The organism is Enterobacter sp. HK-058-C-ECC, assembly GCF_047531125.1.
Lineage (GTDB): Bacteria > Pseudomonadota > Gammaproteobacteria > Enterobacterales > Enterobacteriaceae > Enterobacter > Enterobacter quasiroggenkampii.
The window spans coordinates 56,798-287,483 of record NZ_JBLKCH010000006.1; the positions used below are offsets into that span (position 1 = coordinate 56,798).

At 56.2% G+C, this 230,686-nt stretch carries 207 protein-coding genes, 3 tRNA genes, 1 pseudogene, 1 riboswitch and 1 other annotated feature (1 of these 213 only partly in view); of the genes and pseudogenes, 105 read left to right on the forward strand and 106 right to left on the reverse strand.

Going from position 1 to position 230,686, the window contains the following annotated elements:
* Positions 1 to 290 precede the first annotated feature (290 nt).
* Entirely contained in the window at positions 291 to 1,649 is a 1,359-nt protein-coding gene (locus tag ACMWJS_RS13400) for an esterase-like activity of phytase family protein (RefSeq protein WP_414747188.1), read from the forward strand.
* A gap of 68 nt (positions 1,650 to 1,717) precedes the next feature.
* On the opposite strand, the gene yjiA is transcribed toward ACMWJS_RS13400, so the two are convergent.
* The 14 genes from yjiA to hpaG form a co-directional block, all read right to left on the reverse strand.
* A complete protein-coding gene (gene yjiA, locus ACMWJS_RS13405; RefSeq protein WP_063622614.1) occupies positions 1,718 to 2,671 on the reverse strand; it encodes a GTPase in 954 nt (317 codons plus the stop codon).
* A 10-nt stretch (positions 2,672 to 2,681) separates the two neighbouring features.
* A complete protein-coding gene (locus ACMWJS_RS13410) occupies positions 2,682 to 2,885 on the reverse strand; it encodes a YbdD/YjiX family protein (protein ID WP_003856610.1) in 204 nt (67 codons plus the stop codon).
* A gap of 96 nt (positions 2,886 to 2,981) precedes the next feature.
* A complete protein-coding gene (locus tag ACMWJS_RS13415) occupies positions 2,982 to 5,135 on the reverse strand; it encodes a carbon starvation CstA family protein (RefSeq protein WP_024908297.1) in 2,154 nt (717 codons plus the stop codon).
* A gap of 191 nt (positions 5,136 to 5,326) precedes the next feature.
* Complete coding sequence (locus tag ACMWJS_RS13420) at positions 5,327 to 6,244, reverse strand: helix-turn-helix transcriptional regulator (protein ID WP_334755742.1); 918 nt, start codon at positions 6,242 to 6,244, stop codon at positions 5,327 to 5,329.
* Between the two features lie 177 nt (positions 6,245 to 6,421).
* Positions 6,422 to 6,931: a 4-hydroxyphenylacetate 3-monooxygenase reductase subunit gene (locus tag ACMWJS_RS13425; protein WP_048028630.1), complete on the reverse strand. Its 510-nt coding sequence runs from the start codon at positions 6,929 to 6,931 to the stop codon at positions 6,422 to 6,424.
* Positions 6,932 to 6,948: 17 nt separating this feature from the next.
* Complete coding sequence (gene hpaB / locus ACMWJS_RS13430; protein WP_414747189.1) at positions 6,949 to 8,511, reverse strand: 4-hydroxyphenylacetate 3-monooxygenase, oxygenase component; 1,563 nt, start codon at positions 8,509 to 8,511, stop codon at positions 6,949 to 6,951.
* Between the two features lie 196 nt (positions 8,512 to 8,707).
* Positions 8,708 to 9,598: a 4-hydroxyphenylacetate catabolism regulatory protein HpaA gene (gene hpaA, locus ACMWJS_RS13435; protein WP_048028628.1), complete on the reverse strand. Its 891-nt coding sequence runs from the start codon at positions 9,596 to 9,598 to the stop codon at positions 8,708 to 8,710.
* Positions 9,570 to 10,922, reverse strand: coding sequence for a 4-hydroxyphenylacetate permease (gene hpaX / locus ACMWJS_RS13440; protein WP_063622611.1), 1,353 nt, complete (start codon positions 10,920 to 10,922; stop codon positions 9,570 to 9,572). The genes hpaA and hpaX overlap by 29 nt, the downstream gene beginning before the upstream one ends.
* Before the next feature lie 21 nt (positions 10,923 to 10,943).
* Positions 10,944 to 11,741, reverse strand: coding sequence for a 4-hydroxy-2-oxoheptanedioate aldolase (gene hpaI / locus ACMWJS_RS13445; RefSeq protein WP_045907712.1), 798 nt, complete (start codon positions 11,739 to 11,741; stop codon positions 10,944 to 10,946).
* A gap of 9 nt (positions 11,742 to 11,750) precedes the next feature.
* Positions 11,751 to 12,554, reverse strand: a complete 804-nt coding sequence (hpaH, locus tag ACMWJS_RS13450) for a 2-oxo-hept-4-ene-1,7-dioate hydratase (RefSeq protein WP_024908290.1) — start codon at positions 12,552 to 12,554, stop codon at positions 11,751 to 11,753.
* A 105-nt stretch (positions 12,555 to 12,659) separates the two neighbouring features.
* Entirely contained in the window at positions 12,660 to 13,040 is a 381-nt protein-coding gene (locus tag ACMWJS_RS13455; RefSeq protein ID WP_167214099.1) for a 5-carboxymethyl-2-hydroxymuconate Delta-isomerase, read from the reverse strand.
* 9 nt (positions 13,041 to 13,049) lie between these two features.
* Positions 13,050 to 13,901, reverse strand: a complete 852-nt coding sequence (gene hpaD, locus ACMWJS_RS13460; RefSeq protein ID WP_014830538.1) for a 3,4-dihydroxyphenylacetate 2,3-dioxygenase — start codon at positions 13,899 to 13,901, stop codon at positions 13,050 to 13,052.
* A gap of 2 nt (positions 13,902 to 13,903) precedes the next feature.
* Complete coding sequence (gene hpaE, locus ACMWJS_RS13465) at positions 13,904 to 15,370, reverse strand: 5-carboxymethyl-2-hydroxymuconate semialdehyde dehydrogenase (protein ID WP_048225537.1); 1,467 nt, start codon at positions 15,368 to 15,370, stop codon at positions 13,904 to 13,906.
* Complete coding sequence (gene hpaG / locus ACMWJS_RS13470) at positions 15,367 to 16,644, reverse strand: 4-hydroxyphenylacetate degradation bifunctional isomerase/decarboxylase (RefSeq protein ID WP_262808552.1); 1,278 nt, start codon at positions 16,642 to 16,644, stop codon at positions 15,367 to 15,369. Before hpaG ends, hpaE begins: the two co-directional genes overlap by 4 nt.
* A gap of 270 nt (positions 16,645 to 16,914) precedes the next feature.
* On the opposite strand from hpaG, the gene hpaR reads away from it, so the two are divergent.
* Both hpaR and tsr read left to right on the forward strand, forming a co-directional pair.
* A complete protein-coding gene (gene hpaR / locus ACMWJS_RS13475) occupies positions 16,915 to 17,355 on the forward strand; it encodes a homoprotocatechuate degradation operon regulator HpaR (protein WP_045907716.1) in 441 nt (146 codons plus the stop codon).
* A gap of 83 nt (positions 17,356 to 17,438) precedes the next feature.
* Positions 17,439 to 19,103, forward strand: a complete 1,665-nt coding sequence (tsr, locus tag ACMWJS_RS13480) for a methyl-accepting chemotaxis protein (protein ID WP_069720120.1) — start codon at positions 17,439 to 17,441, stop codon at positions 19,101 to 19,103.
* 227 nt (positions 19,104 to 19,330) lie between these two features.
* Here tsr and ACMWJS_RS13485 read toward each other — a convergent pair whose 3' ends face one another.
* The 17 genes from ACMWJS_RS13485 to ACMWJS_RS13565 all read right to left on the reverse strand — a co-directional run bounded on the left by ACMWJS_RS13485 (position 19,331) and on the right by ACMWJS_RS13565 (position 34,148).
* A complete protein-coding gene (locus ACMWJS_RS13485) occupies positions 19,331 to 19,837 on the reverse strand; it encodes a GNAT family N-acetyltransferase (RefSeq protein ID WP_414747190.1) in 507 nt (168 codons plus the stop codon).
* Between the two features lie 29 nt (positions 19,838 to 19,866).
* Entirely contained in the window at positions 19,867 to 20,340 is a 474-nt protein-coding gene (locus tag ACMWJS_RS13490; protein WP_048028616.1) for a hypothetical protein, read from the reverse strand.
* Position 20,341: 1 nt separating this feature from the next.
* Complete coding sequence (locus tag ACMWJS_RS13495) at positions 20,342 to 21,082, reverse strand: winged helix-turn-helix domain-containing protein (protein WP_048225541.1); 741 nt, start codon at positions 21,080 to 21,082, stop codon at positions 20,342 to 20,344.
* A gap of 126 nt (positions 21,083 to 21,208) precedes the next feature.
* Complete coding sequence (locus ACMWJS_RS13500; RefSeq protein ID WP_414747191.1) at positions 21,209 to 22,165, reverse strand: spore coat U domain-containing protein; 957 nt, start codon at positions 22,163 to 22,165, stop codon at positions 21,209 to 21,211.
* Positions 22,156 to 24,444, reverse strand: coding sequence for a fimbria/pilus outer membrane usher protein (locus ACMWJS_RS13505; protein WP_414747192.1), 2,289 nt, complete (start codon positions 24,442 to 24,444; stop codon positions 22,156 to 22,158). The genes ACMWJS_RS13500 and ACMWJS_RS13505 overlap by 10 nt, the downstream gene beginning before the upstream one ends.
* Positions 24,365 to 25,141 (reverse strand): fimbria/pilus periplasmic chaperone, encoded by a 777-nt coding sequence (locus ACMWJS_RS13510; protein WP_167214083.1) that lies wholly within the window; start codon positions 25,139 to 25,141, stop codon positions 24,365 to 24,367. Before ACMWJS_RS13510 ends, ACMWJS_RS13505 begins: the two co-directional genes overlap by 80 nt.
* 2 nt (positions 25,142 to 25,143) lie before the next feature.
* Complete coding sequence (locus tag ACMWJS_RS13515; RefSeq protein WP_063620692.1) at positions 25,144 to 25,638, reverse strand: spore coat U domain-containing protein; 495 nt, start codon at positions 25,636 to 25,638, stop codon at positions 25,144 to 25,146.
* Between the two features lie 178 nt (positions 25,639 to 25,816).
* Entirely contained in the window at positions 25,817 to 26,455 is a 639-nt protein-coding gene (locus tag ACMWJS_RS13520) for an EAL domain-containing protein (protein ID WP_048028608.1), read from the reverse strand.
* Between the two features lie 180 nt (positions 26,456 to 26,635).
* Positions 26,636 to 28,927: a phosphatidylglycerol--membrane-oligosaccharide glycerophosphotransferase gene (opgB, locus tag ACMWJS_RS13525; RefSeq protein ID WP_223539985.1), complete on the reverse strand. Its 2,292-nt coding sequence runs from the start codon at positions 28,925 to 28,927 to the stop codon at positions 26,636 to 26,638.
* A gap of 270 nt (positions 28,928 to 29,197) precedes the next feature.
* A complete protein-coding gene (locus tag ACMWJS_RS13530; RefSeq protein WP_262808546.1) occupies positions 29,198 to 29,680 on the reverse strand; it encodes a DUF2501 domain-containing protein in 483 nt (160 codons plus the stop codon).
* Positions 29,681 to 29,763: 83 nt separating this feature from the next.
* Positions 29,764 to 30,501 carry a DNA replication protein DnaC gene (gene dnaC / locus ACMWJS_RS13535; RefSeq protein ID WP_008502094.1) on the reverse strand — a complete coding sequence of 246 codons (738 nt, stop codon included), beginning with the start codon at positions 30,499 to 30,501 and terminating at the stop codon, positions 29,764 to 29,766.
* On the reverse strand, positions 30,498 to 31,043 hold the full coding sequence (gene dnaT / locus ACMWJS_RS13540) for a primosomal protein DnaT (RefSeq protein WP_048225551.1): 546 nt from the start codon (positions 31,041 to 31,043) through the stop codon (positions 30,498 to 30,500). Before dnaT ends, dnaC begins: the two co-directional genes overlap by 4 nt.
* Positions 31,044 to 31,191: 148 nt before the next feature.
* On the reverse strand, positions 31,192 to 31,620 hold the full coding sequence (locus ACMWJS_RS13545) for an organic hydroperoxide resistance protein (RefSeq protein ID WP_008502092.1): 429 nt from the start codon (positions 31,618 to 31,620) through the stop codon (positions 31,192 to 31,194).
* An 84-nt stretch (positions 31,621 to 31,704) separates the two neighbouring features.
* On the reverse strand, positions 31,705 to 32,157 hold the full coding sequence (locus tag ACMWJS_RS13550) for a MarR family winged helix-turn-helix transcriptional regulator (RefSeq protein ID WP_414747193.1): 453 nt from the start codon (positions 32,155 to 32,157) through the stop codon (positions 31,705 to 31,707).
* Between the two features lie 41 nt (positions 32,158 to 32,198).
* Positions 32,199 to 32,840 (reverse strand): TetR family transcriptional regulator, encoded by a 642-nt coding sequence (locus ACMWJS_RS13555; RefSeq protein ID WP_008502090.1) that lies wholly within the window; start codon positions 32,838 to 32,840, stop codon positions 32,199 to 32,201.
* A gap of 67 nt (positions 32,841 to 32,907) precedes the next feature.
* Positions 32,908 to 33,381: a threonine/serine exporter gene (locus ACMWJS_RS13560; RefSeq protein ID WP_045907727.1), complete on the reverse strand. Its 474-nt coding sequence runs from the start codon at positions 33,379 to 33,381 to the stop codon at positions 32,908 to 32,910.
* Entirely contained in the window at positions 33,372 to 34,148 is a 777-nt protein-coding gene (locus ACMWJS_RS13565; protein ID WP_048028601.1) for a threonine/serine ThrE exporter family protein, read from the reverse strand. Before ACMWJS_RS13565 ends, ACMWJS_RS13560 begins: the two co-directional genes overlap by 10 nt.
* A gap of 408 nt (positions 34,149 to 34,556) precedes the next feature.
* Between ACMWJS_RS13565 and ACMWJS_RS13570 the strand changes: the two genes are divergently transcribed.
* The gene (locus ACMWJS_RS13570; protein WP_045907729.1) at positions 34,557 to 35,294 is read left to right on the forward strand and encodes a helix-turn-helix transcriptional regulator; all 738 of its coding nucleotides are present in this window, start codon (positions 34,557 to 34,559) and stop codon (positions 35,292 to 35,294) included.
* The gene (gene bglJ / locus ACMWJS_RS13575; RefSeq protein ID WP_414747234.1) at positions 35,291 to 35,926 is read left to right on the forward strand and encodes a DNA-binding transcriptional activator BglJ; all 636 of its coding nucleotides are present in this window, start codon (positions 35,291 to 35,293) and stop codon (positions 35,924 to 35,926) included. The genes ACMWJS_RS13570 and bglJ overlap by 4 nt, the downstream gene beginning before the upstream one ends.
* Positions 35,927 to 35,964: 38 nt before the next feature.
* On the opposite strand, the gene ACMWJS_RS13580 is transcribed toward bglJ, so the two are convergent.
* Entirely contained in the window at positions 35,965 to 36,423 is a 459-nt protein-coding gene (locus ACMWJS_RS13580) for a YbaK/EbsC family protein (protein WP_008502085.1), read from the reverse strand.
* Between the two features lie 328 nt (positions 36,424 to 36,751).
* Between ACMWJS_RS13580 and ACMWJS_RS13585 the strand changes: the two genes are divergently transcribed.
* Positions 36,752 to 38,098 (forward strand): PTS sugar transporter subunit IIC, encoded by a 1,347-nt coding sequence (locus ACMWJS_RS13585; protein ID WP_045907731.1) that lies wholly within the window; start codon positions 36,752 to 36,754, stop codon positions 38,096 to 38,098.
* 83 nt (positions 38,099 to 38,181) lie between these two features.
* Here the strand turns inward: ACMWJS_RS13585 and fhuF are convergent, their stop codons facing one another.
* Positions 38,182 to 38,970 (reverse strand): siderophore-iron reductase FhuF, encoded by a 789-nt coding sequence (gene fhuF / locus ACMWJS_RS13590; protein ID WP_048225555.1) that lies wholly within the window; start codon positions 38,968 to 38,970, stop codon positions 38,182 to 38,184.
* 95 nt (positions 38,971 to 39,065) lie between these two features.
* Positions 39,066 to 40,130 carry a GGDEF domain-containing protein gene (locus ACMWJS_RS13595; protein WP_045907733.1) on the reverse strand — a complete coding sequence of 355 codons (1,065 nt, stop codon included), beginning with the start codon at positions 40,128 to 40,130 and terminating at the stop codon, positions 39,066 to 39,068.
* Positions 40,131 to 40,345: 215 nt separating this feature from the next.
* Between ACMWJS_RS13595 and ACMWJS_RS13600 the strand changes: the two genes are divergently transcribed.
* Positions 40,346 to 40,615 carry a DUF1435 domain-containing protein gene (locus tag ACMWJS_RS13600; protein WP_048028591.1) on the forward strand — a complete coding sequence of 90 codons (270 nt, stop codon included), beginning with the start codon at positions 40,346 to 40,348 and terminating at the stop codon, positions 40,613 to 40,615.
* A 38-nt stretch (positions 40,616 to 40,653) separates the two neighbouring features.
* Here ACMWJS_RS13600 and ACMWJS_RS13605 read toward each other — a convergent pair.
* The 4 genes from ACMWJS_RS13605 to rsmC all read right to left on the reverse strand — a co-directional run bounded on the left by ACMWJS_RS13605 (position 40,654) and on the right by rsmC (position 42,185).
* Positions 40,654 to 40,739 (reverse strand) — tRNA-Leu (locus ACMWJS_RS13605).
* A gap of 42 nt (positions 40,740 to 40,781) precedes the next feature.
* Positions 40,782 to 40,868: transfer RNA gene (locus tag ACMWJS_RS13610), tRNA-Leu, on the reverse strand.
* Positions 40,869 to 40,896: 28 nt separating this feature from the next.
* A tRNA-Leu gene (locus ACMWJS_RS13615) sits at positions 40,897 to 40,983 on the reverse strand.
* A 173-nt stretch (positions 40,984 to 41,156) separates the two neighbouring features.
* On the reverse strand, positions 41,157 to 42,185 hold the full coding sequence (gene rsmC, locus ACMWJS_RS13620) for a 16S rRNA (guanine(1207)-N(2))-methyltransferase RsmC (RefSeq protein WP_262765767.1): 1,029 nt from the start codon (positions 42,183 to 42,185) through the stop codon (positions 41,157 to 41,159).
* A gap of 102 nt (positions 42,186 to 42,287) precedes the next feature.
* Here rsmC and ACMWJS_RS13625 point away from each other — a divergent pair, with 102 nt between their 5' ends.
* The 8 genes from ACMWJS_RS13625 to ACMWJS_RS13660 all read left to right on the forward strand — a co-directional run bounded on the left by ACMWJS_RS13625 (position 42,288) and on the right by ACMWJS_RS13660 (position 48,650).
* Complete coding sequence (locus tag ACMWJS_RS13625; RefSeq protein ID WP_045907736.1) at positions 42,288 to 42,701, forward strand: DNA polymerase III subunit psi; 414 nt, start codon at positions 42,288 to 42,290, stop codon at positions 42,699 to 42,701.
* Entirely contained in the window at positions 42,670 to 43,113 is a 444-nt protein-coding gene (gene rimI / locus ACMWJS_RS13630) for a ribosomal protein S18-alanine N-acetyltransferase (protein WP_008502078.1), read from the forward strand. Before ACMWJS_RS13625 ends, rimI begins: the two co-directional genes overlap by 32 nt.
* A gap of 20 nt (positions 43,114 to 43,133) precedes the next feature.
* Entirely contained in the window at positions 43,134 to 43,811 is a 678-nt protein-coding gene (yjjG, locus tag ACMWJS_RS13635; protein WP_045907737.1) for a pyrimidine 5'-nucleotidase, read from the forward strand.
* Between the two features lie 91 nt (positions 43,812 to 43,902).
* Positions 43,903 to 45,492 (forward strand): peptide chain release factor 3, encoded by a 1,590-nt coding sequence (gene prfC / locus ACMWJS_RS13640; protein ID WP_008502076.1) that lies wholly within the window; start codon positions 43,903 to 43,905, stop codon positions 45,490 to 45,492.
* A gap of 299 nt (positions 45,493 to 45,791) precedes the next feature.
* The gene (osmY, locus tag ACMWJS_RS13645) at positions 45,792 to 46,409 is read left to right on the forward strand and encodes a molecular chaperone OsmY (RefSeq protein ID WP_008502075.1); all 618 of its coding nucleotides are present in this window, start codon (positions 45,792 to 45,794) and stop codon (positions 46,407 to 46,409) included.
* Positions 46,410 to 46,536: 127 nt separating this feature from the next.
* Positions 46,537 to 46,698: a DUF1328 domain-containing protein gene (locus ACMWJS_RS13650; protein ID WP_003856556.1), complete on the forward strand. Its 162-nt coding sequence runs from the start codon at positions 46,537 to 46,539 to the stop codon at positions 46,696 to 46,698.
* A 120-nt stretch (positions 46,699 to 46,818) separates the two neighbouring features.
* A complete protein-coding gene (locus ACMWJS_RS13655; RefSeq protein WP_045406360.1) occupies positions 46,819 to 47,871 on the forward strand; it encodes a patatin family protein in 1,053 nt (350 codons plus the stop codon).
* Complete coding sequence (locus tag ACMWJS_RS13660) at positions 47,868 to 48,650, forward strand: TatD family hydrolase (RefSeq protein ID WP_414747194.1); 783 nt, start codon at positions 47,868 to 47,870, stop codon at positions 48,648 to 48,650. The genes ACMWJS_RS13655 and ACMWJS_RS13660 overlap by 4 nt, the downstream gene beginning before the upstream one ends.
* Here ACMWJS_RS13660 and ACMWJS_RS13665 read toward each other — a convergent pair.
* Positions 48,645 to 49,505 carry a YjjW family glycine radical enzyme activase gene (locus ACMWJS_RS13665; RefSeq protein ID WP_414747195.1) on the reverse strand — a complete coding sequence of 287 codons (861 nt, stop codon included), beginning with the start codon at positions 49,503 to 49,505 and terminating at the stop codon, positions 48,645 to 48,647. The two genes, ACMWJS_RS13660 and ACMWJS_RS13665, sit on opposite strands and share 6 nt — an antisense overlap.
* Positions 49,480 to 51,027 (reverse strand): YjjI family glycine radical enzyme, encoded by a 1,548-nt coding sequence (locus ACMWJS_RS13670; protein WP_414747196.1) that lies wholly within the window; start codon positions 51,025 to 51,027, stop codon positions 49,480 to 49,482. The genes ACMWJS_RS13665 and ACMWJS_RS13670 overlap by 26 nt, the downstream gene beginning before the upstream one ends.
* A gap of 262 nt (positions 51,028 to 51,289) precedes the next feature.
* Here ACMWJS_RS13670 and deoC point away from each other — a divergent pair, with 262 nt between their 5' ends.
* From deoC to deoD, 4 genes are all read left to right on the forward strand, one after another.
* Entirely contained in the window at positions 51,290 to 52,069 is a 780-nt protein-coding gene (deoC, locus tag ACMWJS_RS13675) for a deoxyribose-phosphate aldolase (protein ID WP_003856543.1), read from the forward strand.
* 108 nt (positions 52,070 to 52,177) lie between these two features.
* Entirely contained in the window at positions 52,178 to 53,500 is a 1,323-nt protein-coding gene (gene deoA / locus ACMWJS_RS13680) for a thymidine phosphorylase (protein WP_252077589.1), read from the forward strand.
* A gap of 53 nt (positions 53,501 to 53,553) precedes the next feature.
* A complete protein-coding gene (gene deoB, locus ACMWJS_RS13685; RefSeq protein ID WP_014882457.1) occupies positions 53,554 to 54,777 on the forward strand; it encodes a phosphopentomutase in 1,224 nt (407 codons plus the stop codon).
* Positions 54,778 to 54,880: 103 nt separating this feature from the next.
* A complete protein-coding gene (deoD, locus tag ACMWJS_RS13690; RefSeq protein ID WP_045907741.1) occupies positions 54,881 to 55,603 on the forward strand; it encodes a purine-nucleoside phosphorylase in 723 nt (240 codons plus the stop codon).
* A 43-nt stretch (positions 55,604 to 55,646) separates the two neighbouring features.
* Here deoD and ACMWJS_RS13695 read toward each other — a convergent pair whose 3' ends face one another.
* From ACMWJS_RS13695 to ACMWJS_RS13730, 8 genes are all read right to left on the reverse strand, one after another.
* Positions 55,647 to 56,351, reverse strand: coding sequence for a DUF1120 domain-containing protein (locus tag ACMWJS_RS13695; protein ID WP_045907742.1), 705 nt, complete (start codon positions 56,349 to 56,351; stop codon positions 55,647 to 55,649).
* A 117-nt stretch (positions 56,352 to 56,468) separates the two neighbouring features.
* A complete protein-coding gene (locus tag ACMWJS_RS13700) occupies positions 56,469 to 57,032 on the reverse strand; it encodes a hypothetical protein (protein ID WP_164712094.1) in 564 nt (187 codons plus the stop codon).
* Entirely contained in the window at positions 57,023 to 59,389 is a 2,367-nt protein-coding gene (locus ACMWJS_RS13705; RefSeq protein ID WP_414747197.1) for a fimbrial biogenesis usher protein, read from the reverse strand. The genes ACMWJS_RS13700 and ACMWJS_RS13705 overlap by 10 nt, the downstream gene beginning before the upstream one ends.
* A gap of 63 nt (positions 59,390 to 59,452) precedes the next feature.
* Positions 59,453 to 60,142 (reverse strand): fimbria/pilus chaperone family protein, encoded by a 690-nt coding sequence (locus ACMWJS_RS13710; RefSeq protein ID WP_414747198.1) that lies wholly within the window; start codon positions 60,140 to 60,142, stop codon positions 59,453 to 59,455.
* Positions 60,143 to 60,224: 82 nt separating this feature from the next.
* Positions 60,225 to 60,941: a DUF1120 domain-containing protein gene (locus ACMWJS_RS13715; RefSeq protein WP_045907745.1), complete on the reverse strand. Its 717-nt coding sequence runs from the start codon at positions 60,939 to 60,941 to the stop codon at positions 60,225 to 60,227.
* A 245-nt stretch (positions 60,942 to 61,186) separates the two neighbouring features.
* Positions 61,187 to 61,897 carry a DUF1120 domain-containing protein gene (locus tag ACMWJS_RS13720; RefSeq protein ID WP_414747199.1) on the reverse strand — a complete coding sequence of 237 codons (711 nt, stop codon included), beginning with the start codon at positions 61,895 to 61,897 and terminating at the stop codon, positions 61,187 to 61,189.
* Between the two features lie 234 nt (positions 61,898 to 62,131).
* On the reverse strand, positions 62,132 to 63,148 hold the full coding sequence (gene lplA / locus ACMWJS_RS13725; protein WP_063620719.1) for a lipoate--protein ligase LplA: 1,017 nt from the start codon (positions 63,146 to 63,148) through the stop codon (positions 62,132 to 62,134).
* A 39-nt stretch (positions 63,149 to 63,187) separates the two neighbouring features.
* The gene (locus ACMWJS_RS13730) at positions 63,188 to 63,832 is read right to left on the reverse strand and encodes a YtjB family periplasmic protein (RefSeq protein WP_048225575.1); all 645 of its coding nucleotides are present in this window, start codon (positions 63,830 to 63,832) and stop codon (positions 63,188 to 63,190) included.
* Positions 63,833 to 63,949: 117 nt separating this feature from the next.
* On the opposite strand from ACMWJS_RS13730, the gene serB reads away from it, so the two are divergent.
* The 3 genes from serB (at position 63,950) to nadR (ending at position 67,646) form a co-directional block, all read left to right on the forward strand.
* Positions 63,950 to 64,918 (forward strand): phosphoserine phosphatase, encoded by a 969-nt coding sequence (gene serB, locus ACMWJS_RS13735; protein ID WP_008502066.1) that lies wholly within the window; start codon positions 63,950 to 63,952, stop codon positions 64,916 to 64,918.
* Positions 64,919 to 64,992: 74 nt separating this feature from the next.
* Complete coding sequence (radA, locus tag ACMWJS_RS13740) at positions 64,993 to 66,378, forward strand: DNA repair protein RadA (protein WP_023293325.1); 1,386 nt, start codon at positions 64,993 to 64,995, stop codon at positions 66,376 to 66,378.
* Positions 66,379 to 66,413: 35 nt separating this feature from the next.
* Positions 66,414 to 67,646, forward strand: coding sequence for a multifunctional transcriptional regulator/nicotinamide-nucleotide adenylyltransferase/ribosylnicotinamide kinase NadR (nadR, locus tag ACMWJS_RS13745; protein WP_032643997.1), 1,233 nt, complete (start codon positions 66,414 to 66,416; stop codon positions 67,644 to 67,646).
* A gap of 65 nt (positions 67,647 to 67,711) precedes the next feature.
* On the opposite strand, the gene ACMWJS_RS13750 is transcribed toward nadR, so the two are convergent.
* Entirely contained in the window at positions 67,712 to 68,713 is a 1,002-nt protein-coding gene (locus ACMWJS_RS13750; protein ID WP_414747200.1) for a zinc-binding alcohol dehydrogenase family protein, read from the reverse strand.
* Positions 68,714 to 68,821: 108 nt separating this feature from the next.
* Here ACMWJS_RS13750 and ACMWJS_RS13755 point away from each other — a divergent pair, with 108 nt between their 5' ends.
* Positions 68,822 to 69,721, forward strand: coding sequence for a LysR family transcriptional regulator (locus ACMWJS_RS13755; RefSeq protein WP_111964085.1), 900 nt, complete (start codon positions 68,822 to 68,824; stop codon positions 69,719 to 69,721).
* 128 nt (positions 69,722 to 69,849) lie between these two features.
* Here ACMWJS_RS13755 and ettA read toward each other — a convergent pair whose 3' ends face one another.
* Entirely contained in the window at positions 69,850 to 71,517 is a 1,668-nt protein-coding gene (gene ettA / locus ACMWJS_RS13760) for an energy-dependent translational throttle protein EttA (protein ID WP_003856515.1), read from the reverse strand.
* Positions 71,518 to 71,744: 227 nt separating this feature from the next.
* Between ettA and sltY the strand changes: the two genes are divergently transcribed.
* On the forward strand, positions 71,745 to 73,682 hold the full coding sequence (gene sltY / locus ACMWJS_RS13765) for a murein transglycosylase (RefSeq protein WP_414747201.1): 1,938 nt from the start codon (positions 71,745 to 71,747) through the stop codon (positions 73,680 to 73,682).
* 55 nt (positions 73,683 to 73,737) lie between these two features.
* On the forward strand, positions 73,738 to 74,064 hold the full coding sequence (trpR, locus tag ACMWJS_RS13770; protein WP_047747961.1) for a trp operon repressor: 327 nt from the start codon (positions 73,738 to 73,740) through the stop codon (positions 74,062 to 74,064).
* Here the strand turns inward: trpR and yjjX are convergent.
* Complete coding sequence (gene yjjX, locus ACMWJS_RS13775) at positions 74,061 to 74,576, reverse strand: inosine/xanthosine triphosphatase (RefSeq protein WP_008502058.1); 516 nt, start codon at positions 74,574 to 74,576, stop codon at positions 74,061 to 74,063. The two genes, trpR and yjjX, sit on opposite strands and share 4 nt — an antisense overlap.
* Positions 74,577 to 74,626: 50 nt before the next feature.
* On the opposite strand from yjjX, the gene gpmB reads away from it, so the two are divergent.
* Complete coding sequence (gpmB, locus tag ACMWJS_RS13780) at positions 74,627 to 75,274, forward strand: 2,3-diphosphoglycerate-dependent phosphoglycerate mutase GpmB (protein WP_008502057.1); 648 nt, start codon at positions 74,627 to 74,629, stop codon at positions 75,272 to 75,274.
* Here the strand turns inward: gpmB and robA are convergent.
* Positions 75,271 to 76,140: an MDR efflux pump AcrAB transcriptional activator RobA gene (robA, locus tag ACMWJS_RS13785; RefSeq protein ID WP_045907752.1), complete on the reverse strand. Its 870-nt coding sequence runs from the start codon at positions 76,138 to 76,140 to the stop codon at positions 75,271 to 75,273. The genes gpmB and robA overlap by 4 nt on opposite strands.
* Before the next feature lie 211 nt (positions 76,141 to 76,351).
* On the opposite strand from robA, the gene creA reads away from it, so the two are divergent.
* From creA to creD, 4 genes are read left to right on the forward strand one after another with little or no spacing between them, the layout of a single operon-like run.
* Positions 76,352 to 76,822: a protein CreA gene (creA, locus tag ACMWJS_RS13790; RefSeq protein ID WP_048225583.1), complete on the forward strand. Its 471-nt coding sequence runs from the start codon at positions 76,352 to 76,354 to the stop codon at positions 76,820 to 76,822.
* Between the two features lie 14 nt (positions 76,823 to 76,836).
* Positions 76,837 to 77,526 carry a two-component system response regulator CreB gene (gene creB, locus ACMWJS_RS13795; RefSeq protein WP_196365481.1) on the forward strand — a complete coding sequence of 230 codons (690 nt, stop codon included), beginning with the start codon at positions 76,837 to 76,839 and terminating at the stop codon, positions 77,524 to 77,526.
* Positions 77,526 to 78,950: a two-component system sensor histidine kinase CreC gene (gene creC / locus ACMWJS_RS13800; RefSeq protein ID WP_048225587.1), complete on the forward strand. Its 1,425-nt coding sequence runs from the start codon at positions 77,526 to 77,528 to the stop codon at positions 78,948 to 78,950. Before creB ends, creC begins: the two co-directional genes overlap by 1 nt.
* A gap of 56 nt (positions 78,951 to 79,006) precedes the next feature.
* The gene (creD, locus tag ACMWJS_RS13805; protein ID WP_414747202.1) at positions 79,007 to 80,359 is read left to right on the forward strand and encodes a cell envelope integrity protein CreD; all 1,353 of its coding nucleotides are present in this window, start codon (positions 79,007 to 79,009) and stop codon (positions 80,357 to 80,359) included.
* Positions 80,360 to 80,406: 47 nt separating this feature from the next.
* On the opposite strand, the gene arcA is transcribed toward creD, so the two are convergent.
* The gene (arcA, locus tag ACMWJS_RS13810) at positions 80,407 to 81,123 is read right to left on the reverse strand and encodes a two-component system response regulator ArcA (RefSeq protein ID WP_003856501.1); all 717 of its coding nucleotides are present in this window, start codon (positions 81,121 to 81,123) and stop codon (positions 80,407 to 80,409) included.
* Between the two features lie 95 nt (positions 81,124 to 81,218).
* Here arcA and yjjY point away from each other — a divergent pair, with 95 nt between their 5' ends.
* The 7 genes from yjjY to ACMWJS_RS13845 all read left to right on the forward strand — a co-directional run bounded on the left by yjjY (position 81,219) and on the right by ACMWJS_RS13845 (position 88,102).
* Positions 81,219 to 81,359, forward strand: a complete 141-nt coding sequence (yjjY, locus tag ACMWJS_RS13815) for a protein YjjY (RefSeq protein ID WP_085928893.1) — start codon at positions 81,219 to 81,221, stop codon at positions 81,357 to 81,359.
* Between the two features lie 399 nt (positions 81,360 to 81,758).
* A complete protein-coding gene (locus tag ACMWJS_RS13820) occupies positions 81,759 to 82,445 on the forward strand; it encodes a tRNA/rRNA methyltransferase (protein WP_045907754.1) in 687 nt (228 codons plus the stop codon).
* 211 nt (positions 82,446 to 82,656) lie between these two features.
* Positions 82,657 to 82,725, forward strand: coding sequence for a thr operon leader peptide (thrL, locus tag ACMWJS_RS13825; RefSeq protein ID WP_015572623.1), 69 nt, complete (start codon positions 82,657 to 82,659; stop codon positions 82,723 to 82,725).
* Positions 82,664 to 82,781: a sequence feature (Thr leader region), on the forward strand. Its footprint overlaps the gene before it by 62 nt.
* 24 nt (positions 82,782 to 82,805) lie before the next feature.
* Positions 82,806 to 85,268 (forward strand): bifunctional aspartate kinase/homoserine dehydrogenase I, encoded by a 2,463-nt coding sequence (thrA, locus tag ACMWJS_RS13830; protein ID WP_048028559.1) that lies wholly within the window; start codon positions 82,806 to 82,808, stop codon positions 85,266 to 85,268.
* A gap of 1 nt (position 85,269) precedes the next feature.
* Positions 85,270 to 86,199, forward strand: coding sequence for a homoserine kinase (gene thrB, locus ACMWJS_RS13835; protein ID WP_048225593.1), 930 nt, complete (start codon positions 85,270 to 85,272; stop codon positions 86,197 to 86,199).
* Positions 86,200 to 86,202: 3 nt separating this feature from the next.
* A complete protein-coding gene (thrC, locus tag ACMWJS_RS13840; RefSeq protein ID WP_023326668.1) occupies positions 86,203 to 87,489 on the forward strand; it encodes a threonine synthase in 1,287 nt (428 codons plus the stop codon).
* Positions 87,490 to 87,799: 310 nt separating this feature from the next.
* The gene (locus tag ACMWJS_RS13845; protein WP_063620732.1) at positions 87,800 to 88,102 is read left to right on the forward strand and encodes a DUF2502 domain-containing protein; all 303 of its coding nucleotides are present in this window, start codon (positions 87,800 to 87,802) and stop codon (positions 88,100 to 88,102) included.
* Positions 88,103 to 88,134: 32 nt separating this feature from the next.
* Here the strand turns inward: ACMWJS_RS13845 and yaaA are convergent, their stop codons facing one another.
* Together yaaA and ACMWJS_RS13855 are read right to left on the reverse strand one after the other, a co-directional pair.
* On the reverse strand, positions 88,135 to 88,908 hold the full coding sequence (gene yaaA, locus ACMWJS_RS13850) for a peroxide stress protein YaaA (protein WP_008502047.1): 774 nt from the start codon (positions 88,906 to 88,908) through the stop codon (positions 88,135 to 88,137).
* Positions 88,909 to 88,974: 66 nt separating this feature from the next.
* Complete coding sequence (locus ACMWJS_RS13855) at positions 88,975 to 90,405, reverse strand: alanine/glycine:cation symporter family protein (RefSeq protein ID WP_414747203.1); 1,431 nt, start codon at positions 90,403 to 90,405, stop codon at positions 88,975 to 88,977.
* 262 nt (positions 90,406 to 90,667) lie between these two features.
* On the opposite strand from ACMWJS_RS13855, the gene tal reads away from it, so the two are divergent.
* From tal to ACMWJS_RS13870, 3 genes are all read left to right on the forward strand, one after another.
* Positions 90,668 to 91,621: a transaldolase gene (gene tal / locus ACMWJS_RS13860; protein WP_414747204.1), complete on the forward strand. Its 954-nt coding sequence runs from the start codon at positions 90,668 to 90,670 to the stop codon at positions 91,619 to 91,621.
* A 110-nt stretch (positions 91,622 to 91,731) separates the two neighbouring features.
* Positions 91,732 to 92,319, forward strand: coding sequence for a molybdopterin adenylyltransferase (gene mog / locus ACMWJS_RS13865; protein WP_008502044.1), 588 nt, complete (start codon positions 91,732 to 91,734; stop codon positions 92,317 to 92,319).
* Between the two features lie 122 nt (positions 92,320 to 92,441).
* Positions 92,442 to 93,764, forward strand: a complete 1,323-nt coding sequence (locus tag ACMWJS_RS13870; protein ID WP_414747205.1) for an MFS transporter — start codon at positions 92,442 to 92,444, stop codon at positions 93,762 to 93,764.
* On the opposite strand, the gene satP is transcribed toward ACMWJS_RS13870, so the two are convergent.
* Positions 93,741 to 94,307 carry an acetate uptake transporter gene (gene satP, locus ACMWJS_RS13875; RefSeq protein WP_008502042.1) on the reverse strand — a complete coding sequence of 189 codons (567 nt, stop codon included), beginning with the start codon at positions 94,305 to 94,307 and terminating at the stop codon, positions 93,741 to 93,743. The genes ACMWJS_RS13870 and satP overlap by 24 nt on opposite strands.
* 296 nt (positions 94,308 to 94,603) lie before the next feature.
* Here satP and dnaK point away from each other — a divergent pair, with 296 nt between their 5' ends.
* From dnaK to nhaR, 4 genes are all read left to right on the forward strand, one after another.
* Entirely contained in the window at positions 94,604 to 96,517 is a 1,914-nt protein-coding gene (dnaK, locus tag ACMWJS_RS13880; protein WP_048028553.1) for a molecular chaperone DnaK, read from the forward strand.
* A gap of 87 nt (positions 96,518 to 96,604) precedes the next feature.
* The gene (dnaJ, locus tag ACMWJS_RS13885; protein WP_008502040.1) at positions 96,605 to 97,750 is read left to right on the forward strand and encodes a molecular chaperone DnaJ; all 1,146 of its coding nucleotides are present in this window, start codon (positions 96,605 to 96,607) and stop codon (positions 97,748 to 97,750) included.
* Between the two features lie 172 nt (positions 97,751 to 97,922).
* Positions 97,923 to 99,098, forward strand: a complete 1,176-nt coding sequence (gene nhaA, locus ACMWJS_RS13890) for a Na+/H+ antiporter NhaA (protein ID WP_048028551.1) — start codon at positions 97,923 to 97,925, stop codon at positions 99,096 to 99,098.
* Positions 99,099 to 99,156: 58 nt separating this feature from the next.
* Positions 99,157 to 100,056: a transcriptional activator NhaR gene (nhaR, locus tag ACMWJS_RS13895; RefSeq protein ID WP_032660752.1), complete on the forward strand. Its 900-nt coding sequence runs from the start codon at positions 99,157 to 99,159 to the stop codon at positions 100,054 to 100,056.
* Between the two features lie 59 nt (positions 100,057 to 100,115).
* Here nhaR and rpsT read toward each other — a convergent pair whose 3' ends face one another.
* A complete protein-coding gene (gene rpsT, locus ACMWJS_RS13900) occupies positions 100,116 to 100,379 on the reverse strand; it encodes a 30S ribosomal protein S20 (protein ID WP_003856458.1) in 264 nt (87 codons plus the stop codon).
* A gap of 115 nt (positions 100,380 to 100,494) precedes the next feature.
* On the opposite strand from rpsT, the pseudogene ACMWJS_RS13905 reads away from it, so the two are divergent.
* From ACMWJS_RS13905 to ACMWJS_RS13950, 10 genes and pseudogenes are all read left to right on the forward strand, one after another.
* Positions 100,495 to 100,701 (forward strand): annotated as a pseudogene (locus tag ACMWJS_RS13905) (DUF2575 domain-containing protein); the annotation flags it as partial.
* 7 nt (positions 100,702 to 100,708) lie between these two features.
* Entirely contained in the window at positions 100,709 to 101,635 is a 927-nt protein-coding gene (gene ribF / locus ACMWJS_RS13910) for a bifunctional riboflavin kinase/FAD synthetase (protein ID WP_045907763.1), read from the forward strand.
* A gap of 45 nt (positions 101,636 to 101,680) precedes the next feature.
* Positions 101,681 to 104,497 carry an isoleucine--tRNA ligase gene (ileS, locus tag ACMWJS_RS13915; RefSeq protein WP_047746182.1) on the forward strand — a complete coding sequence of 939 codons (2,817 nt, stop codon included), beginning with the start codon at positions 101,681 to 101,683 and terminating at the stop codon, positions 104,495 to 104,497.
* On the forward strand, positions 104,497 to 104,997 hold the full coding sequence (gene lspA / locus ACMWJS_RS13920; RefSeq protein ID WP_008502034.1) for a signal peptidase II: 501 nt from the start codon (positions 104,497 to 104,499) through the stop codon (positions 104,995 to 104,997). Before ileS ends, lspA begins: the two co-directional genes overlap by 1 nt.
* A 117-nt stretch (positions 104,998 to 105,114) precedes the next feature.
* Positions 105,115 to 105,564 carry an FKBP-type peptidyl-prolyl cis-trans isomerase gene (gene fkpB, locus ACMWJS_RS13925; RefSeq protein ID WP_003856450.1) on the forward strand — a complete coding sequence of 150 codons (450 nt, stop codon included), beginning with the start codon at positions 105,115 to 105,117 and terminating at the stop codon, positions 105,562 to 105,564.
* A gap of 1 nt (position 105,565) precedes the next feature.
* Complete coding sequence (gene ispH / locus ACMWJS_RS13930; protein WP_045907765.1) at positions 105,566 to 106,516, forward strand: 4-hydroxy-3-methylbut-2-enyl diphosphate reductase; 951 nt, start codon at positions 105,566 to 105,568, stop codon at positions 106,514 to 106,516.
* Between the two features lie 205 nt (positions 106,517 to 106,721).
* Entirely contained in the window at positions 106,722 to 107,543 is an 822-nt protein-coding gene (gene dapB / locus ACMWJS_RS13935) for a 4-hydroxy-tetrahydrodipicolinate reductase (RefSeq protein WP_045907766.1), read from the forward strand.
* A 454-nt stretch (positions 107,544 to 107,997) separates the two neighbouring features.
* The gene (gene carA / locus ACMWJS_RS13940; RefSeq protein WP_010427050.1) at positions 107,998 to 109,146 is read left to right on the forward strand and encodes a glutamine-hydrolyzing carbamoyl-phosphate synthase small subunit; all 1,149 of its coding nucleotides are present in this window, start codon (positions 107,998 to 108,000) and stop codon (positions 109,144 to 109,146) included.
* An 18-nt stretch (positions 109,147 to 109,164) separates the two neighbouring features.
* Positions 109,165 to 112,389: a carbamoyl-phosphate synthase large subunit gene (gene carB, locus ACMWJS_RS13945; RefSeq protein WP_047072642.1), complete on the forward strand. Its 3,225-nt coding sequence runs from the start codon at positions 109,165 to 109,167 to the stop codon at positions 112,387 to 112,389.
* A gap of 181 nt (positions 112,390 to 112,570) precedes the next feature.
* A complete protein-coding gene (locus ACMWJS_RS13950) occupies positions 112,571 to 112,804 on the forward strand; it encodes a YgdI/YgdR family lipoprotein (protein WP_045907769.1) in 234 nt (77 codons plus the stop codon).
* A gap of 47 nt (positions 112,805 to 112,851) precedes the next feature.
* On the opposite strand, the gene ACMWJS_RS13955 is transcribed toward ACMWJS_RS13950, so the two are convergent.
* Positions 112,852 to 115,755, reverse strand: a complete 2,904-nt coding sequence (locus ACMWJS_RS13955; RefSeq protein ID WP_414747206.1) for an autotransporter outer membrane beta-barrel domain-containing protein — start codon at positions 115,753 to 115,755, stop codon at positions 112,852 to 112,854.
* A 351-nt stretch (positions 115,756 to 116,106) separates the two neighbouring features.
* On the opposite strand from ACMWJS_RS13955, the gene kefF reads away from it, so the two are divergent.
* From kefF to folA, 3 genes are all read left to right on the forward strand, one after another.
* The gene (gene kefF, locus ACMWJS_RS13960) at positions 116,107 to 116,637 is read left to right on the forward strand and encodes a glutathione-regulated potassium-efflux system oxidoreductase KefF (protein WP_045907770.1); all 531 of its coding nucleotides are present in this window, start codon (positions 116,107 to 116,109) and stop codon (positions 116,635 to 116,637) included.
* Complete coding sequence (gene kefC / locus ACMWJS_RS13965; RefSeq protein ID WP_414747207.1) at positions 116,630 to 118,495, forward strand: glutathione-regulated potassium-efflux system protein KefC; 1,866 nt, start codon at positions 116,630 to 116,632, stop codon at positions 118,493 to 118,495. The genes kefF and kefC overlap by 8 nt, the downstream gene beginning before the upstream one ends.
* A gap of 114 nt (positions 118,496 to 118,609) precedes the next feature.
* Positions 118,610 to 119,089 (forward strand): type 3 dihydrofolate reductase, encoded by a 480-nt coding sequence (gene folA / locus ACMWJS_RS13970; protein ID WP_008502023.1) that lies wholly within the window; start codon positions 118,610 to 118,612, stop codon positions 119,087 to 119,089.
* Between the two features lie 36 nt (positions 119,090 to 119,125).
* Here the strand turns inward: folA and apaH are convergent, their stop codons facing one another.
* Genes apaH through lptD form a run of 6 tightly spaced genes read right to left on the reverse strand, consistent with a single transcriptional unit; the run spans position 119,126 to position 125,879 of the window.
* Entirely contained in the window at positions 119,126 to 119,974 is an 849-nt protein-coding gene (apaH, locus tag ACMWJS_RS13975; RefSeq protein WP_048028538.1) for a bis(5'-nucleosyl)-tetraphosphatase (symmetrical) ApaH, read from the reverse strand.
* 4 nt (positions 119,975 to 119,978) lie between these two features.
* Positions 119,979 to 120,356, reverse strand: coding sequence for a Co2+/Mg2+ efflux protein ApaG (gene apaG, locus ACMWJS_RS13980; RefSeq protein WP_032644031.1), 378 nt, complete (start codon positions 120,354 to 120,356; stop codon positions 119,979 to 119,981).
* 3 nt (positions 120,357 to 120,359) lie between these two features.
* Positions 120,360 to 121,181 (reverse strand): 16S rRNA (adenine(1518)-N(6)/adenine(1519)-N(6))-dimethyltransferase RsmA, encoded by an 822-nt coding sequence (gene rsmA, locus ACMWJS_RS13985; RefSeq protein WP_008502020.1) that lies wholly within the window; start codon positions 121,179 to 121,181, stop codon positions 120,360 to 120,362.
* Positions 121,178 to 122,164, reverse strand: a complete 987-nt coding sequence (gene pdxA / locus ACMWJS_RS13990; RefSeq protein ID WP_045907774.1) for a 4-hydroxythreonine-4-phosphate dehydrogenase PdxA — start codon at positions 122,162 to 122,164, stop codon at positions 121,178 to 121,180. Before pdxA ends, rsmA begins: the two co-directional genes overlap by 4 nt.
* Positions 122,164 to 123,450 (reverse strand): peptidylprolyl isomerase SurA, encoded by a 1,287-nt coding sequence (gene surA / locus ACMWJS_RS13995; protein ID WP_045907775.1) that lies wholly within the window; start codon positions 123,448 to 123,450, stop codon positions 122,164 to 122,166. Before surA ends, pdxA begins: the two co-directional genes overlap by 1 nt.
* Before the next feature lie 53 nt (positions 123,451 to 123,503).
* Positions 123,504 to 125,879 carry an LPS assembly protein LptD gene (gene lptD, locus ACMWJS_RS14000; RefSeq protein WP_045907776.1) on the reverse strand — a complete coding sequence of 792 codons (2,376 nt, stop codon included), beginning with the start codon at positions 125,877 to 125,879 and terminating at the stop codon, positions 123,504 to 123,506.
* A gap of 239 nt (positions 125,880 to 126,118) precedes the next feature.
* Between lptD and djlA the strand changes: the two genes are divergently transcribed.
* Positions 126,119 to 126,934, forward strand: coding sequence for a co-chaperone DjlA (gene djlA, locus ACMWJS_RS14005; protein ID WP_008502016.1), 816 nt, complete (start codon positions 126,119 to 126,121; stop codon positions 126,932 to 126,934).
* A gap of 28 nt (positions 126,935 to 126,962) precedes the next feature.
* Here djlA and rluA read toward each other — a convergent pair whose 3' ends face one another.
* From rluA to araB, 6 genes are all read right to left on the reverse strand, one after another.
* Positions 126,963 to 127,622: a bifunctional tRNA pseudouridine(32) synthase/23S rRNA pseudouridine(746) synthase RluA gene (gene rluA / locus ACMWJS_RS14010; protein ID WP_008502014.1), complete on the reverse strand. Its 660-nt coding sequence runs from the start codon at positions 127,620 to 127,622 to the stop codon at positions 126,963 to 126,965.
* 12 nt (positions 127,623 to 127,634) lie between these two features.
* Complete coding sequence (gene rapA / locus ACMWJS_RS14015) at positions 127,635 to 130,541, reverse strand: RNA polymerase-associated protein RapA (RefSeq protein ID WP_196346976.1); 2,907 nt, start codon at positions 130,539 to 130,541, stop codon at positions 127,635 to 127,637.
* Between the two features lie 128 nt (positions 130,542 to 130,669).
* Positions 130,670 to 133,027: a DNA polymerase II gene (gene polB / locus ACMWJS_RS14020; protein WP_414747208.1), complete on the reverse strand. Its 2,358-nt coding sequence runs from the start codon at positions 133,025 to 133,027 to the stop codon at positions 130,670 to 130,672.
* A 155-nt stretch (positions 133,028 to 133,182) separates the two neighbouring features.
* A complete protein-coding gene (araD, locus tag ACMWJS_RS14025) occupies positions 133,183 to 133,878 on the reverse strand; it encodes an L-ribulose-5-phosphate 4-epimerase (protein WP_008502011.1) in 696 nt (231 codons plus the stop codon).
* An 89-nt stretch (positions 133,879 to 133,967) separates the two neighbouring features.
* Positions 133,968 to 135,470 carry an L-arabinose isomerase gene (araA, locus tag ACMWJS_RS14030; RefSeq protein WP_045907781.1) on the reverse strand — a complete coding sequence of 501 codons (1,503 nt, stop codon included), beginning with the start codon at positions 135,468 to 135,470 and terminating at the stop codon, positions 133,968 to 133,970.
* A 10-nt stretch (positions 135,471 to 135,480) separates the two neighbouring features.
* Positions 135,481 to 137,190, reverse strand: a complete 1,710-nt coding sequence (gene araB / locus ACMWJS_RS14035) for a ribulokinase (RefSeq protein WP_414747209.1) — start codon at positions 137,188 to 137,190, stop codon at positions 135,481 to 135,483.
* Between the two features lie 337 nt (positions 137,191 to 137,527).
* Here araB and araC point away from each other — a divergent pair, with 337 nt between their 5' ends.
* The gene (gene araC / locus ACMWJS_RS14040; protein WP_023293301.1) at positions 137,528 to 138,373 is read left to right on the forward strand and encodes an arabinose operon transcriptional regulator AraC; all 846 of its coding nucleotides are present in this window, start codon (positions 137,528 to 137,530) and stop codon (positions 138,371 to 138,373) included.
* A gap of 128 nt (positions 138,374 to 138,501) precedes the next feature.
* Complete coding sequence (locus ACMWJS_RS14045; protein WP_414747210.1) at positions 138,502 to 139,269, forward strand: DedA family protein; 768 nt, start codon at positions 138,502 to 138,504, stop codon at positions 139,267 to 139,269.
* Between the two features lie 28 nt (positions 139,270 to 139,297).
* On the opposite strand, the gene thiQ is transcribed toward ACMWJS_RS14045, so the two are convergent.
* From thiQ to sgrR, 4 genes are all read right to left on the reverse strand, one after another.
* Entirely contained in the window at positions 139,298 to 139,996 is a 699-nt protein-coding gene (gene thiQ, locus ACMWJS_RS14050; protein WP_262765812.1) for a thiamine ABC transporter ATP-binding protein ThiQ, read from the reverse strand.
* Positions 139,980 to 141,590, reverse strand: coding sequence for a thiamine/thiamine pyrophosphate ABC transporter permease ThiP (gene thiP / locus ACMWJS_RS14055; RefSeq protein WP_414747211.1), 1,611 nt, complete (start codon positions 141,588 to 141,590; stop codon positions 139,980 to 139,982). The genes thiQ and thiP overlap by 17 nt, the downstream gene beginning before the upstream one ends.
* A complete protein-coding gene (thiB, locus tag ACMWJS_RS14060) occupies positions 141,566 to 142,549 on the reverse strand; it encodes a thiamine ABC transporter substrate binding subunit (RefSeq protein ID WP_414747212.1) in 984 nt (327 codons plus the stop codon). The genes thiP and thiB overlap by 25 nt, the downstream gene beginning before the upstream one ends.
* 31 nt (positions 142,550 to 142,580) lie before the next feature.
* A riboswitch (TPP riboswitch) is annotated at positions 142,581 to 142,681 on the reverse strand.
* Between the two features lie 36 nt (positions 142,682 to 142,717).
* Positions 142,718 to 144,373, reverse strand: a complete 1,656-nt coding sequence (sgrR, locus tag ACMWJS_RS14065; protein WP_126534272.1) for an HTH-type transcriptional regulator SgrR — start codon at positions 144,371 to 144,373, stop codon at positions 142,718 to 142,720.
* Between the two features lie 88 nt (positions 144,374 to 144,461).
* Here sgrR and sgrT point away from each other — a divergent pair, with 88 nt between their 5' ends.
* From sgrT to ACMWJS_RS14080, 3 genes are all read left to right on the forward strand, one after another.
* Entirely contained in the window at positions 144,462 to 144,614 is a 153-nt protein-coding gene (gene sgrT, locus ACMWJS_RS14070) for a glucose uptake inhibitor SgrT (RefSeq protein WP_045907787.1), read from the forward strand.
* 121 nt (positions 144,615 to 144,735) lie between these two features.
* Positions 144,736 to 145,914: a sugar efflux transporter gene (locus ACMWJS_RS14075; protein WP_414747213.1), complete on the forward strand. Its 1,179-nt coding sequence runs from the start codon at positions 144,736 to 144,738 to the stop codon at positions 145,912 to 145,914.
* 216 nt (positions 145,915 to 146,130) lie between these two features.
* Positions 146,131 to 146,283, forward strand: coding sequence for a Hok/Gef family protein (locus ACMWJS_RS14080; protein ID WP_414747214.1), 153 nt, complete (start codon positions 146,131 to 146,133; stop codon positions 146,281 to 146,283).
* Between the two features lie 91 nt (positions 146,284 to 146,374).
* Here ACMWJS_RS14080 and leuD read toward each other — a convergent pair whose 3' ends face one another.
* The 5 genes from leuD to leuL all read right to left on the reverse strand — a co-directional run bounded on the left by leuD (position 146,375) and on the right by leuL (position 151,234).
* The gene (gene leuD, locus ACMWJS_RS14085; RefSeq protein ID WP_023616037.1) at positions 146,375 to 146,980 is read right to left on the reverse strand and encodes a 3-isopropylmalate dehydratase small subunit; all 606 of its coding nucleotides are present in this window, start codon (positions 146,978 to 146,980) and stop codon (positions 146,375 to 146,377) included.
* A 10-nt stretch (positions 146,981 to 146,990) separates the two neighbouring features.
* The gene (gene leuC, locus ACMWJS_RS14090) at positions 146,991 to 148,391 is read right to left on the reverse strand and encodes a 3-isopropylmalate dehydratase large subunit (protein ID WP_008501999.1); all 1,401 of its coding nucleotides are present in this window, start codon (positions 148,389 to 148,391) and stop codon (positions 146,991 to 146,993) included.
* 2 nt (positions 148,392 to 148,393) lie between these two features.
* A complete protein-coding gene (gene leuB, locus ACMWJS_RS14095) occupies positions 148,394 to 149,485 on the reverse strand; it encodes a 3-isopropylmalate dehydrogenase (protein WP_414747215.1) in 1,092 nt (363 codons plus the stop codon).
* On the reverse strand, positions 149,485 to 151,056 hold the full coding sequence (leuA, locus tag ACMWJS_RS14100; RefSeq protein WP_008501997.1) for a 2-isopropylmalate synthase: 1,572 nt from the start codon (positions 151,054 to 151,056) through the stop codon (positions 149,485 to 149,487). Before leuA ends, leuB begins: the two co-directional genes overlap by 1 nt.
* 91 nt (positions 151,057 to 151,147) lie before the next feature.
* Positions 151,148 to 151,234 (reverse strand): leu operon leader peptide, encoded by an 87-nt coding sequence (gene leuL / locus ACMWJS_RS14105; RefSeq protein ID WP_071530973.1) that lies wholly within the window; start codon positions 151,232 to 151,234, stop codon positions 151,148 to 151,150.
* Between the two features lie 587 nt (positions 151,235 to 151,821).
* On the opposite strand from leuL, the gene leuO reads away from it, so the two are divergent.
* The 23 genes from leuO to mutT all read left to right on the forward strand — a co-directional run bounded on the left by leuO (position 151,822) and on the right by mutT (position 179,027).
* Entirely contained in the window at positions 151,822 to 152,784 is a 963-nt protein-coding gene (leuO, locus tag ACMWJS_RS14110) for a transcriptional regulator LeuO (RefSeq protein ID WP_275430302.1), read from the forward strand.
* Between the two features lie 380 nt (positions 152,785 to 153,164).
* Positions 153,165 to 154,889, forward strand: coding sequence for an acetolactate synthase 3 large subunit (gene ilvI, locus ACMWJS_RS14115; RefSeq protein WP_045907791.1), 1,725 nt, complete (start codon positions 153,165 to 153,167; stop codon positions 154,887 to 154,889).
* Position 154,890: 1 nt separating this feature from the next.
* Positions 154,891 to 155,382, forward strand: coding sequence for an acetolactate synthase small subunit (gene ilvN / locus ACMWJS_RS14120; protein WP_063620771.1), 492 nt, complete (start codon positions 154,891 to 154,893; stop codon positions 155,380 to 155,382).
* Positions 155,383 to 155,561: 179 nt separating this feature from the next.
* Complete coding sequence (gene cra, locus ACMWJS_RS14125) at positions 155,562 to 156,569, forward strand: catabolite repressor/activator (RefSeq protein ID WP_008501993.1); 1,008 nt, start codon at positions 155,562 to 155,564, stop codon at positions 156,567 to 156,569.
* A 600-nt stretch (positions 156,570 to 157,169) separates the two neighbouring features.
* Positions 157,170 to 157,628, forward strand: a complete 459-nt coding sequence (mraZ, locus tag ACMWJS_RS14130; RefSeq protein WP_021240528.1) for a division/cell wall cluster transcriptional repressor MraZ — start codon at positions 157,170 to 157,172, stop codon at positions 157,626 to 157,628.
* Positions 157,629 to 157,630: 2 nt separating this feature from the next.
* Complete coding sequence (rsmH, locus tag ACMWJS_RS14135) at positions 157,631 to 158,572, forward strand: 16S rRNA (cytosine(1402)-N(4))-methyltransferase RsmH (RefSeq protein WP_021240527.1); 942 nt, start codon at positions 157,631 to 157,633, stop codon at positions 158,570 to 158,572.
* Entirely contained in the window at positions 158,569 to 158,934 is a 366-nt protein-coding gene (ftsL, locus tag ACMWJS_RS14140; protein ID WP_008501989.1) for a cell division protein FtsL, read from the forward strand. The genes rsmH and ftsL overlap by 4 nt, the downstream gene beginning before the upstream one ends.
* Before the next feature lie 15 nt (positions 158,935 to 158,949).
* On the forward strand, positions 158,950 to 160,716 hold the full coding sequence (locus tag ACMWJS_RS14145; protein ID WP_045907793.1) for a peptidoglycan glycosyltransferase FtsI: 1,767 nt from the start codon (positions 158,950 to 158,952) through the stop codon (positions 160,714 to 160,716).
* Entirely contained in the window at positions 160,703 to 162,190 is a 1,488-nt protein-coding gene (gene murE / locus ACMWJS_RS14150) for a UDP-N-acetylmuramoyl-L-alanyl-D-glutamate--2,6-diaminopimelate ligase (RefSeq protein ID WP_045907794.1), read from the forward strand. Before ACMWJS_RS14145 ends, murE begins: the two co-directional genes overlap by 14 nt.
* Entirely contained in the window at positions 162,187 to 163,545 is a 1,359-nt protein-coding gene (murF, locus tag ACMWJS_RS14155; protein WP_414747216.1) for a UDP-N-acetylmuramoyl-tripeptide--D-alanyl-D-alanine ligase, read from the forward strand. The genes murE and murF overlap by 4 nt, the downstream gene beginning before the upstream one ends.
* Positions 163,539 to 164,621, forward strand: a complete 1,083-nt coding sequence (gene mraY / locus ACMWJS_RS14160) for a phospho-N-acetylmuramoyl-pentapeptide-transferase (protein WP_008501985.1) — start codon at positions 163,539 to 163,541, stop codon at positions 164,619 to 164,621. The genes murF and mraY overlap by 7 nt, the downstream gene beginning before the upstream one ends.
* A gap of 2 nt (positions 164,622 to 164,623) precedes the next feature.
* The gene (murD, locus tag ACMWJS_RS14165) at positions 164,624 to 165,940 is read left to right on the forward strand and encodes a UDP-N-acetylmuramoyl-L-alanine--D-glutamate ligase (protein WP_045907796.1); all 1,317 of its coding nucleotides are present in this window, start codon (positions 164,624 to 164,626) and stop codon (positions 165,938 to 165,940) included.
* Positions 165,940 to 167,184: a cell division protein FtsW gene (gene ftsW / locus ACMWJS_RS14170; RefSeq protein WP_008501983.1), complete on the forward strand. Its 1,245-nt coding sequence runs from the start codon at positions 165,940 to 165,942 to the stop codon at positions 167,182 to 167,184. The genes murD and ftsW overlap by 1 nt, the downstream gene beginning before the upstream one ends.
* The gene (gene murG, locus ACMWJS_RS14175; protein WP_111967225.1) at positions 167,181 to 168,245 is read left to right on the forward strand and encodes an undecaprenyldiphospho-muramoylpentapeptide beta-N-acetylglucosaminyltransferase; all 1,065 of its coding nucleotides are present in this window, start codon (positions 167,181 to 167,183) and stop codon (positions 168,243 to 168,245) included. The genes ftsW and murG overlap by 4 nt, the downstream gene beginning before the upstream one ends.
* Positions 168,246 to 168,301: 56 nt before the next feature.
* Positions 168,302 to 169,777 carry a UDP-N-acetylmuramate--L-alanine ligase gene (gene murC, locus ACMWJS_RS14180; protein WP_023293287.1) on the forward strand — a complete coding sequence of 492 codons (1,476 nt, stop codon included), beginning with the start codon at positions 168,302 to 168,304 and terminating at the stop codon, positions 169,775 to 169,777.
* Entirely contained in the window at positions 169,770 to 170,690 is a 921-nt protein-coding gene (locus tag ACMWJS_RS14185; protein WP_325819247.1) for a D-alanine--D-alanine ligase, read from the forward strand. Before murC ends, ACMWJS_RS14185 begins: the two co-directional genes overlap by 8 nt.
* Position 170,691: 1 nt before the next feature.
* Entirely contained in the window at positions 170,692 to 171,534 is an 843-nt protein-coding gene (gene ftsQ / locus ACMWJS_RS14190; RefSeq protein ID WP_023293285.1) for a cell division protein FtsQ, read from the forward strand.
* Positions 171,531 to 172,787, forward strand: coding sequence for a cell division protein FtsA (gene ftsA / locus ACMWJS_RS14195; protein ID WP_006173845.1), 1,257 nt, complete (start codon positions 171,531 to 171,533; stop codon positions 172,785 to 172,787). Before ftsQ ends, ftsA begins: the two co-directional genes overlap by 4 nt.
* 63 nt (positions 172,788 to 172,850) lie before the next feature.
* A complete protein-coding gene (gene ftsZ / locus ACMWJS_RS14200; RefSeq protein ID WP_267215247.1) occupies positions 172,851 to 174,002 on the forward strand; it encodes a cell division protein FtsZ in 1,152 nt (383 codons plus the stop codon).
* A gap of 101 nt (positions 174,003 to 174,103) precedes the next feature.
* The gene (lpxC, locus tag ACMWJS_RS14205) at positions 174,104 to 175,021 is read left to right on the forward strand and encodes a UDP-3-O-acyl-N-acetylglucosamine deacetylase (RefSeq protein WP_010426966.1); all 918 of its coding nucleotides are present in this window, start codon (positions 174,104 to 174,106) and stop codon (positions 175,019 to 175,021) included.
* Positions 175,022 to 175,300: 279 nt separating this feature from the next.
* Complete coding sequence (secM, locus tag ACMWJS_RS14210; protein WP_262821361.1) at positions 175,301 to 175,804, forward strand: secA translation cis-regulator SecM; 504 nt, start codon at positions 175,301 to 175,303, stop codon at positions 175,802 to 175,804.
* Between the two features lie 58 nt (positions 175,805 to 175,862).
* The gene (secA, locus tag ACMWJS_RS14215; RefSeq protein WP_021240521.1) at positions 175,863 to 178,568 is read left to right on the forward strand and encodes a preprotein translocase subunit SecA; all 2,706 of its coding nucleotides are present in this window, start codon (positions 175,863 to 175,865) and stop codon (positions 178,566 to 178,568) included.
* Positions 178,569 to 178,625: 57 nt separating this feature from the next.
* A complete protein-coding gene (gene mutT / locus ACMWJS_RS14220; RefSeq protein ID WP_414747217.1) occupies positions 178,626 to 179,027 on the forward strand; it encodes an 8-oxo-dGTP diphosphatase MutT in 402 nt (133 codons plus the stop codon).
* A gap of 25 nt (positions 179,028 to 179,052) precedes the next feature.
* Here mutT and yacG read toward each other — a convergent pair whose 3' ends face one another.
* From yacG to coaE, 3 genes are read right to left on the reverse strand one after another with little or no spacing between them, the layout of a single operon-like run.
* A complete protein-coding gene (gene yacG / locus ACMWJS_RS14225; protein WP_023615920.1) occupies positions 179,053 to 179,247 on the reverse strand; it encodes a DNA gyrase inhibitor YacG in 195 nt (64 codons plus the stop codon).
* 9 nt (positions 179,248 to 179,256) lie between these two features.
* Complete coding sequence (zapD, locus tag ACMWJS_RS14230; protein ID WP_008501972.1) at positions 179,257 to 180,000, reverse strand: cell division protein ZapD; 744 nt, start codon at positions 179,998 to 180,000, stop codon at positions 179,257 to 179,259.
* Positions 180,000 to 180,620, reverse strand: a complete 621-nt coding sequence (gene coaE / locus ACMWJS_RS14235; protein ID WP_414747218.1) for a dephospho-CoA kinase — start codon at positions 180,618 to 180,620, stop codon at positions 180,000 to 180,002. The genes zapD and coaE overlap by 1 nt, the downstream gene beginning before the upstream one ends.
* Before the next feature lie 228 nt (positions 180,621 to 180,848).
* On the opposite strand from coaE, the gene ACMWJS_RS14240 reads away from it, so the two are divergent.
* The gene (locus ACMWJS_RS14240) at positions 180,849 to 181,892 is read left to right on the forward strand and encodes a GMP reductase (RefSeq protein ID WP_023293282.1); all 1,044 of its coding nucleotides are present in this window, start codon (positions 180,849 to 180,851) and stop codon (positions 181,890 to 181,892) included.
* Positions 181,893 to 181,933: 41 nt separating this feature from the next.
* On the opposite strand, the gene hofC is transcribed toward ACMWJS_RS14240, so the two are convergent.
* The 4 genes from hofC to nadC form a co-directional block, all read right to left on the reverse strand.
* A complete protein-coding gene (hofC, locus tag ACMWJS_RS14245) occupies positions 181,934 to 183,118 on the reverse strand; it encodes a protein transport protein HofC (RefSeq protein ID WP_414747219.1) in 1,185 nt (394 codons plus the stop codon).
* On the reverse strand, positions 183,108 to 184,490 hold the full coding sequence (gspE, locus tag ACMWJS_RS14250) for a type II secretion system protein GspE (protein ID WP_414747220.1): 1,383 nt from the start codon (positions 184,488 to 184,490) through the stop codon (positions 183,108 to 183,110). The genes hofC and gspE overlap by 11 nt, the downstream gene beginning before the upstream one ends.
* Before the next feature lie 10 nt (positions 184,491 to 184,500).
* Positions 184,501 to 184,938, reverse strand: a complete 438-nt coding sequence (ppdD, locus tag ACMWJS_RS14255) for a prepilin peptidase-dependent pilin (protein ID WP_126534281.1) — start codon at positions 184,936 to 184,938, stop codon at positions 184,501 to 184,503.
* A 176-nt stretch (positions 184,939 to 185,114) separates the two neighbouring features.
* Positions 185,115 to 186,008, reverse strand: a complete 894-nt coding sequence (gene nadC, locus ACMWJS_RS14260; RefSeq protein WP_021240514.1) for a carboxylating nicotinate-nucleotide diphosphorylase — start codon at positions 186,006 to 186,008, stop codon at positions 185,115 to 185,117.
* 87 nt (positions 186,009 to 186,095) lie between these two features.
* Between nadC and ampD the strand changes: the two genes are divergently transcribed.
* Together ampD and ampE are read left to right on the forward strand one after the other, a co-directional pair.
* Positions 186,096 to 186,647, forward strand: coding sequence for a 1,6-anhydro-N-acetylmuramyl-L-alanine amidase AmpD (gene ampD / locus ACMWJS_RS14265; RefSeq protein ID WP_414747221.1), 552 nt, complete (start codon positions 186,096 to 186,098; stop codon positions 186,645 to 186,647).
* 9 nt (positions 186,648 to 186,656) lie between these two features.
* Complete coding sequence (gene ampE / locus ACMWJS_RS14270) at positions 186,657 to 187,511, forward strand: beta-lactamase regulator AmpE (protein ID WP_414747222.1); 855 nt, start codon at positions 186,657 to 186,659, stop codon at positions 187,509 to 187,511.
* An 18-nt stretch (positions 187,512 to 187,529) separates the two neighbouring features.
* Here ampE and ACMWJS_RS14275 read toward each other — a convergent pair whose 3' ends face one another.
* The 4 genes from ACMWJS_RS14275 to ACMWJS_RS14290 all read right to left on the reverse strand — a co-directional run bounded on the left by ACMWJS_RS14275 (position 187,530) and on the right by ACMWJS_RS14290 (position 191,697).
* A complete protein-coding gene (locus tag ACMWJS_RS14275) occupies positions 187,530 to 188,480 on the reverse strand; it encodes a family 43 glycosylhydrolase (protein ID WP_414747223.1) in 951 nt (316 codons plus the stop codon).
* Positions 188,481 to 188,490: 10 nt separating this feature from the next.
* Positions 188,491 to 189,888: a glycoside-pentoside-hexuronide (GPH):cation symporter gene (locus ACMWJS_RS14280; RefSeq protein ID WP_045907808.1), complete on the reverse strand. Its 1,398-nt coding sequence runs from the start codon at positions 189,886 to 189,888 to the stop codon at positions 188,491 to 188,493.
* Positions 189,889 to 190,052: 164 nt separating this feature from the next.
* Positions 190,053 to 191,423 (reverse strand): aromatic amino acid transporter AroP, encoded by a 1,371-nt coding sequence (gene aroP, locus ACMWJS_RS14285; RefSeq protein ID WP_024907477.1) that lies wholly within the window; start codon positions 191,421 to 191,423, stop codon positions 190,053 to 190,055.
* 46 nt (positions 191,424 to 191,469) lie between these two features.
* Positions 191,470 to 191,697: a hypothetical protein gene (locus ACMWJS_RS14290; protein ID WP_083261508.1), complete on the reverse strand. Its 228-nt coding sequence runs from the start codon at positions 191,695 to 191,697 to the stop codon at positions 191,470 to 191,472.
* A gap of 263 nt (positions 191,698 to 191,960) precedes the next feature.
* On the opposite strand from ACMWJS_RS14290, the gene pdhR reads away from it, so the two are divergent.
* The 5 genes from pdhR to traT all read left to right on the forward strand — a co-directional run bounded on the left by pdhR (position 191,961) and on the right by traT (position 199,937).
* The gene (gene pdhR / locus ACMWJS_RS14295) at positions 191,961 to 192,725 is read left to right on the forward strand and encodes a pyruvate dehydrogenase complex transcriptional repressor PdhR (protein ID WP_008501960.1); all 765 of its coding nucleotides are present in this window, start codon (positions 191,961 to 191,963) and stop codon (positions 192,723 to 192,725) included.
* A gap of 123 nt (positions 192,726 to 192,848) precedes the next feature.
* Complete coding sequence (gene aceE, locus ACMWJS_RS14300; RefSeq protein WP_028015529.1) at positions 192,849 to 195,512, forward strand: pyruvate dehydrogenase (acetyl-transferring), homodimeric type; 2,664 nt, start codon at positions 192,849 to 192,851, stop codon at positions 195,510 to 195,512.
* Positions 195,513 to 195,526: 14 nt separating this feature from the next.
* A complete protein-coding gene (gene aceF, locus ACMWJS_RS14305) occupies positions 195,527 to 197,410 on the forward strand; it encodes a pyruvate dehydrogenase complex dihydrolipoyllysine-residue acetyltransferase (RefSeq protein ID WP_414747224.1) in 1,884 nt (627 codons plus the stop codon).
* A gap of 175 nt (positions 197,411 to 197,585) precedes the next feature.
* Positions 197,586 to 199,010, forward strand: coding sequence for a dihydrolipoyl dehydrogenase (gene lpdA, locus ACMWJS_RS14310; protein ID WP_003856313.1), 1,425 nt, complete (start codon positions 197,586 to 197,588; stop codon positions 199,008 to 199,010).
* Between the two features lie 195 nt (positions 199,011 to 199,205).
* Positions 199,206 to 199,937, forward strand: coding sequence for a conjugal transfer complement resistance protein TraT (gene traT, locus ACMWJS_RS14315; protein WP_048225655.1), 732 nt, complete (start codon positions 199,206 to 199,208; stop codon positions 199,935 to 199,937).
* 55 nt (positions 199,938 to 199,992) lie between these two features.
* On the opposite strand, the gene ACMWJS_RS14320 is transcribed toward traT, so the two are convergent.
* Positions 199,993 to 200,784 (reverse strand): DUF2950 family protein, encoded by a 792-nt coding sequence (locus ACMWJS_RS14320; protein WP_063620806.1) that lies wholly within the window; start codon positions 200,782 to 200,784, stop codon positions 199,993 to 199,995.
* Positions 200,785 to 200,794: 10 nt separating this feature from the next.
* Positions 200,795 to 202,363 carry a DUF3300 domain-containing protein gene (locus ACMWJS_RS14325; protein WP_414747225.1) on the reverse strand — a complete coding sequence of 523 codons (1,569 nt, stop codon included), beginning with the start codon at positions 202,361 to 202,363 and terminating at the stop codon, positions 200,795 to 200,797.
* A gap of 399 nt (positions 202,364 to 202,762) precedes the next feature.
* On the opposite strand from ACMWJS_RS14325, the gene acnB reads away from it, so the two are divergent.
* Both acnB and yacL read left to right on the forward strand, forming a co-directional pair.
* Positions 202,763 to 205,360 carry a bifunctional aconitate hydratase 2/2-methylisocitrate dehydratase gene (acnB, locus tag ACMWJS_RS14330; RefSeq protein ID WP_414747226.1) on the forward strand — a complete coding sequence of 866 codons (2,598 nt, stop codon included), beginning with the start codon at positions 202,763 to 202,765 and terminating at the stop codon, positions 205,358 to 205,360.
* A 190-nt stretch (positions 205,361 to 205,550) separates the two neighbouring features.
* A complete protein-coding gene (yacL, locus tag ACMWJS_RS14335; RefSeq protein WP_045907811.1) occupies positions 205,551 to 205,913 on the forward strand; it encodes a protein YacL in 363 nt (120 codons plus the stop codon).
* Positions 205,914 to 205,944: 31 nt separating this feature from the next.
* On the opposite strand, the gene speD is transcribed toward yacL, so the two are convergent.
* The 3 genes from speD to ACMWJS_RS14350 form a co-directional block, all read right to left on the reverse strand.
* A complete protein-coding gene (gene speD, locus ACMWJS_RS14340; protein ID WP_414747227.1) occupies positions 205,945 to 206,739 on the reverse strand; it encodes an adenosylmethionine decarboxylase in 795 nt (264 codons plus the stop codon).
* Entirely contained in the window at positions 206,740 to 207,609 is an 870-nt protein-coding gene (gene speE / locus ACMWJS_RS14345; RefSeq protein ID WP_039265690.1) for a polyamine aminopropyltransferase, read from the reverse strand.
* 115 nt (positions 207,610 to 207,724) lie between these two features.
* Positions 207,725 to 208,072, reverse strand: coding sequence for a YacC family pilotin-like protein (locus tag ACMWJS_RS14350; protein WP_414747235.1), 348 nt, complete (start codon positions 208,070 to 208,072; stop codon positions 207,725 to 207,727).
* A gap of 145 nt (positions 208,073 to 208,217) precedes the next feature.
* Between ACMWJS_RS14350 and cueO the strand changes: the two genes are divergently transcribed.
* Complete coding sequence (cueO, locus tag ACMWJS_RS14355) at positions 208,218 to 209,786, forward strand: multicopper oxidase CueO (RefSeq protein WP_414747228.1); 1,569 nt, start codon at positions 208,218 to 208,220, stop codon at positions 209,784 to 209,786.
* 85 nt (positions 209,787 to 209,871) lie between these two features.
* On the opposite strand, the gene ACMWJS_RS14360 is transcribed toward cueO, so the two are convergent.
* Complete coding sequence (locus ACMWJS_RS14360) at positions 209,872 to 212,262, reverse strand: glucose/quinate/shikimate family membrane-bound PQQ-dependent dehydrogenase (protein ID WP_048225662.1); 2,391 nt, start codon at positions 212,260 to 212,262, stop codon at positions 209,872 to 209,874.
* A 208-nt stretch (positions 212,263 to 212,470) separates the two neighbouring features.
* On the opposite strand from ACMWJS_RS14360, the gene hpt reads away from it, so the two are divergent.
* Positions 212,471 to 213,007, forward strand: a complete 537-nt coding sequence (hpt, locus tag ACMWJS_RS14365; protein WP_008501948.1) for a hypoxanthine phosphoribosyltransferase — start codon at positions 212,471 to 212,473, stop codon at positions 213,005 to 213,007.
* Between the two features lie 87 nt (positions 213,008 to 213,094).
* On the opposite strand, the gene can is transcribed toward hpt, so the two are convergent.
* The gene (gene can, locus ACMWJS_RS14370) at positions 213,095 to 213,757 is read right to left on the reverse strand and encodes a carbonate dehydratase (RefSeq protein ID WP_008501947.1); all 663 of its coding nucleotides are present in this window, start codon (positions 213,755 to 213,757) and stop codon (positions 213,095 to 213,097) included.
* A gap of 107 nt (positions 213,758 to 213,864) precedes the next feature.
* Here can and ACMWJS_RS14375 point away from each other — a divergent pair, with 107 nt between their 5' ends.
* From ACMWJS_RS14375 to ACMWJS_RS14390, 4 genes are all read left to right on the forward strand, one after another.
* Positions 213,865 to 214,791, forward strand: coding sequence for an ABC transporter ATP-binding protein (locus ACMWJS_RS14375; RefSeq protein ID WP_008501946.1), 927 nt, complete (start codon positions 213,865 to 213,867; stop codon positions 214,789 to 214,791).
* Positions 214,788 to 215,558, forward strand: a complete 771-nt coding sequence (locus tag ACMWJS_RS14380; protein ID WP_032675960.1) for an ABC transporter permease — start codon at positions 214,788 to 214,790, stop codon at positions 215,556 to 215,558. The genes ACMWJS_RS14375 and ACMWJS_RS14380 overlap by 4 nt, the downstream gene beginning before the upstream one ends.
* A gap of 104 nt (positions 215,559 to 215,662) precedes the next feature.
* Positions 215,663 to 216,103: a PTS sugar transporter subunit IIA gene (locus ACMWJS_RS14385; protein ID WP_045907814.1), complete on the forward strand. Its 441-nt coding sequence runs from the start codon at positions 215,663 to 215,665 to the stop codon at positions 216,101 to 216,103.
* A 64-nt stretch (positions 216,104 to 216,167) separates the two neighbouring features.
* The gene (locus ACMWJS_RS14390) at positions 216,168 to 217,415 is read left to right on the forward strand and encodes a polysaccharide deacetylase family protein (RefSeq protein ID WP_048225666.1); all 1,248 of its coding nucleotides are present in this window, start codon (positions 216,168 to 216,170) and stop codon (positions 217,413 to 217,415) included.
* 3 nt (positions 217,416 to 217,418) lie between these two features.
* Here the strand turns inward: ACMWJS_RS14390 and panD are convergent, their stop codons facing one another.
* The 9 genes from panD to thpR form a co-directional block, all read right to left on the reverse strand.
* A complete protein-coding gene (gene panD / locus ACMWJS_RS14395; protein ID WP_061708033.1) occupies positions 217,419 to 217,799 on the reverse strand; it encodes an aspartate 1-decarboxylase in 381 nt (126 codons plus the stop codon).
* Between the two features lie 34 nt (positions 217,800 to 217,833).
* The gene (panC, locus tag ACMWJS_RS14400; protein WP_008501942.1) at positions 217,834 to 218,685 is read right to left on the reverse strand and encodes a pantoate--beta-alanine ligase; all 852 of its coding nucleotides are present in this window, start codon (positions 218,683 to 218,685) and stop codon (positions 217,834 to 217,836) included.
* An 11-nt stretch (positions 218,686 to 218,696) separates the two neighbouring features.
* Positions 218,697 to 219,488 (reverse strand): 3-methyl-2-oxobutanoate hydroxymethyltransferase, encoded by a 792-nt coding sequence (gene panB / locus ACMWJS_RS14405; protein ID WP_262778504.1) that lies wholly within the window; start codon positions 219,486 to 219,488, stop codon positions 218,697 to 218,699.
* A 123-nt stretch (positions 219,489 to 219,611) separates the two neighbouring features.
* On the reverse strand, positions 219,612 to 220,091 hold the full coding sequence (gene folK / locus ACMWJS_RS14410) for a 2-amino-4-hydroxy-6-hydroxymethyldihydropteridine diphosphokinase (RefSeq protein ID WP_048028475.1): 480 nt from the start codon (positions 220,089 to 220,091) through the stop codon (positions 219,612 to 219,614).
* The gene (gene pcnB, locus ACMWJS_RS14415) at positions 220,088 to 221,485 is read right to left on the reverse strand and encodes a polynucleotide adenylyltransferase PcnB (protein WP_080347332.1); all 1,398 of its coding nucleotides are present in this window, start codon (positions 221,483 to 221,485) and stop codon (positions 220,088 to 220,090) included. The genes folK and pcnB overlap by 4 nt, the downstream gene beginning before the upstream one ends.
* A 42-nt stretch (positions 221,486 to 221,527) precedes the next feature.
* The gene (gene gluQRS, locus ACMWJS_RS14420; protein ID WP_069720178.1) at positions 221,528 to 222,418 is read right to left on the reverse strand and encodes a tRNA glutamyl-Q(34) synthetase GluQRS; all 891 of its coding nucleotides are present in this window, start codon (positions 222,416 to 222,418) and stop codon (positions 221,528 to 221,530) included.
* Positions 222,419 to 222,477: 59 nt separating this feature from the next.
* Positions 222,478 to 222,933, reverse strand: coding sequence for an RNA polymerase-binding protein DksA (dksA, locus tag ACMWJS_RS14425; protein WP_001155232.1), 456 nt, complete (start codon positions 222,931 to 222,933; stop codon positions 222,478 to 222,480).
* A gap of 176 nt (positions 222,934 to 223,109) precedes the next feature.
* Positions 223,110 to 223,814, reverse strand: a complete 705-nt coding sequence (sfsA, locus tag ACMWJS_RS14430; protein WP_039265695.1) for a DNA/RNA nuclease SfsA — start codon at positions 223,812 to 223,814, stop codon at positions 223,110 to 223,112.
* Entirely contained in the window at positions 223,804 to 224,358 is a 555-nt protein-coding gene (thpR, locus tag ACMWJS_RS14435; protein ID WP_414747229.1) for an RNA 2',3'-cyclic phosphodiesterase, read from the reverse strand. The genes sfsA and thpR overlap by 11 nt, the downstream gene beginning before the upstream one ends.
* 73 nt (positions 224,359 to 224,431) lie before the next feature.
* On the opposite strand from thpR, the gene hrpB reads away from it, so the two are divergent.
* From hrpB to fhuA, 3 genes are all read left to right on the forward strand, one after another.
* Complete coding sequence (hrpB, locus tag ACMWJS_RS14440; RefSeq protein WP_414747230.1) at positions 224,432 to 226,861, forward strand: ATP-dependent helicase HrpB; 2,430 nt, start codon at positions 224,432 to 224,434, stop codon at positions 226,859 to 226,861.
* Between the two features lie 142 nt (positions 226,862 to 227,003).
* Complete coding sequence (mrcB, locus tag ACMWJS_RS14445) at positions 227,004 to 229,529, forward strand: bifunctional glycosyl transferase/transpeptidase (RefSeq protein ID WP_045907821.1); 2,526 nt, start codon at positions 227,004 to 227,006, stop codon at positions 229,527 to 229,529.
* A gap of 234 nt (positions 229,530 to 229,763) precedes the next feature.
* Positions 229,764 to 230,686 carry the start of a ferrichrome porin FhuA gene (gene fhuA, locus ACMWJS_RS14450; RefSeq protein WP_063620823.1) on the forward strand. It continues 1,288 nt past the right edge of the window, so the window shows 923 of its 2,211 coding nt (coding positions 1-923); the start codon lies at positions 229,764 to 229,766; its stop codon lies off the right edge, out of view.

The following is a 230,686-nucleotide window of genomic DNA, read 5'->3' on the forward strand; positions in this document are numbered from 1 at the left end:
CATCGATGTTTGATTGTCGAGGTGTCAACGCGTGATGTTCGGACGTTTAGGCACCGTTTAATTTTTTGACTAAACATAAACTGAACGAGGAAGGGATAGTGATTAGAGGCGAATTAATTGAGTTTCTAATAATTTCCAAAAGTATTTCAGATGACACACAATACAACATAACCTTACATTTCCGGGCAATGAATATACGTTCACTCGCCCATGCCGATTGCCTTTCCATGTCATTTTTCTGACACGTTTATTCTTTACGTTGTTGGCTTCACTTACTGGATGCTAACAATATGAAAAGAAAAATTATTCCTGTGCTTATCGGTTGTGCGCTCTCTTTCTCTGGCCTGGCGGCACAGCCTACCGCTGAGCGCTATGTCGTCAGCTTCCCTGAGGACTCCCATGTGAAATACAGCGGCGCGTTTGCCGATGCGTTCCCGAACGGGCTCCCGGTGGGGATTGGCTCTGGCCTGCTGTTTACGGGCAAGCAGGGCGATGCCCTGACGTTTGCGACCGTGACCGATCGCGGTCCCAACGCTGATGCGCCAAAAATGGGTAAAAACGAAGCCAAAATATTTGTCACGCCAGATTTCGCGCCGCTGCTGATGACCATCCGCGTCCAGAACGGCAAAGCGGAGGCGGTTGATGCCCGCCCGCTGCATGACGATAAAGGTGAGATTAACGGTCTGCCGCTGCAAAGCGGCGTGATTGGTTCCACCAATGAAGTGGCGTTCAGCGATACCTTAAAGACGCTCAAGGGTGACAACCGCGGACTGGATACGGAAGGCATCACGCCGGACGGCAAAGGCGGCTACTGGCTGTGCGACGAGTACGGCCCGTTCCTGATTAACGTCGACAGCAAAGGCAAAATCCTTGCGATCCACGGGCCGCAGGCCGCGGAAGGGGAAAAATCCATCGCGGGCGGTCTGCCAAACATCATCAAATGGCGCCAGCCCAACCGGGGCTTTGAAGGCCTGACCCGGATGCCGGACGGACGGATTATCGCCGCGGTGCAGAGCACGCTGGACATCGACGGTAAGAGCAAAAAGCAGGCGCTGTTCACCCGTCTGGTGAGCTTTGATCCGGCGACCGGCAAAACCGCGATGTACGGTTACCCTATCGACAGCGCGGCCTACGACAAAAATAGCGACGCCAAAATCGGCGACATCGTGGCGCTCGATAATCAGCACATCCTGCTGATTGAGCAGGGAAGCGATAAAAACGACGGAATGCGTAACCTGATTTACAAGGTGGATCTCAGCAAGGCGAGCGATCTTTCCGCCTTTGACAAGCCGGGCGAGTACCCGGAGTTTGATGATGAGAAAACCCTGGCGCAGCGCGGCATTACGCTTGCAGCAAAAACGCAGGTGGCCGATCTCCGCGCGCTGGGCTGGCAGCAGGAGAAGGCTGAAGGACTGGCGCTGATTGACAGCAAAACGCTTGCGGTGGCGAACGATAACGATTTTGGCGTGAAGGTCGCGATGCAAAACCCGGTCGAGGGCAAGAAGCTCAAGGATTACCGGGTAAACGCGGAAGGCAAGCTGACGCTGGATGATAAACCGGTGGAAACCACGCTCAGCGTGAAGCCGCTGAAGAAGCCGGAGTCCGACAGCGAGTTATGGATTGTGACGCTGCCGGAGGCGGTGAAATAAGTTTACCGCTCACCCCTCTCCCCACAGGGGAGAGGGAATTGTTCGGAGCGCATAGTTAAGCGGGGAGGCTATTTCTTCAGACCCGCAAACGCCGCCCGAATCTCCTCTTCCGGCAGTTGGATGCCAATAAACACCATCACGCTGTGCGGCGGTTCATCGCCCCACGGTCGGTCCCAGTCGGCGCTGTACAGGCGCTGCACGCCCTGGAACAGCAGGCGGTTGGGCTCGCCGTCAATCCACAGCATCCCCTTGTAGCGCAGCAGCTTGTCGGCAAACGACAGCAGCAGGTTCTCCATTACGCGGGAGACTTCGCTGATATCCACCGGATAATCCAGCTCCACCACAATTGACGCCACGTCGTTTTGCTTGTCTCCCATAAAGTGGAAGCGCGGTTTCGCGGTGACATTCTCCTCCAGCATAAAGCCGTTGGTGTTGAACAGCTGAGACAGGTCGATATCGCCGTGCGTCACCGTGTAAATTGGCGCGCGGGAGTTGATGCGCGTCAGGCGCTCGCGAAGCTTAACGCTTTCGCCCGCCACGTCGGTTTTGGTCAGCAGGATGCGGTCGGCGTAGCCCACCTGAGACTGGGCGATGGTGAACTGGTTCATCTGCTCGTCCGCGTGGACCGCATCGACCAGGGCAATGACGCCGTCCAGCAGGTAGCGTTGGCAAAGGATCTCATGGGAGAAAAAGGTCTGAATAATCGGGCCGGGGTCGGCCATGCCGGTGCACTCGATCACCAGACGGTCAAAGTCGATTTCACCGCGATCGCGGCTGTCGAGCAGGTCCAGCAGGGCGTCTTCCAGCTCGTTAGAGCGGGTGCAGCAGATGCAGCCGTTGGTCAGGGTTTTGATCTGCGTGGCGCGATCGCCAATCAGCTGGTCGTCTACGGAGACTTCGCCAAATTCGTTTTCGATGACGGCGATTTTGAAGCCGTGCTGCTCGTTCAGAATGTGGCGCAGCAGGGTAGTTTTACCGGCGCCGAGGAAACCGGTCAGCAGGGTAACGGCAATCGGGGTCATGGTCTCTCCTTTAGCAGCAGCGGACGCCGCCTTCTCCACTTCCGCCGTAGCGCGCTTCCTGACGCTCGCGGAAGAATTCGGTGTAGGTCATGTATGGCTTATCCGGATGGTTGGTCTTCATATGCTCAACGTAGTTGTCATAGTCCGGAATGCCAATCAGCATTTTCGCCGCCTGACCGAGGTATTTTTTTGCTTCGCCTAAGTTACCAAACATTGAGGGTTCCAGATAGAAGAAGCCCGGTGGCGCGCAGCGATCCGGGCCTACAGTACCATTGTAGGGCGGGTCAGCGCAGCGCCACCCGCCATTGTTTTAGTGGTGTGAAGAGGTCTTCACGCCGCCTTCCGGCACCGGTACGTACGGGGTTTCTTTATCCGTACGGCCTTCAGCGTTACGCACTTTCAACCAGGTTTTGATGCCGTAGAAGATAATGCTGTACACCACCACCAGGAACAGAATGCTCAGACCCGCGTTGGTGTAGTTGTTCACCACGATATGGTTCATGTTGGCAATCTGCTGGGCAGTCAGGTCTGCGCCGCCTGCGGCAATCTTCTCTTTGTACTGGTTAGCCATGAAGAAGAAGCCTTCCAGCTGCGGGTTGGCGCTGAACAGCTTCAGGCCAAGCGCCCAGGTGGTGCAGAGCAGCAGCCACAGCGCAGGCACCACGGTGACCCAGATGTATTTGGTGCGCTTCATCTTCACCAGTACCACGGTGCCGAGCACCAGCGCCACGGCAGCCAGCATCTGGTTAGAGATACCGAACAGCGGCCACAGGCTCTTCACGCCGCCGAGCGGGTCGACAACGCCCTGATACAGCAGGTAGCCCCAGAGGCCGACGCAGCCCGCCGTACCCAGAATGCCCGCCACCAGAGAGTCGGTTTTCTTCAGGAACGGCACGAAGTTACCGAGCAGATCCTGCAGCATGAAGCGGCCCGCACGGGTACCGGCGTCCAGCGCGGTCAGGATGAACAGCGCTTCGAACAGAATACCGAAGTGGTACCAGAAGCCCATGTCCGCCCACGGCAGCACTTTGTGGAACACGTGTGCGATACCGACAGCCAGCGTCGGTGCGCCACCGGCGCGGTTCAGCACGGACGGTTCGCCGATGTCCTTCGCGGTCTGCATGATCTGCTCAGGCGAAATCACAAAGCCCCAGGAGCTGACGGTCGCCGCCGCGTGTGCGCTGGCGTCTTTCAGTTGCGCCATAATCAGCGCCGCGTTGTCGCCGCCCATCTCGTGCAGGTTAGGCATAGTAATGCCAAGACCCGCCGGTGGGGTGTTCATCGCAAAGTACAGACCCGGTTCGATGATGGACGCGGCAACCAGTGCCATGATCGCCACGAAGGACTCCATCAGCATCGCGCCGTAGCCGATCAGACGTGCGTCTTTCTCGTTCGCCAGCAGCTTAGGCGTGGTACCGGAGGAGATCAGGGCGTGGAAGCCGGAGACCGCACCGCAGGCAATGGTGATGAACAGGAACGGGAACAGAGCGCCTTTCCACAGCGGACCGGTACCGTCGATGTACTGCGTTACCGCAGGCATTTTCAGATCCGGGTTGATCAGCAGGATGCCGATCGCCAGACCAACGATAACGCCGATTTTAAGGAAGGTGGCCAGGTAGTCACGCGGGGCCAGAATCAGCCAGACCGGCAGCAGCGCGGAGATAAACGCATAGCCAATCAGCGCGAAGGTGATAGTCGTGTCCTTGAAGGTCAGCGCCGGGCCCCAGTACGGGTCGTGCGCAATCACGCCGCCGAAGTAGATGGAGGCGACCAGCAGCACGATACCAATCACCGACACTTCACCCACGCGTCCCGGACGCAGGAATCGCATGTAGATCCCCATGAACAGCGCAATCGGTACGGTAGAGCAGACGGTGAAGACACCCCACGGGCTTTCGGCCAGCGCTTTCACCACGATCAGGGCCAGCACCGCAAGGATGATGATCATGATCAGGAAGCAACCGAACAGGGCGATAGTTCCCGGCACGCGGCCCATCTCCTCTTTGACCATCTCACCCAGAGAGGCGCCGTTACGGCGAGAAGAGATAAACAGCACCATGAAGTCCTGCACCGCACCCGCCAGCACCACGCCCGCCAGCAGCCAGAGCGTACCCGGCAGGTAGCCCATCTGCGCGGCCAGTACCGGGCCGACCAGCGGGCCCGCACCGGCGATCGCGGCAAAGTGATGACCAAACAGCACGTAGCGGTTGGTTGGCACGTAGTTCAGGCCGTCATTGTTAATGACCGCCGGGGTGGCACGCGTCGGGTCGAGCTTCATGACCTTCTGCGCGATGTATAAGCTGTAGTAGCGATAAGCCACAAGATAGACGGAAACCGACGCGACCACGATCCACAGGGCGCTTACGTGTTCGCCCCGGCGTAATGCGACAACCGCCAGACAAAAAGCGCCGAGGATCCCGAGTAAGGCCCAGGGCACGTGCTTCAGAAGTTTTTTAGTATCCATAGTAAGACCTGGTTTTTTATGTAAAGAAAAAAGGGTCAGGGTTCGTTGTGAGGAGGTATTGATTAATGCTGGAGCGATCGTGCCAGATCAACGCGCGCGTAAAGGACGGTAAATGAATGAGTGGTTGAAAGTGCCGGGTGAGCGGTCAAAGGCGGCGACGAGCGGTTTCGGCTCGCCGCCAGTGGGCGAAATTATGTGATTGAGATCACTTGATTATTCGGGGTACGCTCCACGGCCAGATAGCTTTCCAGCGTCCTGATGAGCTTCTCCTTCAGCCAGCTCGGTTCCAGTATCTGAATATGGGGGAGCCAGTAGAACAGCAGCGGCAGGATCTGGTTCTCGTGGGCCGCCTGGCAGCGCAGCGTGACGCCGCCCTGTTGCTCCTCCACCAACTCCTGTTCCGGCAGAAGATCGCGGCGCAGGAAGTAATGTGAAATATTATCTTTAATGAATATTTTCACTGAGAAAGTATCTTCGGACACCCAGGGATCAAGGCTTTTTTCCAGCAGCTCAAGGACATTTTCTTCGGGAGTGAAGGTCGTTTTCTGAATATCAAACCAGCTAATCTGGCTTAATGAGAAGGATTTCAGCCGGCTATTTTCGGTGGCTTGTAAATACCATATATTTTTTTTGTTAATGAGTTTATAGGGATTAATCAGGCGGGTTTTGCCCTTATAAACGATCTGGCAAACATTATGGTTTTTAATCGATTTCTCGACTTTCGTTAAATGACGGCGAATATCGCGTTCTAACGTGTGTTCCGCTTCATTACCAAGAATAAGAATATGGTTTTCGTCTACGCGCGTCTCAAGCTTTTGCCAGAATTCCGTATTTCTTTCAGGGAAAAAGCTGTCGGCATTCAGAAAGTTAGCCAGAGTGTGGTGCAATCCTTGTCCGCCGGGCGATTGTGCAGAATGAATCAGACGATATAGCCCGTTACCGGTATGTTCAACAATGGGAGAGAGTGCATTTAAATCCCGATAGACGGTGCGCTCGGTAATTTTAAATTTCTCCATTAGCGCACTGCGGTTTACCACACCGTTTAAATGTAGCTCAAGGAGAATATCGACCAGACGTTCAGCCGAGCGGCTCCGCGTCGTTTTAGCCATAAGGTCATCCTGTATATATAGGCATGCGCTGAATGATGCGGGGGCACTGACACAACCTGTCAGTATTCAGGCACAGAAAATTTCTCTTATGGGTATATAACGGCGTGATTTAGCGGAAACCTTAGGAGTTTTTGCAGAAAGCGGCGCTGGGCGGAAAAAAGGCCAGCGCGAGGGAGATCACACGGCGGCTTCCGCCTCCAGCATGACCGGGTGGAAACGTCGCCTGAAGTAGATCAGGCCGTGGCCCGCATCACTCAGGATGATGTTTTTAATTTCAACAAGATAAACCAGATGCGTGCCGATGGTTTGCACCTGGCTTATTTCGCCTTCAAGGCTGGCCAGCGCGCCCTTGAGCACCGGCTGCGCCAGCGGGCCTTTCTGCCAGCAAGAGAGGGCAAAGCGATCCTCCATCGTCATTCCGGTCATCCCGGCGAAATGGCGAGCCATGATCTCCTGTTCGTGGTTCAGCACGTTAACGCACAGCCTGCCGTTGCCCTGGAATACCGGGTTCATGGCGCTGTTGGCGTTGATGCATACCATCACCGACGGCGGGGTGTCCGTGACCGAGCAGACAGCGGTGGCGGTGATGCCGCAGCGTCCGGCCTCACCCTCGGTGGTGACAACATTGACCGCGGCCGACAGGCTGGCCATCGCGTCGCGAAAACGCAGGCGTTGTTCTGATTGCATGAAAACCTCCCGCTGCGCTATTTCAGCAGCTTATCCAGCATGTTGATATCGCTGTTATTGTGCAGGTGCGGCACCGTCCAGCCGTGTTGGTCGTATTCGGACATGCAGCGGTCGACCATCGCCATCATCTTGTCCATGTTGCCGGAGCTCTGCGCCTGGCGCAGACACTGCAGGCGGATCTCATCCTGGCTGCCGGAGTAGTTAATTTCGTACAGCTCGTGACGACCGCCAAACTCGCTGCCGATGGCATCCCACATCAGTTTCAAAATCTTGATGCGTTCGACGTGATCCATGCCGTTGGAGCCGCGCACGTATTTCGCCAGATACTGGTCGATCTGCGGGTTGTTCAGATCCCGGGCGCTGGACGGCAGGTAGATCAGCCCGGAGGTGACGTTACGCTCGATGATGTTCTTGATCTTCGCGTAGGCCATCGGGGCCATCACGCGGTAGGTCTGCAACGCCGCGTGGTCAGGAAGATACGCACCGTTGACCCACGGCGTGGCTTCGGAACACATGGAGTCGCTCAGCGCCCAGAACATGTTGCGCCATGCCACCACTTCGCCGAGATCCGCCTGCACGCCGCGGAACTCCAGGGTGCCGGTACACTCCAGGGATTTCTTCAGCAGGGCGGTGATGAAGTCGAGCTTCACCGCCAGACGCACGCAGGCCTGCAGCGGGTACATTCGCGCAAAGCCGCCTTCCATCGTCCAGCGGCGGCAGCGGTCGAAATCGCGGTAGATCAGCACGTTTTCCCACGGGATAAGCACGTGATCCATCACCAGGATGGCATCGTTCTCGTCAAAGCGGCTGGAGAGCGGATAGTCGTACGGGGATCCGGTTGCGCCTGCCACCATCTCGTAGGAGGCGCGGGAGATCAGCTTCACGCCCTCGGCATCCATCGGCGCGACGAACATCAGCGCGAAGTCCGGGTTTTCGCCCATCACCTGCGCAGATCCAAAGCCGATCATGTTGTAGTGGGTCAGGGCGGAGTTGGTGGCCACCACTTTCGCGCCGCTGACGATAATCCCGGCGTCGGTCTCTTTCTCCAGCTTGATGTAGACGTCTTTTACCTCGTCCGCTGGCTTGTGGCGGTCGATCGGCGGGTTAACGATGGCGTGGTTGAAGTACAGGCCGGTTTCCTGAATGCGGGTGTACCAGTTCCGGGCGTTCTGCTCGAACTGGCCGTAGAAGGTCGGGTTGGCGCCCAGCGCACAACCGAACGCGGCTTTATAGTCCGGCGTGCGGCCCATCCAGCCGTAGCTCAGTCGCGACCACTCGGCGATGGCATCGCGCTGCTGGCGCAGGTCGTCGGCGCTTTTCGCCACGCGGAAGAACTTGTGGGTATAGCCGCCGCTGCCGGTGTCGGTGCCCCAGCACAGCGTGTCCTGCATGTCCGGCTTGTGCAGCGCGTCGTACATCTGCGCGATGGAGGCCGCCGCATTGCGAAATGCCGGATGGGTGGTGACGTCTTTGACGCGCTCGCCGTAGATATAAATCTCACGACCGTCCTGCAGGCTTTTTAAATACTCTTCACCGGTTAACGGACGTTTGGCATCAGCGCGGAACTCTTCAGGCTTCATAGGGGACCTCGTATCGGAATAGGTTTGTTAAATTTATGTTTTGTTTTTGTTGTTTAATTGAAGCCTGAGAGGGACGTAACGTGAAGGGACGTTTGGGACAACGACGGGTACTTTTCGGGTGGGATGTGGTTTTGTGATCTGTGCGGCTTTTCGGCGGGTGGCGCTGCGCTTACCCACCCTACGAACCGTGATGCGTTCAGGAAACCGGTACTTTCTGCGCCCGATACGCGCTGGGCGAGCATCCCACTAAGCGGTTAAAAAAGCGGGCGAAATAGGCCGGATCTTTGAACCCCAGCTGCCAGGCAATCTCGCTGACGGTGCTGTCGGAGAAGAGCAGCAGGCGCCTGGCCTCCCGCAGCTGGCGGTCGAAGATCAGGCGTTTTGGCGGGCGGTTGGCGAAGCGGCGGCAGATATCGGTCAGGCGAGATTCGGTCAGGTGCAGCTCGCTGGCGTATTCCGGCACCGTCCAGTGCTGATGGTAGTGGGTGTCGATCAACTGGGTAAAGCGCTGGAACAGCTTCAGCTCGCCGCGCATGCCGCCTGAGGCGTGGTCGTCGAGCTTCGCGTTGCGCAGCAGCAGGGTAAACACCGCCTGGGCCAGCAGGACCAGAGTATGCTCGCGCCCGGGCAGCTGCTCCGTGGATTCCCGGGCAATCAGCTGCCAGTAGTGCTTCAGCGCCGCCAGCTCGTCCGGCTTGTCGGCAAGCGAGAGGCAGATCCCCGGCAGGCCAAACGCCTCCCGCGTGCCGGGGTAGAGCACCTCCAGCAGCGGCCAGATGAGATCCTCGCGCACCGTCAGCACGTGACCGTCGCTGTCGGATTCGGTGATAAACGCGTGCGGCACCGACGGCGGCGTGAGGACGAACAGCGGCGCCTGCACCGAGTAGCGGTGATCGTCGAGCTGGAGCTCGATTTGCCCGGTATCGAGAAAGTGCATCTGAAAGTACTGGTCGTGACGATGCGCCTGCATGTCGCGGCCAAAAAAGGCCGCCATGCGGGCGAACGACTGGTAGTGCACATCGTCGGTGCCCAGACTTTCGTCGTACTCCTTGCTGATATCAATGTTGGCGATAGGGTTCTGGCACATGATCGTTCCTCTGTTGATCCCGCTGCGTCATCGGAATGCGCGTCAGCACCAGCGCGCCGACCACCAGCAGCCCGGCCACAAACCACAGCCCCGAGCTGAAGCTGCCGGTCGCGTCGCGCAGGATCCCAATCAGCAGCGGGCTGACGGCGGAGCCGACGTTGCCGATGGCGTTGATCACCGCCAGCGCCACCGCGCGGGACTGCAGGCTAATAACCCGATCCGGCGTGGTCCAGAATATCGCCATGGCGGTAAACGATCCGGTTGAGGCCATGATGATGCCAAGCAGCTGGATCAGGCTGTGATCCGTCGCGGAGGCCAGCATCCATCCCGCCGCGGCGAACAGGTACGGCAGGATGGTGTGCTTTTTTCGCTCTTTCAGCCTGTCGGAACGGCGGCTCCACCAGATCATCCCGAGGATGGTGCAGAACTGCGGGATCGCCGCCAGCAGGCCGATGACGATGTTGCTGCTGCCCGTATTGAAGCTTTGCAGGATCTGCGGCGTCCAGATGTTGATCGCACTCAGCGTATTGGTCAGGCAGAAGTAGGCCAGCGTGTAGAGCAGCACCGCCGGGGTCAGCACCTCGCGCAGCGTCGAACGCGGCGTGACGGATTGGGCAATCGCGACCTCCTGCTCGCGGGCGATCATCGTTTTGAGCGCCTGCTTTTCGTCCTCATCCAGCCAGGTGGCCTGGTCCGGCGTGTCGTTGAGGTAAAACCAGGTCACCACGCCGAGCACCACTGACGGCAGCCCTTCCAGCAGGAACAGCCACTGCCAGCCCTTGAGGTTCCACAGTCCGTCCATCGCCAGAATGTAGCCGGAGAGGATCGAGCCGAGCATCATGGTGACCGGCATAGCAATCATAAACAGCGCGTTGGCGCGGGCGCGGTGATAGGCCGGGAACCACCAGGTGAGATAGACCAGAATACCCGGCAGGAAACCGGCTTCGGCAATGCCCACCAGCATGCGAAGGACGTAAAGGGTTTCGGGGCTGGTGGCGAACATGGTGCAGGTAGAGGCAATACCCCATACCACCATGATCCCGGCGATCCAGCGGCGTGCGCCGATCTTCGCCAGCATGATGTTGCTCGGGATGCCGCACAGCACGTAGGTGACGTAAAACAGCGTCGCGGCCAGGCCAAACATGGTTGACGTGAGGCCCAGATCTTTACCCATTGTCAGCCCGGCGAAGCCGATGTTGATGCGATCGAGGAACGAGAAGACAAACAGGATAAAGAGAAAGACGATCAGGCGTCGGAACAGCTTGTGAATGACGCGGTGTTCAACAGCTTTATTATCATGCGTTTGCAGGGTAGAGGTCGTCATGGTGCGCTCCAGATCTTACGTTTAGTAGACGGATTTATTGTTATGAACTGACGTAACCGGTGTTTCGATAAAGCGTGCCGCCAACGCTTCCGCGCCGCGGGCAAGCAGGGTAGTGTCGACCCCGACGGCAACAAACAGCGCGCCGAGCTCAAGATAGCGTTTTGCCAGCGGTTCATTCGCCATCAGGATGCCGGGAGCTTTACCGGCAGCGCGTATCTGCGCGATCGCCTGCTCAATGGCGGCCTGCACCTCCGGGTGCTGCGGATTGCCGGCAAAGCCCATGTCGGCGCTCAGATCCGCCGGGCCGATAAACACGCCGTCGACGCCTTCCACGTCCAGGATCTGCGGCAGATTTTTCAGCGCCTCGCGGGTTTCAATCTGCACCAGCACGCACATGGCGTCGTTGGCCTGCTGCAGGTAATCGGGAATGCGGTTCCAGCGCGACGCGCGCGCCAGGGCGCTGCCCACCCCGCGAATGCCCGCAGGCGGGTAGCGGGTGGCACGTACCGCCAGCCGCGCTTCGTCGGCGTTTTGCACCATCGGCACCAGCAGGGTTTGCGCACCCACGTCCAGCAGCTGTTTGATCTGCACAGGGTCGTTCCACGACGGGCGGACCACCGGCTGGCTGGGATAAGGGGCGATAGCCTGCAGCTGGGTTAAGACGGTCTGCACGCTGTTCGGCGCGTGCTCGCCGTCGATCAGCAGCCAGTCGAATCCTGCTCCGGCCAGCAGCTCGGCGCTGTAGCTGCTGGTCAGCCCCAGCCATAATCCAATTTGCGGACGGCCTGCTTTTAGCGCCGCTTTAAATGCGTTTTGCATCGTGCTCTCCTAGACAAAGCGGCAGCTGATGGAGCCCATGTTGCCGTAATCGACGTGGAAGGTGTCGCCTCTGCTGGCGGGCACCGGGCGGGTAAACGAGCCGCCGAGAATGATTTGGCCAGGCTCAAGCTGCACGTCGTACGGCGCAAGCTTGTTGGCCAGCCACGCCACGCCGTTGGCCGGGTGGTTCAGGACGCCTGCGGCCACGCCGGTCTCTTCGATCACGCCGTTGCGGTAGAGCAGGGCGGAGATCCAGCGCAGGTCCAGCTCGTCGGGCTTAATCGGACGGCCGCCGAGGATCACGCCCGCGTTGGCGGCGTTATCGGAGATGGTGTCGAAGACCTTGCGCGGACGCTGGGTCTCCGGGTCGACGTTGTGGCAGCGGGCGTCGATCAGCTCCAGCGCGGGGATGACGTAATCCGTGGCGTTATAGACGTCGAAGATCGTGCAGTTCGGGCCGCGCAGCGGTTTTGCCAGCACGAACGCCAGCTCCACTTCAATGCGCGGGACGATAAAGCGATCGACGGGAATGTCGCTGCCGTCATGGAAGAACATGTCGTCCAGCAGCGCGCCGTAGTCCGGCTCGCTGATCTGCGAGCTGGCCTGCATCGCTTTAGAGGTGAGGCCGATCTTGTGGCCCTTCAGCACGCGGCCTTCGGCGATCTTCAGGCTCACCCATTCGCGCTGGACGGCGTAGGCGTCTTCAATCGTAATCTCCGGATAGTCCAGCGAGATCGCGCGGATCTGCTCCCGGGACTGTTCCGCCTGATGCAGACGATGGGCGATCAGGGTATGGGTATGTTTGTCGAGCATGGCGTATCCTTTATGCGGCTGTTGCCGGGTGGCGCTTCGCTTACCCGGCCTACGTTCGAGCCGTTGTAGGCCCGGTAAGCGAAGCGCCACCGGGCAAGCAGACGGCTACTTAAACAACGTGTGCACGTTGTTCTGTTTGTAATTGAGCGTCGGGTGCAGCTCGTCGAGCTCAAACGACAGCGCCAGGTAGCGGCTCGCCATCAGCTCCGCGAAGTGCGCTTTGATAAGCTCAAACAGCATCTCCCCCACGGCCTCCCGGCTCTCCAGGCTGCGCCCGGCACCAATCTTCAGCGTCATATGGACAAAGGCGTAATCGTGCTTGCCGTCGGCCATCTGCCAGGTGTCCAGCCAGTGGGCGCGGCTGCGGATACCGCCGAGCGGGAAGATGCCCGTGGCGGCGAGCGCCTCGTTCACTTTGGCGAACAGCGCCGGCAGGTCGGCCTGCTCGCGGATGTTGTCGGTACATTCAGCAATAAAGTGCGGCATGGTGGCTCCTTACGCGGGCAGGGGGAAAACGGCGTTGACCTGGCCGGTGCCGGAGCTGGCGAACAGCTCGGTGAGAAACTCCACCTTGCCGTCGTATTTGTCCCAGCCGAGCATGCCCAGCAGCATCACCGTGTCGTGCATATTGCCCTCGCCGTAGCAGTAGTCGGCGTACTCCGGCAGCATGCTGCAGAATTCTTTGAACTGACCCTCGCGCCACAGCTTCACCACGCGCTCGTCCATCTGGCGGTCGAACTCGCGGGTGTAGCTGTTCATCCCTTCTTCCGCGCGCTGGTCGTCAATAAAGCGGTGCGACAGCGAGCCGCTGGCGAGCACCGCCACGGTGCCGTCGTATTTTTCAATGGCGCTGACGATGGCCTCGCCCAGCCTGCGGCTGTCGGCGAAGTCGTGAACCGTGCAGAACGCCGAGATGGAGACCACTTTGAAGTGCTTATCCGCGTTCATGTAGCGCATCGGCACCAGCGTGCCGTACTCGAGCTTCAGGCTCGGAATGTTGTGCGCTTTGGCGCGCACGCCAAGCTTCACCGCCTCGTCGGCAATCAGCTGGCCGAGTTCCGGGTTGCCGTCGTAGTCGTAAGTCATGTCGCGGATAAAGTGCGGCAGCTCGTTGCTGGTGTAGACGCCCGAAAAATGGTCCGCACAGTTGATGTGGTAGGCGCTATTCACCAGCCAGTGAGTGTCGAAGACGATAATGGTATCGACGCCCAGCTCCCGGCAGCGCTTGCTGATCTCTTTATGTCCGTCGATAGCGCCCTGGCGGCAGCCGTGGTTTTTACCCGGCAGTTCGGAGAGATACATCGACGGCACGTGGGTGATTTTTGCCGCTAACGCTAATTTACCCATTTTCAGATCCCCCACTTTGGAATCGGATGGTCGCCCATGGAGATGCAGACGTTCTTCATCTCCGCGAACACCTCGAAGCTGTACTCGCCCCCCTCGCGGCCGGTGCCGGAGGCCTTCACGCCGCCAAACGGCTGGCGCAGGTCGCGCACGTTCTGGGTGTTGACGAACACCATGCCCGCTTCGATATTGCGCGCCAGACGGAGTACCTTGCTGACGTCCTGGGTCCAGATGTACGACGCCAGGCCGTACTCCACGTCGTTGGCCAGGCGCAGCCCTTCCGCTTCGTCCTTGAACGGCAGCAGGCAGGCCACCGGCCCGAAGATCTCCTCCTGCGCCACGCGCATGCGGTTATCAACATCCGCCAGCACGGTCGGGCGCAGGAAGTTGCCGCCTTTCAGGTGTGCAGGCAGGTCGACCGGTTTGTCCGGGCCGCCCGCCAGCAGGGTTGCGCCTTCCTCGATGCCGAGGCGGATATAGCCGGAGACTTTCTCCCAGTGCTGCTGGCTAATCAGCGCGCCAATCTGGGTATTTGGATCGGTCGGGTCGCCCACGCGCAGGCGGTTGGCGCGCTCGGCAAAGCGCTTGACGAATTCCGGGTAGATGCTCTGCTGGATAAAGATGCGCGAGCCCGCGGTGCAGCGCTCGCCGTTGATGGAGAAGATAGTGAACAGGGCGGCGTCCAGCGCGCGCTCGATATCCGCGTCTTCAAAAATCAGTACCGGGGATTTGCCGCCCAGCTCCATGGAGTACTTCTTCAGCCCGGCGTTTTTCATGATGTTGCGCCCGGTGGCGGTGCCGCCGGTGAAAGAGACCGCGCGCACGTCGTGATGCCGCACCAGCGCATCGCCTGCCGTCGCGCCGTAGCCCTGAACGACGTTCAGCACGCCCGCCGGAATACCCGCTTCGAGGGCCAGTTCGCCCAGACGGTCGGCGGTCAGCGGGGAGAGCTCGGACATCTTCAGCACCGCGGTATTACCTAAGGCCAGACAGGGCGCGACCTTCCAGGTGGCGGTCATAAACGGCACGTTCCACGGCGACACCAGCGCGCAGACGCCCACCGGCTGCACCAGGGTGTAGTTGAGCATCTTGTCGTCAACCGGGTAGGTCTTGCCGTTCATTTGCTGGCACACCTCGGCGAAAAATTCGAAGTTGTGCGAGGCGCGCGGGATCAGCACGTTTTTGGTCTGGTGGATCGGCAGCCCGGTATCGGCGGTTTCCATGGCGGCGATCTCCGGCACGTTCTGGTCGATCAGATCGCCCAGACGACGCATCAGGCGCGCGCGCTCCTTCATCGGCAGGTTGGCCCACTTCGGAAACGCCTCTTTGGCGGCGGCAACGGCCTGATGGATTTCGGCTTCACCGCCGGAGGCCACTTCTGCCAGGACCTCGCCGGAGGCCGGGTTAGTGGTGTGGAAGTAGTCGCTGCCCGCGACGTTTTTACCGTTGATCCAATGGTTAATCTTTTTCATTTTGCCGTCTCCTCACTCACAATTCGGTTCACCAGGCGTCCCACGCCTTCCACTTCCACCACCACCTCATCGCCCGGCACCACGTCGGAGAGCCCCTTCGGCGTGCCGGTGGCAATCATGTCGCCCGGCTGCAGGGTCATAAAGTCGCTCAGGTAGGCGATCAGGTACGGGATGCTGAAGATCAGATCCGCCGTGGTGCCTTCCTGGCGCAGCTCGCCGTTGACGAAGGTGCGCAGGGCGAGGTTGTGCGGGTCGGGAATGGCTTCTTTTGGCACGATGTTGGGGGAAATGGGGGTCAGCCCGTCGCGGCTTTTCACCCGCAGGTTCGGGCGGTAGTAGTTTTCCAGGTAGTCGCGGATGGCGTAGTCGTTGCAGACCGTATAGCCCGCAACATAGTCCATCGCCTCGGCTTCGCTCACCTTACGCGCCGTTTTGCCGATGACCACCACCAGCTCCGCTTCATAGTGCATGTACTCGACGTTGTTCGGGCGCACCGAGGTCTGGTTGTCGCCGTTGAAGGTGTTCGGCGCTTTGATAAAGACCAGCGGCTCGGTGGGCGGCTTGAAGTCCAGCTCGCTGGCGTGATCGGCATAGTTCAGACCGAGGGCAAACAGCGTGGCGTGCGGCGGCGTGCGGTGTGTGTTAGCGACGTCGCGTTCATCCACCACCGGGTTTTCCAGCGGCGGAAACCCCTCCGCCAGAATACGCACGCGATCGCCCGGGCGGATCTCAACGCGGCTGTGCGGGGTACCGAGCAGGATCGCATCGCCGGGATTAAGGGTGGCGAACTCGCTCAGGGCGCTCAGCAGTTCGGCAGCGCTGCGCTGCAGATCGGCGGTGTTCCAGTGGTCCGCTTCGCGGCCGTTGATCTCGGTGATGATGGTCAGGTTATCCACGTTATCAACGGCGACCGGTTCGCCAAGCGGGCAGAATCCGTCCCGGCATTTGGCCTTGATGGCCGGGCGGTAGAAGCTCTCTTCCGGCAGGCTCACCTCGTTGGCGAGCGCGTACCCCGCAATATATTCCGCGGCGTCCTCCACGCGCACCTTGCTGGCGGTTTTACCGACCACCAGCGCGACCGTGGCGCCGCTCAGCACCGTTTCCCCCTGCGGGAACGGAATGGGCTCGCCCGCGCGAATCACGGTGTTATGCGGTTTGATAAACCACACCGCCGTTTTCGGCGGCGTGTTGTAGGGGGCTTTTTCAAACGCCTCACGCCAGGCTTCGCGCTGGCTTTGATGGTTGAGGGCGACGGCAAAAACGGTACCTTTCATTCACATACTCCTCAGGCCGGAGGTCCGGTTTGGATTTCATTAATATGTTAATGATCTGGTTTTATGCTTTTGCTGTTTATTTCGCAATCAGAAGTGAAAAATTTGTGATATGAATAACAATAAATTTACATATTCTTTTTTATGCATAGTAAAATCAGTCGGTTAATAAAATTAATGGGTTTCTGTTAGACTTTTTGGCAGAAAACGTGTTGTTTATAAAAACATCTTTTAGTGTTTGTTTACTTGTTAATGATGTGAAGGGAACAGGCTATGCATGATTCATTAACCATCGCGCTGCTGCAGGCGCGGGAAGCGGCGATGTCCTACTTCCGCCCGATTGTGAAGCGCCATAATCTTACCGAGCAGCAGTGGCGTATTGTGCGCGTGCTGGCTGAACATCCGTCGATGGATTTTCACGATCTGGCGTTTCGCACCTGCATCCTGCGCCCGAGCCTGACCGGCATCCTGACGCGCATGGAGCGCGACGGTCTGGTGCTGCGCTTAAAGCCGGTGAACGACCAGCGCAAGCTGTACGTCTCGCTGACCAAAGAGGGCAATGCGCTGTATGAGCACGCCCAGGCGCAGGTGGAAGAGGCGTATCAGCAGATTGAGGCGGAATATACGCCGGAGAAGATGAAACAGCTGACGGCGCTGCTGGAAGAGTTTATTGAACTCGGAAACCGTCATAACGCAGCGCGGGATGAAGAGTAAAAACCACAAATTCCAGGATGAATTTCGTAAAGTTTTCCCTTTCCAGGCCGAAAATTCTGTATCTGTCTGAGGAAAGAGAAAACATGTTAAACCGTATCAAGATTGTCACCAGCTTAATGCTGGTTTTAGCGATATTTGGCCTTTTACAACTCACATCCGGTGGTCTTTTCTTTAATGCTCTGAAGAATGACAAAGAGAATTTCACCGTCCTGCAAACCATTCGCCAGCAACAGTCCACGCTGAACGCCAGCTGGGTAGCGTTGCTGCAAACCCGTAATACCCTGAACCGCGCGGGTATCCGCTACATGATGGATCAGAGCAATATCGGCAGCGGCGCGACCGTGAACGATTTGATGCAAATCGCCTCTGTGTCTCTGAAACAGGCGGAAAAAAACTGGGCTGCCTACGAAGCCCTGCCGCGCGATCCGCGTCAAAGCGATGCGGATGCCATGGAGATCAAGCGTAACTATGATATTTACCACGGCGCGCTGGCGGAGCTGATCCAGCTGCTGGGCGCGGGCAAAATCAACGCCTTCTTCGACCAACCGACCCAGAGTTACCAGGACGGTTTTGAGAAGCAGTACGTGAGCTACTTGCAGCAGAACGACAAGCTGTACCAGATGGCGGTCGAAGACAGCAACAGCTCCTACAGCCAGGCTATCTGGGTGCTGATCAGCGTCCTGATTGCCGTGCTGGTGGTGATCGTGGCCGTCTGGCTGAATATCAAGCAGACGCTGATCTCCCCGCTGAATCGTCTGATCGATAACATTCGCCATATCGCCAGCGGCGACCTGGTGAAGCGTATTGAAGTTCAGGGCACCAACGAGATGGGTGAACTGGCCGACTCGCTGCGCCATATGCAGGGCGAGCTGGTGCGTACCGTTGGCGACGTGCGTAACGGCGCGAATGCGATCTACAGCGGCGCGAGTGAAATCGCGATGGGCAACAATGACCTCTCCTCCCGTACTGAACAGCAGGCCGCTTCCCTGGAAGAGACCGCTGCCAGCATGGAGCAGCTGACGGCGACCGTTAAGCAGAACGCCGAGAACGCCCGTCAGGCGAGCCATCTTGCCCTGAGCGCCTCCGAAACCGCGCAGAAAGGCGGCAAAGTGGTGGATAACGTGGTGCAGACCATGCGCGATATCGCGGGCAGTTCGCAGAAAATTGCCGATATTATCAGCGTGATCGACGGCATTGCTTTCCAGACTAACATCCTGGCACTGAACGCGGCGGTAGAAGCGGCGCGTGCGGGCGAGCAGGGCCGTGGTTTTGCGGTGGTAGCAGGTGAAGTGCGTAACCTGGCCCAGCGCAGCGCCCAGGCGGCACGCGAGATCAAGAGCCTGATTGAAGACTCCGTGGGTCGCGTGGAAGTGGGGTCAACGCTGGTCGAAAGTGCCGGTGAAACCATGGGTGAGATCGTGAATGCGGTCACCCGCGTCACGGACATCATGGGCGAAATCGCCTCTGCGTCTGACGAGCAGAGCCGCGGTATCGACCAGGTCGGTCTGGCGGTGGCAGAGATGGATCGCGTGACCCAGCAGAACGCCTCGCTGGTGGAAGAGTCTGCCGCAGCGGCAGCCGCACTGGAAGAGCAGGCAAGCCGTCTGACGCAGGCCGTGGCGGTGTTCCGCATTCAGCAGGAGCAGATGAAAGCGCGCGAATTCGCTTCTGCGAAAACCGTTGCAGCACCGGCGATGGCGCGTAAAACGGTTACCGCTGATGCAGGTGATAACTGGGAAACGTTCTAACGCCGTATGTTGTGCCGGGTGGCGGCTGTGCCTTACCCGGCCTACGGTTCGTGGTTTTGCCGGGTGGCGGCTGCGCCTTACCCGGCCTACGGTTCTTGGTTTTGCCGGGTGGCGGCTGCGCTTTACCCGGCCTACGGTTCGTGGTTTTGCCGGGTGGCGGCTACGCCTTACCCGGCCTACGGTTCGTGGTTTTGTAGGCCCGGTAAGCGCAGCGCCACCGGGCGATATTACAGAGGTAGGCGCATGGCGCAGCGCGTTTCATACACGAAACCGTGCGCTGTCTCTTCTTCCCTTTTCTGACGCAGTTCAGGCGTCAGCGTCGTCATTTTTTCAAACCCCAGCCGCGCATAGAACGGCGCATTCCACGGTACGTCCCTGAACGTCGTCAGCGTCAGCGCTGTCAGCCCCCTGTTCCGGGCATGGTCTGCCACGCAGGCGATGAGCTGCCTGCCGATCCCTTTTCCCTGCCAGTCCAGATCAACCGAGAGTTCGACAATAAACAGTGACGACGGATGGGCTTCGGCAAGAATAAACCCGACGGGGTGGTCGTTTGCCAGCGCCAGCCAGCTTAGCCCGCGTTCGACATAGCCGAGGTGTTGCTCAGCGGAAATGACCTCGCCATCGGCAAGCCAGGCGAGTGCCGGGAAGTCACGGAAGCGCCCGGCCGCCGCGCGTTCAATGGCGGACAGGGCGGCAACGTCGTTACGGATGGTGGGGCGAATGCGAATAGTCATGGCGGCAAGTATAACCTGACCCGTCGACATTATTCCGAGCAGATCAGCACCGGCGAATAGAAATTGCTGATCACCAGCGCGTCTTCCGGCGTGCGCTCGATCGTCAGAAGCCTTTTATTGCCCAGCGTCAGGCCGGCAACGTATTTTTCAAAGACCCCGGGCGGCATGGCGTCATGGCTAAAACGCTCCACTTTTTGAATAACGATCTCATACAGTTCGCCTTCCACGTGACGCCATTTAAACATCTCCTGGCGGGAAACCTCCCAGCTGCGCGGGGCATTCACCACACTGCCGTTAACCGTGATGTACCCCGTTTTGTCGGGATGAAAACGCATAATGATCTCACCGTCAAAGGTGAAATCGTGACTGTCGCGCCGGTCGGAGAAGGTCAGGTTTCCGTCACAGGCCACCGACAGCGGGGGCGTGTGAAAGTACCACGCCAGCACGGTGCCCAGCAGCAGCAGATTGAGGATCAGGATTAGCCAAACTTTTTTGTGTCTCATATCACCACTCGTAATAGTAAAGCGTACGACAGGCGCTGGCTTTACCCTGCGTGAGGGAACATTGGGAGAGCACCAGCCGCCCTTCGTGGCCGTAGAAAAGCGTTCTCTGAATGTGCATGTAGAAAATTGAATTTTTCAGGCACGGAAGATGGCCGTCCTTCTGAAGCGTTTGCGCCAGCGTAATCGCCTTCCCGTGAAACACGTCCGCCAGCGGCGTAAAGGTGTAGACCGGACAGGTGCCAATGTGCGTCAGCAGATGGATCTCCCGCTGTGAATTTTCCGGCTTGATGAGCGCGATCCAGAGGCATAGCGCAACGACGACCAGCGTGAGCGCGCCGCAGAACAGCCCTTCCGGGCGAACGCGCCATGCAGGTTTCGCCGTTTCGGCGGTCGGCGGAGCCTCCTCCAGCGGAGTGACCGTGACATCGGCGCTGAGCATAAAGCCTGTTTTCGGTACGGTAACGATAAACAGCGCGTCGGGAAGCAGGGTCGCCAGCATCTTGCGCAGAATGCTGATGTACTGGTTTAAGGAGTTGTTAGACCCCTGGAGCCCTCGCCGATCCCAGACTTCCTGGAGAAAGGTTTCCCGTTCAACCACGTTCCCATGATGCTGAACCAGCAGCTTCATGATGGTATTGGCCGTACAGGTGAGGAGCTGCGCATCCTCGTCCGGCGCATTGATAAGAGAAACAGAACCGTCCTCGTCGTTGTAGACGATGGCGTCAGCAAGCAGGTATTTCATAAGTTCTTGTAATAAAAACAGAGATAAAAAATAAAAAGAGAAGGCCTACGCCTTCCGGGCTGCATTGCTGGCTATTTTAACGCCACTGTTACCGATAACATTGATCCAGACAGGATTTTGGGTGGTTTAATAAGTCAGCGTGATAATCACGTCATCAATAAATTCCCCGGTGCCGGTTAGCGGCTGCGCCGGGACCTCGCCGTAAACGGTGTAGTTCTGGGTGCCGCCAGCGGGATTGGTGACCTGCAGCGCATCGCCGCTGCTTTGATCTCCCCAGCGTTGCGTGGCCGCCTCATCCTGCCAGAGCCCGTAGCGCAGGCACTGGCCCTCGCTGTTGCAGAGCTGCCGCTGGTTACCGCTGGCATGGTTGCCTTTGCCCATGGCAAGGGTGAACGCGGTTCCGGCCGGACAGCGCGTGGTCAGGGTGGCGGTGGAACGCGTCGGACGCAGGGTCGCGGTGCTGGTCAGGGTGCCGAAGTTAAGGGGCGTCACGCGCTCGATGTAGCACCCCTGGCTGATTTCGGCCTGCGCGCTGGTGCCGCCCTGCACCTGCTCCCCCTCTGCGGAACCGTCCGAGCAGTTTTGCAGGGCATCCTGACGCAGGGCGCTGTGCCAGGCGATACGCAGATTCATGTTGTAGTTGTAATAATGGTAGGCCGGAAGCTGGCTTTGCCCTGCCAGAATGGTCGCGATAAGCGGAAAGGTACCGCTGACGTTGGCATTGCTTTCCGCGACCAGGGTTTGCTGAATCAGGTTCCCGCTGCTGGCAGGCCCCAGCTCCTGAGATCGCGCTGCACCGTTCAGCAGGCGGAAGAGGAGGGTGTACTGTTTTCCCTCCTGATCCCCCGGCGAGATCATCTCAAAGGGCGGGGCGTCTACGCTGCTCAGGCAGACGTTGAGATATTCCGTCCTGCCCTCGTTGTCGGCCTGGCAGCTAAACTTGACCTCGGTGTTGACGGAGGTGGTATTGCCCGCCACGACGTTGCCAAAGTTAATGGCGGGCATGGAGGTTATCCAGCAGGCTGCCGCCATCGCCTTCACGGACAGGACGATCAGCAATAATAACGGTGCTCTTAATGACACAGTTGTTCTCCGATATTCTGTATAGATGACCCGGTACGGGGCGCCGGAAGCGTGACCCGGCACTCCCCCTCACCGGTCTTCACCACCAGCTCACCCGGCAGGGGCGGATCTTCAAGCCAGATAAAGCCGTCGCGTCCCACGATGGTGGCACCCTGCGGCGTTGACACGACGCTGCCCAGCGGGAGCGGCCTGCGGCGGCTGTCGACCAGCCGGGCCTGAACTGTGACGGCGTGATGGACGTTAAACTCGACTTTGACCGCGCTGCTGTTGCCCGGCCTGGCATGCATGTCGGTGACGGGGGCGATCACATCGGCGGGCAGATCGAGCGGGTTAATGCTGACTTTGCTGTTGTGGTAGCGCGGCAGATCGGTCAGCAGGAGATAACCGTCCTCATCCGTTTCACCGGCCGGGCGGTTTTCCAGCATCACCGGTACGTGCCCAACACCGTGCGTGGAGACCAGCGCCATGCCCTGCTGGATGTAGCGCAGCGCGTGCAGGCTGCCGTCCAGCAGCGTCAGGCTACCTTCGGCGGAGGCGTACTGGTTGCCCTGGCTGGCACCTTGCTGCAACCCAACGTGCCATTCGCCCGCTCGGCCCAGATAGCCTACGTCCGCATATTTTTCACGTCGTTCGCCAAAGCCCTGGCCCAGCTCCCATGACCAGCCGCCGGCCTCATCGTCCGGCTGGTGGCGGTAATCCATGCGCGGCGTATCCCGGCTGGCCTGAGCGGAGAGCGTGTCCTCGCGACCCAATGGGACGGAAAACAGCAGCTGAACGTGACTCGACGCATCCGTAAACGAGCGGGTGTAGCTCAGCGTGGTGGAGATGTGTGCCGGCAGCGATACCGACCAGGAGGCGTTGAGGTAACGCTCTGTGCTGCCCTGAATGTTCTGCTGTACCCAGCCCGCGCCCACGGTACCGAAATGGGGGATGGACTGGCTTACCCACACGCTGTCGCTGCGCCTGACGGGCGCGGCACCGCTCATGCGGGCGTTGTCGGCGAAATCCGCTTCGGTACGGACGGTGCTGGCAGAAATGCCCGTTCCTCTGCCGTTCCACTGCCAGCCGAGGCCCCACTGAACGCCCTGACCGTAAGGGCTGTCGCTCACGGCAACGTGCTGGCTGAGCACCCCTACGGCGGGGGAGACCAGCCAGTCAGCGCCCGCGCCCACGTTGCGCAGCCTGCGCTGCTGCTCCGTATGCAGCGCCAGCGTCAGGTGATTATTGACCCCATAGCGCCAGCCTGCGTCCAACAGCGGCGAGGCGGCATAATCGTCGGAATGCAGGGCGTAGTTTTCGCGCATCCAGCCGATGTCCAGCGAACCGCTGCTGAGCCCTTCCGCCAGCATGCCCGGCGCGCCGTAGAGATCGAGCTGTACGGCGCGACGCTGGCCGTTGATATCGGTAATGACCACCTCCGCCTGCCCGCTTCCGGTGAAGGAGGGCAGGGTATCCAGCAGAAAGTTTCCCGGCGTGACGCGCTGGCTGCTCTGCTTAAGGCCGTCGATATACAAATCGACCGTGGAAGGCAGCACGGCGGTGTCGCTGTAGCGACTGCGCGGTTCGGTATTGAGCTGGGGATTGAGTTCAAAGTTACGTGCCCAGTGCAGCCCGCCAAAGCGCACCTGTCGGCTCCAGCGGGTGCCGGTGGTGACGCTGTCGCCCAGCGCCAGCATGGTCAGCGAGTCGGTGTTATCCCACTGCCAGCGGGTTTCGAGACGCGTGTGGGTCGGTCGACCGGCGCTGTTTTCCTCCCCGGCATGGCTTGAAAAACTGCTGCTGAACGTTCCGGGCAGCCCGCCGGACGCGGTCAGCATGGTCTGGGCGTTGAGCTGGCGCTTCCCCTGCACGTCGCTGGCGTAGAGCGCGTATCCGAGCGTATAGGCGCTGACGGGCTGCGCATCAGGATAGCGGTACATCGGCGTGGGCTTCGAGACGGTCAGATGCTGCTGGCCCTCGAGCGCGTCGGCCTCTGCGGTAATTGACACCTGCTGGGACAGCACGTCGAGATTGACCTTCAGGCCCGGCAGGGAGGTCAGCTCAACCCACCCAGCGCGATCCTCCGGGGCGTGAAGCCCCAGCTTTTTCATGTCGCTGCGGCTTATCCATAGCGCATTATCCACCACCCGGCAGGCCCAGAGCTCGCCTCGCGGGGCGTGGTTCACGGTAATGGCCAGCCATTGCACGGTGTCGGCGGGGTCAGTCCGGGCTGACAGCATGAGCGGTAGCCAAAACAGGAGCGCGAGAAGCGAGCGGGCGCAGAGGTATCTGGCTGGCATGATGGTCATCATTGAGATAGACACGCAGCGCGCTGAGCGCGTGACGTGTGGGCTGCTTGAGCGATAAAAGGGCGGTTTGTCCCGGGAGCACATAGCCCGCCAGGCCTTTAATCGACCCTACAACTTTCCCATCGGCCGTCAGGGCCTCAAGGTGGCTCAGGCGGATGTGGCGGTTTCCGGCGTTAAAGCAGCGGAGAGTGGCCGGTATGTCTGCCTGCTCACAGCTCAGGGCATCGTGGCTGACGGGCGCGCTCTGGTTCCCGGCAATAAACACCGGAATCGAGTAGCGCAGCAGGAAGTGTACCGCGGAGGGGTTGGCGGCACGGGACGCGGCGTCCGGCAGTTCGTCGATGACCAGCCGGTAACTTTGCTCCTGCGCACGGTTGCCGGGCTGCATGACGATAATGCGCACCAGCTGCTGCTGGCCCGGCGCCAGTGATGTCATCGCCGGGCTGCTGACCACCTCCCCGGTGGCCACCAGCACATCTTTACCGTTTTTTTGCGTCCATTCGTACACCCGAATCTGCGCATGGATAGCCGCTTTCCCACTGTTAGTGAGATAGACCGCCGCTGCCCGCTGGTCGCTCTGCAGATCGAGCGTTACCGGGGCCACCTGAAGCGTGGCGGCCAGCGCGTAGCGCGACAGCAGCGCCAGCATCATGAGCCACAAAATGAAGCAGGGAAGGTAACGACGCACGATCAATACTCCAGTTTTAACGTGATATCGTCGCTGTAGTTCCCTGCCTGGGCGGTTGTCAGCGCCCCGGCGTCAATGACGCCATACAGCGTTTCCTCCTGTTCCGCACCGTTGCCGGTATCGTCCAGGCCATTCGTGCCGGTGATTTGCGTCTGTTTGCCTTCGTCAGCAAAGAGCTTCCACGCAATCTTCTGCGCGCCCGTTTCGCCATTTTCCGGCTTCAGCCAGAAGGTTCCATTTTCGCCGTCGTTGCTGGTGGCGGTCAGAGTGAACGGCGTGCCGTTGGTACAGACGATATCGACCTGCGTTTTGGCCTGGATTTCGCTCGACTCATCGGAGCCGTGACGCGAGAAGTTGAGGTCGTTGGCTTTGAGGGTGCACGACTTCACGACCTCAAGTGAGACGTGCATCGTCGCGCTTGCGGTACTGTCTGCGGCGATCGCAGCAGCAGGAAGCAGGAGAGCGGAACAACATACAGCGGTGGGAATAATTTTCATGATCTTTTTTCCTGACGTGAGTAACAGTGCAATTACAAAGCGAATGACTGAGCGTCCAGCAGGCAGCGTTTTTGATGGCATTCCGCCAGGTTGTGGCAGCAAAAAGTGGGGCAAGGCCATAAGCAGGCGTTGCCGCGCAGAACGATGACCCGATCGCCAGCATTCGGAATGAAAGGGGTCATTTTCTCCCCCACAGATAGCCCTGGCCGTAATCGGCCTCGCTGGCGCGGGCCAGCGCGAAATCACCCGCGGTTTCGATGCCTTCGATCAGGACCTTGCTGGCGACGCGCTTGCACTCGCGGGTGAGATGCAGAAACTTCGCCTGCTCGGTCCGTCCGTTCCAGAAGGTATGTTTGTCAATTTTGATGCCGCAGAAGCGGATCTGGCTGGTCAGCAGGTCGGGAAGAAGGTCTTCGCAGACATCGTCTGCCCACACTTCTATCCCCCACTGATGGAGCGTCGCGATGCATTTTTGCAGCACCCGGCTTTGCGTATCGTCGAGTTGGACCATCGTATGGAGATCGGTGATCTCGATAGCAAGTCTCTCCGGGCACGGGGTTTCTTCTTTTAGCCTGTCGAGGAAGTCCGTTTCCAGCAGTAAATCCGATGTCGCATTGAGATAATACTTGTCGCCATCCTTGCAAAACATGGCGTGACGAAGCTGCGCAAAGAAGTGCGCTTTACGCTGCGTCGCCGACATCGAGCCAAAGTAATCTTCAAGATTGACGTTGGGCTTTGCCGTGGACAATACCTCCCAGGCAATCACATTTTCACTGCGCAGTGCCCGGATGGATTCGAACTTATAGCCGGTTAGCATGATAAACGTGCGTAACGCTCCGTGGTGATTTCAGGAGCTGCACATTTTATGGATTTGGTTTTTGGCAGGATATTTATAGATAAAAATGGCTTATATAAAGTGTTTTTATCTAATTTATAAGAATTATATAGGATTATTTATTTTCATAAGCGCCCGGCAGAACGCCGGGCGCGACGCGCATTAACCCGCTTTGCTGATGATTTTGATTTCGACCATGCCGATCCCGATCTCGCGCGGTGAATGCCCAAGGATATTCCCCTCGTTCGTGGACTGCGGGTCCGGCGGCACGATGACCAGGGTATTGCTGCGTGAAGGATTCTCAAAATGCAGCGTGTGCGTGCTCACGTCGTTTCCAAGCGTTAACGTCTGCTCCCGATCGCCCACGCGCACGGGGACGGGCTTGTTAGCATTCGGCCCATAGGCCCTGGCGGTGATCACCAGGTCGAACTGTTCCGGCAGGGGATGGGTGTACTCAATTTTCACCTCATTGCCCAGCTGCGCGTTGGACCAGCGTCCCCAGGACTCCGGCCGCGAGATGCCGCTAAACTGCTTCACTTCTTCCGGCGCGCCAGCCACGTTAAAGATAAAGCTGTCCGCTTTGTAGCGAATATCGTTGTCGACGATTTTCAGCATGTCGACGTTACGCTGATAGCGCGCGGTATCAATCACCGTATCGTTGAAGGCGGTTTTGCCTTTCCAGTTTGCCTTATCCACGTGCTGCACGGTTTGCTCGCCGCCAAGCTGACCCTGAGAGACGCACCAGTCGGTAGAGAGCGCCAGCGGCTGCGACCAGAGCTGGCCCATTTTGTAGCACCGGTCGACCCAGACGAAGTTATCGCGTGGCGCAAAATCGGCCAGCTGATAGCGCAGCGGCGCGGAATACTCGCTTTCTGGCAGCGGCTCAACGCGACCCTCCGACACGCGTACCAGCAGCGGCAGGCGGAAGTTGCTGCCCGAGAAGGCAATGGTGTTTTTATCCCGATCGACGGTGAAGTCCTTCATCTCTTTCGGGAAGTTCCACAGGCGGATGATGTCGGGCTTCCAGGCGAGGATTTTTTCCTTCATGTTGAGGAACACTTCCGACAGGGATTGCCCCGACAGCGTGCTGCGGCCCAGGCCAATAAAGTTGTCGCCGCCCAGGATGTCCAGCACGGTGGCGCCGTTATCCATGGAGTTGCGTTTGGTGGCGATCTCCTCCTGCTGCGGCTGGTCGCCGCGCAGGACGAAGAACAGATTGCTGCGATCCTGCTTGTTGAGCTGGTCCCACGCGCTGTTTTTCATCGCCAGATGGTCAGACGAGACGACGATGACGGTGTTTTTAAACCAGGGCGAGGCTTTGATTTTCTCGACCAGCGCGGCAATGTGCTCCTGACTGCAGGTGACTGCGCTGAACGATTTGTTGTTTTTACCATCAATGTCATAGCTTTTGCGCTTGCAGGTGCGCGAGACAAACCCGTCCGGATGGTGGGTGTCCACCGTCAGCGCAAAGAGAGAGAAACGCTTGCCCGCGCGGGACAGCTCCTCGAATTTCTTCCAGGTTTCGTCGAGTACCGTATCGTCATAGAAGCCCCAGTCGTTGCGGTAGCTCGGATCGGCAACCGTCGTTTTTAACTCTTCTGAGCCGTACAGGTGGTCAAAACCGTGGGATTTCAGGAACACATCTTTTCCGGCGAAGCGCAGGTTTGCTCCCTGCACAAAATAGTTTTCGTAGCCGGAGTTTTTCAGGATATCGCCGAGGCAAATATTCTGCGGGAAGAAGGTCGACATGGAGGCTGAGGCGTTACCTTCAAAAGGCGCGAACAGCGGGATACCACACTGGGAGGCAACCATACCGGCAATCGTGTAATCCGTACCGGGCAGTTGCATGGTGTGGCTGAAATCGAGACCTTCATTTTTCAGCGCACCCAGATCTGGCGTCAGGTCCGGGAAGGCATCGTTATCAAAGTACGTGCGCTCCAGACTTTCACCGTAGATATAGACCAGATTGAGCGTCGGGTTAGCGATCGTTTTCGACGGCTCTTTGTAGTAAGCCGCGAAATCCGGATCGCCGTCGCGCGACTGGGATTTCACCAGTTCGGTAATCTGATGGAACGCCGGGCTGGCGTCGACGGAGGCCAGCGCCAGGAATAACGCCAGCAGGCTATAGCCATGATGGTGCGGATGATGGCGACGTCGACGCAGCACCCAGGCCAGTGCGCCAAAAATGGTGACCAGTGCGACGACAAGGCCGAGCCCCGGCAGAATGTACTTGCTTACACCCGCGCCCGTCAGGCTGTTTGTTAGCGTGTAGAGCACCGCATCGTTAATGCCGTCACCGGTAAAGTAATCGCTGGCGTATAAGGTAATGTTTAAAATAATAAAAATGCCGAGCACCACCAGCGTGGCGATAAACCACCAGGTGTGACGGCCGGCTTTCCAGGCGTAAACGCCGACAGAAGCCAGAAAAAGGATAAGAGACAGGAATTCAGACAACAGCATATCCTCGTGACGCCAGATGCTTCGCTGGCTAACTGTTTATTTTTTGGGTCATACAATGTAATTGCGATGTCGTTAAGCTGCAATTTTAGTGTCACTAAAGTGTGCTGTTGTTAGGATTTGGTTTAGAAAATCGTTTTTATGAAGACGTGCACATCCTGACAAACGGACGCTGAGACGGTGGCAGGCAGGAAAAACGCTCATTTAGCGCCGCGTTGCAAGACTATCGCATTAAACGCGGCGTGTTGTGGCAGAAAATGGGGTGGATCAGGAGATGAAATTAACGCCTTGTTTCAGCACCAGATCGCAGGCTTTGGTTTTCACCTGTTTGGCCAGAGAGGAGTTGCCGAGGGTGCTCAGGTTAAGCTGCTGACCGTTCTGCGCGTTAAGCAGGCCCTGAATGCCGTCCATATAATTGGTGTCCGCTTTTTGCTCCTGGGTATCCAGACCCAGTTTACCCAGCACCTGGTTTTTCACGTTTTGCGCGTCGGTCACGGAGGCCAGCTTTTGCTTCGCGCAATATTCCAGAATCCCCGCCGCGTTGTTCATCGTGCCCGCGCTCAGGCTCTGACCGCTGTTGCCCAGCAGGCTGGTGAGGGAAGAGGCGGAGAGTCCGCCCTGCGTGCTGCTGCTCTCTTTGGTCAGCTCGTTTGCTGCGCTTGACAGGGACTCCTGCCAGGACGCCGCCTGCGCTGCACCGGTTACCAGCAGCGCGCCTAAAAAGGTGCTGATTAGATTCTGTTTTTTCATCATGGCTCTCTCAAAAAGGTCCGTTTTGGGCCGAAGGGGTTCCAGTATATACCTGCGACCTGTCGGCGATTCCTGGAACTGTCTTAATACTCTTTCCCGGTGACGCGGCTGCGGTAACTGTCCCAGTCGAAGATGACATACAGGCTGTTACCCAGCTTCATGCGGTCCATGACGCGTTCCCCCAGCAAGCGGGTCATCTCGTCGATGTTGTGGTTTGTCAGCATGCCGGTGGGGCGTTTGGATGAGGAGCGGCGATCGACAATCTGGTTAATGATCACCTTTTCATAGCGGGATTCCGTCTGAACGCCAATCTCGTCGATGACCAGCAGGTCGACATTACTCAGATCGTTAAGCAGCTGTTCTTCGCTGGTTTCGCGGTTGCTGAAGGTGTCTTTCATCGCGGACATGATATCGGCCACGGTGATGATCAGGACCGATTTACCGCGCAGAAGCAGCTCGTTGCAGATGGCGGCAGCCAGGTGGTTTTTACCGGTGCCCGGTTTGCCGCTAAAGATGAAGCTGGCGATATTGCCGTCGAATTCATCCACGTACTGCCGCGCGGCGGCCAGCGCGTTCATCTGCCCGGTGGTTTCAATTTTATAGTTATCGAACGAGCAGTTCTGGTGCAGGGGACGAATACCGGAACGGTTAAAGGTGCGCTGCATTTTCATTGCCCGATTTTCGCGGGCAAGCGCGGCGGCGCGGATCTTACCTTGCTCTTTTTGCCACGCCAGCAGCTCTTCACCGGTGGTGAAAGCAGGCTTCACGTTGGCAGGCATCATTTTTTGCAGACGTTTCATCAGGTCGCCGACGTTCTTCATTTCGCACCTCGGAATCCGCTGGGGATCTGTTTATCCGGTTCTGAAAACGCATTGATATCACGTTTTGGCTGGCCGTTGTTGCCGGCGCGGGTAATCTGGAGATGACGCGCGAGCTTTTGCTGCCACTGAATATGGGTGAACACTTTCCCTTCCGCCTGCCACCAGGCGGTAAACGCGGCAAGCTCTTCCGCGGTGGCGGGTTGGGTTAACGCAATGCCCCACAGCGCGGCCTGCCGCTGAAAATCTGCATCCGGCTGCCAGCCCGCATAGAGGGCGAATTTACCCATCGGAACGGTCACGGGAACGTTAACCGGTTCATCAAAGAACTGATTATCCAGCGTGACATCGCTTGCCGGGCGTGACAATTGCGCTTCGATCTCCAGAAGCTGTGCCAGACGTTCCGGTGTGATTGCGTAAAACGCCGGCGCGTTGTCGGCAAAAACCGCAACCGTGCCCCCTTCGGCGTGGGTCAACACACCGCGAGGGTCGCGCATAAAGGCATCAATACCAGCAATGCTGGTGGTCAGAATTCTGGAGGACATAACGCTTACTCTACTGATGACTACGGGCGTGATATGGGCTTATGGTAGCACAGAGAGGGGAAAGGGAAGGAGGGGTTTTGCCCGGTGGCGCTGCGCTTACCGGGGCTACACTTGTAGGCCTGATAAGCGCAGCGCCGTCAGGCAGTTATCACGCGATGATGTTCAGCGTGACGTCGATGTTGCCGCGGGTTGCATTAGAGTACGGGCAAACAATGTGCGCCGCATCGACCAGCTTTTTAGCTTCCGCAGGATCCATACCTTCAACATGGATGTTCAGTTTTGCTTCAATACCAAAACCGGTAGGCAGCGGGCCAATACCCACTTCGCCTTCAATAAAAGCATCTTTTGGCAGGGTAAATTTGTCGCGTGCGGCCACGAATTTCATCGCGCCCAGGAAGCAGGCAGAGTAGCCCGCGGCAAACAGCTGCTCAGGGTTGGTCACGTCTCCCCCCATGCCGCCCATCTCTTTTGGCACGCCCAGTTTGACGTCCAGTACGCCATCGGAGGAGGTGGCACGACCGTCACGGCCACCGGTGGCTTTTGCTTTGGCGGTATAAACAACTTTTTCTAAAGACATGGCAGGTTCCTCATCTTGTTTTAACGTGTGCTATTAAATAGCGTGCTATATATATGGGTAAATAATCACGCGTAAAGTATAGCGTTACGCGCGGTGTAGCTGTTGTCGCAAAAGTTCGAGCTGCTGTTTGAGCGCCAGCAGGGCGTCAGTATCACACTGCGCTGCGCACCCCACCGCATGGGGGATACCCAAAGCCTGTTGCTGGAGCTCACGTCCCGCTTCACTCAGGGTGACGGCGACCTGACGTTCGTCTTTGCGTGAACGGTGGCGGTTGATGAGCCCGGCGCTTTCCAGACGCTTCAACAGCGGCGTCAGGGTCGCAGAGTCAAGAAACAGCCGTTCACCGATGTCCGACACCGTCATATCATCCTGCTCCCACAGCACCAGCATCACCAGATATTGTGGATAGGTCAGGTTCAGCGGTGCCAGCAGCTGCCGGTACAGCTTGTTAAGCGCCAGATTTGCCGAATAGAGGGCAAAGCAGAGCTGGTTATCCAGCTTGAGCGCAGCGGTTGCATCGTTCGTTTTCGCGTTCATGAGATGAATATAGATAGTGTGCGATTTAATTGCAAGCAATTTTATGGGCAGGTGTAACGGAGCGCCACCTGAACGGCCATTTTGCGGTAGTGCTGGCGCTGTGCCTGTTCGTCTGCGCCTTCTTCAAACAGCAGCGTAAAGGTGTAGCTGTTGGCAACGTAGTGAAAGCTGAAGCTGCTTATCAGACGATGAAGATCGCGGGCGTCTACCGTCTCACTGAAGAGCTGTTTTTCTTTCCCCCGGCGCAGGATCTCCTCCAGCAGGTCGAGCGCGCTGCGATTGACCTGGCGGAGATAGCTCGACTGCTGCATAAAGCGGCCGCGCTGCATGTTTTCCATGCAGATAATCCGGATGTAGTCAGGGTGGTCGGCATGATAGTCAAAGGTGGCTTCAACCAGATTGACCAGCGCTTCGACCGGGGGCATTCCCGTCAGGCTTAGCGCTTTTTCACTGGCGCGAATCTGGGTGTAAACATGTTCCAGTACCAGGAGATAGAGGTTCTCTTTATTCTTGAAATGGTAAACCACCATGCGTTTGGTGGTGCCCGCTTTCTCTGCGATCTGCTCCATCCGTGCACCGTTCAATCCATACTCGGCAAAAAGCGCGATGGCGCTCTGAAAGATTTTCTCTTTCAGGCTGGATTCTTCACTGTGCTCGGGGTGTTCGCTGCCAGGGTTAGCCACATCCTTTCCTTATTTTCACCAAACGGACCAGACGGATTATCTCCACGGCAGCGAAATAACACAAATATCAAACGCGTGGGCGTTTGCGGTACAGCCACAGGCCGGGGATCGACAGCCCGATGGAGAGCGCGCCGACGATGGAGGATGCCTTAAGAAAGTTGCTCAGGAGGAGGATCATCTGAGGCTCGGTATAGCCGAAATGGCTGATTTTCACCGCGGAAATCATTGCGGTATAGGCCGATATGCCCGGGAACATCGGGATCACTGCGGCAACGGTGAACACTTTGGGATGTGCCAGGTACCAGCGCGACCACTGAATGCCGATACTGCCGACCAGCATGGAGGCCATAAATGTCGACCATTCGATGTTAAAACCCGCCGTCATCATGACCATGCGTGAGCCATGGCCAATCGCGCCTAGCAGGGCACACCATGGCAGAGCGCGTTGCGGGACGTTAAATACCATCGCGAAGCCGATGGCCGGAATCGCGGCCAGAAGCATGTCCTGCGCCAGCGCCAGCAGAAAATCGATCACGCCCATCCGCGTAGCCCCCAGAGTGTCATGGCCATGACCACGCCGATGCAGGTCGCCAGCGTCAGCAGGCTGGCGATCGCCCAGCGTGCCAGACCGGTATTGATGTGCCCTTTAAACATGTCGGCGACGGCGTTGATCAACGGAAAGCCCGGAACCAGCAGAAGCACGCTGGCGGCCATGGCAACGGTCGGGGTGTTGGCAAACTGCGGCAGACGCAGCAGCAGGCCAGAAACCGTGGTGGCGACAAATGCGGTAATGCAGAAGTTAATTTGCGGGTGCAGCTGCCGATGCGTCAGCAGCTGGCGAACATACATGGCGATACTGCTGGCGAAAAAGGTGATGATTGCTCCGTCCCATCCGCCTTTGTTGAGCTTACAAAAGCAGGCGCACGAGAGCCCTACCATCAACACGACGAGCCAGCGCGGATAACGTAATGGCTTGATCTGGTTGAACCGTTTTTCAATCTCCCTGAGATCGAGAAGCTTATGTTCAGCGAGGATGACAATGTGCTGCACTTCGGTCACGACGTGCATGTTTATGCCGCGGTCATGGTTTTTGCGCGTGGAGGTCAGGCACTGACCATCTTTAATCGTGGTCAGCACAATGGCATTGGATGAGATGGCACTTTCGACGCTGTCCATCCCTAGCGCCAGCCCCAGCCGGGTGGAAAGCTCCTCAACCAGCGCGCTTTCCGCGCCGTGCTGGAGCAGAAAAAGACCGCACTGAATACATAGCCGCGTGATAGCACGCTGCGTTGACCGCTCTGCCTGCATGTCGTGTCCTGAAAAAGATGGAGAGGTTGCCGGTTAGCCCATAATGAGTACTTTTAGCACAAAGTGCAGTCCCTCTTGCTGTGGGCCAGATCAAGGTTTGTGCAAACAGTGACAGTCGGTGTCGTGAAAGGGGGCGGGATTAATTTATTAATGCCGTGAATTATTAATATCAAAATATAAAATATTTGTATTTAGTTATTCTAATTTTAAATTGTCGTTATTTTAATGACTCCACAATTAAATTTTATTTCGCTTTGTGAGATATTACTGCTGTTTAGGCATTTCTTAAACTAAGCATACATCTCATCTTCTGCTTGTATTAACCAGTCTTACACTCAGGGACGAAATAGTCATACGTTGATGTGTTTTAACGTTACTCATCAAATGAAAAATGGACACGGAGGGTCTATGTTGTCATTGCATGGTAAGCATGGCGTTGTCATTAGCCGGATGCCCGTGATGCAAAACGGGCTAGGGGGTGTGATGGCACGTCATTTCCCCGATTTTGAATTGAGCTATTGCCGCTCATTGCAGGAATTAACGCTGCTCCAGTTACGCCGCGCGGACGTCATTATTGCCGATATTTCAGGCGAATACAGGAATCCTCGGGGTGCGCTTGAAGAATATTACAGTTTATTGAATCAATACCGGGACATTCACTGGATCTTTTTAGTCTCGCGTCCGCTTTACCCTATTGCGGTTGAGTTACTTATGCGCCCGGAAAGTACGTTGCTTTCTGATATGGAGCCCATTGAAGGCGTGGTTAACGCGATTCGGGCAGGGAGTGAGCGGGCAGAGCGGATAAGCCAGACGTTATTAACCCCGGAGCCTCAGGGTACGGAGGATGAAAGCGAACACGTTATCGCGCTTACGCACTCCGAACGTAAGGTCCTGCGTCTGTTAGGGAAAGGATGGGGGATTAACCAAATCGCCACATTGCTTAAGAAGAGCAATAAAACCATCAGTGCGCAGAAAAACAGTGCGATGCGACGGCTTTCATTACGCAGCAATGCGGATATGTACGCCTGGATCAACAGTACACAGGGAATGAGAGAGCTGAGTTTGTTGTCAGCCTATGGAGAGTTCGAGGAATGGAAAAAACCGATTCAACAAGACATATCGCCATCATCGAAAGTTGCACGATGACGGCTGTCGGGCTAAAGCATCTTTTTGCGATGCCCGGCCTGAGCCATTATCAGCTACACCTGTTTAGTGAATTTGACAGCTTTAAGAATGCACTTCGTCACGTTAATTTTTTCTCGCTGCTCTATTCCCTTTCCGATGCGCGAGAGGAGCGCCGTAACTGCCTGGCGCACCTGCGGGACCTTGCGTTTACGCACGGCCATATCCAGCGCATCATTTTGGTTTCTGACGAGATGGAAGCACGGCTAATTAGTCATCTTTCTCCATCACGCCTGCACGGTGTCGTCAGTAAATCGGTGACGCTTGAGCATCTGCAGAAGGAACTCGTGGAGTTGCTGAGCGAAACGCTGCGTATCAATGACAATATGCTGAATCACTGGTACCGGAGCCAAAACAGGATGCTGAGTCCCACAGAACGGGCAATATTGCGTTATATGTCCTGCGGGTATTCCATCCCTGAAATCGCGGCACATCTTGAACGGAATATTAAGACCATCCGGGCACATAAGTTCAATGCGATGGTGAAACTGGGCGTGAATTCAGACGTAGGGTTACTTGATGCGGCAGATATTATTACGCATCTTCCTGCAAGAGAGCCGCAATGTTTGACTCTCCTCACGCCCACCTTTTTATAAACCGTTTTTTGCGCGCCAGATACGCTCTGGCGCGTCAATCAGATACAGACATCCACCCATTTTGCGGAAGTCAGCTCTGCCATTCTGTCAGGTGAAATGCGCACAGCGCTGTGAATTGCGCCTGCGGCAGGCAGCACTTCGGCGTACTGCTTTAAAGAGATATCGCAATATACCGCGAGCGGGTTTTCCAGCCCGAACGGGCATACGCCGCCAACGGGATGACCGGTGATGGTCACCACTTCATCACTGCTGAGCATGCGCGCTTTCGCACCAAACGTGTCTTTCAGCTTTTTGTTATCCAGACGCGCATCGCCTTTCGCCACGACCAGAATCACCTCATTTTTAACCTTGAGTGACAGGGTCTTGGCGATTTGTCCCGGCTCGACACGATGGGCGGCAGCAGCCAACGCAACGGTAGCAGTACTTTGACTAAGCTCAATAACGTCTATATCCGGCGCGTTGTCGGCAAAAAACTGCTGTACAGACTGCAAACTCATTGTTTCCTCCTGACAAATATCCTGCGTAATCTGTCATAAGAAATTATGCTCTGTAAATATCTCTTAAGTAACAAATATCCCAAACGGCTGATTTCTGGATCCTCTTCACAATCACAGAAACCGGTTACAGTAACCGGTTGCAGAGCGGGAAGCGTAGATTAATACTGAGTACGTAACGTCCCCTGTATCCAATAATAAGAGCCAAATATGAAACCATTTCGTCTGAGCAGTACCGCTGGTTGGCAAGCCAGCAAGGTTGTGAAGCTGATGTATGGAACAACGTGCGGCGCGTATGTGCCCGTAACAAACGTCTGACAGGAGATCTGCCATGTCTGCCAACCATGCTGCGTTTAACCTGATATTCCGTTTCGTCGAAAATTACGTCAGCCCGATAGCCGGGCGGATCTCGTCCCAGCGTCATGTTATGGCTATTCGTGACGGGTTCATCTCCGCGATGCCATTTATGATTGTGGGTTCGTTTTTGTTAGTGTTCGCTTACCCACCTTTTTCGCCTGATACCACCTGGGGTTTCGCCCGCGCCTGGCTGGATATGGCGAAGCAGTTTGAGGGCCAAATCCTGACGCCGTTTGATATGACAATGGGCATTATGTCCATTTATATCTGTGCGGCGATTGCCTATAACCTTGGCAAACACTACGTCAAATCTCATCAGCTGGACCCGTTTATGTGCGCCATGCTGTCGCTGATGGCGTTTCTGCTGGTCGCGGCACCCAAAACCAAAGGCACGCTCCCTGTCGACAGTCTGGGGGGAACGGGCATTTTTACCGCGATTCTGGTGGCGATTTACTGCGTTGAGATGATGCGTTTCCTCAAAGCGCATAACATCGGCATTCGACTGCCGGACCAGGTCCCGCCGATGATCAAAAACTCTTTTGATCTGCTGATCCCGGTGCTGGTGGTGGTGGTGACCCTCTATCCTCTGAGCCTGGTGATTCAGTCTCAGTTCGGCATGCTGATCCCGCAGGCCATTATGTCGGTCTTTAAACCTCTGGTTTCCGCGGCGGATTCTCTGCCTGCGATCCTGCTGGCCGTGTTGATTGGTCATCTGCTGTGGTTCGCCGGGATCCACGGCGCCGCCATCGTCTCCGGAATGTTGCAGATGTTCTGGCTGACTAACCTGGGCGCTAACCAGACCGCACTGGCCGCCAGCCAGCCTCTGCCGCATATCTTCATGGAGGCGTTCTGGACGTTCTTTATCGTGATTGGCGGGTCGGGCGCCACGATGGGGCTGGTGATTTGCTATCTGCGTAGTCGTTCAGCCCATTTACGCTCTATTGGCCGTTTGAGCGTGGTTCCCAGCTTCTTTAACATCAACGAGCCGGTCATTTTCGGTACACCGATTGTAATGAATCCGGTGTTCTTTATTCCGTTCCTGCTGGCACCGATGGTCAACGCCGTGCTGGCGTGGGCGGCGATGACGTTTGATTTGATTGGGCGCGTCATCTCGGTCGTTCCCTGGACGGCACCGGCGCCGATAGGCGCAGCGTGGGCCCTGGGCTGGGACTTCCGCGCGGCTATTCTGGTTGTGGTTCTGGCCTGCGTATCGGCGATCATCTACTTCCCGTTCTTCAAAGTGTATGAGAAGCAGCTGCTGGAGCAGGAAGCGGAAGAAGCGCAGCGTAGCGCGGAAGAGGACAATCAACAGGTGGCATAGGTAAAAACAAAACGGCAACGCAGGTTGCCGTTTTTTGTTTTTGTAGGCCTGGTGAGCGAAGCGCTACCGGGCAATTCACTGCTCTACTTCAGCGTGCAATCTCCACACTGCTTAACGTCCGGCAGGCGATAACGCTGGCAGCAGGTGCGGCGAACCAGAAGCCCGTCACGGAGTACAACGGTGCGGAATAGCGGGTTGTCACGGCCATCGGAAAGCTGCCTGGCAAAGAAACAGGACTGACGCAGGGCCTCAACGTTCTCATCACCGAGCAGCGGCTTCATTTCCGTTAAATACCAGTGGATTAAATAGCCCGTATTGCTCCAGATAAGCTTCCCGTTAATCTCTCCCGTCGCTTCCAGCGCTTCCACCACCGGGATCAGAGTCTGGGTAATGAGCTGCTCCATACGTTCCTGAGCCGTCAGGCGTTCAGCGCTATGGTCTTCGTGGAGATCAATCCAGAAGCAGGCAGCACGTCCGGTTTCGTGAAACTCAACATGGAAATTATCCGGCGAGAGTTCCAGCATGCTCTTCTGTGTTAACAGCGCCAGCATGAGCGGCGGCACCATCAGCCCGATATACCACTGCGCCCAGAGAGAGAGCAGGGGTTTATTTTCCCGCGTAAGGGTGGGTTGATTGCGATAGATATGGTCGGAATAGGTGGCCAGCAGCGATTGCAGCTTTGACGGCTGTCGCCACTCTGAGAGTGTCATCGCGTGGGACGGGGGCGCTTCATCAAGCCGGATAAAATCCAGCAGGTGGGCGCGCGTTTCCGCAATTTTGTCCCGTATCGCATCTGCAAGCGAAGCATTCCCGCTGGTGAGCGGCGCTCGCCAGAGGAGAGGTTCGACGATGTGTGCAGTATGCGTGGCCATAGTATAGATAGAAATCTAAATGATAATGATTGCCAATCCTAACTATTGCTCATACCAATGGCAAGACTTTTGTCCGGGTGACATCGTCGTTATGTCTACGCCGTCTGAATCTCTTCACTTAACAGAATGTTATTGCGTCCCATATGCTTTGCTTCATAGAGGGCTTTGTCCGCTTTTTCCAGCGCGCCTTCCACGTCTTCATCCTCGAAAATGGCGATACCAATGCTGATGGTGACGTTTGTCGCGACGCTTTCGTTAAACAGATGCGGGATTTTCAAATCGTACACTTTCTGACGGATCCGCTCGGCCGTCTGGCGGGCGTGTTCGAGTGAAATGTTGGTCAGCAGCACCATAAACTCTTCCCCACCAAAACGCGCCACAATATCGCGAGAACGCACGGCATCGCGGATTGCCGCAGAGACGCGCTTCAGCGCCTGGTCGCCCATCATATGGCCGTAATGGTCGTTATAGGCTTTGAAGTGGTCGATATCCATCAGCAGAACAAAGTGCTCGCCATTTTCTACCGTGGGCAGATTCTCCAGACGGCTTTGCAGACCGCGACGATTATAGAGCCCGGTAAGCGGGTCCATCATGCTGAGATCGGTAAGGGTTTCTCGTTCTTCCAGAAGGCGAGAGAGCAGCTCCTGAGCGAAACGGTCGTTGCGTCTTTGCAAAATGTTATGAATAGCAATTGCCACCACAGGAAGTGCGAAAGAATAGGTCATTCTCAGCCATATATCGTGATCGCTTAACCACAGGCAGACAATAAAGGTGGGCAGTGAATGCAGCGTAAAGGCTTTGATATTACTGGCGAACGCCAGCGTGCCGATAAAAAGCACCGTTAAAAGCGCGATTAACAAATACGTCGCATGATCGTGGGTAATTAAGGCGAATTTGGAGACAATTTGCCAGGCCCACAAAATACCGAAGATCCCTGAAACGACAGGAATATTTATCTTCCGCGCGCGCTTTCTCCAGTGCCAGATGAACAGGCCGGTACTGATGGAGAAAATAGCAATCAGAGGGGCGGAAAACAGGCGTACAGAATTGAGCGGGTTTGTTACCGAGAACACAGCCGAGGTTGCGTTCAGAAATAAAAATAAACGTAACGATAATTGATATTTTCTGTGAACCAAAGACCGCCAGGATTGTGATGTCATAGTCGTGTGTTTTTATTAAAATTTAATTAAAACAAATAAATAGATGTCGTTTCGCAATAAAATATGCAAAAAGCGCAAAGAGTAATTATCAGAAAATCTTTAGACGTTGTTAACAGGTGCGCAATTTATCACCTTAGGCAATTCCTGTCATTACGGGAAAGGTAAAGGTCGATGGATTTTGATTCATTCAGCTGACAAATGATAATCTCTGTCATATGATATTGGTTATCATTATCGTTGAAAGAGGGCAGATCATGTTGAACAGGGCGCTGGGCAGCGGTTGGGGGGTATTGCTACCGGGAGCCATTCTCGGCGGTTTGACGTTTGCCGATCTCTCTCTTGATACCTGGAAAGCCATCATTGTGTCAGGACTGTTAGTCACGTCAGGCATGATCTGGCATAAGCAACTGCGTCACTTTGTTTTACTGCCATCGTGTGTCGCGCTGGTCAGCGGAATTCTGGTGATACTGATGAGTTTGAAATAACAGGGAAAAGAAGACATTCAGAAGGGTTGTAAGATAATTGGTGCGAGGGGGGGGACTCGAACCCCCACATCCTAAGGACACTAACACCTGAAGCTAGCGCGTCTACCAATTCCGCCACCTTCGCACAGTCATCTTACTCTTTGTTGCTATGTTGATATCGCCTCGTTGGTGCGAGGGGGGGGACTCGAACCCCCACATCCGTAAGGACACTAACACCTGAAGCTAGCGCGTCTACCAATTCCGCCACCTTCGCCCAGTGCGAGCAATATCATCGTGATTTATGGTGCGAGGGGGGGGACTCGAACCCCCACATCCGTAAGGACACTAACACCTGAAGCTAGCGCGTCTACCAATTCCGCCACCTTCGCATACCATCGATACTGTAAAAGTATCGTAACCACGGAGGCGCATTCTAGATGTTTTCAGCTTTACGTCAACAGAAAAGTGCGCGTGATGCCTTGATTGATGGAAAAATGGCCGATGGACGCGCCCTGTATAGCCGGATGGCGCTTTCGCGTATCCGGCTATACAGGGGAGGCGATTACTTTTTGGCCTGACGTGTCATCACGGTGCGGTAGACCTTAAAGCGACCCGTCTGGGCGATGACTTCGTGGAAGCCAAAGGTTTCATCCAGCACTTTCGGGTACGCCAGGAAGGCGTTCGCAACGATACGCAGCTCGCCGCCGCTGTTGAGGTGACGGGTTGCGCCACGGATCAGCGTTTGTGCCGCTTCCAGGCTGGTCTCCATACCGTCGTGGAACGGCGGGTTAGAGATGATCATGTCGAAGCGACCGGTGATGTCGGAGAAGACGTTGCTGGCAATCACCTCGCCTTCAATGCCGTTTGCGGCAAGCGTTGCGCGGCTGGCTTCAACCGCCGGGGCGCTCACGTCACACAGGGTTAAACGCACCTTTGGCGAATGGCTGGCGAGCACGGTAGAGAGCACGCCCGCGCCGCAGCCCACGTCCAGCACTTTGCCTTTAGTGTGCGGCGTCAGAGTGGAAAGCAGCAGCTTGCTGCCCGTATCCAGCGCATCGCGGCTGAACACGCCCGGCAGCGTTTTGATGGTCAGGCCGTCAAGCTGGTACTCGTCCCAGTATGCCTGCGCATCAAATGTTGTCTGTTTTTCCAGACGGCCATGGTATAGACCACAGCGGCGAGCGCTGTCGACTTTGTTCAGCGGCGCATAGCCTTCCAGCAGCTGTTCCGCGCTACGCACGCCGCTGCGGTTTTCACCAACCACGAAAATATCGCAGCCGACCGGCAGCAGGGAGAGCAGGTTCATCAGCTGGAACTGGGCTTCCGGTTTATTCTTCGGCCAGTAGTAGATCAGCGTATCGCAGTCGGCGATATCGCTCTGCTCTGCAACAAGGCTAAAGCGCGCGCGCTCGCCCATCTGGCGGCTCAGCACCTGCCAGTGGTGGTAGTATTGGGTGTGGGCACGGCTTTCAGCACAGTCGAAACGCGCGGGCAGGTCATCCTGCATATCTCCGGCAAACAGAATACGGCTTTCTTCGAAATCATCACTGTGACGCAGCAAGACTTCACTTGCCGGGGTAAATGCAGACATGAATTGTTCCTCAATAAACTCAGGCGGGGATTATAGTAGGTAGATGGCGCACTTTCGACACATTTGCTATATTTGCGCGCCTGAGAGACAGGAGTTTTCCCTATGACATCCCGACGAGACTGGCAGTTGCAGCAACTGGGCATCACCCAGTGGGCTTTGCGTCGCCCGACGGCGTTGCAGGGCGAAATCGCCATCTCTATCCCGGCGCACGTTCGTCTGGTGATGGTGGCGGAAGAACTGCCTGCCCTGAATGACCCCCTGATCGATGATGTCCTTCGCAGCCTGAAGCTGACGGCCGACCAGGTTTTACCGCTGACGCCAGAGCGTGTCGCGATGCTGCCTCCTGATAGTCGCTGTAACAGCTGGCGTATCGGAGAGGCGAATGAGATCTCTCTTCAGGGGAGCCAGATCTGCTCGCCAGCGCTGGACGAACTGAAAGCCAACCCAAAAGCGCGCAGCGCGCTATGGCAACAAATCTGCGAATATGAACACGATTTCTTCCCTCACGACGCCTGACCTGTCCACAGCGTTCGCGATTGAAACACGCGCCCACGCGTTTCCGTGGAGCGAAAAAACCTTCGCCAGCAATCAGGGCGAACGGTATCTGAACTACCGCCTGGACGTTGACGGCACCATGGCCGCTTTCGCGATCACGCAGGTTGTTCTTGATGAGGCGACGCTGTTTAATATCGCGGTTGATCCCGCGTTTCAGCGCCGTGGGCTGGGAAGAGAACTGCTTGAGCACCTCATCCGTGAGCTCGAAACCCGTGACGTTTTCACCCTGTGGCTGGAGGTGCGCGCGTCGAATGTCGCCGCCATCGCGCTCTATGAAAGCTTAGGCTTTAACGAGGCGACAATCCGCCGTAACTACTACCCCACCGCAGAGGGACGTGAAGACGCCATCATAATGGCTCTGCCGATTGGATAATAAAAAATAAGGTTGTAACGATGAAATGGGACTGGATTTTCTTTGATGCCGACGAAACGCTGTTTACGTTCGACTCGTTCGGCGGCCTGCAGCGGATGTTTCTCGACTATAGCGTAACCTTCACCGCTGAAGATTTTCAGGACTATCAGGCGGTCAACAAACCGCTGTGGGTGGATTACCAGAACGGTGCCATCACCGCGTTACAGCTTCAGCACCAGCGCTTTGACGTCTGGGCGGAACGCTTAAAGGTCAGTCCGGGAACGCTGAACGAGGCTTTCCTTAACGCCATGGCCGATATCTGTGCGCCGCTGCCGGGCGCGGTTTCCCTGCTGAATGCGTTGAAAGGTAAGGTGAAACTGGGGATCATCACCAACGGTTTTACCGCCCTGCAGCAGATCCGCCTTGAGCGTACCGGCCTGCGCGATCATTTTGACGCGCTGGTGATCTCGGAAGAGGTTGGCGTGCCGAAGCCAGATCCGCGAATTTTCGACTACGCGCTGGCGCAGGCCGGCAATCCCGACCGCGATCGTGTCCTGATGGTGGGGGATACGGCAGAGTCAGATATTCTGGGCGGCATGAAGGCCGGTCTGTCGACCGTGTGGCTCAATGCGCATGGCCGTGAGAAGCCTGACGGCATCGAGCCGACCTGGACCGTGACGTCGTTGAACGAACTGGAGCAACTCCTGTGTAAACAATGATTGCCTGCCCCCCGTTGATGGGTAAAATAGCCGCAATTTTGTATTCCATGATGCGTGGCGTGCTGCCGCGCTTATAAAAGAAGATTTAATTATGACGTTGTCTCCTTATCTGCAAGAGGTGGCCAAGCGCCGCACTTTTGCCATTATCTCGCACCCCGATGCCGGTAAAACGACCATCACTGAGAAGGTGTTGCTGTTCGGACAGGCGATCCAGACTGCGGGTACCGTTAAAGGCCGTGGCTCAAGCCAGCATGCAAAATCCGACTGGATGGAGATGGAAAAGCAGCGTGGTATTTCGATTACCACCTCCGTGATGCAGTTCCCGTATCACGACTGCCTGGTGAACCTGCTGGACACCCCGGGCCACGAAGACTTCTCCGAAGATACCTACCGTACCCTGACGGCGGTGGACTGCTGTCTGATGGTGATCGACGCCGCGAAAGGTGTAGAAGATCGTACCCGTAAGCTGATGGAAGTCACCCGTCTGCGCGATACGCCGATCCTCACCTTTATGAACAAACTCGACCGTGACATCCGCGATCCGATGGAGCTGATGGATGAAGTGGAAAACGAGCTGAAGATCGCCTGTGCGCCAATCACCTGGCCGATTGGCTGCGGTAAGCTGTTCAAAGGCGTCTATCACCTCTATAAAGACGAAACCTACCTGTATCAGACCGGTAAAGGCCACACCATTCAGGAAGTGCGCATTGTTAAAGGTCTGGACAACCCGGATCTGGACGCGGCGGTCGGGGAAGAGCTGGCCGCGCAGCTGCGCGACGAGCTGGAGCTGGTCAAGGGCGCGTCTCACGAATTCGACAAAGAGCTGTTCCTGAGCGGCGAAATTACCCCGGTCTTCTTCGGTACCGCACTGGGTAACTTCGGCGTTGACCACATGCTCGACGGTCTGGTGGAGTGGGCGCCGCAGCCAATGCCGCGCAAAACCGACACCCGTGAAGTGGAAGCAAAAGAAGAGAAGTTCACCGGCTTCGTATTTAAGATTCAGGCCAACATGGATCCGAAACACCGTGACCGCGTGGCCTTTATGCGCGTGGTGTCCGGTAAATATGAAAAGGGCATGAAGCTGCGTCAGGTGCGTATCGGGAAAGACGTTGTCATCTCCGACGCGCTGACCTTTATGGCGGGTGACCGTTCGCACGTTGAAGAAGCCTATCCGGGCGACATCATCGGTCTGCACAACCACGGCACCATCCAGATCGGCGACACTTTCACGCAGGGTGAAATGATGAAGTTCACCGGTATTCCGAACTTCGCACCGGAACTGTTCCGTCGCATTCGTCTGCGCGATCCGCTTAAGCAGAAACAGCTGCTGAAAGGCCTGGTTCAGCTCTCCGAAGAGGGTGCCGTGCAGGTCTTCCGCCCGATTGCGAACAACGATCTGATCGTTGGTGCGGTCGGCGTGCTGCAGTTTGACGTGGTCGTTGCGCGCCTGAAGAGCGAATACAACGTAGAAGCGATTTACGAATCGGTGAACGTCGCGACCGCGCGCTGGGTTGAGTGTTCTGACGTGAAGAAATTCGAAGAATTTAAGCGTAAGAATGAAGTTCAGCTGGCGCTGGATGGCGGCGATAACCTGACCTATATCGCGCCAACGATGGTCAACCTGAACCTGACGCAGGAACGTTATCCGGACGTTCAGTTCCGTAAAACCCGCGAGCACTAATCCCCTCTCAGAGCACGGCAGTAGCCGTGCTCTTCTTTTATTCCTGTCTTATTAATCCCTTGCGGAATGTTCTTAATTCAACGCAATTTCACGCTATTCGCCCATTTTTTACCCAATTCTGAAAGCGGCTCTGTGAGAGTGATCTATATTTAACTCAGTGTTTAACACCGGGCGTGGATAAATTAACTGTTCAATGCATGACTTTAGGTTATCCATTTTGCCCGCGTGTTTATTCGCAATATATATCACTACTAAGGAAGTACGTAGCCCGAATAACGGGTCAACACAGGAATAGATCGATGAATATGACAAGACTGAAGATTTCTAAAACTCTGCTGGCTGTAACTCTGGGTAGCGTTCTGGTGAGCGGCTCCGCCCTGGCGGAAAGCAGCACCATGGATAAAGCACAATCCACGGCTGACAGCGCAGGGCAAAAAATCGATAGCTCTATGAATAAAGTCGGCAATTTCATGGATGACAGCTCTATCACAGCAAAAGTGAAAGCCGCACTGGTGGATGATGAAGCCATCAAGAGCACCGATATTTCCGTTAAGACCGACAAAAAAGTGGTCACGCTGAGCGGCTTTGTTGAAAGCCAGGCTCAGGCAGAACAGGCGGTGAAAGTGGCGAAAGGCGTCGAAGGCGTTGCCTCCGTCAGCGATAAGCTGCATGTCCGTGACGGCAAAAATGCGTCGGTGAAAGGTTATGCCGGTGATGCAGCCACCACCAGCGAAATCAAAGCTAAACTTTTAGCAGATGACATCGTGCCGTCCCGTAAGGTGAAAGTGGAAACCACCGATGGTGTGGTTCAGCTTTCCGGTACGGTAGATTCGCAGGCGCAAAGTGAACGTGCCGAGTCCATTGCGAAAGCGATTGATGGTGTGAAAAGCGTTAAAAACGATCTGAAAACGAAGTAAATCTGGACCATTCGCCCGTCTGGCTAAAACCTGCGGGCGATATAAGAACGACTCTGGAAAAACGCCGGTGAGTGACCTGAGCGCTCACGTTTAGCGGCCGACATTAACTATGGTAAAGGAGAAGCTTATGTTTCGTTGGGGCATTATATTTCTGGTTATCGCGTTAATTGCCGCCGCATTGGGCTTTGGTGGACTGGCAGGTACAGCGGCATGGGCAGCTAAAATTGTCTTCGTTGTCGGTATTATTCTGTTCCTGGTCAGCCTGTTTACGGGGCGTCGACGTCCGTAGCAAACGCAATATTCCGTCAACAAAATAAAGCCAGTCACTGCGACTGGCTTTTTCTTATTTGCGTAACAGGTCGGGTGCGTTACTGTGGTGTTATAAAATAATCAAAACAGGAAAGCAGAGGTGGGGCAACGAATTCCCGTTACGCTCGGCAACATTGCGCCGCTGACGTTAAAACCGTTTCGCGCAGGTCAACTCGCGCTGGTCTGCGAGGGTGGCGGACAGCGCGGCATTTTCACCGCTGGCGTGCTGGACGAATTTATGCGCGCGCAGTTCAATCCGTTTGACCTGTACTTCGGCACGTCTGCCGGGGCACAGAACCTCTCTGCCTATGTCTGTAACCAGCCCGGCTACGCGCGAAAGGTCATCATGCGCTACACCACGGCGAAAGAATTTTTTAATCCGGTGCGCTTTGTGCGCGGCGGTAACCTGATCGACCTCGACTGGCTGCTGGAGTCAACCTCCAGCCAGATGCCGCTGGCCATGGACACCGCGGCCCGCCTGTTTGATAGCGGTAAAGAATTCTGGATGTGCGCCAGCCGGGGAGATGACTATTCGCCGGGCTATTTTTCGCCTCAGAAAGATAACTGGCTGGACATCATCCGCGCCTCCAGCGCCATTCCCGGTTTTTATCGTACCGGTGCGCTGCTGGACGGCATTAGCTATCTGGACGGCGGGATCAGTGACGCGGTGCCGGTGCAGGAAGCCGCCCGTCGCGGGGCGAAAACCATTGTGGTGATCCGTACCGTACCGTCGCAAATGTATTACACCCCTCAGTGGTTTAAGCGGATGGAGCGCTGGCTGGGCGACAGCAGCTTGCAGCCGCTGGTGAACATCGCGAAGCAGCATGAAACCACCTACGGCGCGATGCAGCGTTTCATTGAAAAGCCACCGGGTAAGCTGCGTATTTTTGAAATTTATCCGCCTAAGCCGCTGCTGAGCATGGCGCTGGGCAGCCGCGTCCCTGCGCTGCGCATGGATTACAAAACGGGGCGGCTGTGTGGACGCTACTTCCTGGCGACGGTGGGGAAAATGCTGGCGGAGCAACCGCCGCTTCATCGCCATAAACGCATTATTACGCCGCCTGCGATTGTCGCCAACGACGCTCTGACGGTGCCCCTGGTGGACATTCCGCAGGCGAATGACGCTTTACTGGATAACGAGGATCTGGCGTGACGCACCGCTTTGTCGATACCCATTGCCACTTTGATTTCCCACCGTTTACGGGAGATGAAGAACACAGTATTGCGAAAGCGGCCGAGGCAGGCGTTCAGGCCATTATTGTGCCTTCAGTGGAAGCGGCTTACTTTTCCCGCGTGCTGGATCTTTCCACGCGTCACCCTGCGCTCTATGCCGCGCTCGGCCTGCATCCGATCGTGATTGAGCGGCATCGTGATGAGCACATTGAGAGACTTGATGAGATCCTGCAGACCGCAGAGGACAAGCTTGTCGCCATCGGGGAGATCGGCCTCGATCTTTATCGCGAGGACCCTCAGTTTGAGCGCCAGCAGACGATCCTCGACGCGCAGCTCAGGCTGGCGAAGCGTCACGATCTACCGGTGATCCTCCACTCCAGACGTACGCACGATAAGCTGGCGATGCACCTGAAACGCATCGATCTGCCGCGCAGGGGCGTCGTACACGGTTTCTCCGGCAGCCTGCAGCAGGCGCAGCGTTTCATTGAACTGGGCTACAAAATTGGTGTGGGTGGCACCATCACCTATCCGCGCGCCAGTAAAACCCGTGACGTGATGGCACAGCTGCCGCTGTCGGCGCTTCTGCTGGAAACCGATGCGCCGGATATGCCACTGAACGGTTTTCAGGGACAGCCGAATCGCCCGGAAGAGGCGGCGCGCGTGTTCACCACCCTGTGTGAACTGCGACAGGAGCCGGAAGAGGTAATTGCCGATGCGCTGCTGGAAAATACGCGTTCGATATTTGGCATCACGCTATAGATAAAGCGCCGGGCGGATCACCGTTATTTTCTGTTTTTCCAGCGCCCGCGCCAGCGGTTCAACGTCCTCGGGCGTGGCGCTGCGCCATGACGCTGCCTCACCGTATACGCCGTGCGCATGAAACGCGTTGAGGCGCACCGGCACGTTTCCCAGCCCGTGGATAAATGCCGTCAGCGGCTTCAGATGTTCCAGGTAATCACACTGCCCCGGAATGACCAGCAAGCGGAGCTCCGTCAAACGGTAGCGTTCTGCCAGCCAGCGGATACTCTGCTTGATCTGCTCATTGTCGCGTCCGGTCAGGAAGCGGTGGTGTTCGTTCCCCCACGCTTTAAGGTCCAGCATCGCGCCATCCAGTACCGGCAGCAGCTTTTGCCAGCCGGTTTCGCTTAACAAACCGTTGCTGTCGACCAGGCAGGTCAGATGATGCAGGGCGGGATCGGCTTTGATCGCGGTGAACAGCGTCACTAAAAACGGCAATTGCGTTGTGGCTTCCCCGCCGCTTACGGTGATCCCTTCGATAAACGGTGCGGATTTGCGGATCTGGGTGAGGAGCTCCTCCACGCTCAGGCGGTGCGCCATGGGCGTCGCCTGCTGCTGGCACAGGTGCAGGCAGGTGTCGCACTGCTGGCAGTCGCTCTCCTGCCACCAGACGCGCCCGGCCTGAATGGTCAGCGCGTCGTGCGGGCAGTGGGGCACGCAGTCCCCGCAGTCGTTGCAGCGGCCGATCGTCCACGGGTTGTGGCAGGTTTTACAGCGCAGGTTGCAGCCCTGCAGAAACAGGGCCAGGCGGCTGCCCGGCCCGTCCACGCAGGAAAAAGGAATGACCTGACTAACTAAAGCGCATCTGCTGTTCATGGCTAATCACGCGCGGCTGACGTTCCAGAATGCGGGTATTGCGTGCGGCTTCTTCCCCCAGCCACGTGGTGTTCGTTCTCGACCCTGCTTCCCGGTATTTCTCCAGATCCGATAGCCGCACCATATACCCGGTGACGCGCACCAGATCGTTACCCGCTACGTTGGCGGTAAACTCGCGCATACCCGCCCTGAACGCGCCCAGGCACAGCTGGACCACCGCCTGCGGGTTGCGTTTTACCGTTTCATCCAGCGTCAGGATATCGCTTATCCCGGAAGAGTAGTGCTTGTGATGGGGAGCCACCGCCAGCAGGTGGCTGATGGGATCCGGCTCGTCACCGTAGGGCAGGCGCGCGCCCGGCGTGGTGCCCGAATCGGAGCTGATCCCCGACTGCGCATGAAGCATCGCGCGCTGCTTCCAGCCGTGTTTCACCGGCGTGTTTTCGACAAACGCCGCAAGCTGTTCGCTGATGCGATAGCCCAGCGCGTTGGCCTGCTCATCTTTGCCGTAACGTCCCGCGATGCCTGCTTTCTCACAGAGCACGTTTACCGCTTCTGCCAGACCGTACATGCCAAACATCGGCACAAACCGATCGGCATCAATCAGCCCCTCTTTCACCAGGAAGCTATTCTCAAAGAAGCCGGATTGTTGATACAGGAAATCGCAGCGGGCATTAATGATGGCCATTTGCTGCTGGCAGTAGTGCGGAAGGGCGCGGCTGAAGAAGTCTTCACTTGTCGTGCTGTGTTCGGCGATGGCCTTGAGATTGAGACGCACCAGGGTGCTGCCACCGCCAGCCAGAGGCAGGGAGTTGTAACAGCTCACCACGCCATAACGGCCTTTTGTGAAAATTTTATCATTCACCGGGCCATTAGAAATATGCGGTTTGCTGCATTCACATATGTTTTTCGCCACCTCAAGCAGTAATTCATCCGGGGTGTTCTCTGGATCATAAATAAAGGTCAGGTTCGGCGCGACCTGCTTCAGCTCTGCATCGGCACGCAGAATGGCACGGGTGATGGGCATATCTTCCGGCCCGATATTGGCATGCATAAAGGCATCCGGCAGCGTACGGTCAAGATAGCGCCAGAAACGTTTTATTCGGCTATTGATTTCTTCTTGTGTTAGAATTCTAACATATGGTTGCAGCAGCGCATCAAGCTGGCCGAGATAGACCGGCATCGATGTGACGGACGGAACATGATGGTAGAGGATGGTTAACAGCGAGAGGGCATCGTCGAGATCTTTTGCGCCTTCCAGCTCCAGCCATTCTGAACCGTTAGCCAGAAATTTTGCGTAATCCGGCAGAACGTAACGGGGTTTGTAAGGCGCATGGCCTTCGAACATGTCGCAGATAAACCCCTCGTCCAGCGCGGCGCGCGCAGCTTCAGGAAGTGCCGGATACGGCAGGTTGTTTTCCGCTTCCAGCGCCAGAAAATGACGTTTTTGTTCCGGGGTTAACACCGGGCTTGTCACAATCTGCTGGCAACGTTGCTGCAGGGCGTCGGGGCTGGAGTGGGGCATATTCGCTTCCTTGAATGTTCTGCGGATGATGAACGGATTGTAGAAAGCCTGCCTGTTGGCGCTTTTGATCCCACAGGGGGTATTGCTGCTTTAGTCGGCAATTTGCGCACTAAAGTTTGAAGAAGATCTCATTACAGTAATGCAAATTTGTACGCAGTTTTCATTAACTGTGATGAATGTCGAAGTGTGGATGCGGGTGGATGTTAGAATACTCACAGACCCGCAAGGTAAAATTTATACGGCACTGCCGTTGGAGATTGTTATGACCGATTTAACTGCAAGCAGCCTGCGCGCGTTGAAACTGATGGACCTGACTACCCTGAACGATGACGACACCAATGAGAAAGTCATCGCCCTGTGCCATCAGGCGAAAACGCCAGTGGGTAACACCGCAGCCGTTTGTATCTACCCGCGCTTTATCCCGATTGCCCGTAAAACGCTGAAAGAGCAGGGCACCCCGGACGTGCGCATTGCAACCGTGACTAACTTCCCGCACGGCAACGACGATATCGAGATTGCGCTGGCAGAAACCCGCGCGGCGATTGCCTACGGTGCAGACGAAGTTGACGTGGTGTTCCCTTACCGCGCGCTGATCGCCGGTAACGAGCAGGTCGGTTTTGACCTGGTGAAGGCCTGTAAAGACGCGTGTGCGGCGGCAAACGTGCTGCTGAAAGTGATCATCGAAACCGGCGAGCTGAAAGAAGAGGCGCTGATTCGTAAAGCGTCTGAAATCTCCATCAAAGCCGGTGCGGATTTCATTAAAACCTCTACCGGTAAAGTGCCGGTAAATGCGACCCCGGAAAGCGCGCGCATCATGATGGAAGTGATCCGCGACATGGGCGTGTCCAAAACCGTAGGCTTCAAACCTGCGGGCGGCGTGCGTACCGCCGAAGACGCGCAGCAGTTCCTGGCGATTGCCGACGAACTGTTCGGCGCCGACTGGGCCGATTCCCGTCACTACCGCTTCGGTGCGTCCAGCCTGCTGGCCAGCCTGCTGAAGGCGCTGGGTCACGGCGACGGTAAGAGCGCAAGCAGCTACTGATTGCCAACAATGCCGGATGACGCCTCGCTTATCCGGCCTACAGGATCGTAGGGCGGGTAAGCGTAGCGCCACCCGCCACAATTCCCCCGATTCCGCATGGAGGTTACCGTGTTTCTCGCACAAGAAATTATTCGTAAAAAACGTGATGGTCATGCATTAAGCGACGAAGAGATCCGCTTCTTCATCAACGGCATTCGTGATAACACCGTCTCAGAAGGGCAGATTGCGGCTCTGGCGATGACCATTTTCTTCCACGATATGTCGATGCCTGAGCGCGTGTCGCTGACCATGGCGATGCGAGATTCAGGAACCGTTCTGGACTGGAAAAGCCTCAACCTTAACGGCCCGATTGTGGATAAACACTCCACCGGCGGCGTGGGTGACGTGACCTCCCTGATGCTCGGCCCAATGGTGGCAGCCTGTGGCGGTTACATCCCGATGATCTCCGGGCGCGGCCTGGGCCACACTGGCGGTACGCTCGACAAACTGGAAGCCATTCCGGGCTTCGATATCTTCCCGGATGACAACCGCTTCCGCGACATTATTAAAGACGTTGGTGTGGCGATTATCGGCCAGACCAGCTCTCTTGCTCCGGCAGACAAGCGTTTCTACGCGACCCGCGATATCACCGCGACCGTTGACTCCATCCCGCTGATCACCGCCTCTATCCTGGCGAAGAAGCTGGCAGAAGGGCTGGACGCGCTGGTGATGGACGTGAAGGTAGGCAGCGGCGCGTTTATGCCAACCTATGAACTCTCTGAGGCGCTGGCCGAAGCGATCGTTGGCGTCTCCAACGGCGCAGGCGTGCGCACTACCGCACTGCTCACCGATATGAACCAGGTGCTGGCTTCCAGCGCCGGTAACGCCGTCGAAGTGCGTGAAGCCGTCCAGTTCCTGACGGGGGAATACCGTAACCCGCGCCTGTTCGACGTCACCATGGCGCTGTGCGTTGAGATGTTGATCTCCGGCAAGCTCGCCAAAGACGACGCCGACGCCCGCGCGAAGCTGCAGGCGGTGCTGGACAACGGCAAAGCGGCGGAGATCTTCGGCCGCATGGTCGCGGCGCAAAAAGGCCCGACCGATTTCGTCGAAAATTACGCGAAGTACCTGCCAACCGCGACGCTCAGCAAAGCGGTGTATGCCGATAGCGAAGGGTTTGTCTCCGCCATGGACACCCGTGCCCTCGGCATGGCGGTGGTCTCAATGGGCGGCGGCCGTCGTCAGGCCTCAGACACCATTGATTACAGCGTCGGCTTTACCGATATGGCCCGTCTGGGCGACAGCGTTGACGGCCAACGTCCGCTGGCGGTGATCCACGCCAAAGACGAAGCCAGCTGGCAGGAAGCGGCGAAAGCGGTGAAAGCGGCCATCATGCTTGACGATAAAGCACCGGAAACCACACCGACTGTCTATCGCCGTATCACCGAATAGCGGTATACTGATCTGATCGATAATTTTTGAAGCACTACGTACGGAGAACAATTATGAAACGTGCATTTATTATGGTGCTGGACTCATTCGGCATCGGCGCAACCGAAGATGCAGAACGTTTTGGTGACGTGGGTTCCGATACCATGGGTCACATCGCGGAAGCCTGTGCGAAAGGCGAAGCGGACAACGGTCGTAAAGGCCCTCTGACTCTACCTAACCTGACCCGCCTCGGGCTGGTGAAAGCGCATGAAGGCTCTACCGGTAAAATCGCAGCCGGTATGGACGGCAACGCGGAAGTCGTGGGCGCCTATGCCTGGGCGCACGAGCTCTCCTCCGGTAAAGACACCCCGTCTGGCCACTGGGAAATCGCCGGTGTGCCGGTGCTGTTCGACTGGGGTTACTTCTCCGATCACGAGAACAGCTTCCCGCAGGAGCTGCTCGATAAGCTTGTGAAGCGTGCCAACCTGCCGGGTTACCTCGGCAACTGCCACTCTTCCGGTACCGTGATTCTGGACCAGCTCGGCGAAGAGCACATGAAAACCGGCAAGCCGATTTTCTACACTTCTGCTGACTCCGTGTTCCAGATTGCCTGCCACGAAGAGACGTTTGGCCTGGATAAACTCTACGAGCTGTGCGAAATCGCCCGCGAAGAGCTGACCGAAGGCGGCTACAACATCGGCCGCGTGATCGCGCGTCCGTTTATTGGTGACAAAGCGGGTAACTTCCAGCGTACCGGTAACCGTCACGATCTGGCCGTTGAGCCGCCGGCGCCAACCGTGCTGCAGAAGCTGGTCGATGAGAAAGACGGTCACGTAGTGTCCGTGGGTAAAATCGCGGATATCTACGCTAACTGCGGCATCACCAAAAAGGTCAAAGCGACCGGTCTCGATGCGCTGTTCGATGCCACCATCAAAGAGATGAAAGAAGCGGGTGACAAGACCATTGTCTTCACCAACTTCGTGGACTTCGACTCCTCCTGGGGTCACCGTCGCGACGTCGCGGGTTATGCTGCGGGTCTTGAGCTGTTCGACCGCCGTCTGCCGGAGCTGATGGAGCTGGTGGGTGAAGATGACATTCTGATCCTGACCGCGGACCACGGCTGTGACCCAACCTGGACCGGTACCGACCACACCCGCGAGCACATTCCGGTGCTGGTGTACGGCCCGAAAGTGAAGCCGGGCTCGCTGGGTCACCGTGAAACCTTCGCGGACATCGGCCAGACCCTGGCGAAATATTTTGGTACGTCTGACATGGAATATGGCAAGGCCATGTTCTGATGTCATTGCCCGGTGGCGCTTCGCTTACCGGGCCTACGGTTTTGTAGGCCGGGTAAGGCGTAGCCGCCGCCCGGCAAAAACAACAATGTAAAAGGAACTGAAGATGGCAACTCCTCACATTAATGCAGAAATGGGTGATTTCGCTGACGTCGTGTTGATGCCGGGCGACCCGCTGCGCGCGAAGCACATTGCAGAAACCTTCCTCGAAGACGTGCGTGAAGTGAATAACGTACGCGGCATGCTGGGCTTCACCGGTACCTATAAAGGCCGCAAAATCTCCGTCATGGGTCACGGTATGGGTATCCCATCCTGCTCTATCTACACCAAAGAGCTGATCACCGACTTCGGCGTGAAGAAAATCATCCGCGTGGGCTCCTGTGGCGCGGTGCGTATGGACGTTAAGCTGCGCGACGTGGTTATCGGCATGGGTGCCTGCACCGATTCCAAAGTAAACCGCATGCGTTTCAAAGACCATGACTTCGCGGCAATCGCTGACTTCGGCATGGTGCGTGACGCGGTTGACGCGGCAAAAGCGCTGGGCGTTGACGCGCGCGTGGGTAACCTCTTCTCTGCCGATCTGTTCTATGCACCAGACGGCGGCGAGATGTTCGACGTGATGGAAAAATACGGCATTCTGGGCGTGGAAATGGAAGCGGCGGGCATCTACGGCGTTGCGGCTGAGTTTGGTGCGAAAGCGCTGACTATCTGCACCGTGTCCGACCATATCCGTACTCATGAGCAGACCACTGCCGCTGAGCGTCAGACCACCTTCAACGACATGATCAAAATCGCGCTGGAATCCGTTCTGCTGGGCGACAAAGCGTAATGTTGTCTGCCGGGCGGCATTCGCTGCCCGGCATTTTCACTTCTTACAGATACACGACGCTGATCGTCGCCTGACCATCAAACTCGGTGTCTTCCGTCAGAGACAGCTTCTTCAGGTTTTCCACTGCCAGCGAGACGTTCAGCGGGAAAGAGACGCTGGTCACCGCCATCGGGTCGGTTTTACCGGCAGATGCCACGCTCATCAGACCCAGGTCTTTGTTCGCAATGGTGCCACCATTGGCTTTCTGCCAGCGGCCCATACTTGTACCTGCAGACAGCGCAGTACGGATAGGCTCAACCGTTGCGCCGTTCGCCGTGACGTCACCGGTGCTGGTATACACTGAGTATGCGCCGATGTTCTTACCGTCATGCGTTTTACCCAGACCAAAGGTCGAGATGCTGCCGCGCAGCTCGCCACCGTTAGACGTCGCATTCATCACCTTCAGATTGGAACTGCTGCCGGTGCTGGCGTTGGTGTCTGCGCGGTTATCCGCGATGCTCCAGCCCACTTTAGTCGGCGTTGGGCAGTTGATCGTGAGTGTCAGACCCTTTTCACCCAGCTGGGTTGCCTGGGTTTGAGAGAGATCGCCGACCTGGACGGTACCGAAATCGATCACGCCATTGTTGCTGAGTTCAGGCGTACAGGAATTGCCGGTCAGCGACGCTTTGACTTTCAGTACCGCTGTGTCACCCGCATGAGCACAGGTCGCTGCCAGTGCCAGTGCGGCGGCAAGGAGACTCTTTTTCATGGTTAATCCTTAACATAGATGTAATGAATATTAAATTGAATGGACGGATCCATAATTTAAAAGGTTTATTTTTCTTCTTACTCTTCACCCAAAAAATGAATACGAAGGTGAATTCTTTTACTCGCTTGTTAATAATTCCCAGGCGAGGGTGCTTTCCAGGTCGGTATTATCGGAAATTCTGCGCAGCTGGTTATTATTAATGATGGGTATAAGTTTTATGGTTACGCTCATTTGCTTGCCCTGAACCGGTGTCGCGTTTTGGCGAGCAATGATGCCGTCGTTGTTTTTCAGGAAAACGTGTTCTTTGGGGCTGTCTGATGAGGTAAATTTTACCCGGTCGGTGGTTTTGACGAGATCGTAGTGGCGTCCGTCTACCGTCATGTTGTTCGCGACCAGCGCCAGCCGTCCCTCCTGCCCAAACAGCACGCCGCCGTTGGCGCCAGATGCGGACTGCATGAACAGGGCCATGACCTGAGGCTGAGGGCAAAACACGTTGATCATCACCTCTTTTGCGGGCATGCGATTCCAGTTTTTCAGCGAGGCAGCAATATCGTCCTGTTTGAATCGGCCAAACGAGACGGTCGGCTGAGAAAGGGTCATCTGGCACTCCTCGCTGAATACCTGAGAGGCGAAAAATAATGTCAGACCGCTCAGCATCACGTTAACTATTTTCACTGGCATGTTCCTTCTGCTTTTTCGTAATAGGCGTCTTTATCTTTCTCTTCATTCAGCGTGTAGTGGATCTGGCATAAACGCGTCATATTGTCGTCCACGACATACAGCTCCGGCGTCGTCGAGGCATCGGAAATAAACACGCTGCCGTTATCCATCACACTGACAATATAGTTGCTGTCTTTGTCCACGATACTTAGCCCTTTTTCGAGCCAGCCGCCATTGACATGTTTTACCTTCAGCATCACGCGACGGGTATTCAGCACATGGAAATCGACCTGTGCAAATGAGCCGTAGGCCGCGGACACGGTCTGGATACCATTTGATAAATCCATCCCCTGCGGCAGCGAGCTGGTATTGATCACAATTTGTGATTTCTGCCACTCTCTGAGCCCGGGAACGACGGCTTGCCCCCAGTAATCTGTCCAGACGGTGCCATCGGGTGTGGTGATTTCTATCCCGCTTTCCGGCTCACTTAGCCTTGCGATGCCAAAGGTCTCTTTCACCGGGAAGGGGGCAAAGGTGAGGCCATGGCGGTGCATGACAATGCCACCCCCTAACGATGCGCTGTAGTTATGCTGGTTTCCGTCATTCAGACCGGCAGACAGCCCAAGTTGGGTATAGTGCAGGTTGGTCGTGATATTGCCGTTAAAGGAATCACTTTTGTCCTGATTATCGCGATCGGCAGAAATGGTGTAGTTGAGGTTTCGGCCGACAGAACCGCTGTCCTGGACGCCATAGTTTTGCTTTTCACCCTGAGTACGCATGTAGGTACTGACGCGATCGTCGCCCAGAGGGACGATCAGGCTGACATAGAAGAGATCGTCATTGTTGCTGGTGCTGTTTTCTGTTTCGCTATTGCTCATGGCGTGTTGCCAGTTTACGGACAGCGAGGTACGCCCCAGGCTTTTGCTCCACGAGGCCATCAGATAGCGTGAGTCACCGCTGCTCTCATCGCCAGAGTTCGCGCTGTATTGTAAAGAGAGGGAGCCGATGTATTCGTTGTTCCAGCTGAGGCTGGTATTCCATGCGTTTTCATAGCTTTGCGATTCTTCGTCCATGGCTTCGGTGAGCTCACGAAAGTCGCCGTTATACTGGGAAGCACTGAGCCCGAGCGTCAGCTGCGCGGGGAGTAAAATATTGCTGCTGAGCTCAAACTTGCTGCCCCGCTGCGTATCATAAAAGCGGGACTGACTCAGCAATACGCTGGGTGAAATGAGCCAGTTTTCATTGACGGACCAGTCGAGCTTTGCACCGGTAGACTGGTATTTCTCGGCCAGCACGCTTGCCGCAACGGCAGTCAGGCGTGTAGTCAGGCTCGTACCGTCAGACACGGTGAACACCCAGGGGGAGTTCTTTTCATCGCCACTGTCGCGAACCTGACCAAGTGCCAGATTTAACCCCTCGGCACGGTTGCTCCCTATGACGTTGAGGGCTGATGAGGGCACGGTGAAATGGGTTGTTGAGCCATCGGTTTCGATGACGCTGACATCCAGGTCGACATTGCTGCGCAAAACCGGTACGTCCGGCAGCGTGAAGGGACCGGCATTGATCAGCGAAGAATAGATAACCTGACCGGACTGACGAACTTCTACGCGAGCCTGGTTTGTACGGGCAATACCAGAGACTTCCGTGACCTGAATATTGGGCTGAAGACCGGTTTCAGGCATGAGCTGGACCCCGGTAATTTGCGCGCCGCTAAACAGGGCGGAGTTGATATTGATTTGACCGACCTGCGCACGCATTTTTTTCTCTTCAAAAACGTGCTCAGCGTAGGTGTAAAGATTCTCGGCGCTGCGGGTGCCGTTATCGTCCGTCAGGATGTAGTTACTGCGCAGCGTCCAGTTTGCAATGTTAATACCGGTGCCGATATTTCCCTGTGAAAACGTGCTGTTGCCACCGCTGCCATATTCGTTGTAGTTGGTGAAAGCGTTGTAGTTAATGAGGCCCGCAACGCCGCCGTGAGAGTAAAACCTGGCGGCATAAAACCCGTTATCCATGGCTTCTGCCGGAACGAAGATCTCCAGTGATTCGGTGTTGGGCATGAGCTTGATCGTGGCTGAAGGGTAGTCTTTGAGCAGGTCATGACACGTCTCTTTTTCGCTGATATTTAGCGGTAAAAGCCCCACGGCGCTGATGAAATCATCATCAACGCAGAGCTGCCCTTCGTCCCCAATCTTGACGGCGAGGCTGCCCTTTTCAATGCCGTTTATTTTTACCTGCACGGCATGCTTGCCAGGCAGATAGCGTTGAGCTTCAGAGAAATAGTGGGCGAGGTTGGTACTGATGCCACGTGTCGCCAGAATATCCGTATTAAAGTCCACATCGGACGCATGCAGCGCGGAAGACGGCAATAATGCTGCCACTACTGCCGCTCGGCGCATCCTGTTGCGCAATGATAGCTCAGTCACCAAAGCATCCCTGTCGTTTTAGCGTTTAAGGGGGGCTGTGTAGTTATCCACTTCAATCCCGTAGCGGCTCGCGGGGCTGAACTCTACTGCGTTATCGGCGCTACCCATCGGTTTATCCATCTGCACTTTCATGGTTTCACCCGGCAGGATAAAGGTCTTGTTGACCAGCCCGGTTGCTCGCGATGGAAGGAGGGTAATGGCGGTTGAGAAGCGCACGACGTAAGGGGAGGTATTGCGCACCACAACCTCTTTTCCTTCCAGCGACCAGGTCAGTAACTTCCACGCATCGGTGACGACAGGCAGACTTTTCGGATGGATCAGTACCGGCAGATCCTGGCGAAGGTTAATCCCCACCTTCACGTTTTTATCTTTGCTCTTCGGCGGAATGCCTTCGAAGATCACGCGCTTATAGTGTTCGACCGTGAGAGGTTTATCGGTTTCAAGAATAAAACGCACCTGCTGTTCCTGGCCTGGCTCCAGACGAACAACGGGCTGGGTGACGTTGAGCTTAACGCCATTTTCCCCTTCGATATCGTTGATAGAGGTGTAGAGCAGAGTCGGTATGGTGTCGGTATTTTTGACGCTCATTACGCCGCCGTGGTTGGCTTCATCAATCATCAGCAGCGTGGTTTCAGGTACCATGCCTGCGGCGAACAGCGTGGTGGGAAGCGCGAATAAAAGGACGGAAAACAGGGATGTAGTTTTCATTATTCTGGTCATGATTTTTTCGTGGTTAACGGTATTAAAAAACTCCCCATCGAAATGGAGAGTTTTGCGGCAACATGCTGAATTACAGATAAACCAGCGTAATAGTGGACTGGCCGTCGAGATCGGTTTTGTCGGTCAGGGTCAGATCTTTGCTTGGCGCGATAGCCAGGGCGATTTTCAGTGGGAAAGCCGCAGTGGTGAAGGCCATTGGCGCACGCTCACCCGTTTTGGCAACGGTCATTACGTCGGTACCGTCGTTCATGATGATGCCGCTGGTCCACATGTTGACCCAGCTTCTGCTGCTGATGGCGCCGCCGGTGTACATAGACGCGGCAATAGGCTGAGCCGTTGCGCCGTCTGCGGTGACGGAAGTCAGATAGGTCGCAACGGAATAGGCACCGATGTTTTCCCCTGCGCTGGTTTTACCCACGCCGTTCAGCTGGTAGTTACCGGATGCCTGAGCACCGTTCGCCGTGCCGTTATCCACGTGGAACTCGCTTGATGTTTTATTCTTACCGGCATTTGAATCTGCACGGTCATCTTTGATCGTCCAGCCTACGCGGGTAGCCGACTGGCATTTGATGGTGAATGTCACATCTTTATGGCCAGCCTGGTAGGCCGCGGAGGAGGAAAGCGAATCCAGACCCACTTCGCCGAAATCGGCCAGACCGCCGTTGCTGATTTCAGGCACGCAACCAGCACTGGTCAGCGTTCCCTGAACTTTCAGCATTGCAGTCGGTTCAGCATAGACCGCAGTCGCTGCCATTGATAAAACGGTAGCGAGAAGGAGCTTTTTCATTGTTATTCCTTAACCATAGAAAGAGTTAATAACTCAGATATTTTTAATTTAAAAATGACTTGCAAATCGATAAGTATCGGCATGACAAGCAGCGCCGATTTTAGTAATGATTTAAGTAATTCAATAATTAGTTTTACTTACACGTGCTTTGAGATTTAATAAGGCTCATTTAAACATTTATGAATGTATTTATTTAAATGAAAACGGCGGAATACTCCGCCGTGATAGTGACCAATCGTCAATGATTACAGGTAAACCAGCGTGATGGTGGTTTCGCCGCTCAGCTGAGCTTCATCCGTGGTGGACAGGCGGTTAGTGTTAACAATCGCCAGAGACACTTTGAACGGATAAACCACGTTGGTGATGGCCAGCGGTGCGGTATAGCCAGGCTTGGTTGCGGTGATAATTTCCGCGTTACCGTTAGCGATAACGCCAGACGCCAGGTTGCGCCACATGTATTCGCCTTTGCTGTTCACGTAGGCTGGGGCATAGATAGCCTGGGCAGGCATGCCGTTAGCCGTGATTTCATTGACGCGGGTGCTGATCGCATACGCACCAATTTTGTCGCCAGCGGCAGTGGTGCCCACGCCATAGGTGGTGCCTGCACCATACACGTCTCCGCCATTGTCTTTAGCATCACGAATATAAAACTCGCTGGAGCTCAGATCGTTTGCCGCATTGGAGTCTTCTTTGTTATCGGCAATACTCCAGGCAACTTTGGTTGCAGACGGGCAGTTGATGGTCAGAGACATGTCTTTCTGGCCCATCTGGTTGGTCTGGGTTGGAGAGAGCTGATCCAGCGCGATAGTCCCAAAATCAATAGAACCGCCGTTGCTTAATTCAGGGGTGCAAGAAGCATGGTTCATTTTACCCTGAACCTTCATCACGATACTGCCGTCTGCCAGCGCTGCCGTGGACGTCATTGCAATCAGTGTTGCAAGAAGAACTTTTTTCATTGTTATTCCTTAACCAATAATTGAATAATTGTATTAATTATCATGAAGTCATTAACTTGCAGTGTTGCAAGCGCGAGGATTCTATTAATGGTTAATGTTAATTCTATAATGATTAATTCTAATTTTTGTTTTGAGAAATATTAATGCGGGTAAATACATTTGTGCATGTATTTACATGTAGAGGGAGGCGAATAATAAAAAAGCGGTGCATTTATTCACCGCTTTTTATCCGGGTTATTTTATAGCCTGGGCGATCCAGGCCGATAATTCCCGCAATTCTCTTTCTTGTTGCGGAAAATCGCCGATCAGCGCATCACACTCCTGCTGCAACATATCCGCCCGATACAAACAGCCCTGCAGACGCGCGGCCAGCGCCTCTAACGGTGCCGGATTGAGACTATCCGTAAAGACCTGCGTGCGGGTAATGTGGCCCTTCTCAACGTCAAAGTGCAATTCCACGCCGCCCCAGGTAAAACGTTCGTCCAGCAGATGGGAAAAGGCAGGGGCCTGACCGAAGTTCCACTCCCAGCTGCTCTGGCGGGCGAAGGTGTCGGCGAAGTTGGGCAGGTCCGGCGTTTTGTCCGGGGAGATCACTTCGGCTTCTACCCGCTCACCGTAATGTGCAAAGAAAGCGTCACGGATCGCATCGCAAATCTGCTCGTGAGTAATCCCGGGCAGCAGTTCCACCAGATTCGCCACGCGCCCGCGTACGGACGTAATGCCCTTAGCCTGTAGCTTTTTCTTATCAGGATTAAGGTAGTTCGCCAGACGGCTCAGATCGGCATTCAGCAGCAGGGTACCGTGGTGGAAGCCGCGATCCATCGTTTCACGATAGGCAGAGCCGGAGACCTTGCGGTCACCGTCGGGCGTTTTGACCACCAGATCGTTGCGTCCCGAAGCTTCAGCCGTCACGCCGAGCGCATTGAGCGCGTTGAGGACGATGGATGTTGAGATGGTTTTGTCGTATTCCGGTTTTCCCGCCATAAAGGTAAAGCAGGTATTGCCAAGATCGTGGAACACCGCACCGCCGCCGCTGCTCCGGCGCGCCAGGCGGACGTTGTCTTCTTCCATGCGCCGGGTGTTGCACTCTTTCCACGGATTTTGCGCACGACCAATGACCACCGTATCGGCGTTACGCCAGAGAAAGAGGACGCGCTGGGTAGCAGGCATCTGGCGGAAGATGCACTCTTCCACCGCGAGATTAAACCAGGGATCGTAAGAGTCAGAGATAAGCAGGCGTAACGTCGTCATGGCAAAGTTCCTTTTCTGAATCGTTCGCCTACTTTATCACTATTCTTTCTTCTCGCTCTCTTCGTCTTCGGGGACCGACCGGCTGGCGGTCAGCAGGAACGGGGATTGCTGCCAGCGCGTGCGTTTGCCGCGAAGCAGGGTGCGCGCCAGCACAACGCCAATGGCGAGCGAAAGCAGCAGCATCAGGCGCAGAATGTTGGTGGTATTATCGACCTGCTTGGCTTCAGTCGGAAGAGTATGGGTGTCGAGCGTCAGGCGCAGGTACCCCAGAGGGCCATTCTTGCCCTGAATAGGTTCAACAAGCTGTTGGTTGAAGTAGCCGCCGGCTTTTTTGCCGTCAAGCGCCAGCCTGTCGCGCACGTCGACATGTTCGCCCGCGCGGGCAATCAGGTTGCCTTGCTCATCATAGACGCCCGCATCAAGAATGCGGCTGTTCTCCGTCAGCAGGCGTAAAACCTGGCCTATCCGCTTCTCGTCCGGCGTTTCGGTTCGCATGGACGGCGCGACGTTGAGCGTCACCTGGCGTGCCAGCGTGCGGGCCAGCTCTTCAAACTGCGGGTTGCGTTGCCGTTGATGATTCTGGCTAAACCACGATGCCCCTTGCATCAGCACCACTAAGAGTGCGAGACAGGAAAGGACAATCACGGCGCGATGGAGCCGGAATTTCAGTTTTGCGCGAGCCATATTCCACCTGCTGAAAATTTACGGCTTAATGTTGCCAGAAGTGATGGTTACAGGGTAGCCTCATGCGTTATTTTCCCTCTGCAACCTTCCGGCGCGAACGAAATTACAGGAGCTTTAATGCCGAACATTACCTGGTGTGACCTGCCAACGGATGTCTCTTTATGGCCAGGATTGCCGCTCTCTTTAAGTGGCGATGAGGTGATGCCTCTGGATTACCACGCCGGTCGTAGCGGCTGGCTGCTGTACGGACGCGGTCTGGATAAGCAACGCCTGACCCAGTATCAAACCAAACTGGGGGCCGCGATGGTTATCGTCGCCGCCTGGTGCGTGGAAGACTACCAGGTCATTCGTCTGGCGGGCTCTCTGACGCAGCGCGCCACGCGCCTGGCGCATGACGCCGGGCTGGACGTCGCGCCGCTGGGGAAAATTCCGCACCTGAAAACGCCGGGCCTGCTGGTCATGGACATGGACTCTACCGCCATTCAGATCGAGTGTATTGACGAAATTGCGAAGCTGGCGGGCAGCGGCGAGCTGGTGGCGGAAGTCACCGAGCGTGCGATGCGCGGCGAGCTGGATTTCACCGCCAGCCTGAGACAGCGCGTGGCGACCCTGAAAGGGGCCGATGCCAACATTCTGCGTCAGGTGCGCGATGTGCTGCCGCTGATGCCCGGGCTGACGCAGCTAGTGCTGAAGCTGCAGTCCCTCGGCTGGAAGGTGGCGATCGCCTCCGGAGGCTTCACCTTCTTCGCGGATTATCTGCGGGAAAAACTGCATCTGACCACCGTGGTGGCCAATGAGCTGGAGATCATGGACGGCAAGCTGACCGGCCAGGTGATCGGCGATATTGTGGATGCCCAGTACAAAGCCAATACGCTGACGCGTCTGGCGGAAAAATATGAAATTCCGGTTGTCCAGACCGTCGCCATCGGGGACGGTGCGAACGACCTGCCGATGATCAAAGCGGCCGGCCTGGGCATTGCCTACCATGCCAAGCCAAAAGTGAATGAAAAGACGGAAGTGACTATCCGTCACGCTGACCTGATGGGGGTGTTCTGCATTCTCTCCGGCAGCCTTAATCAGAAATAACGGTCTGCTTTGTAGGCCGGGTAAGCGTAAGCGCCACCCGGCACGCAGGCCGCAGAGAAATAACGAGGTAAACCGTGGCGAAAGCTCCAAAACGCGCATTTGTCTGTAATGAATGTGGTGCGGATTATCCGCGCTGGCAGGGGCAATGCAGCGCCTGTCATGCCTGGAACACCATCACCGAAGTGCGTGGTGTGGCGGCTTCGCCGAGCGTGGCGCGCAATGAACGCCTGAGCGGCTACGCGGGCAATGCGGGCGTAGCGAAAGTCCAGAAGCTCTCGGACATCAGCCTCGAAGAGCTGCCGCGCTTCTCCACCGGGTTTAAAGAGTTCGATCGCGTGCTCGGCGGCGGCGTGGTGCCAGGCAGCGCGATTCTTATCGGCGGTAACCCGGGCGCGGGTAAATCGACCCTGCTGCTGCAAACGCTCTGCAAGCTTGCCGAACAGATGAAAACCCTGTACGTCACAGGGGAAGAGTCCCTGCAGCAGGTGGCGATGCGCGCGCACCGTCTGGGCCTGCCGACCGGTAATCTGAACATGCTGTCGGAAACCAGCATTGAGCAGATCTGCATGATCGCCGAAGAAGAGCAGCCGAAGCTGATGGTGATCGACTCCATCCAGGTGATGCACATGGCGGACATCCAGTCCTCGCCGGGCAGCGTCGCGCAGGTGCGTGAAACGGCGGCCTACCTGACGCGCTTTGCTAAAACGCGCGGCGTGGCGATTGTGATGGTGGGCCATGTGACCAAAGACGGCTCGCTGGCGGGGCCGAAAGTGCTCGAACACTGTATCGACTGCTCCGTGATGCTCGACGGCGACGCGGATTCCCGCTTCCGCACCCTGCGCAGTCATAAAAACCGCTTTGGTGCGGTGAACGAGTTAGGCGTGTTTGCCATGACCGAGCAGGGGCTGCGCGAAGTCAGCAACCCGTCGGCCATCTTCCTGAGCCGTGGCGATGAGATCACCTCCGGCAGCTCGGTGATGGTGCTGTGGGAAGGGACGCGCCCGCTGCTCGTCGAAATTCAGGCGCTGGTCGATCACTCGATGATGGGCAACCCGCGGCGCGTAGCGGTTGGTCTGGAACAGAACCGTCTGGCGATCCTGCTGGCGGTGCTGCACCGTCACGGCGGGCTGCAGATGGCGGATCAGGACGTCTTCGTGAACGTGGTCGGCGGCGTCAAAGTCACCGAGACCAGCGCAGACCTGGCGCTGCTGCTGGCGATGGTCTCCAGTCTGCGCGACAGACCGCTGCCGCAGGATCTGGTCGTCTTCGGCGAGGTGGGGCTGGCCGGGGAAATCCGTCCGGTGCCGAGCGGGCAGGAGCGAATCTCCGAGGCGGCAAAACACGGTTTCCGTCGCGCGATCGTTCCCGCCGCCAACGTGCCGAAAAAAATCCCGGAAGGGATGCAGGTTTTTGGCGTGAAGAAACTCGCAGATGCGTTAAATGTCTTTGACGACTTATAATTACGTATTCGATTTTGCAGGAGGCACCGTAATTTATGTCATCATTTGACTACATCAAGACCGCTATCCGCCAGAAGGGCTGCACGCTGCAGCAGGTGGCAGACGCCAGCGGCATGACCAAAGGCTACCTGAGCCAACTGCTGAACGCCAAAATCAAAAGCCCCAGCGCGCAGAAGCTGGAAGCGCTGCACCGCTTTCTGGGGCTGGAATTCCCGCGTATGCAAAAGAACATCGGCGTGGTGTTCGGCAAGTTTTACCCGCTGCATACCGGGCATATCTATCTGATCCAGCGCGCCTGTAGCCAGGTGGATGAGCTGCACATCATCATGGGGTACGACGAAACCCGCGATCGCCAGCTGTTTGAAGATAGCGCCATGTCGCAGCAGCCGACCGTGCCGGACCGCCTGCGCTGGCTGCTCCAGACCTTCAAGTACCAGAAAAACATTCGCATTCATGCCTTCAACGAAGAGGGCATGGAGCCGTACCCGCACGGCTGGGACGTGTGGAGCAACGGCATCAAAGCGTTTATGGAAGAGAAGGGCATTGCACCTAACTGGATCTACACCTCTGAAGAGTCCGACGCGCCGCAGTTCCGCGAGCATCTGGGCATTGAGACGGTGCTGATCGACCCGAAACGCACCTTCATGAACATCAGCGGGGCGCAGATCCGCGAAAACCCGTTCCGCTACTGGGATTACATCCCGACCGAGGTGAAGCCGTTCTTTGTGCGCACCGTCGCGATCCTGGGCGGCGAGTCGAGCGGTAAGTCAACGCTGGTCAACAAGCTGGCGAATATCTTCAATACCACCAGCGCGTGGGAGTACGGGCGCGACTATGTCTTTTCCCATCTGGGCGGTGATGAGATGGCGCTGCAGTATTCCGACTACGACAAAATCGCGCTCGGTCACGCTCAGTACATTGATTTCGCGGTGAAATACGCCAACAAGGTGGCGTTTATCGATACCGATTTTGTCACCACCCAGGCGTTCTGCAAAAAGTACGAAGGGCGTGAACATCCGTTCGTGCAGGCGCTGATTGACGAATATCGCTTTGACCTGGTGATCCTGCTGGAAAACAACACCCCGTGGGTGGCCGACGGCATGCGCAGCCTCGGCAGCTCCGTCGACAGGCGTGAATTCCAGACCATGCTGGTGGATATGCTCAACGAAAACAACGTTGAGTTCGTGCATGTGGAAGAGTCGGATTACGACTCCCGTTTCCTGCGCTGCGTCGAGCTGGTGAAGGAGATGATGGGGGAGCAGGGTTAAAGACGGCTCCGTGCTATCCCCTCTCCCCTATGGGGAGAGGGTTAGGGTGAGGGGGAACAAGCCACTCAGAACTCAATCACCACTTTCCCACGCATATGCCCGTCCAGCACTTTACGGTGCGCCTCCGTAATGCTTTCCACGCTCAGCCCGTGCAGCGTTTCACTCAGTGAGCTTTCCACCACGCCGTTATCCACCAGCTTCGCCACCTCATTGAGGATCTCACCCTGGCGCGCCATATCCGCGGTCTGGTACATGCTGCGGGTGTACATAAATTCCCAGTGCAGCGCGGCGGATTTCGACTTCAGCTTGTCCTGGTTCAGCGGGTGTTCATTCTCAACGATAGAACAGATATGCCCCTGCGGCGCAATCAGTTCGCTGACCGCCTCCCAGTGTCCGTCGGTATCGTTGAGGATGAAAATGTAATCCACAAAGTTCAGCCCGTGCTTCGCCAGTTCGCCTTTCAGATCGCGGTAGTTCACCACCACATCTGCACCGCGATCGCGGCACCACTGGGCGGAATCTTCACGGGACGCCGTTGCGATGACCTTTACCTTGCTGTTGTGCTTCGCAAACGGGATCGCCAGCGATCCCACGCCGCCCGCACCGCCGATGATCAGCAGGGTTTTGTCCGTACCGGCATCCTGAATATTCAGCCGTTCAAACAGGCCTTCCCACGCGGTGAGTGCGGTCAACGGCAGTGCAGCGGCAGCCGCCCAGCCGAGGCTTGCCGGTTTGTGCCCGACAATGCGCGCGTCGATCAGCTGGTGTGTGGTATTGCTGCCCGGGCGGGTGATGTCCCCTGCATACCACACCTCATCTCCCGGTTTGAATCCGGTGACGCCAGCGCCAGCGGCTTTGACGATCCCGCTGGCATCCCAGCCGAGCACGCGCGGCTCTTTCAGCCCGTTTTTGGCAATGCCCGCGTGGACTTTGGTATCGACCGGGTTAACCGAGACGGCTTTGACCTCCACCAGCAGATCGTGCTCGCCGGGCTGTGGCATCGGTGGAGTGATTTCAATGAAGGTGGACGGATTTTCCGGGTTCACGGCAATGGCTTTAACTGACATGGTGTGCTCCTCAATGGCATGCGTTTTGTTGAGGCTAGTCTATTAAGTGGCCAGCTGCATGATAAGATGGACAATCAAGAACTCAGCGTTCGTACAGGATGAACAATCATGTTTAAACAGCTGCAGGATATGGCGCTTTTCGCGCTGGTGGCGGAGATGGGCAGCTTTACCGCGGCAGCCCAGAAAGCCGAACTGCCGAAATCCAGCGTCAGCCAGCGAATTAGCCAACTGGAGCAGCAGGTGGGTATCCGCCTGCTGAACCGCACCACGCGCAGGCTGAACCTGACGTTTGCGGGCGAGCACTATCTGGTGCATTGCCGCGAAATGCTGGCGGCCAGCGAGCGGGCGGAGTACGCCATTCAGCGCCTGCGCGAAAACCCGAGCGGGCGGCTGCGCATCACCTGTCCGGCTGGGATTGGCGCGACGCTGCTGGCGCATATGAATGCCGAGTTCCAGCTTCGCTATCCTGAGGTTTCGCTGGACGTGTCGATCTCTGATGATGTGGTGGATCTGGTCGAGTCCGGCTTTGACGTGGCGCTGCGTACCGGCAAGCCGCAGGACTCCTCCCTGATTGGCCGAATGATCGGGCATTGTCCGCGCTACATGCTGGCCTCGCCGGACTATCTGGCGCGGCGGGCGCCGCTAACGCATCCCCGTCAACTGGTGGAGCACCGCAGCATTACACACAGAGCCTGGTCGGAGTGGCTTCTGCGAAGCGAGAATGAGGATTACCGCTACCTGCCAGATAACGCACACATGACCGATAATCTGGTGTACGCCCGCGAGTGCGCGATGGCCGGGGCGGGGATCACGCTGCTTCCTGCATTTTTGCTGGAAGATAAGGTTGAAAAGGGCGCGCTGGTGCAGGTGCTGCCGGAGTGGAACGTTGAAGGCAACGACCTCTGGCTGGCCTACCCGAGCCGCAAGCTGAATTCGCCCGCGCTGATGAGCTATATCGAGTTTGCGATGCAGTTTGACGAGGTGAAGCGGTATTACGTGGGCAAATAAAAAAGCCGGGTGGCGGCTTCGCCTTACCCGGCCTACACACTGTGCGGCCTGATGCCCTCACCCTGGCCCTCTCCCACAGGGAGAGGGAACAACCATAAAAAACGGCAACCGAAGTTGCCGTTTTGCTTTTATTTCGCAATACGCTTGTACTTAATACGCTTCGGCTCCAGCGCGTCGGCGCCCAGCGTGCGTTTCTTGTACTCTTCGTATTCGGTGAAGTTACCTTCGAAGAACTCCACTTTACCTTCGTCCTGGTAGTCCAGGATGTGGGTCGCGATACGGTCCAGGAACCAGCGGTCGTGCGAGATAACCATCGCGCAGCCCGGGAACTCCAGCAGGGCGTTTTCCAGCGCGCGCAGGGTTTCGATATCCAGGTCGTTTGTTGGTTCATCGAGCAGCAGAACGTTACCGCCCACCTGCAGCAGCTTCGCCAGGTGCAGACGACCGCGCTCACCGCCGGACAGCTCGCCCACGCGTTTGCCCTGATCGGTGCCTTTAAAGTTAAAGCGACCAACGTAGGCGCGGCTTGGCATCTCGGTGTTGCCGATACGCATGATATCCAGACCGCCGGAGACTTCTTCCCACACGGTTTTGCTGTTATCCATCGCGTCACGGAACTGGTCAACGGAGGCCAGCTTCACGGTCTCACCCAGGGTGATAGAACCGCTGTCTGGCTGTTCCTGACCGGACATCATGCGGAACAGGGTTGATTTACCCGCGCCGTTCGGACCGATGATGCCGACGATAGCGCCTTTCGGTACGGAGAAGGTCAGGTCGTCGATCAGCACACGGTCGCCATAAGACTTACGCAGGTTGGTCACTTCAACCACTTTATCCCCCAGACGTGCTCCAGGTGGAATAAACAGTTCGTTGGTTTCGTTACGTTTCTGGTATTCGGTGTTGTTCAGCTCTTCGAAGCGTGCCAGACGGGCTTTGCCCTTAGACTGACGGCCTTTCGCGCCCTGACGCACCCACTCCAGCTCTTTCTCGATAGACTTACGACGGGCCGCTTCCTGAGACGCTTCCTGAGCCAGACGCTGATCTTTCTGCTCCAGCCAGGAGGAGTAGTTGCCTTCCCATGGAATACCTTCACCGCGGTCCAGCTCCAGGATCCAGCCGGCGACGTTGTCGAGGAAGTAACGGTCGTGGGTAATCGCCACAACGGTGCCTTCGAAGTCGTGCAGGAAGCGCTCCAGCCACGCCACGGATTCCGCATCCAGGTGGTTAGTTGGTTCGTCGAGCAGCAGCATGTCTGGTTTTTCCAGCAGCAGGCGGCACAGCGCCACGCGGCGGCGTTCACCCCCGGAGAGGTTCGCGATTTTTGCATCCCAGTCCGGCAGACGCAGGGCATCCGCCGCGCGCTCCAGCTGCACGTTCAGGTTGTGACCGTCGTGCGCCTGGATGATCTCTTCATACTTGCCCTGCTGTGCGGCCAGCTTGTCGAAGTCCGCATCCGGCTCGGCGTATTTGGCATACACTTCATCCAGACCTTTCAGGGCGTTAACCACTTCAGATACCGCTTCTTCAACGGATTCGCGAACGGTGTGTTCCGGGTTCAGCTGAGGTTCCTGCGGCAGGTAGCCAATCTTGATGCCAGGCTGCGGACGGGCTTCACCTTCGATGTCTGTATCAATGCCGGCCATGATGCGCAGCAGGGTGGACTTACCGGCACCGTTGAGACCCAGAACACCGATTTTTGCGCCCGGGAAGAAGCTCAGCGAGATATTTTTAAGAATATGACGTTTCGGCGGGACAACTTTGCCGACACGATGCATGGTATAAACGAATTGAGCCACGTTGGACTTCGCCTCTTTTATCGTAATGAGAAGGAATTTCAGCCTCGAAGTGTAGCCTTTTTCCCGCCCTAATCCCAGCCAGGAACGTCGGGAGTGTTAAAACGCGCAAGAAAGGTAAAAAAGTGTCCATGACGTGGCGCGTTGAAGGATGCCTGGTTAGCATAAGTTAATTAGACTTTGACGTGGCAAGACGCTGCAATTGACGAAAAAACAATGAGGAAGAGCTTGTGGAAAAAGCCAAACAGGTGGTCTGGCGTCTGCTGGCTGCCAGCGTATGCGTAATGGCGGTAAGCCAGGCGGTGCATGCCGATTCACTGGATGAACAACGTAGTCGCTACGCTCAGATTAAACAGGCGTGGGACAACAAGCAGATGGATACCGTGCAGGCGCTGATGCCGACGCTAAAGGATTATCCGCTGTATCCGTATCTCGAGTATCGCCAGATCACGGACGATCTCATGAACCAGCCAACCGTCACCGTGAATAACTTCATTCAGGCGAACCCGACCCTGCCACCAGCCCGAAATCTCCAGTCTCGTTTTGTGAATGAGCTGGCGCGTCGCGAAGACTGGCGCGGACTGCTGGCGTTTAGCCCTGAAAAGCCGAATACCACCGAAGCGCAGTGTAACTACTACTACGCAAAATGGGCGACCGGCCAGCAGGAAGAGGCCTGGGCCGGGGCGAAAGAACTCTGGCTGACCGGGAAAAATCAGCCGAACGCCTGTGATTCGCTGTTTGGCGCATGGCGTGCTTCCGGCAAGCAGGACCCGCTGTCCTACCTTGAGCGCATCCGCCTGGCGATGAAGGCAGGCAACACGCGGCTGGTGACCACGCTGGCGGGGCAGATGCCGTCCGATTACCAGACGATCTCCACGGCGGTTATCTCGCTGGCAAACGATCCCAACAGCGTGCTGACCTTTGCCCGCAGTACGGGCGCGACCGATTTTACCCGCCAGATGGCGGCGGTGGCTTTTGCCAGCGTGGCGCGTGATGATGTGGAAAACGCACGACTGATGATCCCGCAGCTGGTGCAGGCACAGCAGCTTAATGAGGAGCAAACCCAGGAGCTGCGCGATATTGTGGCGTGGCGACTGATGGGCACCGATGTGACCGACGAGCAGGCGCGCTGGCGAGACGATGCCATTATGCGTTCGAACTCCACGTCGCTGGTGGAGCGCCGCGTGCGCATGGCGCTGGGTACGGGCGATCGTCGCGGGCTCAATACCTGGCTCGCGCGGTTGCCAATGGAGGCCAAAGAGAAAGACGAATGGCGCTACTGGCAGGCCGATCTGCTGATGGAGCGCGGTCGTGATGATGAAGCCAAAGAGATTCTCCATACGCTGATGCAGCAACGCGGGTTCTACCCGATGGCGGCCGCGCAGCGCCTGGGCGAGGAGTACACCTTCCGCATTGATAAGGCGCCCGCTGACGCGAACCCGGCGCTGACGCAGGGGCCAGAAATGGCGCGCGTTCGCGAGCTGATGTACTGGAATATGGATAACACCGCGCGCAGCGAATGGGCGAATCTGGTGACCAGCCGCACCACCGACGAAAAAGCCCAGCTTGCCCGCTATGCCTTTGATAACCACTGGTGGGATCTGAGCGTGCAGGCGACGATCGCCGGTAAGCTGTGGGATCATCTCGAAGAGCGTTTCCCGCTGGCGTACAACGATCTGTTCGAGCGCTATACCCGCGGCAAAGATATTCCGCAAAGCTACGCGATGGCCATTGCCCGTCAGGAGAGTGCCTGGAACCCGAAAGTCCGTTCCCCGGTGGGCGCCAGCGGCCTGATGCAGATCATGCCGGGCACGGCGACGCACACGGTGAAGATGTTTAACATCCCTGGATACAGCAGCCCGTCACAGCTTCTCGATCCGGATACCAACATCAATATCGGTACCAGCTATCTCCAGTATGTGTATCAGCAGTTCGGTAACAACCGCATCTTCTCATCGGCGGCCTATAACGCGGGACCGGGTCGCGTGCGCACCTGGCTCGGCAACAGCGCCGGACGCATCGACGCCGTGGCGTTTGTCGAGAGCATCCCGTTCTCGGAAACGCGTGGCTACGTGAAGAACGTGCTGGCCTATGATGCCTACTATCGCTACTTCATGGGGCAGAAAGATACCCTGATGAGCGATGCCGAGTGGCAGAGACGTTACTGATCGGCGTGGGTTGTGTTATGCTGTACTCGCTAAAGAGTACAAGAGGCAGCATAACATGACCCAGCATTCCCCGTATTCCTCGGCAATGGCCGAACAACGTCATCAGGAGTGGCTTCGTTTTGTGGAGTTGCTTCGTCAGTCTTACGAGCAGGATTTGCATTTACCCCTGATGCAGCTGATGCTCACGCCGGACGAGCGTGAGGCGCTGGGAACGCGCGTGCGGATCATTGAAGAGTTACTGCGCGGCGAGATGAGCCAGCGCGAGCTGAAAAATGAGCTCGGCGCGGGCATCGCAACGATTACCCGCGGATCGAACAGCCTGAAATCGGCGCCCGTTGAGCTGCGTCAGTGGCTGGAAGCGGTGTTGTTGAAAAATACCTAACGATAAATCGCGTTATGGAACGGGCTTAACGCCAGGATCACCGCCTGGTGGTAAACGCCTGAACGCGTCAGCGCGCCTGCGGTAAAGACGCCAATCGCCCCTTCTTTACGGCCAATCTCATCAATGCCGGTGTACTGCGACATCACCGGCCCGAGCGCTTCACCCGCACGCACTTTTTCCAGAATGATTTCCGGCAGGGGTAGGGTGGCCGAACGCGCTTCGCCGCGCTGTTCACGGCTTTCGATCACCACCCAGCTAAAGGTTGCACCTTCGTCGATACCGGCTTCAATCGCCACCCAAAAGTCCGCATCCGGTGCCGCAGCCCTGGCATTTGCCACGCGATTTCGTGCGCCAGCGCGCGTTTCCTCGCTGCCAAACGGCTGTTCAGGAACGCCACTCTCGACGCCGATGGCCTCAATATGGCAGGATCCTGCGCCGAAGATCTCGTCAAATGCCCTTAGAATTGCCTGAATTTTGGCAGGATTAGTGGTAGCAGAGACAACATGGTGCATAATTAAGCTCGATTCAAAAAAAACTCATCGCAGTATAACGGAAAAAAAGCATGTTACAGGTATACCTTGTTCGCCACGGTGAAACGCAGTGGAACGCCGAGCGACGTATTCAAGGCCAGTCAGACAGTCCTCTCACTGAGAAGGGTGTGCAGCAAGCGTGGCAGGTGGCAGAGCGTGCCAGAACGCTGGGCATTACCCACGTCATTACCAGCGATTTAGGTCGCACACAGCAGACGGCGCGCATCATCGCAGACGCCTGCGGCTGTGACGTCATGCTTGAGCCGCGCCTGCGCGAGCTGGATATGGGCGTGCTGGAAAAACGCCATATCGATACGCTGACGGAAACGGAAGAGGGCTGGCGCCGCACGCTGGTGAACGGTACCGAAGATGGCCGCATTCCTGAGGGCGAATCCATGCAGGAGCTCAGCGTACGTATGCATGCCGCCCTGGCGGAATGCCTGAAGCTTCCGGCGGGAAGCCGTCCGCTGCTGGTGAGTCATGGGATTGCGTTGGGTTGCCTGGTGAGCACCATTCTGGGGTTACCGGCTTACGCTGAGCGCCGTCTGCGTCTGCGTAACTGCTCCATTTCCCGAATTGATTATCAGGAAAGCGCGTGGCTGGCGTCAGGTTGGGTCGTGGAGATGGCAGGGGACATTTCGCATCTTGATGCCCCTGCGCTTGACGAACTGCAGCGTTAACGACGTATTGGAATCAAGAATTCCATACGCAGATTGATAGGGCCTTCTTCCGGTTTCGCATCCTGAGCCGGGTAGTAGAGCTCAATGTCCTGACCTTTACGGCGATTCAGATTCAGCATCGGCATGCAGGTTCCGTAAACGGTCAGGATAAACTCCTGCACCCCCGTTCCCAGCCCTTCATAGGCGAACATCACGTATTCGCCGCCTTCCAGCACGACAGGTTTCGAACCCTGAATGTAGCCATTGGCCATCTCTGGCGTCAGCGCGGTGGTGTAGAACACCTCCTGCTCGTCGTCTTTTTCCTGGCTTGGGTGCGTTTCGTTGAGACCATACAGGATCGGCGGGATCGCCGGCGCGTGGCTCAGGAAGTCGCGCCAGAACTGAACGCGCATCTGATGACGGAACTCGGAAATCTGCTCCAGTGAACAGGAGTAGCTCTGCGTTGTGCCGATCAGATGGGTCTCCGGCAGGGTAATAATTTCATACTTCGGCATCGCGAACTCGCCCAGACGCAGCGGCGGACGCATGCCAAACGAGCTCCAGTCAGGCGAGCGACGATACAGCGCTGGCGTCAACGAGAACTGTTTTTTAAAGGCGCGGGTGAAAGTCTGCTGCGAATCGAAACGATATTGCAGGGCAATATCCAGAATCGGGCGCGCGGTCAGGCGCAGAGCCACAGCAGATTTCGATAAACGACGTGCGCGAATATAGGCCCCGATAGCATGACCGGTGACATCCTTGAACATCCTTTGCAGATGCCACTTGGAATAGCCTGCTTTAGCCGCCACATTATCCAGTGACAAAGGCTGGTCGAGATGACCTTCCAGCCAGGTGAGCAGGTCGCGAATAATTCCAGCCTGATCCATATACTATCCTCATCCTTAAAACAGCAGGTGCCTGATAACAGGTTAGCGGATAATAGCATTTTTTGATGTTTTAGCATTCAGTGTTTTTTTTGCGCATTCATGCTTTTTGCAGGGCATTATGGGCAAATATATTCTAATCCTGTGATCTTGCTACATTTTTGTCTAAAGTGTTGAATAATCGCTCAGTGTAATTTTAAAGAATGGTAACAATATGAAATACAAGACTTTGCTCTTCACCGCGCTGATGTTGATGGCCGGACGCGCTGCACAGGCGGAACAGATTGGTTCCGTCGATACCGTGTTCAAAATGTTTGGCCCGGACCACAAAATTGTCGTTGAGGCGTTTGATGATCCAGACGTGAAAAACGTCACCTGCTATGTCAGCCGTGCGAAAACGGGCGGTATCAAAGGCGGCCTGGGGCTGGCGGAGGACACCTCCGATGCGGCGATCTCCTGTCAGCAGGTGGGACCGGTTGAATTGAGCGATAAAATTAAAAACGGCAAGGCGCAGGGCGACGTGGTATTCCAGAAACGGACCTCGCTGGTGTTCAAAAAGCTGCAGGTTGTGCGTTTCTACGATGCCAAACGCAACACGCTGGCCTACCTTGCCTATTCTGACAAAGTGGTGGAAGGCTCACCGAAGAACGCGATCAGCGCGGTGCCGATTATGCCGTGGCATTAATTCAGGGATGAATCATGCAACAACCTGTGGTCTGGCTGGTTGAAGACGAAACCAGTATCGCCGATACGCTGATCTACATGCTTCAGCAGGAAGGATTCGCGGTAAAGGCGTTTGAACGCGGTTTACCCGTGCTGGAGGAGGCTCAGCGGCAGGTTCCGGCGCTCGCCATTCTGGATGTCGGACTGCCGGACATCAGCGGGTTTGAGCTTTGCCGTCGGCTGCTGGCGCAGCATCCCTCGCTGCCTGTACTGTTTCTGACGGCGCGCAGTGATGAGGTCGACAAGCTGCTTGGCCTGGAAATGGGCGCTGATGACTACGTTGCGAAACCTTTCTCCCCTCGTGAAGTCTGCGCTCGGGTGCGGACTGTTTTACGGCGCATGCAAAAATCCGCCGCACCCTCAGAAACGTTGCGTATCGGGCAGTTTGAACTGAACGAGCCTGCCGCACGAATCAGCTGGTGCGGGGAAGCATTGCCCCTGACCCGCTACGAATTCTTGCTGCTCAAAACCTTGTTACAGGCGCCCGGTCGGGTCTTTTCGCGTCAGCAGCTCATGGACAAGGTGTGGGGTGAAGACGGCGACAGTTTCGATCGTACCGTGGACACCCACATCAAAACCCTGCGCGCCAAGCTGCGGGCGGTGAACGAGGAACTGTCCCCCATCAGCACCCATCGCGGTATGGGCTACAGTCTGGGCCTTTACTGATGCGCATTGGGATGCGGTTGCTGCTGGGGTATTTCCTGATCGTCGCCATCGCCGCGTGGTTCGTGCTGTCGATCTTTGTTCAGGAGGTGAAGCCCGGCGTGCGCAGGGCAACCGAGGGCACATTAATCGATACCGCGACCCTGTTGGCTGAAATCGGACGTGATGATTTGCTTTCGGGTCACGCGCAGCAGGGCAAGCTGGCACAGGCCTTTTCTCAGCTTCATCAGCGCCCATTTCGCGCCAATATTGGCGGGATTCATAAAGTGCGTAACGAGTATCACGTCTACATGACCGATGCGCAGGGCAGGGTCGTGTTTGATTCCGCTGGTCTGGCCGTGGGAAAAGATTACTCGCGCTGGAACGATGTCTGGCTGACGCTTCGCGGCGAATACGGCGCGCGCAGTACCCAGAGCCATCCAGACGATCCGGAAAGCACGGTGATGTATGTTGCCGCGCCGGTTGTGGATCAGGGCAAGATAATCGGCGTGCTGTCGGTGGGGAAACCGAACAGCGCGATGGCTCCGGTGATTCACCGCAGCGAGCGACGGATACTGTGGGCAGGCGGTGCGCTGCTCGGCATTGCCCTGCTGATTGGCTTGGCGGTGGCGTGGTGGATCAATCGATCTATCGGTACGTTATCGCGCTATGCCGACTCGGTAACCACCGATACGCCTCTCCCATTGCCTAATCCAGGCAGTAGCGAGCTGCAAAAGCTGGCACAGGCGCTGGAAAATATGCGTATTCGCCTTGAAGGGAAAAACTACATTGAACGCTATGTCCATGCGCTGACCCACGAGCTGAAAAGCCCGATTGCCGCCATACGCGGCGCGGCAGAAATTCTCTCCGAGCAGCCGCCGCCGCAGGTTGCCGCGCGGTTTATCGATAATATTCTGGTGCAAAATGCGCGCATGCAGTCGCTGGTTGAAAAGCTGCTCACTCAGGCGCGGCTTGAAAATCGTGTCGAGATTACGCCTGAGGCTGTCAGCGTTGACTCGCTCTTCACTCGGCTTGCAGACGCGCGAGCGACGCTGTTGGCAGCGAAAGAAATTGTGCTGACCCTTCAGCCGACATCGCTTTATGTGGCGGGCGATCCCGACCTTCTCGAACAGGCGCTCGGCAATTTGCTGGATAACGCTATCGATTTCACCCCGCAGGGGGGCGCCATTGCGCTGGCGGCCCGGGAAGATCGCAGGCAGGTAGAGCTGATCGTCACCGACAGCGGAAGCGGGATCCCGGATTACGCGCTGGAGCGTATTTTTGAGCGCTTTTATTCCCTTCCGCGCGAGAACGGGTTAAAGAGCAGCGGGCTCGGGCTGGCGTTTGTTCAGGAGGTGGCGCGTCTGCATCAGGGAGAAATTACATTGCGTAATCGTGATGAAGGGGGCGTGATGGCCACGCTGAGACTTCACCGTCCCTTCACATAACTTCAAACTGACCCCACATAGCCTGGTTACGCTCTCCTCATCACAAAGGAGACGTAATGATGAAATCCCCCCTGTTCTGGAAAGTTAGCACCCTGCTGGGGTGCATCCTGCTGCTGTTAGTCCCGCTTTTTATGGTCAGTAACCTGATATCAGAGCGAGAGAGCTACCGCAACGATGTTGAAAATACGCTGCGTCAGAGTACCAGCGGGCCGCAAAAACTGGTCGGGCCGCTGATTGCTATCCCGGTAACGGAGATTTTTTACAAGGTAGAGGATGAGAAGAAAGTCGAGTACAAGAAAAGCTATATGCATTTTATTCTGCCGGAGTCACTGGTTGTTGAAGGTAGCCAGCACGTTGAGTCCCGAAATATCGGGATCTATGACGGACAGATCTGGAACACCGATCTCAGGATAAAAGTGCGGTTCAGCACCGAGAAAATGGCGCAGCTTAAAGGGGAAACGATGACCCTTGGGCAACCGTTTATCGTTGTCGGCGTGGGGGATGCGCGGGGCATTGGCACGGTGAAAGTCTCCAGCATCAATGGCGAGGCGTTGAGCGTCGAGCCGGGGTCGGGTGTGGATGGTGCGCTTTCCGGTATTCATATTCCGCTGACTGACAAAACGCTGGAGTCAAAAACGTTTGCCCTGGAGATGTCCCTGAATCTGGCCGGAACGGGGAGTTTTGCCGTGGTTCCTGTGGGACGCAACAGTGAAATGACGCTCAACAGCAACTGGCCTCATCCGGGTTTTATGGGTAACTATCTGCCGGTGAAACATAAAATTGGTGATTCTGGTTTTCAGGCGAACTGGCAGAGCAGCTGGTTTGCGAACAATCTTGAGAGCTGGTTTAACGGCAGTGAATCGCCAGAGTGGGAATCAATCCCTGCTTTTAGCGTTACGGTAGCCACGCCTGCCGATCAGTATCAACTGACTGACCGTGCGATCAAGTACGCCATTTTGCTGATTGCGCTGACGTTTATGGCCTTCTTTGTCTTCGAAACCTTAACCGGATTACGCCTTCACCCGATGCAGTATCTGCTGGTGGGTCTGTCGCTGGTCCTGTTCTATCTGGTGCTGCTGGCGCTGTCTGAACACGTCGGGTTTACCCCCGCCTGGGTTGTTGCAAGTCTGGTTGGTGCAGCAATGAACGTAATGTACCTGCAGGCCGTGATGAAAAGCTGGAAGCGCAGCGGGCTGTTTGTGCTGGCGCTACTCGGGCTGGATGTCGTGATGTGGTTCCTGCTGCGCTCGGAGGATAGCGCGCTGCTGTTGGGGTCAGCGGTTCTCGCGCTGGCGCTGTTTGCCGTGATGTACCTGACCCGGCATTTCGACTGGTACTCGCTCTCTCAGCCGAAGCGTCCTGAGCCACCAGCAGAGCCTGATTACGACACGATGCGGATCTGGAAATAAAAAAAAACGGCGCAAATGCGCCGTTTTTTAATGCGTTAACTGCGGGATTACTCCTGCAGGTCACCGCAGAAACGGTACCCTTCGCCGTGGATCGTGGCGATGATTTCCGGCGTATCTGGCGTAGATTCGAAGTGCTTACGAATACGACGGATGGTGACGTCTACGGTACGGTCGTGCGGCTTCAGCTCACGGCCGGTCATTTTCTTCAGCAGCTCTGCACGGGACTGGATCTTGCCCGGGTTTTCGCAGAAGTGCAGCATCGCGCGGAATTCACTGCGCGGCAGTTTATACTGCTCGCCGTTCGGGCTAATCAGCGAACGGCTATTGATATCAAGTTCCCAGCCGTTGAATTTGTAGCTATCAACGCTACGACGCTCTTCGCTGACCGTGCCCAGATTCATGGTACGGGACAGCAGGTTGCGTGCACGAATGGTTAACTCGCGAGGGTTGAACGGCTTGGTGATGTAATCATCCGCACCGATTTCCAGGCCAAGAATTTTATCAACTTCGTTATCACGGCCCGTCAGGAACATTAACGCGACGTTCGCCTGCTCGCGCAGTTCGCGCGCCAGAAGAAGACCGTTTTTGCCCGGCAGGTTAATATCCATGATCACCAGGTTGATATCATTTTCAGAAAGGATCTGATGCATCTCTGCGCCATCGGTCGCTTCAAAGACATCGTAGCCTTCTGCTTCGAAAATGCTCTTCAACGTGTTGCGTGTTACCAACTCGTCTTCAACGATAAGAATGTGCGGGGTCTGCATGTTTGCTACCTAAATTGCCAACTAAATCGAAACAGGAAGTACAAAAGTCCCTGACCTGCCTGATGCATGTCGCAAATTAACATGATCGGCTTAACGTGACTAAAGTACGTAATTGCGTTCTTGATGCACTTTCCATCAACGTCAACAACATCATTAGCTTGGTCTTGGGTACTTTCCCTTTGGACCCGACAGTGTCAAAAACGGCTGTCATCCTAACCATTTTAACAGCAACATAACAGGCTAAGTGACACCAGACACCCAATAAAACTACGCTTCGTTGACATATATCAAGTTCAATTGTAGCACGTTAACAGTTTGATGAAATCATCGTAGCCGAATGCTAGCCTTTGTCACAATTTTTCAATAAACCAACTAGTTGCGGACATTGATTTATAAACGAAGCGAATCCAATCAGAATAGGGTATTCATGTCGCTATTATCATTATAAAACATAAGGATAATAGTGTTCTGTTAACATTCTAACTGATTGTTCAGACACAGAATAGTTTAGCGTTTTTAATTTGTTATGAAACGCTATTTCGGTGATTTGTGTTGCAATTTTGTAAATTCGCGCTGCGTAATATGTTGAAGTGCATCACATTTTTACCGGCTAACTGATTAAAAAGAGAGCATAAATGCATCTGTCGATTGTACTGGTTGCCCCAGCCAGAGCAGAAAATATAGGCGCAGCGGCGCGTGCCATGAAGACCATGGGTTTTACCGATTTGCGTATTGTGGACAGCACGGCCCATCTAGAACCCGCCGCCCGTTGGGTGGCGCACGGATCGGGAGATATTCTCGATAATATAACCACTTACGCTACGCTTGCCGATGCGCTGCACGATATTTCGTTTACCGTCGCAACCACGGCGCGCAGCCGGGCGAAGTTCCACTACTATGCCACGCCAGCGGAGCTGGTGCCGATGCTCAGCGAGAAAAGCCAGTGGCTGGAGAAAGCGGCGCTGGTGTTTGGGCGTGAAGATTCTGGATTAACCAATGAAGAGCTGGAACTGGCGGACGTGCTGACGGGGGCACCGATGGTCGCGGATTATCCGTCCCTCAATTTAGGCCAGGCGGTCATGGTGTATTGCTATCAATTAGCATCCTTAATACAAATTCCCCCGTCGCAAAATACAGGAACCGATGAAAATCAGCTTGCCGCACTTCGCGCGCGCGTAGAAAACCTGCTCGTGCATCTGGGGGTGGCGGACGATCAAAAAATGGCTGACTGGCTGCAGCAGCGTTTGGGGCGTCTTGAACAGCGGGACACCGCCATGCTGCACCGTTTGCTGCACGATATTGAAAAAAAATTGGCCGAGTAAAACACTGCCATAAGTTTTTACTATGGCGAATAAGTCTGTCTGGATGGGTTGCACATGGGGGAATCGGATGAAAATAAATCTGCACACAGCGGGACGTGAGAGTCTCCCGAATTGTGATCAAATTAAAAATTCGTTGACTTAAGGTGCCCGATCCTTTAACCCTAAAAGAATACAGCACAGACAGATAATAATGACAGAGTACACAACATCCATGAAACGCATCAGCATCACCACCATTACCACAACCATCATCATTACCACAGGTAACGATGCGGGCTGACGCGTACAGGAAAAACAGAAAAAAGCCCGCACCTAGACAGTGCGGGCTTTTTTTTCGGCTAAAGGAAACGAGGTAGAACCATGCGAGTGTTGAAGTTCGGCGGTACATCAGTGGCAAATGCGGAACGTTTTCTGCGTGTTGCCGATATCCTGGAAAGCAACGCCAGGCAGGGGCAGGTTGCGACCGTGCTCTCTGCCCCGGCAAAAATCACGAACCATCTGGTGGCGATGATTGAAAAGACCATCGGTGGTCAGGATGCACTTCCGAACATCAGCGACGCAGAGCGTATCTTCGCTGACTTACTGCAAGGGCTGGCAGAGGCGCTGCCTGGCTTCCCGCATGCGCAGCTGAAGTCCTTCGTTGAGCAGGAATTCGCGCAAATTAAACATGTCCTGCACGGCATCAGCCTCCTCGGCCAATGCCCGGACAGCATCAACGCGGCGCTGATTTGTCGCGGTGAAAAACTCTCTATCGCCATCATGGCGGGCGTGCTGGAAGCGCGCGGCCATAGCGTGACCGTGATCGATCCCGTTGAAAAACTGCTGGCGGTGGGCCACTACCTCGAATCCACCGTTGATATTGCCGAATCAACCCGCCGTATCGCCGCCAGCAAAATACCGTCTGACCACATGATCCTGATGGCGGGCTTTACTGCCGGTAACGAGAAGGGCGAGCTGGTGGTGCTGGGCCGTAACGGCTCCGACTACTCCGCCGCCGTGCTGGCCGCCTGTTTACGCGCGGACTGTTGTGAGATCTGGACTGACGTTGACGGCGTCTATACCTGCGACCCGCGCCAGGTACCGGACGCCAGGCTGCTGAAGTCGATGTCGTACCAGGAAGCGATGGAGCTTTCCTACTTCGGCGCCAAAGTGCTTCACCCGCGTACCATCTCCCCGATTGCCCAGTTCCAGATCCCTTGCCTGATTAAAAATACCGGTAACCCGCAGGCGCCGGGAACGCTGATTGGCGCGAGCACCGATGAAGACGGTCTGCCGGTGAAAGGCATCTCCAACCTCAACAATATGGCGATGTTCAGCGTCTCCGGTCCGGGGATGAAAGGAATGGTCGGCATGGCGGCGCGTGTGTTTGCGGCCATGTCCCGCAACGGTATTTCGGTGGTGCTGATCACCCAGTCCTCTTCCGAATACAGCATCAGCTTCTGTGTGCCGCAGGCTGACTGCCTGCGCGCCCGCCGCGCGCTGGAGGAAGAGTTCTATCTGGAGCTGAAAGAAGAGCTGCTGGAGCCGCTCGCGATTCAGGAGCGTCTGGCGATCATCTCCGTGGTGGGCGACGGTATGCGCACCCTGCGCGGTATCTCCGCCAAATTCTTTGCCGCGCTGGCGCGCGCCAATATCAATATCGTGGCGATTGCCCAGGGCTCGTCAGAACGTTCAATTTCTGTTGTCGTCGATAACGACGATGCCACCACCGGCGTTCGCGTGGTACACCAGATGCTGTTTAACACCGATCAGGTCATCGAGCTGTTCCTGATTGGCGTGGGGGGCGTGGGCGGCGCGCTCCTGGAGCAGGTGAAGCGTCAGCAGGCGTGGCTGAAGAAGAAACACATCGACCTGCGCGTCTGCGGGATCGCGAATTCCAAAGCGCTGCTGACCAACGTCCACGGCCTGAACCTGGAAAACTGGCAGGCCGAGATGAAGGAGGCAAAAGAGCCGTTCAACCTGGGCCGCCTGATCCGTCTGGTAAAAGAGTATCACCTGCTTAACCCGGTCATCGTCGACTGCACTTCGAACCAGGCGGTGGCCGACCAGTACGCGGACTTCCTGCGTGAAGGTTTCCACGTGGTGACGCCGAACAAAAAGGCCAACACCTCGTCGATGGATTACTATCACCAACTGCGTCTGGCGGCGAGCAAGTCGCGCCGCAAGTTCCTGTACGACACCAACGTGGGGGCGGGCCTGCCGGTTATCGAGAACCTGCAGAACTTGCTTAACGCGGGCGACGAACTGCAGCGTTTCTCCGGCATTCTCTCCGGCTCGCTGTCGTTTATCTTCGGCAAGCTGGATGAGGGGATGAGCCTCTCGGAAGCCACCCGCGCCGCGCGCGAGCTGGGCTATACCGAGCCGGATCCGCGTGACGACCTTTCCGGTATGGACGTGGCGCGCAAGCTGCTGATCCTTGCGCGCGAAACGGGCCGTGAGCTTGAGCTTTCCGATATCGTGATTGAACCGGTCCTGCCGGCAGAATTTGACAGCAGCGGCGATGTTGGCGCCTTTATGGCCAGGTTGCCGCAGCTTGACGACGCGTTTGCCGCTCGCGTTGCAAAAGCCCGTGATGAAGGTAAGGTATTGCGCTATGTTGGCAACATTGAAGAAGATGGCGTGTGCCGGGTGAAGATTGCCGAGGTGGACGGCAACGACCCGCTGTACAAAGTCAAAAACGGCGAGAATGCGTTGGCGTTCTACAGCCACTATTATCAGCCATTGCCGCTGGTGCTTCGCGGTTATGGCGCAGGGAACGATGTTACGGCGGCGGGTGTGTTTGCCGATCTGCTGCGTACCCTGTCATGGAAGTTAGGAGTTTAACATGGTCAAAGTTTATGCCCCGGCTTCCAGCGCGAATATGAGCGTCGGATTTGACGTGCTGGGTGCGGCGGTGACGCCGGTGGATGGTTCGCTGCTGGGCGATACGGTGACGGTGGAAGCGGCTGACAGCTTCAGCCTGAACAACGTGGGCCGCTTCGCCAGCAAGCTACCGTCCGACCCGCGCGAGAACATCGTCTATCAGTGCTGGGAACGCTTCTGTCAGGAGATCGGCAAAAACGTGCCGGTTGCCATGACGCTGGAAAAAAGTATGCCGATCGGCTCGGGTTTGGGGTCCAGCGCCTGCTCGGTGGTCGCCGCGCTGGTAGCAATGAACGAGCACTGCGGCAAGCCGCTGAACAACAATCGCCTGCTGGGCTTAATGGGCGAGCTGGAAGGGCGTATCTCCGGCAGCATTCACTATGACAACGTGGCGCCGTGCTTCCTCGGCGGCATGCAGTTGATGATCGAAGAAAATGGCATCATCAGCCAGCAGGTGCCAGGGTTTGATGAGTGGCTGTGGGTGCTGGCCTATCCGGGTATCAAGGTTTCAACCGCGGAAGCGCGTGCGATCCTGCCCGCGCAGTATCGTCGTCAGGACTGTATTGCCCACGGGCGTCATCTGGCGGGCTTTATCCACGCCTGCTACACCCGCCAGCCGCAGCTGGCGGCCAAACTGATGAAGGACGTCATTGCCGAGCCGTACCGCACGAAGCTGCTGCCCGGCTTTAACGAGGCGCGACAGGCATCAATGGATATCGGCGCGCAGGCGTGCGGCATCTCCGGCTCCGGCCCGACGCTGTTCGCCCTGTGCGACAAGGCAGACACTGCGCAGCGCGTGGCGGACTGGCTCTCTAAACACTACCTGCAAAATCAGGAAGGCTTTGTTCATATTTGCCGTCTGGACACGGCTGGCGCACGAGTACTGGGATAATTAATGAAACTCTACAACCTTAAAGATCATAACGAGCAGGTCAGCTTTGCACAGGCGGTGACTCAGGGACTGGGCAAAAATCAGGGGCTGTTTTTCCCTCATGACCTGCCGGAATTCCAGCTGACCGAGATTGATGACCTGCTTAAGCAGGATTTTGTCACCCGCAGCACCAAAATTCTGTCCGCGTTTATCGGCGATGAAATTCCGCAGGAGCTGCTGGAAGAGCGCGTACGCGCGGCATTCGCGTTCCCGGCGCCGGTTCAGCAGGTTGAGCCTGACGTCGGCTGTCTGGAGCTGTTCCACGGCCCGACCCTGGCGTTCAAAGACTTCGGCGGCCGCTTTATGGCGCAGATGCTGACCCACATCAGCGGCGACAAGCCGGTGACCATCCTGACCGCAACCTCCGGCGATACCGGCGCGGCGGTAGCCCATGCGTTCTACGGCCTGAAAAACGTCCGCGTGGTGATCCTCTATCCGAAAGGTAAAATCAGCCCGCTGCAGGAGAAACTGTTCTGCACCCTCGGCGGCAACATTGAAACCGTGGCAATTGACGGTGATTTCGATGCCTGCCAGGCGCTGGTCAAGCAGGCCTTCGACGACGAAGAGCTGAAGGTGGCGCTAGGTCTGAACTCCGCCAACTCCATCAACATCAGCCGTCTGCTGGCGCAGATCTGCTACTACTTCGAAGCGGTGGCGCAACTGCCGCAGGAAGCGCGCAACCAGCTGGTGATCTCCGTGCCGAGCGGTAACTTCGGTGACCTGACGGCGGGCCTGCTGGCAAAATCCCTGGGTCTGCCGGTGAAACGCTTTATCGCCGCCACCAACGCCAACGACACCGTGCCGCGCTTCCTGAAAGACGGGAAGTGGGCGCCGAACGCCACGCAGGCGACCCTCTCCAATGCGATGGATGTGTCACAGCCAAACAACTGGCCGCGCGTGGAAGAACTGTTCCGCCGTAAGATCTGGCGTCTGGGCGATCTGGGCTATGCCGCGGTGACGGATGAGACCACCAAATCCACCATGCGCGAGCTGAAGGCGGTGGGGTATACCTCTGAACCGCACGCGGCGATTGCCTACCGCGCGCTGCGCGATCAGCTTAATCCGGGTGAATACGGCCTGTTCCTGGGAACCGCACATCCGGCGAAGTTCAAAGAGAGCGTGGAGGCGATTCTGGGCGAAACGCTGCCGCTGCCAAAAGAACTGGCCGAGCGTGCCGACCTGCCGCTGTTGTCTCATGAGCTGCCTGCAGACTTTGCCGCGCTGCGTAAGCTGATGATGACTCGCGCATGATTTTTTGTCGGGTGGCGGCTACGCCTTACCCGACCTACAACCAATGATGACGCGTGCGTGATTGTGTTGCCCGGTGGCGGCTACGCCTTACCGGGCCTACAACGACGAACAAATCGTAGGCCGGGTAAGCGAAGCGCCACCCGGCTTTTTTTGTGAAGAAATTAAGGAGAAAAATAGCAGGGAAAAAGTAGAAATTCCCAATAAATGCGGTCACTTAGCGTTTAGGATTGCAGAGAATAACATCCCCCGTTTCCCTCGCGTACTCTCCTTACATCGGCCCACGTTGGGCAAAGATAATAAGGAGTCACCGATGTCTACACTGAAACCTGTGCTGATTGCGCTTTCACTGATGCTGGTCGCTCCCATGGCGGTACAGGCATCCGAAATCACCCTCGTACCCGCGGTCAAACTGCAGATTGGCGACCGGGATAATAACGGGCATTACTGGGACGGCGGCCGCTGGCGCGACCACGACTGGTGGAAAGCGCATTATGACTGGCGCGATAACCACTGGCGCCCACATGATGAGCATCGTAAACACGACGATCGTCACGATGACCATCACCACGATGACCGCCACGACGATCGCGGCCCGGACTGGAAACACCACTAATGCAAAACCCCGCCAGCTGGCGGGGTTTGTTTTTACTGCTCGTGGCGCTTAAACACCAGTTCGCCTTTCCCTGACGACGCCTCGTCAAAGAAGTAGCCTTCACTGTTGAAGGCGGTTAGCTGCTCCGGCTTCGTCAGGCGGTTCTGGATAATGTAGCGGCTCATCAGGCCACGCGCTTTCTTGGCGTAGAAGCTGATCACTTTGAACTTGCCGTTCTTCTCGTCAAGGAATACCGGCTTGATGATGTCGGCATCCAGTTTTTTCGGCTTCACCGACTTGTAGTATTCATCGGACGCCAGGTTAATCACTACGTTATCGCCCTGTGCACGCAGCGCCGCATTCAGCTTATCGGTGATGATATCGCCCCAGAAATGGTAGAGGTCTTTGCCTTTGGCATTCTCCAGACGAATCCCCATCTCCAGACGGTACGGCTGCATCAGATCCAGCGGGCGCAGTACGCCGTACAGACCCGACAGCATGCGCAGATGCTGCTGGGCAAAATCGAAATCGGCTTCGCTAAAATCTTCCGCCTGCAGGCCGGTATACACGTCGCCTTTAAATGCCAGAATCGCCTGACGAGCGTTGGCAGGGGTGAAATCCGGATGCCATTCATGAAAGCGGGTCGCGTTAAGGTCTGCCAGCTTGTCGCTGATGCTCATCAGCGAGGCGATTTGCGGCGCAGAGAGCTTACGCGCTTCGCGGATCAGCTGTTGCGAATAGTCCAGCAGTTCAGGCTGGGTATAGCGTTCGGTGGCGAGCGGGCTCTGGTAGTCGAGCGTTTTTGCAGGTGAAATCAGAATCAGCATATCCAGTCCTTGCAGGAAATTTAGAGCGACTTTAGCAAAAAATCGCCCCGAATTGATCGATAGCTGTTATTGCCGCGGCAAATCATCCCACGTGCCGGGGGCAAGCTGCGCCTTGATATCGGGATAGCGGGCGGGATCAAAGACCGGCGGAACGCCGAGTTTGCGCTGACGCAGATAGTCTCTGGCAATCAGGGTAACCACGGGCGAGAGCAGCAGGATTGCCGTGAGGTTAGTGATCGCCATTAGCGCCATAATGATATCGGCCAGCTGCCAGACCAGCGGCATACTGAGCAGGGAGCCTGCAATCACCATCAGGATGACCCCCAGGCGCAGGGTTCCGATTGCGGCGCGGGAGTCGAGTTTCAGGAAAATAAGGTTATTTTCGGCGTAAAGGTAATTCACCACTATCGAGCTGAAGGCAAACAAGATCAGGATGAGCGAGACAAATCCGGCTCCCCAGCCGCCGGTCAGGTTGACCAGCGCCTGCTGGAGAAGCTGTATCCCGACGGTGCCCGACGCGTGCGGTACGGGGCCTGCCAGCAGCAAAATCATGGCGCTGGCGGAACAGATAATAATGGTATCGGTAAAGACGCCAATCATCTGCACAATGCCTTGTGCGGCCGGGTGCGGCGGCCAGGAAGAGGCGGCGGCGGCCGCGTTGGGGGTTGACCCCATACCGGCTTCATTGGAGAACATGCCCCGTTGAAAACCCGCCATCAGCGCCTGGCTGAAGGTGTAGCCCAGCGCCCCGGAGGCCACTTCGCGCCAGCCAAAGGCGCTTTTGACGATGGTGGCAATCACGCCCGGCACCTGGTCGAGATGCAGCGCGGCAACGAACAGGCTCGCGGCAACCCAGAGCAGCGCCATAATGGGCACCAGCCACTGCATCAGACGAGCGATGCCCTTGAGACCGACCGAGATGGTAAGCAGAACAACGAGGGCTAAAGCGAGACCCGCGATCCACTCGGGGCAGGCGAAGGCATAGCGCAGGGCGTTGGCGACCGAATTCGCCTGGACGGTATTAAAAATAAGACCGTACGCGAGCAGTAAAAAAACCGAGAACAGGACGCCCATCCAGCGCATCCCTAAGCCACGCGCCATGTACCAGGCAGGACCACCGCGAAACTGGCCGTGTTTATCTTTCTCTTTGTAGAGTTGTGCAAGCGAACTTTCAGCAAAGGAGGTGGCCATCCCGAGTAGCGCCGTTACCCACATCCAGAAGACCGCGCCCGGCCCACCGGCGCTGATGGCCAGCGCAACGCCCGCCAGATTGCCGCTGCCGAGGCGAGCCGCGAGGCTGGTACAGAGCGCCTGGAATGACGTTAATCCGCCCGGCTGAGGCGTGACGCTGTTTTTCAGACTTCTGCCAAACTTGCGAATATAGCGAAACTGGATAAACCCACTGCGTAGCGTAAACCAAATCCCTGCTCCCAGAAGCAGGTATATCATTATCGAACCCCAAAGGACTTCGTTAATAAAGAAAAAGAAATCAGGCATTAACGTCCCTCTTGTTGATGCCAATGTGAATATGTAAGCGCTACCACTGATTGGGCACGCTGTTGCTTAGCAGCCTGTTAATATTTCCAGTTTATCATACTCTGCCTAAGCGCACTGTCTGCGGTTGCGCTACCCCTCCGTCGTGTTATCATCAGGGCAGACCGGTTACATCCCCCTAACAAGTAAACCTGTCATTTTTCCGCTGCAGGCATGCTGTCGGTAGCGTGAATTATCCAGGGCACGTTAAAAGAGAAACACTATCATGACGGATAAATTGACCTCCCTTCGTCAGTTCACCACTGTCGTAGCTGACACCGGAGATATCGCGGCAATGAAGCTGTACCAGCCGCAGGATGCCACAACCAACCCTTCTCTGATCCTTAACGCCGCACAGATCCCTGAGTATCGCAAACTGATTGACGACGCAGTGACCTGGGCGAAAGCGCAGAGCAATGACCGCGCGCAGCAGGTTGTGGATGCCACTGACAAACTGGCAGTGAACATCGGTCTGGAGATCCTGAAACTGGTTCCTGGCCGTATCTCTACCGAAGTGGATGCGCGTCTCTCCTACGACACCGAAGCGTCTATCGCCAAAGCGAAACGTCTGATCAAAATGTACAACGACGCGGGCATCAGCAACGACCGTATCCTGATCAAACTGGCTTCTACCTGGCAGGGTATTCGCGCGGCAGAGCAGCTGGAAAAAGACGGCATCAACTGTAACCTGACCCTGCTGTTCTCCTTCGCGCAGGCGCGTGCTTGTGCAGAAGCGGGCGTATACCTGATTTCTCCGTTCGTAGGCCGTATTCTGGACTGGTACAAAGCCAACACCGATAAGAAAGAGTACGCACCGGCTGAAGATCCAGGCGTGATTTCTGTGACTGAAATCTACGAATACTACAAACAGCATGGCTATGAGACTGTGGTTATGGGCGCAAGCTTCCGTAACGTCGGTGAAATCATCGAGCTGGCTGGCTGTGACCGCCTGACCATCGCGCCTGCGCTGCTGAAAGAGCTGGCAGAAAGCGAAGGTACCCTGGAGCGTAAACTGTGCTACACCGGTGAAGTGAAAGCACGCCCAGAGCGCATCACTGAATCCGAGTTCCTGTGGCAGCATAACCAAGATCCAATGGCGGTAGACAAGCTGGCGGACGGTATCCGTAAGTTTGCTGTTGACCAGGGCAAACTGGAAAAAATGATCGGCGACCTGCTGTAATCATTCTGCGTGACCGGGCTCCCGGTCACGCGACTTCTTTCGTCCCCTGTCTGAATCCCCTCTCTGCGTGTATCATTCCCTTTAATCAGTACTCTTTGAATGGAATGGATATGAATACCTTACGCATCGGCTTAGTGTCGATTTCTGACCGCGCCTCCAGCGGTGTTTACCAGGATAAAGGCATCCCCGCTCTGGAAGCGTGGCTGGCCAGTGCACTGACTACCCCGTTTGAGATCCAGACTCGCCTGATTCCCGACGAACAGCCGATCATCGAGCAGACCCTGTGTGAGCTGGTGGATGAGATGAGCTGTCACCTGGTGTTAACCACCGGCGGAACCGGCCCCGCACGCCGCGACGTGACGCCGGACGCGACGCTGGCGATTGCCGATCGTGAAATGCCTGGCTTCGGCGAACAGATGCGCCAGATCAGTCTACACTTTGTTCCGACGGCCATTCTTTCCCGCCAGGTGGGGGTGATCCGCAAGCAGGCGTTGATCCTTAACCTGCCGGGCCAGCCGAAGTCGATCAAAGAGACCCTGGAAGGGCTTAAAGCGGAAGACGGCAGCGTCATCGTTCACGGTATCTTTGCAAGTGTACCGTATTGTATACAGCTGCTTGACGGCCCGTATGTCGAAACCGATGAGAAAGTGGTAGCAGCTTTTCGTCCTAAAAACGCGCGTCGCGAAACTATCTCCTGAAATTAATCAATATGTGACATAAGCTGAAGCGGCGATAGCGTGGTAACGGTTTTACGGTATAGTAATTTTTTCTTTACGATTGCTGTAAAAATAAATCCACAATACACGCATAATGGTTCGCTATGTCACATAACACCCGACCTCTGAATCGACAGGATTACAAAACACTCACGCTCGCGGCTCTGGGCGGCGCGCTGGAGTTTTACGATTTCATTATCTTCGTCTTCTTCGCCGCCGTGGTGGGGGAGCTCTTCTTCCCGGCAGATATCCCGGAGTGGCTGCGTCAGGTGCAAACCTTCGGCATATTTGCCGCCGGGTATCTGGCGCGTCCGCTGGGCGGCATTATCATGGCCCACTTTGGCGATCTGGTCGGCCGTAAGAAGATGTTTACCCTTAGCATCCTGCTGATGGCGGTACCTACGCTGGCCATTGGTCTGTTGCCTACTTATACCTCGATGGGCATTCTCGCGCCGTTGCTGCTGTTGCTGATGCGCGTCCTGCAGGGGGCGGCGATTGGCGGTGAAGTGCCGGGCGCGTGGGTGTTTGTCGCGGAGCATGTTCCCGTGCGCCGCATTGGTATCGCCTGCGGAACCTTAACGGCGGGGCTAACGGTCGGGATCCTGCTCGGCTCGGTGGTCGCCACCATTGTGAATACCAGCATGACGCAGCAGACCGTACACGACTGGGGCTGGCGTATTCCGTTCCTGCTGGGCGGGGCATTTGGTCTGGTCGCGATGTACCTGCGCCGCTGGCTGCAGGAGACCCCCATTTTCCTCGAAATGCAGCAGCGCAAAGCGCTGGCGCAGGAGCTGCCGGTGAAGGCGGTCGTGGTACGCCATAAAAAAGCGGTGGTGATATCGATGCTGCTCACCTGGCTGCTCTCGGCGGGCATAGTGGTAGTGATATTGATGTCCCCAGTCTGGCTGCAAAAGCAGTACGGTTTCGCCCCTGCCGTGACGCTACAGGCAAACAGTATCGCGACAATCATGCTCTGCTTTGGCTGTCTGGCCGCCGGGCTGGCGGCAGATCGTTTCGGCGCCAGCGTTACCTTTATTGTCGGCAGCCTGTTACTGGCCGCTTCAAGCTGGGCGTTTTACCATCTGGCAGGCAGCCATCCTGAACAGTTGTTCCTGCTGTACGGCGTGGTAGGGCTGTGCGTGGGCGTTGTCGGGGCGGTACCGTACGTGATGGTGCGCGCGTTCCCGCCAGAGGTTCGCTTTACCGGGATTTCGTTTTCCTACAACGTGTCGTATGCCATTTTCGGTGGGCTGACGCCGATTGCGGTGACGGTCCTGATGGGCGTGTCTCCTATGGCTCCGGCCTGGTACGTGCTGGCGCTGTCGGTGATGGGGCTGGTATTAGGGATTTGGCTGGGGCAGAAGAAGGGATGTCGTGCCCGCGAGGCGGACACGACAGAAGGATCAGTGTTTTTCACCAATCGGTAGAACGGTGCGGTCAAACTGCTCGTTCAGCACTTCACCCATTGCCAGGTAGATAGCGCTTGCGCCGCAAACCAGACCAATCCAGCCTGCAACATGAACGATGCCTTCGTTATCCACGAGGTGACCAATCGCCAGCAGGGCGAACAGGACGGTCAGGCTCAGGAAGACGAACTGCAGCATGCGGTTGCCTTTCAGGGTACCGAAGAACATGAACAGGGTGAAGACGCCCCACAGGCCCAGGTAAACGCCCAGGAAGTGGGCGTTTGCCGCGTCTGCCATGCCCATTTTAGGCAGCAGCAGAATGGCAACCAGGGTCAGCCAGAAAGAACCGTAAGAGGTGAAGGCGGTTAAGCCGAAAGTATTGCCTTTCTTATATTCCAGCAGGCCCGCGAAAATTTGCGCGATACCGCCGTAAAAAATGCCCATCGCCAGGATGATGCCATCCATCGGGAACATCCCGATATTGTGCAGGTTCAGCAGAATAGTGGTCATGCCAAAACCCATCAGGCCCAGCGGAGCCGGATTAGCCAACTTAGTGTTGCCCATAAGTCCTCAAAAAAATCATCATTAATATGGTGAAATGGTTAAACCCGCGTCAGTTCTCCCTGACGGGGCGCGGCATCATAATGGGCGCAATCGATGGCGTCTATGATCTCATCAGGGTGAAATTAAAATTTTTTTTATCATTCCCCCTTGATGGATGCCGTCGCGACCCCATCTTGTAGTCAACCGCAGTGTGTGGACCTGAAAAAAATCAAATCTGGGCAGTTGAAAAAGCACGTTCTGCCCTTATTACAGGTACACAACCACATGTTGACTGAATTTTTAGTGGAGACGTTTAGATGGGTAAAATTATTGGTATCGACCTGGGTACAACCAACTCTTGTGTAGCGATTATGGATGGCACTACTGCACGCGTGCTGGAGAACGCCGAGGGCGATCGCACCACGCCTTCTATCATTGCTTATACCCAGGATGGTGAAACTCTGGTTGGTCAGCCGGCTAAACGTCAGGCAGTGACAAACCCGCAAAACACCCTGTTTGCGATTAAACGCCTGATCGGCCGCCGCTTCCAGGACGAAGAAGTTCAGCGTGACGTTTCCATCATGCCTTACAAAATCATCGCAGCAGATAACGGCGATGCATGGCTTGATGTGAAAGGCACCAAAACGGCACCACCGCAGATTTCTGCTGAAGTGCTGAAAAAAATGAAGAAAACCGCTGAAGATTACCTGGGTGAGCCGGTAACGGAAGCTGTTATCACCGTTCCTGCCTACTTCAACGATGCTCAGCGTCAGGCAACCAAAGATGCTGGCCGTATCGCAGGTCTGGAAGTAAAACGTATCATCAACGAACCAACCGCGGCTGCACTGGCTTACGGTCTGGATAAAGAAGTTGGCAACCGTACTATCGCGGTCTACGACCTGGGTGGTGGTACCTTCGATATCTCTATTATCGAAATCGACGAAGTTGACGGCGAAAAAACCTTCGAAGTTCTGGCAACCAACGGTGATACCCACCTGGGTGGTGAAGACTTCGATACCCGTCTGATCAACTACCTCGTTGACGAGTTCAAGAAAGATCAGGGCATTGACCTGCGTAACGACCCGCTGGCTATGCAGCGCCTGAAAGAAGCCGCTGAGAAAGCGAAGATCGAGCTGTCTTCCGCTCAGCAGACCGACGTGAACCTGCCGTACATCACCGCAGACGCGACCGGTCCTAAACACATGAACATCAAAGTGACCCGTGCGAAACTGGAAAGCCTGGTAGAAGACCTGGTGAACCGTTCTATCGAGCCGCTGAAAGTTGCTCTGCAGGACGCTGGCCTGTCCGTGTCTGATATCAACGACGTTATCCTCGTTGGTGGCCAGACCCGTATGCCAATGGTCCAGAAGAAAGTGGCTGAGTTCTTTGGTAAAGAGCCACGTAAAGACGTTAACCCGGACGAAGCGGTGGCAATTGGTGCTGCGGTTCAGGGTGGCGTACTGACCGGTGAAGTGAAAGACGTACTGCTGCTGGACGTTACCCCGCTGTCTCTGGGTATCGAAACCATGGGCGGTGTGATGACGGCGCTCATCAACAAAAACACCACCATCCCAACCAAGCACAGCCAGGTGTTCTCTACCGCTGAAGACAACCAGTCTGCGGTAACCATCCATGTGCTGCAGGGTGAGCGTAAGCGTGCGGCGGATAACAAATCTCTGGGTCAGTTCAACCTGGACGGTATTAACCCGGCACCGCGCGGCATGCCACAGATCGAAGTCACCTTCGACATCGATGCTGACGGTATCCTGCACGTGTCTGCGAAAGACAAAAACAGCGGTAAAGAGCAGAAGATCACCATCAAGGCATCTTCTGGCCTGAACGAAGCAGAAATCGAAAAAATGGTTCGCGATGCCGAAGCTAACGCGGAATCCGACCGTAAGTTCGAAGAGCTGGTTCAGACCCGTAACCAGGGTGACCATCTGCTGCACAGCACCCGTAAGCAGGTTGAAGAAGCCGGCGATAAGCTGCCAGCGGAAGACAAAACTGCTATCGAAACTGCACTGAGCGCGCTGGAAACGTCTCTGAAAGGCGAAGACAAAGCGGACATCGAAGCGAAGATGCAGGAGCTGGCACAGGCTTCCCAGAAGCTGATGGAAATCGCTCAGCAGCAGCACGCTCAACAGCAGGCGGGCGCTGACGCTTCTGCGAACAACGCGAAAGACGACGACGTTGTCGACGCTGAGTTCGAAGAAGTTAAAGACAAAAAATAATCGCCCTGATGCAGGGTAATTAATCGGCACGGGCGTAGGAGAACTCTCCACGCCCGTGCTCGCATGTTAAGGGGCTTAAAAAAACCAATGGCAAAGCAAGACTATTACGAGATTTTAGGCGTTCCGAAAACTGCGGAAGAGCGTGAAATCAAAAAGGCGTATAAGCGCCTGGCCATGAAATTCCACCCGGACCGTAACCAGGGTGACAAAGAGGCTGAAGCCAAATTTAAAGAGATCAAAGAAGCCTATGAAGTCCTGACCGATGCACAAAAACGTGCGGCCTATGACCAGTACGGTCACGCAGCCTTTGAACAGGGCGGCATGGGCGGCGGTGGATTCGGTGGCGGCGGCTTTGGCGGCGGCGCTGACTTCAGCGATATCTTTGGCGATGTGTTTGGCGATATCTTCGGCGGCGGTCGTGGTCGTCAGCGCGCGGCGCGCGGCGCGGATCTGCGCTACAACATGGATCTGACGCTGGAAGAGGCCGTTCGCGGTGTCACCAAAGAGATCCGTATTCCGACGCTGGAAGAGTGTGACGTCTGTCACGGCAGCGGCGCGAAAGCGGGTACGCAGCCGCAGACCTGTCCAACCTGTCACGGTTCCGGCCAGGTGCAGATGCGTCAGGGCTTCTTCGCGGTACAGCAGGCCTGTCCGCACTGTCACGGTCGCGGTACGCTGATTAAAGATCCGTGCACCAAGTGCCACGGCCACGGTCGCGTTGAGAAAACCAAGACCCTGTCCGTTAAGATCCCAGCTGGCGTCGATACGGGCGACCGCATCCGTCTGGCGGGTGAAGGTGAAGCAGGCGAACACGGCGCACCGGCAGGCGATCTGTACGTTCAGGTGCAGGTGAAGCAGCACGCGATTTTCGAGCGTGAAGGGAACAACCTGTACTGTGAAGTGCCGATCAACTTCGCGATGGCGGCACTCGGTGGCGAAATCGAAGTACCGACGCTGGATGGTCGCGTCAATCTGAAGATCCCGGGCGAGACCCAGACCGGTAAGCTGTTCCGCATGCGCGGTAAAGGCGTTAAATCCGTTCGTGGTGGTGCGCAGGGCGACCTGCTTTGCCGCGTCGTCGTGGAAACGCCGGTTGGCCTGAACGACAAGCAGAAACAGCTGTTGAAAGAGTTGCAGGAGAGCTTCGGTGGCCCGACGGGTGAGAAAAACAGCCCGCGCTCCAAAAGCTTCTTCGATGGCGTCAAAAAATTCTTCGATGATTTGACCCGCTAATCGATCAGCTGGTTTTCATCCGCAAAAGCCCGGAAGCGATTCCGGGCTTTTTCTTTTTGTCGATATTGCTCGGTTAAACTGAATCTATACTCAATATTAATCTGTTTTTGCCGAGTTATCTGGCTTGGTATTATGGTTTTATCGAGGTATTGTTGTAAAAGAGAGAACTAAAGTGAAATTACTACACCGTTTCTTTAGCAGTGAGGCATCCGGCGGCGTGATCCTGATTATGGCTGCTGCGGCCGCGATGGTACTGGCCAACGTCGGATTGACCCGCGATCTGTATCATGCTTTTCTGGAAACGCCCGTTGAACTGAAGGTCGGGGCGCTGGAAATCAACAAGAACATGCTGCTGTGGATCAACGATGCGCTGATGGCGGTGTTCTTCCTGCTTGTGGGGCTTGAGGTCAAGCGCGAGCTGGTGCTGGGGTCGCTTGCCAGCCGCCAGCGTGCGGCGTTCCCGGTCATTGCTGCGCTCGGCGGGATGGTGGTGCCGGCGCTGCTCTTTCTGGCGTTCACCTGGCAGGATCCGATCGCACGTCACGGCTGGGCAATCCCGGCTGCGACGGATATCGCTTTTGCGCTCGGGGTGCTGGCCTTGCTGGGAAGCCGCGTGCCGGTAGCCCTGAAAATCTTCCTGATGGCGCTGGCGATTATTGATGACCTTGGCGCCATTGTGATTATCGCGCTGTTCTACACCAGCGATCTGTCGATCCTGTCCCTGAGCGTGGCTGCCGGGGCGATTGCGGTGCTGGCGCTGCTGAACATCTTTAATGTGCGCCGCATCGGTATCTACATCCTCGTGGGGATGGTGCTGTGGACGGCGGTGCTGAAATCAGGCGTGCATGCCACGCTGGCTGGGGTGATCGTCGGCTTCTTCGTGCCGCTGAAGCCACAGGACGGCAAGTCGCCTGCCAAACAGCTGGAGCATGTTCTGCACCCGTGGGTCGCCTTTATGATCCTGCCGCTGTTTGCGTTTGCCAACGCGGGCGTTTCCCTCGGCGGGGTGACGCTGGACGGGCTAACGTCCGTGCTGCCGCTGGGCATTATTGCCGGGCTGTTTATCGGTAAGCCGCTGGGTATTAGTCTTTTCTGCTGGCTGGCGACGAAACTGAAGCTGGCGTCATTGCCGCACGGCACCACGTTTAAGCAGATTATGGCCGTCGGCGTGCTGTGTGGTATCGGGTTTACGATGTCGATCTTTATCTCGACGCTGGCGTTTGGCGCGCATGCGCCTGAGCTGATCGTCTGGGCGAAACTCGGCATTCTTATCGGGTCATTACTGGCCGCGGTAATCGGTTATACCTTGCTGAAGGTAAAATTGTCCGGACAGGCCGTCCAGGCATAACGGAACACCGGGAGGAGGCGAGCCTTCTCCCGATACACACTCAGGGAGAGAAGACGCGATGTCTCATTTGAATTACAACCATCTTTACTACTTCTGGCACGTCTATAAACAGGGATCGGTGGTCGGGGCAGCAGAGGCGCTCTACCTGACGCCGCAAACCATCACCGGGCAAATTAAGGCGCTGGAAGAGCGTTTGCAGGGCAAGCTGTTCAAGCGTAAGGGGCGCGGGATTGAACCCAGCGAACTGGGTGAACTGGTTTTCCGCTACGCGGACAAGATGTTCACCCTGAGCCAGGAGATGCTGGATATCGTTAACTATCGCAAAGAGTCGAACCTGCTCTTTGATGTTGGCGTGGCGGATGCGCTGTCCAAACGGCTGGTGAGCGGCGTGCTGGACGCAGCGGTGGTTGAAGATGAACAAATTCATCTTCGCTGCTTTGAATCCACTCACGAGATGCTGCTGGAACAGCTAAGCCAGCACAAGCTGGACATGATTATCTCGGACTGCCCGATTGACTCCACGCAGCAGGAAGGCTTGTTCTCGGTGAAGATTGGTGAATGCGGCGTGAGCTTCTGGTGCATTAATCCGCCGCCGGAGAAACCCTTCCCGGCCTGCCTGGAAGAGCGTCGCCTGCTGGTGCCGGGAAGGCGTTCCATGCTCGGACGCAAGCTGCTGAACTGGTTTAATTCCCAGGGGCTGAAGGTGGAAATCCTCGGCGAGTTCGACGATGCGGCGCTGATGAAAGCCTTTGGTGAAGCGCACAACGCCATCTTTGTTGCGCCGACGCTCTACGCGCACGATCTCTATTCGGATGACAAGATTACGGAGATAGGCAGAGTGGATAACGTGATGGAGGAGTATCACGCCATATTTGCCGAAAGAATGATTCAGCACCCCGCGGTACAGCGAATCTGTAACCGTGACTACTCGGCGCTGTTTACGCCACCGGCAATCTGAAGACATAAAAAAACCCGCGTTAAGCGGGTTCTTTTAAAACAAGCAACAACAAGCGGCGATTAAGCCAGTTTGTTGATCTGCGCGGTCAGGTTTGCTTTATGACGCGCTGCTTTGTTTTTGTGGATCAGACCTTTAGCAGCCTGACGATCCACGATTGGTTGCATTTCGTTAAATGCGTTCTGCGCAGCAGCTTTGTCGCCAGCTTCGATAGCTGCGTATACTTTCTTGATGAAGGTACGCATCATAGAGCGACGGCTTGCGTTGTGCTTACGAGCCTTCTCAGACTGTACGGCACGTTTCTTAGCTGATTTGATATTAGCCAAGGTCCAACTCCCAAATATGATCTATGTGGACAATTCAAAGGCCGAGGAATATGCCCTCTATACCTTCTTTTGTCAATGGATTTGTGCAAATAAGCGCCGTTAATGTGGCGACGCTACGTTACGTAGTGATGGCGCAGGATTCTACCAGCTTGTTGTTCGTGAATACAGCTTTTCGGCATAAAAATCGCAGTTCGCGAGCAGATTTTTTCGCTGCGAAAGGTCAGCCTGATGAAATCATTACGGCTTTCTGTTTTGCACGAACAATCGCCGGTTAACCTTAACCGCTGTACAAGGTATACTTTGGCGATTTTCACTGTTTTGAGCCAGACATGAAGCTGATACGCGGCATACATAATCTCAGCAGAGCCCCGCACGGGTGCGTGCTGACCATTGGTAATTTCGACGGCGTGCATCGTGGTCATCAGGCGCTGTTGCAGGGATTGCGTAAAGAAGGGGAGGCCCGCGGTCTGCCCGTTGTAGTGATGATTTTCGAACCGCAGCCGCTGGAGCTGTTCGCGGGCGATAAATCTCCCGCCCGTCTTACACGCCTGCGCGAGAAGTTGCGCTATCTGGCTGAGTCCGGCGTGGACTACGTATTGTGCGTACGTTTCGATCGCCGCTTTGCCGCGCTGACAGCACAAAATTTCGTCAGCGACCTGCTGGTTAAGCGTCTTGGCGTGCAGTTTCTTGCCGTGGGCGATGATTTCCGCTTTGGCGCTGGTCGTCAGGGCGATTTCTTGCTATTACAGAAGGCTGGTCTGGAGTACGGTTTTGACGTCACCAGCGCGATGACCTTCTGTGAAGGCGGCGTGCGCGTCAGCAGCACGGCGGTACGCCGGGCACTGGCCGATGACGAACTGGATACGGCAGAAACCCTGCTGGGGCATCCGTTCACCATCTCTGGCCGCGTGGTCCATGGCGATGCGCTGGGCCGCACGATAGGTTTCCCGACGGCGAATATACCGCTGCGTCGTCAGGTTTCCCCGGTTAAAGGGGTCTATGCGGTAGAAGTGGCAGGACTGGGCGATAAGCCGTTCTACGGCGTCGCCAATATTGGCACGCGTCCGACCGTCGCCGGTGTGCGTCAACAGCTAGAAGTGCACCTGCTGGACGTTGTAATGGACCTGTATGGTCGCCATATAGATGTAATACTGCGTAAAAAAATACGCAATGAGCAGCGATTTGGTTCGCTGGATGAACTCAAAGCGCAAATTGCGCGAGATGAATTGACGGCCCGCGAGTTTTTTGGGCTTTAGAACCGGCTTAACTGCCTACGTGATAAATACGGAACCGAGAATCTGATGAGTGACTATAAATCAACCCTGAATTTGCCGGAAACAGGGTTCCCGATGCGCGGCGATCTCGCCAAGCGCGAACCGGGAATGCTGGCGCGTTGGACTGATGATGACCTGTACGGCATCATTCGTGCAGCCAAAAAAGGCAAAAAAACCTTCATTCTGCATGATGGCCCTCCCTATGCGAATGGCAGCATTCATATTGGTCACTCGGTTAACAAGATTCTGAAAGACATTATCGTGAAGTCCAAAGGACTCGCGGGCTATGACTCGCCTTACGTTCCGGGCTGGGACTGCCACGGTCTGCCAATCGAGCTGAAAGTCGAGCAAGAGTTCGGCAAGCCAGGTGAGAAGTTCACCGCCGCCGAGTTCCGTGCGAAGTGCCGCGAATACGCAGCCACGCAGGTTGACGGTCAGCGTGCTGACTTCATCCGTCTGGGCGTGCTGGGCGACTGGTCGCACCCGTACCTGACCATGGACTTCAAAACGGAAGCCAACATTATCCGTGCGCTGGGCAAAATCATCGGTAACGGCCACCTGCACAAAGGCGCAAAGCCGGTGCACTGGTGCGTGGACTGCCGTTCTGCGCTGGCAGAAGCGGAAGTGGAGTATTACGACAAAACCTCTCCGTCTATCGACGTGGCCTTCCACGCGGTGGATCAGGATGCGGTAAAAGCCAAATTTGGCGTCGCCTCGGTAAACGGCCCGATCTCTCTGGTGATCTGGACCACCACCCCGTGGACTCTGCCTGCCAACCGTGCGATCTCCCTGTCCGGTGAGTTCGAATACGCGCTGGTGCAGATTGACGGTCAGGCGGTTATCCTGGCGAAAGATCTGGTTGAGAGCGTGCTGAAGCGCGCGCATATCACTGACTACACCGTGCTGGGCACCGTGAAAGGTGACGCCCTGGAGCTGATGCGCTTCAAACACCCGTTCCTGGACTTCGACGTTCCGGCGATCCTCGGCGACCACGTGACGCTGGAAGCGGGTACCGGTGCGGTACATACCGCCGGTGGCCACGGTCCTGACGACTACAACATCAGCCTGAAGTACGGTCTGGAAATCGCTAACCCGGTTGGCCCGGACGGTTCTTACCTGCCTGGCACCTACCCGGCGCTGGACGGTATCAACGTCTTCAAAGCGAACGACATTATCGTCGACATGCTGCGTACCAGCGGCGCGCTGCTGCACGTTGAAAAAATGCAGCACAGCTATCCGTGCTGCTGGCGTCACAAGACCCCGATCATCTTCCGTGCGACCCCGCAGTGGTTCGTGAGCATGGATCAGAAGGGCCTGCGCGAGCAGTCTCTGAAAGAGATCAAAGGCGTGCAGTGGATCCCGGACTGGGGCCAGGCGCGTATCGAATCCATGGTGGCTAACCGTCCTGACTGGTGTATCTCCCGTCAGCGTACCTGGGGTGTGCCGATGTCGCTGTTCGTGCATAAAGAGACGCATGAGCTGCACCCGAACACCCTGGAACTGATGGAAGAAGTGGCGAAGCGCGTCGAAGTTGACGGCATTCAGGCGTGGTGGGATCTCGACGCCCGTGACATCCTGGGCGCTGATGCGGATAACTACGAGAAAGTGCCGGATACCCTGGACGTGTGGTTCGATTCCGGGTCTACCCACTCCTCCGTGGTTGACGTGCGTCCGGAGTTTGCCGGTCACGCTGCCGATATGTATCTGGAAGGGTCTGACCAACACCGCGGCTGGTTCATGTCATCTCTGATGATCTCTACCGCCATGAAGGGTAAAGCGCCTTACCGTCAGGTACTGACTCACGGCTTCACCGTGGATGGTCAGGGCCGTAAGATGTCCAAATCCATCGGTAACACCGTTTCTCCGCAGGATGTGATGAACAAACTGGGCGCAGACATTCTGCGTCTGTGGGTGGCATCGACCGACTACACCGGCGAAATGGCGGTGTCTGACGAGATCCTGAAACGCGCTGCCGACAGCTATCGTCGTATCCGTAACACCGCGCGCTTCCTGCTGGCGAACCTGAACGGGTTCGATCCGGCAAAAGACATGGTGAAACCGGAAGAGATGGTCGTGCTGGACCGCTGGGCGGTAGGCTGCGCGAAAGCGGCGCAGGAAGATATCCTGAAGGCCTACGAGTCTTATGACTTCCATGAAGTTGTGCAGCGCCTGATGCGCTTCTGCTCCATTGAGATGGGCTCGTTCTACCTCGACATCATCAAAGACCGCCAGTACACCGCGAAAGCGGACAGCGTGGCGCGTCGTAGCTGCCAGACCGCACTGTTCCATATCGCAGAAGCGCTGGTACGCTGGATGGCGCCGATCATGTCCTTCACCGCGGATGAAATCTGGGGCTATTTACCGGGCGACCGTGAGAAGTATGTCTTCACCGGCGAGTGGTACGAAGGTCTGTTCGATCTCTCCAGCACCGAAGCGATGAACGATGCCTTCTGGGACGAGCTGCTGAAAGTACGTGGCGAAGTGAACAAGGTTATCGAGCAGGCGCGTGCTGATAAGAAAGTCGGCGGCTCTCTGGAAGCGGCAGTAACCCTGTACGCGGAGCCAGAGCTGGCGGCGAAGCTGACGGCGCTGGGCGATGAATTACGATTTGTCCTGTTGACCTCCGGTGCGAAAGTTGCGGATTATGCCGAGGCTTCTGCTGATGCTCAGCAGAGCGAACTGCTCAAAGGACTGAAGGTCGCGCTGAGCAAAGCCGACGGTGAGAAATGCCCGCGTTGCTGGCATTACACCACCGATGTCGGTCAGGTGGCGGAACACGCAGACATCTGCGGACGCTGTGTAAGCAACGTCGCCGGTGACGGCGAAAAACGTAAGTTTGCCTGATGAGTAAAACTCTCTGTTCAACAGGACTGCGCTGGCTGTGGCTGGTTGTGGTGGTGCTGATTATTGATCTGGGCAGCAAGTTCCTGATCCTCCAGAACTTTGCTCTGGGGGAGACGGTCCCGCTGTTCCCGTCGCTTAACCTGCACTACGCGCGCAATTACGGTGCGGCGTTCAGTTTCCTTGCTGACAGCGGTGGCTGGCAGCGCTGGTTCTTTGCGGGTATCGCTCTCGGTATCTGCGTGATCCTGGCGGTGCTGATGTACCGCTCGAAGGCAACGCAAAAGCTGAATAACATCGCCTACGCGCTGATCATTGGCGGCGCGCTGGGCAACCTGTTTGATCGCCTGTGGCACGGCTTTGTGGTCGATATGATCGACTTCTACGTCGGCGACTGGCACTTCGCGACCTTTAACCTCGCTGATAGCGCCATTTGCATCGGTGCGGCGTTAATCGTGCTGGAAGGCTTCTTGCCTAAACCCGCTGCGAAAGAGCAGGCGTAAGCATCAATGCCGGGTGGCGCTACGCTTACCCGGCCTACAGAATTTGTGGCTTCCCGTAGGCCCGGTAAGCGTAGCGCCACCGGGCAACAGGTGACCCAAAACAAGCGAGCAATTTGCATGTCTAAATCCGTACAGAGCAACAGCGCGGTTCTCGTTCACTTCACGCTGAAGCTGGATGATGGTTCAACGGCTGAGTCCACCCGCAATAACGGCAAACCGGCCCTGTTTCGTCTTGGCGATACCTCCCTGTCTGAAGGTCTTGAGCAGCAGCTTCTGGGCCTGAAAGAGGGCGAGAAAAAAGCCTTTTCGCTGGAGCCGGATGCGGCATTTGGCGTGCCAAGCCCGGACCTGATCCAGTATTTCTCGCGCCGCGAGTTTATGGACGCAGGTGAACCGGAAATCGGCGCGATTATGCTCTTTACCGCTATGGACGGCAGCGAAATGCCTGGCGTGATCCGCGAAATCAACGGCGACTCGATTACCGTTGACTTCAACCATCCGCTTGCAGGGCGTACCGTTCATTTTGATGTTGAAGTGCTGGAAATCGATCCGGCACTGGAGGCCTGAAATGCAGATCCTGTTGGCTAACCCGCGCGGCTTCTGCGCCGGTGTAGACCGCGCTATCAGCATTGTTGAAAACGCGCTGGAGATTTACGGCGCGCCGATTTATGTACGTCACGAAGTGGTGCATAACCGCTACGTGGTCGACAGCCTGCGCGAACGCGGTGCCATCTTTATCGAGCAGATCAGCGAAGTGCCGGACGGTGCGATCCTGATTTTCTCCGCGCACGGCGTCTCTCAGGCGGTCCGTAACGAAGCCAAAAGCCGCGATCTGACCGTCTTCGATGCCACCTGCCCATTGGTGACCAAGGTGCATATGGAAGTGGCGCGCGCCAGCCGCCGTGGTGAAGAGTCGATCCTGATTGGCCATGCTGGCCACCCGGAAGTCGAGGGCACCATGGGCCAGTACAGCAACCCTGAAGGGGGAATGTACCTGGTGGAGTCGCCTGAAGATGTCTTCACGCTGAACGTGAAAAACGAAGCGCGCCTGTCGTTTATGACCCAGACGACGCTCTCCGTCGACGATACCTCAGACGTGATTGATGCCCTGCGTCAGCGCTTCCCGAAAATCGTCGGGCCGCGCAAGGACGACATCTGCTACGCCACCACCAATCGTCAGGAAGCGGTGCGCGCACTGGCTGAACAGGCGGACGTGGTGCTGGTGGTCGGCTCTAAGAACTCCTCCAACTCTAACCGTCTGGCTGAACTGGCACAGCGAATGGGGAAGGCGGCGTTCCTGATCGACGATGCCACGGATATTCAGGAAGTGTGGGTTAAAGACGCGGCCTGCGTAGGCGTGACGGCCGGGGCATCCGCGCCCGATATTCTGGTACAAAACGTCATTTCCCGTCTGCAGGAGCTGGGCGGCGGCGAAGCGGTGCCGCTGGAAGGACGCGAAGAGAATATTGTTTTCGAAGTGCCGAAAGAGCTGAGAATCGACGCCCGCGAAGTCGAATAGTCCCTTTTCTGATGAAAGGCCAGCACCTCCTGTGCTGGCCTTTTTTTTACCCGTTACTTTATCGTGACGACAAAATCATGTCTTTTACTGATATTTAAGTCGGTTTCACGTTAAATTCTAATTATTGGTGTTTTCAGTTGGCAGTGCTCAGAAAGGCTGGTTAATCTGAAAACGGTTTACATCATTTTAACGTAAGAGAATAACTATGCATGATGCACAGATCCGTGTCGCCATTGCGGGCGCGGGTGGACGTATGGGCCGTCAGCTGATTCAGGCGGCACTTCAGATGGATGGCGTAGCACTTGGCGCGGCGCTGGAGCGTGACGGTTCATCGCTTCTGGGGACCGATGCTGGCGAGCTGGCGGGCGCGGGAAAGACCGGCGTCACCGTACAAAGCAGCCTGGACGCGGTTAAAGATGACTTCGATGTGTTCATCGATTTTACCCGTCCTGAAGGGACGCTCACGCATCTGGCGTTTTGCCGCCAGCACGGCAAGGGGATGGTGATCGGCACCACCGGTTTTGACGATGCGGGCAAGCAGGCTATCCAGGATGCATCCAAAGAGATTGCGATTGTCTTCGCCGCAAACTTTAGCGTGGGCGTTAACGTCATGCTGAAGCTGCTGGAGAAGGCGGCGAAGGTGATGGGCAACTACACCGATATTGAGATTGTCGAAGCTCACCACCGCTATAAGGTTGATGCGCCATCAGGCACGGCGCTGGCAATGGGCGAAGCGATTGCTCATGCACTTGATAAAGATTTAAAAGACTGCGCGGTCTATGCCCGCGAAGGCCACACCGGGGAGCGCGTGCCGGGCACCATTGGTTTCGCAACCGTCCGGGCGGGTGACATCGTCGGCGAACATACCGCGATGTTCGCCGATATCGGCGAGCGCGTCGAGATTACGCATAAAGCGTCCAGCCGAATGACGTTTGCCAATGGTGCCGTTCGATCCGCCTTGTGGCTGAAAGAGAAGAAAAATGGTCTTTTTGATATGAGAGATGTGCTTGATCTCAACAATCTGTAAGCATTATTACCCATCGTGATGTGGTTATTGCAGTCGTAATCCTTTGATTGCATAGGGCAATAATTTATTGCCCTTTTATTTTATCTGTTTCGTGCTTATTTCGTTCCTTTAGCCTTGAAAGTATAGCTATTCCCCTTTATTCTCGTTGCTAAAATATAAATTTTGACCATTTGGTCCACTTTTTGATGCCGTGCCTACTCATTTTTCATTAAACCCGGTGCGCAAGCGTTTTCCGCAGTGATTTACCTGATCTTTTTGTCGCTTAAGCTTCACTCACCTCGTCAGATACGCAAAATACTAAACAAAATATCGGTTTTAAGTTGACTTTTACCCACCAAATCTCCAGAATGCCGCCGTTTGCCAAAAATCCGCTGGCAACACATTTGCATTGATCCATGACATGGTTATGAATTAATATGCAAATAAAGTGAGTGAATATTCTCTGGAGGGTGTTTTGATTAAGTCAGCGCTATTGGTTCTGGAAGACGGAACCCAGTTTATCGGTCGGGCCATAGGGGCAACGGGTTCGGCGGTTGGGGAAGTCGTTTTCAATACTTCAATGACCGGTTATCAAGAAATCCTCACTGATCCTTCCTATTCTCGCCAAATCGTTACTCTTACTTATCCTCATATCGGCAATGTCGGCACCAATGCGGCTGACGAAGAATCCTCTCAGGTACATGCGCAAGGCCTTGTCATTCGTGACCTGCCGCTGATTGCCAGCAACTTCCGCAATACCGAAGACCTCTCTTCTTACCTGAAGCGCCATAACATCGTGGCGATTGCCGATATCGATACCCGTAAGTTAACGCGTCTGCTGCGCGAGAAGGGTGCACAGAACGGCTGCATCATCGCGGGTGATAACCTCGATGCGACGCTGGCGCTGGAAAAAGCGAAAGCCTTCCCGGGCCTGAACGGCATGGACCTGGCGAAAGAAGTGACTACCGCAGAAGCCTACAGCTGGACGCAGGGTAGCTGGACGCTGGAAGGCGACCTGCCGGAAGCGAAAAAAGAGAGCGAGCTGCCGTTCCACGTGGTGGCCTACGATTTCGGCGCCAAGCGCAACATCCTGCGCATGCTGGTTGACCGCGGCTGCCGCCTGACGGTAGTGCCAGCACAAACGTCTGCTGAAGACGTACTGAAGATGAATCCGGACGGTATTTTCCTGTCCAACGGCCCTGGCGACCCGGCGCCGTGCGATTACGCCATCGCTGCCATCAAGTCCTTCCTGGAAACCGACATTCCGGTATTCGGCATCTGCCTCGGCCATCAGCTGCTGGCGCTGGCGAGCGGTGCGAACACCGTCAAAATGAAGTTCGGCCACCACGGTGGTAACCACCCGGTGAAAGATATCGATAACAACACGGTGATGATCACCGCGCAGAACCACGGCTTTGCCGTCGATGAGGCCTCAATGCCGGCTAACCTGCGCGTGACCCATAAGTCGCTGTTCGATGGCACCCTGCAGGGGATTCATCGTACCGATAAGCCAGCGTTCAGCTTCCAGGGGCATCCTGAAGCCAGCCCGGGCCCACACGACGCCGCGCCGCTGTTCGATCACTTCATCGAACTTATCGAGCAATACCGTAAGACCGCTAAATAATCAGGAGCCGAGAAGACAATGCCAAAACGTACAGACATAAAAAGCATCCTGATCCTTGGCGCTGGCCCGATCGTCATCGGCCAGGCCTGCGAATTCGACTACTCCGGCGCGCAGGCATGTAAAGCCCTGCGTGAAGAGGGTTACCGCGTCATCCTGGTTAACTCTAACCCGGCTACCATCATGACCGACCCGGAAATGGCAGATGCGACCTACATCGAGCCGATTCACTGGGAAGTGGTGCGTAAAATCATCGAGAAAGAGCGTCCGGACGCGGTGCTGCCAACCATGGGCGGCCAGACGGCGCTGAACTGCGCGCTCGAGCTGGAGCGTCAGGGCGTGCTGGCCGAATTCGGCGTCACCATGATTGGTGCGACCGCCGACGCGATTGATAAAGCCGAAGACCGTCGCCGCTTCGACGTGGCGATGAAGAAAATCGGCCTCGACACCGCGCGCTCCGGTATCGCACACAACATGGAAGAAGCGCTGGCCGTTGCGGCTGACGTGGGCTATCCGTGCATCATCCGTCCATCGTTCACCATGGGCGGCACCGGCGGCGGTATCGCTTACAACCGTGAAGAGTTCGAAGAAATTTGCGAACGCGGTCTGGATCTCTCTCCAACCAAAGAGCTGCTGATTGATGAATCGCTGATTGGCTGGAAAGAGTACGAGATGGAAGTGGTGCGTGATAAAAACGACAACTGCATCATCGTCTGCTCCATCGAAAACTTCGATGCGATGGGTATCCACACCGGCGACTCCATCACCGTTGCGCCAGCCCAGACGCTGACCGACAAAGAGTACCAAATCATGCGTAACGCCTCGATGGCGGTACTGCGTGAAATCGGCGTGGAAACCGGTGGTTCAAACGTGCAGTTCTCCGTGAACCCGAAAACCGGCCGCCTGATTGTTATCGAAATGAACCCGCGCGTGTCCCGCTCCTCCGCGCTGGCCTCTAAAGCGACCGGCTTCCCGATTGCGAAAGTGGCGGCGAAACTGGCGGTGGGTTATACCCTCGACGAGCTGATGAACGACATCACCGGTGGCCGCACCCCTGCGTCCTTCGAGCCATCCATCGACTACGTTGTGACCAAAATTCCACGCTTTAACTTCGAGAAATTTGCAGGCGCGAACGACCGTCTGACCACCCAGATGAAATCTGTCGGGGAAGTGATGGCGATTGGCCGCACGCAGCAGGAATCCCTGCAAAAAGCGCTGCGCGGTCTGGAAGTGGGTGCGACCGGTTTCGACCCGAAAGTGAGCCTGGACGACCCGGAAGCGCTGACCAAAATCCGCCGCGAGCTGAAAGACGCGGGCGCAGAGCGTATCTGGTACATCGCCGATGCCTTCCGTGCCGGCCTGTCCGTCGACGGCGTGTTCAACCTGACTAACATCGACCGCTGGTTCCTGGTGCAGATTGAAGAGCTGGTGCGTCTGGAAGAGAAAGTGGCCGAGCTGGGCATCAACGGCCTGGACGCTGACTTCCTGCGTGTGCTGAAGCGTAAAGGCTTCGCCGATGCGCGTCTGGCTAAGCTGGCGGGCGTGCGTGAAGCGGAAATCCGCAAGCTGCGTGACCAGTATGACCTGCACCCGGTCTACAAGCGCGTGGACACCTGTGCGGCTGAATTCTCGACCGACACCGCGTACATGTACTCCACCTATGAAGACGAGTGCGAAGCGAACCCGTCCGTCGACCGCGACAAGATTATGGTGCTGGGCGGTGGTCCAAACCGTATCGGCCAGGGCATCGAGTTCGACTACTGCTGCGTACACGCCTCGCTGGCGCTGCGCGAAGACGGTTACGAGACCATCATGGTCAACTGTAACCCGGAAACCGTCTCCACCGACTACGATACCTCCGACCGCCTCTACTTCGAGCCGGTTACCCTGGAAGACGTGCTGGAAATCGTGCGCATCGAGAAGCCAAAAGGCGTTATCGTGCAGTACGGTGGCCAGACTCCGCTGAAGCTGGCGCGCGCGCTGGAAGCGGCAGGCGTACCGGTTATCGGTACCAGCCCGGATGCGATTGACCGTGCGGAAGACCGCGAGCGTTTCCAGCAGGCGGTTGACCGTCTGAAGCTGAAACAGCCGGCGAACGCCACGGTGACGGCCATCGAACAGGCCGTAGAGAAGGCGAAAGAGATTGGCTACCCGCTGGTGGTGCGTCCTTCCTACGTGCTGGGCGGCCGCGCGATGGAAATCGTCTACGACGAAGCCGACCTGCGTCGCTACTTCCAGACGGCGGTGAGCGTCTCCAACGATGCGCCAGTGCTGCTCGACCGCTTCCTCGACGATGCGGTAGAAGTGGACGTTGATGCCATCTGCGACGGCGAAATGGTGCTGATTGGCGGCATTATGGAGCATATCGAGCAGGCGGGCGTGCACTCCGGTGACTCTGCCTGTTCTCTGCCAGCGTACACCCTGAGCCAGGAAATTCAGGATGTGATGCGCCAGCAGGTGCAGAAGTTGGCCTTCGAGCTGCAGGTTCGCGGCCTGATGAACGTCCAGTTCGCGGTGAAAGATAACGAAGTCTACCTGATTGAAGTCAACCCGCGTGCGGCACGTACCGTACCGTTCGTCTCCAAAGCCACCGGTATTCCGCTGGCGAAAGTGGCGGCGCGCGTGATGGCAGGCCAGACGCTGGCACAGCAGGGCGTGACCAAAGAGATCATTCCACCGTACTACTCGGTGAAAGAAGTGGTGCTGCCGTTCAACAAATTCCCGGGCGTTGACCCGCTGTTAGGGCCAGAAATGCGCTCAACCGGGGAAGTGATGGGCGTAGGCCGCACCTTCGCAGAAGCGTTCGCGAAGGCGCAGCTGGGCAGTAGCTCAACCATGAGAAAATCGGGCCGTGCGCTGCTCTCTGTTCGCGAAGGCGATAAAGAGCGCGTGGTTGACCTGGCCGCCAAGCTGCTGAAGCAGGGCTTTGAACTGGACGCGACCCACGGTACGGCGATTGTGCTGGGTGAAGCGGGCATCAACCCGCGTCTGGTGAACAAGGTGCATGAAGGTCGTCCGCACATTCAGGATCGTATCAAGAATGGCGAATACACCTACATCATCAACACCACCGCAGGCCGCCAGGCGATTGAAGACTCCAAGCTGATTCGCCGCAGCGCGCTGCAGTACAAAGTGCACTACGACACCACCCTGAACGGCGGTTTCGCAACAGCCATGGCGCTGAACGCGGATGCCACCGAGAAGGTGATTTCGGTTCAGGAAATGCACGCGCAGATTAGCAAGTAATCTGCGTAGGCCCGGCAAGCGGTAGCGCTGCCGGGCAAATGGCGGGTGGCGCTTCGCTTACCCGCCCTACTTTTTTCTTTATCCATCTTCAGAACCTTCTGGTTTTTCATCCGCATTCAGTGAGTTAGCCTAAAATCATTAGGTCGATAACGAAATTCAACTGAGAGCAGGGGAAAACACCATGCAAAATAAATTACTGATCGCCACCCTTCTTGCCGCCACTGCTACGTTTACCGTCGCGGGCTGTTCCTCTAACCAGGCAGTGAAAACCACCGATGGCAAAACCATTGTCACCGACGGAAAACCAGAGGTCGATGATGATACCGGTCTGGTGTCGTATAAAAATGCGGAAACGGGTCAGACCGAGCAGATCAACCGCGATCAGGTTAAATCAATGGGCGAGCTGGATAACTAATAAAAAAGCCGTGGCGTTTGCCACGGCTTTTAGTCTTTCAGGAACGATTACCAGCGGTGGTTCAGCAGGATATGACCGCCATAAGCAGCATAGCTGTTTTCACCCCACTCGCCGCTGGCGCGCAGGGAGAGCGTGGTGGTGTCGTTCAGGTTACCGGTGACGCCCAGTTCCAGCTGCCCACGATCTTCCGGCGTATCGTTGCTGACAGTCTCGCCGTTAAACGCCAGATCGTTTTGACCCGCACCTTTCAGCCAGTTCACGGCAACGTACGGCTGCCAGGCTTTCACATCTTTCTGTTGGAAGTAGCTTGATTTGACGCCCAGACGACCAAACAGACCGTCGTTGTCCAGCGTTGTCACCCGCACGCCGTCGCGATCGGTATGATTTTCCTGATCCAGATAGCTGTAGACGATCTGAGCCTGCGGTTCGATTTTCCAGGTGCGCTCATTCTCTGAATCAACCACCCACGCATGGCCCACTTCGACGGAAGCGGCAAAACCGGTGCTGTCGTAGTCTTCATCGTTGCGATTGCTGGTCACTTTATTGTTGTACCAGCTGTAGGCGGCCCAGGTATCAACGTAGCTGCCCAGGCGCAGCTTCTGATCTTCCTGCCAGGTTGCATACAGGCCGACGTTAAAGCCGTCCACTTTGCCCTGCGCATCACGCACGTTGTGTTTTGCATCAGAGTGGGTTTTCGCCTGACCGGCCCCGAACATGCCGCCCGCACGCAGAATACCGTTGTCCATAGGCTTGCTCATAAAGTCGCTGCCTACCTGAAGCACGGTGGTGGTGGTGTCATAGCTGACTTTGTCGCCGCCTGCATCGTTTTCATGATAGCGACCTTTGACGTACATCCAGGTGTTGAGGTCTTCTTCATTACGGAAGGTGATCTGATCGCGATCGTCACGCTTGTGCAGGAACATGCTCTGCGCGGCAAGGTAGTTGCCTAAGTAAGCGCCAACCTCCGGAGCCATGACCTCAGGACCGCAGTTGCTGCCGTTGTCGGTGTTACCGCCGTTGTCGGTGTTACCGCCGTTGTCAGTGTTACCGCCGTGGTCAGTGTTACCGCCGTTGTCGGTGTTACCGCCGTTGTCGGTGTTACCGCCGTTGTCGGTGTTATCACCGTTGTCGGTGTTATCGCCATCATCGGTATTGTCAGACGGTTCATCGGAAGGCGTGGCCTTTGACTCCAGGTACCAGTTGCCGTTGCTGTGCTGATAGAGATTATATTCCCACGCACCGGCAACCACCGGTTTGGCAAGGGTCAACTGGGCTTCGGAGCTGCCGCCAACGCTGATAATTTCCATGCCGTTAACGGTTTGCGCGCCCAGGCCGCCAATGTTGTTAACGCTGACGTCGGACTGGCCAAAGCTGCTGCCGGTAATGGTGAGATGATCGGTTGGCGAGTTGTCTTCACCCAGGGTACTGTTCATCACGATCTGACTGCCCGCAGAGCCGGTATAGTCGCCGTTAATGGTGAAATTATTGCCAACGCTGTTATTGGCGGCGCTGAGTAACAGTGTGCCACCGTTGGTGACGTTGCCGTTGACCGTATCGATACCTGAAACGCTCAGCGTATCGTTACCCTGAATCGCATTCCATGCTGCCAGCGTACCACCCGTGAGGATGTTGATATTGTCGTTTACTTCGCCAGCAGTGGCAAACTGAGCGCCATTTTCGACAGTAATCGTCGCGTTGCTACTCTTTGTACCAAGCGTTGAACCAACAGCGACAAGCGTGGTGCCGCTATGCAGAACGGTATCACCCGTGTAGGTGTTTTTGCCGGTTAGCGTCAGGGTGTTGGAATCCACTTTTTCAACATTGCCGCTACCGGTAATGCCGGTGGCGAACGCCGTATTACTGCCCTGATTAAAAATAAGGGTGCCGTTGTTGGTCAATCCACCGCTCAGCGTCGCCGTTTTCGTGCCATCACCCAGCTGGAGAGAAGCATCTTCGGCAACGAGAGTCGTGCCTGCATTAGACACATTCCCCGACAGGATTAAATCACCGCTGTTAACCAGCAGCGAATTGCCAGAACCGATAATGTCGATATTCCCTGAGAGCGCCCAGCTTTCACCGTCCATTTCAAAAGAAGCAAAGCCATCGCCTTCCGATAAGCCAACAAAATTGCTGTCTTCTGTGCCGGTTCCTGCCAGGGTTATCGTATTTCCTTTAGAGACGCTAGAAATGACGTCGCCTTTCAATGACGAGCCTGTATCAAGTACCAATGTATTATTTTTGCTGCTGGCAAACGTAATCGCCGTACCGCCACCGCCAATCGAGCCCTTGTTAGTGATATCAACTTTCGCCGTATCCGTTACGTTGATGCCGTTCTGAAGGCCCTGAACGGTACCCGTGTTGATGATTTTCGAATTGCCATCGCTCAGGATAATACCGTTGTCACTCGTGCCGGTGATTGTACCGCTGTTATCTATACCGGCCCCTGTTTGAGCACTGATACCGTTTTTACCTTTTATCACTCCCGATGACGTATTGGAAATATTTATTGCAGAGGAAGATTCACTGACAAAGATCCCATTTTCAGCGCCGGAAATATTTCCCTCATTATTTAAGTCACCCAGCATTGACTGGATGTTAATAGCGTTGCCTGTTTTAGATGTAATATTTGCGTTGAGATCATTATTAATAATGACGCGCTGCGCGCCAGTATTAATCTCTAGCCCGTTTGCCGTTCCAGAAATATTTCCCTGATTGGTGGCCGTTTTTACGTTAAACCCTGTTACGGAGACGGCCGCCTCATTCCCGGAAGAGGTGATCGTAACGTCTTTACTTATGACGTATTCAGTGTCGGCGGAGAAATCTTGCGGCACGGAGGTGGACTGGTCAATCGTACCGGAAAAGGCTACGGCGGGCGTGAATATCAACAAGGCAGGAAACAGATTGCCCAGCGTTCTGGTTGTTTTATTGAGTCTGAAATAATTGTTGCTCATGTACACATCCATTTGAATAAGAAGGGCGCGATATAACGCATTAAAATAACGTTTATATGCGAAGTAAAAGAATGAGCTCGCGACAAAGAGCATAAAATTATTATTTTTTCAATGTGTTATGTATAGATCGATTTATTAAAAAATTATTTTAGATTTTCTTAAAATATCTCATCTTTATATGGATTAATGGGAGGAATTCATGTCATGGATCTTTTGCGAAGATAAAAACGTCCTGCGAATGATGATTACCAATAGCTGCGCTTTCCTTTTCATGGCCTCTACGCCCCTTTCACCGGGCGGGTTAACTGTCTACACTCACTGCTACAAGAAGAGAAGAAGACAGGCCATTTGATGATACTCATTATTTACGCGCACCCTTATCCGCAGCACTCGCATGCGAATAAGCGGATGCTTGAGCAGGTAAGGACGCTTGATAACGTAGAGATACGTTCTCTCTATCAACTTTATCCCGATTTCAACATCGATATCGCCGCTGAACAGGAGGCGCTTTCCCGTGCCGATCTGATCGTCTGGCAGCATCCCATGCAGTGGTACAGCACGCCCCCGCTGCTGAAGCTGTGGATTGATAAGGTCTTCTCCCACGGCTGGGCGTATGGCCACAATGGTCATGCGCTAAAAGGGAAAAGCCTGATGTGGGCGGTTACCACGGGCGGAGGAGAAAGCCACTTTGATATTGGTTCCTTCCCGGGTTTTGAGGTCCTGGCACAGCCGCTGCAGGCGACCGCGCTCTACTGCGGCCTGAACTGGCTCCCGCCTTTTGCGATGCACTGCACCTTTGTCTGCGATGACGAAACGCTGCAGGCGCAGGCTCGGCATTATAAACAACGCTTACTTGAGTGGCAGGAGGCGCACCATGGATAGCCATACGCTGATACAGGCGCTGATATACCTTGGCGCAGCGGCGCTGATTGTGCCCGTGGCGGTACGCCTTGGGCTGGGCTCTGTTCTCGGCTACCTGATTGCGGGCTGCGTTATTGGACCGTGGGGCTTTCGACTGGTGACGGATGCAGAGGCGATCCTTCATTTTGCTGAAATTGGCGTTGTGCTGATGCTCTTTGTGATTGGTCTGGAACTCGATCCGCAGCGCCTGTGGAAGCTTCGCGCCTCGGTATTTGGCGGCGGGGCGCTGCAGATGGTGGCCTGTGGCCTGCTGCTGGGTGGGTTCTGCATCCTGCTGGGCATGGACTGGAAAGTGGCAGAGCTTATCGGCATGACGCTGGCGCTCTCCTCGACCGCCATTGCCATGCAGGCCATGAACGAGCGCAATCTGACGGTCTCGCAGATGGGACGCAGTGCGTTCTCGGTGCTGCTGTTCCAGGACATTGCCGCTATCCCGCTGGTGGCGATGATCCCGCTGCTGGCGGCCAGCGGTTCCTCCACGACGCTGGGGGCGTTCGCGCTGTCGGCATTAAAAGTCGTGGGGGCGCTGGCGCTGGTGGTGCTGCTTGGTCGCTACGTCACCCGTCCGCTGCTGCGGTTCGTGGCCCGCTCGGGCCTTCGCGAAGTGTTCAGCGCCGTGGCGCTCTTCCTGGTGTTTGGTTTCGGTCTGCTGCTGGAGGAAGCTGGCCTGTCGATGGCGATGGGGGCCTTCCTGGCCGGCGTTCTGCTGGCGAGTTCCGAATACCGTCACGCGCTGGAAAGCGATATCGAGCCGTTCAAAGGCTTGCTGCTGGGGCTGTTTTTCATCGGCGTAGGAATGTCCGTCGACTTCGGCACGCTGGTGACGCACCCGCTGCGGATCGTCGTCCTGCTGGTCGGCTTCCTGATCATTAAAATGGCGATGCTGTGGCTGATTGCGCGTCCGCTGAAGGTGCCGAATAAGCAGCGCAGCTGGTTTGCGGTTCTGCTGGGGCAGGGGAGTGAATTTGCGTTCGTGGTCTTTGGCGCGGCGCAGATGGCAAATGTCCTCGATCCCGAGTGGGCAAAAGCGCTGACGCTGGCAGTCGCACTGTCGATGGCCGCGACGCCCGTTCTGCTGGTGGTGCTGACGCGTCTGGAAAAATCGGGTAGCGATCAGGAGCGCGAAGCCGATGAGATCGACGAGGAGCAGCCTCGCGTCATCATTGCCGGATTTGGCCGCTACGGGCAGATCGTTGGTCGTCTGTTGCTGTCCAGCGGGGTGAAAATGGTTATCCTCGATCACGACCCCGACCATGTCGATACACTGCGTAAATTTGATATGAAGGTGTTTTACGGCGATGCAACGCGCGTCGATCTATTGGAATCCGCCGGGGCGGCGAAAGCGGAGGTATTAATTAACGCGATTGACGATCCGGAGACCAGCCTGCAGATGGTGGAAATGGCGAAAGAGCATTTTCCGGATCTGACCATCATTTCCCGCGCCCGCGATGTGGATCACTATATCCGGCTGCGACAGGCGGGGGTAGAAGCACCGGAGCGTGAAACCTTTGAAGGCGCGCTGAAGTCTGGCCGCATGGCGCTGGAAAACCTGGGGCTCGGCGCGTATGAAGCCCGCGAACGGGCGGATCTGTTCCGTCGCTTTAATACCGAAATGGTGGAAGAGATGGCGGCGATGGCAGGCAGTACGGCCACGGAGCGTGCGGCAGTGTTTAAACGCACCAGCGCCATGCTGACGGAAATCATCAATGAGGATCGCAATCACCTGTCGCTGATCCAGCGTCACGGCTGGCAGGGCACGGAAGAGGGCAAGCATACCGGCGATCCGGCTGACGAACCGGAGAGTAAACCTTCCGCGTGAAGTGGAGTTGCCAGCAATATTAAAAAATTTCTGTATCTTTACTCTGCCGCCAGTCGACGAAAGATTAAGCTTTCCGTATAGTGGCGGCAATTTTTTGCATCCGGGAAATTTTCAATGATCAGTCTGATTGCAGCGCTGGCGGTGGACCGCGTTATCGGTATGGAAAATGCCATGCCGTGGAACCTGCCTGCCGATCTCGCATGGTTTAAACGTACTACGTTAAACAAGCCGGTAGTGATGGGCCGCCTGACCTGGGAGTCGATTGGTCGTCCATTGCCGGGCCGTAAAAATATCGTTATCAGTAGCCAGCCGGGTACTGACGATCGCGTCGAATGGGTAAAATCCGTCGACGAGGCGATTGCTGCATGCGGCAATGCCGAAGAGATCATGGTAATTGGCGGCGGGCGCGTGTACGAGCAGTTCCTGCCTAAAGCGCAGAAGCTGTATCTGACCCATATTGATGCGGAAGTGGAAGGGGATACCCATTTCCCGGACTACGATCCGGACGAGTGGGAATCGGTATTCAGCGAATTCCACGATGCGGATGCACAGAACTCTCACAGCTACTGCTTCGAGATCCTGGAACGTCGTTAAGTGATTTGCCCTCTCCCGCCCGGGAGAGGGCATGATTCAGGAGGCGACGGCCTCACTTTCCCCTAAGTCCAGCTGTCGGTTGGACGGCTGAACAAAGTAAGCTTTATCTTCCCAGCGTAAACAGGTTAACTCTCCGCCCCAGCAGCATCCGGTATCCAGACCGTAAATCCCGTCCGGCGTCCCTTTTCCTTCCAGTGCAGCCCAGTGACCAAATACCACGTTGTACTCGCTGGTCACCGGTCCCGGAATGGCAAACCACGGTTTGAGCGGGGCCGGTGCGCTTTCCGGCGTCTCTTTGGAATACATGTCCAGCTGTCCGTTCGGGAAGCAGAAACGCATGCGGGTGAAGGCGTTCGTGATAAAGCGCAGACGGGCCAGACCGCTGAGATCCTCGCTCCAGTGGTTCGGCATGTCGCCGTACATGGCATCGAGGAAGAAAGGATACGAATCGCTTGCCAGCACTGCCTCAACGTCACGCGCACAGGTTTTCGCTGTTTCAAGATCCCATTGTGGCGTGATCCCGGCATGCGCCATGACCAGCTTTTTCTCTTCGTCGACCTGAAGCAGGGGCTGACGGCGCAGCCAGTTAATCAGATCGTCCGCGTCCGGCGCATCCAGCAGCGGGGTGAGGCGATCTTTAGGTTTATTGCGGCTGATCCCGGCGAACACTGCCAGCAGATGCAGATCGTGATTGCCCAGCACCATGCGCACGCTGTCGCCCAGTGATTTGACGAAACGTAATACCTCAAGCGAGCCGGGGCCACGTGCGACTAAATCGCCCGTCAGCCAGAGCGTGTCCTGTTCTGGCGTAAAGTCGACCTGTTTTAATAATGCGATCAGTTCATCGTAGCAACCGTGAACGTCGCCAATCAGATATGTAGACATTAGATTAATGAATAAGTGTGGTTACGGCGAGACGGAACACGGGAATGGCAACGCGGAAGCCATTGCCATCGACATCGACCATTTCATAATGGCCTTGCATGGTACCCATCGGCGTTTCAATCACCGCGCCGCTGGTGTACTGGTACTCTTCGCCAGGGGCGATGTGGGGCTGTTCACCGACCACACCTTCCCCCTGAACTTCGATTTCGCGGCCATTGCCGTTGGTGATAAGCCAGTAGCGTCCGCGCAGCTGCACGGGCGTCCGCCCCAGGTTGCGAATGGTCACGGTGTAAGCAAAGACAAAACGTTCTTCGTCCGGCGAGGACTGTGATTCAACATAGACGCTTTGTACATGGACACATACGCGGGGCGAATCAATCATGGCTTAACTCTCCTTCGGCGGCGCATTTTCGCTGATGTAATTAGCCAGCTTGCAGTACTGCTCTACGGAAATGTTCTCCGCACGCATTGCCGGGTCGATCCCCAGTTCAGCTAATACCTCAACGGTGAATGAATTGCTGAGGCTATTACGGATCGTTTTACGACGCTGGTTAAAGGCTTCAGTGGTAATGCGGCTCAGTACACGCAGATCTTTAACCGGGTACGGTTTCGTTTTGTGCGGCACAAGGCGCACAACCGCTGAATCCACTTTCGGTGGCGGTGTGAACGCTGACGGCGGTACTTCGAGTACCGGGATCACGTTGCAGTAATATTGTGCCATCACGCTTAAACGACCATACGCTTTACTGTTCGGACCTGCAACCAGACGGTTAACCACCTCTTTTTGCAACATGAAGTGCATATCGGCAATGGCATCAGTATAGCTAAAGAGGTGGAACATGAGCGGCGTGGAGATGTTATACGGCAGGTTGCCGAATACGCGCAGCGGCTGGCCCATTTTTTCCGACAGTTCGCCGAAGTTCATGGTCATGGCGTCCTGCTGATAGATAGTCAGCTTCGGCCCGAGGAACGGGTGCGTTTGCAGGCGTGCGGCCAGATCGCGGTCCAGTTCGATGACGGTCAGTTCGTCGAGGCGTTCGCCTACCGGCTCGGTCAGTGCGGCAAGGCCCGGGCCGATTTCGACCATCGCCTGGCCTTTTTGTGGATTAATAGCCGAGACAATGCTTTCGATCACGAACTGATCGTTAAGGAAGTTTTGCCCGAAACGTTTACGGGCTAAGTGGCCCTGATGGACTCGATTAGTCATTGAGTATTAACAATCATTTTGATGGCGAGATTAAGCGCCGTAATAAAACTGCCGACATCCGCTTTCCCCTGGCCTGCCAGATCCAGCGCAGTACCGTGGTCAACGGACGTTCGAATAAAGGGTAAACCGAGGGTGATATTCACCCCGCGGCCAAAGCCCTGGTATTTTAGCACGGGCAGGCCCTGATCGTGGTACATCGCGAGCACGGCGTCGGCATTATCCAGGTATTTCGGCTGGAAAAGGGTATCAGCAGGCAGCGGACCGCTGAGGTTCATTCCCTTCGCCCGCATTTCGTTGAGTACCGGAATGATGGTGTCGATCTCTTCGGTGCCCATGTGCCCGCCTTCGCCCGCGTGCGGATTCAGGCCGCAAACCAGCACATGCGGCTGCGGGATCCCAAATTTTGTCTGCAGATCGTGATGCAAAATCCCGATGATCTCGCGCAGGAGATCGGGGGTGATCGCATCCGGAATCGCTTTGATCGGCAGATGGGTGGTCACCAGGGCAACGCGCATCGCTTCGGTCGCCAGCATCATCACCACTTTCGGACTGTGCGATCGCTCTTCGAAGAACTCCGTATGCCCGGTAAACGGTATGCCCGCTTCGTTGATCACGCCTTTGTGGACGGGGCCGGTAATCAGGGCGGCAAATTCGCCCTTCAGGCAACCGTCGCAGGCGCGCGCAAGGGTTTCAACCACATAATGGCCGTTTTCCGTGCTGAGCTGGCCAGGAATGACCGGCGTACGAAGGGGAACAGAGAGAAGGGTGAGGGTACCGGCTTGCTGCGGTGCAGGCTGTTGGCCTTCAACGTAAGGGATGAGCGTTAAAGGCAGACCGAGCAGCGTTGCCCGGTCCTGTAACAGTGTTGCATCCGCGCAGACAACCAGTTCTACTGGCCAGCTGCGCTGGGCGAGCTGGACAACGAGGTCAGGCCCAATCCCGGCGGGTTCGCCGGGCGTGATAACAACACGATGCTGTTTCATTAGTTGCTCAGCACTTTCACGTAAGCACTGGCGCGTTGTTCCTGCATCCAGGTGGCTGCTTCTTCGGAGAACTTACGGTTAAACAGCATACGGTAGGCTCTGTCTTTCTGCGCCGCATCCGTTTTATCAACATTACGGGTGTCCATCAGCTCGATCAGATGCCAGCCAAACGAAGAGTGGACCGGCGCGCTAATCTGGCCTTTGTTCAGCTTCATCAGCGCGTCACGGAAGGCAGGATCGTAGATATCCGCTGCCGCCCAGCCCAGATCGCCGCCCTGGTTAGCAGAGCCAGGATCCTGCGAGAACTCTTTTGCTGCTTTCGCAAACGAGGTTTTACCGCTCTTAATGTCTGCTGCAATCTGTTCCAGCTTCGCACGCGCCTGATCGTCAGTCATGATTGGTGACGGTTTCAGAAGAATATGACGAGCGTGAACTTCGGTAACGGAGATATTTTGGCTCTGGCCGCGCAGATCGTTCACTTTCAGAATGTGGAAGCCCACGCCTGAACGGATTGGACCGACGATATCCCCTTTCTTCGCCGTGCTCAGGGCCTGGGCAAAGATGGATGGCAGCTCCTGAATACGTCCCCAGCCCATCTGGCCGCCTTTCAGCGCCTGTTGGTCTGCGGAGTAGGTGATGGCCAGCTTGCCAAAGTCACCGCCGTTACGCGCCTGTTCGACAATTGAACGCGCCTGACTTTCTGCTTCCGCAGCCTGATCGGACGTTGGATTCTCTGGCAGTGGGATCAGAATGTGGCTCAGATTCAGCTCCGTGCTCGCATCGTTCTGGTTACCCACCTGTTTTGCCAGCGCGTCCACTTCCTGAGGCAGGATAGTGACGCGGCGACGCACTTCGTTGTTACGCACTTCCGAAATCAGCATCTCTTTACGGATCTGATTACGGTAGGTGGCGTAGCTGATGCCGTCATAGGCCAGACGGCTGCGCATCTGGTCTAAAGACATGTTGTTTTGTTTCGCGATGTTAGCGATCGCCTGATCGAGCTGCTCGTCAGTGACCTTCACACCCATTTTCTGCCCCATCTGCAGAACGATCTGATCCATGATCAGACGCTCCAGGATCTGGTGGCGCAGTGTGGCGTCATCCGGAAGCTGCTGACCCGCTTCGCCCGAATTGAGCTTCACCGATTTCATCAGACCGTCAACGTCACTTTCAAGCACGACGCCGTTGTTAACCACCGCGGCGACTTTATCAACAACCTGGGGGGCCGCGAAGCTGGTATTCGCAACCATAGCGACACCGAGCAGCAGCGTTTTCCAGTTCTTCATACTTTTTCCATTTCAATTAACCGCAAAGCGGATTACGTTGCAAATCAAGCACATTACAAGGAACTGCGGTAAGGCAGAATATTCGAGCGCAGCATTTTCTGCGTACCCAGACCGTAGTTGGAACTCAGGCCGCGTAACTCGAAGTTAAAGCCAATCACGTTATCGTATTTGCTTTGATTGTTTTCCCAGCCGTTAAGCTTACGTTCGTAACCGACACGCAGTGCGTAGCAGCAGGAGTTATATTGCAGCCCCACCATCTGGTCAGCAGCTTTATTCGCGTTAGTGTCAAAGTAGTAAGCGCCTACGATTGACCAACGGTCGGCGATGGGCCAACTCGCTGCCGCACCGACCTGAGAAATACCATCCGAATATTGTGGCGATTTCCAGTAGTTGATGCTGTTCTGATCATTGCTTTTCGGTAGCGTTGCCTGAATATATTCTGGGCTAGCGTAACGATAGCTTACCTGAATCATACGATCTTCATCGCGACGATACTCTATGGCTGCACTACTGTTAGCAACGTTGTCGAGACGCGTGTCATACTGCACACCGCCACGCAGGCCCCAACGGTCAGTCATACGCCAGTAGGTATCTCCCGCCCAAACTATCGATCCCGTTTTGTTGTCTTTCTCCCACTGAATATTGTCATCGCCCGTGCGAGACTCTGTGAAGTAGTAGATTTGACCCACAGAAACGTTAAAACGTTCAACGGCGGCATCATCATAAACACGTGTTGTGACGCCGGTCGTTAACTGGTTCGCTGAGGCGATGCGGTCCAGACCGCCGTAAGTACGGTCGCGGAACAGACCACTGTAGTCAGACTGCAGTAAAGAGGAGTCGTAGTTCTGAATGTTGCTCTGATCGCGGTATGGCACGTACAAATACTGCATACGCGGTTCAAGCGTCTGGGTATACCCATCCGCCAGCAGGGCCATATCACGCTCGAAGATCAGCTTACCGTCCATTTTAAACTGCGGGAGCGTTCGGTTAACCGACTCTTCCAGATGCGCACTGTTCGTTGCGTTGTAATTATCAAGATTTTTTTGCTGATAGTGCGTCGCCATCAGCTTGGCTTCAGTATTCAGGCTTGCCCAGTCGTTAGACCATGGCAGATTGATCGTCGGCTCAAGGTGAACACGCGTGGCTTCAGGCATGTCCGAATCCGTGTTCACGAAATGCACCGCCTGAGCGTAAACCCGGGTGTCGAATGGACCAACATCATTCTGGTACCAGTTGACGTCCAGCTGTGGCTCAGCGCCATAGGTAGGCGTGGACTGGTCAGAAAACACCTGGAATTTCTTGGTCGAGACGGTTGCATCAAAGTTCTGCACCGCATAGCCTACGCTGAATTTCTGCGTGGCATAGCCATCGGTACTCGAGCCGTATTTGGACGAGAAGTCATTAAAATAAGCCGAATCGCTGACTTTGGTGTAGTCAACATTAAAGCGCCACACCTGATCCATCACCCCGGAATGCTGCCAGTAGTACAGCCAACGGTGACGGTTATCACCCGAGACGTTTCTGGCGTCGTCCTTGTAAACGTTATCCGACGGCAGATAATCCAGCTCCATCAGACCCGCACCGGCGTGGGTCAGATAGCGGAATTCGTTCTCCCACATGACGTTGCCGCGCTTGTGGATATAGTGCGGCGTGATCGTCGCATCCATGTTGGGCGCGATATTCCAGTAATACGGCAGGTAGAACTCAAAGTAGTTCGTAGTGCTGTATTTGGCATTCGGGATCAGGAAACCGGAGCGACGTTTGTCACCCACGGGGAGCTGCAAATAAGGGCTGTAGAATATGGGGACCGGACCCACTTTGAAGCGGGCGTTCCAGATCTCTGCGACCTGCTCTTCGCGGTCATGGATCACTTCGCTCCCGACCACGCTCCAGGTATTTGAACCCGGCAGACACGACGTGAACGTGCCATTTTCCAGGATGGTATAGCGGTTTTCTCCGCGCTGTTTCATCAGGTCTGCGTCACCGCGCCCCTGGCGACCCACCATCTGGTAATCACCTTTCCAGACGTTAGTGTCTTTCGTATTCAGGTTTGACCAGGCTTTCGGACCTTTCAGGATGACCTGATTGTCGTCATAGTGCACATTACCCAGCGCATCCACCGTGCGTACCGGCTCGGCCGCGCCTTCCGGCTGCTTCTGGTGCAACTGCACTTCATCTGCCTGCAGGCGGCTATTGCCCTGATTAATATCGACATTGCCTGTAAACGTGGCATTGTCAGGGTAAGTCCCTTTTGAACTGTCGGCAGTAATGGTTACCGGCAAGCTATTGGTATCGCCACTCACCAGTGGGCGATTATAACTTGGGACGCCAAGCATACACTGCGAGGCGAGATCGGCCGCCAGCCCCTGTTGACTGTACAGGGCGGTGCCAATCATTGTGGCCAGGAGGGTGGGGATACGTTTTTTCATACGTTGTATTTTATTGTTCCGTCATCAGTGGCTACGGCTTACAAACGCTCAGAGACTATCTTACTCATCTGCGCAGTACCAGCGTTAATCCTGCCCGTTTGCGTGCCAGAGTGTTAGGCTCGCTATCGAATGACGAGTATGATAAAGCAAATTATAGGCGATGTCCTTCAATTGACCGTGACTTGAACACAGTGATGATGACGTTGCGTCGGCCAGGAATATGACTATCCGGGGAGTATATGCAGTATTGGGGTAAAATAATCGGCGTTGCGTTCGCCATCATCATGGGTGCCGGGTTCTGGGGAATAGTGCTGGGGCTTATTATTGGCCATATGTTTGATAAGGCGCGCAGCCGCAAAATGGCCTGGTTTGCCAATCAGCGCGAGCGTCAGTCACTCTTTTTCTCCACCACCTTTGAGGTGATGGGGCATTTAACCAAATCCAAAGGCCGCGTTACGGAAGCCGATATTCAGATTGCCAGCGTCTTTATGGACCGCATGAATCTGCACGGTGATTCCCGCCTGGAGGCGCAAAATGCGTTTCGCATCGGGAAATCCGATAACTATCCGCTTCGCGAAAAAATGCGTCAGTTCCGCAGCATCTGCTTCGGCCGTTTTGATTTAATTCGGATGTTTCTGGAAATTCAGATTCAGGCGGCCTTCGCCGACGGCTCGCTTCATCCTAACGAGCGCGATGTTTTATACGTGATTGCGGAAGAGCTGGGCATCTCCCGTATGCAGTTCGACCAGTTCCTGCGCATGATGCAGGGCGGGGCGCAGTTTGGCGGCGGCTATCACCAGCAGTCATCTGGCGGTGCCTGGCAGCAGGCGCAGCGTGGTCCGACGCTGGAAGATGCCTGTAACGTACTTGGCGTAAAGCCTTCTGACGATCAGACCACGATCAAACGTGCCTATCGTAAGCTGATGAGCGAGCACCATCCGGACAAGCTGGTCGCGAAAGGCTTACCGCCGGAAATGATGGAGATGGCGAAGCAAAAGGCGCAGGAAATTCAGAAAGCGTACGAACTGATTAAAGAGAAGAAAGGCTTTAAATAAAAAAAGCCCGACGGTGTCGGGCTTTTTTTTAGAAGTCCACCGGAGCTTTAAACGTCATCGCATTACCGAAGGCAGGATGGGTGATGGTGAGCGTCTGCGCGTGCAGCTGCAGACGTGGCGCTAAGGCCAGCGCTTCAGGCGGCGCGTAAAACCGGTCACCCAGAATCGGATGACCCAGGGCAAGCATATGCACGCGCAGCTGGTGTGAGCGACCGGTAATCGGCTTAAGCAGGACGCGCGCGGTATTATCCGGCGCGTACTCCAGCACTTCATACTCGGTCTGCGCGGCCTTGCCGGTTTCGTAGCACACCTTCTGCTTTGGCCGGTTCGGCCAGTCGCAGATCAGCGGTAAATCCACCAGCCCTTCCGCCTGCGCGGGGTGACCCCAGACGCGGGCGACATACTGCTTTTTCGGCTCGCGCTCGCGGAACTGGCGCTTCAGCTCGCGTTCCGCCGCCTTATTCAGCGCCACCACAATCACGCCGCTGGTCGCCATGTCCAGGCGATGGACAGACTCCGCCTGAGGATAATCGCGCTGAATGCGCGTCATCACGCTGTCTTTGTGCTCATCCAGACGCCCCGGCACGGACAACAGCCCGCTGGGCTTGTTGACCACCATAATGTGTTCATCCTGATACAGAATGACCAGCCAGGGATCCTGCGGCGGATTGTACGGCTCCATCACCATCTTGCGCTCCGGTTACTGATGCGTCACAACGATAAGACGCAGGGCATCCAGACGCCAGCTAGCCTGGTTGAGGCTTTCCAGCACCTGCTGACGGTTGCTTTCAATCGCCGCCAGCTCGTCGTCACGGATGTTAGGGTTCACGGCCTTCAACGCTTCCAGACGCGACAGCTCCGCAGACAGTTTCTCGTCGGCTTCCGCGCGTGCGGCATCAATCAGCGCTCTGGCCGCTTTCTCAATCTGGGTTTCGCCCTGCTGCAGAATAGCGTGCACGTCCTGCTGGACCGCGTTAACCAGCTTGCTGCCGGTATGGCGGTTCACCGCGCTCAGCTGTCGGTTGAAGCTTTCGAACTCGACCTGTCCGGCCAGGTTCGTGCCGTTTTTATCCAGCAGCAGACGGACCGGCGTCGGCGGCAGGAAGCGGTTGAGCTGCAGTTGCTTCGGCGCCTGTGCTTCCACAACGTAAATCAGCTCCAGCAGCAGCGTCCCCACCGGCAGCGCCTTGTTTTTTAACAGGGAGATCGTGCTGCTGCCGGTATCACCGGAGAGGATCAGATCCAGCCCGTTGCGGATCAGCGGGTGTTCCCAGGTGATGAACTGGGCATCTTCACGGGACAGCGCCACGTCACGCTCGAAGGTGATGGTACAGCCATCTTCCGGCAGGCCCGGGAAATCCGGTACCAGCATGTGATCGGACGGGGTCAGGACTATCAGGTTCTCACCACGATCGTCCTGGTTGATGCCGACGATATCGAACAGGTTCATCGAGAAGCTTATTAGGCTGGTGTCGTCATCCTGCTCTTCGATGCTCTCTGCCAGCGCCTGCGCTTTCTCGCCACCGTTGGAATGGATCTCCAGCAGGCGATCGCGACCCTGTTCCAGCTGCGCTTTCAGCGCGTCGTGCTTCTCACGACAGGATTTAATCAGATCGTCAAAGCCGTCGGTGTTTTCCGGCGCGGCCAGGTAGCCGATCAGATCGCCATGCACCTGATCGTAAATGGTGCGGCCCGTCGGACAGGTATGTTCAAACGCATCCAGACCTTCGTGGAACCAGCGCACCAGCACGGACTGGGCCGTTTTTTCCAGATACGGCACGTGGATCTGAATATCATGGGCCTGACCGATACGGTCCAGACGGCCGATACGCTGCTCGAGCAGATCCGGGTTGAACGGCAGATCGAACATCACCAGGTTGCTGGCGAACTGGAAGTTACGGCCTTCGGAACCGATTTCCGAGCACAGCAGAACCTGCGCGCCGCTGTCCTCTTCGGCAAACCACGCCGCGGCGCGGTCGCGTTCAACGATGGACATGCCTTCGTGGAACACGGCGGCGCGAATACCTTCACGCTCGCGCAGAACCTGCTCCAACTGCAGGGCGGTAGCTGCCTTGGCGCAGATCACCAGCACTTTCTGGGAGCGGTGTGCGGTCAGGTAGCCCATCAGCCACTCTACGCGCGGATCGAAGTTCCACCAGGTGCCGGTATCGCCTTCGAACTCCTGGTAGATTTGCTCCGGATAAAGCATGTCGCGGGCGCGCTCTTCCTGCGTTTTGCGCGCGCCCATAATGCCGGAGACTTTAATCGCCGTCTGATACTGCGTCGGCAGCGGCAGTTTAATGGTGTGCAGCTCGCGTTTCGGGAACCCTTTCACGCCGTTACGGGTGTTACGGAACAGCACGCGGCTGGTGCCGTGGCGATCCATCAGCATGTCGATCAGCTCTTTGCGCGCGGATTCCGCATTGTCGCTCTCGCTGTTCGCAGCCTGCAAAAGTGGCTCGATATCCTGCTCGCCGATCAGATCGCTCAGGGTGTTGAGTTCGTCATTAGAAAGACGCTTGCCCGCCAGCAGTAGGGCGACGGCATCTGCCACCGGACGGTAGTTATTTTGTTCTTCCACAAACTGCTCAAAATCGTGGAAACGGTTTGGATCGAGCAGGCGCAGACGGGCGAAGTGGCTTTCGAGACCCAGCTGTTCCGGCGTTGCGGTCAGCAGCAGGACGCCAGGCACGCGTTCGGCAAGCTGCTCGATAGCCATATATTCGCGGCTCGGCGCATCTTCGCTCCAGACCAGGTGGTGCGCTTCGTCGACCACCATCAGGTCCCACTCGGCATCGCACAGATGCTCAAGACGCTGCTTGCTGCGGCGCACGAAATCCAGGGAGCAAATCACCAGCTGTTCGGTTTCAAACGGGTTGTCCGCATCGTGCTGCGCTTCGGCGTAGCGTTCGTCGTCGAACAGAGAGAAACGCAGGTTGAAGCGGCGCAGCATCTCAACCAGCCACTGGTGCTGCAGGGTTTCTGGCACCACGATCAGCACGCGCTCGGCGGCGCCAGAAAGCAGCTGTTGATGCAGGATCATACCCGCTTCAATGGTTTTACCCAGGCCCACTTCATCTGCCAGCAGCACGCGCGGCGCGTGGCGACGGCCCACGTCATGGGCGATGTTCAGCTGGTGGGGGATCAGGCTGGTGCGCTGGCCGCGCAGGCCGCTCCACGGCATGCGGTACTGTTCACTCTGGAACTTACGCGCGCGATAGCGCAGCGAGAAGCGATCCATACGGTCGATTTGCCCGGCAAACAGGCGGTCCTGCGGCTTGCTGAACACCAGCTTGCTGTCGAGCAGCACTTCGCGCAGGATGACATTGGCCTCGTCGGTGTCCAGGCGAGTGCCGATGTAGGCGAGCAGTCCATTCTCTTCTTTTACGTCTTCAATCTTGAGCTGCCAGCCGTCATGGCTGGTCACGGTGTCACCCGGATTAAACATCACGCGGGTTACAGGGGAGTCATTGCGAGCGTACAGGCGGTTTTCACCAGTGGCAGGGAAGAGGAGGGTAACCATGCGCGCATCAACGGCAACGACGGTTCCTAATCCAAGTTCGCTTTCTGTATCGCTGATCCAGCGTTGACCAAGTGTAAAAGGCATAGTTGTTCGGCTCTAATCTTTAATTGCAGGCAATAGTTCGACCACCGTCAAAAAAGACGGTCATCGAAAAATGGGTCCGGGAATGGAAAGGGCGCTATGGTACTGGATGGCAGCCATTTCGTCACGTGTCAAAATAGGCCAAGTTGCCCTGTAACCAGTGTAGCAAAGTCGTCGTCGATGAAGGGCAAAATTCCGTCGGCAACCGGCTGAAGCTGACGCGTCAGATAGTGTTCGTAATCCAGAGGTGAGTGCTGATAATCCACCGGTTCCGGACCGTTTATCGTCCAGACGTATTTGATGGTGCCCCGGTTCTGATACTGCGGCGCGCGGCCGCGGCGGACGTTTTCGTCGTCCGCAAGGCGCGCGGCGCGCACGTGCGGAGGAACGTTGCGCTGGTACTCCGCGAGCGGGCGGCGCAGGCGTTTGCGATACACCAGCTGCGCGTCAAGCTCGCCCGCCATCAGGCTGGCTATCGTCTCGCGCACGTAGTCCTGATACGGTTCATTGCGAAACACCCGCAGATAGAGCGTTTGCTGGAACTGCTGCGCCAGCGGCGTCCAGTCGGTACGTACCGTCTCGAGCCCTTTAAACACCATCCGCTGTGCGTCGCCGTCCTGAATCAGCCCGGCGTAGCGCTTCTTGCTGCCCTGATCGGTACCGCGAATGGTGGGCATTAAAAAGCGGGCGAAATGGGTTTCAAATTCCAGCTCCAGCGCGCTGGTTAACCGCGCTTTCTGCAGATGTTCCTGCCACCAGTCGTTCACGAAGGCGACCAGCGCTTTGCCGATTTGCGCGGCGTCTTCTTCTGAATGCGCGCCCTTAAGCCACACAAAGGTGGAGTCGGTGTCACCATAGATGACGTCATAGCCCCGGGACTCAATCAGCGCTTTGGTCTGACGCATGATCTCGTGCCCGCGCATGGTGATCGACGACGCCAGACGCGGGTCGAAGAAGCGGCAGGCGCTGGTACCCAGCACGCCGTAGAAGGCGTTCATGATGATTTTCAGCGCCTGTGATAGTGGCTTGTTGCCGTGGCGCTTGGCCTCATCGCGGCCGTGCCAGATGTTTCCCACGATGTCGGGCAGGCAGTGTTTTTCCCGCGAGAAGCGTGCGCCGAGGAAGCCTTCGGTGCTGTGTTCATCATCCGGCTGGGCCAGGCCCTCAACCAGCCCGACGGGATCGATCAGGAAGGTGCGGATTATCGACGGGTAGAGGCTTTTGTAGTCCAGCACCAGAACGGAATCATACAATCCTGGCCGGGAATCCATGACGTAGCCGCCGGGGCTGGCCTGCGGCGGCACCTCCCCGAGGTTAGGGGCGACATATCCTGCCCGGTGCATTCGGGGAAAGTAGAGATGGCTAAAGGCGGCAACCGATCCACCATGCCTGTCGACCGCAAGGCCGTTCACCGTCGCGCGTTCCAGCAGGAAGGGCATAATTTCGGTTTTGTGGAAAATCTGCGTGACCAGCTCGCAGTCTTTCAGGTTATAGGTGGCGAGCGCGGGCTTGTCTTCGTTAAAGCGCCGGTCGATCTCGTCCATTCTGTCCCAGGGGTTGTCGATGGATTTGCCTTCGCCAAGCAGCTCCTGCGCCACCGCTTCGAGAGAGAAGGAAGAGAAGTTCCAGAAGGCGGACTTGAGCGCCTCGATGCCGTCGATAATCAGGCGACCATTCGCCTGGGCGAAGAAAACGCCGTTCTTAAAACCGTGCTCGCGCCACTCCAGCTCGCTGTTGCCGCGCCCGAGCATCAGCGGGATGCGGTAACGCTCGGCGTGTTTTTGCAGCACGCGCAGGTCGAACTGCACCACGTTCCAGCCGATCAGAACGTCGGGATCGTAGTTGGCAAACCACTGGTTCAGCTTCTCCAGCAGCTGCGGGCGGCTGTTGACGTACTCAAGCCGGAAATCCAGCGCAGAGGCATCACCATTTGCCGGCCCGAGCATATAGACAACCCGATCGCCGCAGCCTTCAAGTCCTATGCAGTACAGTTCGCCGTGGCGGGTGGTTTCGATATCCAGGGAGACCCACTTCAGCGGAGGGCGGTAGTGCGGGTTCGGCTTCAGCCGCGCGTTAACGAGGCTGCCGTTGTGCGCAGTGCCGTCGACCCAGACGGGCGCGGTAATAAACCGCTCCATCAGAAAGCGCTCCGGTGGGCGGATGTCGGCTTCGTAGAGCGTCACGCCCGCTTCGCGGAGCAGTTTTTCATAGCGCATCAGCTGACGATGGGCGCGACAGTAGAGGCCATAAACCGGTTGACGGTGGAAATCTTTCAGCTCAAGCGGGGTAATGCGCCAGCCGTTTTCACCGCGCAGCAGCTGTTTCACTTTTTCGACGTGCGCTTCTGGAATAAACGCCACGGATTCCTGCGGCGGCAGCGTCACCTGCAGCGGGCCGTTGTCCGTTGCCAGCCAGAATTCAACCTCGGTGCCCTGAGGCGTATCCCGCCAGTGTCGGGTCAGTAAAAAGCCTTCTTGCGCCTGCGCCACGCCGTTATCCCAGAAAACAAAACCAGGCCTGATTATAGCCTGGTTGAGGTAGGTTTGCTGGGGTTTTATACAGTGCCTGTTTCGCCGGATGGCGCTACGCTTATCCGGCCTGCAGGTTCCGTAGGCCCGGTAAGCGCAGCGCTACCGGAAAGGGTTTACTGCCCGTAGTAGGCCTTCGCACCGTGCTTGCGCAGGTAATGTTTATCCAGCAGGGTTTGCTGCATATCCGGCAGCTGCGGCGCCAACTGGCGACAGAAGATCCCCATATAGGCGATCTCTTCGAGCACGATGGCGTTATGCACCGCGTCCTCCGCGTTTTTCCCCCAGGCAAACGGGCCGTGGGAGTGCACCAGCACGCCGGGCATTTGCGCCGCGTCGATTCCCTGTTTTTCGAAGGTCTCGACGATCACATTACCGGTTTCCCACTCATACTCGCCGTTAATCTCCGCATCGGTCATCAAACGCGTGCAGGGAATCGTGCCGTAAAAGTAGTCCGCGTGGGTGGTGCCGGTCGCCGGGATGGACTGGCCCGCCTGCGCCCAGATAGTGGCATGGCGCGAATGGGTATGCACGATACCGCCGATGGTTGGGAAAGATCGATAGAGCAGGCGGTGAGTGGGCGTATCGGATGAGGGCTTTTTGTTGCCTTCCACCACTTCACCCGTTTCGATGCTGACAACGACCATATCGTCCGCTGTCATCACCGCGTAATCGACGCCGGAAGGCTTGATCACGAACACGCCTTTATCGCGGTCAACGGCGCTCACGTTGCCCCAGGTCAGGGTGACCAGATTATGTTTCGGCAGCGCCAGGTTGGCTTCAAGTACCTGCCGTTTGAGCTCTTCTAACATTGTTGTCTCCAGTGCCGGATGGCGTTTCGCTTATCCGGCCTACAGGATCGTAGGCCCGGTAAACGCGGCGCCACCGGGCATTCCGTGCTTTAGCGTTTTGAACCGTAATAGACTTCATTCCAGCGCAGCGCGTCCTTGAAGGCGGGCAGGCGGGTATCGTTATCAATGACGGTCAATTCGATATCGTGCAGCTCGGCGAACTGACGCATGTCGTTCAGATCCAGCGCGTGGCTGAAGACGGTATGGTGCGCGCCACCGGCCAGGATCCAGGCTTCTGACGCGGTCGGCAGATCCGGCTGTGCTTTCCACAGGGCGTTGGCGACCGGCAGTTTCGGCAGAGAATGTGGTGTTTCAACCGCATCGACGCAGTTCACCAGCAGGCGGAAACGATCGCCCAGATCGATCAGGCTGGCGTTGATGGCCGGGCCCGTGCGGGTGTTGAAGATCAGACGCGCCGGATCGGCTTTACCGCCGATGCCGAGGTACTGCACGTCGAGGATCGGTTTTTCCTCTACCGCGATGGAAGGACACACTTCCAGCATGTGCGAGCCGAGCACCAGGTCATTGCCGTTCTCGAAGTGGTAGGTGTAGTCCTCCATAAAGGAGGTGCCGCCCTGCAGACCGGTCGACATCACCTTCATGATGCGAAGCAGAGCGGCAGTTTTCCAGTCGCCTTCGCCGGCAAAGCCGTAGCCCTGCTGCATCAGACGTTGTACTGCCAGACCCGGCAGCTGTTTCAGACCGTGGAGATCTTCAAAAGTGGTGGTAAAGGCGTGGAAACCGCCCTGTTGCAGGAAGCGCTTCATGCCCAGTTCGATGCGCGCCGCATCCAGCACGTTCTGACGCTTGTCGCCGTTGATCTGTGCCGCAGGCGTCAGGCGGTAGCTGCTTTCGTACTCGTCCACCAGCGCGCTTACGTCGCCATCGCTGATTTCATTCACCACCTGCACCAGGTCGCCCACGGCCCAGGTATTCACGGAAAAGCCGAACTTGATCTGCGCGGCCACTTTGTCACCGTCGGTGACCGCCACTTCACGCATGTTGTCGCCGAAACGCACCACTTTCAGGTGGCGGGTATCCTGCTTCGAAACCGCCTGGCGCATCCAGGATCCTATACGCTGTTGCGCCTTGCCATCCTGCCAGTGGCCGGTGACCACTGCGTGCTGCTGACGCATACGCGCGCCGATGAAGCCGAACTCGCGGCCGCCGTGTGCGGTCTGGTTCAGGTTCATAAAGTCCATGTCGATGCTGTCCCATGGCAGGGAGGCGTTGAACTGGGTATGGAACTGCAGCAGCGGTTTGTTGAGGATAGACAGGCCGTTGATCCACATTTTTGCCGGTGAGAAGGTGTGCAGCCACACCACCAGACCGGCGCATTTATCGTCGTAGTTCGCGTCGCGGCAGATATGGGTAATCTCATCCGGCGTGGTGCCCAGCGGTTTCAGCACCAGCTTGCACGGCAGTTTGGCTTCCGCGTTCAGCGCGTTAACGACGTGCTCCGCGTGTTTCGTTACCTGCTGCAGCGCTTCCGGTCCGTAAAGATGCTGGCTGCCAATCACAAACCACACTTCATAGTTATTAAAAATGGTCATCATCGTGTCCTTAATGGGTCAGGGTTGCCGTAGTGTCCGCGGTGCTTTTGGCCGGGGCGGCGACAGGGAGATAGTGAAGTTCGGCGCTTTTTGCCCACTGCTGGTAGCGCTGATAAAGCTGTTCAAAGCGTTGTGCCTGCTGAGCACGCGGCTGAAGGGTGTTTTCGACGGCGCTCGCCATGTGCTGCTGCGCAGTGGGGATATCCGCATGGACGCCCGCGGCGACGGCGGCGAAAATCGCCGCGCCCAGCGCGCAGCACTGATCGGACGCCACAATCTGCAGCGGACGGTTCAGCACATCGCAGCAGGCCTGCATGATCACCGGGTTTTTACGGGCGATGCCGCCCAGCGCCATCACGTTATTTACGTCGATGCCCTGATCGGTGAAGCACTCCATAATGGCGCGGGCACCGAAGGCCGTTGCGGCAATCAGGCCGCCGAACAGCGCAGGCGCGTCGGTTGCCAGGTTGAGGTCGGTAATCACCCCTTTCAGGCGCTGGTTGGCAAACGGCGTGCGGCGACCGTTAAACCAGTCCAGCACCACCGGGAGGTGTTCGAGAGACGGATTTTTCGCCCAGGCGTCGGTGAGCTGCGGCAGAAGCTGCTTTTTGCTCTCGGCTATCTGGGTTTTCAGTTCAGGATGCGCCGCCGCCAGTCGATCCAGCGGCCAGCCCAGCACGCGGCCAAACCAGGCGTAGATATCGCCAAACGCGGACTGACCGGCTTCGAGGCCGATGAAGTCCGGTACCACGCTGCCGTCAACCTGGCCACAGATGCCTTTTACCGCGCGGTCGCCGACGGTGGCTTTATCCGCCGTCAGGATGTCGCAGGTGGAGGTACCGATAACTTTGACCAGCGTGTTTGGCTGTGCGCCCGCGCCCACGGCGCCCATATGGCAGTCAAACGCGCCGCCGGAGATCGCCACGTTTTGCGGCAGGCCGAGGCGCGTCGCCCACTCCTCACAGAGGGTGCCGACGGGAATATCGGCGGTAAAGGTGTCGGTAAACAGCGGATATGTCAGGCTCTTGTTGATGATCGGGTCGAGTTCATCGAAGAAGGCTGCCGGAGGCAGGCCGCCCCAGCTTTCATGCCACAGGGATTTATGCCCGGCGCTGCAGCGACCGCGGCGGATATCCTGTGGACGCGTGGTGCCGGAGAGCAGAGCAGGCACCCAGTCGCACAACTCAACCCATGACGCTGCAGCCTGCGCAACGGTTGCGTCGGCACGGGTGACGTGCAGGATCTTGGCCCAGAACCATTCGCTGGAGTAAATTCCGCCGATGTAGCGCGAGTAGTCCGTTTTGCCCGGCTGATGGCACAGGCGGGTGATGGCTTCGGCCTCTTCCACGGCGGTATGGTCTTTCCACAGCACGAACATGGCGTTCGGGTTGTCGGCAAACTCAGGACGCAGCGCCAGCACGCGGCCATCGGCATCCACAGGGGCAGGCGTGGAGCCGGTACTGTCGACGCCAATCCCAACAATATCCGCCCGCTGGGCGTTGGTCAGTTCGGCCAGAACGGTTTTAATGGCCGCTTCCATCGACTCAATGTAGTCACGCGGGTGATGCCGAAACTGGTTGTTTGGCGCATCGCAGTAGCGCCCCTCTTGCCAGCGCGGGTACCACTCAACGCTGGTTGCTATCTCCTTGCCGGACGTACAGTCCACTGCCAGCGCGCGAACCGAATCGCTGCCAAAATCGAGGCCAATCGCAATTGCCATGGTGTTGCTCCATCGAAAAAAGAGGTATGGAAGAACATTAGAGACTGGGGACAAAAGTCGTCAGGCAGGATCCGCTAATCTTATGGACTAAATTGCTGTTACAACGGAAAGTGTGACGCCGTGCAAATATTCAATGTGGACATTTCTGCCGCAGTTATAGACACTTTTGTTACTGCTTATCTGCCTGCTCAGGCGGAGAAATCAGGGGGAAAGGCTGAAACATGGCGGACGTAAAAGCGGCGTGATGCTTTTTGGATCTTTTCGCGGGCCATTTTTAACCTGCTTTTAGTGATATGGACAATTGGTTTCCTTGAGGACCCTTGGGAGAACTGAATCTATGGCCGAAACGCAAAACGATCCTTTGCTGCCGGGATACTCGTTTAACGCGCACCTTGTGGCGGGACTGACTCCTATCGAGGCTGAAGGATATCTCGACTTTTACGTCGACCGACCGCTTGGGATGAAAGGATATATCCTCAACCTGACCGTGCGAGGGGAAGGGATCATCAAAAACGGCGACCAGCAGTTTGTCTGCCGCCCGGGGGATATCCTGCTGTTCCCGCCGGGGGAGATCCACCACTACGGCCGTCATCCGGATGCCAAAGAGTGGTATCACCAGTGGGTCTATTTCCGTCCGCGCGCCTACTGGCAGGAGTGGCTTTCCTGGCCGGCGATTTTTGCGCACACCGGTTTTTATCGCCCGGATGAGGTGCATCTGGCGCAGTTTCGCGAACTTTTTGCGCAGATTATCGAGGCGGGACAGGCCGGTGGGCGCTACGCTGAACTGCTGGCGATTAACCTGCTTGAGCAGCTGCTGCTGCGACGGATGGAGGCGATTAACGCGTCGCTTAACCCGCCGCTGGATAACCGCGTGCGCGACGCCTGCCAGTACATCAGCGACCACCTGGCCGATAGCCAGTTTGATATCGCCAGCGTTGCCCAGCACGTCTGCCTGTCACCGTCGCGTCTGTCGCATCTGTTCCGCCAGCAGCTGGGCGTCAGCGTGTTGAGCTGGCGCGAGGATCAACGGATCAGCCAGGCGAAGCTGTTGCTCAGCACCACCCGGATGCCCATTGCCACCGTGGGGCGCAACGTGGGCTTTGAGGATCAGCTCTATTTCTCCCGGGTATTTAAAAAATGTACCGGTGCCAGCCCCAGTGAATTCCGCGCAGGATGTGAATAAACGGTAAAAAAAGATAAACAAACAGGTGAATGCGGGAAGCAACCTGTAAACTATTCAGACAATTGTTGCCTTGACGCGGTGCGGGGCGCTAAGCAGAATCGCTGATTCGTTTTCTGACCGGAATAGTTATGCAGGCATTGCTGGAACACTTTATTACCCAGTCCGTTATGTACTCGCTCATCGCCGTGGCGCTGGTGGCGTTTCTGGAGTCGCTGGCGCTTGTCGGGTTAATCCTGCCCGGCACTGTGATGATGGCGGGGCTTGGCGCGCTGATCGGCAGCGGTGAGGTCAATTTCTGGCAGGCGTGGCTGGCGGGAATTATCGGCTGCCTGCTCGGCGACTGGATCTCCTTCTGGCTGGGCTGGCGCTTTAAGAAGCCGCTGCACCGCTGGTCGTTCATGAAAAAGAACAAAGCCTTGCTGGATAAGACCGAGCATGCGCTGCACCAGCACAGCATGTTTACCATCCTCGTCGGCCGCTTCGTTGGGCCAACGCGTCCGCTGGTGCCGATGGTGGCCGGGATGCTGGACCTGCCCGTTGCGAAATTCGTGGTGCCAAACATTATCGGCTGCGTCTTCTGGCCGCCGTTCTACTTCCTGCCGGGGATCCTCGCGGGGGCCGCCATCGATATTCCTGACGGTATGCAAAGCGGTGAGTTTAAGTGGCTGCTGCTGGGCACGGCGCTGTTGCTGTGGCTCGCGGCATGGCTCTGCTGGCGACTGTGGCGCAGCGCGAAGGCAAATATCGATCGCCTGACGCGCTATCTCCCGCGTACTCGCCTGCTCTGGCTGGCCCCGCTGACGCTGGGTGTGGCGGTGGTGGCGCTGGTGGCGCTGATTCGCCACCCGCTGATGCCGATGTACGGTGAGATCCTGTTGAAAGTTGTGAGCCGTTAAGCGCCGGGCGGCACTGCGTTTGCCCGGCCTACGGTTTTATACCCAATAATCCAGAAGCGCTTTCTTTTCCGCTCATTAATGCTTCTGTTGCTCCATCCCACAAAATGCGTCCCTCCGCGATCACCACCGATCGCGGCGCAATCCGTGCGGCATCCTCAATACTGTGCGAAACCATCAGCATCGTAAGCTGCTGGCGCTGACAGACATCCTGCACCAGGGCCAGCATCTCCTGACGCAGCGCGGGATCGAGCGCCGAGAACGGTTCATCCAGCAGCAGTATCGGCTGCTCGCGCACCAGACAACGTGCCAGCGCCACGCGCTGACGCTGCCCGCCGGAAAGCTCGCCCGGCAGCCTGTCGATAAACCCGGCGATCCCCATCTGCGCGGCAATGACCTCCAGCTTATGGCGCTGATCATCGTTCAGCCTGAGTCCCGGGTGCATTCCCAGCGCGATGTTTTGCCGCACCGTCAGGTGGGTAAACAGGTTGTTTTCCTGAAACAGCATTGAGACAGGACGTTTAGCCGGAGGGGCGCTGGTGAAATCACGATTATCGATGGCTATCGACCCGCTGGCAGGTTGCAGAAAACCGGCGATCAAATTGAGCAAGGTGCTTTTCCCGGCACCGCTTGGGCCAAGCACGGCGATCATCTCTCCCTGGCGCACGGAGAGCGTGAAGCGCATCGGCAGATGCTGATAAAGCCAGGTTACATCAGTCAGTTTTAGCATCACGCCCCGGAAGTTTTTCGATAACGGTAAATAAGGCAAAACACAGCAGCAGCAGTAACAGCGCGGTGACCGCGCCGTCCTGACTGCGGTAAGAGCCGATTTGCTGATAGAGCCAGTATGGCAGCGTGCGGAAATCGTCATTGCCGAACAGCGCCACGACCCCAAAGTCTCCAATAGAGAGCACGCAGGCAAACGCCAGCGCCTGTGCCAGCGGACGCTTTAGCGCGCGCAGTTCAACCACCTTCAGCCGCTGCCAGCCCTGCATGCCCAGCGACTGGCACAGCAAACTGTAGCGGCTGTTGACGTCGCGCATCGGGTTTTCCAGCACCTTGAGCGCGTAAGGGATGGCCATTAAGGCGTTGGTAAAGATCACAATGCCGTCTGCCCTTTCCGGCAGGCCGAGGGTGCTGTTGAACAGTAAAAAGAAGCCCGTTGCCAGCACGATCCCCGGCATCGCCAGAATCAGCATGCCCGTCAGCTCCAGCATTTGTCCGGCTTTTTGCGCCTGGCGGGCGTAAAGCTCACGGCTGCTCCACAACAGCATCATGGTCAGGATGACGCACAGTAATCCGGCAGCCAGCGCGATACGCAGCGAGGTCCAGGTGGCCTGCCAGAGGAGGGGCTGTTGCAGGACGCACAGGAGATTGAGGTTCAGTCCGTCAACGATAACGGCCAGCAGCGGCGGCAACAGCAGCAGGAGCGCCAGCCCGATCAGGATAACATCACTGACGCGGCTGTGCAGGCTGTCCTGCGGATCGCGCCAGCCGGTTATTTGATGACTGCCAGCGGGAATGGCTTTACTCAGCCGCTGGCTCAACAGCACCAGTGTAAGGCAGCACGCCATCTGGACTATCGCCAACAGTGCGGCGCGACCGGGATCGTAGTCGTAACTCAGCGCCTGGTAAATCGCCAGCTCAATGGTGGTGGCCTGCGGCCCGCCGCCAAGTGACAGCACGGTGGCAAAGCTGGCAAAGCAGAGCATGAAGATTAATGCTGCCACGGGCGGGAGCTGGCGGCGCAGCCACGGCCATTCGACAAAGCGGAAGAACGACGCGCCGCGCATGCCGAGCTGGGCAGCAATCTGGCGCTGTTCGCCTGGAATATTCTCCAGCGCCTGCAAAAAGAGGCGCGTTGCCATCGGCATATTGAAAAAGACGTGTGCCAGCAGGATGCCCTGCAGTCCGTAAGGCGAGAATGACCATTCCAGACCAAGCTGGCCGAACAGCGAAGCCAGCCACCCCTGGCGACCGTAAACGCTCAGAATGCCAAATACCGCCACCAGCACGGGCAGGATCAGCGTCATGGCGCACAGGCGCAGCAGAGCCTGCCTGCCGGGGAAGCGCCGCCGATACAGCGCGCGTGCAAGAAAAATAGCCGGGAGCACCGACATCAGGGCAGAAAGAAACGCCTGCCAGAAAGAGAACCGAATGACGTGCCAGAGGTAGCTGTCGTGCCAGAGAGCGAGCAGGTCGCTCTCCGGCGCGTTAAACCACAGCGCAAGAAAAGCCCCCAGGCTGACTGCCACCATTACGACAGCGGCGAGCAGCCCGGGAAGCAACCAGCCGGGAATTAGCGGCTGACGGCGCGTTGCCATTCACTTACCCATGCGGCACGCTGCGCGGCGACCTGCTGCGGCGTAAACTCCAGCGAGGTTTTCGGTTTGGTCAACTGTTCAAAACCTGCAGGCAGTGCAACGCTGGTGACCGGATACATCCAGTTGCCTGCGGGAATGGCATTCTGGAATGCCGGCGAAACCATAAACTTCAGGAACTTCTCGGCCAGCTCAGGCTGCTTGCTGGCAGCGGTACGCGCGGCCACTTCCACCTGCAGATAGTGCCCTTCCGCAAAATCTGCGGCAGCATAGTTATCTTTCTTCTCGGCGATAATGTGGTAAGCCGGGGAGGTGGTGTAGCTCAGCACCAGGTCGCTTTCGCCTTTCAGGAACAGGCCATAGGCCTCGCTCCAGCCTTTGGTCACGGTCACGGTTTTGGCAGCCAGCTTCTGCCACGCTTCCGGCGCCTTATCGCCGTAGACTTTCTGCATCCACAGCAGCAGACCCAGACCCGGCGTGCTGGTCCGCGGATCTTCATAAATCACGCGCCACTTCTGGTTGCTTTCCACCAGCTCTTTCAGGCTCTTCGGCGGGTTTTTCAGCTTGTTTTTGTCGTAAACAAAAGCAAAGTAGCCGTAGTCGAACGGCACAAAGGTGTCGTTCTTCCAGCCGCCAGGCACGTTAACGGCCTCTGCTGCAACGCCGCTTTTGGCAAACAGTTTGGTCTGCGAGGCGGCTTCCAGCAGGTTGTTATCCAGACCGAGCACCACGTCAGCCTTGCTGTTTTTCCCTTCCATGCGCAGACGGTTGAGCAGTGAAACGCCATCTTCCAGCGCCACGAACTTCAGCTCGCAGTTGCAGTCAGCTTCAAAGGCTTTTTTGACAACCGGGCCAGGGCCCCAGTCGGCAGAGAAAGAGTCGTAGGTGTAGACCGTCAGGACGGGTTTGGCTAAAGCGGGCAGCGCGAACAGCGCCAGCAGGGGGAGAACTTTTTTTAACACTTTGCACCTCAGGGTTGAGTGGCAAAGGATTTTGAGCGACAGCCTCAAATCCCTTCGCCGGCGTTATCCGGATCAGGTTCGACGGGTATTATCTCAGCGCACATCTGTGATGCAGCACCCCGTTGAGAACGGCGCTATTGTAATGATTTGGTGAATATTACGAAAGCGTTATGGCTCCGGGGGCGCAAACCAGGCGGATTTGAAATCAAACCAGCCCAGGGTGTTCATCCGCAGGCCGCGCATGCTGCGCTGGCCCTGAATCATCAGCCAGTGGTGGATCAACGGGACGATGGCCTGCTCGGCCAGCAGCTGCTGGCACCACACGGCAAGATTCATCTCGCCCGCACGCCACAGGGCGGCATCCTGCTGCCAGTCACGGTCGATGCAGTGCTGGATCAGCGGGACTTCATACAAATGCGAGAAAAGGGAAAAATCGAGCGGCAGGGTAAAATTAGCGCTGTTGAGCCAGATATCGCTGGCGATCTCCCCCTGATGCCATTCGTCATAGTCCACTTCCCTGATGTCCAGCCTGACCCCCTCGGCTGCCAGCAGGCGGGTCATGATCCTCGCGATAAAACGATGCTCAACATGCTCGCGGTAGTAGGTCAGGGTGATGGACTCCAGCCCTGCGGGTTTGTCGCACTGCGACGGGCGGGCGTGGTGCCAGCGCGGAAGCAGGCCGTACGCCGGGAACCAGTATGTCTGGTACTGCGCTTCCGCATGGTAGATCAGATTGGAAGGGGACAACACGTGGCTGATCCACTTCCGGACGTCCTGGTTTGCCCCGCGGTGGGTGCGGCGGTCAAAAAGGAGATAGTAGCATCCCTCCTCCAGGCGGCTCTCCACGGCCTTTTCTCCCGTGGTGGGGCCTTCCAGCGTCAGCCCGCAGCTCAAGTCTTCATTGAGATCCGGCAATACCCACACGTTCACTTCGTCGATCAGCGCCCGATAGCCAAAGTAGTCATCGAACGCGCGGATTTTCAGCTGATTGCTGTTATTGCGGGACACGGCGTAGGGGCCGGTGCCAATTGGCAGGCTGGCAAAATTGTTCATCGATTCCCACTCGCCGGGCAAAATCATCGATGGCACGTAGCCCAGCAGCCAGGGAAGCCACTTGTCCTGCTGCGAAAGCTCAATATCCAGCGTCCAGGCGGTGGGAGAGTGGATGCGCGAAATATGCGAGTAGAGCGGCAGCCTGCGGGCGCGTTCCAGAGAGGCGATGACGTCGTGCATCTCCAGCTCGCGACCGTGGTGAAAGTGGATGCCAGGGCGTAAGAAAAAGCGCCAGTGGCGCGGGGAAAGCTGCTGCCAGTGGTGCGCGATATCCGCCTCCAGTTCCCCGTTTTCCTCATTTATCCGCGTCAGGCCGCTGAAGATTTGCCGGGCCATATGGGTTTCTGAGCGGCGTAACGCCGTGCCGGGCAACAGATTTTTCATTGGCCGATAGTAGAGTACCCGCAGAATGTGTCGGCCCTGACGAAAACTGCGTCCGAGATGGGAAACCAGCATCTGGCGCACGGCGGCTTTGTCGCCCACCAGCTGGACCAACTGATCGATGCGGTCCTGCTCGAGCAGGTCTTCTGCACGCTGCTGCTGCAATGCCAGCCCGGTGTAGAGAAAGGTCAGCCGCGAGCGTTTCCCGCGTCCCGCTTCCGCTTCCCAGCTTAACCACCCCTGCTGCTGCATGGTGTTGAGCAACGTGCGCATATGACGGCGGGAACAGCTAAGCAGGTCAGCCAGCTCGTTGAGCGTCGTTTCCTGCGATTGCCCCTCGCAGCATTGCCAGAGGCGGATAAATTGTTGCTGCAGACGACCGGAAGGCATAAAAGGGGAACTCCTGACAAAAAACCAGCAATTTATTAATCCCTATATTAGGCCAATAATGCTTCCCGATGAAGCGAGGAGGTAAATGATGAAGAGGTCTACCGCACGTCAGTTTTATCAGCAGTACTTTTCAGCGACAAAAGGATCGTCCTGGCTGGCCCGCCAGTGTGCAGAGCAACGGCTGAAAATGCTAGAAGAACTGATGCAGTGGGACGTTACGAAACCGGCCTCTTCTCGCTGACTCGCCTCGATCATGTGTGACTGAGTATTGGTGCTTATCACCCGCCAGCAAAATGTTTTTTGCTGGCTTTTTTCGTTTATTCTTTCACCCAATTTCGATTCGCTTTCACAAGGACTTGCGCATGCTGTGGTTGATGACGATGGGGCGACGCCTGAACGGCGTGTATGCCGCTTTTATGCTGGTGGCCTTTATGATGGGCGTGGCGGGGGCGCTGCAGGCGCCGACGCTGAGCCTGTTTCTCAGCCGCGAGGTGGGGGCGCAGCCGTTTTGGGTGGGGCTGTTTTATACCGTTAACGCGATTGCCGGGATCCTGGTCAGCCTCGCGCTGGCGAAACGATCGGACAGCCAGGGCGATCGCCGCAAGCTGATCCTCTTTTGCTGCACCATGGCCGTGGGTAACGCGCTGCTCTTTGCTTTTAACCGTCATTATCTGACGCTCATTACCTGCGGCGTGCTGCTGGCGTCGCTGGCGAATACCGCCATGCCGCAGCTGTTTGCGCTGGCGCGGGAATATGCGGATAGCTCGGCACGGGAAGTGGTGATGTTCAGCTCGGTGATGCGTGCCCAGCTCTCGCTGGCGTGGGTCATTGGTCCGCCGCTGGCCTTTATGCTGGCGTTGAACTACGGCTTTACCACCATGTTCACCATCGCGGCCGGGATTTTTGTCATCAGCCTGGCGCTGATAGCCTTCGCGCTGCCGTCCGTGGCGCGCGTCGAACAGACAACGGATAAACCGCTCACCCAGGTGAGCGGCTGGCAGGACAAGAACGTCCGTATGCTGTTTATTGCCTCCACGCTGATGTGGACCTGCAACACCATGTACATCATTGACATGCCGCTGTGGATCAGCAGCGATCTGGGCTTACCGGACAAGCTTGCGGGGATCTTAATGGGGACCGCTGCCGGGCTGGAAATTCCGGCAATGATTCTGGCGGGATATTACGTAAAGCGTTTCGGTAAACGCAAAATGATGGTGGTTGCGGTTGCAGCCGGGGTGTTGTTTTATCTTGGGCTGATCTTATTCCACTCGCGCGAAGCGCTGCTGGCGCTGCAGCTGTTTAATGCTGTGTTTATTGGCATCGTCGCCGGAATCGGCATGCTCTGGTTTCAGGATCTGATGCCCGGACGCGCAGGATCGGCCACGACGCTCTTTACGAACAGTATTTCAACCGGGGTGATTCTGGCCGGTGTGATCCAGGGCGCGCTGGCGCAAAGCTATGGCCATACGTCGGTTTACTGGATGATTGCGGCGCTATCCGTTGTGACGCTCCTGCTGACCTGCCGGGTAAAAGACGTGTGATTCTGGAAGACGGCTTCACAAAATGGAACGACATTCTGACAGAGATCACGAAGGGGAATAGAGTGCGTGGCGGGTGCTTGAGGCTGTTTGCCTCAGGCTTTCGCAAGAGGCAAACAGTGGAGAGTCCCACATCAAAAGATTGATGGGGAGACCAACTTCACAACCAACATTGCGAGGTTAGTCTCTTCATTGCCGAAAAGCAATAAGGAGGCTGGAATGCCAAAACGTACTCTGCTGTTAGGTTTATTTCTGATCTGTACGACGTTGTTGTTCTTCACCTGGATGGTCCGTGATTCGTTGTGTGAATTGCATTTCAGACAGGAGAAAACAGAAATGGCGGCAGTGTTGGCTTACGAAGCAAAACGTTAGCGGTATGGGCGGGGAAGTTTCCCCGCCTCTCCAGAGTGGTTGAGCCTCAACGCACCCTTATCAATGGCCCGCATTTCGCGGGCCATTGCCTTTAGCCCATAAACGCAGGCTGTTTTTTCTCATACGCTGAGATGGCGTCTTCGTGCTGCAGCGTCAAACCAATGCTGTCCAGACCGTTCAGCATGCAGTGACGGCGGAACGCATCAATGCTGAAGCTGTAGGTCTTATCCCCGGCTTTCACCACTTCCGCTTCCAGATCCACTTCAAACGACATACCCGGATTTGCCTTAACCAGCGCAAACAATTCATCGACCTGCTCATCGCTCAGCGTCACCGGCAGCAGCTGGTTGTTGAAGCTGTTGCCGTAGAAGATATCCGCGAAGCTGGGAGCAATAACCACCTTAAAGCCGTAGTCGGTCAACGCCCAGGGCGCATGCTCACGCGACGAGCCGCAGCCAAAGTTTTCCCGCGCCAGCAAAATGGAGGCACCTTTGTATTCCGGGAAGTTCAGAACGAATTCCGGATTAGGCACTTCGCCTTTGTCGTCCAGGAAACGCCAGTCGTTGAACAGGTGCGCGCCAAAACCGGTACGCGTCACCTTCTGCAAAAACTGCTTAGGAATAATGGCGTCAGTATCGACGTTCGCGGCGTCCAGGGGGACAACCCGGCCTGTATGTTGGGTAAATTTCTCTGCCATGATTGTCTCCTTATTTCAGGCTGCGAATGTCGGCGAAATGGCCGGTGACTGCCGCAGCGGCGGCCATTGCCGGGCTGACCAGATGGGTGCGCCCACCGCGGCCCTGACGGCCTTCAAAGTTACGGTTGCTGGTGGAGGCACAGCGCTCACCCGGATTCAGGCGATCGTTGTTCATGGCCAGACACATGGAACAGCCTGGCAGGCGCCACTCGAAGCCTGCTTCGATAAAGATCTTATCCAGACCTTCGGCTTCCGCCTGGGCTTTCACCGGACCGGAGCCTGGAACGACCAGCGCCTGCACGCCCGGCGCGACTTTACGGCCTTTGGCGATCTCTGCCGCCGCACGCAAATCTTCGATACGGGAGTTGGTGCAGGAGCCGATAAACACCTTATCAATGGTCACGTCGGTCAACGGCACGCCGGGCTTCAGCCCCATATAGGCCAGCGCTTTTTCCGCACTGGCGCGCTCGACCGGATCGGCGAAGGAAGCCGGATCGGGAATGGCGTCGTTGACGGAAATCACCTGACCCGGGTTGGTCCCCCAGGTCACCTGAGGGGCAATCTCTTCTGCCTGCAGCGTGACAACGGTATCAAACGTTGCCCCGTCGTCGGTTTTCAGGGTTTTCCAGTAGGCTACCGCGTCGTCAAAATCCTGCCCTTTCGGCGCGTGCAGACGGCCCTTCACATAGTTAAAGGTCGTTTCATCTGGCGCGACCAGCCCGGCTTTGGCACCCATCTCAATGGCCATGTTGCACAGGGTCATGCGACCCTCCATGCTCAGCGCCTGAATAGCGTCGCCGCAGAACTCAACGACGTGGCCGGTACCGCCTGCGCTGCCGGTTTTACCGATAATCGCCAGCACGATATCTTTCGCGGTAATGCCTGGTGCCGCTTTGCCCTTCACTTCAATCTTCATCGTTTTGGCGCGACCCTGCTTCAGGGTCTGCGTCGCCAGCACGTGTTCCACCTCGGAAGTGCCAATCCCGAACGCCAGGGCGCCAAACGCGCCGTGGGTTGCGGTATGCGAGTCACCGCAGACGATGGTCATGCCCGGCAGGGTAATCCCCTGCTCAGGGCCCATCACGTGGACGATGCCCTGATACGGATGGTTCAGGTCGTACAGCTCAACGCCGAATTCATTGCAGTTCTTAATCAGCTCCTGCATCTGGATACGCGCCATCTCACCCGAGGCGTTAATGTCTTTAGTCTGGGTGGAAACGTTGTGATCCATCGTCGCGAAGGTTTTACCCGGCTGGCGCACTGGACGCTTGTGCGCGCGCAGGCCGTCGAATGCCTGGGGAGAGGTCACCTCGTGTACCAGATGTCTGTCGATATACAGCAGTGGGGTTTCGTTTGGTGCTTCGTAGACAACGTGCGCATCAAACAACTTTTCATATAACGTCTTAGCCATGATTACACCCCTTCAGCGACATAGCGGGCAATAATGTCGCCCATTTCATCGGTACTGACTGCCGGCGTGCCGCGTGCTAAATCACCGGTACGAACGCCTTCTTCTAACGCCCGGTTAATGGCGTTTTCAATTGCGGTTGCTGCATCGCCTGCATCCAGGCTGTAGCGCAGCAGCAGGGCAAGGGAGAGGATCTGCGCAATCGGGTTAGCGATGTTTTTGCCGGCGATATCCGGTGCGGAGCCGCCCGCAGGCTCGTACAGGCCGAAGCCTTCTTCATTCAGGCTGGCGGATGGCAGCATGCCCATCGAGCCGGTGATCATCGCGCACTCGTCAGAGAGAATATCGCCGAACAGGTTGGAGCACAGCAGCACGTCAAACTGGGACGGATCCTTAATCAGCTGCATGGTCGCGTTGTCGATGTACATGTGCGACAGCGCAACGTCCGGGTACTGTTTAGCGACTTCGCTGACGATCTCGCGCCACAAAATGGAAGACTGCAGCACGTTCGCTTTATCAATCGAGGTCACCTTATGGCGGCGTTTGCGCGCCGACTCAAACGCGATATGGGCGATACGTTCAATTTCGAAGCGGTGATAAACCTCGGTATCGAACGCTTTTTCATGCTGACCGCTGCCTTCGCGCCCCTTTGGCTGACCGAAATAGATCCCGCCGGTCAGTTCACGCACGCACAGAATGTCGAAACCGTTGGCGGCGATATCGGCGCGCAGCGGGCAAAACTCTTCCAGACCCTGGTACAGCTTCGCCGGACGCAGGTTACTGAACAGTTTGAAATGTTTACGCAGCGGCAGCAGCGCGCCGCGCTCTGGCTGCTCTGCTGGCGGCAGGTGTTCCCATTTTGGACCACCGACGGAACCAAACAGCACGGCATCGGCATTTTCACAGCCTTCCACGGTTGCTTTTGGCAGTGGCGTACCGTGGTTATCAATCGCAATACCGCCCACATCGTAGTGGCTGGTGGTGATTTTCATCGCAAAACGTGCGCGAACGGCTTCCAGTACTTTCAGCGCCTGTGCCATCACTTCCGGGCCAATACCGTCGCCCGGTAACACAGCAATATGGTAATTCTTCGACATTACACGGTTTCCTTGTTGTTCTCTTTATTCTGAGCTTTGCGTTGCAACTCTTTTTCGACTTCGGCGGCGCGCCAGATGTTATTCAGCACATGCACCATCGCTTTCGCGGAGGATTCAACGATATCGGTCGCCAGACCCACGCCATGGAAGCGGCGGCCATTGTGGGTCACAACAATGTCGACCTGGCCCAGTGCATCTTTGCCGTGGCCCTTGGCCGTCAGGTCATATTTGACCAGCTCAACGTCGTACTCGGTAACGCGGTTGATGGCCTGGTAAATCGCATCGACAGGTCCATTTCCGTTAGCTGCCTCTGCTTTAATTTCATCTCCGCAGGCCAGCTTGACCGAGGCGGTGGCGATGTCGCTGGATCCGGACTGCACGTTGAAGTAATCCAGACGGAAGTGCTCTGGCTCTTCCTGCTGTTTGTTAATAAAGGCCAGCGCTTCCAGGTCATAGTCGAACACCTGCCCTTTTTTGTCGGCCAGCTTCAGGAACGCGTCATACAGCTGATCCATGTTGTAATCGCTGTCCTTATAGCCCATCTCTTCCATGCGGTGCTTCACTGCCGCGCGACCGGAACGGGAGGTCAGGTTCAACTGGACCTGGTTCAGGCCGATGGATTCCGGGGTCATAATTTCGTAGTTTTCACGGTTCTTCAGCACGCCATCCTGATGAATACCGGAGGAGTGCGCGAAGGCGCCAGTGCCGACAATCGCTTTGTTGGCCGGAATAGGCATGTTGCAAATCTGGCTGACGGTCTGGCTGGTGCGCCAGATCTCGTTGTGATTAATGCGGGTGTGCACGTCCATGATGTCTTTGCGCACTTTGATCGCCATGATCACTTCTTCCAGCGAACAGTTGCCCGCGCGTTCGCCGATGCCGTTCATCGCGCCTTCTACCTGACGCGCGCCAGCGTGGACGGCGGCGATAGCATTGCCCACGGCCAGACCCAAATCATCGTGGGTGTGGACGGAGATAATCGCTTTATCAATGTTTGGAACGCGGTCATACAGGCCGGTGATGATGTTGGCGAACTCAAACGGCATGGTGTAGCCGACGGTGTCCGGGATGTTGATAGTTTTGGCACCCGCGTTAATGGCGGCTTCCACGACGCGCGCCAAATCGTCGATTGGCGTACGGCCTGCATCTTCACAGGAGAATTCAACGTCATCGGTGTAGTTACGTGCGCGTTTCACCATATACACCGCGCGCTCAATCACCTCATCCAGCGTGCTGCGCAGCTTGGTGGCGATGTGCATGGGCGAGGTGGCAATAAAGGTGTGGATACGGAACGCTTCGGCCACTTTCAGCGACTCGGCTGCAACGTCGATATCTTTTTCCACACAGCGCGCCAGACCACATACGCGGCTGTTTTTAATGGTGCGGGCGATGGTCTGGACGGATTCGAAATCACCCGGAGACGAGACCGGGAAACCCACCTCCATCACGTCGACACCCATACGTTCGAGAGCCAGCGCGATCTGCAGTTTCTCTTTTACACTCAGGCTTGCCTGTAATGCCTGTTCACCGTCACGTAAAGTAGTATCGAAAATAATGACTTGCTGGCTCATGGGTTAGGTCCTTGTCAGTCTTAGGGCGCCTTGCTACGAGCATAAAAAAACCCGCGCAGTGGCGCGGGTTTTTAGTCTTACTGGTGACGATTCAACGCTGAATTTCGCCCGCCAGTCTACCGCGCACAGTGGATGCGTTTAGTAGTAGTAGACCGGTGAAACGAATGGTGCGAATCATGAATCGTGCTCCGTTAAATTCAATATGCTTTTAGTGGTACTGGATACGGCAGTTGATGTCAACCCCTGACGATAAAAACGGACCCGACGGGCGGAACGGGCAGGATTTTACGTTAGCTAATTGTGCTGGTTTTGGCTTTTGCGAGCCGACTAATTGTCTAATTTTGGACTGAAGAAAACAGTTGCAGAAATAAATAAATATAATTGTTTAAAATGAGTGACGCGCGTTACAGAGAGTATTCTGTACATAAAGGGGTTTACTATCATTAAGTTATAATTACGGTGAATCTATTACACGTCGCTAAAAAATGAACAGAGGTAACATGTTATTAACTAACTGATGAGCGATGGCGATAACAGTTTAATAATACTTAAGTCATCATTAATCTGGCGGTCATTGTGTATTTGCTTGGTTTATGGTTTCATTTAAATCCTAAAGTCAAACATATCATTTGCGCTATTTTCTTTTCGTTTGTATAGCGTCTTTATATATTCTGAATTTTAAATAATTCTCTTTCGCTGATCGTATTTGCATGATAAATCATATTTTTCGAGATTATTACCGTACGTGAGCAAAGGGAGTGTAGCGTGACAGTGGAGTCAGAAGTGTCAGAAAATAATATTAAACAACCTCAAGCTACTGATGGGATTAAACCGCAGTTACGCACGGTGGATCTTAATCTTCTGACGGTGTTTGATGCTGTCATGCAGGAACAGAATATCACCCGCGCGGCCCAGGCGTTGGGGATGTCACAACCTGCTGTGAGTAACGCCGTTGCCAGGCTTAAGGTCATGTTTAACGACGAATTGTTTGTTCGTTACGGAAGAGGGATCCAGCCTACTGCGCGCGCATTCCAGCTGTTCGGCTCAATCCGTCAGGCGTTGCAGCTGGTACAAAACGAGCTGCCGGGATCGGGCTTTGAACCTTTAAGCAGCGAGCGCACATTTCATCTGTGTGTCTGCAGTCCATTAGATAATTATTTAACCTCGATTATCTATAATAAAGTCGAAGAGATCGCGCCAAATATCCATCTGGTTTTTAAATCATCCCTGAACCAAAGTACAGAGCATCAGTTACGCTATCAGGAGATTGAATTCGTCCTGGGGTATGAAGAGTTCCGTCGTCCTGAATTTTCCTGCGTACCGCTGTTTAAAGATGAAATGGTTCTGGTGGCCAGTAAAAATCATCCTCGGCTGAAATATCCACTACGCGAAAATGATGTCTATAACGAGCAGCATGCCGTTGTTGCCCTCGACAGATATGCTTCCTTTAGCCTGCCATGGTATGACTCTGCGGATAAGCAGGCGAGCGTGGCTTATCAGGGGATGGCTATGGTCAGCGTATTAAACGTTGTTTCCCAAACACATCTGGTGGCGATTGCACCGCGCTGGCTGGCAGAAGAGTTTTCTGACCCGTTAAATCTGCAAATTTTGCCTCTGCCGCTTAAGTTAAATAGCCGAACCTGCTATCTCTCCTGGCATGAAGCGGCCGGAAGGGATAAAGGACACCAATGGATGGAAGAGTTGCTGGTAGGTATCTGCCGCCGGTAATCGCATCAGGATAAATCGCATCGGATTGTGTGATTTATCCTGAGTTTTTATAGATAATTACTATTTTGTTCTGTGATGCATTTTTTCGGGCCGCTCTTCGGTACGCAAAAATAGATGATTTCCTGCATTGCCCCGCTTTTCAGCGATGATTTATCACACCGTCCTCTATTCCCAGAGGAATTAACCATATCTTCAGTTAACGGCTGCTTTTTCTGCTTTACGCACCGTTTATCTCCCCGGGTTTGCTAATTGCCTGCCTCATAACGAGCGGTTAAGGTAAAGAACACTCTGCAAAATATAAGATTGGTTCATCCCGATCGTAAGACGGTGCGGAAATGAATTCGGCAGTCCGTCTATAACAAAATGCCTGGAGGCAAAGCATGGAGATGTTGTCTGGCGCGGAAATGGTCGTGCGGTCGCTGATCGATCAGGGCGTAAAGCAAGTGTTCGGCTACCCTGGCGGCGCGGTCCTGGATATTTATGATGCGCTGCATACGGTAGGGGGCATTGACCATGTTCTGGTACGTCACGAGCAGGCGGCTGTACACATGGCCGACGGTCTGGCGCGTGCGACGGGTGAAGTGGGCGTGGTCTTAGTCACGTCCGGCCCCGGCGCGACAAACGCCATTACCGGTATTGCAACGGCGTATATGGACTCTATCCCGCTGGTGATCCTCTCCGGGCAGGTAGCAACCTCGCTGATTGGCTACGATGCTTTTCAGGAGTGTGACATGGTCGGGATTTCCCGTCCCGTTGTGAAGCACAGTTTTCTGGTCAAGCAAACCGAAGACATTCCCGGCGTACTGAAAAAAGCCTTCTGGCTGGCAGCAAGCGGGCGCCCGGGACCGGTGGTGGTCGATCTGCCTAAAGACATTCTGAACCCGGCAAACAAGCTGCCGTACGTCTGGCCTGACTCGGTGAGCATGCGTTCTTACAATCCGACAACGCAGGGGCATAAAGGACAGATCAAGCGGGCGTTGCAAACGCTTCTGGCAGCCAAAAAACCGGTCGTCTATGTCGGCGGCGGGGCGATCAACGCAGCCTGTGAAGCCCAGCTTCGTGAGCTGGTTGAAAAACTCAACCTTCCTGTGGCGTCGTCGCTGATGGGGCTGGGGGCGTTTCCCGCCACTCACCGCCAGGCGCTCGGCATGCTGGGTATGCACGGTACCTATGAAGCCAACATGACGATGCATCACTCCGATGTGATCTTTGCCGTCGGCGTGCGTTTTGACGATCGTACCACCAACAATCTGGCGAAGTATTGCCCGAACGCCACCGTGTTGCACATTGATATCGATCCGACGTCCATTTCAAAAACGGTGTCGGCTGATGTGCCGATCGTCGGTGATGCTCGTCAGGTTCTGGAACAGATGCTGGATCTGCTGACCCAGGAGAACGCGACCCAGCCGCTGGATGAGATCCGCGACTGGTGGCAGCAGATTGAACAGTGGCGAGCGCGTCAGTGCCTGAAATATGACACGCAAAGCGAAAACATTAAGCCGCAGGCGGTCATCGAAGCGGTGTGGCGACTGACGAAAGGTGAGGCGTATGTAACCTCAGACGTGGGCCAACACCAGATGTTTGCCGCCCTGTATTACCCGTTTGATAAACCGCGTCACTGGATCAACTCGGGTGGCTTAGGCACCATGGGCTTCGGTCTGCCTGCCGCGCTGGGCGTGAAGCTGGCCCTGCCGAATGAAACCGTCGTCTGCGTGACCGGAGACGGCAGTATTCAGATGAACATTCAGGAGCTGTCTACCGCGCTGCAGTATGAGCTGCCGGTTCTTGTGCTGAACCTGAATAACGGCTACCTCGGCATGGTGAAGCAGTGGCAGGATATGATTTATTCTGGCCGTCATTCGCAGTCCTATATGCAATCGCTGCCGGATTTTGTTCGTCTTGCTGAAGCTTATGGCCATGTGGGGATGCGAGTGACCGATCCGGCCGAGCTGGAAACGAAGCTCGCACAAGCGCTTGAGCACGTTAAAAACAACCGCCTTGTATTTATGGATGTGATTGTTGATGGAACCGAACACGTTTATCCGATGCATATTCGGGGGGGCGGTATGGATGAAATGTGGTTAAGCAAAACGGAGAGAACCTGATATGCGCCGGATATTATCGGTTTTACTGGAAAACGAGTCTGGCGCACTGTCGCGCGTCATTGGTCTTTTTGCGCAGCGCGGTTATAACATTGAAAGCCTGACCGTCGCGCCGACGGAGGATCCCACGCTGTCGCGCATGACGATTCAAACCGTTGGCGACGCCAAAGTACTTGAACAGATTGAAAAACAGCTGCATAAGCTGGTTGATGTGCTGCGCGTGAGCGAGCTGGGGCAGGGGGCCTACGTTGAACGTGAGGTCATGCTGGTGAAAATCCAGGCCACCGGCTACGGGCGTGAAGAAGTTAAACGCAATGCGGATATTTTCCGCGGACAGATTATCGACGTCACGCCTTCTCTTTATACGGTTCAGCTGGTCGGGACAAGTGACAAGCTGGATGCTTTCCTGACGTCCGTGCGGGATGTGGCAAAAATTGTTGAAGTCGCAAGATCGGGTGTCGTGGGTCTGTCACGCGGCGAGAAAATCATGCGTTAGTTGTCAAAAAGGTTCGCCTCTTTCTGCCCGGTCACCAAAGCCGGGCTTTTTTTTGCGTAATCAGCCGACAACGCAGATAAAAGCGGTTGCCGCGAAGGCTTTTCTGCGTTTAGATGTTAAAAGATTTAACCATAACCTTGACAGGGCCATGGACTCTTTTCTTTTTTTAAGGGGCAATTGTGAAACTGGATGAAATCGCCCGGCTAGCCGGCGTGTCACGAACAACGGCCAGCTATGTGATTAACGGTAAAGCAAAGCAGTACCGTGTCAGCGACAAGACCGTTGAAAAAGTTATGGCGGTGGTTCGTGAACATAACTACCATCCGAATGCTGTCGCAGCCGGTCTGCGCGCCGGGCGCACCCGCTCTATTGGTCTGGTGATCCCGGACCTGGAAAACACCAGCTATACCCGTATCGCCAACTATCTTGAACGTCAGGCGCGCCAGCGTGGCTATCAGCTGCTGATTGCCTGCTCGGAAGATCAGCCTGATAACGAGATGCGCTGCATTGAGCACCTGCTCCAGCGCCAGGTGGATGCCATTATTGTTTCGACCTCCTTACCGCCAGAACATCCGTTCTACCAGCGTTGGGCGAACGATCCGTTCCCAATCGTGGCGCTGGATCGCGCGCTCGATCGTGAACATTTCACAAGCGTAGTGGGTGCGGATCAGGATGATGCCGAAATGCTGGCCGCAGAGCTGCGGACGTTCCCGGCGGAAACGGTGCTGTATCTTGGCGCGTTGCCCGAGCTTTCGGTGAGCTTCCTGCGCGAGCAGGGATTCAGAACTGCCTGGAAAGACGATCCGCGCGAGGTTCACTACCTCTATGCCAACAGCTACGAACGTGAAGCCGCCGCGCAGCTGTTCGAGAAATGGCTGGAAACCCACCCGATGCCTCAGGCGCTGTTCACGACCTCGTTTGCGCTCTTGCAGGGCGTCATGGATGTCACCTTACGCCGTGAAGGTAAACTCCCCTCCGACCTGGCGATTGCCACGTTCGGGGATAACGAGCTGCTCGACTTCCTTCAGTGCCCGGTGCTGGCGGTTGCACAGCGTCACCGTGACGTGGCTGAACGCGTGCTGGAGATTGTGCTGGCGAGTCTGGATGAACCCCGCAAACCAAAGCCGGGCCTGACGCGTATCAAACGTAATCTCTACCATCGCGGAATTTTAAGCCGCCAAAAATGAAATGACTGGGGCGGCGAAATCTGCCCCATTTTGCTGAGATAATTCGTGCGGATAATTCCCGGAGAGAAATTAGGATAATTCTTGTGAGATCATAATCGCCTATTTTTCTTAATTCATTTTGGCTTTTAAATTGTTCTTTAAAGAACATCTAAGCGATTTTAAACGGTATTCTTTGTATTATTTTGTTACAAACCCTCTTCGGTCGATGAATATTCAGACGTTTTTTCCTCTTCCTTTGACTGCTTACGTGCTAACCACTGCGCTTACCGTGTGCCTGGGTGAATCTGGCGCTGTCATCCCCTGAGAATCTGTCATAAAATGCTGCCCGCGTCGCAAACTGACACTTTATATTTATCTGCGATGATATTGAGTGAGCCTTAACGCTAGTGTGCATATTCGGTTTTTTTCTTACAAATATTCATAACGTTAATTTTGCCTCGCCAGTTGTGCAGTTATTAACCAGGACTGTTTAACTCTGTAAATAGAGGGCTTTCGAGTCCTTATACGGAGAGTCCTGGCTTGACAAGCTTTTCCCTCGCTCCGTAAACTCCTTTAGGTGGGAATTTGTGGGTTAAAGTGGTGAGGAGGGGTGAGACTGGCATGTTCCGTGGAGCAACGTTAGTCAATCTCGACAGCAAAGGGCGTTTATCGGTACCAACCCGATACCGCGACCAGCTGATTGAGAACGCTGCGGGTCAAATGGTTTGCACCATTGACATTAACTCCCCCTGCCTGCTGCTTTACCCCTTACCTGAATGGGAAATTATTGAGCAAAAGCTGTCGCGACTGTCGAGCATGAACCCGCAGGAGCGCCGCGTGCAGCGGCTGTTATTGGGACATGCCAGTGAATGTCAGATGGATAACGCAGGGCGATTACTGATTGCCCCTGTGTTGCGGCAACATGCCGGTCTGACAAAAGAAGTGATGCTGGTCGGGCAGTTCAACAAGTTTGAACTGTGGGATGAAACGACCTGGTATCAACAGGTCAAGGAAGATATCGACGCTGAGCAGTCTGATTCCGCGACATTATCGGAACGACTGCAGGACTTGTCTCTATAAATATGATGGAAAATTATAAACATAAAACGGTGTTACTGGACGAGGCCGTTAACGGCCTGAATATTCGTCCGGATGGCATCTACATTGATGGCACATTTGGTCGCGGTGGCCACTCGCGTTTGATCCTCTCCCAGCTGGGTGAGGAGGGACGTCTGCTGGCAATCGATCGCGATCCGCAGGCAATTGCCGTTGCACAGACCATCAATGACCCACGCTTTTCCATCGTGCATGGACCTTTCTCTGCGCTCGCGGACTATGTGGCTGAGCGCGGCCTGACGGGCAAGATCGACGGGATTCTTCTCGATCTTGGCGTCTCTTCACCCCAACTTGACGACGCTGAACGCGGTTTCTCCTTTATGCGTGATGGTCCGCTGGACATGCGGATGGATCCGACGCGCGGACAATCCGCCGCCGAGTGGCTTCAGACCGCTGACGAAGCCGATATTGCATGGGTCATTAAAACGTTTGGCGAAGAGCGCTTTGGCAAACGTATTGCGCGCGCCATTGTTGAGCGTAACCGCATTGAGCCAATGACCCGCACCAAAGAGTTGGCCGAGGTGATCGCGGCAGCGACCCCGGTGAAGGATAAGCACAAACATCCCGCGACCCGTACCTTCCAGGCGGTTCGCATCTGGGTAAACAGTGAACTGGAGGAAATAGAGCTGGCGCTAAAAAGCTCGCTCGACGTGCTGGCCCCGGGTGGGCGGTTATCCATCATCAGCTTCCATTCGCTGGAAGACCGTATTGTGAAACGCTTTATGCGTGAACAAAGCCGCGGTCCTCAGGTGCCAGCGGGGCTGCCGATGACGGAAGAACAACTCAGGAAGCTGGGTGGCCGTCAGTTGCGAGCATTAGGCAAGTTGATGCCGGGCGAAGAAGAAGTGGCAGAGAATCCACGCGCCCGTAGTTCAGTGCTGCGTGTTGCAGAGAGGACGAACGCATGATCGGCAGAGTGACAGAGACCCTAAGCAAAGTTAAGGATTCGTTAGGAAGCAACGAGCGCCATGCCTTGCCTGGCGTGATCGGCGACGATCTTTTGCGGTTTGGGAAACTGCCACTCTGTCTGTTCATTTGCATCATTGTCACGGCAGTAACGGTGGTGACGACAGCCCACCATACACGTTTATTGACTGCGCAACGCGAGCAGATGGTACTGGAACGCGATGCGCTGGATATTGAATGGCGAAATCTGATCCTTGAAGAAAACGCGCTCGGCGATCATAGCCGGGTTGAACGGATCGCAACGGAAAAGCTGCAGCTGCAGCATGTTGATCCTTCACAGGAAAATATCGTGGTACAAAAATAAGGGAAAACGCGACGCATGAAAGCAGCGGCAAAAACGCTAAAACCAAAACGTCAGGAAGAACAGGCCAACTTTATCAGTTGGCGTTTTGCGTTGCTTTGCGGCTGCATTTTACTGGCGCTGGGTTTTCTGCTGGGCCGCGTGGCCTGGCTGCAGATCGTCGCCCCTGACATGCTGGTACGCCAGGGCGATATGCGCTCTCTGCGCGTTCAGGAGGTCTCCACGTCCCGCGGGATGATCACCGACCGCTCCGGTCGTCCGCTGGCGGTGAGCGTACCGGTGAAGGCTATCTGGGCCGATCCGAAAGAGCTGCACGACGCCGGTGGCATTACCCTTGATAACCGCTGGAAAGCGCTGGCTGATGCGCTGAAAATGCCGCTGGATCAGCTGGCTTCCCGCGTTAACGCGAACCCGAAAGGGCGTTTTATCTATCTGGCGCGTCAGGTTAACCCTGACATGGCGGACTACATTCGCAAACTGAAGCTGCCGGGCATTCATCTGCGTGAAGAATCCCGTCGTTACTATCCATCCGGCGAAGTAACCGCTCACCTCATTGGCTTCACCAACGTCGACAGCCAGGGGATTGAGGGCGTTGAAAAAAGCTTCGATAAGTGGCTCACCGGTCAGCCGGGCGAGCGAATCGTGCGTAAGGACCGCTACGGGCGCGTCATCGAAGATATCTCCTCTACGGACAGTCAGGCAGCGCACAACCTGGCCCTGAGTATCGACGAGCGCCTGCAGGCGCTGGTCTACCGCGAGCTGAACAACGCCGTGGCGTTCAACAAGGCGGAGTCAGGCAGCGCCGTGCTGGTGGATGTCAGCACCGGTGAAGTGCTGGCGATGGCCAACAGTCCGTCCTACAACCCGAACAACTTTACCGGCACCGCAAAAGATGCCATGCGTAACCGGGCGATTACCGACGTGTTCGAACCTGGCTCCACGGTGAAGCCGATGGTGGTGATGACCGCGCTCCAGCGCGGCATCGTCAATGAAAACACGGTCCTGAACACCATCCCATACCGTATTAACGGCCACGAGATAAAAGACGTGGCGCGCTACAGCGAATTGACCCTGACCGGGGTGTTACAGAAGTCGAGTAACGTCGGTGTTTCAAAGCTGGCGTTAGCGATGCCGTCCTCAGCGTTAGTAGAGACTTACTCACGTTTTGGACTGGGAAAGGCGACCAATTTGGGGTTGGTCGGAGAACGCAGTGGCTTATATCCTCAAAAACAACGGTGGTCTGACATAGAGAGGGCCACCTTCTCTTTCGGCTACGGGCTAATGGTAACCCCGTTACAGTTAGCGCGAGTCTACGCAACGATTGGCAGCTATGGCGTTTATCGCCCGCTGTCGATTACCAAAGTTGATCCACCGGTGCCGGGCGAGCGTATCTTCCCGGAATCCATCGTTCGTACCGTAGTGCACATGATGGAAAGCGTGGCGCTGCCGGGCGGCGGCGGCGTGAAGGCGGCGATTAAAGGCTATCGTATCGCCATTAAAACCGGTACAGCGAAAAAAGTGGGGCCAGACGGCCGTTACATCAACAAATACATTGCCTATACCGCAGGCGTTGCGCCTGCAAGCAATCCGCGTTTTGCGCTGGTGGTCGTGATAAACGATCCACAGGCGGGTAAATACTACGGCGGCGCCGTCTCCGCGCCTGTGTTCGGGGCCATCATGGGCGGCGTATTACGCACCATGAACATTGAACCGGATGCGCTGGCGACGGGCGAAAAAAGTGAATTTGTAATTAATCAAGGCGAGGGTACAGGTGGCAGATCGTAATTTGCGCGACCTTCTCGCTCCGTGGGTGCCAAATGCACCGGAGCGAGCACTGCGAGAGATGGTACTGGACAGCCGCGTGGCTGCTTCTGGCGATCTTTTTGTGGCGGTGGTCGGTCATCAGGCGGACGGGCGTCGTTATATCCCGCAGGCGATTGCGCAAGGTGTGGCTGCCATTATTGCTGAGGCTAAAGATGAGGCAACCGACGGTGAGATCCGTGAAATGCACGGCGTGCCGGTCATCTATCTCAGCCAGTTAAACGAACGTCTTTCCGCACTGGCGGGACGTTTTTATCACGAACCTTCCGACCAGCTGCGCCTGGTTGGCGTAACGGGTACGAACGGAAAAACCACCACCACGCAGCTGATGGCGCAGTGGGCTCAGCTGCTGGGTGAAACCGGCGCGGTGATGGGGACCGTGGGTAACGGTCTGCTGGGCAAAGTGAGCCCGACGGAAAACACCACCGGCTCCGCGGTTGACGTACAGCACGTGCTCGCCGGTCTGGCAGGGCAGGGTGCAACCTTTGCCGCGATGGAGGTCTCTTCGCACGGTCTGGTCCAGCACCGCGTCGCGGCGCTGAAATTTGCCGCGTCCGTGTTTACCAACCTGAGCCGCGATCATCTTGATTATCATGGTGATATGGAGCACTACGAAGCCGCGAAATGGCTGCTCTATTCCACTCACCACTGTGGTCAGGCGATCATCAATGCCGACGATGAAGTCGGTCGCCGCTGGCTGGCGAAGCTGCCCGATGCGGTTGCCGTATCGATGGAAGACCATATCAATCCGAACTGCCACGGCCGCTGGCTGAAGGCGGTTGAGGTGAAATATCACGACAGCGGGGCGACCATCCGCTTTGCCTCTTCCTGGGGTGAAGGCGAAATTGAAAGCCGCCTGATGGGGGCGTTTAACGTCAGCAACCTGCTGCTGGCGCTGGCAACGCTGCTGGCGCTGGGTTACCCGATGGCTGAGCTGCTGAAAACCGCCGCGCGTCTGCAGCCAGTTTGTGGCCGTATGGAAGTGTTTAGCGCGCCGGGTAAACCGACCGTTGTGGTTGATTATGCCCACACGCCGGATGCGCTGGAAAAAGCGCTGGAAGCGGCGCGCCTGCACTGTACCGGTAAGCTCTGGTGCGTGTTTGGCTGCGGCGGCGATCGTGACAAAGGCAAACGCCCGCTGATGGGCGCTATTGCGGAACAGTTCGCAGATATTCCGGTTGTCACCGATGACAACCCGCGTACGGAAGAGCCGCGCGCCATCATTAATGACATTCTGGCGGGCATGCTGGATGCGGGCCGCGCGCGCGTCGTCGAAGGCCGGGCGGAAGCCGTGACGAATGCCATCATGCAGGCACAGGAGAATGATGTTGTTCTGCTGGCGGGTAAAGGCCATGAAGATTATCAGATCGTTGGCAACCGCCGTCTGGATTACTCGGATCGCGTAACGGCAGCTCGCCTGCTGGGAGTCGTCGCATGATTAGCCTCTCGTTAAGCCAGGCCGCTGCGGTATTGCACGGCGACCTGCACGGGCAAGACCTGACCATTGATGCCGTGACGACGGACACCCGCAAAGTCACCACTGGCTGTCTGTTCGTGGCGCTGAAAGGCGAGCGTTTTGACGCGCATGATTTTGCTGAACAGGCCAAAGATAACGGCGCCGGTGCGCTGCTGGTCAGCCGCAAGCTTGATATCGATCTGCCGCAGGTTGTGGTGAAAGATACGCGTCTCGCGTTCGGTGAGCTGGCGGCCTGGGTTCGTCAGCAGGTGCCGGCTCGCGTCGTGGCCCTGACCGGATCCTCAGGCAAAACGTCAGTGAAAGAGATGACGGCGGCGATCCTCAGCCAGTGCGGCAATACGCTTTATACCGCGGGCAACCTCAATAATGACATCGGCGTGCCGATGACATTGCTTCGCCTGACCAAAGAGCACGAGTATGCGGTGATCGAGTTAGGTGCAAACCACCAGGGTGAAATCGCCTGGACCGTGAGCCTGACGCGCCCGGAAGCAGCGCTGGTGAATAACCTCGCGGCTGCGCACCTGGAAGGCTTTGGCTCGCTGGAAGGCGTGGCAAAAGCGAAAGGCGAGATTTACACCGGCCTGCCGGAAAACGGTATCGCCATTCTGAACGCCGATAACAACGACTGGCTTAACTGGCAGAGCATCATTGGTGCGCGTAAAACCTGGCGCTTCTCGCCAAATGCGGCCAACAGTGATTTTGCAGCGACCAATATCCATGTGACGTCGCACGGCACCGAGTTCACCCTCACCACCCCAACGGGTGGCTTGGAGGTGCTGCTGCCGCTGCCGGGTCGCCATAACATCGCCAATGCCCTTGCGGCGGCGGCGCTGTCAACGGCGGTAGGCGCTTCACATGAGGCGATCAAAGCCGGGCTGGCGAACCTGAAAGCCGTGCCGGGACGCCTGTTCCCGATTCAGCTTTCGGAAAACAAGCTGCTGCTGGATGACTCCTATAACGCGAACGTTGGCTCGATGACGGCGGCGGTGCAGGTGTTATCTGAAATGCCGGGCTTCCGCATCATGGTGGTTGGCGACATGGCAGAGCTGGGCGACGAAAGCGAAGCCTGTCATACCCAGGTCGGTGAAGCGGCGAAAGCGGCGGGGCTGGACTGTGTACTGAGCGCAGGAAAACTGAGCCAGGCGATTAGCCAGGCCAGCGGCGTTGGCGAGCATTTTGCCGATAAAGCCGCGTTGATTGAGCGCCTTAAGGCATTAATGACAGAAAAACAAATTGTGACAGTGTTAGTGAAAGGTTCACGTAGTGCCGCCATGGAAGAGGTTGTGCACGCATTACAGGAGAACGGGACATGTTAGTTTGGCTGGCCGAACATTTGGTCAAATATTACTCAGGCTTTAACGTCTTTTCCTATCTGACGTTTCGCGCCATCGTCAGCCTGCTGACTGCGCTGTTCATCTCATTATGGATGGGCCCGCGCATGATTGCCCGTCTGCAAAAGCTCTCTTTCGGCCAGGTTGTGCGTAACGACGGCCCGGAATCGCACTTCAGCAAGCGCGGTACCCCGACCATGGGCGGGATCATGATCCTGACTGCCATCGTCGTTTCCGTACTGCTGTGGGCATACCCGTCCAACCCGTACGTCTGGTGTGTGCTGACGGTTCTGGTGGGTTACGGGATCATTGGTTTCGTCGATGATTACCGCAAAGTCGTCCGTAAAGACACTAAAGGCCTGATTGCCCGCTGGAAGTACTTCTGGATGTCGGTGATCGCGCTGGGCGTGGCCTTCGCGCTGTATCTGGCCGGGAAAGACACGCCAGCGACCGAGCTGGTCGTGCCGTTCTTTAAAGACGTGATGCCGCAGCTGGGTCTGTTCTACATTCTGCTGGCGTACTTTGTGATTGTCGGCACCGGTAACGCCGTTAACCTGACCGACGGTCTGGATGGCCTGGCGATTATGCCAACCGTCTTCGTGGCGGCCGGTTTTGCGCTGGTGGCCTGGGCGACCGGTAACATGAATTTCGCGAACTACCTGCACATCCCTTATCTGCGCCACGCGGGTGAACTGGTGATCGTCTGTACGGCGATTGTCGGCGCGGGGCTGGGCTTCCTGTGGTTCAACACCTATCCGGCTCAGGTCTTTATGGGTGACGTCGGTTCACTGGCGTTAGGCGGCGCGCTGGGCATTATTGCCGTGCTGCTGCGTCAGGAGTTCCTGCTGGTGATCATGGGCGGCGTGTTTGTGGTTGAGACGCTGTCGGTGATTTTGCAGGTCGGCTCCTTCAAGCTGCGCGGCCAGCGCATCTTCCGTATGGCGCCGATTCACCACCACTATGAACTGAAAGGCTGGCCGGAGCCGCGCGTCATTGTGCGCTTCTGGATTATTTCGCTGATGCTGGTGCTGATTGGCCTGGCAACGCTGAAGGTACGTTAATCATGGCAGATTACCAGGGTAAAAAAGTCGTTATCATCGGGTTAGGCCTCACGGGCCTTTCCTGCGTGGACTTTTTCCTCGCACGTGGCGTGACGCCGCGCGTGATGGATACGCGTGTCTCTCCGCCGGGTCTGGATAAACTGCCGGAACAGGTTGAACGCCACCTTGGTGGTCTGAATGATGACTGGCTGCTGGCAGCCGATCTGATTGTCGCCAGCCCGGGTATGGCGCTGGCGCATCCTTCCCTGAGCGCTGCCGCAGATGCAGGCGTTGAGATTGTCGGCGATATCGAGCTGTTCTGCCGCGAAGCGCAGGCGCCCGTTATCGCGATTACCGGTTCTAACGGTAAAAGCACCGTCACCACTCTGGTGGGGGAAATGGCAAAAGCGGCGGGCATGAACGTCGGCGTTGGCGGTAACATTGGTTTGCCTGCTCTGATGCTGCTGGACAAAGGCTGTGAACTGTATGTTCTCGAGCTTTCCAGCTTCCAGCTGGAAACGACCTCCAGCCTGCATGCTGCCGCTGCGACGATCCTCAACGTGACTGAAGATCACATGGACAGATATCCCTTTGGTCTGCAGCAGTACCGTGCCGCCAAGCTGCGCGTTTATGAGAATGCCAAAGTCTGCGTAGTGAACGCCGATGATGCGCTGACCATGCCGGTGCGTGGCGCAGACGACCGCTGCATTAGTTTTGGCATCACCATGGGTGATTATCATCTGAACCGCCAGCTGGGCGAAACCTGGCTGCGCGTGAAAGGTGAGAAAGTGCTGAACGTGAAAGAGATGAAGCTCTCTGGGCAGCACAACTATACCAATGCGCTGGCGGCGCTGGCGCTGGCGGACGCAGTGGGGCTGCCGCGCTCCTCAAGCCTGAAAGCATTAACCACGTTTTCCGGCCTGGCACACCGTTTCCAGCTGGCGCTGGAGCACAACGGCGTGCGCTGGATCAACGACTCCAAAGCCACCAACGTGGGCAGCACGGAGGCCGCGCTGAACGGCCTGCACGTTGACGGTACCCTGCATCTGCTGCTGGGCGGCGACGGTAAATCAGCGGATTTCTCGTCCCTGAAGCCGTATCTCTCCGGCGATAACGTCCGTCTGTACTGCTTCGGCCGTGACGGCAGCGAGCTGGCTGCACTGCGCCCTGAGGTCGCCGAGCAAACCGAAACCATGGAACAGGCGATGCGGCTGATTGCCCCTCGCGTGAAACCGGGTGATATGGTGCTGCTCTCTCCGGCCTGTGCCAGCCTCGATCAATTCAAGAATTTCGAACAGCGTGGTGATGTCTTTACCCGCCTGGCGAAGGAGTTAGGCTGATGCGTTTATCTCTCCCTCGCCTGAAAATGCCGCGCCTGCCAGGATTTGGGATCCTGGTGTGGTTGTTTGCGGCACTCAAAGGCTGGGTGATGGGCTCTCGTCAAAAAGATAACGACAGCCTGATCATGTACGACCGCACGCTGTTCTGGCTCACGATGGGGCTCGCGGCGGTCGGCTTTATTATGGTGACGTCAGCGTCAATGCCCGTCGGGCAGCGTCTGGCGAACGATCCTTTCCTGTTTGCCAAGCGTGATGGTCTGTACATTATCCTGGCATTCTGCCTGGCGCTGGTGACCTTGCGTCTGCCGATGGAGTTCTGGCAGCGACACAGTACGGCGATGCTGATCGCCTCGATCATTATGCTGCTGATCGTTCTGGTGGTGGGGAGTTCCGTAAACGGGGCATCACGCTGGATCGCCTTTGGCCCGCTGCGTATTCAGCCTGCGGAATTTACCAAGCTCTCCCTGTTCTGCTACCTGGCGAACTACCTGGTGCGTAAGGTAGATGAAGTGCGTAATAACCTGCGCGGCTTCTTAAAACCGATGGGCGTGATTCTGGTGCTGGCGGTATTACTGCTGGCGCAGCCTGACCTCGGTACCGTGGTGGTACTGTTTGTCACCACGCTGGCTATGCTGTTCCTGGCGGGCGCAAAGCTGTGGCAGTTCATCGCCATTATCGGGATGGGGATTTCAGCGGTTGTGCTGCTGATCCTCGCCGAGCCTTACCGTATTCGCCGCGTGACCTCGTTCTGGAACCCGTGGGAAGACCCGTTCGGCAGCGGCTATCAGCTGACGCAGTCACTTATGGCCTTTGGGCGCGGTGAGCTCTGGGGGCAGGGGCTGGGTAACTCGGTACAGAAACTGGAGTATTTACCGGAAGCGCATACTGACTTCATCTTCTCCATTATTGCGGAAGAACTGGGTTATATCGGTGTGGTATTAGCGCTATTAATGGTATTCTTCGTCGCTTTCCGCGCCATGTCCATCGGCCGGAAAGCGCTGGAGATCGATCACCGTTTCTCAGGCTTCCTGGCCTGCTCAATTGGTATCTGGTTTAGCTTCCAGGCATTGGTTAACGTCGGGGCCGCAGCAGGTATGCTGCCGACCAAAGGTCTGACGTTGCCGTTGATCAGTTATGGTGGTTCCAGTCTGTTGATTATGTCGACGGCCATCATGCTGTTGTTGCGCATAGATTATGAGACGCGTCTGGAAAAAGCCCAGGCGTTTACACGAGGTTCACGATGAATCAACCGAAGCGGTTAATGGTGATGGCAGGCGGTACTGGCGGACATGTGTTCCCGGGACTGGCGGTTGCGCACCATTTAATGGATCAGGGCTGGCAGGTACGCTGGCTGGGAACCGCAGACCGCATGGAGGCCGACCTGGTACCGAAACACGGTATTGAGATCGACTTTATTCGTATTTCCGGCCTTCGGGGCAAAGGCCTCAAGGCAATGCTGCTGGCACCGGTGCGCATTTTTAACGCCTGGCGTCAGGCGCGCACCATCATGAAGCGCTTTAAGCCCGATGTGGTGCTGGGCATGGGCGGCTATGTCTCGGGTCCAGGTGGGTTAGCCGCGTGGTCGTTAGGTATTCCCGTCGTGCTGCATGAGCAGAACGGTATTGCGGGTCTGACCAACAAATGGCTGGCGAAAATCGCCACCAAAGTCATGCAGGCATTTCCTGGCGCGTTCCCGAAAGCGGACGTGGTGGGAAACCCGGTGCGCGTGGACGTACTGGCACTGCCGCTGCCGGAGGCTCGCCTGGCGGGCCGTGAAGGGCCGGTGCGTGTGCTGGTCGTCGGCGGCTCTCAGGGCGCACGTATTTTAAACCAGACGATGCCGCAGGTTGCCGCAAAGCTGGGTGATGCCGTCACCATCTGGCACCAGAGTGGAAAAGGCGCTCAGCAGACCGTTGAGCAGGCTTACGCCGAGGCGGGGCAGCCGCAGCATAACGTGACGGAATTTATCGACGACATGGCGGCAGCCTATGCCTGGGCCGATGTCGTGGTCTGTCGTTCTGGCGCCTTAACGGTAAGCGAAATCGCTGCCGCGGGGCTGCCAGCTCTGTTTGTGCCTTTCCAGCACAAAGACAGACAGCAGTACTGGAATGCCCTGCCGCTTGAGAAAGCCGGTGCGGCGAAAATTTTTGAGCAGCCACAATTTACCGCCGACGCGGTCGCCACCACCCTGGCGGGCTGGAACAGAGACGTATTGCTTGAGATGGCTGAACGCGCGCGCGCGGCGGCTATCCCTGATGCGACGGAGCGGGTGGCAAAAGAAGTGAGCCTGGCAGCCCAGGCTTAACCCTCGCAGCGCGTGAAGCGCGGCACGAATTTTAAGTAGTCGATGGCGTTTAGAGAATGAATACACAACAACTGGCAAAACTGCGTTCAATCGTGCCCGAGATGCGTCGCGTCCGGCACATTCACTTTGTTGGCATCGGTGGTGCTGGCATGGGCGGTATTGCCGAAGTGTTAGCTAACGAAGGCTATCAGATCAGCGGGTCTGACCTGGCGCCAAACCCTGTAACGCAGCAGCTGGCGTCGCTTGGGGCGACTATCTATTTCAACCATCGTCCGGAAAACGTGCGCGATGCCAGCGTGGTGGTGGTATCGAGCGCTATCTCCTCTGACAACCCGGAGATTGTTGCCGCGCATGACGCGCGCATTCCGGTGATCCGCCGTGCAGAAATGCTGGCGGAACTGATGCGTTTCCGTCACGGCATCGCGATTGCCGGGACCCACGGTAAAACCACGACCACGGCGATGGTCTCCAGTATTTATGCAGAAGCGGGTCTCGACCCGACGTTTGTCAACGGCGGCCTGGTCAAAGCCGCGGGCGTGCATGCGCGTCTGGGACACAGTCGTTATCTGATTGCTGAAGCGGATGAGAGCGACGCGTCGTTCCTGCACCTGCAGCCGATGGTGGCGATTGTCACCAACATCGAAGCGGACCATATGGATACCTACCAGGGTGACTTCGAGAACTTAAAGCAGACCTTTATCAACTTCCTGCACAACCTGCCGTTCTACGGGCGCGCGGTGATGTGCGTAGACGATCCGGTGATCCGCGAGCTGCTGCCGCGCGTGGGTCGTCAAATCACCACCTACGGTTTCAGTGAAGACGCTGACGTCCGCGTGGAAGAGTACAAACAGATTGGCGCGCAGGGGCACTTCACGCTGGCGCGTCAGGACAAAGAGCTGCTGCACGTGACGCTGAATGCGCCAGGGCGCCATAACGCGCTCAATGCCGCAGCGGCAGTGGCCGTCGCGACGGAAGAAGGCATTGATGATGATGCGATCCTGCGCGCGCTGGAAAGCTTCCAGGGCACCGGTCGTCGTTTCGACTTCCTCGGTGAATTCCCGCTGGATCCGGTAAACGGTAAAGCCGGTACGGCGATGCTGGTGGACGACTATGGTCACCATCCAACCGAAGTGGACGCCACCATTAAAGCCGCACGTGCGGGCTGGCCGGACAAGAATCTGGTGATGGTGTTCCAGCCGCACCGCTTCACGCGTACGCGCGATCTGTATGACGATTTCGCCAGCGTCCTGTCACAGGTAGACACCCTGCTAATGCTGGATGTATACGCCGCAGGCGAGACGCCGATTCCTGGCGCAGACAGCCGTTCTCTGTGTCGCACCATTCGTGGACGCGGTAAGGTTGACCCTATTCTGGTTTCTGACCCTGCACAGGTGGCGGAAATTCTGGCACCGGTCCTGACAGGTAACGATTTGATTCTGATTCAGGGTGCGGGAAATATCGGCAAAATCGCCCGTACCTTAGCTGAAATCAAACTGAAGCCGCAAAACCAGGAGGATGAGCATCATGGCTGATAAGATTGCTGTCCTGTCTGGCGGCACCTCCGCCGAGCGCGAGGTTTCCCTGAATTCCGGCGCGGCTGTACTGGCGGGCCTGCGTGAAGGTGGCGTCAATGCGCACCTGGTTGACCCAAAAGAGGTCGACGTGACGCAATTAAAAGCCATGGGCTTCGATAAAGTTTTTATCGCTTTACACGGTCGTGGCGGTGAAGACGGCACCCTGCAGGGGCTTCTGGATCTGATCGGCCTGCCGTACACCGGCAGCGGCGTGATGGCTTCCGCTATCTCTATGGATAAACTGCGCAGCAAGCTGCTGTGGCAGGGCGCAGGGTTATCTGTCGCACCATGGGTAGCGCTGACGCGACGCGAATTTGAATTGGGCCTGTCGGATAGCGTTAATGCGCGCATTGCTGAACTGGGCTTACCGGTTATTGTAAAGCCCAGCCGGGAAGGCTCCAGCGTGGGAATGTCCAAAGTCGACAAAGCTGACGATTTAGCGTCCGCTTTAGCGCTGGCATTTCAACATGATGATGAAGTTCTGGTAGAAAAATGGCTTAGCGGGCCGGAATTTACCGTCGCGATGCTTGGCGAAGAAATTTTACCGTCAATCCGTATCCAACCCGCTGGAGTCTTCTATGATTATGAGGCGAAGTATCTCTCTGATGAGACGCAATATTTCTGCCCAAGTGGTCTTGAAGCTGAGCGTGAAGCCGAATTACAGTCCCTGGTGCTTAAAGCCTGGCATGTTCTGGGTTGCCAGGGCTGGGGGCGCATCGACGTGATGCAGGACCGGGATGGACAATTTTATCTGCTGGAAGCCAATACCTCTCCGGGAATGACCAGCCACAGCCTTGTGCCAATGGCCGCGCGTCAGGCGGGGATGAGCTTCTCGCAGTTAGTCGTACGCATTCTGGACCAGGCGGGCTGATATGTCTCAGGCTGCATTGAACACGCGCAACCGCGATGACGAGGAAGAATACACCTCTTCACGCCGCAGTAATGGAACGCGTCTTGCAGGCATCATTTTCCTGCTCGGGGTGCTGTGCACCGTGTTTATCAGCGGCTGGATGGTCCTGGGCTGGATGGAAGATGCGCAGCGGTTGCCACTTTCTAAGCTGGTGGTCACCGGTGAGCGTCACTACACGCGTAACGACGATATTCGCCAGTCAATACTGGCACTGGGCTCGCCTGGCACCTTTATGACTCAGGACGTCAATATTATCCAGAGCCAGATTGAACGTCTGCCATGGATAAAACAGGCGAGCGTAAGAAAGCAATGGCCTGATGAATTGAAGATTCATCTGGTTGAATATGTGCCCATTGCGCGTTGGAATGATCAGCACATGGTTGACGTCGACGGAAATTCCTTCAGCGTCCCGGCCGATCGTGTCAACAAGCAAAATTTACCAATGTTGTATGGCCCTGAAGGCAGCGAAAACGAAGTGTTACAGGGTTTTCGTGAAATGGGTCAGGTGCTGGCGAAGGACAGGTTTACGTTAAAAGATGCTGCCATGACGGCGCGCCGTTCTTGGCAGCTTACGTTAACGAACGGCATTAAGCTCAACCTGGGGCGCGGGGACACCATGAAGCGTCTGGCGCGTTTTGTCGAACTTTACCCGGTTTTACAGCAGCAGGCACAGACTGACGGCAAACGGATAAGCTACGTTGATTTGCGCTATGACTCAGGCGCAGCAGTCGGTTGGGTACCGGCTCCGGTCGAGGAACCTAATCAGCAACAGAATCAGGCACAGGTACAGGCAGAACAACAATGATCAAGGCGACGGACAGAAAACTGGTAGTTGGACTGGAGATTGGCACCGCGAAGGTTGCCGCTTTAGTAGGGGAAGTTCTGCCCGACGGTATGGTCAATATCATTGGCGTGGGCAGTTGCCCGTCCCGTGGTATGGATAAAGGTGGGGTAAACGATCTTGAATCGGTGGTGAAGTGCGTCCAGCGCGCCATCGATCAGGCTGAATTGATGGCAGATTGCCAGATTTCTTCTGTCTATCTGGCCCTCTCTGGTAAGCACATTAGCTGCCAGAACGAAATCGGTATGGTGCCGATTTCCGAAGAGGAAGTGACGCAGGAAGACGTTGAAAACGTTGTGCATACGGCGAAATCCGTGCGTGTCCGCGATGAGCATCGCGTGTTGCACGTGATCCCGCAGGAATATGCGATTGACTACCAGGAAGGGATCAAGAACCCGGTTGGTCTGTCAGGCGTTCGTATGCAGGCAAAAGTGCACCTGATCACATGTCACAACGATATGGCGAAGAACATTGTAAAAGCCGTTGAACGTTGTGGCCTGAAAGTTGACCAACTTATTTTCGCCGGTCTGGCGGCAAGTTATTCCGTGCTGACCGAAGATGAACGTGAACTGGGTGTCTGTGTGGTCGATATTGGTGGTGGTACAATGGACATGGCCGTGTATACCGGCGGTGCGCTGCGCCACACCAAAGTGATCCCGTACGCAGGGAACGTCGTGACCAGCGATATTGCTTACGCTTTTGGTACGCCGCCGAGCGATGCAGAAGCGATTAAAGTGCGCCACGGCTGTGCGCTGGGCTCCATCGTTGGCAAAGATGAGAGCGTTGAAGTGCCAAGCGTCGGTGGTCGTCCACCGCGCAGCCTGCAGCGCCAGACGTTGGCAGAGGTGATCGAGCCGCGCTATACCGAGCTGCTCAACCTGGTCAACGAAGAGATTTTACAGTTACAGGAACAGCTTCGTCAGCAGGGCGTCAAGCATCATCTTGCGGCGGGGATTGTATTAACCGGCGGTGCAGCGCAAATTGAAGGTCTTGCGGCCTGTGCACAGCGCGTGTTCCATACGCAGGTGCGTATTGGTGCGCCGCTGAATATCACCGGTTTAACGGATTATGCTCAGGAGCCGTATTATTCAACGGCTGTGGGCCTGCTCCACTACGGGAAGGAATCTCATCTCAGTGGTGAAGCGGAAGTGGAAAAACGCGTCTCAGTGGGGTCGTGGGTCAAACGACTGAACAACTGGTTGCGAAAAGAGTTTTAATTTTTTTAAGAGACCGGAGAGAATTAGCGGTCTCGGGCGACAGGCACAACGGAGAGAGAAATTATGTTTGAACCTATGGAACTGACCAACGACGCGGTGATTAAAGTCATCGGCGTCGGTGGCGGCGGCGGTAACGCCGTAGAGCATATGGTGCGTGAACGCATTGAAGGTGTTGAATTCTTTGCAGTTAACACCGATGCACAGGCACTGCGTAAGACGGCTGTAGGCCAGACTATCCAGATCGGCGGTGGTATCACCAAAGGGCTGGGAGCAGGGGCTAACCCGGAAGTGGGCCGCAATGCGGCTGAAGAAGATCGTGAAGCCCTGCGCGCTGCACTGGAAGGTGCGGACATGGTCTTCATTGCAGCAGGTATGGGTGGCGGTACCGGTACCGGCGCAGCACCTGTTGTAGCTGAAGTGGCTAAAGATTTAGGTATTCTGACCGTTGCTGTCGTGACTAAGCCTTTCAATTTTGAAGGCAAGAAGCGTATGGCCTTTGCGGAGCAGGGTATCACCGAGCTGTCCAAGCACGTTGACTCGCTGATCACCATCCCGAACGACAAGCTGTTGAAGGTTCTGGGTCGCGGTATCTCCCTGCTGGACGCCTTCGGTGCAGCAAACGACGTGCTGAAAGGCGCGGTTCAGGGTATCGCTGAACTGATTACCCGTCCTGGCCTGATGAACGTTGACTTTGCAGACGTTCGCACCGTGATGTCCGAAATGGGCTACGCGATGATGGGCTCTGGCGTGGCGAGCGGCGAAGACCGTGCAGAAGAAGCGGCTGAAATGGCCATCTCTTCTCCACTGCTGGAAGATATCGATCTGTCTGGTGCGCGTGGCGTGCTGGTCAACATTACCGCTGGCTTTGACCTGCGTCTGGATGAGTTCGAAACCGTGGGTAACACTATCCGTGCGTTCGCCTCTGACAACGCTACCGTGGTAATCGGTACTTCGCTTGACCCTGAAATGAACGACGAGCTGCGTGTTACCGTTGTTGCGACCGGTATCGGTATGGACAAGCGTCCTGAGATCACCTTAGTGACCAACAAGCAGGCTCAGCAACCGGTAATGGATCGTTACCAGCAGCACGGTATGTCTCCGCTGACTCAGGAGCAGAAACCGGCCGCGAAAGTGGTGAACGACCCAACGCCGCAAACGGCGAAAGAGCCAGATTATCTGGATATCCCGGCGTTCCTGCGTAAGCAAGCTGATTAAGAATTGGCTGGAATTAGGGGATTTGCGCTCTTTGTGCTAAACTGGCCCACCGTTAGTGATATACACTCTCGGTTGGATAGTTAATTTGGCGAGATTATACGATGATCAAACAAAGGACACTTAAACGTATCGTTCAGGCGACGGGTGTCGGTTTACATACCGGCAAGAAAGTCACGCTGACGTTACGCCCTGCGCCGGCCAATACCGGGGTCATCTATCGTCGCACCGACTTGAATCCACCGGTAGATTTTCCGGCCGATGCCAAATCTGTGCGTGATACTATGCTCTGTACTTGTCTGGTGAACGAGCATGACGTGCGGATTTCTACCGTAGAGCACCTGAACGCCGCCCTGGCGGGTCTGGGTATCGACAACATTATTGTTGAAGTCGATGCGCCAGAAATCCCGATTATGGATGGCAGTGCTGCACCGTTCGTCTATCTGTTGCTGGATGCCGGCATCGAAGAACTGAACTGCGCGAAGAAATTTGTTCGCATCAAAGAGACTGTTCGCGTCGAAGATGGCGACAAGTGGGCTGAGTTCAAACCGTACAATGGTTTCTCGTTGGACTTTACCATCGACTTTAACCATCCGGCGATTGATTCCAGCACCCAGCGCTACGCGATGAACTTCTCTGCTGATGCGTTTATGCGCCAGATCAGCCGAGCCCGTACGTTTGGCTTCATGCGTGATATCGAATATCTGCAGTCCCGCGGCCTGTGCCTGGGCGGCAGCTTCGATTGTGCCATCGTTGTTGACGATTATCGCGTACTGAACGAAGACGGCCTGCGTTTCGAAGATGAATTCGTTCGTCACAAAATGCTGGACGCTATCGGCGACCTGTTTATGTGTGGTCACAATATTATTGGTGCATTTACCGCGTTCAAATCCGGTCATGCGCTGAACAACAAACTGTTGCAGGCCGTCCTGGCAAAACAGGAAGCCTGGGAATATGTGACCTTCGAAGACGAAGCAGAACTGCCGCTGGCTTTCAAAGCGCCAAACATGGTTCTGGCGTAACGGTTCACGCCGTTTCGTAAAAAATCGACTGGTTAACCTGGTACTCTCTCCGACCAGGAAGACCAGTCGTTTTTATTTTTGCCCTTCTTCGTTTGCCCCGGCGTTATCTCTTGTTTGTCTTGCGCAGAAAATGCGTGCGTTAGCTGCATTCTTGACCGTTTTTCCCCGCGGTGGCACCTCATTCCTGCTGATGTGCATTGGCTTTAGTGGTAATATCTGGGCGCTTAAAAAAATAACTTAAAAGTAGCCTGTTACAGGCTGGCTTATGTGGTGGAGCAAGTGAGCGGAATACTGACGCGCTGGCGACAATTTGGCAGACGTTACTTCTGGCCGCATCTCTTATTAGGGATGGTCGCGGCGAGTCTCGGCTTGCCTGCGCTCAGCAACAGTGCCGAAGCGGCGACGCCAGCGAAGACCTCTACCACCAAACACGATCTCAACACGCGGGTTAACTTTACAAACCTCGCGTGGCTTGAAGCCAGCCGCCGCCCGAATTTCTCCGTTGATTACTGGCACCAGCACGCTATCCGCACGGTTATCCGCCATCTCTCCTTCGCGATGGCGCCCCAGGCAATGCCTGTGGCGGAAGAGACGCTGCCGGTGCAGGCCCAGCATCTTGCCCTGCTGGACACGCTTAATGCACTGCTTACGCAGGACAGCCAGCCGCCGGTCATGGTGCGCGAGACGGCGCAACGCGCGCTCGTTTCTCCTGTTTCATTCTCTGTATCAACCTGGATTAGCCAGGTTCACGGCATTCGCGCCGGGCCTCAACGCCTCAGCTAAATTAACTTTTTCAATACCTTAATTTATCTGCCCATGATGGGGCGTTTGAGAATTTATTATGCTAATCAAATTATTAACTAAAGTTTTTGGTAGTCGTAACGATCGTACCCTGCGCCGTATGCGCAAAGCTGTTGCCGTCATCAACGGTATGGAACCGGCGATGGAGAAGCTCTCTGATGATGAGCTGAAAGCGAAAACGGCGGAATTCCGTGCGCGTCTGGAAAAAGGTGAAACCTTAGAAAGCCTGATCCCGGAAGCGTTTGCCGTTGTGCGTGAAGCAAGTAAGCGCGTGTTCGGCATGCGTCACTTCGACGTTCAGCTGCTGGGCGGTATGGTGCTTAACGAGCGCTGCATCGCGGAAATGCGTACCGGTGAAGGTAAAACCCTGACCGCAACGCTGCCGGCTTACCTGAACGCGCTGACCGGTAAAGGCGTTCACGTCGTTACCGTCAACGACTATCTGGCGCAGCGTGATGCCGAAAACAACCGTCCACTGTTCGAATTCCTCGGTATGACCGTCGGTATCAACATGTCCGGCCTGCCTGCGCCAGCCAAGCGTGAAGCGTACAATGCGGATATCACCTACGGTACCAACAACGAATACGGCTTCGACTACCTGCGTGACAACATGGCGTTCAGCCCTGAAGAGCGTGTCCAGCGTAAGCTGCACTATGCGCTGGTGGATGAGGTGGACTCCATCCTGATCGATGAAGCGCGTACCCCGCTTATCATCTCCGGCCCGGCTGAAGACAGCTCCGAGATGTACCGTAAAGTCGACAAAATCATTCCACACCTGCTGCGTCAGGAGAAAGAAGACTCGGATACCTTCCAGGGTGAAGGCCACTTCTCCGTTGATGAAAAAGCGCGCCAGGTGAACCTGACTGAACGTGGTCTGGTGAAAATTGAAGAGCTGCTGGTTGCTGAAGGCATTATGGAAGAGGGCGAGTCTCTGTACTCCCCGAGCAACATCATGCTGATGCACCACGTGACCGCCGCGCTGCGTGCCCACGCGCTGTTCACCCGTGACGTCGACTACATCGTAAAAGACGGCGAAGTGATCATTGTCGATGAGCACACCGGCCGTACCATGCAGGGGCGTCGCTGGTCTGACGGTCTGCACCAGGCTGTAGAAGCCAAAGAAGGCGTGGATATTCAAAACGAAAACCAGACGCTGGCGTCTATCACCTTCCAGAACTACTTCCGTCTGTACGAGAAGCTGGCGGGCATGACCGGTACTGCCGATACCGAAGCGTTTGAATTCAGCTCCATCTACAAGCTGGATACCGTGGTTGTTCCAACCAACCGTCCGATGATCCGTAAGGATATGCCGGACCTGGTGTACATGACCGAAGCGGAAAAAATTCAGGCAATCATCGAAGATATCCGCGAGCGTACTGCCAAAGGCCAGCCGGTTCTGGTGGGGACCATCTCCATTGAAAAATCCGAAGTGGTTTCTCACGAGCTGACGAAAGCGGGCATCAAGCACAACGTACTGAACGCCAAATTCCACGCCAAAGAAGCGGACATTGTTGCGCAGGCAGGTTATCCGGCTGCGGTAACCATCGCCACCAACATGGCGGGTCGTGGTACCGATATTATGCTGGGCGGTAGCTGGCAGGCCGAAGTGGCTGAGCTGGAAAACCCAACGCCTGAACAGATTGCGCAGATCAAGGCCGACTGGCAGGTGCGTCATGACGCGGTGCTGGCATCCGGTGGTCTGCACATTATCGGTACCGAGCGTCATGAATCGCGTCGTATCGATAACCAGCTGCGTGGCCGTGCGGGTCGTCAGGGTGATGCCGGTTCTTCCCGCTTCTACCTGTCGATGGAAGATGCGCTGATGCGTATTTTCGCCTCCGACCGCGTGTCCGGCATGATGCGTAAGCTGGGCATGAAGCCAGGCGAAGCCATTGAGCACCCGTGGGTCACCAAAGCGATCGCGAACGCCCAGCGTAAAGTGGAAAGCCGCAACTTCGATATTCGTAAGCAGCTGCTGGAATACGATGACGTGGCTAACGACCAGCGCCGTGCGATTTACACCCAGCGTAACGAACTGCTGGACGTGTCCGACGTGAGCGAAACCATCAACAGCATTCGCGAAGATGTGTTTAAAGCCACGATTGATGCGCATATTCCACCGCAGTCTCTGGAAGAGATGTGGGACATCGAAGGCCTGCAGGAACGTCTGAAAAACGACTTTGACCTCGATCTGCCTATCAAAGAGTGGCTGGATAAAGAGCCTGAGCTGCACGAAGAGACCCTGCGCGAACGTATCTACGAAACCGCGCTGGATGTTTACAAGCGTAAGGAAGAGGTTGTTGGCGCTGAGATGATGCGTCACTTCGAAAAAGGCGTGATGCTGCAGACGCTGGATTCCCTGTGGAAAGAGCACCTGGCGGCGATGGACTACCTGCGTCAGGGTATCCACCTGCGTGGCTATGCGCAGAAAGATCCGAAGCAGGAATACAAGCGTGAGTCCTTCTCCATGTTTGCGTCTATGCTGGAGTCGCTGAAGTATGAAGTGATCAGCACCCTGAGCAAGGTTCAGGTGCGTATGCCGGAAGAGGTAGAAGCGATGGAGCAGCAGCGTCGTGAAGAAGCCGAGCGTCTGGCACAAATGCAACAGCTGAGCCATCAGACCGACGACAGCGAAGCCGCAGCGGCGATCGCCGCGCAGACTGGCGATCGCAAAGTGGGTCGTAACGATCCGTGCCCATGTGGCTCCGGTAAAAAGTACAAGGCGTGCCACGGGCGTCTGAGCTAAATTCATAAAAAAACAAAAAGGCGCAGACATCTGCGCCTTTTTTATGGAAGTAACAATATGAAAATACTGCAAATTGCCGTCGGGATTATTCGCAACCCGCAAAACCAAATCTTTATCACCCAGCGTGCTGCCGACGCCCATATGGCGAACAAATGGGAGTTTCCAGGCGGAAAAATTGAGGCTGGTGAAACCCCGGAAGCGGCGCTGGTTCGCGAGCTTCAGGAAGAAGTCGGGATCACCCCGCTTGGCGCAACGCTGTTTGATAAGCTCGAATACCAGTTCCCGGACAGGCACATTACGCTGTGGTTCTGGCTGGTGGAAAACTGGGAAGGTGAACCCTGGGGAAAAGAGGGGCAGCCGGGTAACTGGGTGGCGCTTCAGGCAGGTGATGCCGAAAAATTCCCGCCAGCCAACGAGCCTGTGATCATGCGGCTCGTTGCACAACCGAAGGCCTGCTAAGCGACGCGTCAGCAGGCTTTACAGATTACTGCTGATTTTCACTCCAGTCGTCGCTGTCCGAGAGATCGCCTTTACTCGGAATACGTTTCTCTTCCGCCGCCCATTCGCCCAGGTCAATAAGCTGGCAGCGTTTGCAGCAGAATGGGCGGAACGGACTCACTTCGCCCCAGACAACGGTTTTGCCACAGGTAGGGCAGTTTACGGTGGTGACATCAGACATCGGCACTCCTTAACAACAGGCCAGTTCAAAATCGAGGCGTTCCGGCACGGTGCCATTTTCGCTGTCCAGAGGCATAAAGCGAATCGCAAAGCGGCTCTTATGCCCGGAAATTTGCGGATAAAGCTGTTCGCCAAGCGATAAATTCAGGCGCAAAAGATCGGCATCATCACCGTTGTCCTGGTAGAAACCATTCAGGCTGGTTTGCTTGCGGAACGGCGCTGAGTTACGGATCAGATCGAGGATCAACGACAGCGTCTGGTGCATCGGCTCCAGGCTTGCCAGCCAGCTGTTCACCTGCGCGTCACGCTGGGCTTGTGGCATATGGAGCCACATATGCAGCGTCGGCAGGTCGAAGCTGCAGCAACCGCCAGGGATGCTCAGGCGCTGGCGCACCAGGCCAATCAGGCGGTCCTCACGCAAAAACTGCCCGACGCGCGGTGCAGCCATCAGGATGCTGCTGCTGGTTTTAAGCTGCTGGCGAAGGGAATCGATACGGCTTACATCCACCCCCGGAACCTCAGCCCATGCCTGTAATTTACGCTGCTGGCGCTCCAGCTCTTTAAGCAATTCTGTGCGGACATCGCCGCGTTCAATCACATCCAGCAGATCGCCTACATTGCGGAAGAAATGCAACGCCGTAGCGTGATCGTTAACCGGCAGATGTTGTGAAAGCTGCTGAATGAGGAATTCGATGCGCAGCCAGGTACGCATTTTTTCGTTGAGCGGATGCTCAAAAAGGATGTGTGTCGACATTATGATTTTTCCTGTGCAACGGCCTGCGCGGCAAACGTCAGATACTGCGCGTGCAGACGGGCAACATCCGATGCAATGGCATCTGGTGCGCCGTTATTATCAATGACATCATCCGCCACGGCAAGGCGCTGAGCGCGCGTGGCCTGAGCGGCAAGAATGTGTTCCGCATGTTCTCGCGAGACGTGGTCGCGCGTCATGGTTCTCTGGATTTGCGTTTCGGGGGTGACATCAATCACCAGCACCCGGTCGGCTTTCTTCTGCAGCTGATTTTCAACCAGCAGCGGAACCACCCACAAGACATAGGGCGAGCGGGCCGCGGCGATCTGACGCTGCGTTTCCTGGTGGATGATGGGGTGGAGAAGGCTATTAAGCCAGGCTTTTTCCGCGGAATCGGAAAAAATGCATTCGCGAAGCTGGCGGCGATTCAGGGTGCCATCGGCATTGATGATGGCCTGACCAAAATGTTCTGCGATGGCCTTTAGCGCGGGTGTATCGGGCTCTACCACCTGGCGGGCAATAATATCGGCATCGATAATCGTGATACCCAAACGAGAAAACGCGTCCGCAACGGTACTTTTGCCACTACCGATGCCGCCGGTTAATGCAACGATATACCCCATTAAATAAAATCCTGGGAATTATTCATTATAAAAATCAGTTGATTAAAAATCACAGATGCGCCAGTCACTGTTTAGCCCTGTTTACCGGCTTTTTACCAGGTAAATTTATAGGATTGTAGCGTAAAAAAAGAGAATTTCGCAGTCTTGCGGAGCAGGTATTAGTGCGTATGATAGCGTCACTGGAGTTGTGCTTTTAACATATTTGCCTCTAACCCCAGGAATCCGCACATGCGTATCGAAGAAGATCTGAAGTTAGGTTTCAAAGACGTTCTTATCCGCCCTAAACGCTCTACACTGAAAAGTCGCTCAGACGTTGAACTCGAACGTCAATTCACCTTTAAGCATTCCGGTCAGACGTGGTCTGGCGTGCCGATCATCGCTGCCAATATGGATACTGTGGGAACCTTTGAGATGGCAACCGCGCTGGCACAGTTCGATATTCTCACCGCCGTTCACAAACATTACAGCCCTGAAGAGTGGGATGCGTTTGTTGCGTCCGCCTCTGCTGATGTGGTGAAGCACGTGATGGTCTCCACCGGCACCTCCGATGCGGATTTTGAGAAGACCAAACAGATCCTGAAGGCTAACCCGGCGCTGAACTTCGTTTGTATTGATGTGGCGAACGGTTACTCCGAGCATTTCGTGCAGTTCGTCAGCAAGGCGCGTGAGGCCTGGCCGACGAAAACCATCATCGCGGGAAACGTGGTGACCGGTGAAATGTGTGAAGAGCTGATCCTCTCCGGTGCCGATATCGTGAAAGTAGGGATTGGTCCGGGCTCCGTATGCACCACACGCGTCAAAACCGGCGTCGGTTATCCGCAGCTCTCTGCCGTCATTGAATGTGCCGACGCGGCGCACGGGCTGGGCGGCCAGATCATCAGCGACGGCGGTTGCACGATGCCGGGTGATGTTGCAAAGGCCTTCGGCGGCGGCGCGGATTTCGTGATGCTCGGCGGTATGCTGGCAGGCCATGAAGAGAGCGGTGGTACCGTCGTTGAAGAGAACGGCGAGAAATTTATGCTGTTCTACGGCATGAGCTCTGAGTCTGCGATGACCCGTCACGTCGGTGGCGTGGCAAAATACCGCGCGGCAGAAGGCAAAACCGTGAAGCTGCCCCTGCGCGGCCCGGTTGAAAACACCGCACGCGATATCCTCGGCGGCCTGCGCTCTGCCTGCACCTACGTGGGCGCATCCCGCCTGAAAGAGCTGACAAAGCGTACGACGTTTATTCGCGTTCAGGAACAGGAAAACCGCGTATTCAATAGCCTGTAATGGCTTTCGCTGGCGCATGCCCGTGCGCCAGCCCTGTTGTACTATCCCGCGCTCATCGCATCTCCCAGGTGGAATATCGGCAGGTACATGGCCACCACCAGCGTACCGATAATGACCCCCGTCACAATCAGTAGCAGCGGCTCCAGAAGCGCCGCCAGGTTATCTGCTCGTTGAAAGGTCTGTTCCGTGTGATGACGGGCAAGGTTTGCCAGCATGATGTCCAGCGCACCTGACATCTCACCGGTTCGTAAAAGCTGAATACAGAGCGGGGTAAACAATGCCGCCTTCTGAAAGGATGACCAGACGGGTAGACCCTTTTCAATGTCCTCCCGCACGTTGCGAAGTATCCCTTGCCAGTACCGGCTCTCAACGGTTTCTTCTGCACTCTCCAGACCCTGTAAAAAGGGGATGCCTGCCTGTTGCGTGAGTGACAGCACGGTAAAGATGTGTCCCAGCTTTTGGCCTTTTGCCAGTGCGCCCATCACGGGCGTCTGCATCAGGATTTGCTGCCAGCGAGGGTTCTGCCGCAGAGCCCAGGCGACGGCAAAGGGGGTTAGTAGCAGGGCGAACAACGCGAGGGCATATGACTGCATAAAGGCGGCCATTCCCATGACCATCTGTGTCAGCACGGGAAGCGGGGTATTAAACGTTTTGTAGATCGCAGCAAACTCGGGCAGGACCAGGGTGACCATCGCCAGCACAACCACTACAGCCAGCGTCAGGACGATCGCCGGGTAACGCAGCGCTTTTTTCACTTTTGCACTGAGCTGCTGCTGCGCTTTTTGTTGCTGCGCGAGCTGACGACAGCACGCCTCCAGCTTCCCTGTCAGCTCCCCGGTCTTCACCATCGAGACATGCAGCGGGCTAAAAACGGCTGGCCACTTTTTTAGCGACGCCGAAAACGGGCATCCTTCACTGAGCTCATCGGCAATGCTTTGCAGCAGCGCCTGCCACGGTTTTAACGGATGCTGCTCTGCCAGCATTTGCAGACTGTGGGACAATGTCAGTCCAGCCTGCAGAAGCGTGGCGAGCTGATGAAACATCTCGTCGCAGTGGTGTTGCCGCCAGCGGTGTCGTTGCGCGCATCGGGTTAGCGTCAGAGGATGGAGGTCGTTACGCATTAGCCGGGTGAAGGCCGCATTGCGGTCCGTGGCCCACAGTGTCCCGCTTCGGGGTTCTCCATCTTTGGTGAGCGCACGCCAGCGCCAGAGATGATTAGCCGCCATTGGGCATTCCCAGGACGCGCAACAACTCTTCAATCGTGGTTAGCCCCTGTTCGACGGCCATGCAGCCGTGTTCAAAAAGAGAAATCATCCCTGCCTGGCGGGCGCTCGCCTCGATGACGTCTGTTCCCGCCCCGCTGGCAATGGCCTGCCGCAGGGCATTGTCGATCCCAAGTACTTCAAAAATGGCCACGCGGCCATAAAAACCGTGGTAACAGCGCTCGCAGCCGGTAGGCTGCCAGCGTGGAAGCGGTCTGGGCCATACTGATCGAGGTAAGTCCGTATGCTCCCCGCTTTTCTGTCGGCAGTACGGGCACAGACGTCGAACCAGTCTCTGGGCTATCACCATCGTCAGCGCGGAGGAAATCATCCAGCGTGCGACGCCCATCTGCTCCAGGCGAACCAGCGTTTCCGTCGTCGAGTTGGTATGCAGGGTCGACAGCACCAGGTGCCCGGTCTGGGCAGCATTAATGGCAATCCCGGCCGTTTCACCGTCACGGATTTCGCCGACCATAATAATGTCGGGATCCTGACGCAGCAGCGCCCGCAGCACGCTCTGGAAGGTTAAACCCGCCCGGGGATTAATCTGCGTCTGGTTTAATCCGGCAAGGGGGATCTCAATAGGATCTTCGACGCTGCAGATGTTGACGTCAGGGGTGTTACGCGACTGCAGCGCGCTGTACAGCGTCACGGTTTTGCCGCTGCCGGTAGGCCCAGTGACCAGAATCAGCCCCTGCGGCTGGTGGAGAACCGCATTAAAACAGGCCAACTGCTCAGCATTCATGCCAAGCGCTTTCGGCTCAAGGGCCTGCGGAACCTGCTGCAGGAGACGCAGCACAATTTTCTCGCCTCCGCTGCAGGGAAGCGTCGCGATCCGAAACGAGACCGGCTCGTTGGCCAGCTCAATCGTAAACTGGCCGTCCTGGGGTAAACGGCGCTCAGCAATATCCAGGTTACCCAGCACTTTTAAACGCGCGCTGAGCAGGTTAGCCATTTCCGCCGCAAGCGGAGGCTGCGGGCAAAGTACGCCGTCGATACGTAAACGAATCTGGCACGCGTGCTCCATCGGTTCGATATGAATATCAGAGGCGCGCTGGTTAATTGCCTGCTGCAGCGTGTGGTTGAGGATATCTACCGTTGAATGCGTTTGCGAAACGCCGGGCAGATGCGATTGTGACGTGAGCTGCCGGTGTTTTTCCATGCGCTCAGCGCTCCAGCACTCAATATCAATCCGTTTCTGAGTCGCGAAACGCAGCGCCTCCATGAGTTCGGCCGCGGGGTTGCCCGCGACGGCAATGCTGACCATTTCACTGTCGCTGGTAAGCAGCAGTGCGTGATGGCGAAGACAAAGCGCCACGAGTTGATCGGTCTTCATTTTCCGCTCCTCAGTTATTGTCGAAGCGGAAAACGTCTTCGCAGGCCTGCTTCAGGGCGCTATCAGCGCTGATGTTGCAGAGACGCGTCCAGCCCGTCATACCGTTAGCGTCGTTCCACTGCGGCGTCATGACCACTTCCAGCCCGTTAAGACTTTCCTGTCCTGTTAAGGTCACGACCCCTTTCGCTACGCTCATTCCCGACACGTAGCGTGTCGTGGTGGGGGAAGGGATGCCGTTGCTGCCGGCATCGCAACTCTCCACGCCTCCGTGATCCAGCGCGCAAAGCTCAATGGCGGTGCGGTAGGGGACGAAGGTTTGCAGCATATCGGTCAACGCCGCTTTGCGCAGGTAGTTCTGATAGGCAGGTACGCCGATGGCGCTCAGAATCGCAATAATGCCGATGACCACCATCAGCTCAATGAGAGTGAATCCGTGTTGTCTGTTCATATCTGCTCCTTACGTTAAGTGGCGCTACTCTGTCAGCGCGAAAGGGCAGAAACGAGGGGCAAAAAAAAGAACGGGAGAGCGCTTTCAGAGAATTTATGCCGCGTTGCAGGGAAGAACAGCGGATTTGCGAGCGGGGCTGAAATTCCCCTCTCCGGGCGGAGAGGGGAGAGGAATGACTATTTAAAACGCATCGAGAGGTCGAGAGCGCGAACGTGCTTGGTCAGCGCGCCGACGGAGATGTAATCCACGCCGGTTTCGGCAAATTCACGGATTGTTTCGAAGGTGACGTTTCCGGACACTTCGAGCTGGGCCCGGCCGTTGGTCAGTTTCACCGCCTCACGCATCTGCTCGGTTTCGAAGTTATCGAGCATGATGATATCGGCCCCGGCCTTAATCGCCTGCTCCAGCTCGTCCAGGTTTTCCACTTCTACTTCAACCGGCACATCAGGGTGCAGCCAGAAGGCCTTCTCCACCGCCTGACGCACGGAGCCTGAGGCAATAATGTGGTTCTCTTTAATCAGGAAAGCGTCGGACAGGCCCAGACGATGGTTTGCGCCGCCGCCGCAGAGCACCGCGTACTTCAGCGCCGTGCGCAGGCCCGGCAGCGTTTTGCGGGTATCCAGCAGCTGGGTTCGGGTGCCGGCCAGCAGGTCAACGTAGCGGCGCACTTCACTGGCAACACCAGAGAGCGTTTGTACAAAATTGAGCGCGGTACGTTCGCCGGTCAGCAAGACGCGGGAGGGGCCGTCCAGCTCGAACAGCGGCTGATTTGGCGTGACGCTATCGCCATCTTCCACGTGCCATGTTACCTGCACATCATCGCCCGCCAGTTGGGTAAAGACCTCTTCAACCCAGCGCTTGCCGCAAAAAACACCCTCTTCGCGGGTGATAATGACCGCGTGGGAGCGTGTCTCTTTTGGCAACAATTGTGCGGTAATATCTTTATCGGCATTGACGTCACCGCCCAGGTCTTCTTTCAAAGCATGGGCAACGCTTGCCGGAATATCCATATTAATACGTTCCAGAAGCGCTTCACGTCGGTGGTCGGGGTTGTAGCGGCGAGGCGGCATGATAAAACTCCAAATTGGTAACGAATCATAATATTGAAACATGCTACTCTGAACCGAGTAACAGCACCATACATAAGGAGTTCCAGCATGTTGTTAGAAAACGGATGGCTGGTGGATGCGCGGCATGTGCCTTCGCCGCACCACGACTGCCGCCCGGAGGATGAAAAGCCCACACTGCTGGTGGTTCATATTATTAGTCTCCCGCCGGGGGAATTTGGCGGCCCGTGGATCGATGCGTTATTCACGGGAACGATTGATCCCGATGCCCATCCTTTCTTTGCTGAGATTGCGCATCTGCGCGTGTCGGCTCACTGCCTGATTCGTCGCGATGGTGAAGTGGTTCAGTATGTTCCCTTTGATAAGCGCGCCTGGCATGCCGGGGTGTCGATGTATCACGGGCGCGAACGGTGCAACGATTTTTCTATCGGGATCGAACTGGAAGGCACGGATACCACGGCCTACACCGATTCACAGTATCAACAGTTAGCGGCTGTGACCCGCACGCTTATCGGACTCTATCCGGCCATCGCCGACAATATTACGGGACACAGTGATATTGCCCCGGCGAGAAAAACCGATCCCGGCCCGGCATTCGACTGGACGCGGTTCCGCGCCATGCTCACCTCGTCGTCAGAATAAGGAGATACCATGACGTTGTTTACCATGCTGCTGGTTATCATCGCTGAACGCCTGTTCAAGCTCGGCGAGCACTGGCATCTGGATCACCGGCTGGAGGTGCTTTTCCGCCGGATTAAGCACTTTTCTCTGCTGCGTACGCTGCTGATGATGGCGGGGGTGATGGTCATTACGTTCCTGCTGCTGCGCGCGCTGCATGGACTGTTTTTCAACGTGCCGCTGCTGGTGGTGTGGATCCTGCTCGGCGTGCTGTGCATTGGTGCGGGCAAGGTGCGTTTGCACTATCACGCCTACCTGAAAGCCGCCTCCCGTGACGATGCCCATGCGCGCGGTGCCATGGCGAGCGAGTTGACGATGATCCACGGCGTGCCGCCGGACTGCGACGAGCGCGAGTTTCTGCGCGAACTGCAGAACGCGCTGCTGTGGATTAACTTCCGTTACTACTTGGCGCCGCTGTTCTGGTTTGTGGTAGGCGGCCCGTGGGGACCGGTCTTGCTGATGGGGTATGCGTTCCTGCGCGCCTGGCAGACCTGGATTGCCCGCTATCTGACGCCGCATGAACGTTTGCTATCCGGCATCGATGCCATCCTGCACGTGCTCGACTGGCTCCCGGTGCGTCTGGTGGGCGTGGTGTACGCGTTAATTGGACACGGTGAGAAAGCGCTGCCCGCATGGTTTGCTTCGCTGGCTGACCGCCATACGTCGCAGTATCAGGTGTTAACGCGTCTGGCGCAGTTCTCACTGGCGCGTGAGCCGCATACCGACAAGATTGAAACACCGAAAGCCGCTGTCTCCATGGCGAAGAAAACGTCGTTTGTGGTGGTGGTTATCGTGGCGCTGCTGACGATCTACGGCACGCTGGTGTAAGCCAGCGCGCCGCAAAGACTAAAGCGTATCCGCAGGCGGGATGCCGAAATCAGGCATCCCGTTTTCATTCCAGCGGACGCGCTTCAGGCGGGTATGACGGTTCGGATCGTAAAGCGGATCGCCCTCAATTTCGGTGTAGTTTCGCGCGTGATACACCAGCACATCTTCCCCTTCCGGCGTTTGCGTAAAGCTGTTGTGGCCCGGGCCGAACTGGCGGTTTTCGTAGCTTGTCACGAATACGGGACGCGGGGATTTGTGCCAGTTTGCAGGGTTTTGCGGATCGGCATTCAGGTCTATCCACAGCAGTCCCATGCAGTAGTTCTCGTCGGTGGCGCTGGCGGAATAGCTGATAAACAGCTTATCGCCGTGAACCAACACCGCTGGGCCTTCGTTAACCCAAAATCCGCGACACTCCCAGTCATACTCCGGTTTGCTGAGCATCACCGGCTCGCCTTTTAGCGTCCACGGGTTCGCCATTTCACACAGATAAAGGTTGGAGTTCCCGGTGATATCCGGTGCCTTTTGCGCCCACAGATACCAGCGTTTCCCCTGATGCACAAAGGAGGTAGCGTCCAGAGCAAAGGTATCGAACGGGGTTTTGATTTGGCCTTTTTCCACCCACGTGCCGGTAAGCGGATCGCTGTCGGTACATTCAATGGCAAACATGCGGTGCTGGAACATCCCAAGTGCATCGAGCGCCTGCGTGTGTGTCGCGGCAAAATAGATGTACCACTTTCCGTCGATATGATGCAGTTCCGGCGCCCATATCAGCTGGCTCATGGGGCCAGCGTCGGGTTTACGCCAGACCACCACTTCTTCGGCATGACGTAAGCCTTCAAGCGACGCTGCGCGGCGGATCGCCAGCCTGTCGTACTGCGGCACGGAGGCGATAAAATAGTACTGCCCCTCATGGCGTAAAATGTACGGATCGGCGCGTTGTTCGATAAACGGGTTTGGCCACTGATGCATTTGGCTCTCCTTATTTTGTCTCTGCGGCTTTCAGTTCCTGATAGTCGTTCAGTTCACGGTAGTTGGTGCGGCGTTTCTCCAGATCGGCCTGGATCTGCTTCATGGTTTCACGATCCACCTTCAGCAGACGCACCACGCCCGCGGTAATTAAGTATCCAATGCCGGGAATGACGGTAAAGAGCAGCACGATCCCGTTAAGGGCGTCCGCGCTTTGCGCTTTCGCGCCCGCGTCGTAGCCGTACCAGGAGAGCAGGAACCCGACCATCGCCCCGGCAATCGCCAGCCCCAGCTTCAGGAAGAAGATGTTGCCCGAGAAGCTGATGCCGGTGATGCGCTTCCCGGTTTTCCACTCGCCGTAGTCGTCCACGTCGGCCATCAGCGACCAGTGCAGCGGAGACGGGATCTGGTGCAGGATGTTCAGCAGGACGTAGAGCACCACGATGGTGACGGTGGCTTTCGGGTCGAAGAAATAAAAGGCGCAGGAGAAAATCGCCAGCACGATATTGGTCCAGAAGAAGACCTTCAGCTTACACCAGCGGTCGGTCAGCACTTTTGCCAGCACGCTGCCGAGCATCATGCCAACAACGCCCAGGCTGATAAACAGCGTGGCGAAGTGGGTGCTCTGGCCCATCACCCAGGTAACGTAATACATGGTGGCCGCCATGCGGATAAAGCCGGGGCAGACGTTGCAGAGCGTCAGCAGCAGAATGCGCACCCACTGGTCGTTCTTCCACACGTCTTTCAGATCGTTTTTCAACTCATCGTTGGTCTGCACCGCCGGGCGCACGCGCTCGCGCACGGTGGCGAAGCAGAACAGGAACATGCAGGTGCCAATCAGCGCTAGTACGGTCATCGCCATCTGGTAGCCTTTGGCTTTGTTGTCCCCGCCAAACCAGTCGGCCATCGGCAGCAGCGTTAATGAGAGCAGCAGCGTGGCGATGCCGACCAGCACGAAGCGATACGACTGGCAGGCGACGCGCTCTTTCGGGTCGTTAGTGATCACCCCGCCCAGCGAGCAGTAGGGGATGTTGATGGCGGTATAGGTCAGCGACAGCAGGAAATAGGTGACAAAGGCATAGATAACTTTGCTGTTATAGCTCCACTCTGGCGTGGTGAACATCAGGATGCTGAACAGCGCGTAGGGGAAAGCGATCCACAGCAGCCATGGACGAAACCGGCCATATTTGCTGCGGGTACGGTCGGCAATCGCGCCCATGATCGGGTCCGTTACGGCGTCAATCACGCGGACAGACAGCAGCAGCACGCCGACCAGCGCAGGGGCGAGGCCAAAAATATCCGTATAAAAATAGTTAACAAACAGCATGATGGCGCCAAAGATAATGTTGCATCCGGCGTCGCCCATCCCATAGCCGATCTTTTCTTTTACTGACAGGGTGTTGTTATCCATCGACAGCTCTCCGGTTTACGGTATGGAGAGAATTATTCGCTGACGAAGGGATATATGCGTTGCAGTATCAGGGCGGTGATATGGATAAATGCGCTGTGGGCGTGAAAGTGTGAGGGAGGTAACAACGCGCGGTACCCGTAAAAGCAGGTACCGCGGAGGGAGGCTTAGTGCGCCTTCATGGCATTACGGCTTTTCTGACTGAACAGATAGCCCACGCCCAGGATCGCAATCCAGACCGGGATCAGGTAGACGGAAATCGCCATACCCGGCGTGATCAGCATGATCACCAGAACGGCCGCCATGAACAGCAGGCAGATCCAGTTACCCAGCGGATAGAGCAGGGCAGGGAAGCGCGTGGTGACGCCCTGCTGCTGTTTCGCGCGGCGGAACTTGATGTGCGCCAGGCTGATCATCGCCCAGTTGATGACCAGGGCAGAGACCACCAGCGCCATCAGCAGGCCAAACGCCGATTCCGGTGCCATGTAGTTAATCAGCACGCACAGGGCGGTCACGATGGCGGAAACAATGATGGTATTCACCGGCACGCCGCGTTTATCAACGTTAAGCAGCATCTTCGGCGCGTTGCCCTGTTGGGCGAGGCCGAACAGCATACGGCTGTTGCAGTATACGCAGCTGTTGTATACGGAGAGCGCTGCGGTCAGCACCACGATGTTCAGGGCGTTGGCGACAAAGGTGTCGCCCAGCTCGTGGAAGATCAGCACAAACGGGCTGGTGTCAGCAGTCACGCGCGTCCACGGCAGCAGGGAGAGCAGCACGGCCAGTGAGCCCACATAGAAGATCAGAATACGGTAGATAACCTGATTTGTGGCTTTCGGGATGCTCTGCTCAGGGTTGTCGGCTTCAGCGGCAGTGATCCCTACCAGCTCCAGACCGCCGAAGGAGAACATAATGATGGCCATCATCATCACCAGACCGGTCATGCCGTGAGGCAGGAAGCCACCCTGTTCCCAGAGGTTGCGCACGGTGGCCTGCGGGCCGCCGTTGCCGCTGAACAGCAGCCAGCCGCCAAAGATAATCATCGCCACCACGGCAATGACCTTGATGATGGCAAACCAGAACTCCATCTCCCCGAACACTTTAACGTTGGTCAGGTTAATGGCGTTAATAATGACGAAGAAGGCCGCAGCAGAAGCCCAGGTTGGGATTTCGGGATACCAGAACTGAATGTATTTCCCGACGGCGGTCAGTTCGGCCATGGCAACCAGAACGTACAGCACCCAGTAGTTCCAGCCCGAGGCGAAACCGGCAAAGCTGCCCCAGTATTTATAGGCAAAGTGGCTGAAGGAGCCCGCGACCGGCTCTTCTACTACCATTTCGCCCAGCTGGCGCATGATCAGAAAAGCAATGAAACCCGCAATCGCGTAACCCAAAATAATGCCCGGACCGGCAGACTGGATAACGGATGCGCTGCCCAGAAACAGGCCGGTACCAATCGCACCGCCCAGTGCGATGAGCTGAATATGGCGGTTTTTAAGCCCGCGCTTTAGCTGATCGCCGTGCTGTTGAGCTTCCATTTGAAACCTCGTGTGTGGTTGTTATGTTCACGCTGAGCGTGTGTAATTATGAAAATCCATATTCTGTATTTATTTCTTTACGGTAAACGAGACCGAAAAAAGCGGAGATGACTTCCGTAAGCGCCAGAATAGTGGTAAGTGCCTGCGAATGCACCTGCTTTATGAAGGGGTGATGACGACTTGAATAAAAAGAAAGCATTTGTAAATCGGCCCGCTCGTTGTTCCTCTCCCAACCTATAGAATAGAAATGCGCCTTAAGTGGGCGAATTTTCATTATTTGCCTTGTTGAATCGCTTCAGATTGCAAAAACCCTCGTTTCATTATGGTTAAAACTCCCTCTTTGGGGGTAATCAACTCATTTGTGCAAAGTTACATTTCTGAAACGTTATTTCTGTAAGGTTGTTAAAATGTGCAGGGTTTACTGATTTCAATCAAAACCAATATGGACAGAAGGTGAATACTTTGTTACTTTAGCGATACGAAATAGAAATTGGTAAGACCAATTGACTCCGGGCAAAAAGGCGTAAGACAGGGAATATGGCCTACAGCAAAATTCGCCAACCAAAACTATCTGATGTGATTGAGCAGCAGCTGGAGTTTTTAATCCTCGAAGGGACTCTGCGCCCGGGTGAGAAACTTCCGCCAGAACGCGAGCTGGCAAAACAGTTCGACGTTTCACGTCCTTCTCTGCGTGAGGCGATTCAACGTCTCGAAGCAAAGGGCTTGCTGCTTCGTCGCCAGGGCGGCGGAACCTTTGTGCAAAACAGCCTGTGGCAGAGCTTCAGCGATCCGCTGGTAGAACTTCTCTCTGACCACCCAGAATCCCAGTTTGACCTGCTTGAGACCCGTCACGCGCTGGAAGGTATTGCGGCCTATTACGCCGCCCTTCGCAGCACTGATGAAGATCGCGTGCGTATCCGCGAACTGCATCAGGCCATTGAACGGGCACAGCAGTCCGGCGATTTAGACGCCGAGTCCAGCGCCGTCGTCCAGTATCAAATCGCCGTCACCGAAGCGGCACACAATGTGGTGCTCCTCCATCTGCTACGCTGCATGGAGCCGATGCTGGCCCAGAACGTTCGTCAAAATTTTGAATTGTTGTATGCCCGTCGGGACATGCTCCCACTGGTAAGCAACCATCGCACCCGAGTATTCGAGGCGATAATGGCCGGGGAACCGGAGCAGGCGCGCGAAGCGTCGCACCGCCATCTGGCTTTCATTGAGGAAATCTTGCTGGACCGCAGCCGTGAACAATCGCGTCGCGAACGTTCATTACGCCGCATACAGCAACGAAAGGATTAAGCGCCAGGTACTTTTAGAGCGCGGCAACTAAACGCAGAACCTGTCTTATTGTGTTCTTGCCCAAGAGCACAATGGGACAGGTTCCAGACAAATCAACGTATTAGATAGATAAGGAATACCCCCATGTCAGAACGTCTCCAAAATGACGTGGATCCGATCGAAACTCGCGACTGGCTACAGGCGATCGAATCGGTCATCCGTGAAGAAGGTGTTGAGCGCGCTCAGTATCTGATTGATCAGCTGCTTTCTGAAGCCCGCAAAGGCGGTGTGAAGGTTGCTTCAGGTGCAGGGGCTAGCAACTACGTAAACACGATTGCCGTCGAAGACGAACCGGAATACCCGGGCAATCTGGATCTGGAACGTCGTATCCGTTCTGCAATTCGCTGGAACGCCATCATGACCGTTCTGCGCGCATCCAAGAAAGACCTGGAGCTGGGTGGCCACATGGCGTCCTTCCAGTCTTCTGCGACCGTTTACGAAGTGTGCTTCAACCACTTCTTCCGTGCAGCGAACGAGAAAGACGGCGGCGATCTGGTGTACTTCCAGGGCCACATCTCTCCGGGCATCTATGCACGTGCATTCCTGGAAGGTCGTCTGACTGAAGAGCAGATGAACAACTTCCGTCAGGAAGTTCACGGTAAAGGTCTGTCTTCTTACCCGCACCCTAAACTGATGCCTGAATTCTGGCAGTTCCCGACCGTATCAATGGGTCTGGGCCCAATCGGTGCGATCTACCAGGCGAAATTCCTGAAGTATCTGGAACACCGTGGTCTGAAAGACACCTCTGAGCAGACCGTATACGCCTTCCTGGGCGACGGCGAAATGGATGAGCCAGAATCTAAAGGCGCGATCACCATCGCGACCCGTGAGAAGCTGGACAACCTGTGCTTCATCATCAACTGTAACCTGCAGCGTCTGGATGGTCCGGTAACCGGTAACGGCAAGATCATCAACGAACTGGAAGGCATCTTCGCAGGTGCTGGCTGGAACGTGATCAAAGTCATGTGGGGTTCCCGTTGGGACGAACTGCTGCGTAAAGACACCAGCGGTAAACTGATCCAGCTGATGAACGAAACCGTTGACGGTGACTACCAGACCTTCAAATCCAAAGACGGTGCCTACGTGCGTGAGCACTTCTTCGGCAAATATCCAGAAACCGCAGCCCTGGTTGCAGACTGGACTGATGAGCAGATCTGGGCCCTGAACCGCGGTGGTCACGATCCGAAGAAAATCTACGCTGCACTGAAAAAAGCGCGTGAAACCAAAGGTAAAGCGACTGTAATCCTGGCCCACACCATCAAAGGTTACGGCATGGGTGATACCGCAGAAGGTAAAAACATCGCTCACCAGGTTAAGAAAATGAACATGGACGGCGTGCGTTATATCCGCGACCGTTTCAACGTTCCAGTCACCGATGAGCAGGTAGAAAACCTGTCTTACATCACCTTCCCGGAAGGCTCTGAAGAGCACAAGTACCTGCACGAACGTCGTCAGGCGCTGAAAGGCTACCTGCCAGCTCGCCAGCCTAACTTCACCGAGAAGCTGGAACTGCCAGCGCTGGAAGACTTCTCTCAGCTGCTGGAAGAGCAGAACAAAGAGATCTCTACCACTATCGCTTTCGTTCGTGCCCTGAACGTGATGCTGAAGAACAAGTCGATCAAAGATCGCCTGGTGCCAATCATTGCCGACGAAGCGCGTACTTTCGGTATGGAAGGTCTGTTCCGTCAGATCGGTATCTACAGCCCGAACGGCCAGCAGTACACCCCGCAGGACCGTGAGCAGGTTGCTTACTACAAAGAAGACGAGAAAGGTCAGATCCTGCAGGAAGGTATCAACGAGCTGGGCGCAGGCGCATCCTGGCTGGCTGCTGCGACCTCTTACAGCACCAACAACCTGCCGATGATCCCGTTCTACATTTACTACTCCATGTTCGGGTTCCAGCGTATCGGTGACCTGTGCTGGCAGGCAGGCGACCAGCAGGCTCGCGGCTTCCTGATCGGTGGTACTTCCGGTCGTACGACCCTGAACGGTGAAGGTCTGCAGCACGAAGATGGTCACAGCCACATTCAGTCTCTGACTATCCCTAACTGTATCTCTTACGACCCGTCTTACGCGTACGAAGTGGCAGTCATCATGCATGACGGTCTGCAGCGCATGTACGGTGAAGCGCAGGAGAACATTTACTACTACATCACCACCCTGAACGAAAACTACCACATGCCGGCAATGCCAGCAGGTGCCGAGGAAGGTATCCGTAAAGGTATCTATAAACTCGAAACCATCGAAGGTAGCAAAGGTAAAGTTCAGCTGCTGGGCTCCGGTTCTATCCTGCGTCACGTTCGTGAAGCAGCACAGATCCTGGCGAAAGACTACGGTGTCGGTTCCGATGTGTACTCTGTGACCTCCTTCACTGAACTGGCGCGTGATGGCCAGGATTGTGAGCGCTGGAACATGCTGCACCCAATGGAAACCCCACGCGTTCCGTACATCGCTCAGGTGATGAACGACGCGCCAGCGGTGGCGTCTACTGACTATATGAAACTGTTCGCTGAGCAGGTTCGTACTTACGTTCCTGCTGATGATTATCGCGTTCTGGGTACTGACGGCTTCGGTCGTTCTGACAGCCGCGAAAACCTGCGTCACCACTTCGAAGTTGATGCTTCTTACGTGGTTGTAGCAGCACTGGGCGAACTGGCTAAACGTGGCGAAATCGATAAGAAAGTGGTTGCGGACGCAATCACCAAATTCAACATCGATGCAGAAAAAGTTAACCCGCGTCTGGCGTAAGAGGTAAAAGAATAATGGCTATCGAAATCAATGTACCGGACATCGGGGCTGATGAAGTTGAAATCACCGAGATCCTGGTCAAAGTAGGCGACAAAGTGGAAGCTGAACAGTCGCTGATCACCGTAGAAGGCGACAAAGCCTCTATGGAAGTCCCGTCTCCTCAGGCTGGCATCGTTAAAGAGATCAAAGTCTCTGTTGGCGATAAAACCGAGACTGGCAAACTGATCATGATTTTCGATTCCGCCGACGGTGCAGCCGCTGCTGCACCTGCGCAGGAAGAGAAGAAAGCCGCTCCGGCCGCCGCTGCTCCAGCAGCTGCCGCGAGCGCGAAAGAAGTGAATGTGCCTGACATCGGCGGTGACGAAGTTGAAGTGACTGAGATCCTGGTGAAAGTGGGCGATACCGTTGCGGCCGAGCAGTCACTGATCACCGTAGAAGGCGACAAAGCTTCTATGGAAGTGCCAGCACCGTTTGCGGGTACCGTTAAAGAGATCAAGATCAACACCGGTGACAAAGTGTCTACTGGCTCCCTGATCATGATCTTCGAAGTGGCAGGTGCTGCACCTGCTGCCGCGCCTGCACAGGCCGCTGCTCCGGCACCAGCCGCAGCACCAGCCGCTGCTGGCGGCGCGAAAGACGTTAACGTACCGGACATCGGCGGTGATGAAGTTGAAGTCACCGAAGTGATGGTAAAAGTGGGCGACAAAGTTGCCGCTGAACAGTCACTGATCACCGTTGAAGGCGACAAGGCTTCTATGGAAGTCCCTGCGCCATTCGCGGGTACCGTTAAAGAGATCAAAATCAGCACCGGCGACAAAGTGTCTACCGGCTCTCTGATCATGGTCTTCGAAGTGGAAGGCGCTGCGCCTGCCGCAGCTCCGGCTGCCGCGGCTGCTCCAGCACCGGCTCAGGCTGCTAAACCAGCCGCTGCCCCTGCTGCAAAAGCAGAAAAATCAGAGTTCGCTGAAAACGACGCTTACGTCCACGCGACGCCGCTGATTCGTCGCCTGGCGCGCGAATTCGGTGTGAACCTGGCGAAAGTGAAAGGGACCGGCCGTAAGGGTCGTATCCTGCGCGAAGACGTTCAGACCTACGTGAAAGACGCGGTGAAACGCGCCGAAGCTGCACCAGCTGCAGCCGCTGGCGGCGGTATCCCGGGCATGCTGCCATGGCCGAAAGTGGACTTCAGCAAGTTCGGCGAAATCGAAGAAGTGGAACTGGGCCGTATCCAGAAAATCTCTGGTGCGAACCTGAGCCGTAACTGGGTGATGATCCCGCACGTTACGCACTTCGATAAGACCGATATCACCGATCTGGAAGCGTTCCGTAAACAGCAGAACGCCGAAGCTGAGAAGCGTAAACTGGACGTGAAATTCACCCCAGTGGTCTTCATCATGAAGGCGGTTGCTGCGGCTCTGGAACAGATGCCACGCTTCAACAGCTCCCTGTCCGAAGACGGCCAGAAGCTGACGCTGAAGAAATACATCAACATCGGTGTTGCGGTTGATACGCCAAATGGTCTGGTTGTTCCGGTCTTCAAAGACGTGAACAAGAAGAGCATCACTGAGCTGTCCCGTGAACTGACCACCATCTCCAAGAAAGCGCGTGATGGTAAGCTGACTGCCGGCGAAATGCAGGGCGGTTGCTTCACCATCTCCAGCATCGGCGGCCTGGGTACCACCCACTTCGCGCCGATTGTGAACGCGCCGGAAGTGGCTATCCTCGGTGTGTCCAAGTCCGCGATGGAGCCGGTGTGGAATGGCAAAGAGTTCGTGCCGCGTCTGATGATGCCAATCTCTCTGTCCTTCGACCACCGCGTGATCGACGGTGCTGATGGTGCGCGTTTCATCACCATCATCAACAACATGCTGAGCGACATTCGCCGCCTGGTGATGTAATCGAAAAGCCGGCCAGTCGGCCGGCTTTTTTCTGATAATCTCATGGTGTTTGTGAGGTTATTGGCGAAAGCGACAATTCGTGAGCCGTTTGTTGTTTCAAAATTGTTAACAATTTTGTAAACTGCGGGCGGATAGAACGACCCGGTGGACGACGGGTATAAACTAAGAGGTCATGATGAGCACAGAAATCAAAACTCAGGTCGTAGTACTTGGGGCAGGCCCGGCAGGTTACTCCGCAGCATTTCGCGCAGCGGATTTAGGTCTGGAAACCGTCATCGTAGAACGTTACAGCACCCTCGGCGGTGTTTGTCTGAACGTCGGCTGTATCCCTTCTAAAGCGCTGCTGCACGTAGCGAAAGTTATCGAAGAAGCCAAAGCGCTGGCTGAACACGGTATCGTCTTCGGCGAGCCGAAAACCGACATCGACAAAATTCGTACCTGGAAAGAGAAAGTTATCACTCAGCTGACCGGCGGTCTGGCGGGTATGGCCAAAGGCCGTAAAGTGAAAGTGGTAAACGGTCTGGGTAAATTCACCGGTGCGAACACCCTGGAAGTGGAAGGCGAAAACGGCAAAACCGTGATCAACTTCGACAACGCGATCATCGCGGCAGGCTCTCGCCCAATCGAACTGCCATTCATTCCACATGAAGATCCACGCGTGTGGGATTCCACCGATGCGCTGGAGCTGAAAACCGTTCCTAAGCGTCTGCTGGTTATGGGCGGCGGTATCATCGGTCTGGAAATGGGTACCGTGTACCATGCGCTGGGTTCAGAGATCGACGTGGTTGAAATGTTCGACCAGGTTATCCCGGCTGCCGACAAAGACATCGTTAAAGTCTTCACCAAGCGCATCAGCAAGAAATTCAACCTGATGCTGGAAACCAAAGTGACTGCCGTTGAAGCGAAAGAAGACGGTATTTACGTTTCCATGGAAGGCAAAAAAGCCCCATCCGAACCACAGCGTTACGACGCCGTGCTGGTGGCTATCGGTCGTGTACCGAACGGTAAAAACCTCGACGCGGGCAAAGCTGGCGTGGAAGTGGACGACCGTGGCTTCATCCGCGTTGACAAACAGCTGCGCACCAACGTGCCGCACATCTTTGCTATCGGCGATATCGTCGGTCAGCCAATGCTGGCGCACAAAGGTGTTCACGAAGGCCACGTTGCCGCTGAAGTTATCGCCGGCATGAAGCACTACTTCGATCCGAAAGTGATCCCATCTATCGCGTACACCGAGCCAGAAGTGGCATGGGTTGGTCTGACTGAGAAAGAAGCGAAAGAGAAAGGCATCAGCTACGAAACCGCCACCTTCCCGTGGGCTGCTTCTGGCCGTGCTATCGCTTCCGACTGCGCAGACGGTATGACCAAACTGATCTTCGACAAAGAGACTCACCGCGTAATCGGTGGTGCGATTGTCGGTACCAACGGCGGCGAGCTGCTGGGTGAAATCGGTCTGGCTATCGAAATGGGTTGTGACGCTGAAGACATCGCGCTGACCATCCACGCACACCCGACTCTGCACGAGTCCGTGGGCCTGGCGGCAGAAGTGTTTGAAGGCAGCATCACCGACCTGCCAAACGCGAAAGCGAAGAAGAAATAAGTTTCTTCCCTGATTGCTAACGCCTCCTCTGGAGGCGTTTTTTTTGCCTGAAAACTACCCATTATGGTAGGTAACTTATTGTTATTTCCTCTAAAAATTTTCCTCTGTCTGCCGATACCTTTTGCACCATTGTGTAGCTACTGGCCGCACGGTTAACGATTCTGGACTTTTGATTACACACAAAAAGGAAATAACATGTCTTTGAAGAAAGTGATGGGGATTGGCTTATTAGCGGCAGTGATGACGCTGACCGGGTGCGGTGCGATGACGACGGCGGTGAAAAAACGCAACCTGGAAGTAAAAACGCAGATGAGTGAAACCATCTGGCTTGAGCCATCCAGTGAAAAAACGGTCTACATTCAGGTTAAAAACACTTCTGATAAAGACATGAGCAATCTGCAGACGCTGCTGGCAAACGATCTGAGTGCCAAGGGATACAAGGTCACCAGCTCTCCTGACAGCGCATACTATTGGGTGCAGGCTAACGTTCTGAAAGCAGACAAAATGGACCTGCGTGAATCTCAGGGCTACCTGAAAACCGGCTATGAAGGTGCCGCTGTGGGTGCCGCGCTGGGTGCCGGTATCACGGCCTACAACAGCAACTCCTCCGGCGCAGCGCTGGGCGTGGGGCTGGCTGCGGGGCTGATCGGCATGGCGGCAGATGCGATGGTGGAAGACGTAAACTATACCATGGTGACCGACCTGCAGATCTCCGAGCGCAGCAAGGCGAAGGTGACCACGGACAACATCGCGGCGCTGCGTCAGGGAACGTCTGGCGTGAAGCTGCAAACCAGCTCCGAGCAGGGCGACCGTGCGAAGTATCAAACCCGCGTGGTGTCGAACGCTAACAAAGTAAACCTGAAGTTTGAAGAAGCCAAACCGGTTCTGGAAGCTCAGCTGGCGAAATCAGTCGCCAATATTCTGTAAGTTAAAAAGCCGGGGGGCGGCTTCGCCTTACCCGGCCTACAGGCAGAGCGGGTATTCAGGGTTCGACGGGCTGCCAGGTTTTATCAGGCGCGTATGAGGCCAGCGCCCGGGCCTTTTGCTCCGACTCGCTGCCGAGATCGGACTGGTACACCTTGTCGTCCTGATTTATCACAAAACTCATCACGCCCGTCTGGCCGTAGCTGACCGGCCACGCCACCATCGCGAAACCGTTTTTATCCGGCAGGATCCGGAAGCGATAGCCGTGATAGCCGGTACCCGGCTCTTTTGGGCTAAATGCCGGTCCGAGCGGACTGGGCGCTTCGCCGGGAGAGGCGGGCCAGTACAAACCGTCTTTTTTGCCCTTCGAACTGACAATCTTCTGCGCGTATTTCTGGTTCATCGCAAAGTAGCTTTGCTGCGCATCAACATAGGCATGTAAGGCTTCAATGGCGGCAAGTTCGTTACGCCCGATTTCGCGGGTCAGGATCTCTTCCGCCCCTTCTTTGATATCGAATTGCCAACCAGTTGCGGTTTTGATCACCGGGATGGGAAGCTGCCAGCTGTTATCGCCGACAACAAGATGCGCCGTATCCCCTTCGACAACGGTGTTGTGACGGACTTTCCAGTCGCGCAGGAAACGATCGACGGCATCCGGATCAACGCCTTCAGGGGGCAGAAAATCGCGCCAGTTCTCTCCAAGCAGGTTGCTCATCGCGCGCTCATTATGCTCACCAATGGCGTTGGCCAGCGCATCGGTCGCCTGATCGGGCGTGCTGAAGGACTGCTGCGCCATCGCCGAGGCCGAAAGCATGAACAACACCATTCCACTGAGAAGTTTACTTTTCATGTCGGTTCCCTTAGCGATGTCGAATTTCACGGCGTTCAGCGCGTCCACCAGACGCCTGACGCGGCTGCTGCTGGCGAGCCGCAATCTGCCTGCTTTGCGCACCACGCTGCTGCTGCGCCTGCCAGTTCGCGGAGCGGCTGTCGTTGCCGCTCAGCGCATTGGCCCGGGGCTGGCTGTTTCGCTGCTGGAGAGTGCGTTGCTGTGCGGGCTGTGAAACCCGTTTCTCTTGTCTGTGCGCTGTGGTCTGGCGATTTTCTCGCTGCTGTGTGGTGGTTCGCTTCGCCGTCTGCGGTTTGGTGTCGTAGCCACGGTAGTTATTGCGCTGGGAAATCTGCTTCAGCTGTTCACTTGAGGCCTGACGCTGCACGTCTTTCGTGCCGGGACGTGCCGTTTGCGGGAAGGTTTTACCCGTGGATTTCTCCATCTGGCTCAGGGCCGCCTGACGCTGGCTGTCCCGGTTAACCGGTTTTTGCTGCGTTGAGCTTAGCCCGGTAGTCGTGCTAGTGGAGTGGAAACGGGTGTTGAGCTGGTTAGTCGGATAGGGCACACCTTCCCGATAGGCCGGGTTATGCTGCCAGGTACGGTTGGCGTCCGTCAGACGCTGTCCGCTGATTTTATTGAAGTTCTCAACGTTGATATTGATGTTGTTATCACCGTTGCGGTTATAGCCGCCGTGATTATCCCAGTCACCGTCATGATGGTGATCCCAGTCATCGTCGTCATCCCAGTCGATGTTGCTGAAAATGGCATAGGTTGTGGCGACACCCAGGCTGAAGCCTAAGCCGTTGACGAAGCTGTTGCCAAACTGCTCCCCGGGTGAAGGCGGGAGATAGGTGGGCGGATAGGCGGTGTTGGGCCAGGTCCCGTAAACCGTATTGGGGTTATAGGTGGGGACGTACACAACCTGCGGATCGGCAGATTCAATTTTGATCACCGTTGGCGCGGGTGCAGACGTGGTTGTGGTTGTCGTCGTTGCCTCGGTGGTGCTGGTTTTAGCCGGAGCCGGTTTAGTCACGGTGGTGACCGTCTGCTGAGGCGTGGATTGTAACGCGCCTGTCTTCTGTGCCAGCGCGCGCAGGCGCTGAACGGAATCCATCACGTCTTTCGGCTGCGCGAGAAACGCATCGCCCAAATTTTGTACCCACGGCGGGTTTTCACCCATCAGCGACATGAGCTGAGGAAACGCGACCAGCGATTTGACGCTCGGATCCCATGGCTGGCTGGCAACAGCCTGAATGGCGGCGTCCCCTTCCATTTTAGGGTTGTCTTTTGACCACTGTGCCGCCTGAATCACGTTGGCCGGGTAAGTCGAGGCCATCAAGATCTGTGACAGCAGGGCGTCCGGGTAGAGCGCGATAGGGGCAACCCACTGATCGATTTGCGCGGCAGTATAGGTTGGCGCGACGACAGGGGCGGGCGTTGCTGCTGCCGGTGCAGCGGGGGCCGCCGGTTGTTGAGCGACGGGGGCGGGCACAACGGGTTCCGTTGCGCGGCTTTTGACAAACATGACGCCTGAGGCGGCAAGCAGCCCGGCACTGCACAGAAGGACGAGCAGATGTGGCTTAAAGGGCAACTTCATAAAATGACTCCAACGAGACAAGCGCTGTGCCGTGAGGCGTTACGGTTGGCGTGAGTATTATTCACCCGTCTTTTACTGTTTTGACTTTTATTGGGAAGCGTCCGGTACGTCCGGATAAAGAGTGTGAGTATTTATTGCACAATTATATCTGATGAAGGAAAAACTGAAGCGTCACGGTGCGGAAGAAACCGCAAAATGGTGGCCTAAATCCCCGCTACACCATGCTTAACGATTCAGCAAATTTTTTAATGTTGCTTTTTTGTAAACGGATTAACACTGTGCAGAAATCCTGCTATGCTGCCCGACGCGGTATCGGGCATTTACCCTACAAACTGCTGTCTCACAGGAGCGTGAAGAGAACGCCCGCCGCATATGACAATGAGAGCGAGGAGAACCGTCGTGCTAGAAGAATACCGTAAGCACGTAGCAGAACGTGCCGCCGAGGGAATTGTACCCAAACCTTTAGATGCAACCCAAATGGCCGCGCTCGTCGAGCTGCTGAAGAACCCGCCTAAGGGCGAAGAAGAATTCCTGTTAGATCTGTTGATCAACCGCGTACCGCCTGGCGTAGATGAAGCTGCCTACGTAAAAGCCGGATTCCTTGCTGCTATCGCCAAAGGCGAAGCCACCTCCCCACTGGTTACTCCTGAAAAAGCCATTGAACTGCTCGGCACCATGCAGGGTGGTTACAACATTCATCCGCTGATTGATGCGCTGGATAACGACAAGCTGGCACCGATTGCCGCTAAAGCGCTCTCGTCTACGCTGCTGATGTTCGATAACTTCTACGATGTGGAAGAAAAAGCCAAAGCAGGCAACGTCTATGCGAAGCAGGTGATGCAGTCCTGGGCGGATGCCGAATGGTTCCTGAATCGTCCAGCACTTGCTGAAAAAATCACCGTTACCGTCTTCAAAGTGACCGGTGAAACCAACACCGATGACCTCTCTCCGGCACCGGACGCGTGGTCTCGCCCGGATATCCCTCTGCACGCCCTGGCGATGCTGAAAAACGCCCGTGAAGGCATTGAGCCGGATCAGCCAGGCAGCGTTGGCCCGATCAAACAGATCGAAGCCCTGCAGAAAAAAGGGTTCCCGCTGGCCTACGTGGGTGACGTTGTGGGTACCGGTTCTTCCCGTAAATCCGCGACCAACTCCGTGCTGTGGTTCATGGGTGACGACATCCCGCATGTGCCAAACAAACGCGGTGGCGGCCTGTGCCTCGGCGGTAAAATTGCACCGATCTTCTTCAACACCATGGAAGATGCGGGTGCACTGCCGATCGAAGTGGACGTCTCCAACCTGAACATGGGCGACGTGATTGACGTTTACCCGTACAAAGGTGAAGTGCGTAACCACGAAACCAACGAGCTGCTGGCGAGCTTTGAGCTGAAAACCGACGTGCTGATCGACGAAGTGCGTGCCGGTGGCCGTATTCCGCTGATCATCGGTCGTGGCCTGACCACCAAAGCGCGTGAAGCGCTGGGTCTGCCGCACAGTGATGTATTCCGTCACGCGAAAGACGTTGCGAAGAGCAATCGCGGTTACTCTCTGGCACAGAAAATGGTCGGTCGCGCCTGCGGCGTCGCCGGTGTTCGTCCTGGCGCATACTGCGAGCCGAAGATGACCTCCGTAGGCTCTCAGGACACCACTGGCCCAATGACCCGTGACGAACTGAAAGACCTGGCGTGCCTGGGCTTCTCTTCCGATCTGGTGATGCAGTCCTTCTGCCACACTGCGGCGTATCCGAAGCCGGTTGACGTAACCACGCACCACACGCTGCCAGACTTCATCATGAACCGCGGCGGTGTTTCCCTGCGTCCGGGCGACGGCGTAATTCACTCCTGGCTGAACCGCATGCTGCTGCCGGATACCGTGGGTACCGGTGGTGACTCCCATACCCGTTTCCCCATCGGTATCTCCTTCCCGGCGGGGTCCGGTCTGGTGGCGTTTGCTGCGGCGACGGGCGTGATGCCGCTGGATATGCCGGAATCGGTGCTGGTGCGCTTCAAAGGTAAAATGCAGCCGGGTATCACCCTGCGTGACTTGGTTCACGCGATCCCGCTGTATGCGATTAAACAGGGTCTGCTGACCGTTGAGAAGAAAGGGAAGAAAAACATCTTCTCTGGCCGCATCCTGGAAATCGAAGGTCTGCCGGATCTGAAGGTTGAGCAGGCGTTCGAGCTGACCGATGCCTCCGCTGAGCGTTCAGCTGCGGGCTGTACCATCAAGCTGAACAAAGAGCCGATTATTGAGTATCTGAACTCTAACATCGTGCTGCTGAAGTGGATGATTGCAGAAGGCTACGGCGACCGTCGTACGCTGGAGCGTCGTATCCAGGGCATGGAGAAATGGCTGGCCGATCCGCAACTGCTGGAAGCTGATGCTGACGCAGAGTACGCGGCGGTGATCGACATCGATCTGGCGGATATCAAAGAGCCAATCCTGTGTGCACCGAACGATCCGGACGACGCGCGTCCGCTGTCCGAAGTTCAGGGCGAGAAGATCGACGAAGTGTTCATCGGATCCTGCATGACCAACATCGGCCACTTCCGTGCGGCCGGCAAGCTGCTGGATACCCACAAAGGCCAGCTGCCAACCCGTCTGTGGGTGGCGCCGCCAACCCGTATGGACGCGGCTCAGCTGACCGAAGAGGGCTACTACAGCGTGTTTGGTAAGAGCGGGGCGCGTATTGAAATTCCTGGCTGTTCCCTGTGTATGGGCAACCAGGCGCGCGTCGCCGACGGCGCGACGGTGGTTTCCACCTCGACCCGTAACTTCCCGAACCGTTTAGGTACCGGTGCGAACGTCTTCCTGGCCTCTGCGGAGCTGGCGGCGGTTGCGGCGCTGATTGGCAAACTGCCAACGCCGGAAGAGTACCAGACCTTTGTGGCTCAGGTGGATAAGACCGCGGTGGATACCTATCGCTATCTGAACTTTGACCAGCTCTCTCAGTATACCGAGAAGGCTGACGGGGTTATCTTCCAGACGGCAGTATAAACAGCAAAACCGTCTCGTAGAGACGGTTTTTAGTGTTTGCACCCTCTCCCGTGGGAGAGGGACGGGGTGAGGGCATCAGGCCGCAGGGTCTTGCTCTCACCTTTTTATTTTCATTCCTCCCACCTCTCACGCTTTTTTTCTTCCTCTCTGCTGCGATAATTACCCTAATGGCTTTGCAGAGGAAAACACTATGGATTACGAATTTCTGCGCGACATCACCGGAGTGGTGAAAGTGCGTATGTCGATGGGCCACGAAGCCGTTGGACACTGGTTTAACGAAGAGGTGAAAGAAAATCTCGCCCTTCTTGACGAGGTTGAACAGGCGGCAAATACGGTGAAAGGCAGTGAACGCTCCTGGCAACGCGCCGGGCACGAATACACGCTGTGGATGGACGGTGAAGAGGTCATGGTGCGTGCCAACCAGCTCGAGTTTTCAGGCGACGAGATGGAAGAGGGGATGAGCTACTATGACGAAGAAAGCCTGTCGCTGTGCGGCGTTGAAGACTTCCTTCAGGTGGTGAATGCCTACCGCGAGTTCATGAAACAGCGATAACTTCCCGAAGCGTCCCTGCTCCGGGCAACACTTACACGGCCGGAATATTACGGCCGTAGTAAATCTCGCGCATCTCTTTCCAGAGCAGGTCAGTAATCGCCTTACGCTCTTCTTCGCTCAAATCTTCCGGCTTCGTGTGGAACATATAGTGCTTAAGGTCGAATTCCTTAAGTAACATCTTGGTATGGAAGATGTTTTCCTGATACACGTTCACATCCATCATGTCATACTGTGATTTCATGTCCTCGGACATAAAGTTCTGAATAGAGTTAATCTCGTGGTCGATGAAGTGCTTCATGCCGTTGACGTCACGGGTAAAACCGCGCACGCGGTAATCAATCGTGACGATATCTGATTCCAGCTGGTGGATGAGATAGTTCAGCGCGTTGAGCGGGGAAATCACGCCGCAGGTCGACACTTCAATATCGGCGCGGAACGTACACAGCCCACCTTCCGGGTGACTCTCCGGGTAGGTATGGACGCAGATATGGCTCTTATCCAGGTGGGCAACCACCACTTCCGGCAGCGGGCCCGGATGTTCCGTTTTGTCGATAAGCTTCGGGTCGACCGGCTCTTCGCTGACCAGGATGGTCACGCTGGCGCCCTGGGGTTCATAATCCTGTCGGGCGATATTCAGGATGTTGGCGCCGATAATGGAACAGGTTTCTGACAGGATCTCGGTCAGACGGTTGGCGTTGTAGAGTTCGTCGATATAGGCGATGTAACCATCGCGTTCTTCCGCTGTTTTGGCATAGCAGATATCGTAAATACAAAAACTCAGGCTTTTGGTCAGGTTGTTAAAGCCATGCAGTTTAAGCTTTTTCAATTAGCTCACCCCCTTAGTGGATAATGCGTCTTGCAGGTACTGCGGCAGAGCAAACGCTGCGGTATGAATAGCCGGATTGTAGTATCGGCACTGAAGACCGGCCTGATGGAAGCGGGCCTGAATAATTTCGGTGGAGAGATGACGTAAGACGTCGTTATCCGTCGCCCAGGCAAAGGTCATGATCCCGCCGTAGTAGGTTGGAATTGCCGCCTGATAGAAGCTGACATCCTCGAAATAGGTGCTCAGCTTACGGTGGCTATCCAGCGCTTCATCCTGCTGCAGGAAGCAGACGCCATTTTGGGCGACGAAGATCCCGCCCGGGTTCAGACAGCGCTTGCAGCCTTCGTAGAACGAGGAGGTAAACAGCGATGCGCCGGGACCGATAGGATCGGTGCAGTCGGAGATGATCACGTCAAAGGTCTGCGAGGTCTGGTTAACGAAGTTAACGCCGTCGTCAATCACCAGGCTAAAGCGCGGGTCGTCATAGCTGCCGGCATTGTGGTTGGGCAGATACTGGCGGCAGAAAGAGACGACGCCCGCATCGATTTCCACCATGGTGATGGTTTCAATGGAACGATGGCGGGAAACTTCACGCAGCATTGCGCCGTCGCCACCGCCGATAATCAGGACATGCTTCGCGTGGCCGTGTGCCAGCAGCGGGACGTGGGTCATCATCTCATGATAGATAAACTCATCTCGCTCGGTTGTTTGCACGACGCCGTCCAGCGCCATGACGCGGCCAAAGGCAGCATTCTCGAAGATGATTAGATCCTGGTGATCGGTTTTCTCATGATAGAGCACGTTATCAACGGCAAAGTACTGACCAAACTGGTCATGCAGTGTTTCATGCCACAACGTGTGGTCGGCCATACGCGGACTCCTCCTTTGTTAACATCCGTTACGCTCACAAAAAATGAGCGAAACATGATAGCTAACTATAACCGTGGTTGCACGGCTATAGGTTCAACAGGGGGCGTCGGGAAGGTTATTTGACGTAGGCGAGCAGGCTGAGTGAGTCGCGAGCCAGCGCTTTGCATTTTTTAGAAGTGGGAATGTCAATACCGCTTAGGTCACGGTAGCTGTCTTCGCCGAGCGCCTTCATGTCGAAGCTGTCGTAGTTGCTGAGATCCCACTGGTTCTGCTGGGCAAAAAAGACCAGCGCGCGGCGAATTTGCCCGTTGGGTAAATTCTGGTAGCCACAATCATTTTTCAGGAATACAAAAACCGCCGTTAAATCGGCCATATCTTCCGCTTCATTTTCACTTAGCGCATAGCTGTTCGCACACATTGCCATCAGGCTACCGAACAAAATTGTCCTGAAAAACGTCTTCATTGCTTCTACCACTTCTTCACGGAAAATTAACGTTAGCATACTTGATGCCAGTGCGACGATCTTTATTATTGCCGCTTTACTTGACCTTCCGGTAAGGGGAGGGTTTATGCTCAAAAGATCGCCTGCTGGAAATAAGGAAATGAACATGCAACGTCGTGATTTTTTAAAATATTCCGTGGCGCTGGGTGCTGCCAGCGCATTGCCTCTCTGGAGCCGCGCGGTTTTTGCGGCTGACAGGCCTGCCTTACCCATCCCTGATTTGCTGACCGCGGATGCCCGTAGCCGTATCAAGCTTGTTGTTCAGTCCGGCAGCACGCTGTTCGGTGCGCACAACGCGACAACCTGGGGCTATAACGGCAATCTGCTCGGCCCTGCGCTGCAGCTGCGCAAAGGGAAGGCGGTGACGGTGGATATCCACAATACGCTTGCTGAAGAGACGACGGTGCACTGGCACGGACTGGAAGTGCCGGGCGAGGTAGACGGCGGGCCGCAGGGCATCATCAAAGCAGGCGGTTCGCGCAGCGTCACCTTTACGCCCGACCAGCGCGCGGCGACCTGCTGGTTCCATCCGCATCAGCATGGCAAAACGGGCCATCAGGTGGCGATGGGGCTGGCGGGACTGGTGCTGATTGAAGACGACGAGAGCCGCCTGCTGCGCCTGCCGAAACAGTGGGGCATCGACGATGTGCCGGTGATTGTGCAGGACAAGAAATTCACCGCTGACGGGCAAATTGACTATCAGCTGGACGTGATGAGCGCGGCGGTAGGCTGGTTTGGCGACACGCTGTTGACCAACGGCGCCATTTATCCTCAGCACGCTGCGCCGAAAGGCTGGCTGCGACTGCGTCTGCTTAACGGCTGTAACGCGCGTTCACTCAACTTCGCCACCAGCGATAAGCGTCCGCTGTACGTGGTCGCCAGCGACGGCGGGCTGCTGCCTGAGCCGGTGAAGGTCAACGAACTGCCGATGCTGATGGGGGAACGTTTTGAGGTGCTGGTGGATATCAGCGACGGCAAGGCGTTTGACCTCGTGACCCTGCCGGTTAGTCAGATGGGGATGGCGGTCGCGCCGTTTGACAAGCCGCATCCGGTGCTGCGTATTCAGCCGTTACAGGTGACCGCTTCCGGCACGCTGCCTGATACGTTAACCACTCTGCCGGCCCTTCCGTCGCTTGATGGGCTTACGCAACGCAAACTGCAGCTCTCCATGAACCCCATGCTCGATATGATGGGCATGCAGGCGCTGATGGCGAAATATGGTGATAAGGCGATGGCGGGGATGCATCACGGGCAGATGATGGGCCACATGAATATGGACCACGGCAAAATGGGGGGCATGGGGCACATGAATCACGGCGACCATGGCTTTGATTTCCATAACGCCAATATGATCAACGGTAAAGCGTTCGACATGAACACGCCGATGTTTGCAGCGACAAAAGGGCAGTTTGAGCGCTGGGTGATTTCAGGTGAAGGGGACATGATGCTGCATCCGTTCCATATTCACGGTACGCAGTTCCGCATTCTTTCTGAGAACGGCAACGCGCCGGACGCGCATCGCGCGGGCTGGAAAGATACGGTGAAGGTGGAAGGCGGCGTCAGCGAGGTGCTGGTGAAGTTTGACCACGATGCGCCGAAGGAGTTTGCCTATATGGCGCACTGCCATCTGCTGGAGCATGAAGATACGGGGATGATGCTGGGCTTTACCGTATAAAAAAGCCGGGTGGCGACTTCGCCTTACCCGGCCTACATAGCGTACTCGAAGGCCCGGTAAGCGTAAGCGCCACCGGGCTTTTCAGTTACTTGTTTTCGTCAGGCAGTGCATACGCGACAATATAGTCGCCCATCTTCGTGCCAAACGAACCGTGACCGCCCGCAGAGATGACAACGTACTGCTTGCCATTCACTTCATAGGTCATCGGCGTGGCTTGTCCACCCGCAGGCAGACGGCCTTGCCACAGTTTCTCACCGTTGGTCATGTTGTACGCGCGCAGGTAGTTATCTGCGGTTGCCGCGATGAACAGCACGTTACCGGCGGTGGAGATTGGGCCACCCAGCATTGGCATACCCATATTAAACGGCACAGGAACCGGCATCGGGAACGGCATGCTGTCCTGCGGGGTACCAATACGTTTTTTCCACACGATCTGGTTAGTTTTCAGATCCAGACCGGAGATGTAACCCCAGGCAGGCTGTTTACACGGCAGACCAAACGGCGACAGGAACGGGTTCAGCGTTACGCCGAACGGTACGCCATACTGCGGCTGAATACCGGCTTCGGTACCGCTGCCTTTCGCGTCTTTCGGCTGCTCCATTGGGTTGCCCGGACCGCGTGGGATCAGACGGGAAACGAACGGCAGCGCCATCGGGTTAGCAATAGCGACCTGACGGTTAGGGTCAACGGAGATCCCGCCCCACTCGAACATCCCCAGGTTACCCGGGAAGACCAGCGTGCCCTGCTCAGAAGGCGGCGTGAAGATGCCTTCATAGCGCAGCTGATGGAACATCACGCGGCACACCAGCTGGTCAAACATTGTGGCACCCCACATGTCTGCCCCGCTGAGGTCTTTCTTCGGACGGAAGCTCAGATCGGAGAACGGCTGGGTTTTGCTGACGTAATCACCTTTCGCCGCACCCTGCGGAACCGGTTTTTCCGGTGCCGGCACAACCAGCTTGCCGTTGCTGCGATCCAGTACGAAGATGTTGCCGGTTTTCGCCGGAGCGTAAATCACCGGTACGGTTTTGCCGTTAACGGTAATGTCCGCCAGCGTCGGCTGGGACGGCATATCCATATCCCACAGATCGTGGTGTACGGTCTGATAGCTCCAGGCCAGCTTACCGGTGGTCGCGTTCAATGCCACGATAGCGCTGGCATAACGTTCCTGCTCCGGCGTGCGGTTACCGCCCCAGATATCTGGCGTAGTAACACCCATTGGCAGGTAGACCAGGTCCAGCTTCGCGTCATACGCTGCAGGTGCCCAGGAGTTTGGCGAGTTAAAGGTAAAGGTGTGCTCGTCCGACGGGATCGCATTCGGATCTTTCGCGCCCGGGTCGAAGGCCCACAGCAGTTTACCGGTATTCACGTCGAAACCACGGATAACGCCGGAGGTTTCACGGGTGGAGAAGTTATCCGTTACCGAACCGGCAATCACGATGGTTTTATCAGTGATGATTGGCGGCGAGGTTGGCTCGTACAGACCCGGCGTGGTGTCCGGCATATTGGTCTGCAGATTCAGGATACCTTTGTTGGCAAAGGTTTCACACAGCTTGCCCGTTTCGGCATTGATGGCGAACAGACGACCATCGTTGACCGGCAGCATAATGCGGCGCGGACAGTCGGCAACCACTTCCGGGCTCGCGTTATCGGCGCGCGCTTCGTGATAAGAGACGCCACGGCAGGTCACGTGCTGGAAGGACGGGTTGGAGTTCAGCTGCGGATCGAAGTGCCATTTCTCTTTACCGGTGGCCGCGTCGAGCGCGAACAGACGCTGGTGCGCCGTACACAGATAAAGCATATCGCCGACTTTAATTGGCGTCACTTCGTTGGTCAGTTCACCCGGATCGTTCGGCATCTTCAGGTCGCCGGTACGGAATACCCAGGCTTCTTTCAGGTTCTTAACGTTGTCCGCGTTGATCTGCTTCAGCGGAGAGTAACGCTGGCCTTCCTGGTTACGACCATAGGCAGGCCAGTCGCCGTCAGCGACCTGTGAGATCGCTGCCGCAGGCGTGGATTCTGCGTTCAGCGTACCGTTGATCTCCTGCGGGTCGTTAAAGCCAGCCCAGGTGAGGATACCGCCGCTGATCAGCAGCGCCACCACCAGCGCCGCAACGGCACCGCTGGACGGCACGATCAGGCGACGCCAGACGAACGGCAGGATCAGCCAGATACCGAAGAAGACCAGGATGTCACTGCGCGGCGTCAGCGCCCAGAAGTCAAAGCCGACTTCCCAGACGCCCCAGATCATGGTGGCAAGAAGGAGTGCGGCATACAGCCACAGTGCAGATTGTTTTCTACGCCAGAGCAGGACGGTTACGCCAAGCATAACCAGGCCCGCAATCGGGTAGTACCAGGAGCCGCCGATCGCGACCAGCCAGACGCCACCGATTAACAGGTACAGGCCGCAGAAGGCGGCGAATAGCGCTGTTAATGTCACCAGTAGACGCGGCTGTTTAGAGTTTGTTTCAGCCATAGAAAGTGTACTCGTCAGTTTTTGTTAATAATTTGCTAGCAACTAATTATAGGTATTAACAAGTGTGATCGGAATCACAATATTTGCTTTTTATAACTCATACGCCAGGGTTATCCATTTGCTGATATAATGGCTGGCTTGCGTATCAGTGCTGGATATTAACTCATCCGTATTGAGAGATTTTCATTAAAATCATTTGGTTAGTAATATGAAACATACTGTTGAAGTGATGATCCCGGAAGCCGAGATCAAAGCGCGTATCGCCGAACTGGGTCGTCAAATCACCGAACATTACAAGGACAGCGGCAGCGAAATGGTGCTGGTCGGTCTGTTGCGCGGCTCTTTCATGTTCATGGCCGACCTGTGCCGTGAAGTGCATGTGCCCCATGAGGTCGATTTTATGACCGCCTCCAGCTACGGCAGCGGCATGTCCACCACCCGTGATGTGAAAATCCTGAAAGATCTGGATGAAGATATTCGTGGTAAAGATGTGTTGATCGTTGAGGACATCATCGACTCCGGCAACACGCTGTCAAAAGTGCGCGAGATCCTGAGCCTGCGTGAGCCAAAATCGCTGGCGATTTGCACCCTGCTGGATAAACCTGATCGCCGTGAAGTGCAGGTGCCGGTAGAGTTTGTCGGTTTCTCTATTCCTGACGAATTCGTCGTCGGTTACGGCATTGACTACGCACAGCGTTATCGCCATCTGCCGTATGTTGGGAAAGTGGTATTGCTGGACGAGTAATTGCGGTTTGTTGCCCGGTGGCGCTGCGCTTACCGGGCCTACGAATGGGCACATGTAGGCCGGGTAAGGCGCAGCCGCTACCCGGCTTTATTTATGGTTTACGTGCTTAAGCTGAAGGTTGGCAATTCCCGAACGGTAACGCTGCTCCAGCGTTTCCCGGTTGGTGGCGGTCACTTCCAGGTTGCGCAGCAGACCGTCGTGAATACCGTACGCCCAGCCGTGGATCGAGACCTTCTGCCCGCGTTTCCATGCTGATTGCATGATCGTTGAGTGGCCCAGGTTATACACCTGCTCCATCACGTTGAGTTCACACAGGGTATCCATGCGACGCTCCTGCGGCATTTCGCCCAGCAGTGAGCTATGTTTGAACCAGATATCGCGGATGTGGAGCAGCCAGTTATCAATGAGCCCCAGCTCCGTGTTTTCAACCGCCGCCTGCACGCCGCCGCAGCCGTAGTGGCCGCAAATGATGATGTGCTCGACTTGCAGAACGTCAACGGCATACTGAACAACAGAAAGACAGTTGAGATCGGTGTGAATCACCAGGTTGGCAACGTTGCGGTGAACAAACAGTTCGCCGGGCTCAAGGCCGGTCAGGCGCTCCGCCGGTACGCGGCTGTCGGAGCATCCAATCCAGAGAAAGCGTGGGTTTTGCGCCTGCGCGAGTTTTCCAAAAAATCCGGGGTCTTCCTCCACCAGCATTTTTGACCATAGTGCATTGTTGCTGATGAGTGTATCTATGTTGTTCATGGAGGTTAGCGACCTGTAACCGAGTAATTGCGTTGCGCTACTATAGGGTAACCCGACTTTTAATGAAACCACACAACGTGTGTCAGAACTGAAGGTAAGTTAATTTCATGGCAATTGCACTGGAGCTTGAGCAGCTTAAAAAAACCTATCCGGGCGGCGTTCAGGCGCTGCGCGGAATAGATCTAAAAGTAGAGGCCGGTGATTTTTACGCGCTTCTGGGGCCGAACGGCGCGGGGAAATCGACCACCATTGGGATTATCAGTTCGCTGGTCAATAAAACGTCCGGCCGGGTAAGCGTCTTTGGTTATGACCTGCAAAAAGATGTGGTGAACGCCAAGCGTCAGCTGGGGCTGGTGCCGCAGGAGTTCAACTTCAATCCGTTTGAGACGGTGCAGCAGATCGTCGTTAACCAGGCGGGTTATTACGGCGTTGAGCGTAAAGAGGCCCTGGAGCGGAGCGAAAAATACCTCAAGCAGCTCGATCTGTGGGAAAAGCGTAACGAACGCGCCCGGATGTTATCCGGCGGGATGAAGCGCCGCCTGATGATTGCCCGCGCGCTGATGCACGAGCCAAAACTGCTGATTCTTGATGAGCCGACGGCGGGTGTCGATATTGAACTGCGCCGCTCCATGTGGGGCTTCCTGAAAGACCTCAACGACAAAGGCACCACCATTATTCTGACCACCCACTATCTGGAAGAGGCAGAAATGCTGTGCCGCAACATCGGCATCATTCAGCACGGCGAGCTGGTGGAAAACACCTCGATGAAGAACTTGCTCTCCAAGCTGAAATCAGAAACCTTTATTCTCGATCTGGCGGCAAAGAGCCCGCTGCCGAAGCTCGAAGGTTATCAATACCGCCTCGTCGATACCTCGACGCTGGAAGTGGAAGTGCTGCGCGAGCAGGGCATCAACAGCGTGTTTTCACAGCTGAGCGCGCAGGGTATTCAGGTCTTAAGTATGCGTAACAAAGCGAACCGACTGGAAGAGCTGTTTGTCTCTCTGGTGCAGGATAAACAAGGAGACAAGGCATGACGCATCTTTACTGGGTCGCGCTGAAAAGCATCTGGGCGAAAGAGATTAACCGCTTTATGCGCATCTGGGTGCAAACCCTGGTGCCGCCGGTCATCACGATGACGCTCTATTTCATCATCTTCGGTAACCTGATTGGTTCCCGGATTGGCGAGATGCACGGCTTTACCTATATGCAGTTTATCGTGCCGGGCCTGATTATGATGGCGGTGATCACCAACGCCTATGCCAACGTGGCGTCATCGTTCTTTAGCGCCAAGTTCCAGCGCAATATTGAAGAGCTGCTGGTCGCGCCGGTACCGACGCACGTCATTATTGCCGGTTACGTCGGCGGCGGCGTGGCGCGCGGGCTGTGCGTCGGGATCCTGGTCACGGCGATTTCGCTGTTCTTTGTCCCGTTCCAGGTGCACTCCTGGCTGTTCGTCGCGCTGACGCTGCTCCTGACGGCAATCCTCTTCTCGCTGGCCGGTTTGCTGAACGCCGTGTTTGCCAAAACGTTTGACGATATCAGCCTGATCCCGACCTTCGTGCTGACGCCGCTGACCTATCTTGGCGGGGTGTTCTACTCCCTGACGCTGCTGCCGCCGTTCTGGCAGGCGCTGTCGCACCTGAACCCGATCGTCTACATGATCAGCGGCTTCCGCTTCGGCTTCCTCGGCATCACCGATGTGCCGCTGTTTACCACGGTGGCGGTGCTGGCGGTGTTCATCATCGTCTTCTACCTGCTGTGCTGGTACCTGATCCAGCGCGGACGCGGTCTGCGCAGCTAGCCCTCAGCCCGGCGACATTCTGTTTGCCGGGCATTTTCTTTGACAGTTATCACCGTAAGCTAACCTTCACTCCGCTAAACTACTTGCCTGCTAAGGAGAGAGTTATGCTGGGATGGGTTATCACCTGCCACGATGAACGGGCGCAGGACATGCTGCTGAAGCTGGAAGCCAGGTTTGGTCCACTGCCACAGTGTCGCGCCGTCAACTACTGGCGCGGCTTGAGCACCAACATGCTTGGCCGGATGATGTGCGATGCCCTGCATGAAACCGACACCGGAGAGGGCGTCATTTTTCTTACTGATAAATCCGGCGCGGCGCCGTACCGTGCTGCGGCCCTGATGAGCCATAAGCACGACGGCTGTGAGGTGATCTCCGGTATTAGCCTTCCATTGCTTGAAATGATGTATCCCCAGCGCGAAACATTAACCAGCGCGGCGTTCCGTAACGCTATCGTCGCGCAGGGTACACCGGGCGTCAGCAGCTTGTGGCATCAGCAGCAAAAAAATCCCCCCTTTGTCCTGCTTCATGACTTGTATAAGAATTAAACATTGGTATTGATGTCGCTTTTGCTACAATGGCATAAGTATTTCCGCTTCGAATAAGACCCTCATGTTCACGCGTATTGTTTTCCTGCTATTGATGTTCGTCTCCGGCACTTCTTCTGCCAGTTTATTAAGTCAGCAAAGACTGCCTGCTCAATATATGCAAACCACCGAAGATGCGGCGATTTGGGCGCAGGTCGGCAACAGCGTCATTAACGTTGGCAACGTGCGGGCAGGGCAGATCCTCGCGGTGGTGCCTGCGGCGGCGGACTACTATGAATTTCGCTTCGGATTTGGCACGGGCTTTATCGACAAGGGGCACCTGGAGCCGGTGCAGGGCAAACAGCGCGTCGAGGATGGCCTGGGGGATTTGAATAAACCGCTGAGCAATCAAAACCTGATAACGTGGAAAGACACGCCCGTTTATAACGCCCCGAACAACGGTAGCGCACCCTTCGGCACCTTAAGCGCCAATCTTCGCTATCCGATCCTGAACAAGCTCAAAGATCGCCTCAATCAGACCTGGTTCCAGATCCGCATCGGCAACCGCCTGGCCTGGATCAGCAGCCTGGACGCGCAGGAAGATAACGGCATTCCGGTCATTACCTACCACCATATTTTGCGCGACGAAGAGAACACCCGTTTTCGCCATACCTCCACGACCACCAGCGTGCGTGCGTTCAACAACCAGATGACCTGGCTGCGCGATCAGGGCTATACCACCCTGACCCTGTATCAGCTGGAAGGGTATGTGCGCAACAAGATGAACCTGCCGGCGAAATCGGTGGTGATTACCTTCGACGATGGCCTGAAGTCCGTTAACCGCTATGCTTACCCGATCCTCAAAGCGTATGGCTTTAAGGCGACGGCGTTCATTATCTCGTCGCGCATCAAGCGCCACCCGCAAAAATGGGCGCCAAAATTCCTGCAGTTTATGAGCGTGTCGGAGCTGGAGCAGATGCATGACGTGTTCGACTATCAGTCCCACACGCACTTCCTGCACCGCGTCGACGACAACCATCAGCCCATTTTACTGAGCCGCAGCTATCACAATATTTTGTTTGATTTTAAGCGCTCGCGCCGGGACCTGGCGCAGTTTAACCCGCACGTGCTTTACCTCTCGTATCCGTTCGGCGGTTATGACGATAAGGCGATTAAAGCTGCGAATGACGCCGGGTTCCATCTGGCGGTGACGACGGTACGAGGGAAGGTCAAGCCGGGGGATAATCCATTCTTGCTGAAGCGCCTGTATATCTTAAGAACGGATTCGCTGGAGACGATGTCGCGGCTGATCAGCAATCAGCCGCAGGGATAAACATCAGGCAACCTGAACCGGAATCGCCTTTGCGGTGCGCTTCATTTCATTGTCGCCTTCGAAGTAGGCGACTTTAGGCTGCCAGCGACGCGCTTCTTCGTCAGACATCATCACGAAGCTGGCGATGATCACGATATCACCCACGTTCGCGCAGTGCGCCGCAGCGCCGTTAACGGAGATGATTTTAGAACCGCGCTCGGCGGCAATCGCGTAGGTAGAGAAGCGTTTACCGTTGTTCACGTTCCAGATATCAATCGCTTCGTTTTCGAGGATACCTGCTGCATCAAGGAAATCCTGGTCAATGGCGCAGGAGCCTTCATAGTGCAGGTCGGCCTGCGTGACTTTCACACGGTGAAGCTTACCTTGCAGCATTTTGCGAATCATTACGTTTACCTATAATTATCAGGGGTGAAAGGAACTACGCCAGCTCAACCACTTTATTGTCGATCAGACGCGCCTGACCTAGCCAGGCCGCCACCAGGATGACTGCGCGCTTGCTGTTCTGGGTTAATTCCAGCAGCGTATCAGCATCACGAATTTGTACGTCGTCAGCACGAAGCCCCTTATCGTTAAGCGCCTGCTCGGCAAGGGCGATAATTTCTTCTGCTGTTAACTCTTTTGCCAGCATCTGCTCAGCCATGGTGTTCATGACCTTGCTGAGACCCGGCGCGATTTTACGCTGTTCGGCGGTCAGGTAGCCATTACGCGAGCTGAGTGCCAGACCGTCTTTTGCGCGTACGATCGGTACGCCGACAATCTCGATATCGTAACCCATATCCGCAACCATCTTGCGGATCAGCGCCAGCTGCTGGAAATCTTTCTCGCCAAAGCAGGCAACGTCCGGCTGTACCAGGTTGAACAGCTTGCTGACGATGGTGGAAACGCCGCGGAAATGGCCCGGGCGGCTCGCACCTTCGAGCATGGTGGAAATGCCCGGGACGTCAACGTAGGTTGCCTCTTCGGTACCCTGCGGGTAAACATCCGCCGGTGCAGGTGAGAAGACGATATCCGCGTGGCGTTTTTTGAGCTTCTCGCAATCCTCCTGCAGGGTGCGCGGGTAGCGCGCCAGATCGTCTGCGCGGTCAAACTGCATGGGGTTCACGAAGATACTGACCACCACGATATCTGCCCGCGCACGGGCTTCGTCGACGAGCTTCATGTGGCCGTCATGCAGATTGCCCATGGTCGGGACCAGTGCGATACGTTTACCTTCCTGACGCGCGCGGCGGATATGCTGGCGAAGCAGCGGCAGGGTTTCAATGATTAGCACAACGAGACTCCTTAATGGAAACTGTGTTCTTCACCCGGGTAAACACCGGATTCAACGTCGGCAATATACTGCCTGACCGCAGCGCGCATGTCGCCCGCTTCGGCGAGGAAATTTTTAGCAAATTTCGGGATGTGTCCGCCGGTGATACCGAAGGCGTCGTGCATCACCAGGATCTGACCGTCGGTCACGTTGCCTGCACCAATACCAATCACCGGAATGGACAGCGCGTCGGTGATGCGTTTCGCCAGCTCAACCGGCACGCACTCCAGCACCAGCAGCTGTGCACCTGCGGCTTCCAGCGCCAGAGCATCATCCAGCAGCGTCTGGGCGGCTTCGCCGCGGCCCTGCACCTTGTAGCCGCCGAAGATATTCACGGACTGCGGCGTCAGGCCTAAATGCCCGCACACCGGCACGGCGCGCTCGGTGAGCATCTTCACCGTATCAACAAGCCAGGCACCGCCTTCAATTTTGACCATATTGGCACCGGCACGCATCACTGCCGCCGCGTTTTCGAATGCCTGTTCCGGCGTGGCATAGGCCATAAACGGCAGATCGGAAAGCAGCAGACAGGCTGGAGCGCCACGGCGCACGGCGCGGGTATGGTAAGCGATGTCCTCAACCGTCACCGGCAGGGTGGAATCATGTCCTTGTACCGTCATCCCTAACGAATCCCCGACCAGCATGACGTTGATCCCCTCTTCGGCAAACAGTTTGGCGAAGCTGTAGTCATACGCGGTGATGGTGGCGAAGCGTTTTTTTTCCTGTTTGCATTTCTGCAGTAAGGAGATGGTGGTTGGTTTCATACTGTTTCCTGATAGCCCAAAAGCGAATCTTTGCGCATTCTAACAGTAACATTCGAGGGAACAATGATTTTAGGCAATCGATTAACCACAAATATTTTATGGTTAACCAATAAAAAAACGGCTTTACCAGCGAGCGGGTTTTTCCGCACCGAGACTGTTGAGAACGGCCTTTAGCGAGAGCCCGTCAGGGAAGGTAAGGGAAGGGGCGACTTCAAACAGCGGCCAGAGCATAAACCCGCGATTTTTCATGTCGTAATGCGGAACGGTGAGACGTTCAGTGTTAATCGTCTCGTGACCAAACAGCATAATGTCGAGGTCGAGCGTGCGGGGGCCCCAGCGTTCGGCTTTGCGCACGCGGCCCTGCTGAAGCTCAATACGCTGGGTATTGTCCAGCAGCGCTTCGGGACCCAGTTCAGTCTCAAGGACCACGGCGGCGTTGAGGTAGTCTGGCTGATCCTGCGGCCCCAGCGGCGGTGTGCGGTAGAACGAGGAGACCGCCACGATCCGACTCTGTGGGATGTCGCCCAGCGCCTGTACGGCAGCCTTCACCTGCTCCAGCGGAGAGGCTAAATTGCTGCCGATGGCGATATACGCGAGGGTCATGCTGTTCCTTCACGACGCGGCGCGCGTTTGCGCGGGCGACGATGACGGCGACGCGGTTCCGGCTCTTCATCCAGCCCGGTCAGCATATCTTTCTGCTCTGGCGGGGCGGAGACCTGGAATTCAGCCCACCACTGCGCCAGACGCTGCAGCTCCTGGTTGCGTTCAATTTCCGCGCGCAGCGACAGGAGATCGAAGGCCGCGCGGAATTTAGGATGCTCCATCAGCTTCCAGGCGCGTTTGCCCTGACGACGGGACATGCGCAGCTGAAGCTGCCAGATGTCGCGCACCAGGGTGGTAATCCGTTTCGGAATGGCGAGCGTGCGGCAGCCTTCGTCCAGCACGTCGTTGGCGGCCAGCGCGAACGCATCGTAATAGGCGAGCCCGCTCTCCTGGGTAATACGCTGTGCCGTTTCCAGCAGCGGATACCAGAACATCGCGGCAAAGAGGAACGCCGGGTTCACGCGCATGTCATTGCGAATGCGGGTATCGGTATTTTTCAGCACCTGCGCAATCATCCGCTCCATTGGGCTGTCACCGTTTTCGGTAAAGTAGCGGGTAATGGTCGGGAACAGCGGCTGGAACAGGTTGTATTCGCGCAGAAGTTTGTAGGTTTCAAAACCGTGGCCGGCCTGCAGCAGCTTCAGCGCCTCTTCAAACAGGCGAGCAGGCGGCACGTCGTTAATCAGCGTCGCCAGACGCGGGATTGGCTCAGCCGTTTCCGGGCTGATGCGCATATTCAGCTTGGCGGCGAAACGCACGGCGCGCAGCATACGCACGGGATCTTCACGGTAGCGCGTTTCCGGCGTGCCAATCAGGCGGATCAGACCTTCTTTCAGGTCCTGCATACCGCCGACGTAATCGCGCACGGTGAAATCCGCGACGCTGTAATAAAGGCTGTTGATGGTGAAGTCGCGACGCTGGGCATCTTCTTCGATAGAACCGAAGATATTATCGCGCAGCAGCATACCGTTCTGGCCGCGCTGCGACGTCGTGCGATCGGACGCGCCCGCTTCGTGGTGGCCGCGGAAGGTCGCCACTTCGATGATTTCCGGCCCAAACATCACGTGAGCCAGACGGAAACGGCGGCCAACGAGGCGGCAGTTACGGAATAATTTGCGCACCTGCTCAGGCGTGGCGCTGGTCGTCACGTCGAAATCTTTGGGTTTTTTGCCCAGCAGTAAATCACGCACTCCACCGCCCACGAGATAGGCCTCGTAGCCCGCTTTATTCAGACGATAGAGCACCTTGAGGGCATTTTCACTGATATCTTTGCGGGAAATAGTGTGCTGCTCACGCGGAATAACCGACATGTGTGGCTGTGCAATAGCATCGTTCGCCATGCTCTCTTCGCGGCTTAGCACTTTACGGCAAAAATTAGCGACTCGGGTAAAAATGGTACACCTCGTAGTGTGTTTTGTTATGAAAAAAGCGGCTAATCATAGCTCAGCGCAACGCATTTGAGAATGCTGGATTTTTGGCACTGCCGCGAGCGTCCAGTTAGCAATGGCCATTTTAAGCAGTTCGTCAATACGCAGATCCTGCCATTCGTTGGTTACATTCTGGTTGAGAAATCGCAGCGCGTCGATCAAAACAGGACGCGGATCGCCGTCTGGCAGGGCCGGGGCGTGGTTCTGCTTTGACAATTTTAAGCCCTGCGCATTAACCGCCAGCGGCAGATGAATGTAATCCGGCGCCGTCCAGCCAAACTGATGATAGAGCGAGATTTGTCGCACGGTCGGCTCGACCAGATCAGCCCCGCGCACTATTTCCGTCACGCCCTGAAAATGATCGTCCACCACCACGGCCAGGTTGTAGGCGAACAGGCCATCGCGACGGTGAATAATAAAATCCTCACGCGCCAGACGTTCATCGGCATGAATTTCACCGGAGAGTAAATCGTTAAAGTGCATCACCGGGGAGTGCTGTCTGATGCGCACGGCGGCATTTTCAGGACCGTTGTTCAGCGTGCGGCAGTGGCCGTCATAAACGCCGCCTGCGCTCTGGATGCGTGCGCGGGTGCAGGTGCAGTTATAGGAAAGCCCCTGAGCGCGAAGCCAGGCCAGACGTTCCCGATAGGCCTCATGACGCTTTGACTGCCAGAGAACCTCGTCATCCCAGTGAAGACCGTAATGTTCCAGCTGACGCAGAATGGTCTCTGCTGCACCGGGAACTTCACGCGGAGGGTCAATATCTTCAATGCGGACGAGCCATTTTCCCTGTCGGGCGCGAGCCTGCAGGTAGCTGCCGAGCGCGGCAATTAATGAGCCGAAGTGTAATTCACCGGAAGGAGATGGCGCGAAGCGCCCAATATAGTGTGATTCAGACATATCAACAGTAACAAGGCGGGAGAGACTCCCGCCTTTGGAGTGTGTAAACAGCGCTGGTGTTAACCGGCCATCTGTTTTTCGCGGATTTCGGCCAGCGTTTTGCAGTCGATGCACAGATCGGCGGTTGGACGCGCTTCCAGGCGACGAATGCCAATTTCAACACCGCAGGATTCGCAGTAGCCAAAATCTTCGTCTTCGACTTTTTTCAGCGTTTTCTCGATCTTTTTGATCAGTTTGCGTTCGCGGTCACGGTTACGCAGTTCGAGGCTGAACTCTTCTTCCTGAGCGGCACGGTCTACCGGGTCCGGGAAGTTAGCAGCTTCATCCTGCATATGAGTAACGGTGCGATCGACTTCATCCCTGAGTTGATTACGCCATGCTTCAAGAATACGCTTGAAGTGCGACAGCTGGGCTTCGTTCATATACTCTTCGCCCGGTTTCTCTTGATACGGCTCCACCCCAGCGATGGCGAGAATACTCAGGGACGATGTTTTACGGTTTTGCCCTTCTTGCATGTTGCTTCTCCTTAACACGCACTATCGATCCCCGTGTTGGGGGAAAAATCAGGTCGCTATAAATAGCAGATGCTTTTCCGTATGGCAATTATCTAAACGTAACACTTGACAAGCCTGTGAGGAAAAGCGTATTTGCGCACGCGGCCAGAACACTTAATCGTCAATCGTCTAATCCCTTATAAGACAATGGGAAGAGAGGATCTCAGAGTCATATTATCGGCAGAAAGTTCCGCTTTATAAGCGAAAACCTCTACCCCCTGCTTTTGTGCCTCATTCAACAATTGCGCGTATTTAGGATCAATATGGCGGGCAGGGGAGAAACGTTCAATGGCTGAATGCAACACTGCAAACAGCAATACGGCGCGTTTGCCCGCCGCCGCAACACTCATTAGCTCTCGCAGATGCTTCTGGCCACGTAGCGTTACCGCATCCGGGAAGTAGCCATTTTCCTGTTCCGCTAACGTCACTGATTTCACTTCAATATAGCACTCCGGCCTGTCTTCCGCCTGTAACATGAAGTCAATTCTGCTGCCTTCATCGCCATATTTCACTTCGCTTTTATGCGTGCCATAACCGACCAGTTCGGGAATTACGCCATGGGTCAGCGCTTCCTTAACCAGTTGATTGGCGCGCAGGGTATTAACGCAAATAAATGCCCCGTTCTGGGTTTCGGTCATTTCCCAGGTATGGGCATATTTGCGTTTAGTATTTTCTGATGTGGAATACCAGACCCTGTCACCCGGCGTCGCGCATCCCGTCATGGCACCGGTATTGGGGCAGTGCAGGGTGAGCGGTTCGCCTTCAGGCGTGATCACATCGGCGAGGAAGCGTTTGTAGCGTTGGATAAGCGTAGCGTGCTGCAGGGGAGGACTAAACTTCATCAGAGTTCCTTTCGGTGTTGCCCAGCGTCCAGCGCTGTAGCGGCGTATAGCGGGTGCGTCCCTGGGCAAAGACGGATTCATAAAGCGCGAATGTGTTGACCGGAAAAGCCCAGTGAAAACCCGGCGGCGGGATCGCAACGGCCTGACCGGCATCGCGCAGCAGGGTGATGTGCGGATGAAACGGCTGTGGGCTTTGATAACAGCCGCTGCGCGCCGCCTGCGCGCGCAGCATGTTCGCCAGCTGTAATAATCCGCGCGGAGGCTGACGCGTCCCCAGCCAGACCACGCGTGAACGCAGCCACTGACCCGCGTCGTCGAGGTGCAGCGTAAATTCCGGCTGGACAATACGCCCGGCCATTGCGGCTAACGCCCGCTGTTTTTCGGCACTGACGTCGCCCAAAAAGGCCAGCGTCAGGTGCAGGTTAGCCGCCGCGACCGAGCGACCGGCTTCCGGCGGGAAGCGATCGGCGCGCCAGCGAACAATTTGACGCTGTAGTGTTGTGGGCAATTCAATGGCAAAAAACAGCCGTTTCGACTCAGGCATACGGAGGACTCGGTAATGATATGCGCCGATGCTACAATGTACGCCGACTAATGTTAACCCTCTGGAGCTGTTAGTGTCCTCATTGCCGGTCGCCGTCGTTCTTCCTGACCTTCTCGCTGCCTTACGCCATGCCCCGCAGGTTTTGCTGAATGCCCCGACGGGGGCGGGTAAGTCCACCTGGCTGCCGCTGCAAATTCTGAAAGACGGGAACATCAGCGGGAAAATTATCCTGCTGGAGCCGCGCAGGCTGGCCGCGCGCAACGTGGCGCAGCGCCTGGCGGAACTGCTGAATGAAAAACCGGGCGAAACGGTAGGTTACAGGATGCGCGCCGAGACCTGCGTGGGCCCGACCACGCGCCTTGAGGTGGTCACAGAGGGGATTCTCACCCGCATGCTGCAAAACGATCCGGAGTTGACCTGCATCGGGCTGGTGATCCTGGATGAATTCCACGAGCGCAGCCTGCAGGCGGATCTGGCCCTTGCGCTGTTGCTGGACGTTCAGCAGGGACTGCGTGACGATCTCCGGCTGCTGATAATGTCGGCGACGCTGGACAATGTGCGGCTACGGCAGGCGCTACCTGATGCGCCGGTCATCAGCTCTGAAGGGCGGGCGTTTCCTGTTGAACGCCGCTATCAACCGCTTCCCTCCCACCTGCGTTTTGACGAGGCGGTCGCCGTTGCCACCGCTGAACTGCTGCGCCAGGAGCCCGGTTCCCTGCTGCTGTTTTTGCCGGGTGTCGGTGAGATCCAGCGCGTGCAGGAGCAGCTTTCCTCTCGCGTAGGCGGTGATGTACTGCTGTGCCCGCTCTACGGCGCGCTGTCGCTACAGGATCAGCGTAAAGCTATCCTTCATGCCCCGGTGGGGCAGCGCAAGGTGGTGCTGGCAACCAACATCGCTGAAACCAGTTTGACCATCGAAGGTATTCGCCTGGTGGTGGATTGCGCGCAGGAGAGGGTGGCAAGCTTTGACCCGCGTACCGGGCTGACTAAACTCCTGACGCAGCGCATCAGCCAGGCGTCAATGGTGCAGCGCGCGGGCCGTGCGGGGCGTCTTGAGCCGGGGATCTGCCTGCATTTGACCAGCGCGGAACAGGCAGAACGCGCGGCGCAGCAAAGCACGCCGGAAATTTTACAAAGTGATTTGTCGGGCCTGGTGATGGATCTGCTGCAGTGGGGCTGTCCGGATCCTGGACAGCTTACCTGGCTTGATTCTCCCCCTGTCGTTAACCTCGCTGCTGCGCGCAGTCTGTTAACTGAGCTTGGCGCACTGGAGGGCGAACGTCTGACGGTACGCGGCCAGAAAATGGCGGCGCTGGGCAACGATCCGCGTCTGGCCGCGATGCTGGTGGCCGCGCAAGGGGATGATGAAATTGCCACGGCGGCTAAACTGGCGGCTATCCTTGAGGAGCCGCCGCGCGGTGGCAGCAGCGATCTGGGGCAGGCGTTTTCACGCAATCAGGGGAACTGGCAGCAGCGGGCGCAGCAACTATGCAAACGGCTTAACAGCCGCGGCGGCGTGCCAGACAGCGAGAGGATTTCCCGGCTGTTAGCGCAGGCGTTTCCGGACAGGATTGCGCGTCGGCGCGGGCTGGACGGTCGCTATCAGCTGGCAAACGGCATGGGGGCGATGCTGGACAGCGATGACGCCCTGACGCGTCATGAGTGGCTGATTGCGCCGCTCCTGCTGCAGGGGAGCAACTCCCCCGATGCGCGTATCCTGCAGGCGATTGCCGTCGATATTGACGCCCTGACCCGTAGCTGTCCGCAGTTGCTTAAGCAATCGGACATCGTCGAGTGGGATGACGCCCAGGGCACGCTGAAGGCGTTTCGTCGTAGCCAGATTGGGAAACTGACGCTCGGGACGAAGCCGCTGGCGAAGCCGTCGGAAGACGAGCTTCATCAGGCTATGCTGAACGGCATTCGGGAAAAAGGGCTGAGCGTGCTGAACTGGACGCCGGAGGCGGAACAGTATCGCATTCGCCTGCACTGCGCCGCAAAGTGGCTACCGGAGCATGGCTGGCCAGCGGTGGATGACGAGACGCTGCTGGCTACGCTTGAACGCTGGCTACTGCCGCAGATGAGCGGCGTGCACTCTCTGCGCGCCCTTAAGGCGCTTGATGTTAAGACTGCGTTACAGAATTTACTGGACTGGTCATTGCGTCAACGTCTGGATAGTGAACTGCCAGGGCATTACACTGTGCCGACCGGAAGCCGGATTGCCATCCGTTATCATGAGGATAATCCCCCGGCGCTGGCGGTTCGGATGCAGGAGATGTTTGGTGAAGCAACCACGCCGTCTATCGCTGAAGGGCGCGTGCCGCTCGTGCTTGAGCTGCTGTCGCCTGCGCATCGCCCCTTGCAGATCACCCGAGATTTAGGGGCGTTCTGGGCGGGGAGCTACCGTGACGTGCAGAAAGAGATGAAGGGGCGGTACCCTAAACACGTCTGGCCGGACGATCCGGCGAATACGGCGCCAACGAAGCGGACGAAGAAATATTCCTGAAAGGGATGTGCGGCCTGATGCCCTCACCCCGGCCCTCTCCCACAAGGAGAGGGAGAACTAATTTTGAGAGATTTCTTCTTTCACAGGCCTGTGAAAGAAAAGAAAATCTGGCCTTTGCGCCTGAAAGTTGCGGAGAAAAAGCATGGCGGGGAATGACCGCGAGCCAATAGGACGTAAGGGAAAACCAACGCGTCCGGCGAAAGAAAAAGTAAGCCGTCGTCGCCTCAGAGATGAGGACTATGACGATGACTATGAAGACGATGATGAGGATGAAGAACCGATGCCGCGTAAAGGGAAAGGCAAAGGGCGCAAGCCTCGGGGCAAACGCGGCTGGTTCTGGCTGCTGCTGAAGCTCTTTATTGTTTTTGTTGTGCTGATGGCAATTTACGGCGTGTATCTGGATCAGAAGATCCGCAGCCGTATCGACGGTAAAGTCTGGCAGTTACCTGCGGCAGTGTATGGCCGCATGGTGAACCTTGAGCCAGATATGTCCATCACGAAAAACGAAATGGTAAAACTGCTGGAAGCCACCCAGTATCGTCAGGTGTCAAAAATGACGCGCCCTGGCGAATTTACCGTGCAGGCGAACAGCATTGAGATGATCCGTCGTCCGTTTGATTTCCCGGACAGCAAAGAGGGTCAGGTGCGCGCGCGTCTGACCTTTGACGGGGATCGTCTGGATACCATCGAGAACATGGATAACAACCGCCAGTTCGGTTTCTTCCGTCTCGATCCGCGTCTGATCACCATGCTCTCGTCGGCAAACGGCGAGCAGCGTCTGTTCGTGGCGCGTAACGGCTTCCCGGATCTGCTGGTCGATACGCTGCTGGCGACCGAAGACCGTCACTTCTACGAGCACGACGGCATCAGCCTCTACTCGATTGGTCGTGCGGTGCTGGCGAACCTGACTGCCGGTCGTACCGTGCAGGGAGCGAGTACGCTGACTCAGCAGCTGGTGAAAAACCTCTTCCTCTCCAGCGAACGCTCTTACTGGCGTAAAGCGAACGAAGCCTACATGGCCGTGCTGATGGACGCGCGCTACAGCAAGGATCGTATCCTTGAGCTGTATATGAACGAGGTGTACCTCGGTCAGAGCGGCGATAACGAAATCCGCGGCTTCCCGCTGGCGAGCCTGTACTACTTTGGTCGTCCGGTGGAAGAGCTGAGCCTGGATCAGCAGGCGCTGCTGGTGGGCATGGTGAAAGGGGCGTCCATTTATAACCCGTGGCGTAACCCGAAACTGGCGCTGGAGCGTCGTAACCTGGTGCTGCGTCTGCTGCAACAACAGCAGGTGATTGACCAGGAGCTGTACGACATGCTGAGCGCACGTCCGCTTGGCGTTCAGCCGCGCGGTGGGGTGATCTCGCCTCAGCCTGCGTTTATGCAGCTGGTGCGTCAGGAACTGCAAAGCAAGCTTGGCGATAAGGTCAAAGATCTCTCCGGCGTGAAGATCTTCACCACCTTTGACTCCGTGGCGCAGGATGCGGCAGAAAAAGCGGCGGTGGAAGGTATTCCGGCGCTGAAGAAACAGCGTAAGCTCTCCGATCTTGAAACCGCGATGGTGGTGGTTGACCGCAACTCCGGCGAAGTTCGTGCGATGGTGGGCGGTGCCGAGCCGCAGTTTGCAGGCTACAACCGTGCCATGCAGGCGCGTCGCTCGATCGGTTCTCTGGCAAAACCGGCGACCTATCTGACTGCCCTGAGTCAGCCAAACCAGTATCGTCTGAATACCTGGATTGCGGATGCGCCTATCTCCCTGCGCCAGCCTAACGGCCAGGTGTGGTCACCGCAGAACGACGATAAGCAGTTCAGTGGTCAGGTGATGCTGGTGGATGCGTTGACGCGCTCCATGAACGTGCCGACGGTAAACCTGGGCATGTCGCTGGGCCTGCCGGCCATTGTCGATACCTGGCAGAAGCTGGGCGTGGCGAAAGATCAGCTGCACCCGGTGCCGGCGATGATCCTCGGGGCGCTTAACCTGACGCCGATCGAAGTGGCGCAGGCGTTCCAGACCATCGCCAGCGGCGGTAACCGCGCGCCGCTGTCCGCCCTGCGTTCGGTGATTGCCGAGGATGGCTCTGTGCTGTATCAGAGCTTCCCGCAGGCGGAGCGTGCCGTTCCTGCTCAGGCGGCCTACATGACGCTGTGGACGATGCAGCAGGTGGTGCAGCGTGGTACGGGTCGTCAACTGGGTGCGAAGTATCCGGGCCTGCATCTGGCAGGTAAGACCGGGACCACCAACAACAACGTTGATACCTGGTTTGCCGGTATCGATGGCCGTGAAGTGGTCATTACCTGGGTAGGACGCGACAACAACCAGCCGACCAAGCTGTACGGGGCGAGCGGGGCGATGTCGATTTACCAGCGCTATCTGGCGAATCAGTCACCAGTGCCGCTGAACCTTGTCGCGCCGGAAGATATCGTCGATATGGGCGTGGACAGCTCCGGTAACTTCGTCTGCGGCGGCGGAATGCGTACTCTGCCGGTCTGGACAACCAACCCGGATTCCCTGTGCCAGCAGAGCCAGCCTGAACAGCCGACCGGCAACCCGTTCGATCAGTCTTCTCAGCCACAGCAGCCGCAGCAGCAACAGCCGCAGCAGCAGAATGAGAAGAAAGACAGCGATGGCGTAGCCGGCTGGATTAAGGACATGTTTGGCGGTAACTAACTTTTAAAGCCCTCTTCCCCGGAAGGGGGCTTTTTTTACCCGTAAACCTCATTTCGTTAACCCTCACTTTAACTCTGATTAACCCTTCGTTTTCTCTTGTCTATTTCTTAAACCCTTAATTCTCGTAGGGCCGCTTACTGCTTGCTATGCAACCCGCGTTTCGCATATTATTCTGGCGCTCATAATAATAATTCTCGTTTACGTTATCATTCACTTTTCCATCAGAGAAACATCATGGCGCTTTCCAATACTGCTCAGCCAATGAACACGTCGCTGCGTAAACTCGCGGTCGTCGTCGCCACAGCGGTTGCCGGCGTGTCCGCGTATGCTCATGCGGCAGAAACCCCGAAAAAAGAAGAAACCATCACGGTAACCGCAGCACCTGCGGCACAGGAAAGTGCCTGGGGACCGGCCCCCACGATAGCGGCCAAACGCACCGCCACGGCGACCAAGACCGATACCCCGATTGAGAAAACCCCGCAGTCTATTTCTGTCGTCACCCGCGAAGAGATGGACATGAAGCAGCCGGGGACGGTTAAACAGGCGCTGGCCTATACGCCGAGCGTGTTCGCAACGCGCGGTGCGTCAACAACGTATGATGTTGTTTCTATCCGTGGGTTCACCACCTCCAGTACTGTGAATACCAACCAGTATCTGGACGGGATGAAGCTGCAGGGAGATAACTATTCTGAAGCGTCCATGGATCCGTATTTCCTTGAGCGCGTCGAGCTGCTGCGCGGCCCTACGTCCGTTCTGTACGGTAAAAGCCACCCGGGTGGCGTGGTCAGCATGGTCAGCAAGCGGCCAACCACCGAGCCACTGAAAGAAATTCAGTTCAAAATGGGTACCGATAACCTGTGGCAGACCGGGTTTGATTTCAGCGATGCGATTGATGATGACGGCGTGTGGTCATACCGTCTGACCGGTCTGGGGCGCAGCGAAAATGCGCAGCAGGAGATGGTGAAATCTTCCCGCTACGCTATTGCACCTGCTTTCAGCTGGCGTCCTGACGATAAAACCGATTTTACTTTCCTGAGCAACTTCCAGAGCGATCCGGATGCAGGCTATTACGGCTGGCTGCCGCGGGAAGGTACCGTTGTGCCTTACTACGACGCCAACGGCAACGCGCACAAGCTGCCGACCGATTTCAACGAAGG

Coding starts and splice junctions, on each gene's coding strand:
- osmY (WP_008502075.1), top strand. CDS start 45,792: ATGAATATGACAAGACTGAAGATTTCTAAAACTCTGCTGGCTGTAACT.
- mraZ (WP_021240528.1), top strand. CDS start 157,170: ATGTTCCGTGGAGCAACGTTAGTCAATCTCGACAGCAAAGGGCGTTTA.
- ACMWJS_RS14280 (WP_045907808.1), bottom strand. CDS start 189,888: ATGGATAACAACACCCTGTCAGTAAAAGAAAAGATCGGCTATGGGATG.
- hpaB (WP_414747189.1), bottom strand. CDS start 8,511: ATGAAGCCTGAAGAGTTCCGCGCTGATGCCAAACGTCCGTTAACCGGT.
- ACMWJS_RS13755 (WP_111964085.1), top strand. CDS start 68,822: ATGTTTAAACAGCTGCAGGATATGGCGCTTTTCGCGCTGGTGGCGGAG.
- ACMWJS_RS13410 (WP_003856610.1), bottom strand. CDS start 2,885: ATGTTTGGTAACTTAGGCGAAGCAAAAAAATACCTCGGTCAGGCGGCG.
- creB (WP_196365481.1), top strand. CDS start 76,837: ATGCAACAACCTGTGGTCTGGCTGGTTGAAGACGAAACCAGTATCGCC.
- hpaG (WP_262808552.1), bottom strand. CDS start 16,644: ATGAAAGGTACCGTTTTTGCCGTCGCCCTCAACCATCAAAGCCAGCGC.
- hpaH (WP_024908290.1), bottom strand. CDS start 12,554: ATGCTCGACAAACATACCCATACCCTGATCGCCCATCGTCTGCATCAG.
- ACMWJS_RS13530 (WP_262808546.1), bottom strand. CDS start 29,680: ATGAAAAAACAGAATCTAATCAGCACCTTTTTAGGCGCGCTGCTGGTA.
- ACMWJS_RS13455 (WP_167214099.1), bottom strand. CDS start 13,040: ATGCCGCACTTTATTGCTGAATGTACCGACAACATCCGCGAGCAGGCC.
- ACMWJS_RS14080 (WP_414747214.1), top strand. CDS start 146,131: ATGCCAAAACGTACTCTGCTGTTAGGTTTATTTCTGATCTGTACGACG.
- trpR (WP_047747961.1), top strand. CDS start 73,738: ATGACCCAGCATTCCCCGTATTCCTCGGCAATGGCCGAACAACGTCAT.
- ilvN (WP_063620771.1), top strand. CDS start 154,891: ATGCGCCGGATATTATCGGTTTTACTGGAAAACGAGTCTGGCGCACTG.
- ACMWJS_RS13700 (WP_164712094.1), bottom strand. CDS start 57,032: ATGCCAGTGAAAATAGTTAACGTGATGCTGAGCGGTCTGACATTATTT.
- ACMWJS_RS14380 (WP_032675960.1), top strand. CDS start 214,788: ATGACGCATCTTTACTGGGTCGCGCTGAAAAGCATCTGGGCGAAAGAG.
- murD (WP_045907796.1), top strand. CDS start 164,624: ATGGCAGATTACCAGGGTAAAAAAGTCGTTATCATCGGGTTAGGCCTC.
- rsmC (WP_262765767.1), bottom strand. CDS start 42,185: ATGTCTGCATTTACCCCGGCAAGTGAAGTCTTGCTGCGTCACAGTGAT.
- panB (WP_262778504.1), bottom strand. CDS start 219,488: ATGAAACCAACCACCATCTCCTTACTGCAGAAATGCAAACAGGAAAAA.
- ACMWJS_RS13595 (WP_045907733.1), bottom strand. CDS start 40,130: ATGACATCACAATCCTGGCGGTCTTTGGTTCACAGAAAATATCAATTA.
- thrA (WP_048028559.1), top strand. CDS start 82,806: ATGCGAGTGTTGAAGTTCGGCGGTACATCAGTGGCAAATGCGGAACGT.
- rapA (WP_196346976.1), bottom strand. CDS start 130,541: ATGCCTTTTACACTTGGTCAACGCTGGATCAGCGATACAGAAAGCGAA.
- apaH (WP_048028538.1), bottom strand. CDS start 119,974: ATGTCTACATATCTGATTGGCGACGTTCACGGTTGCTACGATGAACTG.
- ACMWJS_RS13870 (WP_414747205.1), top strand. CDS start 92,442: ATGTCACATAACACCCGACCTCTGAATCGACAGGATTACAAAACACTC.
- lplA (WP_063620719.1), bottom strand. CDS start 63,148: ATGACGACGTTACGCCTGCTTATCTCTGACTCTTACGATCCCTGGTTT.
- hpaR (WP_045907716.1), top strand. CDS start 16,915: ATGCATGATTCATTAACCATCGCGCTGCTGCAGGCGCGGGAAGCGGCG.
- yacG (WP_023615920.1), bottom strand. CDS start 179,247: ATGTCTGATGTCACCACCGTAAACTGCCCTACCTGTGGCAAAACCGTT.
- ACMWJS_RS14045 (WP_414747210.1), top strand. CDS start 138,502: ATGCAGGCATTGCTGGAACACTTTATTACCCAGTCCGTTATGTACTCG.
- traT (WP_048225655.1), top strand. CDS start 199,206: ATGTCTTTGAAGAAAGTGATGGGGATTGGCTTATTAGCGGCAGTGATG.
- ribF (WP_045907763.1), top strand. CDS start 100,709: ATGAAGCTGATACGCGGCATACATAATCTCAGCAGAGCCCCGCACGGG.
- ileS (WP_047746182.1), top strand. CDS start 101,681: ATGAGTGACTATAAATCAACCCTGAATTTGCCGGAAACAGGGTTCCCG.
- leuB (WP_414747215.1), bottom strand. CDS start 149,485: ATGTCGAAGAATTACCATATTGCTGTGTTACCGGGCGACGGTATTGGC.
- folK (WP_048028475.1), bottom strand. CDS start 220,091: ATGACCCTCGCGTATATCGCCATCGGCAGCAATTTAGCCTCTCCGCTG.
- dapB (WP_045907766.1), top strand. CDS start 106,722: ATGCATGATGCACAGATCCGTGTCGCCATTGCGGGCGCGGGTGGACGT.
- yjjX (WP_008502058.1), bottom strand. CDS start 74,576: ATGCACCATGTTGTCTCTGCTACCACTAATCCTGCCAAAATTCAGGCA.
- dnaT (WP_048225551.1), bottom strand. CDS start 31,043: ATGTCCTCCAGAATTCTGACCACCAGCATTGCTGGTATTGATGCCTTT.
- ACMWJS_RS14185 (WP_325819247.1), top strand. CDS start 169,770: ATGGCTGATAAGATTGCTGTCCTGTCTGGCGGCACCTCCGCCGAGCGC.
- can (WP_008501947.1), bottom strand. CDS start 213,757: ATGAACAACATAGATACACTCATCAGCAACAATGCACTATGGTCAAAA.
- hpaD (WP_014830538.1), bottom strand. CDS start 13,901: ATGGGTAAATTAGCGTTAGCGGCAAAAATCACCCACGTGCCGTCGATG.
- hpt (WP_008501948.1), top strand. CDS start 212,471: ATGAAACATACTGTTGAAGTGATGATCCCGGAAGCCGAGATCAAAGCG.
- ACMWJS_RS13485 (WP_414747190.1), bottom strand. CDS start 19,837: ATGACTATTCGCATTCGCCCCACCATCCGTAACGACGTTGCCGCCCTG.
- thiQ (WP_262765812.1), bottom strand. CDS start 139,996: ATGCTAAAACTGACTGATGTAACCTGGCTTTATCAGCATCTGCCGATG.
- murF (WP_414747216.1), top strand. CDS start 162,187: ATGATTAGCCTCTCGTTAAGCCAGGCCGCTGCGGTATTGCACGGCGAC.
- deoC (WP_003856543.1), top strand. CDS start 51,290: ATGACCGATTTAACTGCAAGCAGCCTGCGCGCGTTGAAACTGATGGAC.
- creD (WP_414747202.1), top strand. CDS start 79,007: ATGATGAAATCCCCCCTGTTCTGGAAAGTTAGCACCCTGCTGGGGTGC.
- ACMWJS_RS14390 (WP_048225666.1), top strand. CDS start 216,168: ATGTTCACGCGTATTGTTTTCCTGCTATTGATGTTCGTCTCCGGCACT.
- kefC (WP_414747207.1), top strand. CDS start 116,630: ATGGATAGCCATACGCTGATACAGGCGCTGATATACCTTGGCGCAGCG.
- mutT (WP_414747217.1), top strand. CDS start 178,626: ATGAAAATACTGCAAATTGCCGTCGGGATTATTCGCAACCCGCAAAAC.
- pdxA (WP_045907774.1), bottom strand. CDS start 122,164: ATGAAACAGCATCGTGTTGTTATCACGCCCGGCGAACCCGCCGGGATT.
- lspA (WP_008502034.1), top strand. CDS start 104,497: ATGAGTAAAACTCTCTGTTCAACAGGACTGCGCTGGCTGTGGCTGGTT.
- ACMWJS_RS13520 (WP_048028608.1), bottom strand. CDS start 26,455: ATGCTAACCGGCTATAAGTTCGAATCCATCCGGGCACTGCGCAGTGAA.
- kefF (WP_045907770.1), top strand. CDS start 116,107: ATGATACTCATTATTTACGCGCACCCTTATCCGCAGCACTCGCATGCG.
- mrcB (WP_045907821.1), top strand. CDS start 227,004: ATGGCGGGGAATGACCGCGAGCCAATAGGACGTAAGGGAAAACCAACG.
- deoB (WP_014882457.1), top strand. CDS start 53,554: ATGAAACGTGCATTTATTATGGTGCTGGACTCATTCGGCATCGGCGCA.
- rluA (WP_008502014.1), bottom strand. CDS start 127,622: ATGGTGATGGAGCCGTACAATCCGCCGCAGGATCCCTGGCTGGTCATT.
- ACMWJS_RS13600 (WP_048028591.1), top strand. CDS start 40,346: ATGATATTGGTTATCATTATCGTTGAAAGAGGGCAGATCATGTTGAAC.
- dnaK (WP_048028553.1), top strand. CDS start 94,604: ATGGGTAAAATTATTGGTATCGACCTGGGTACAACCAACTCTTGTGTA.
- ACMWJS_RS14240 (WP_023293282.1), top strand. CDS start 180,849: ATGCGTATCGAAGAAGATCTGAAGTTAGGTTTCAAAGACGTTCTTATC.
- speE (WP_039265690.1), bottom strand. CDS start 207,609: ATGGCCGACCACACGTTGTGGCATGAAACACTGCATGACCAGTTTGGT.
- araC (WP_023293301.1), top strand. CDS start 137,528: ATGGCCGAAACGCAAAACGATCCTTTGCTGCCGGGATACTCGTTTAAC.
- ACMWJS_RS13545 (WP_008502092.1), bottom strand. CDS start 31,620: ATGTCTTTAGAAAAAGTTGTTTATACCGCCAAAGCAAAAGCCACCGGT.
- nhaR (WP_032660752.1), top strand. CDS start 99,157: ATGTCTCATTTGAATTACAACCATCTTTACTACTTCTGGCACGTCTAT.
- satP (WP_008502042.1), bottom strand. CDS start 94,307: ATGGGCAACACTAAGTTGGCTAATCCGGCTCCGCTGGGCCTGATGGGT.
- yaaA (WP_008502047.1), bottom strand. CDS start 88,908: ATGCTGATTCTGATTTCACCTGCAAAAACGCTCGACTACCAGAGCCCG.
- ACMWJS_RS13855 (WP_414747203.1), bottom strand. CDS start 90,405: ATGCCTGATTTCTTTTTCTTTATTAACGAAGTCCTTTGGGGTTCGATA.
- coaE (WP_414747218.1), bottom strand. CDS start 180,620: ATGGGGTATATCGTTGCATTAACCGGCGGCATCGGTAGTGGCAAAAGT.
- ACMWJS_RS13420 (WP_334755742.1), bottom strand. CDS start 6,244: ATGGCTAAAACGACGCGGAGCCGCTCGGCTGAACGTCTGGTCGATATT.
- thrB (WP_048225593.1), top strand. CDS start 85,270: ATGGTCAAAGTTTATGCCCCGGCTTCCAGCGCGAATATGAGCGTCGGA.
- yacL (WP_045907811.1), top strand. CDS start 205,551: ATGGATTACGAATTTCTGCGCGACATCACCGGAGTGGTGAAAGTGCGT.
- ftsA (WP_006173845.1), top strand. CDS start 171,531: ATGATCAAGGCGACGGACAGAAAACTGGTAGTTGGACTGGAGATTGGC.
- ACMWJS_RS14145 (WP_045907793.1), top strand. CDS start 158,950: ATGAAAGCAGCGGCAAAAACGCTAAAACCAAAACGTCAGGAAGAACAG.
- araA (WP_045907781.1), bottom strand. CDS start 135,470: ATGACCATTTTTAATAACTATGAAGTGTGGTTTGTGATTGGCAGCCAG.
- hpaI (WP_045907712.1), bottom strand. CDS start 11,741: ATGCAAAACGCATTTAAAGCGGCGCTAAAAGCAGGCCGTCCGCAAATT.
- araD (WP_008502011.1), bottom strand. CDS start 133,878: ATGTTAGAAGAGCTCAAACGGCAGGTACTTGAAGCCAACCTGGCGCTG.
- fkpB (WP_003856450.1), top strand. CDS start 105,115: ATGTCTAAATCCGTACAGAGCAACAGCGCGGTTCTCGTTCACTTCACG.
- mog (WP_008502044.1), top strand. CDS start 91,732: ATGAATACCTTACGCATCGGCTTAGTGTCGATTTCTGACCGCGCCTCC.
- prfC (WP_008502076.1), top strand. CDS start 43,903: ATGACGTTGTCTCCTTATCTGCAAGAGGTGGCCAAGCGCCGCACTTTT.
- ftsL (WP_008501989.1), top strand. CDS start 158,569: ATGATCGGCAGAGTGACAGAGACCCTAAGCAAAGTTAAGGATTCGTTA.
- ACMWJS_RS13820 (WP_045907754.1), top strand. CDS start 81,759: ATGCATCTGTCGATTGTACTGGTTGCCCCAGCCAGAGCAGAAAATATA.
- ACMWJS_RS13505 (WP_414747192.1), bottom strand. CDS start 24,444: ATGCCAGCCAGATACCTCTGCGCCCGCTCGCTTCTCGCGCTCCTGTTT.
- ACMWJS_RS14385 (WP_045907814.1), top strand. CDS start 215,663: ATGCTGGGATGGGTTATCACCTGCCACGATGAACGGGCGCAGGACATG.
- ACMWJS_RS14275 (WP_414747223.1), bottom strand. CDS start 188,480: ATGCATCAGTGGCCAAACCCGTTTATCGAACAACGCGCCGATCCGTAC.
- sgrR (WP_126534272.1), bottom strand. CDS start 144,373: ATGCCTTCCGGTCGTCTGCAGCAACAATTTATCCGCCTCTGGCAATGC.
- gluQRS (WP_069720178.1), bottom strand. CDS start 222,418: ATGTCTGAATCACACTATATTGGGCGCTTCGCGCCATCTCCTTCCGGT.
- leuL (WP_071530973.1), bottom strand. CDS start 151,234: ATGATTCGCACCATTCGTTTCACCGGTCTACTACTACTAAACGCATCC.
- ACMWJS_RS13585 (WP_045907731.1), top strand. CDS start 36,752: ATGTCTGCCAACCATGCTGCGTTTAACCTGATATTCCGTTTCGTCGAA.
- mraY (WP_008501985.1), top strand. CDS start 163,539: ATGTTAGTTTGGCTGGCCGAACATTTGGTCAAATATTACTCAGGCTTT.
- ACMWJS_RS14290 (WP_083261508.1), bottom strand. CDS start 191,697: ATGAAAATTCGCCCACTTAAGGCGCATTTCTATTCTATAGGTTGGGAG.
- murC (WP_023293287.1), top strand. CDS start 168,302: ATGAATACACAACAACTGGCAAAACTGCGTTCAATCGTGCCCGAGATG.
- djlA (WP_008502016.1), top strand. CDS start 126,119: ATGCAGTATTGGGGTAAAATAATCGGCGTTGCGTTCGCCATCATCATG.
- aceF (WP_414747224.1), top strand. CDS start 195,527: ATGGCTATCGAAATCAATGTACCGGACATCGGGGCTGATGAAGTTGAA.
- ACMWJS_RS13495 (WP_048225541.1), bottom strand. CDS start 21,082: ATGAAATACCTGCTTGCTGACGCCATCGTCTACAACGACGAGGACGGT.
- hpaA (WP_048028628.1), bottom strand. CDS start 9,598: ATGTGCCAGAACCCTATCGCCAACATTGATATCAGCAAGGAGTACGAC.
- hpaX (WP_063622611.1), bottom strand. CDS start 10,922: ATGACGACCTCTACCCTGCAAACGCATGATAATAAAGCTGTTGAACAC.
- ACMWJS_RS13750 (WP_414747200.1), bottom strand. CDS start 68,713: ATGTCAGTTAAAGCCATTGCCGTGAACCCGGAAAATCCGTCCACCTTC.
- ACMWJS_RS13670 (WP_414747196.1), bottom strand. CDS start 51,027: ATGCCCCACTCCAGCCCCGACGCCCTGCAGCAACGTTGCCAGCAGATT.
- rimI (WP_008502078.1), top strand. CDS start 42,670: ATGAACACGATTTCTTCCCTCACGACGCCTGACCTGTCCACAGCGTTC.
- dksA (WP_001155232.1), bottom strand. CDS start 222,933: ATGCAAGAAGGGCAAAACCGTAAAACATCGTCCCTGAGTATTCTCGCC.
- robA (WP_045907752.1), bottom strand. CDS start 76,140: ATGGATCAGGCTGGAATTATTCGCGACCTGCTCACCTGGCTGGAAGGT.
- leuC (WP_008501999.1), bottom strand. CDS start 148,391: ATGGCTAAGACGTTATATGAAAAGTTGTTTGATGCGCACGTTGTCTAC.
- rsmH (WP_021240527.1), top strand. CDS start 157,631: ATGATGGAAAATTATAAACATAAAACGGTGTTACTGGACGAGGCCGTT.
- ACMWJS_RS14320 (WP_063620806.1), bottom strand. CDS start 200,784: ATGAAAAGTAAACTTCTCAGTGGAATGGTGTTGTTCATGCTTTCGGCC.
- nadC (WP_021240514.1), bottom strand. CDS start 186,008: ATGCCGCCTCGCCGCTACAACCCCGACCACCGACGTGAAGCGCTTCTG.
- leuD (WP_023616037.1), bottom strand. CDS start 146,980: ATGGCAGAGAAATTTACCCAACATACAGGCCGGGTTGTCCCCCTGGAC.
- ampE (WP_414747222.1), top strand. CDS start 186,657: ATGACGTTGTTTACCATGCTGCTGGTTATCATCGCTGAACGCCTGTTC.
- ftsZ (WP_267215247.1), top strand. CDS start 172,851: ATGTTTGAACCTATGGAACTGACCAACGACGCGGTGATTAAAGTCATC.
- ppdD (WP_126534281.1), bottom strand. CDS start 184,938: ATGAACAGACAACACGGATTCACTCTCATTGAGCTGATGGTGGTCATC.
- apaG (WP_032644031.1), bottom strand. CDS start 120,356: ATGATTGATTCGCCCCGCGTATGTGTCCATGTACAAAGCGTCTATGTT.
- deoD (WP_045907741.1), top strand. CDS start 54,881: ATGGCAACTCCTCACATTAATGCAGAAATGGGTGATTTCGCTGACGTC.
- ACMWJS_RS13730 (WP_048225575.1), bottom strand. CDS start 63,832: ATGGCTCGCGCAAAACTGAAATTCCGGCTCCATCGCGCCGTGATTGTC.
- ACMWJS_RS13720 (WP_414747199.1), bottom strand. CDS start 61,897: ATGAAAAAAGTTCTTCTTGCAACACTGATTGCAATGACGTCCACGGCA.
- ACMWJS_RS13415 (WP_024908297.1), bottom strand. CDS start 5,135: ATGGATACTAAAAAACTTCTGAAGCACGTGCCCTGGGCCTTACTCGGG.
- pdhR (WP_008501960.1), top strand. CDS start 191,961: ATGGCCTACAGCAAAATTCGCCAACCAAAACTATCTGATGTGATTGAG.
- ACMWJS_RS13710 (WP_414747198.1), bottom strand. CDS start 60,142: ATGAAAACTACATCCCTGTTTTCCGTCCTTTTATTCGCGCTTCCCACC.
- sfsA (WP_039265695.1), bottom strand. CDS start 223,814: ATGAAGTTTAGTCCTCCCCTGCAGCACGCTACGCTTATCCAACGCTAC.
- rsmA (WP_008502020.1), bottom strand. CDS start 121,181: ATGACTAATCGAGTCCATCAGGGCCACTTAGCCCGTAAACGTTTCGGG.
- ACMWJS_RS13550 (WP_414747193.1), bottom strand. CDS start 32,157: ATGAACGCGAAAACGAACGATGCAACCGCTGCGCTCAAGCTGGATAAC.
- yjiA (WP_063622614.1), bottom strand. CDS start 2,671: ATGACCCCGATTGCCGTTACCCTGCTGACCGGTTTCCTCGGCGCCGGT.
- ACMWJS_RS13665 (WP_414747195.1), bottom strand. CDS start 49,505: ATGAACAGCAGATGCGCTTTAGTTAGTCAGGTCATTCCTTTTTCCTGC.
- folA (WP_008502023.1), top strand. CDS start 118,610: ATGATCAGTCTGATTGCAGCGCTGGCGGTGGACCGCGTTATCGGTATG.
- cueO (WP_414747228.1), top strand. CDS start 208,218: ATGCAACGTCGTGATTTTTTAAAATATTCCGTGGCGCTGGGTGCTGCC.
- tal (WP_414747204.1), top strand. CDS start 90,668: ATGACGGATAAATTGACCTCCCTTCGTCAGTTCACCACTGTCGTAGCT.
- carB (WP_047072642.1), top strand. CDS start 109,165: ATGCCAAAACGTACAGACATAAAAAGCATCCTGATCCTTGGCGCTGGC.
- ACMWJS_RS13400 (WP_414747188.1), top strand. CDS start 291: ATGAAAAGAAAAATTATTCCTGTGCTTATCGGTTGTGCGCTCTCTTTC.
- ACMWJS_RS13565 (WP_048028601.1), bottom strand. CDS start 34,148: ATGCAGGCAGAGCGGTCAACGCAGCGTGCTATCACGCGGCTATGTATT.
- ACMWJS_RS13950 (WP_045907769.1), top strand. CDS start 112,571: ATGCAAAATAAATTACTGATCGCCACCCTTCTTGCCGCCACTGCTACG.
- ACMWJS_RS13560 (WP_045907727.1), bottom strand. CDS start 33,381: ATGGGCGTGATCGATTTTCTGCTGGCGCTGGCGCAGGACATGCTTCTG.
- ACMWJS_RS13515 (WP_063620692.1), bottom strand. CDS start 25,638: ATGAAAATTATTCCCACCGCTGTATGTTGTTCCGCTCTCCTGCTTCCT.
- ftsQ (WP_023293285.1), top strand. CDS start 170,692: ATGTCTCAGGCTGCATTGAACACGCGCAACCGCGATGACGAGGAAGAA.
- ACMWJS_RS13570 (WP_045907729.1), top strand. CDS start 34,557: ATGTTGTCATTGCATGGTAAGCATGGCGTTGTCATTAGCCGGATGCCC.
- ACMWJS_RS14325 (WP_414747225.1), bottom strand. CDS start 202,363: ATGAAGTTGCCCTTTAAGCCACATCTGCTCGTCCTTCTGTGCAGTGCC.
- ACMWJS_RS13490 (WP_048028616.1), bottom strand. CDS start 20,340: ATGAGACACAAAAAAGTTTGGCTAATCCTGATCCTCAATCTGCTGCTG.
- ftsW (WP_008501983.1), top strand. CDS start 165,940: ATGCGTTTATCTCTCCCTCGCCTGAAAATGCCGCGCCTGCCAGGATTT.
- thpR (WP_414747229.1), bottom strand. CDS start 224,358: ATGCCTGAGTCGAAACGGCTGTTTTTTGCCATTGAATTGCCCACAACA.
- thrC (WP_023326668.1), top strand. CDS start 86,203: ATGAAACTCTACAACCTTAAAGATCATAACGAGCAGGTCAGCTTTGCA.
- ilvI (WP_045907791.1), top strand. CDS start 153,165: ATGGAGATGTTGTCTGGCGCGGAAATGGTCGTGCGGTCGCTGATCGAT.
- ACMWJS_RS14360 (WP_048225662.1), bottom strand. CDS start 212,262: ATGGCTGAAACAAACTCTAAACAGCCGCGTCTACTGGTGACATTAACA.
- tsr (WP_069720120.1), top strand. CDS start 17,439: ATGTTAAACCGTATCAAGATTGTCACCAGCTTAATGCTGGTTTTAGCG.
- araB (WP_414747209.1), bottom strand. CDS start 137,190: ATGGCAATTGCGATTGGCCTCGATTTTGGCAGCGATTCGGTTCGCGCG.
- ACMWJS_RS14350 (WP_414747235.1), bottom strand. CDS start 208,072: ATGAAGACGTTTTTCAGGACAATTTTGTTCGGTAGCCTGATGGCAATG.
- gpmB (WP_008502057.1), top strand. CDS start 74,627: ATGTTACAGGTATACCTTGTTCGCCACGGTGAAACGCAGTGGAACGCC.
- lpxC (WP_010426966.1), top strand. CDS start 174,104: ATGATCAAACAAAGGACACTTAAACGTATCGTTCAGGCGACGGGTGTC.
- ampD (WP_414747221.1), top strand. CDS start 186,096: ATGTTGTTAGAAAACGGATGGCTGGTGGATGCGCGGCATGTGCCTTCG.
- ACMWJS_RS13625 (WP_045907736.1), top strand. CDS start 42,288: ATGACATCCCGACGAGACTGGCAGTTGCAGCAACTGGGCATCACCCAG.
- leuA (WP_008501997.1), bottom strand. CDS start 151,056: ATGAGCCAGCAAGTCATTATTTTCGATACTACTTTACGTGACGGTGAA.
- dnaJ (WP_008502040.1), top strand. CDS start 96,605: ATGGCAAAGCAAGACTATTACGAGATTTTAGGCGTTCCGAAAACTGCG.
- zapD (WP_008501972.1), bottom strand. CDS start 180,000: ATGTCGACACACATCCTTTTTGAGCATCCGCTCAACGAAAAAATGCGT.
- thiP (WP_414747211.1), bottom strand. CDS start 141,590: ATGGCAACGCGCCGTCAGCCGCTAATTCCCGGCTGGTTGCTTCCCGGG.
- hpaE (WP_048225537.1), bottom strand. CDS start 15,370: ATGAAAAAGATTAACCATTGGATCAACGGTAAAAACGTCGCGGGCAGC.
- ACMWJS_RS14375 (WP_008501946.1), top strand. CDS start 213,865: ATGGCAATTGCACTGGAGCTTGAGCAGCTTAAAAAAACCTATCCGGGC.
- creC (WP_048225587.1), top strand. CDS start 77,526: ATGCGCATTGGGATGCGGTTGCTGCTGGGGTATTTCCTGATCGTCGCC.
- ACMWJS_RS13695 (WP_045907742.1), bottom strand. CDS start 56,351: ATGAAAAAGAGTCTCCTTGCCGCCGCACTGGCACTGGCAGCGACCTGT.
- ACMWJS_RS13580 (WP_008502085.1), bottom strand. CDS start 36,423: ATGAGTTTGCAGTCTGTACAGCAGTTTTTTGCCGACAACGCGCCGGAT.
- ACMWJS_RS14075 (WP_414747213.1), top strand. CDS start 144,736: ATGCTGTGGTTGATGACGATGGGGCGACGCCTGAACGGCGTGTATGCC.
- ACMWJS_RS13845 (WP_063620732.1), top strand. CDS start 87,800: ATGTCTACACTGAAACCTGTGCTGATTGCGCTTTCACTGATGCTGGTC.
- ispH (WP_045907765.1), top strand. CDS start 105,566: ATGCAGATCCTGTTGGCTAACCCGCGCGGCTTCTGCGCCGGTGTAGAC.
- lptD (WP_045907776.1), bottom strand. CDS start 125,879: ATGAAAAAACGTATCCCCACCCTCCTGGCCACAATGATTGGCACCGCC.
- hofC (WP_414747219.1), bottom strand. CDS start 183,118: ATGGCGGCTAATCATCTCTGGCGCTGGCGTGCGCTCACCAAAGATGGA.
- aroP (WP_024907477.1), bottom strand. CDS start 191,423: ATGGAAGCTCAACAGCACGGCGATCAGCTAAAGCGCGGGCTTAAAAAC.
- nadR (WP_032643997.1), top strand. CDS start 66,414: ATGTCATCATTTGACTACATCAAGACCGCTATCCGCCAGAAGGGCTGC.
- sgrT (WP_045907787.1), top strand. CDS start 144,462: ATGAAGAGGTCTACCGCACGTCAGTTTTATCAGCAGTACTTTTCAGCG.
- creA (WP_048225583.1), top strand. CDS start 76,352: ATGAAATACAAGACTTTGCTCTTCACCGCGCTGATGTTGATGGCCGGA.
- ACMWJS_RS13715 (WP_045907745.1), bottom strand. CDS start 60,941: ATGAAAAAGCTCCTTCTCGCTACCGTTTTATCAATGGCAGCGACTGCG.
- ACMWJS_RS13425 (WP_048028630.1), bottom strand. CDS start 6,931: ATGCAATCAGAACAACGCCTGCGTTTTCGCGACGCGATGGCCAGCCTG.
- ACMWJS_RS13650 (WP_003856556.1), top strand. CDS start 46,537: ATGTTTCGTTGGGGCATTATATTTCTGGTTATCGCGTTAATTGCCGCC.
- bglJ (WP_414747234.1), top strand. CDS start 35,291: ATGACGGCTGTCGGGCTAAAGCATCTTTTTGCGATGCCCGGCCTGAGC.
- arcA (WP_003856501.1), bottom strand. CDS start 81,123: ATGCAGACCCCGCACATTCTTATCGTTGAAGACGAGTTGGTAACACGC.
- gspE (WP_414747220.1), bottom strand. CDS start 184,490: ATGAAGACCGATCAACTCGTGGCGCTTTGTCTTCGCCATCACGCACTG.
- surA (WP_045907775.1), bottom strand. CDS start 123,450: ATGAAGAACTGGAAAACGCTGCTGCTCGGTGTCGCTATGGTTGCGAAT.
- yjjG (WP_045907737.1), top strand. CDS start 43,134: ATGAAATGGGACTGGATTTTCTTTGATGCCGACGAAACGCTGTTTACG.
- aceE (WP_028015529.1), top strand. CDS start 192,849: ATGTCAGAACGTCTCCAAAATGACGTGGATCCGATCGAAACTCGCGAC.
- dnaC (WP_008502094.1), bottom strand. CDS start 30,501: ATGAAGAACGTCGGCGACCTGATGAAACGTCTGCAAAAAATGATGCCT.
- panD (WP_061708033.1), bottom strand. CDS start 217,799: ATGATTCGCAAAATGCTGCAAGGTAAGCTTCACCGTGTGAAAGTCACG.
- fhuF (WP_048225555.1), bottom strand. CDS start 38,970: ATGGCCACGCATACTGCACACATCGTCGAACCTCTCCTCTGGCGAGCG.
- secA (WP_021240521.1), top strand. CDS start 175,863: ATGCTAATCAAATTATTAACTAAAGTTTTTGGTAGTCGTAACGATCGT.
- lpdA (WP_003856313.1), top strand. CDS start 197,586: ATGAGCACAGAAATCAAAACTCAGGTCGTAGTACTTGGGGCAGGCCCG.
- murG (WP_111967225.1), top strand. CDS start 167,181: ATGAATCAACCGAAGCGGTTAATGGTGATGGCAGGCGGTACTGGCGGA.
- ACMWJS_RS13955 (WP_414747206.1), bottom strand. CDS start 115,755: ATGAGCAACAATTATTTCAGACTCAATAAAACAACCAGAACGCTGGGC.
- serB (WP_008502066.1), top strand. CDS start 63,950: ATGCCGAACATTACCTGGTGTGACCTGCCAACGGATGTCTCTTTATGG.